We start from the raw sequence: 170,433 nt of genomic DNA, 5'->3' as shown, positions 1-170,433 counted from the left end.
TGCAGTAATGCATTAAGCTAACTGATACTAATTGCCCGTACGGCTTGTCCCTATAACCTTAGCAGGTTGTGGTGAATGAGAAGTATGTTGTGCGAGCGTTGATACAACTTCATTACCCATATTACTTACTACTTCCAGATTCTGAGCAACGTTCACAAGAACGCGGCTCGTACAAGTCAATGCCTGATGACCATAGCAAGTTGGTCCCACCCCTTCCCATCCCGAACAGGACCGTGAAACAACTCTGCGCCGATGATAGTGCTGCAACCAGTGTGAAAGTAGGTTATCGTCAGGCTAGTTATATTAAAAAGCCCCTTCCAGTGATCTGGTCGGGGCTTTTTTTCGTCTGTGCGCTTCTAAAACACGTAGGGCGGATTAGGCGGAACGCCGTAATCCGCCATCTATGCGCCGTCGGAGCGCACGCATTGGCGGATTACGCTGCGCTAATCCGCCCTACGTTTCTGCGGCATGTCGCCATCTGGCGCCATGGCTAGCGGCCGCACCGTCTCCAGCAGGCTGACCAGGGTCTTGCCCGGCTCTTCCCAAGGGACCATGTGGGCGGAATGCTCGAACCACACGCCGCGCTTGTACGGCGCCTTGACGCGTTTGAGCCACTCGTCGGTCGGCGCCGATGGCGTGGTGTAGTCGTTGCGTCCCATGAACATCACCACCGGGATCGGGAAGCTGCGCACGTTGCGATAGTCGACGCCCAGGAACTCCGGCAGCAAGCGGCCCAGCGAGAACATATTGCCGGCGTCGATGGCGCGCACGTCGCAGTCGTTATACTCCGGCGAGAGCTTGCCAGCCTCATGGAAGTAGTTCGAACTGTCGCGATAGGCGCTCAAGCCGCCGTAGTACTGCGCCCAGGTCCGTGCGGTGACGATGCGCTCGCGCGTGACCGGCTGGTCGCCCGGATACGGCGCGATCGACGCCAGTTCCTTGATAGCCTTCTCGTTGTTGTGCGCCTTCGATTGCTCCACCGCGTAGTCAAAGCTGAGGCGTTCATTCTCGCGGGTGCTGATCACCTGGCCTATGCCGACGTAAGCGTAGAACAGGTCCGGCCGCTTCAGCGCCGCGCCCATGCCGATCACCGTGCCCCAGCTGTGGCCCATCAGGATCACCTTATTCTTGTGGTATCGGGTCTTGATGTACTCCGCGACTTCGATCGCGTCGTCGATGTAGCGCGGAATGTGGATGCTGTCACTGAGCGAATCCGGCGCGGTTTCATTGAAGGTCTTGCCGGCGCCGCGCTGGTCGTAATTGACGATGGTGAAGTACTCTTCCAGCGGGCGCTGGAACTGCCAGATAGTCGGGATCAGCGGCGAGGCCGGACCGCCATGCACGAACAGGATCACAGGATTGTTCTTGTCCTGCCCGCGCACGTTGATCCACTGGGCGATGCCGCCGATTTTGGCCTTGTAGGCTTCCTGCACGCCGGACGGCGCGACGATGCGGCCCAAGTCCTTGATCACGTCGCGCGCCTTCGCATACTCCTGCTGGCTCTTGCACTCCTGCGCCTGCACGCCGGCACCCAGCGACGCCAACAGCAAACAACCCGTCAAAATTTTTTTCATCGATTCCACATCCATGAACATGAACAAGAATGTAATTCTAGCCGGATGTTTCGCGAGTGTGCTTAACAAGCGGCGCCGATCCCCCCGCCTCCCCATCCCTTGTTTTCGCCCTGCGTTTCTGCATTACAATATAGTTAATATTGGAGTGCAACCTTATGTCAGTTTTCGCCATGCGTACGGCGCGGTTTTTCGGCCTGCTTCTGCTGGCGTTCTGTTCGCTCGTCCACAGCGCCCCGCTCAGCCTGCGCTTCGAACACCTGGGTGTCGAGCAGGGCTTGACGCAGGAGTCCGTCACACGCGTGATCCAGGACCGCCAGGGCTTCATCTGGATCGGCACGCAGGCCGGCCTGAACCGCTTTGACGGCTACCGCGTCACCGTCTTCAAGAACGATCCCGGGAACCCGCACAGCCTGCTCGACAACTATGTGCAGGCGCTGTACGAGGACGCCGGCGGCCGGCTGTGGGTCGGCAGTAAGGGCGGATTGGATCGTTACGACCCGTCCACCGGCGGCTTTGTCCACCAAGCCATCAAGACCGGCAACCTTGCCGTCACCAACATCATCGGCGACGGCAAGGACGGGCTATGGCTGACCACCAGCGAGGGGCTGCAGCATCTCGATATCAAGAGCGGCCAAGTGCGCACCTTGCGGCATGCGCCGGCCGACCCGGACAGCATCTCCGACGACCGGGTCAACGCGGTGGCGCGCGACAAGTCCGGCAACCTGTGGATCGCCACGGCCAGCGGTCTGGAGATGCTGCCGCCGGGCGCCGCCAAATTCCAGCATCTGACGCCGCGGCACGGGGCCGCGCCATCGAACAACATCACCTCGCTGTCGGTGGGGCCGGACGGGGTGGTGTGGGCCGGCGCCATGGCCGGCCTGCAGGCCTGGCGGCTCGACGGCGCCACGCCCAAGCTTTTGTCGCCGGCGCTGTCCCGGCCGTTCGGCGATTTGCGCGTCAACGTCCTGATGCACGACAGCGACGGCACCTTGTGGGTCGGCACCCAGGAGGACGGCCTGAAACGGCGCGATCCGGCCAGCGGCGAGTTCCATAGCTACCGTTGGGATAGCCTGAACCGCCACGGCATCGGCGACAACCAGATCACCGCCCTGTACCAGGACCGCACCGGCACGCTCTGGGTGGGCAACTGGTACACCGGCTTGGACTGGGTCGATCTCGACAGCGGCGGTTTCGAGCGCTACACCGAGGCGTCCGGCGTGCTGCCCGGCGTGAGCAACAGCAAGGTGCGCGCGATCGTCGGCGCCGGCGACAATAAACTATGGCTCGGCTCGGGCGAGGGCCTGACCAGGCTGGACGTGGCCAAGCGCACGGTCGAGTCCTGGCACCGCGACGAGCGCGATCCCGCCGGCCTGCCGGGCGACGTGGTGATCGCGCTGGCCACCGACCTCAAGGGCCGGCTGTGGGTCGGCACCTCCACCGGGCTGGCCCGGCGCGATCCGGCCACCGGCCGCTACACGCGGGTGCCGTTCGACGCCGACCCCCGCTCGCTGTCGATCCAGCGGCTGCTGGTCGACCGGGCCGGCGTCATCTGGGCCGGCACGCGCAGCGGACTGCACCGCGTCGATCCGGACACCGACGCCGTCACCACCTATCGTGCCGATCCGGACAATCCGGACAGCGTCGACGGCCGCGTCTACGCGCTGCTGGAGGACCGGCACGGCATGCTGTGGATCGGCACGGAAAACGGCTTGAACCGCTTCGACCGCGCCACCGGCAAGTTCCGCCACTACCGCCACGATCCGAACCGGCCGGACAGCCTGAGCCACAAAAGGGTGCCGTTCATCTTCGAGGACAAAAACGGCGTGCTGTGGGTGGGCACCGCCGCCGGCTTGTGCAAGGCCCTGCCGGAGCCGGACGGCGACCTGCGCTTCCGCTATTACCCGGGACAGAACGGCGGCGCGGCCGACCCGATCGGCGCCATCCTGGAGGACGGCAACGGCCGGCTATGGATCAGCAGCACCGCCGGCATCGCGATGTTCAATCCCGAGACCGGCTTTTTCAAGCAGTACACGGCCAAGGACGGCTTGATCGACGGCTCGTACTTCATCGGCGCGGCATACAAGGCGCCGGACGGCACGCTGTACTTCGGCGGCCTGGCGGGCATGACCGCGTTCAAGCCGGCGGACATCCACGACAACACGCGTGCGCCGCAGATCGCCATCACCGATTTCTTCATCTTCAACGAGTCGCTCCTCAGCAACGTGCGGCGTCCCGATGTGCTGCCGAAGGGCTCGTTGAGCGAGGCCAAAACGCTGACCTTGAGCCATCGCGACGTCATGTTCTCGATCGAGTTCGCGGCCTTGCATTTCGCCGATCCGCAGCGCAACCGCTACGCCTACCAGCTCGAGGGTTTCGATCCGCAGTGGGTGACGACGGACGCCGGCAAGCGCTTCGCCACCTACACCAACCTGGACCCGGGCCGCTACGTGTTCCGCGTGCGTGCCGCCAACAAGGACGGCGTCTGGAGTCCGCAACCGGCGGTGCTGGAGTTGATCGTCACGCCGCCGGTGTGGAAGATGTGGTGGTTCCGCCTGCTGATGGTCGGCTTGGCGGTCGGGGCCGCGTATCTGCTGTTCCGCATCCGCATCCGCATGTTGATGCGGCAGAAACAGGCGCTCGAGGAGGAGGTCGGCAGCCGCACGCGCGAGCTGGTGCGGCAGAAGGAGTCGATCGAACGCCAGAAGCAAGAGGCCGAACTGCAGAAGGAAAGCATGGAGCTGGCGCACCGCAACATCTCCCTGCTGTCCGATATCGGCCGCCGCATCACGGCCAACCTCGACAGCGAAGCGATCATGACCATGCTGTATCAGCAGGTGCACGCGCTGATGGACGCGAGCGTGTTCGGCATCGGCATTTACCGGCCGGAGCAGGAGTTGATCGAGTATCCGTTCGCGATGGAGAAGGGCAAGCGCTACACGCCGTACACGCGCAGCATGCGCGAGCCCAACCAGCTGGCGGTGTGGTGCATCAACCATGCCGAGGAAGTGTTCATCAACGACCTGGAACAGGAATACGCGCGCTATATCACCAGCCTGGCGCTGGTGTCCGGCGTCGACAACATGGGCACGCTCGAAGACGGTTCGCTGCCGACCGAGCCGCGCTCGCTGATCTACGTGCCGATTTCCGTCAACGGCCAGGTGCGCGGCATCATCACCGTCCACAGCTACCGCGCGCACGCCTACCAGCGCATCGATGCCGACATGCTGACCACGCTGGCATCGTATGTGGCGGTGGCGTTCGCCAACGCCGATTCCTACCGGCAGTTGCAGGACACCCAGCAGCAACTGGTTGAGCGCGAGAAGCTGGCGGCGCTGGGCTCGCTGGTGGCCGGCGTCGCGCACGAGCTCAACACGCCCATCGGCAACAGCCTGGTGATCGCCAGCACGCTCGAGGACAAGACCACGGAGATCGAACTGCGCCAGAACAGCAACGTGCTGCGCCGCTCCGACCTGGCGCAATTCATCGACGCCGCGCGCGAGGCGTCGACCTTGCTGATGCGCAGCCTGCGCAACGCGGCCGAGCTGGTCAATAGTTTCAAGCAGGTGGCGGTCGACCAGGCCAGCGCCAAACGGCGGCATTTCGACCTGCACCAGGCCAGCCAGGAAATCGTCACCACGATGAAAAACCAGATCCGCAAGGCGGGTCACCAGATCGATCTGGAGATGCCGGACGATATAGAGATGGACAGTTTCCCCGGGCCTTATGGCCAGGTCATCATCAACCTGATCAACAACGCCCTGCTGCACGCCTTCGACGGGCGCAGCGGCGGCGTGATACGGCTGTGGGCGGTACGGCTGGGGCCGGACCGGGTGCGGATCGTGTTCCAGGACGACGGCGTGGGCATCGCCATCGAGCACCAGGCGCGCATTTTTGATCCGTTCTTCACGACCAAGCTGGGGCAGGGCGGCAACGGGTTGGGGTTGAGCATCACGTACAACATCGTGACGTCGCTGCTCGATGGCAGCATCCGGGTCGACAGCGTGGTCGGGGTGGGGACGCGGTTCACGATCGATTTGCCGTTGAAAGCGAGCCTCGCCGGGGATTGATCGCCGCAACGGCCCGGGAATGACGAACCACTACGGAGACACGTAGGGCGGATTAGCGCAGCGTAATCCGCCATTGCGTGCGCCGCCGGCGGCTCATCGATGGCGGATTACGGCGTTCCGCCTAATCCGCCCTACGTGTCTCCGCGTATCATTGCGTTCCCAGGCCGTAGCGGACTACACGCCCCAGATAATGCTTTCGTTTTCCTGCTTGGCCGAGCGCAGCATCTCCAGCAGCGGATACGCGCGCGCGTGGAACCCCACGCGTTGCATGACGGCATGCTCCATCGTCTCGTTCTCTTCCTTCTCGTGCGCGTGGATGTCGTGCTCGATATCGTTTTCAGGATGGAGTTTGCTTTCGGCCACTTCATGCTCGAGCACCGACAGCGCCTGTTCCGCCTCGGCGGCGGTGATCACGCCGCGCGTGGGGTTTTTGTGGAGCAAGTCGAGGATGCGTTGGGCGTGTTCCTGATACATCAGGACTTCGGGGCTGGATTTTGATTTGAAGGCAATTAACATGATGCGCTTTCTTAGTATTATTGATCAAGAGGTCTGACGGTGCGCCGAATGACGAGGCAGCGGCGTGCCGTTGCTGTTCACATTAGGTCGTCACGGAAACTTTACAAGAGACAAGCCCATCTGTATGGACGTTAGCGCACGTCAATTAAGCATCTTCTAAGCCAAGCACCCGTTTTCAGTTCAATTTGAAGGAGCTGAACCAGGTTTCCACGGTGTCGCGCACGATATTTTTCTCGCGCCCCATGACGATGACCTGATAGATGCGCGTGTCCTTGGCAATAAAACGCCCGATCAGCAGCATCGACTCACCATTTTGGCTACCCTTCGCCTCGACATCGAGCACGGTCTGGCCCGCGGCCGCAGACGATGCGCTTTTGGTCACCGTGGCGCCGATGTTCTTGACCAGCGCCGTCTTCATGGCCTCCAGGGCCGCCGGCGTCCGCGCCGCGTCGGCCAGTTGCGCGCTGCCGACCGCGAACACCACGCCGTCCACCTCGGCCGCCGTCATCGTCATGTTCACGTCCAGGTCGTCCAGTTTGATGGCGCGGGTCTGGCTGGCCGGCTTGCCGGGAAACAGCACGGCGTACGGCGCGTCATTGCTGCGGTAATCGCGCCAGTCGTATTGCGGACTGCAGGCGGACAGCGTGGCCGCCATCAGCAGCGCCAGCGAGATCTTTTTCATGATGCCTTCTCTTTCTTCTTTTTACGTTCGTCTTCGTCGCGTTTCCATTCGTCGATATGTGCCTCCTGGCGCAGCACGCGGGACGCCGGATCGACAGTATAGTGAGCGTTGGCGGCCAGGGGCAGTTCGCCGAAGCCGCCGGTCATCGGCAGTTGGACGATGCGCTCGCCCTGGTCGTCGACGATGCGCACTTCCAGCGGCATCGGGAACGGGCCGCCGTCCTTCAGCTTCCACTCCAGCCGGAGTTGGTCGCCGTTGCGCGTCTCGACCAGCTCCGGCAGCGCCGCGTGGTACAGGTAGGCGTCGAAGAACCAGCCCAGATCGCGGCCGCTGACGGTGTTGGCGATGGCGATGAATTCCCTGGTGCTGCTCCAGCGCGGCTGGAAGTGGCCCGGCATCGGCATGTCGGTGCCGTAGACCATGCGGCGCGTGGCGCGGAAGAAGGCGTCGTCGCCGATCAGGTTGCGCAGCGTGTGCAGGATCAGCGAGCCCTTGGTGTAGATGTCGTTGCCCGGGCCGCCGCGCTTGTCGTCGTAGACGTCCTCGATGCGTTGCGGTTTGCCGCCGACCACCGCCACCTTGTTGCGCAGCGACTTGCGCTGGTTGAACAGCTCGGCCTGGAATTCCATGTCGCCGCGCAGCCATTGCAGGTACAGCGGCTGCATGTAGCTGCCGAAGCCTTCGTGCAGCCACATGTCGTCCCAGTCGGCGTTGGTCATCTGGTTGCCGAACCATTCGTGCGACAGTTCGTGGTGCAACAGCCAGTCATAACCGTAGGGCGACTTCAGGTAGCCGTTGCCGTAGGCGTTGATGGTCTGGTGTTCCATGCCCAGGTGCGGCGTTTCGACCACGCCCATTTTTTCCTCGCCGAAAGGGTAGGGGCCGATGCGCCGCTCGAAGAAATCGAGCATCGGCCCGAACTCGGCGAACAAGCCCTTGGCCTGCCGCTCGTGTCCTTTCAGATACCACATGCGCAGCGGAATGGTGTTGCCGTAGCGGCTGGCGTAGTCGCCCGACAGCATCTCGTACGGGCCGATGTTGAGCGCGATGCCGTAGGTGCTGGGATTTTTGGCGCGCCAGTGGTAGGTGCGCCAGCCGTCCTTCTCATCCATGCCGACTGCCACGCCGTTGCCGGCGACCACCAGCGGCGCCGGCACGCTGATGTGCAGGTCGATCAGTTTGGCCTTGCCCATCGGATGGTCGATGCAGGGCCAGAACAGGTCGCAGCCTTCGCCCTCGACGGTGGTGGCGATCCACGGCTGGCCGTCCGCCGTTTTGCTCCACGTGAAGGCGCCATCCCACGGCGCGCGCTTGGCCACGTGCGGCACGCCGTGGTAGCGGATGCGCACGGTGGTGCTGGCGCCGGCGGGCAGCGGCGTCGGCAACGTCAGGTAGAGGCGGCCGTCCGGATTGCTGATCGCCGCCGGCGCCAGTTCCACGCCGTCGACGCTGGCGCCGTCGACCGGCAGGTTGCGGTCCAGCTCGACGGCGATGCGGGTCAGCGGCGTCGTCGCCAGCGCGTTGGCGGTGAAGGTCAGCGCGGCGTCGCCACGGATGCTTTGCGTGGCGGGATCGACACGCAGCGCCAGGTCGGCTTTGTCAAACGTGACGGCCAGCTGCTCCGGCGCGCGCGGGCCGCCGGAGCCGGCGGTGAAGTCCGTCAGCGGCGCTTGGGTGGCGCAGCCGGCCAGCAGGGCGCTGGCGGCGAGGGTCGTCAGGAGATGCAGTGGCAGACGTGTCATGCGGGTACATACCGGTGAATGTTGATCAAGCAATATAGCAGCAAGAACGGCCGATACGCTATCAACAAGCATGCTGACGCTCTATAACAACATGCAGTCGCATGGCTTGCCGTGACGCAATATGCCGCACCGCCGTTGGGCCAACATCGACCTGTTGCAGCCATTGAACCCAAACGGAAACTATCATGAACCTCTCTAATTTGAAAATCGGAACGCGCCTGGGCCTGGGCTTCGGCGTGGTGGTGCTGTTGCTGGCGGCCGTGGCGCTGGTCGCCATCACCCGCATCAACCTGATCAACCAGGCGACGGAACGGATCTTGAGCGATAGCTTTGTCAAGCTGACCTTGGCCCGGCAAATCCAGACCGAGGTCAATGTGCAATCGCGCTTGCTGCGCAACGCCGTCATCGGCGCGGCGGACCCGGCCGAAGTGCGGGAGCAACTGGGGAAGCTGGACGCGTCGCTGAAGGCGAACGAGGAATACATCGTCAAGTTGGACACCATGCTGACGCTTCCCAAGGGTAAGGAACTGTTCAAGACCCTGAGCGAGCGGCGCGACGCCTACACGGCGGCGCGCAACGCCCTCGTCCAGCTGATCAGGGATGGACAGTCCGAGCAGGCCGGCAAATACGTGAGCAAGGAGCTGCGGGCGGTGCAAACCCCGTATTTCAACGCCATCAACGCGATGGAGGATTTTCAGGAATCGCTGATGAAGAAGGACGGCGGGGAGATCGCGGCGGGCGGCGCGTTGGCCGTGCGCCTGAGCGCCTTCCTGTCGCTGACGGCCGCGATCATGGCGGTGCTGATCGGCTGGTTCATCACGCGTTCGATCACCGTGCCCGTGAACCGGGCCGTGGCGTTGGCGCAGACCGTCGCCGCCGGCGATTTGAGCGGCCATGTCGAGGTGCGAAGCCAGGACGAGATTGGATTGCTGTTGCAGGCGCTCAATGACATGACCCGCAGCCTGAACAATATCGTCGGCCAGGTGCGCGCCGGTAGCGACGAGATCTCGACCGCGACGGTGGAAGTGGCCAGCGGCAACCTGGACCTGTCGTCGCGCACCGAACAGCAAGCCAGCGCGTTGGAAGAGACCGCATCGTCGTTGGAGGAACTGACCTCCACCGTCAAGCAAAACAGCGACAACGCGCGCCAAGCCAACCAGTTGGCCGTGTCCGCCGTCGACGTGGCGCGCCAGGGCGGCGCGGTGGTGACGGAAGTGGTGACGACGATGGGCCACATCCACGCCTCGGCCGGCAAGATCGCCGACATCATCGGCGTCATCGACGGCATCGCCTTCCAGACCAACATCCTGGCCTTGAACGCGGCCGTGGAGGCGGCGCGCGCCGGCGAGCAGGGCCGGGGCTTCGCGGTGGTGGCGTCGGAGGTGCGCAACCTGGCGCAGCGCTCGGCGGGCGCTGCGAGGGAAATCAAAACCTTGATCAACGACTCCGTCGAGCAAGTCAACGCGGGCAATCAGCTGGTGGCCAAGGCCGGCACCACGATGACCGAGGTGGTCGCCAGCATCCAGCGGGTCACCGACATCATGAGCGAAATCACGGCGGCCAGCCGGGAGCAGGAAGTCGGCATCGAGCAGATCAACCAGGCCGTCAACGAGATGGACGCCGTGACGCAGCAGAACGCCGCGCTGGTGGAGGAAGCCGCCGCCGCCACGGCGGCGCTGGAGGGCCAGGCGTCGCACCTGACGCAGGTGGTCAGCGTGTTCAAGCTCGAGCAGGAACGCGCCGCGCCGACGGGCCGCCAGCCGCAAAAGCGGCCGGCACCCCAACTGGCGCTGGCGACGGTTTAACGGCGTAACGTTTGGCTACTGGTTTAACAAAACACGAGAAGACACGTAGGGCGGATTAGGCGGCACGCCGTAATCGGCCATGGATGTGCCGTCGGCGGCCCGCACATGGCCGATTACGCTACGCTAATCCGCCCTACGTGTTTCGGACGATCGCATCCGCTGGTTGTGCACCTTGCCGGCGATGGTCACGTTCTTCAATACCAGATCCTTGACGTTATACAGGTACGCCGGTTGCTTCACCACCGGCGTGCCGAAGTCGCAATCGCTGATGGTGACATTGCTCACCGGCAGAATCTGCGGCTTGCCCGGCCCGTTGTAGTTCACCGCCACCGGCCCCAGCACCACAATCGGCTGATAGCACGAGAACCTGCCATCCCTGGTCTGCACATTGCCCACAGTAATACCCGAGATATGCACGTTGGTCACCAGCGGCGGCCGTGTGCGGATGGTATCGTCGAGCGGGCTATAGTCGCAATCGAAGGTGATCACGCCCCCCGCGCCGGCGGCCACGGTCTTCTCCGGAATACCCGAGCCCGGTGTTGGCTTGTAGAACGCCGGCGTGGTGCGTATCCCATTGGGGATCTGCACATTGCGCACATAGAAATTACGCAAAAAGCCCCCGCGCGCCATATTGGTCTTGAGCCGGATGGCGATGTTGAGCGGGTCCGTCTTCCAGTTGGCGTTCTCAAACACCAGATTCTGCGCATACACATTCTGGATGCCGCCGGACATGATGCTGCCCAAGGTCAGCGCGCCATGGCCGCTGTGCATGCGGCAATTCTGCACCACCACGTTCTCGCACGGGCCGAACTGCGTATCCGTGCCCTTGCCGGAATCGATGGCGATGCAGTCGTCGCCGGTGTTGAACTGGCAGCCCTCGATCAGCACGTAACGGCACGATTCCGGATCGAAACCGTCGTTGTTGGCGCCCATGCTGTTGGCGTAAATGCCTTTCACGTGCACATTGGCGCAGTCCACCGGGTTGTGCTGCCAGAACGGCGTGTTGGTGGTCTGGTAGCCGGCCAGCAGCACGTCGGTGCAACTGATGAACTGCACCATGTGCGGCCGCAGGAAGTGGCCGATGCCGAAAATACGCTGTTTGGCCGGCACGCGCGCCTCGCTCAGCGCGCGCAGGTAATGCGAGTCCGACAGGAACCATGGATCGTCGCCCTTGATCTTCGCGGCCTCCTCGGCGGATAAGTGCGGCGCGATCTCGGTCAACGGGCGGTTGCGCGGGTTCGGCCGTTCCTGCACCTTGCCCACGGTGAACGGCACATGCACCTCGCCCTTGCGCTCGCGGCCTTTCCAGGACCACCAGCAATCGGCATCGCCGGGGAAGGGCACGCCGGCCTGGCCGTCGAGGATGGAGGTCCAGTCCTCGCCGGTCAGGGCGATGTTGCGCTGACCGTGGGCGTACACCAGCGACGAATAATTCAGGCAGTCGTTGCCTTCCCAGCGGGTCAGCGACAGCTTGCCGTTGGCGCCGCAATCGAATTCGCCATGGCGCGCGTAGTCCAGTGGATTGGCGGAAAAGTAGACGTGCGCGCCCTTGGCCAGGTGCACGTGGACGTTCGACAGCAGCACGATCGGTCCGGCGCACAGCCAGTTGCCGGTCGGGATCAAAACGCGGCCGCCGCCGGCCTTGTGGCAGGCGGCGATGGCGGCCCTGATGGCCGGGTGGCAATCGGTCGCGCCCGGCGCCGGCGTATGGATGTCGGCGCGGTCGCTGGAGCCGACCCAGGCGTTGATCGGCACCACCTCGCACGCCTTGGCGCCAAACGCGGTGATGACGAAATCCTCCTTGCGGAAGGTGAGCGGTTTCGACACGCGGTCGACGATGGCCTGCGCCTGGCGCCAAGGGTCGCCGGAAGCGGCGAAGGCCGCCGGGGCCGCCATCAGCTGCGCCGGCAGGCCGCCGGCCAGCGCCAGGGTGCCGCCCGCAAGCGTCTGCATGAAGTTGCGGCGGGCGGCATGGGTGGTTGGGGTGGTCATCGTGATCCCCGCATCAGGTGTCCAAAACCGTCGAGATGGTCTTGCCGGCGATGCGCACATTCTTCAAGACCAGGCCCTTGACGTTGTGGGTGAACCAGGGCTGCCCGGCGTTGCGCGGCGTGCCGAAGTCGCAGTCGGTGATGGTGATGTCGGTCAGCGGCAACACCGGCGTGCCGGGCTTGCCGTTGAAGCTGGTCGCCACCGGTCCCAGGATCACCATGGCCTGGTAGCACGACACTTCGGCGCCGTCGATCTTGACGTTGCCGGCCTTGACGTTGGAGATGTGCACGTGCGACACCGACGGCGGCCGGATGCGCACGTCGTCGTCGGCCGGCGCGTAGTCGCAGTCGATGGTGATCAGGCCACCGCCGCTGGTCGACACCGTCTTCGGCTTGATGACCGAGCCGGGCAGCGGATTGTAAAAGCCGGGCGTGGTCTTGACGCCGTTGGGCACGGTCACGTCGCGCACGTAGAAGTGGCGCAGGAAGCCGCCGCGATTCATATTGGTCTTCATGCGGATCGCCGTGCCGAGCGGGTCGCTGTCCCAGTGGATGTTGCGGAACTCGATGCGCTGCGCATACACGTGCTCGATGCCGGCGGCCATCTCGCTGCCCAGGGTGACGCCGCCGTGGCCGCTGTTCATGATGGTGTCCTGGATCACCATATTGCGCGTCGGACCTTCGGCGATGTCGCGGTTCTTGCCGGACTTGATGGCGATGCAATCGTCGCCGGTGTTGAACAGGCAGCCTTCGACCAGGATGGTGTCGCACGACTCGGGGTCGAAGCCGTCGCTGTTGGCGCCCTTGCTTTCCATGCGGACCTTGCTGAAGTGGACGTTGCGGCAGTTGACCGGATGGTGCAGCCAGAACGGCGAATCGAGCAACTGGTAGCCCTGCATCAGTACGTCGGTGCAGCCGACGAATTCGACCATGCACGGGCGCAGGTAGTGGCCGATGCCGAAGATGCGCTTGGCCACCGGCACGCCGGCCTCGGACAGCGCCGGCAGGTAGCGCGAGTCGGTGCGCCAGTCTGGCCGGGTGCCCTGGATCAGCGCGCGCTCGGCGTCCGACAGCGACGGCGCCACCGCCGCCAGCGATTCCGGATTGGCCGGGTTGATCTTGCGTCCGTGCATGGGCGCCTGCTTGTTCTTGCCGCTCCAATCCCACCAGGAACCGCCACCGGTTTCGAACGGCACGCCGGCCTGGCCGTTGAGGATGCTGGTCCAGTCCTCGCCGGTCAGCGCGATGTTGCGCTGGTTGTAGGCGTAGATCATCGGCGAGTAGTTCAGCACGTCGTTGCCCTGCCAGCGCGAGATGACCAGCTTGCCGTTCTTGCCGCAATCGATGTCGCCGTGCCTGGCGTAGTCGTTCGGGTTGGCGCTGAAGTAGACCTCGGCGCCGGCGGCCAGATGGACGTTGACGTTGGACAGCAGCACGATCGGGCCGGCGCAGTACCAGGCGCCGGCGGGAATCAGCACGCGGCCGCCGCCGGCCTTGTTGCAAGCGGCGATGGCGGCGGCGATGGCTGGGTAGCAGTCCGGCGATTTGGCGACCGGCGACATGCGCTGCAGTGGCTCGTCGCCGCCGGTGGTGGTGATCTGGGCCAGCTTGCACGGCTTGGCGCCGAACTTGGTGATCGGAAAATCTTCCTTGCGGAACACGAGCGGCTTGGCGAAACGGTCGATGATGCGCTGCGCCGTGGCCCAAGGGTCGCTGGGCGCGGCGGAGGCGGCGGGCGCGGCTTGGCCGAGCGCGAGCGGCGCGACGCCGCCGAGCAGGGCGCCGGCCGAGGCCGCGCGCAGGACGTTGCGGCGTTGTGGGTTCATTACTTGAGTCATTTTATGCATCTCCATCATTGCGCCGTGACGCGGAAGTAGTCGACATCCAGGCTCGATGCCTTGGCGCCTGCGTTGTGGGAGGCGCCATCGCCGATGCTGAACACGCCGATCTGCGCGCCCACCCAGCGGCCCTTGCTGATCTTGAGCGGTTGGCCCACGGTCTGGAAGGTCACGTTGTCGGTGCTGTAGGCGAAGCTCGCCATCGCGCCGGGCGCCATGCTCATGCGCAGGTACAGCGACGACGGCGCCGACGGCAGCACCACGGTCGCGGTTTCCTTGCAGCGCACGACGGCCGGACCGCAGGTGGTGTAGACCAGTTGGGTCGCGTCCGCCGTCTTGTGCAGGCCCAGCCACGCATATTGCATGGCGTTGACGATCAGGCCGGCGCGGTCGCCGTTGTTGGCGTCGTTGAGCTGGACGCGGGTGTTGACGACGAACTCCGGCGCCGGCAGCTTCTGCGCCAGGATGGACGGCGCCGCGCGGACATAGTCGGCCGCATCCGGCGCCGCCTGCGTGAACAGGCGCAACTGGCCGGGGCGCTCGCTCAGCGAATACCACTTGGCGTTGCTGTTGGCGTTCCACTGCCATTGCAGGCCGAGCCGCGAGCCGTCGAACTCGTCGGAGGCCGGCGGCGTTTTGACCGCCGCGCCGGCCACCGGTTTGACGTGGGTGAGCACCGGTTGCCCGGCGCCCGCATTGGGACCGGCCTCGCCCATGATCGGCCAGTCGTCGACCCAGCGCATCGGTTGCAGATGGACCACGCGGCCGTAGGCGTTCTTGTCCTGGAAGTGGAGGAACCAGTCCTTGCCGTCCTGCGCGCGCACCCAGGCGCCCTGGTGCGGGCCGTTGACCTCCGTCTTGCCCTGTTCCAGCACGGTGCGCACTTCGTACGGCCCGTTCAGGCTGCGCGAGCGGAACACCGACTGCCAGCCTTCCTCGACGCCGCCGGCCGGCGCGAACACGTAGTAGTAGCCGCTGGCCTTGTAGAACTTCGGTCCTTCCAGCGTCTTGTAGCCCTTGATCGCGTTGCCGTCGATCAGGGTGGTGCCTTTGGTGTCGAGCAGCTTGCTGGCGTCCGGCGCCATGCTGCGCAGGGTCAGGATATTGTTGAAGCCGGCACGGCTCTTGGCCCAGCCGTGCAGCAGCCAGGCCTTGCCGTCGTCGTCCCACAGCGGCGTCGGGTCGATGATGCCTTTGCCCGGCAAAATCAGCTTGGGCGCGCTCCACTGGCCGTCGAACCGGTCGGCCGTGATGACGAAGATGCCGTGGTCCGGGTCGGGGTAGAAGATCCAGAACTTGCCGTCGTGATAGCGCAAGCAAGGCGCCCAGACCCCCTCGCCATGGCGCGGCACGGCGAAGCGCTCGGACGGCACCAGGGCCGGCAAGGCGTGGCCGACCAGCTCCCAGTTGACCATGTCCTTGGAGGTCAGCAGCGGCAGGCCGGGCGCGCTGTTGAAGCTCGACGAGGTCATGTAATAGGTATCGCCAACGCGGATCGCGTCCGGGTCGGAATAGTCTGCATGCAGGACGGGATTCTTGTACTGGCCGTTGCCGAGGTCCGGGATCCAGGGCGCGGCGGCCGGTTTGGCCGGCCCGTCGACCTGGGCGGTCTGGCACGCGGCCAGCGCGAGCGGCAGCAGCATGGCGGCGATTTTGTGGCGGTTCATGGTTGTCATGGTCGTGGCATCAGAAGGTATATTCGGCACGCAAGGTGTAGGCGCGGCCGATCGGTTTGGCGATGTTTTGCGCAAATACCACGCGCGAGCTCAATCGCTGGTTCGACAGCGGCGGTTCCTCGTTCAGCAGGTTGTTGACGCCCAAGGTGACTTTCAGGTTATCCGAGAACTTGTAGTTCGTGCTCAGGTTATACAGGATGTAGTGATCGATGACGTTGTGGAACGGTTGGCCCGGCTTCTGTGTCGGCAGCGCGTTGGTATCCTCGTAGCTGGAGGTGTAGGACTGCGTCAGCTGGGCGCCGAACCTGGCGTAGTTCCACGAGAAGCGCAGGTTGTGCTTCCACTTGAAGATGTAGGTGTTGGCCGAGGTCGAACCGGTCGCCAGCGCGCCCGGACGGCCGACGCTGTCGACCCAGGCGCCGCCGGCGTCGTTCTGGCCTTCGTACTGGTCGACGTAGGTGCCGTCCAGGTTGACGCCGAACTTGCCCCATTGCTTGGTCGGCACCACGTAGCGGAAGCTGACGTCGACGCCGCGCGTGTGCAGGCCGCCCATGTTCATGCGGGTGACGACGATGTAATCCAGCGTGCCGTCCGGGTTGCGCGTGAACAGGTTGTTGTAGCGGTTGACGTCGGAGAAAATGGTGTCCTCGGTGATCTGCGCGATGGTGCCCTTCATCTTGATGTCCCAGACATCGAACGACAGCATCATGTTCTTGACCGGCTCGAGCACGATGCCGGCGGTGTAGGTGCGCGATTCCTCCGGTTGCAGGTCCGGGTTGGCGCCGGTCAGGGTGGTCAGCTGGGTGTTGCACACGCGCGCCGGATCGAGGTTCAGGCCGGCGTAGCGCGGGTCGGTCGTCAAGGTGCCGGTGTTCGGCTGCGACGGCGTCGGGCTCGGGCACAGCAGCGGATCGTCCCAACGGTTGACCGACGGCGTCCGGGTGCGGGCCGCGCCGTACAGCTCAGGCAGGGTGGGCGCGCGGAAGCCGGTGCTGGCCGTGCCGCGCAGCATGACGGCGGTGTGCGGTTCCCAGCGCACGCTGGCCTTGGGGGTGAAGGTCGAGCCGAAATCGCTGAAGTGGTCGGCGCGCGCCGCCAGCGTGACATCGAGCTGCTTGGTCAGCGGGGCGTCGAGCTCCATGTACAGGCCGCCGACGGTGCGAGCGCCCTTGGGATTGGTGCCCGGCGCGCCGGAGGTTTTGTAGGTCACCGCGTTGGCCAGCATGCTGGTGCGGTCGCTGTACATTTCGCGGTGCAGGTCGCCGCCGACGGCGATCGCCAGCGAGCCGCCCTCTAGCGGCATCAGCTCGCGCGACAGGTTGAAGTCCGCGCCGAAATATTTGACGCGGGCGGTGCGGTAGTTTTCGCCGTCGACGCTGATGCTGTCGAGATAGGCGCGGCCCTCGGCGTCCTGCTTGCCGAAGGGATTGAGCGTGCCGTTGGCCACGCCGGCGTACAGTTCCGGCGTGGTGACGAAGCCGCGCTTGTAGCCGACGCGGCGCTCGCTCATGGCGGCGTTGAAGCCGACCCGGTAATCCCAGCCCATGACCGCGCCCTCGTCGGCGACGACGATGCGGTTGGTGTTCTGGCGGTCGTGCGTGCCGGCCGTGCCCAGTTCGTCCAGGCTCCACGTCAGCGCCAGGTCCTGGCCGGTGACGCCGGCCACCGCCGGCACGCCGCCGCTGCCGCCCGGGTACCACTTGCTGCTGTTATTGATGAACAGCGGCTTGCGCACGCCTGGGTTGAGCTTGTCGTAATCGGTTTGCGCGCCGAACACCTGCGGTGGATTGAGCGCGTCGATATAGGACTCGGTGTTGAGCATTTCCACCGTGAACAGCTTGTCGTCGCCGTGGCGGATCGAGGCCTTGGTGAACAGGGTGGTTTGTTTGTTGTCCGGCAGCAGTTGAGGGTAAATGGTCGGGTCCAGGATGCAGGTCTTGGCGCCGGCGCCGGAAGCCTTGGTCGAGGCCAGGCTGTACGGCGCGTCGTAGTTGCTGCCGCAGCCGGTGGCCCAATACGGGTTGCCGGTGGTGGTGGTCGGCCGGCCGTTGTTGTAGACGGTAAAGTTGGCCGGAGAGGACGATGAGCCGGAGGTGTTGCTGGTAAAGACGGTACCGCCCAGTTGCGCGATGCGTTCCGCGTCCCAGATTTCCGGACGGCTTTTTTGCATCAAGGATGTGCGGCGCTGCGTGTCGAGCGAGGCGAAGACGTTCCAGCCGTCCGTCTTCAGGTCGCCGATGCCGCCGGTGATGGAGAAACGTTGTTGCTCGCCGCCGCCGGAGCGTTGCGGCTTGACGATGCCGGCGCTCAGGCTGACCTTGTTGACGGTGCGCTTGGTGATGAAGTTGACCACGCCGGCGATGGCGTCGGTTCCGTAGATGGCCGAGGCGCCGTCGCGCAGCACCTCGACCCGTTCGACCGCGCTCATCGGCACGACGTCGACGTTGACCGAGCTGGCGCCGATCGCCTCGTTGGGCAGGCGGCGGCCGTTGAGCAGGACCAGGGTGCGGTTGGTGTTCAGACCGCGCATATTGATCATGGTGCCGCCGCCCCCGCCGCCGACCGGCTCGTTGGTAGCGCCGGTGACCAGCGAGGTGGCCACTTCGGACATCGTGGTCAGGCCCTGGGCTTCCAGTTCCTCGGCCTTGTAGGTGGTCAGGGGCAGGGCGTTCTCGGTGGCGATGCGCTTGATCGACGAGCCGGTCACTTCGACGCGGGTCATGCTGTCGTCGGCTTGTTGGGCGTGCACTTGATTGGTCAGTGCCAGCACCGCTAGTGCGGTGGCGGTGAGGGCGAGCCGGGGTTTGATAGTGGTTGTCATGTTCAGTCTCCTATTTTTTTATAATGAAACGTCTGTGGTGAAGCGGTGAAGCGGTAAAACCCGGTGGGGCAATGTGAAACTCGTGGAGATACGTAGGGCGGATTAGCGCAGCGTAATCCGCCAAGCTCCGTCGGCGGCTCATGCATGGCGGATTACGGCTACGCCTAATCCGCCCTACGTGTTTGCGTGGATTTTTGCGTGGAAGTTTCCTCCGCGGGAGTCCAGCCCTTGCCGTCATCGAAGCCGCTGAATATTTGCTGCCTGCTAGCGAAGCGGGCTTTCACCTGCTCCGCCGCCAGCACGTGGCCCGGCGTGCGCTGGCTCAAATCCAGCGGCCGGCCCGCCATGTCCATGCTGCCGAACTCGCCCCAGCCTGCGCCCGGGTTGGCCTCCGGCGTCCGCGGCTTCTTCGGCGCCCAGCCTTGGGCTGCGATATGACTGTCCATGCGGCAGTTGATAAAGCTGACGTTGTCCCACGTGGCCGGCGGCCCCTGGCGCGCAAGGTAGGCCTTACCCGCCGGCACATCGTTCCCCAGCGGCCCCGGACCATGCGTCAGCCGGCTGTTGAGGAACACAAACCCCGGCTCGCCCGCCGCGACGGTGCGCGCCTGCACGATGTAGCCGCCGCCTCCGGCATGGGCGCTGTCGCCGACGGTGCGGATCTCGCTGTCCTCGAACAGCGCGGCGCGGTTGCCGCCCCAGATGAAGTCGACATTGCCGGCGATCAGCGTGCGGTGGAACCACGAGTAGCCCTTGACCTGGATGGTGTCCTGCTCGCTGAAGAAGCTGGCGTCGCGCGCCACTAGGCGCCCACGGTCGCTGCTGAAGACCAGCGTTTCCGCCTGTCCACCCTTGCTGTGCGCGCGCACGGTGTTGTTGACCAGTGTGAGATTGTCGAGCGTCACCATGTCGGCATCCTCGATCAGGAACACCGAGCGGCCACCGTTGGCGGCTGGCGTCAGCGGTCCACGGCCGGCGCCGGTTCCCGGATTGATGCCGTCGTTGTTGGTCGTTTCCAGGACGACGCCGTCGCGGCTTTCGCCATGCAAGGTGACGTTGTCCTTGCCGCGCAGGTAGAGCAACTGGTCGTAGCGGCCGTTGGCGATGCGGATCGACACCGGCGCCGCGCGCGACGTCCGGCGCATCGCGTGGTTGAGCGCGCCCTGGACGGTGCGGAAGTCGGCCGGGCCGTCGTCGTCAACGCTAAGGTTGTTACCGGCCGGCGCCGCCGCGCGGGTACGGAAAGTCCACGGGCCGATGCCGGCGCTGGTGAACACGCCGGCGTCGACGACGACCTCGTACTCGGTGCCGTAGTCCAGTTTGGCGCTGTGCGGGCGTATCGTCGCGGTCGCGCCTTGCACGGTGATCGGCGTGTAGCGCACCACGCGCTTGTATTCCTGTTGCGCGTTGCCGATGACATCGACGTCTTCGCCGGGGCGCAGTTCGTCGACCAGCGCACGGTCGGCGACGCGGTAGATGCGGACCGTGCCTTCGGAGCCGAGCACCGGCGGTTTATCGAAGGTGATCCGCAATGGCGTATCGACCTGGACGTCGGCGGCGCGCGCGGCGGGCGACAGTGTCCAGGGCGTCGGAGCGGCGGCCAGACCATGCAGCGGCAACGCCGCTCCGAGGAGGACGGTAAAAAGAACTCGCATGATCATTGCCGGGCGACTTTGACAGGCCAGGCGTCGGACCCCTCGGGGAAGGGAACAAAGCGCTTGCCGCAGTCGACCGCGCGCGCGTCCGGCGCGTTGAGCTGGCCGTCGAGCTTGATGGACGAGGTCTTGACCGGCGGGTTGCCGTCCACCACCACATCCTTCAGCGCCAGCCGCAGCGGATGGGCGTCGTCGTAGCCTTGCAGGATCACCTGGCCCGGCGTCAGGCTGTGCACGCTTTCCATGCGCACGCCGGTGTACGACGGGATCAGCTGGCCGGCCGGGCCGGGCTCGTAATTGGTGTCGATATACAACGGCCAGCGGTTGTTGCGCAGGCAGACGTTGCGGTAGACGATGCCGCCGACCCTGCCGCCGCGCCGGTCGTTGCTCTTGATGCGCAGGCCGGAGGTGGTGCCGTCCATGTCCAGGTCGTCCACCAGCACGTTGCGCACGCCGCCGTTGGTCTCGCTGCCGATCGACATGCCGTGGCCGCTGTAGAAGTGGTTGTGCAGGATCGAGATGTTCTCGCTCATGCCGTTGTTGCCGGCCTTGATGGCGACGTTGTCGTCGCCGGTGCGGATGTAGCTGTGGGCGATGGTCACGTTGCGCGAGGCGCCGGGATCGATGCCGTCGCTGTTGCGCGCGTCGTGCGGCGTATCGATGCGCACGGCCCAGGCGGTAAAGCCGTCCACCTTGTTCAGGGCGACATGGAAGTTGGGCGAGTTGCGCAAGGTGATGCGGTACATCGTGAAGTCGTGCGCGTTGTCGATCTGGATCAGGCGCGGCACGTTCTGGCGCAGCTTTTCCTTTTGCGCGCGGCGGGCGATCTGCCACCAGGTCTCGGGTTTGCCGTCGATCCGTTGGCCGCCCTGGCCGTCGATGGCGCCGTCGCCCATGATGCCCGCGCCCCGGGCGCCGTTGACGGTGATGAAGGGACGGCAGCCCTTGCCTGCCGCGTCGAGCGTGCCGCAGGTTTTTTCGCCGTTGTCGAACAGCATGGGATTGGTGCTGGCGTACAGCGTGACGCCGGCGTCCACCACCAGGGTGACACCGCTGCCGATGGTCAGCGGGCCGGCGGTGAAGGTGACATTGCTCTTGTCGCCGCCCGCCGCCAGGTGGACCGCGCCGCCCTGTGTGCACTGGTCGATGGCTTGCTGGATGCGCGCGGCGTCGTCGCGGCCGGCTGTTGCGGCTTCGGCGGTCACGGTCGCGCAGGATGTCGGCAGGGTCGGCTCGCGCACGTCGCGCGTGTCCTGCGCTTGCGCCAGTGGCTGGACGCACAGCAGCGCGGCGGCCATGGCTGATACGAGGAAGGACGATGGAGGAAATACTTCAACAGGCCGTTTTCTCGGGCCTACATTGGCGATGCGCATGACATGTCTCCAGTTATAGGCGCTGCTTCGGCAGCGCTCACTGGAGTACCTCGCGTACTCCGCGCCGATAAGACGAGGGCCACGCGGAAATGGTGGCCGAGGTCGCTCGGTGGGTTGCTTGATTCGGAAAAAAGATTAGCAGATAAGAATGAGCGAAACCATGCTTCCAGGTTCAGCTGGGAAGAATCATTACGCGGATTGGTTGATTTCACAATGACGCTCATGTCCAACTGCGAGCGATGCCCGTTCAAAAAAGTTCTCAAAAAGATATTTCTTTAGTTTAAACTACCGCCCGCGCAGCGCGATTGGCTGTGATCGATTTGAAGGTGGCGGTGGATCATTTAATCAAAGTTTTGAGCAATGTCCGGATCGGTTTCGGCACGCTGTTTCTTTCCGGTCTGGCCGCCACGTGCGAAGTCCAGGCGCTGGAGTTCGAACAACGCAAAGTTTTGCCGTTGCCGGCGCGCCTGATCGATCACACGTCGCCGGTGAAAATCGACGGCGCGCTGAACGAGGACGCCTGGCGAAACGCCCGGGAGTTCGACACCTTCCACGAATTTCTGCCCAACAGCGGCAACGCCGCGCCGGCCGCGCTGCGCACCACCGTGCGCTTGCTGATCGACGATGGCGCGCTGGTGTTCGGCATCCGCGCCTGGGACGCCGCGCCGGAGAAATTGCGCGGCTCGCTGGCGCGGCGCGACAAGGTCGGCACCGACCAGGACTTCATCGGCATCTGGCTCGACCCGACCGGCCACGGCCGGGCCGCCCAGTTTGTGCGCGTCAACATCGCCGGCGTGCTGAACGACGGCATGTACCGCGTTGACGAGGACGAGTCCGATCTGGGTCCCGATTTCCCGATCGACGCCGCCGTCGAGCGCCTGCCCGACGGCTACAGCATGGAAGTGCGCTGGCCGCTGTCGAACCTGCGCTTTCCTTACGCCGACGGCAAGGCCTGGCGCGTGATGATCGAGCGCAACGTGCCGCACGCCGGCGGCCTGCTGCTGACCAGCACCCCGCTGACCACCGACACCATCGGCCACATCGGCGTGATGCAGGACATCGACGGCATGGGCGGCACCGTCGCCGCCGTGCGCGACCGCAGCTTTCTCGACATCAAGCCGGAGCTGACCTTGCGCTCGAACAGCGATACCGACGGCGCCGGCCGGCAGCGCGCCAACAAGGGCAGCCTGGGCCTGGAGATCAACGCCCGCCCGCGCGCGGACATGGTCTTCAACGCCACCTTGAACCCGGACTTCTCGCAGATCGAGATCGACGAGCCGACGTCGTCGGGCGCCAGCCGCATCGCGCTGAGCCTGCCGGAGAAGCGTGGCTTCTTTCTTGAAAGCGCCGACGTGCTGGGGTTGCCGCTGGCGGCCTTCTACTCGCGCACGGTGGCCGATCCGGAATGGGGTCTGCGCGGCACCTGGCGCGCGGCGCAGGCCGACGCCACGGCGATGAGCCTGCGCGACCAGGAGGGCGGCGTCGTGCTGCGCGGCGGGCCGTACGAGACGTCCGAGTACGATCAAACGCGGCGCACCCTGACCAGTTTGCTGCGCGCGCGCTGGCACGCCGACGGCGTGCTGCTGGGCGCCTTCGTCTCGCAGCGCGACTATGGCGACGCCGGCGGCAACCAGGTGTTCGGCTTCGACGGACAATGGCGCGGCGACGGCCGGCAGGCGACCTGGCTGCTGATGCACTCGCAGACCAGCGCCGGCTTCGTCACCGAACCGGTGGCGGACGTGGTGCGGGTGCGCCCGCGCAATGGCGCGTATGTGTCGGGCAAGTACACGCACCTGTCCGAGGGCTGGTGGAACGAATTGAAGCTGGAGGCCGTCGGTCCCGGCTTCGTCAACGACAACGGCTTCGTGCCGCAAACGGGCATCGTCAAGACCGACATCAACCTCAACCGCCGGCTGGGTCCGCAGCGGCTGGACGTCGCGGACACGCCTTTCGAGGCGTACGAAATGGAAGCGCACCTGGGGCTGCATGAGATCCGCACGGTGTCCGATGCGTTCTCGGGCCAGCAAGCCAACCAGATCGTCGAGCGCAAGCTGCAGCCGGGCATCTGGTTCCGCGCCGCGCGCCAGACGGATTTCTGGGCCAACCTCGGCTTCGACCAGCAGCGCGGGCGTCGCGAGGGACGGCTGCATGACGTGCCGGCGCTGCACTTTGGTCTGGAAACGTCGCCGCTGCCGTGGATCACCAAGCTCAAGTCCGAAGTGACCTTGGGCAAACAGCTCGACGTCGATGCCGACCGCGTCGGCCGGGGCGGCAACGCGCTGGTCGAACTGGGGCTGCGCTTCGCCTTGCCGCGCGGCTGGGCGATGGAACTGGACCAACGCGTCAACCGCGCTTGGGTGCAGGGAACGCTCGGACGGCCGGCCTTCGTCGACAATGGCTGGCGCTGGTTGGGCATGTTGCACTTCACGCCCGCCGATTCGCTGCGGCTGCTGGCGCAGAACACCTCGGCGGCGCGGCGCGACGACGGCGTCTCCGGCCTGGAGCCGTGGGCCGAGCGGCAGGTGCACCGCTCGCTGCTGTATCGCCACTTGTGGCGTCACGGACGCTCGCTGTCGGTCGGCTATTCGCGCGACAAAACGCGCGCGCCCGATACGGTGGGCAAGTCGCTGACGATGAAGTTCCAGTGGGAGATGTAAGCGGATTGACATGTTCCGGTCATAAGTCGCTGGTATGGTGGTTCCGCTACTTAAACTTTCGGCACGGAGGAACAGATGGGCCAAGTCCAACTGAATGTGTACTGCAACACCGATGACGCCTTCCTGATCTGGCGAGCCGACGAGTTGGAAAATTGCATAGGCTTCGCCATCGAGCGGGTATGGCTGGAAAGCGATGACGAGAACCGGCCGCTGCATCAAGCCGAGTTCCTGCTGAACCGTGTCGGCTTCGCCAAGGATGTCGGCGGCGGGCCCGATCAGCGGCAACCTTCGGATGTCTGGCCGTTTCAGCGCTATAGCTGGACGGACCACGAGGTGAGCTTCAATGATCGTGCCAGGTATCGCGTGGTTCCGATGGTCGGCAAGCCGGGCGCGCTGGAACCACGGGAAGAGTGGGCCAGCGCGTGGGTCGAGGTCCATGCCGTTCAGCCGGCCGGCGGACGGCTGGGCTGCTTCTTCAATCGCCCCATGGCCGCCTCGCGCTGGATGGCCAAGGTCGCCGCCGAGATGGAGATCGAGACCGGGACCGAATTGGTCGAGCGGATATCCGATATCTCCAGCGAATTCCTGCGCGATTTCTGCGGCGGCTCGCTGATCCTGGCGCTGCGCCAACTGTTCGACGACGCCGACCGCAACCCCAACATCAGCTTGTACGCGGCCCTTTTCGAGCTGGAGGACGAGGAGGTGACACAGCGGTTCTGCGACCTCGGACCGCGCGCCAACATCGTGCTGGCCAATGGCAGCACCAAGGTCTCGGAACCGGACGCCAACGCCGAGGGCAGGGCCAGGGTGCACGGGGCGGGCTGCGTCGTCATCGATCGCATGACCGCCGCTCCCGACAAGGTGGGCGCGCTGGGGCACAACAAGTTCATCGTGATATTGGACGGCGAACAGCCTGTGGCCGTATGGACCGGGTCCACCAACCTGACGCCGACGGGACTCTTCACGCAAATAAACAATGCGGTGCTGATCCAGAGCGTCGAGCTGGCGACCCAATATCTGGCGCAGTGGCGCCGTCTCGCCGAGGCGGGAAGCGAGGCGCCATCGACGCTGAAGGCCAGCAATGCGGCGCCGGCTGCCGGCATCTCCGTTCCTGCGAAAATCGAGCCGTGGTTCACGCCGACGGTCGGGAACGCCGATCTCAAACGTCTTCAAACGCTGGTCGAGGGCGCGCAGGACGGCATCTTGTTCCTTTCCTTCATGCCGGGGCCGAACGGTCCGGTGCTGGATATCTTGCAGGAGCGCGCGCAGGGCCAATTCGTGCGCGGCGTGTTGAACCGCTTCGTCGGCGGCGCGGACGGCGCGCTGATGGCGGAGCTTGTCGGCGCCAGCAAACTGGATCCGATGAACCTGGACGTGTTCACGCCTTCCGGCATCAAGCAGCAGTTTGCATTCTGGGCCAGGGAGTTCATGCGGGGCGGGAAGATTTCGGTCCTCGTGCATAGCAAGGTCATGTGCATCGACCCGTTCGGCGCGCATCCCGTGGTCGTCACCGGCTCGCACAATTTCTCGCAGATGGCGTCGGAGAGCAACGACGAGAATTTCCTGGTCATCGAGGGCGACCGGGCCGTGGCGGAGTCGTATGCGGCGCATATCATTTCGGTCTACGACCATTATCGCTGGCGGCAATACGTTGCTTCCACCACCGCCGCCGGCAAGCAGCCTTGGCAGAAACTGGACGACAAGGCGAGCTGGCAAAAGTCGCGTCTGAATTCGGCGAAGCAGCAGGCCGAATGGAAATTCTGGATGGGCGGATCGGACTGAATTGGCGGCCTGTTCGATGTATCGCTCCGTGGCCTGATCGCTGTCAAATTTGGGGCGAGGGCGGCTTCTATACTCGAGGCATAACCTCGGGAGAAGATCATGAAAACCACCTTGTCCGCAGCCACGCTGGCTGCATCTTTTATCGTGTCGCTGACGTACAGCCAGGCTGGTCTGGCGCAGCAGACCAAGGCGACTTTGACGCAAACCGGCACCAACAACAGCGCCGGGATCGAGCAGAATGATGCGGGGTGGCGCACCGAGGCCACGATCACGCAAACCGGCAATGACAATATCGCCGGCGGCGCGGCGGTGGAGGGCGGCATCGTGCAGCGGGACTCAAGGGGCGCGGCCACCATCACGCAAGATGGCAGCCGCAACCTTGCCGGCATCCTGCAGCAGCGGACGGTCACCCATGCCACGGCGACCGTCAACCAGGCCGGCGACGACAATCTGGTACTCATCAGCCAGGTGAGCAATTTTTCACCGGCGGTCGAAGCGCTGCAGGCAGGGACGCGCAATACCGCCTATATCAACCAATCCAACGTGGATAATCTCGTCCGGACCCGGCAGACAGGCACCGACAATGTCATCACCGTCGATCAGCATGGCGCCGCTTATGGTGGCCCCCTCATCACGCAAGACGGCATCGGCAACACGGTCGCCCTTACGCAGTCTTCGGACACTTTCACCGGCGGTCTCACCGTGTTCCAGGCAGGCATGCGCAACAATGCCACCGTGGTCCGGACTAGCAGCTCTCGCGGTGACGGTACGTCGATTGTGCAAAACGGCACCGACAACCGGCTTACGCTCACCACCAACGGCAGTCACAACCCCTCGTCCACCACCCAAAACGGCGACGCCAATACGGCGAGCGTCACCAAGAGTTTGAACTATAACGGATCGAACATCATGCAGACTGGAAATCTCAACGCCGCGACGATCGTGCAGAGTGGCGTGACGCTGTCGGGATTGCCGCCGTCGAATGTCGCAACGATTATCCAGGTGGGTGAGGGCTTCGTCGCCAGCATCGCGCAGGCCGGCAGCGGCAATGTGGGGACGATTTATCAGCATTGAACTGCTGATCGCTCCCGTCTGGCCTAAGGATAGGTTAGCGATCGCGCAGCGAATATCGCCGTAAAGTGCTTGCGCTGGGCACAGCCACTGACCTCCGTTAGTGGTTACCGGTCCCGCAGCGCCCGCCGATATTGCACCGCCTCGCCGACGTGCGCCTCGCCGATGCGCTCGGCGTGGGCCAGGTCGGCGATGGTGCGCGCCACGCGCAGGATGCGGTGGTAGGCGCGGCCCGACCATTGGAATTGTTCCATCGACGCCTTCAGGCGCGCCTTGCCGGGTTTGTCCGGTTTGCAGAACTGGTCGATCTCGCGCGTGGTCAGGTATTGGTTGCGCTTGCCCTGGCGTTGCAACTGCACCTCGGCGGCGGCCTGCACGCGGGCGCAAATGACGGCCGAGTGTTCGCCGTTGGCGTCCTCGCTGAGCACGTCGGGTTCGACGGCGGCCACTTCCATTTGCATGTCGATGCGATCGAGCAGCGGGCCGGAGACGCGGCCCTGATAGCGCTTGATCAGGTCCGGCGAGCAGTTGCAGACGCCGCTGATGTGGCCGTTGTAGCCGCACGGACAAGGGTTCATCGCCGCGATCAGCTGGAAGTGCGCGGGAAAGTCGGCCTGCCGCGCGGCGCGCGAGATGGTGATGTGGCCGGACTCCATCGGCTGGCGCAGTACGTCGAGCACGCGCCGGTCGAATTCAGGCAGTTCATCGAGGAAGAGAACGCCGCGATGCGCCAGCGAAATCTCGCCGGGACGCGGCACGCTGCCGCCACCGACCAGGGCCACGCCCGAGGCCGTGTGGTGCGGCGAGCGGAACGGCCTGCGCTTCCAGTGTTCGATGCGAAAGCCGCCCGATAGCGATTGCACGGCGGCCGCTTCCAGCGCTTCCTCGTCCGTCATCGCCGGCAACAGGCCGGCGAAGCGCGATGCCAGCATGGTCTTGCCGGCGCCGGGCGGGCCGACCAGCAGGATGCTGTGGTTGCCAGCCGCCGCCACCTCCAATGCGCGCTTGACGAAGATCTGGCCTTTGACGTCGGCGAAGTCGGGATACTCGGCCGGTACGATCAGCGGCGACGATTCGTGGCGCGACAACATGGACTCGGCCGATTTGGCGGCGAAGTGCGCGCACACCTGCAGCAGCGATTTGGCCGGATAGATGGCGGCGTCGGCGACCAGCGCGGCCTCGTCGGCGTTGGCTTGCGGCAGGATGAAGGCCAGGCGGCCGCCGTCGCGCCGGGTGGCGAGCGACATCGCCAGCGCGCCGCGTATCGGCCGCAGCTCTCCCGACAGCGACAGCTCGCCGGCGAACTCATACTGGTGCAGGCGCGAGGACGGGATTTGCTTGGAGGCGGCGAGGATGCCGAGCGCGATGGGCAGGTCGAAGCGGCCGGATTCCTTGGGCAGGTCGGCCGGCGCCAGATTGACGGTGATGCGCTTGGCGGGAAACTCGAAGCCGCCGTTCTGGATGGCGGCGCGCACGCGGTCCTTGGCTTCCTTGACCTCGGTGTCGGCGAGGCCGACGATGGTAAAGCCGGGCAAGCCGTTGGCCAGATGTACCTCGACGTTGACTTCCTGCGCGTCCATGCCGGCAAGGGCTCGGCTTTTCAACACGGCTAGACTCATCGGTTTCCCCTGGCTGGTGGCGCGGATCAAACCAGTATAGGAAGCGGCGTGGGAAACGGTTTGCGGGCGAGCAGACGGGCGCGCATTGGACCGTCTCCAACCCCGGGGTCAGGTCCGACATTCGGACAAATGGCGAAAAATGCGAACTTTTTTGCGGTTTAAAAGTTCCGCAATGTCCGAATGTCGGCACTGACCCCGAGGGTTGGGTTGCGGCGTCAGTCGGCGATTGCGCCTGCTGCGCGGCCGGGCGATTCATGGCGATAAGGAGCACCTAACATCCGGTGACAACAGCCCTCACCTCGGGAACACCGGTGCCATTGTAGATATATCGAACGGCGCACTGGTCCGGCGTGGGCGCGTTTTCTATCCGCCATCCGGCGTCGTTACCCTGTATCCGGGTATTGCCCCAGCCATAGAAGGTGTAGCCGTTGCCCGGCACCGCCACGGTGTTGCGGTAGCAACCGCCACCCGGCGGGGCCGTGCCTTGCTGGGTCGCGCCGATGCCGTCGCACCATCTGTCGGGATAGCCGTTCCAGATCCGTACCGAGGTGCCGTCCCCCAGGGTGACAAAGGTGACGTCGGCGATGCCGCTCGCGGTGCCGACTCCATGGAGCATGGTTTGCCCCCTGACCATGCTGATCGCGCTTTTCACCGAGCCGGCCAGGGCGTTGATGGACGCCGCCCGCGCCGATGCGCCGCCATCCATCATTCTCGGCAAAGCGACCGCCGATAAGATGCCAAGAATGACGATGACGACGATCAGTTCGATCAGTGTGAAACCCCGGGGAGGCCGAACGTTCGCCGGCTCTCTTCTGTTTGGATATTGGCGCATAACAAAAATTTATAAAAAATAAGCAGGCATCGCGGCAGGGCTTAAATTTTCCATAAGGAAACTTAATCTGAGTATATACGTATTTATTCTCGGCCGGATACAACACTGGTGACGGGTCGCCGAAATACCACGAACCTCGACAGTGCGGCGTGGCGGACCCGCCACGGCGCCGCGCGCGCGCCGGCGCCGATAGCCATCGCCGGCGGCAACGCCATGCCGCGCAAGAAAAAAATAATCGAAAAAGAATTCAAGCCACCAAAAAGGTGTGCTACGATCCGATCTGTTATCGATAACACGTTGTCGATACACCCCGGTCTCCCCGGGTCTTGTTTTCTCAGTGTTTGTCGTGGCAACGCCGGATACTGCTTTGCCTCCAGTGGAGCTTTGTCCCCGTCGCTCTTGGCCGGCGGCCTTACAACCGCCGGTTTTTTTTACTGTTAGAAAAAAGAGACATGCCGATCCGCAAGTGTCGAACTGTCGTACAATGTAGTGGAAGCCTGTTATCGATATCATTTCGGCGGAGCTTCTAAAAACGGGCACCAAGCCCGTATAAAACAATAACGGAGATCATTCAATGAACAAGCAAGTCACTGTCGCGGTACAGGTGTCGGCGCTCGCGCTCGCCGTAGGGCAGGGGTTACTGGTGGCGCCGTGCGCGCTGGCCCAGGAGCCGGAAGTTGTCGTCGTCACCGGTATGCGCGCCAGCGCCCGTTCCTCCCTGGCCATCAAGCGCGATTCGATGGAAATCGTCGATTCCATCACCGCCGAGGATATCGGCAAGCTGCCCGATCCCAACGTCGTCGATACCCTGACCCGTGTCCCCGGCGTGCAGGGCTACCGCTACGGCGGCGAGGGCGCTTCGCCCGTCGGCACCGGCTCGGGCCTGGTGATCCGGGGCTTGTCGGGACAGACCGCGTCGCAGGTCAACGGCCGTGCCTACTTTACCGCCGGCAGCCGCGAATACAATCTGGAAGGCGCGATTCCGGCCATGATCGCCGGCGTCGACGTGTTCAAGAATCCAAGCGCCGAGCATATCGAGGGCGGTATCGGCGGACTGGTCAACGTGCGCACCCGCAATCCGAGCGATTTCAAGGGCCTGACGGTGTCGATGGGTATCGCCGGCAAGTACAACGACCTGGCCAAGGAAACCGAGCCGGAAGTGTTCGGCCTGGTGGCCAACCGCTGGAACCTGTCGGGCGGCGCCAAGATCGGCCTGATGGCGGCCGGCGTCTATCAAAAGAGCACCGGCCGCTCGGATAACAACCCGGCCAATGGCAGCGCCAACTTCAAGCGCGCGATCCGCGCCGACAGCCAGGAATACGCCAACCTGGCCGCGGCCAACACCAGCAACAACCGCGGCCAGGCCAGTCCCGCCTACGTGGGCCGCACCGACGTCCACTTCCTGACCGGCGTGCCGACTTTGCCGACGTCGGCCACCGTGGGCGCCAACACGCCCGATCTGCGCGGACTGACTGCCGAGCAGGCGAGCAATGTGATGGCCGCGCCCACGCTGACCAACAACGTGTTCCAGGAAACCATCATGCGCGAGCGCAAAGGGTTGAACCTGGCGGCCGACTACCGCGCCGACAACACCTTACGCGTGTTCACCGAATTCAATTACACGTTCTACGAATATCACCAGAACTATCGCGGCCTCAATTCGGTCGACGGCGCCAACGTGCAGAACCTGCAGACCACGCCGTTCGCCTTCACCGAGGGGCTGGCCAACCGCAACAGCAACGGCGGCGCCAACGATGTGCTGGTGGGCCAGCGCCTGCGCAGCGGTACCTTCCTCAATTCCGGCGTCAGCACCACCGGTGGCGACGAGCGCCGGCCTTACACGACCTGGATCGCCGCCGGCGGCGTGGACTGGAATCCGACCGAGAACCTGGCGCTGAAATGGGACGTGAACTACGTCAAGGCCACGCAGAAGCAGGACAACCGTTCCGTCAATCTGGATTCGGCGCCCGGCCTGGGCTGGTCCACCAGCCGCGTCGCCGACGGCTCGCCGCACCAGTTGAACTTCGCCGGTCCGAGCCTGACCGATCCGGCCAACTTCGTCTACCGCGACTACAACAACGGCACCAACGTGAAGTACGACGACAGCGGTTACGCCAGCGCCCTCAGCGCCGCCTACATCGTCGGCGACGGATTCCTGCGCCGCGTCAAGGTTGGCGGCCGCTACGCGCACCAGGAAAGCACCTTCAACAATTACACCTTCAACGGCCGGCCGCTGACCACCGATGGCGCGGCGCTCGCCGCCAGCCGCTCGAACGCCATTTCGGTGGCCACCGTCGGCCAGGTCGAGCAGTCGCCGACCAACTTCATGAAGGGCGAAACGGGTTACTCGGGCGGCTATCTGGTGTATTCGCCGGACCGGTTGACGGGCAACCAGGTGGCCACGCAGTTCCCCAACGCCGGCATCCGCCAGGAGGGCAACTATGTCGAGAACCTCGACGCGCGCCGCGTGATCAGCGAAAACACGCTGGCCGGCTACATGATGGGCGAGTTCTCCGCCTTCGACGACCGCATCGTCGGTAACGTCGGTGTGCGGGTGGTGCGCACCAAGGGCAAGGCGACCGCGCGCACCATCAACAACCAGACCACGCCGACCAGCTATCCGGAAATCTTCCGCGAGACCTCGTACACCAACGCGCTGCCGTCGCTGAATGTGACCGGCTACATCACGCAGGATTTCCTGGCCCGCTTCGGCTACGGCAAGGGCATGACGCGCGCCGGCCTGGATCAACTCAATCCGAGTATTTCCGTCAATCCGGTCACCGGCACCGGCAACGTCGGCAATCCGGACTTGCGGCCGCAGACGGCCAACAGTTTCGACTTCTCGCTGGAGCGCTATTTCAGCAAGTCGAACTATGTGTCGGCGGCGATCTTCGACAAGGAGATCAGCGGCTTCTTCAACGGCATCACCCAGTGCCAGGCGGTCGCCACGGCCGTGCCGTACAGCGGATCGGCCGACAACGGTTGCACCGGCGGGCAGTATTCGGTGACCAAGTCGGTCAATTCGGAAAAAGGCTATGTGCGCGGCATCGAGATCGGCGGCCAGTACTTCCTCGACGCCTTCGACGGCATCTGGAAAAACTTCGGCGTGGCCGGTTCCTATACCCACGTCAACACGTCGAACCCGGTCAACTTCGGCACCGCGTCGGCGCCGCGCATCGTCGCCACGCCGCAGCCGATGCAGTCAAAGAACAGCTACAGCATCTCCGGCTTGTACGAGGACAAGAAGCTGTCGGCGCGCCTGGTCTACACCTGGCGCTCGGAGGCGATCCTGTTCGGCGTGTCGGCCAATCCGATCGAAGCACGATACATGGATTCCAACGGAGTTCTCGACGGTTCTATAAACTACCAGCTCACCGATGAGTTTACCCTGTCGTTGAACGCGTCGAATATACTCGACAAGGCAATCAACCGTTATGTCGGCGAACCGGGGACGTATCAGACCAGCCTGGAACGCCAGCACTACGGCAATGGACGGACCTTCAGCCTGGCACTGCGCTACAAATTCGGCAAATAAACCGGGGCGCTGTCATGGACAAGACGGAAGGTCGCACCTTCCGTCTTTTTTCGTTTTTGGAACAAAAACAATAAGGGAGATACAGACACATGGCAAAACCGATGGCGCTTCGCCTTTCCGTCCACGCATGCCTGCTGGCGCTGGCCAGCTTGTCCATGGGAGCGGCCCACGCCGCGCCCCCCACCGAGTGGGAACAGCCCGAAGTGGTCGCGGTCAACCGCGAGCCGATGAAGGCGACCTTCTTCAATTTCGAGAGCCGGGAAAAGGCGATCGCCGCCGATCCGGCCGCGTCGAAGTATTATCTGTCGCTCGACGGCACCTGGTCGTTCGCCTACTCCGAGCGGCCCGAGACCCGGCCCAAGGACTTCTACCGCGACGGCTTCGACCTGGCCGGCTGGAAAACGATCCAGGTGCCCGGCATGATCCAGGCGCAGGGCTTCGGCAAGCCGATCTTCACCAATATCGATTATCCGTTCCCGATGGCCGAGCCCTTCATCCCGCCGGCGCTCAACGAAGTGGGCTCCTACCGCCGCGACTTCGTCGTGCCCGCCGATTGGGACGGGCGCGATGTCTTCCTGCACGTCGGCGCGGCCGGCGCGGCTTACTACATCTGGGTTAATGGTGAGAAGGTCGGCTATTCGGAGGATTCCAAGCTGCCGTCGGAATTTAATCTGAGCAAGTACGTCAAGCCGGGCAAGAACAGCATCTCGATCGAGGTCTACCGGTGGGCCGACGCCTCCTACCTGGAGGACCAGGACTTCTGGCGCCTGTCGGGCATCGAGCGCAGCGTCTATGTGTACGCGGAGCCGAAGTCGCGCCTGCGCGACTACACGGTCACGGCGCTGCTGGACAAGAAGACGTACAAGGACGGCCTGTTCTCGCTCAACGCCGAGCTGGCCGGCGCGCCGTCGGCCGGCGAAATCGCCGTCACCGTCTACGACGGCGACAAGGCGGTGCTCAACACCGCCGGCCGCGTGCAGGGCGACAAGCTGGCGCTGGACGGCGTGATCCGCAACGTCAAGCCATGGTCGGCCGAGACGCCTAACCTGTACCGCATGGTGGTCGAATACAAGGACGCGGACGGCAAGCTGCTGTCGGCGACGTCGCGCCGGATCGGCTTCCGCACGGTGGAGGTGGCCGGCGGGGAAGTGCGCGTCAACGGCAAGCGCGTGATGATCAAGGGTACCAACCGCCACGAGCACGATCCGGTCACCTACCGCGTGATGTCGATGGACCTGATGCGCAAGGACATAGAGATGATGAAGCAGGCCAACGTCAATGCCGTGCGCACCTCGCATTATCCGAACGATCCGCGCTGGTACGACCTGACCGACGAATACGGCCTGTATGTGATGGACGAGGCCAACATCGAATCGCACGGCTATATGCAGGCCGGCGACCAGGCCATGGAAAAAGGCTTGACGGGCGAACGCGAGAAGATCCAGCTCGGCTACAAGCCGCACTGGAAGGCGGCCCACCTGGACCGCGTCTCGCGCATGGTCCAGCGCGACAGGAACCACCCGTCGATCATCTTCTGGTCGCTGGGCAACGAGGCCGGCACCGGTCCCAACTTCGACAACGCCGCGCAGTGGATACGCGACAACGATCCGACCCGCCTGATCAGCTATCTGGGCCACGGCACCATCGGCGAGGAGCACCTGCCCAACACGTACACGGACATCTACGCGCCGATGTACGACGATATCGAGAAGATGGCCGACTACGCGGCCGATCCGCGCTACAAGCAGCCGATGATCCAGTGCGAATACGCGCACGCGATGGGCAACTCGCTGGGCAACTTCGAGGACTATTGGCAAGTCATCCGCGCCAACAAGAAGCTGCAGGGCGGCTTCATCTGGGATTGGGTCGACCAGACCGTCTACATGAACGATGACAAGGGGCGCCGCTTCTGGGCCTCCGGCTTCGACGTCAACCCCAAGAACGGCGACAACAGCGTGGTCGGCGACGGCGTGCTGCGCGCCGACCGCACGCCCGATCCGGAATACTTCGAGGTGCAGAAGGTCTATTCGCCGCTGGTGTTCGAGGGCAAGCCGGCCTCCGGCAACATCACCGTGGTCAACCGCTACGACTTCAAGGACACCTCGGGCCTGGACTTCGACTGGGTGCTCACCAACGACGGCGTCGAGGCGGCCAAGGGCGTGCTGAAGGTGCCGGCCGTGGCCGCCGCCGGCAAGCGCGAGGTTCCGCTGCGCCTGCCACGGATAGGCAGCGGCGGCGGCGAGCAGGTGCTGACGGTGCGCGCCAAGGCCAAGGACGCGTCCACCATGGGCGTGGCCGCCGGCAGCGTGGTCGGCTGGTCGCAGTTCGTGTTGACGCCGGCGCCGAAGGTGGCGAAGGCGGTCCGTATGGTCAAGCCGTCGCGCAGCGGCGACGATATCCGTATCGAGGCCGGCAAGGCTGCGCTGCGGATGGACGCAAAGACCGGCTTGATCAATTACATCGTCGACGGCAAGATCCTGCTCAAGGGCGGCACGCCGAACTTCTGGCGCGGCCTGAACGACAACGACGAGGGCACCGGCGTCGAGAAGACGCACAAGGTCTGGAAGACCTTCACCGAGCAGCGCAATGTCCGCTCGGTGGAGACGGGCGCCAACAGCGTCAGGGTGCTGTACAGCTTTGGCGCCGGCGCGGCCCACTGGGAAACCGTCTACACACTGAACGCCGACGGCGTGCTCGGCGTGGCTTCCACCTTCACGCCGTTGCGCGACGACCTGCCCGATCCGCTGCGCCTCGGCCTGCGCTTCGACAACGACAACTCGCTCGACGGCGTGCGCTGGTATGGCCGTGGTCCGCAGGAGTCGTATTCGGACCGCAGCAGCGGCTATGCCATCGGCCGCTACGCCGGCAAGGTGGCGGACCAGTATTACGATTACAGCCGTCCGCAGGAAAGCGGCAACAAGACCGACGTGCGCTGGCTGTCGCTGTTCGACGCGCGCGGCGCCGGGATCACCGTCAGGGGCGCGGCGCCGCTGTCGGTCAACGCGCTGGCCTTCCCGTACGAGGACTTGTATCTGCGTCCGCGCGGCGTGTGGAAGAGCTCGGAGATCGCGCCGCACGGCGACGGCTCGCTGCTGATCGACCTGGCGCAGGCCGGTGTCGGCGGCGACACGGGCTGGAGCCTGGACGGGCGTCCGCACGCCAAGTACCGCATCAAGTTGCAACCGGCCAGCTACAGCTTCACCGTGGCGCCGTCGGCGGTGCGGCAATAAGGCGGCAATAACGCGGCAATAACGCGGGATAAGTGCAACGCCCGGCTTTCCGGCATGGCGCCTGCGGGCGCCAGCGCCGGAAAACCGGGCGCAATCGCATATAATCAACACTTGATAAACCAAGGAATCGCTGACCAGCCAGCAAGGGAACCACGTGCCTGTAAAACAAACTGATCGTAGCCAGAGCGGCGCAACCATTTACGACGTGGCGCGCGTTGCCGGAGTATCGGCCATGACGGTGTCGCGGGTCATGAACGGCAACTCGCACGTCTCCGACGCCACGCGCGACAAGGTGACGGCGGCGATCGCATCCCTGAACTACCAGGTCAACTTCGCCGCCCGGGCGGCCCGCGTGGGCACCCTGGGCGTCGGCCTGCTCTACAGCAACCCCAGCTCCGCCTACATGAGCGCCTTCCTGGTCGGCGCGATGGACCAGTGCAGCCAGAGCGGCGGCCAGTTGATCCTGGAGCGTTGCGACGACTTGCGCAGCCAGCGCAGCGCCATCGCCCGCCTGATCGCCAACGGCGCCGACGGCATCCTGGTGCCGCCGCCGTTGTGCGATTCCAAATCCGCGTTGAAGCAGCTCGACCAGATCGGCATGCCGACCGTGGCGATCGCCACCGGCCGGCCGGTGGCGGGCGTGTCGGCCGTGCGCATCGACGATTACGAAGGCGCGATGGCGATGATGCGTTACCTGCTGGGGCGCGGCCACAAGGACATCGCCTTCATCCAGGGCGATCCGCTGCACACGCCGGCGCTGCTGCGCTACAAGGCCTACCAGGACGCCATGGCCGAGGCCGGCCTGGCCGTCGTGCCGGAGCGCGTCGCGCCGGGCCTGTTCACGTACCGCTCGGGCTTGACGGCCGCGCGCCAGTTGTTGGCGCACAAGACCCGTCCGAGCGCGATCTTCGCCGCCAACGACGACATGGCCGCCGCCGTGGTGGCGGTGGCGCACGGCCTGCACCTGCAGGTGCCGGAGGACCTGGTGGTATGCGGTTTCGACGACACGCCGGTCGCCACCACGGTCTGGCCGGAGCTGACGACCATCCACCAGCCGATCAGCGACATGGCGCGCGCCGCCGTCGACCTGCTGATCGACCAGATCCGCCGCCGCCGCGCGGGCGACCCCGCCCCCGTGCAGCACAAGCTGCTGCCGTTCACCCTGATCACGCGCGAATCGTCCGACGCCTCGCTGGCCGGCACCTGACCCCGGAGTTGGGGCAAAAAAAATGCCTCCGTCGCGTGGGCGAGGGAGGCATCTCCGGCGCGGCCTGACGGCCGCTGCGCTTATTTCAGGTGGTCGGAAATGAGCTTGGTCATTTCGAACATGGACACTTGGGCTTTGCCGCCGAATACAGCTTTCAGCTTGTCGTCGGCGTTGATCATGCGGCGGTTGGCCGGATCTTGCAGGTCGAGCTTCTTGATGTAGTCCCAGACTTTCTTGGTCACTTCGGTACGTGGCAGCGGGGTGGCGCCCACGACGGCTGCGAGCACGGTCGACGGGGTCATCGCTTTCATGAATGCGGCATTCGGTTTGCGTGCGGCGGCCGGCGCGGCGGCTTTTTTCACTGCGGCTGGTTTGGCTGCTGCTTCTTTTGCTGGTGCTGCTTTTTTCGCGGCTGCCGGTTTAGCGGCCGCGGCCTTCTTAGCTGGTGCTGCTGCTGGGGTTTTTTTGGCTGTTGCCATTCTCGAGCCTCCTTAACGAACACATGGAAAATTGCGCAATTGATCGCACCGGCTAATATTGGTGGGGTTTTAAGCCTTATGCAAGTCTTTTTCGCGTTTTTGCCCGGAAACACCACGTAAATACCTGCCTACGTGGGCCACTGCACCGTCCAGGGGCGCAAACCCGCATATTTCCCCGTGTCCGCGCCGCTTTGGCGCACCAATTGTCCGCCTTAGCGCATGCCCGGCATCATGCCCTTCATCGAGCGCATCATCTTCATCATGCCGCCGCCGGAGAGCTTTTTCATCATCGATTGCATCTGCTCGAACTGGGTCAGCATGCGGTTTACTTCCTGCACCTGGACGCCGGCGCCGGCGGCGATGCGACGCTTGCGGGTGGCCTTGATCAGTTCCGGCTTGGCCCGTTCCTGCGGCGTCATCGAATCGATGATGCCGACCATGCGCCGCACCTGCTTGTCGGCCTGGTCCATGTTGGCGCCGCCGGCGGCCTGCTGGAACTGCGCCGGCAGCTTGTCGACCAGGCTGGCCATGCCGCCCATCTTCTTCATCTGGCCCAGTTGCGCCTTGAAATCGTTCATGTCGAACTTGCCGCCAACCTTCATCTTCTGCGCCAGGTCGGCCGCCGCCTTGCTGTCGACGCCTTTGCGGGCCTCTTCGACCAGCGCCATGATGTCGCCCATGCCCAGCACGCGGTTGGCCATGCGGGCCGGGTCGAACGCTTCCAGCCCGTCGAGTTTTTCGGACACGCCGGCGAACTTGATCGGCTTGCCGGTGATGTGGCGTACCGACAGCGCCGCGCCGCCGCGCGAATCGCCGTCGAGCTTGGTCAGCACGATGCCGGTCAGCGGCAGCGCGTCGTTGAAGGCCTTGGCGGTGTTGATGGCGTCCTGGCCGAGCATGGCGTCGACCACGAACAGCGTTTCGATCGGCTTGACGGCCGCGTGCACGGCGGCGATCTCGGTCATCATCGCCTCGTCGATGCCCAGGCGGCCGGCGGTGTCGATGATCAGCACGTCGTGGTAGTGCTTCTTGGCCCAGTCGAGCGCGGCGAGCGCGATGTCGACCGGCTTGTCCTGCGCGGTGGACGGGAAGAAGTCGGCGCCGACCTGGGCGGTGACCGACTGCAGCTGGGCGATCGCGGCCGGGCGGTAGACGTCGGCCGACACCGTCAGCACCTTCTTCTTCTTTTCTTCCTTCAGGTATTTGGCCAGCTTGCCGACGGTGGTGGTTTTACCGACGCCCTGCAGACCGGCCATCAGGATGATCGCCGGCGGCTGCTGGGCAAAGCTCAGCTGCGTGGCCTCCGGGCCGAGGTCGGCGCCCATCAGGGCGGCCAGCTCGCGCTGCACCACGCCGACCAGCGCCTGGCCCGGCGTCAGCGACGAGATCACTTCCTCGCCCATGGCTTTTTCCTTGACCCGGGCGATGAATTCGCGCACGGCCGGCAGCGCAACGTCGGCCTCGAGCAGCGCCATGCGCACTTCGCGCAGCATCTCGGCGGTGTTGGCTTCGGTCAGGCGGGCCTCGCCGCGCATCGTTTTGACGACCTTGGCAAGGCGTTGGGTGAGATTATCTAGCATGTGGGGACCTGCAAAACGGTAGGGTGGGCCGGCGGAGGCCGGACAATGGCCGCCATTTTACCGCATCGCGCGGCGGCGGCAGGCATGGCGTAGCGTTATCAAAAAGTATAATTTCTCATTGACAACACCGTGACTTAAAGGCATCGTCTTGCTTTGCGGGCGCCCAGGCGTTGGCGCGCTTATTCTAATTAGAGGATGTCCCCCCATGAAGCAATTTCAGACGGAGCCCGATGCACAGCCGGAGCGCCTGCGTTTTCACGCCACCGGCGGCGAGTACTTCCGCATCTGGATCGTCAACCTGTTGCTGACCATCGTCACGCTGGGCATTTATTCCGCCTGGGCCAAGGTGCGCCGCAACCAGTATTTTTATTCGAGCACGCAGCTGGCCGGCAGCAGCTTCGAATACCACGGCAATCCGGTCGCCATCCTCAAGGGCCGCATCGTGGCGGCGGTGGCGTTCGCGGTCTACTTTTTCGGCGCCCAGGTGTCGCCGGTGCTGTCGCTGATCGCGCTGGTGGTCATGGCCGGCGCGGCGCCCTGGTTCATCTGGCGCAGCTTCCAGTTCCGGTTGCATAACTCGGCCTATCGCGGCATCCGCTTCCGCTTTGTCGCCGATGTGCGCGACGCCTACGTCAACTACCTGGTGCGTCCGTGGCTCAACGCCGTGAGCGCCGGCCTGGCGGCGCCGTTCGTGCACCAGCGCGCCAAGGCCTGGCAAGTCGATGAAAGCCGATTCGGCCAGGCGCGCTTTTCGTTCGACGCCGGCGTCGGCGACTTTTATAAACTGTATGGCTGCTTTGTGCTGGCCGGAGGCGCCGGCATCGGCCTGACCATTTGGCTGATCCTGTCCGGCGCGCCGCTGTCGCCCGACGCGCCCGGCTACGCCGCGAGCCGCCAGATGGAAACCGGCTTTGTGATCATGGCGATCTACGCCTGGCTGTTGCTGCTCGCGCCGCTGTTCATCAACATGGTGCAGAACATGGTATGGAACCACACCAGCCTCGAGCAGCACCGCTTCCAGTCCGACGTCAAATGGGGCCGCATGCTGTTCATTACCGTGACCAATTATCTGGCCGTGATCTGCACCCTGGGACTGTTCCTGCCGTTCGCGCGCGTGCGCTCGATGCGCTACCGGATCGAGTCGCTGGTGCTGGTGCCGAGCGGCAGCCTGGACGACGTGCTGGCCGGCGCGGACGGCGACGTCAGCGCCACTGGCGAAGGCATGGCCGAATTCATGGACTTCGATTTTTCGCTGTGAGCGGCGGGATGGAAACGCCGCCGCCCGGGCCGGTGCCGGCCCGCTATTTCGACGGCAAGAGCTCGCGCCTGCACCGGGTGACGCTGGAGGTGCGCGACGGCGTGGCGCGGCTGGCCGGCGACCTCGAGCGCGAGGCCCCGCTGGCCAGTTTGCGGGTGTCGGAGCGCAGCCGCCACGCCGCGCGCAAGGTGACGTTCGCCGACGGCGCCTGGCTGGAGGTCGACGACGCGGACGCGTTCGCGCGGCTGCTGGCGCGGACCGGACACCGGGACGGCGCGGTGGTGCGCTGGCAAAACAGCTGGCGCGCCGCGCTGGGGGCGCTGGGCGCCACGGTGGCGGTGCTGGTGGCCGGCTATGTGTACGTGCTGCCGGCGGCGGCCGGCTGGATCGCGCAAGCGGTGCCGCAGCGCGTCGAGCGCCAGCTGGGGCAGGGCGTGCTGCAGATACTCGATGGCCGGATGCTGGGACCGACGCGGCTGGCGGCGGCGCGCCAGGAGCAGTTGCGGCGGCAGTTCGCGGCGCTGACCGCGCCCGAGGCGGAGGCGCCGTCGTGGCGGCTGGTGTTCCGCAGCAGCCGCGTCGGCCCGAACGCCTTCGCGCTGCCGTCGGGCGACATCGTCATGACCGACGAGCTGGTCGCGCTGCTGGGCGACGACCGGGCGGTGATGGGCGTGCTGGCCCATGAGCTGGGCCATTTGCACCGGCGCCATCTGACGCGGCGCATCGTCCAGAGCTCGGCCGTCGCGGCGACCACCTGGCTGGTGTTCGGCGACATCTCCTCGATCATGACGACCCTGCCCACGCTGGTACTGGACATGAAGTACTCGCGCGACGCCGAATACGAGGCCGACGATTACGCGGTGGCCATGTTGCGCCATAACCGCATCGACCCGTCGCATCTGGCGGCGGCGTTCGCCAAGCTGGACAAGGAGGATGGCGCCGCCGCCACGCCTTCCCCCTACCTGTCCAGCCATCCGGCCAGTGCCGAACGCATCGCGCGCATCCGCGCGTCCCAAGGCGTCAGGTAAGATTATCTGGCAGGATGCACCTGGAGTATGGATGCGAAGTCGCCCGGCGCCAGGCCGGGCAATGGCCGCCACCTTACCGCATCGCACCGGGGTTGGCTGCGATGCGGCGGTGCCGCCCGCTCAGTTGGGCAGCAGCAGGCGCAGCACGGCGGCGCCGGAGATCACCGCGAAGCTGGTCGGGCCGGTCGGCACGATGTCGACCGGGCCTTCGAGCCCGGCCGGCAAGGCGCCCAGGCGCGTGCCCGGCACGCCGTCCACGCCGGCCGCCACGGTTTTGTTGCCGGCGGCATCTGTGGCGTAGATCACGTTGCGGGCGGGATCGGCCGTGTAGACCAGGCCGTTCGGTGCCGCCTTCAGGCCTGCCGGCAGTGCCGCGATGGTGGTGACCACCGCCTGCGGCGTGACCTTGCGGATTTTGCCGCTGTCGCTGAGGTACAGGTTGCCGCCGATGTCGATCCCTTCGAGCCGGGGCGAGACAAAGGTGGCCGCGCCGGCGGTGCCGTCGATCGAGGTGGTCGAGCCCGCCACGGCCGAGCCGGCGAACAGGGTGACGGCGCCGCCGGGCGTCACCTTGTAGAGCGCGCCCCCGAAGGGGGGCGTCAGCGAGTTGCGCGGCGGGTGTGCCGACAGGAAGAGGTTGCCGTCGGCGTCGGCCGCGATGGCGTTCGGTGCGAACACGAAGCTCTTGTCGGCCACCACGGTGCTGACCGTGCCATCGACGGCGATCTTGCGCAGCCACAGGCCGTGCGGCGCCTCGTCGTGCCGGGCACCGAACGGCCCGGCGAAGTCGAGCGTGTAGACGTTGCCGGCCAAGTCGGCGCCCAAGTGGCTCAGGCGCACGAAGCGCGCCGTCGCGCCTGGGCCGTCGATCTCCTCGTGGCTGTCGCCCTCCAAGCCGGCGAATGGCTGCACCGCGCCACCGCTCAACTGGTCGATCTGCGCAGTGCGCGCCAGCATGATGGTGCGCGTGGCGGCGTTGAAACGCAGCTTGGTCACGCGTGTGGCGGTGTCGTTGGCGGACGTCAAACCGGTAAACGGTGGCGCCGCGCCCTGGTATAGCGTGCGGGTCGTCCCGGCCGGCGAAACCTGGCGCACGCTGTAGCTGATGTTGCCGGCGGCGTCCCGCAGCGTGTCGAGCGCGAGCAGATAACCGTTGTTGTCCTGGGTGAGCGACAGCAACACGCCGAAACGCGCCCCGCTCCCGGTGCCGTCGACCACGGCGGGCGCGGCGCCGTACAGGCCGGCCACGGTGGTCACCAGGCCTGCCGGGCTGATCTTGCGCACCGTGGTGTCGTCGATGATATAGAGGCTGCCGTCGGCGCCGGCGGCGGCGTCGGCGATGCCGGTGAAGCGGGCGGCGGCGCCCTGGCCGTCGATCTGGCCGGCGCCGAAGTCGGCGGCGCCGGCCAGCACGGTGACGGTGGCGCCGTCGGCCGCGACGCGCAGCACCTGCGTGTGGCTGTAGAGGTAGATGTTGCCGTTACGATCGAGCACCACCCCGCTGGCGGCCAGGTTGCCCTGCAGCGTGGTGATCTGCCCGTCACGCAGCACGCGCAGGCGCGCGCCACCGTCGTTGTCGACGAAATAGATGTCGCCGTTGGGGGCGACGGCCAAGCCGGTGACGGCGCCGGTCTGTGCGCTGGCGAGCGGGCCGTCGGCGTGCCCGGGGCCTAGGGCCGTTAGCGGCGTGACCGTCAGCACGTTGCCGGACGGGCCGACGACACGGATGACGGAGAACGCCACCCCATCGGCCGTGTACTTGAGATCGGCCAACACCAGATTGCCGGCGCGGTCGGCGTCCATGGCGGCGATATTGTTGAAGCGTGCTGTCGTGCCCTGGCCGTCGATCAGGCCGCGCCCGCCCAAGCCGCCTGCCAGCAAGGCCAGGCCGGCGGGCTGGCGCGGATCGGGCATCAGCGCCAGCCGGGCCGTCGCCGTCACGCCGGCCGAGGTGGCGGTGATGGTGACCGGGGAGGGCGCGCCCACGGCGGCGGCCGGTGGCGTGTAGGTGACGCTGGCGCCGGTGGTGGCCGACAGGGTGCCCAAGCTGCCTACGCCGAGCGTCCATGTGACGTCGGCGTTGCGGCCCAGTGTCGCCGTCAGGGTCACCGGTTTGGTGCCGACGATGCGGCTCGAAGCCGTGCCCAGGCCGATCGTTTGCGGGGCTTCCGGCGTCGGCGGCGTGGTGGGGGAGGGCGTGTCGCCACCGCCGCCACCGCCGCAGGCGGCAAGGTTGGCCGCCACCATGGCGCCGAGCGCGGTACCGACGAATTTGCGGCGCGTGTAGGTTTTGTTTGCTGTCACTGGCATGTCCTTGGTGTGTGTTGTCGTCGGCGCGTCTGACGCATGCCCGGTAGCGGCGGCGCCTCGACGCTTGCTTCATTGAGCTACGTCAACGTCCATGAGGGAACTTTGTAATCTCATGTGAGGAGACGCAACTTTGTCGAATCATCATGTCTATTATCAACGCTTATAAACCTTTAATACTCACGCATTGTCACTCTGACAGGGTTGTTTTGTAATAAATAGCAACGGCGCGCAACGTCCGGCTCGTGACGATAGGCAAGTGATCGTCCGCTTGCTATGATCGCCAGACGACAGCGTGGCCGCCGGCCATGTCAAGACCTTGGGAGAGACGGATGAGACTGAAATCGATCTGCAGGATGGTGTGCGTGGGGTTATTGTTGGGCGCCACCTGCGCCCAGGCGCAGGATGTGGTCAGGCTGGGCAACCTGAAGTTCGCCCACTACGGCGCCGTCTCCTATATAAAAGAGATCGCGCCCAAGTGCGGCATCAAGGTCGAGGAGCATATCTTCGCCAAGGGGCTGGACGTGATGCAGGCCATCATCGCCGGCGAGCTCGACATCGGCACCACGGCCTCGGAGGCGGCCATCTCCGGGCGCGCCGGCGGCGCGCCGATCTACGTGGTGGCCGGCTTCGCCAAGGGCGGGGCGCGGCTGGTCGGGCGCACCGACCTGAACCTGAAAACCGTCAAGGACCTCAAGGGCAAGCGGGTCGGCGTCACGCGCGGCGGCATCCAGGAGGTGCTGCTGCTGGCCGAGCTGCAAAAGAACGGCATGACGTTCGCCGACCAGCCGGGCAAGGACGTGCAACTGGTGTTCCTGGCCTACGCCGACCTCAACCAGGCGCTGCTGGGCAAGAACATCGACGCCATGATGCAGTCCGAGCCGCAGTCCTCGCAGGCCATCAACAAGGGCTTCGGCACCGAGATGATCAAGCCCTACGACACGCCGATCGGCGAACCGGTGCGCACCATGGTCATGACCGAGAAGTTCTACAAGGAGCGCCGGCCGGTGGCCGAGAAGTTCATGAACTGCTTCGTGCAGGCGACCAAGAGCTTCATCGAGAACAAGGCGCTGGCCGAGAAGTACGTGCGCGAGGTGGTGTTCAAGGGCCAGATCACCAAGGACGATTTCGACGACGCCATCGGCAATTCGCCGTACAGCTACGACATCACCCCCGAGCATATCCAGATCACCACCGACGTCATGGTCAAGACCGGCGTCGGCCGCATGAGCAAGCCGCCGCTGGCGAAGGACTGGGTCAAGACCGACCTGCTCGACGCGGCCAAGAAGAACCTGGGCGTGAAGTAAATGGCCGCCGCTTCGAAATCCCCGTCCAACTCCTCCTGGCGGCAGGCCGCCGTCGGCATGGTGGTGCCGGCCCTGGTCATCGCCGTGTGGCAGGCGGTGGCGATGCTCGGCTGGGTCAATCCGCAGGTGCTGCCGTCGCCGCTGGCGGTGGTGGAAAAGTGGATCGCCTACCTGCTGCCGTTGCAGCCCCACGACCCGGCCGCCGAGAGCTGGCTGTCGTGGGCCGTCTCCGGCGAGTTGATCACCGATTCGATCGGCAGCCTGTATCGGGTGGTGGTCGGTTTCGTCATCGGCGCCGGGCTGGCGCTGCCGCTCGGACTGGCCATGGGCGCCAACCCGCGCGTGTACGACTGGCTCAATCCCCTGGTGCAGCTGCTGCGGCCCATCCCGCCGATCGCCTACATCCCGCTGTCGATCCTGTGGTTCGGGCTCGGTAACCCGCCGGCCGTGTTCCTGATCGCGCTGGGCGCCTTCTTCCCGGTGCTGATGAACACCATCGCCGGCGTGCGCCAGGTCGACGGCATCTACCTGCGCGCCGCGCGCAACCTGGGCGCCACCGGCGGCACCATGTTCCTGCGCGTGATCCTGCCGGCCGCCGTGCCGTATATCCTGTCGGGCGTGCGGATCGGCATCGGCACCGCCTTCATCGTGGTGATCGTCTCCGAGATGATCGCCGTGAACAACGGCCTCGGTTTCCGCATCCTGGAGGCGCGCGAGTACTTCTGGTCCGACAAAATCATCGCCGGCATGATCAGCATCGGCTTGATCGGCCTGGCCATCGACGTCGGCATGAACAAGCTGAATAACCACCTGCTGCGCTGGCACCGCGGATTGGAGAACCAATGAGCGCTACCCATATCGTCGTATCGAATGTCAGCAAGGTGTTCCAGACCGCCGACCGCGAACTGGTGGCGCTCAAGGACATCGACCTGGAGATCCCGCAAGGGCAGTTCGTCTGCCTGCTGGGCCCCTCCGGCTGCGGTAAATCCACCCTGCTCAACGCGGTGGCGGGCTTCGCGCCGCCGACGTCGGGCAGCATCACCGCCGACGGCAAGCTGGTGACCGGTCCGGGACCGGAGCGCGGCATGGTGTTCCAGGAATACGCGCTGTTCCCGTGGATGACGGTGGCCGACAACGTCGCCTTCGGCCTGGAGATCAAGGGCATGGCCAAGGGCGAGATCAACGCCGTCGTCGACAAGCTGCTCGGCATGCTGTCCTTGCAGGACTTCCGCAGCCGCTTTCCCAAGGACCTCTCCGGCGGCATGCGCCAGCGCGTCGCCATCGCCCGCGTGCTGGCGCTGGACTCGCCGATCATGCTGATGGACGAGCCGTTCGGCGCCCTGGACGCGCTGACCCGCCGCAATCTGCAGGACGAGCTGCTGCGCATCTGGTCCGAGCTGAAAAAGACCATCATCTTCGTCACCCACAGTATCGAAGAGGCGATCTACCTGGCCGACCGCATCGTCGTCATGACCTACAGGCCGGGCACCGTCAAGCGCGACCTGATCGTCGACCTGCCGCGCATGCGCGATCCGGCCGCCGCCGAATTCAACGCATTGAAGCGCGAACTGGGGCAACTGGTCATGGAGGAACAGCAGCGCCACCACAACGACGAATTGCGGATGGCAGCCGTCGACTGAGCGATGGTGTAAACTGCGGTACATGCAGACCTACTTGTTCATCGCAGCCATCGCGCTGTACATCCTGTGCGCCGCCCTGCCATCGCGCCGCGCCGGCCTGATTTCGGCCGTGACGGTGGCCGCCTGGGCGCTGCACGGCGCCGGCCTGTGGCTGGAGGTGGCGGCGGCCGGCTCGCTGCGGATCGGTTTCGCGGCCATGCTGTCGTCGGCCTTGTGGGTCTCGGTGGCCGCCTACTGGCTGGAAAACCGCAATTTCAGCCTGGATGGCATGCGCCGCCTGGTCATGCCCAGCGCCGCCGTCGCCGCCGCGCTGCAGGCCGTTTTCCCCGGCAACCTGATCCCGCTGGAGGGCAAAACCTCGCTGTTCGGCTGGCACATCGCCATCGCCACCATGGCCTACAGCACCCTGACCATCGCCGCCTTCCACGCCGTGCTGATGGCGCTGCAGGAGGCGCGGCTGCACGCGGCCACCGACCGCAAAAGCTTCCTGTCCGGCGCGCTGGACCAGCTGCCGGCGCTGCTGACGATGGAGAAGCTGCTGTTCCGCATGATAGGCTTCGGCTTCGCGCTATTGAGTTTGACGGTGTTGTCGGGCATCGTGTTTTCGGAACAGTTGTTCGGCCAGGCGCTTAAATGGGACCACAAGTCGGCGTTTACGCTACTGTCATGGTTGTTGTTCGCCGCGCTGCTGGCCGGCCGCCGCTTCCGCGGCTGGCGCGGCAAGACGGCGCTGAGCTTCACGCTGGCCGGATTTGCGACGTTGTTGCTGGCGTATGTCGGCAGCCGTTTTGTGTTTGAAGTGGTTTTGCATAAAGGATGGGCATGAGCCGTATTTTGTTTTGGCTGGGGTTGATTTTCCTGGTGATCTTCGCGATCCGCAGCAAAATCCGTAGCGCGCAAAAGCGCAACCAGCAGCAGTTCCGTCAACCGCCGCCGAACCAGGAGGTGCCGCCCGGCCAGGGCGGCGGCCAGACCATTTATAAGGCGCGCACGGAAAAGGCGCTGGCCGACGCCGAGACGATGCTCGAATGCGCCAAGTGCGGCATTTTCTTCCCCGCCTCGGAGGCGGTCCACGCCAACGGCCGCGATTACTGCTGCGCGGCGCACGCCGCCGCGCCGGCCGCCTAAGGCCACCGGGTGGTCGCGCGCCTGCAAGCCCTGTCGGCTGAATCGCGCGCCACCTTCTGGCGGTCGCTGCAAACGCTCAACGCCACGCGCGTGGTCATCGCGCTGGTGCTGCTGGTCTACCTGAGCTTCGACAGCCGGGGCCTGCGCGCCGCCGGCGAGTATCCCTACCTGCCGGTTTGCCTGGCCTATCTGGGCCTGGCGATCGCCTTCGCGCTGACGGCCGTCTACTGGCGCCGCCGCTTCCTGCTGCAACTGCTGTCGCAGATCGCCTGCGACCTGGCCATCATCTCGCTGCTGTACCTCGCCGGCGGCGGGGTGCGCAGCGGCCTGGCCATCCTGTATCTATTCCCGCTGGCCGGTTTGGCCATCCTGTCGCCGCTGGTGCTGGCGCTGTTCTGCACCGCGCTGGTGGCGCTGTTCATGCTGGGCGAAAGCGTGTGGCAGCTGCTGGCGATGGAAAGCCAGCACGGCCTGCTGCAATCGGGCCTGTACGGCGCCGCCTTCTTCGCCGCCGTGCTGGTGGTCAACCGCATGGCCGGGAAATTGATCGGCCAGGAGGAGCTGGCGATCCAGCGCGGCGTCGAAATCAACGTGCAGCAGGCGGTCAACCGCCTGGTCATGGCCAACATCGGCGACGGCATCCTGGTGGTCGATCCGGACGGGCGGGTCTCGGCCGGCAATCCCGCGGCGCGGCAGATGCTCGGACTGGTCGGCCCGGACCTGAACTTCAAGCTGTCGGCGGCCGCGCCGCTGGCGCCGTTGGCGCAGGCGTACGCCGAATGGCGCGACGATCCCGCGCGCAGCACGGTGTTCGTCACCATCAAGCCGTTCAGCGACGCCGCGTTGCAGGGGGTGACCGCCGCCTGGAGCGCGCGCCGCGACCTGTCGGCGCACTTGAAGGTGCGCTTCGCGGCGGTCGACACGTCCTCCTCCGGCGGGGGCGTCGAGCGCAGCGTAATTTTTCTGCAGGACGTGACGGGCATCGAAAACCAGGCGCAGCAATTGAAACTGGCGTCGATGGGGCGCCTGACGGCCAGCATCGCCCACGAGGTGCGCAATCCGCTGTCGGCCATCGGCCACGCCACCGCGCTGCTGGGGGAGGACCTGGACAGCACCGTCCATCTGCGGCTGCTCAAGATCGTCGGCGACAACGTGGCGCGCGTCAACCGCATGGTCGAGGACATCCTCCAGCTGTCGCGCAAGGTGCAGCCGAATAACGAGCCGCTGGCGCTGGACGGCTTTCTGGCCGAATTGCGGTCGGAATTCATCAACAACCACGGCCTGCCGTCGGACATCGTCGGCCTGTCGGTGGCGCCGGGGACGATGGTGCGCTTCGATCCGCTGCACCTGCGCGAAGTGGTGCTTAATCTTTTGAACAACGCCGTGCGCTATGCCAGCGGCGGGCCGCAATCGATCCGCGTCGACCTGCTCACGCATCCGCACCACGCCCAGCGCATGGAGCTGCATGTGCAGGACGACGGTCCCGGCATCTCGCCGGAGGTGCGGGCCCACCTGTTCGAGCCGTTTTACACCACATCGAGCAAAGGCACCGGCCTGGGGCTGTATCTGGCGCGCGAATTGTGTTTGAATAACGAGGCCCGGCTCGATTACGAATACCGTTTCGATAGCCGCGACAGCCCCGATGGCGGCCGCCGCTCCAGCGGACGCTTTGTGATCACCTTCGCCCAACCGGCGCAAAAATAAGAAAAGGCAGTGCCATGAGCGAGCGTTCTCCCCGCGTGCTGGTGGTCGACGATGAAGCCGACCTGCGCGAATTGCTGGAACTGACCCTGGTGAAAATGGGACTGGACGTCGACAGCGCCGCCACCCTGGCGCAGGCGCGCGCGCTGCTGGCGGGCGCGGAACGTGAATATCAACTCGTGTTGACCGACATGCGCCTGCCCGACGGCCTGGGTCTGGAGCTGGTGCGGGAGGTGAACGCCGCCCACAAGAACACGCCGATCGCGGTGGTGACGGCCTTCGGCAGCGCCGACAACGCCGTCGTCGCGCTCAAGGCCGGCGCCTTCGACTACATCTCCAAGCCGGTGGCGCTGGACCAGTTGCGCCTGATGGTGCGCTCGGCCCTGCGCCTGAACGTGCCGCCGCCGGCCGGGCTGGCGGCCAGCGAGGCGCCGCCGGCCAGCCGCCTGAAGGGCGATTCGGCGGTGATCCAGTCGTTGCGCGCGCAGATCGCCAGGCTGGCGCGGTCGATGGCGCCGATCGCCATCCACGGCGAATCGGGCAGCGGCAAGGAGCTGGCCGCGCGCGAAATCCACGCGCAAAGCTCGCGCGCCAGCAAACCGTTCATCGCCGTCAACTGCGGCGCCATTCCGGAGGCGCTGATGGAGGCCGAGTTTTTCGGCTACCGCAAGGGCGCCTTCACCGGCGCCGCCGACGACCGGGACGGCTTTTTCCAGGCGGCCAACGGCGGCACCCTGATGCTCGACGAGGTGGCCGACCTGCCGCTGGCGATGCAAGTCAAACTGCTGCGGGCGATTCAGGAGCGGCGCGTGCGCAAGATCGGCGCCACCGCCGAGGAGCCGGTCGACGTGCGTATTATTAGCGCGACCCACAAGAACCTGGCGCAGTGCGTGGAGCGGGGCAGCTTTCGCCAGGATCTGTTCTACCGCCTGAACGTGATCGAACTGGGGCTGCCGCCGCTGCGCGAGCGGCTCGACGACCTGGGCGTGCTGACCGGCGCGATACTGGAGCGGCTCGGCACCTTCGAGCACAGGGCGGCGCTGGGGGAGGGCGTGCTCGATGCCTTGCGCGGCTATTCCTTCCCCGGCAATGTGCGCGAGCTGGAAAACATCCTGGAACGGGCGCTGGCCTTCGCCAACGACGGCGTGATCGAGGTGGCCGACCTGGCGCTGAAGGGCGCGCGCGTGGCCGAGGCGTCCGCGCCCGTGGCAGGGCCGATGCCGTCGCCGACGCTGGCGCCGATGTGGATACCGTTGCCGAATATCCCGGCGCAAGCGGACGACGAGGCCCTGGCGCCGCCGCCCACGGCGGTGCCGGAGCCGCTGCCGGCCAGCCTGCCCGACTACCTGAACCAGATCGAGCGCGACATCATCCTGCGCGCGCTGGCGCAGACGCAGTTCAACCGCACGCAGGCCGCGCAGCTGCTGGGCATCAGCTTCCGCCAGCTGCGTTATCAAATGCAGAAGCTGAACATCCAGGAGCCGGAGGCGTGAAGGACAGCATTCGCATAGGCGCGGACGGCTGGTGGCCGGCGGCGATCCGTTACGACAGCCCGAACTTCGACTGCCGTCCCGACCCCGCCGACATCACGCTGCTGGTGATCCACAATATCAGCCTGCCGGGCGGCCGTTTCGGCGGTCCCCACGTCTCCGACCTGTTTACCGGCCGGGTGGACTATAATGCTGACCCTTCGTTCGCGGACCTGCGCGGGCTGAAGGTGTCGAGCCATTTTTTTGTCCGTCGCGACGGCCGGGTGATCCAGTACGTCTCGGCCAACGACCGTGCGTGGCACGCCGGCGCGTCGTCGTTCCGCGGTCGCGAAAAATGTAACGACTACTCGGTCGGCATCGAGCTCGAAGGCACCGACGACACGCCGTTCGAGCCGGCGCAGTACCGGGTGCTGGCGGTGCTGACCGAGGCGCTGCGGCGGCGCTACCCGCTGACCGACGTCCAGGGCCACGAGGACATCGCGCCGGGCCGCAAAACCGACCCCGGACCGTTGTTTGATTGGAACTTTTATGTTAAAAGTTGGCGGGAATTCTGTGAAGAAACTCCAATATCGGAAGCCGGGTTAGTAGGCGCTAGCGCTGTATTGCGCTTCGTAAAAGGCGTTCTGTAAAGTCAACTGAAAAAATGGCGGAAACGTAAAAATTTCCCCTTGTATTAGCCCCATCGGAACACTACAATCAGTGGATCGGTTCTTCGCAATCACTAGATATAGTAGTTCACATGGCACTGGTTAATCAAATCACAGCAAGTCCTTGGACCAACTCACCACCCTTATTAAAGTAGTTTAACCAGCCAGGCAGGTGTGGCTGATCGCTTCATTTTGGCCTTTTTATTTACAAACATAGCCGCGCAGCACTGACTGCACGCCGTTATCGGGGAGCTTAAATGCAATCTACTCAAGACATCACCATCAATCCAGCGCTGGTACCAGCAGCCGCTGCGAGCACCGCCAGCAGCCAGGTAACGGCCGCCAGCGACCTCGGTGACTACCGCATCATCCGCCGTAACGGCGCGGTCGTCGCGTTTGAACCGTCGAAAATCGCGATCGCCGTCACCAAGGCCTTCCTGGCCGTGAACGGCGGCCAGGGCGCCGCCTCCGCGCGCATCCGCGAACTCGTAGAACAGCTGACCGCCAGCGTCGTGACGGCGCTGGTGCGCCGCCAGCCATCGGGCGGCACCTTCCACATCGAAGACGTGCAAGACCAGGTCGAGCTGGCGCTGATGCGCTCCGGCGAACACGATGTCGCCCGCGCCTATGTCCTGTACCGCGCCAAGCACATGGAAGAGCGCCGCGCGCTCAAGGAAGCGCAAGGCGCCACCGCCAAGATCAGCGCCCCGCAAATCCACGTGCTGGAAAACGGCGAGCGCAAGCCGCTGGAGATGGACCGCGTCACCGGCCTGATCAACGCCGCCTGCATCGGCCTGGAAAAGCACGTCGACGCCGACGCCATCGTCGCCGAGACGCTGAAAAACCTGTACGACGGCGTGCCGGTCGAAGAGCTGCACAAGTCCGCCATCCTGGCCGCCCGCGCGCTGATGGAAAAGGACCCGGCCTACTCGCAAGTGACGGCCCGCATCCTGCTGCACACGATCCGCAAGGAAGTCTTCGGCAAGGAAGTCGCGCAGGGCGCGGCCGCCGCCGAGTACATCACCTACTTCCCGCAGTACATCGCCAAGGGCATCGAAAACGAGCTGCTGGACACCAAGCTGGCCGAATTCGACCTGGCCCGCCTGGCCAAGGCGCTGGTCGCCGACCGCGATCTGCAGTTCGGCTACATCGGCCTGCAAACCCTGTACGACCGCTACTTCCTGCACGTGCGCGACGTGCGCATCGAAATGCCGCAGGCGTTCTACATGCGTGTGGCGATGGGCCTGGCCCTGAACGAAAGCGACCGCGAAGCGCGCGCCATCGAGTTCTACAACCTGCTGTCGTCGTTCGACTTCATGTCGTCGACCCCGACCCTGTTCAACGCCGGCACCCTGCGTTCGCAGCTGTCGTCGTGCTACCTGACCACCGTCTCGGACGACCTGGAAGGCATCTACGACGCCATCAAGGAAAACGCGCTGCTGGCCAAGTTCGCCGGCGGCCTGGGTAACGACTGGACCCCGGTGCGCGCCCTGGGCGCCCACATCAAGGGCACCAACGGCAAATCGCAAGGCGTGGTGCCGTTCCTGAAAGTGGTCAACGACACCGCCGTGGCGGTCAACCAGGGCGGCAAGCGCAAGGGCGCGGTGTGCGCCTACCTGGAAACCTGGCACATGGACATCGAAGAGTTCCTGGACCTGCGCAAGAACACCGGCGACGACCGCCGCCGCACCCACGACATGAACACCGCCAACTGGATTCCGGACATGTTCATGAAGCGCGTGATGGAAAAGGGCGACTGGACGCTGTTCTCGCCGTCGGATTGCCCGGACCTGCACGACCTGGTCGGCAAGGCCTTCGAAAAAGCCTATCTGGGCTACGAAGCCAAGGCCGCCGCCGGCGAAATCCGCGTGTTCAAGAAGATCGCCGCGCTGGACCTGTGGCGCAAGATGCTGTCGATGCTGTTCGAAACCGGCCACCCATGGATCACGTTCAAGGACCCATGCAACATCCGTTCGCCGCAGTCGCACGTGGGCATGGTCCACAGCTCGAACCTGTGCACCGAGATCACGCTGAACACCGGCCCGGACGAAATCGCCGTCTGCAACCTCGGTTCGGTCAACATGCCGGCCCACATGAAAGAGGGCAAGCTCGATCACGTCAAGCTGCAAAAGACCATCCGCACCGCGATGCGCATGCTCGATAACGTCATCGACATCAACTACTACGCCGTCGACAAGGCCCGCAACGCCAACATGCGCCACCGTCCGGTGGGCTTGGGCGTGATGGGCTTCCAGGACTGCCTGCACATGATGCGCGTGCCGTTCTCGTCGCCAGAGTGCGTGGCCTTCGCCGATACCTCGATGGAAGCGGTGTGCTACTACGCCTACCTGGCCTCGACCGAGCTGGCGGAAGAGCGCGGCCATTATCAATCGTACAAAGGTTCGCTGTGGGACCGCGGCATCCTGCCACAGGATTCCGTCAAGCTGCTGGCCGAAGAGCGCGGCGGCTACCTGGAACAGGACCTGTCGTCGGCGATGGACTGGACCCCGGTGCGCGAGCGCATCAAGAAGTTCGGCATGCGTAACTCGAACTGCGTGGCGATCGCCCCGACCGCGACCATTTCGAACATCATCGGCGTGTCGGCCTGCATCGAACCGACCTTCCAGAACCTGTACGTGAAGTCCAACCTGTCGGGCGAGTTCACCGAGATCAACTCCTACCTGGTGCGCGACCTGAAGGCGCGCGACCTGTGGGACGAGGTCATGATCGCTGACTTGAAGTACTTCGACGGCTCGCTGGCCAAGATCGACCGCATCCCGAACGACCTGCGTGACATTTATGCAACCGCGTTCGAAGTGTCGCCGACCTGGCTGGTGGAAGCGGCGTCGCGTCGCCAGAAGTGGATCGACCAGGCCCAATCGCTGAACATCTACATGGCCGGCGCCTCGGGCAAGAAGCTGGACGAGACCTACAAGCTGGCATGGCTGCGCGGCCTGAAGACCACCTACTACCTGCGCACCACTTCGGCCACTCACACCGAGAAGTCGACCTCCAAGACCGGCGCGCTGAACGCGGTGTCGGTGGACGGCGGCATGTCGGCCAGCGCGATCGCCTCGGCGGCTGCCGCCGCACCGGTGGCTGCCGCTCCGGCGGTCACCGCCGAAGCGGACGGCGAAGCCTGCTACCTGCGTCCCGGCGACGACGGTTTCGAGGAATGCGAAGCTTGCCAATAAGCCGACGCTAACTAATATATATAGATAGAGAACCGTCCCGGCCCGTCCGGGCGGTTGCTTTTACACCGAACCACCGAATTCTGAAGGAAAAACACTATGTCGCTGTCCTGGGACGAAGAAGCCGCATCAGCGGTACCACAAGCTGTCAATCAAGCCGCGCTGGCCACCGGCGAAGCCAACGCCGAGCAGGTCGCGCTGCGCGTCAACGCCGACGACAAGCGCATCATCAACGGCAAGACCGACGTCAACCAGCTGGTGCCGTTCAAGTACAAGTGGGCATGGGACAAATACCTGGCCGGCTGCGCCAACCACTGGATGCCGCAGGAAGTGAACATGCAGCGCGACATCGAGCTGTGGAAGAACCCGAACGGCCTGACCGACGACGAGCGCCGCCTGGTCAAGCGCAACCTCGGCTTCTTCGTCACCGCCGACTCGCTGGCCGCCAACAACATCGTGCTGGGCACCTACCGCCACATCACCGCGCCCGAGTGCCGCCAGTACCTGCTGCGCCAGGCGTTCGAGGAAGCGATCCACACCCACGCCTACCAGTACATCGTCGAGTCGCTGGGCCTGGACGAGTCGGAGATCTTCAACGCCTACAACGAAGTCAAATCGATCCGCGACAAGGACGAGTTCCTGATCCCGTTCATCGACACCTTGACCGATCCGGCCTTCACCACCGGCACCGTGGAAAACGACCAGAAGCTGCTCAAGTCCCTGATCGTCTTCGCTTGCTTGATGGAAGGGCTGTTCTTCTACGTCGGCTTCACCCAGATCCTGGCGCTGGGCCGCCAGAACAAGATGATGGGCGCGGCCGAGCAGTATCAGTACATCCTGCGCGACGAATCGATGCATTGCAATTTCGGTATCGATTTGATCAACACGATCAAGATGGAAAACCCGCTGCTGTGGACCCCGGCGTTCAAGGAGGAGATCAAGCAGCTGTTCCTGAAGGCCGTGGACCTGGAGTACGCGTACGCCGAAGACACCATGCCGCGCGGCGTGCTCGGTCTGAACGCGACCATGTTCAAGGGTTACTTGCGCTTCATCGCCAACCGTCGCGCCACGCAGATCGGTCTGGAGACCTTGTTCGACCAGGAAGAGAATCCATTCCCATGGATGAGCGAGATGATCGACTTGAAGAAAGAGCGTAACTTCTTCGAGACGCGCGTGATCGAGTACCAGACCGGCGGCGCGCTGAACTGGGATTGATTCCGACCGGGACGCCTGAACTCATCTAAATTGATGGGGGCCGGGACGCCGGAATTGATCCAAATTGACCGCGATCGGGACGCCGGAATTCATCTAAAACACGTAGGGCGGATTAGCGGGAACCGCGTAATCCGCCATCTATGAGCCGCCGACGGAGCATGCATTGGCGGATTACGCTGCGCTAATCCGCCCTACGTGTCACCGTGGTATGCATATTCCGGTGGTCATGGTTACAAAGTAAAGCCCGGCCTTGGTTGCCGGGCTTTTTCTTTATACGAACCGCGCAAGGTACTCCTTCAGGCCCGCGTCAGCACTCGCCAGCGCCCCGATGTACCCGTCCGGCCGGATCAGCGCCACATCCCCCGCCGCGAACCCGTACGCCGCGCGCAGATGCCCGCCATCGTCGCGCAGCTTGCCGTTCATTCCAACCGCCACTATTCTCAGCCCTTCGCGCGGCGCGATCGCGCAGGCGCCGGCCGGCTCGTACCGCAGCAAGGTCCACGCGCCGCCGCCAGCTTCCATCCCAGTTCCACGCATCCTGCACGCTGGTGTTCAAACCCTGGCCGCCGGTCGGCGGGTGGATGTGGGCGGCGTCGCCGACGATGAACACGCGGCCGACCCGGTAGCGGTCCGCCAGCCTGGAACTCATCTCGTACACCGAACGCCAATGCACCGCGCGCACCGCGATGTCGGCGCGGCCGGTGCGGGCGGCGGTGACTGCGGCCAGCGCCGCGTCAGAGGCGTCGATGTCGCCGTCGAGCGGCACCGGCATTTGCAGCTGGAACAGATCGGTGCCCATCAGTGGACACAAACTGATCTGTCCGGGACCCTCGCCCCATCGATGCCAGGCGTCGCGACCCAGCCCGGTCAGAGACAGGTCGGCCACCATCGCCCGCATCTTCATCGACTCGCCGGGGAAGTCGATCGCCAGCGCCTTGCGCACGAAGCTGCGGCCGCCGTCGGCGCCGACCAGGTAGCGCGCCCGCACCGTCGCCGTCGTGCCGTCGGCCTTTGCCAGCCGCGCGGTGACGCCTTCGCCATCTTGTTCGAAGCCGGTCAGCTCGTGGCCGAAGCGCCGCGCGTGTCCGGGTTCGGCGAGCCTGTCGCGTAGGACGCCCTCCGTCAGATACTGCGGCAGCATCAGCGGCAGGTTGTACGGCTCGGCGGGCGAGGGCGCCAGGCCAGCGGTCGAGGGCTGTTCGTCGTGGCCGCCGGGCGGCGCGATCTGACGCGGATGATGAAGCGTCTGGCCGGCGACATGAACGTCTGGGTGCTGCGCCACAAGAGTCCGGACCTGGACGAAGAGTCCGAATAGTCAGACGCGCCGTCTACGCGCGATGCGTCGAACACGCGGCGAGTGCTCGACGACGACGCCTCCAAAACACATCGCCGAGTACTCGGCCGGCAGCCGCCGGCACATCGTCGACGCCATGTCGACACGACGCCGACACCTCGCCGGGCACGTGTCGAACACTCGACGACGTACATCGTCACGCGCCGCCGCGCGCGCCGAACGCAGGCGCGCCGCCGCGCATCGCAGTATTCCGCTTGCCATTCCCCGCACTCTGTCTCATAATCGCGACGAATTTAAAAACAGTGAGCAGCGACGGCGCGCATGCGATGCGCAAGCGCTCTCGAATTCGGAAGACGGTGGCGAGGGACGCGCGGAGATGCCGGCGACATCGCAGACACCCAGGCGGCAATTGGCTCGCTTTGAAGCGCGATTTTTTGGCGCGGCGCGGCAAGCGCATTTTCGAACTCGATTGAGCGCGCACATCGCACCACGATGTCGCAAGCGAGCAAGCGCGAACTGCCACGCGTATGTGAAATGGCGAGCATAAGACGAAAAAAAGCGGGCGAATACTTCTCGTGCCGGTTGCGTACCGACAAGGTTTTCGTGTACTTTACGAGATTGAAAATGTGTGTTTATAAAGGTGCGGTTTTTTTGAAGTGCGCACACCGCAGAAATGATCGCGATCACGGGATACAGATTCACAAAGATATGCACAAGACCAAACCGTTTTTGTTCAACCGTCTTTCCTGATTCGGTTCAGGTTGGGCGGTTTTTTGTTTGAAAACAAAAACGGTAGATGGCTGCGACGTAGGTCCCTGGAGCTGAGCACACGCCCGACCACCCGCAAAACGTCGCAACAAGATTTGTATCTGCACGCCGCGCCGGCCACGGACGGCGGACAGATAGATGGCTGAAGCGCTGCACTCGTGAGGGGTTGCAGCAGTTCAGCTGGTGCCGAATTCATTAGCGCAAACAGTGTCCTGTTTGTGCCGATGAATAATTCGCCTGGCCCAATCCGGGGCCGGACGGGTTTAAATCTTGTATGTGAATTTTCCCATCCCCGATGAAGGAGAACTAAAAATGGCAACTGCCGCAAAGAAACCAGCAGCAAAAAAGCCGGCCGCTACTAAAGCCGCCGCCCCAGCGAAAAAGCCTGTCGCAGCGAAAGCAGCCGCCAAGCCAGCAGCGAAAGCTGCCGCCAAACCAGCCGCTAAACCAGCTGCCAAAGCCGCTGCCAAGCCAGCTGCAAAACCAGCCGTGAAAAAAGCAGCCGCCAAACCAGCAGCGAAGCCAGCAGCGAAAGCAGCAGCCAAGCCAGCAGTGAAAAAAGCAGCTGCCAAGCCAGTCGCTAAAAAAGCCGCGGCAAAGCCAGCAGCAAAGCCAGCCGCGAAAGCAGCAGCCAAGCCAGCAGCTAAGCCAGCAGTGAAAAAAGCAGCGGCCAAGCCAGCGGCAAAGCCAGCAGCTAAAAAAGCCGCAGCCAAGCCAGCAGCAAAGCCAGCCGCTAAAAAAGCAGCAGCCAAGCCAGCGGCAAAGCCAGCTGCCAAAGCAGCAGCCAAGCCAGCGGCAAAAAAAGTAGCCGCCAAACCGGCAGCGAAAAAAGCGGCCGCCAAGCCAGCCGCTAAACCTGCAGCGAAAGCAGCAGCTAAACCAGCAGCCAAAAAAGCTGTCGCCGCTAAACCAGCCGCCAAGGCAAAAACGGCAGCCAAACCGGCTGCAAAGGCAGCGGCTAAGCCAGCAGCAAAAAAGCCGGTTAAGGCAGCCGCCAAGCCGGCAGCTGCCAAGAAGCCAGCCGTCAAAGCTGCCGCCAAGCCAGCCGCTAAACCAGCAGCCGCCAAACCGGCAGCCGCTCCAGCACCGGCAGCCGCTCCAGTTGCCGCGGCAGCACCTGCTCCGGCAGCCAAGCCAGCTGTGAAAAAAGCCGCCCCTAAAGCGGCCGCACCGAAGAAGGAAGCTGTCGCCAAGCCAGCCGCTCCTGCTGCCGCGCCTGCGGCAAAGACCGTGTTGGCACCGGCGGCCGCATGGCCGTTCCCAACCAGCACGCGTCCTTCCTAAGCTAAATACTTAGGTGCCTGCTGAGGCAACCGGCCGCTGTGTGAGACAATCACACAGCGGCTTTTTTTTTGGAGGGACCGTGCTTAGTATTGTTATGTTGATTGTCGACGCCATCGCCACCCTGTTGGGCGGGGCCTTGCTGTTGCGCTTCTGGATGCAGGCGATCCGCGTTCGTCCGCCGCAGTCGGTGGCCCAATTCACGTTCCAGTTATCGGACTGGCTGGTGCGGCCGCTGCGGCGCATCGTGCCGGGCATGGGCGGCTACGACTGGGCCAGCCTGATCGGTGCCTTCCTGATCGTGCTGCTGGCGACATCGGTGCTGTTCTTTGCCGGCTGGCCGGCGCAGGCGGTGCTGCTGGCCGCGCTCGAGCGCTTCCTCAAATGGATACTGTACGGCTTCATGGCGCTGCTGGTGGTCGAAGCGATCTTCAGCTGGGTCAATCCGCACGCGCCGCTGGCGCCGTTCGTGCGCGCGCTCAACGAGCCGCTGCTCAAGCCGATCCGCCGCGTGGTGCCGCTGGTGGGCAATCTCGATTTATCGCTGCTGGTGGCGCTGATCGCGCTGCAGATCGCCCAGATTCTGCTGGGCATGGCCTTCAACGGGCGTTGAAGTTGAGCCATTGGCGGCTCTTGGCGGATTACGGCGTGCCGCCTAATCCGCCATCTCCGAGCCGCCCACATCATTCCTTCTTTTTAGTACCGGTAGCCGAACGCGGCTTCGAAGCGGTCGGCGATCTCGGCGGCGGTGAGCTTGTGGTTCTGCCCACCCTTGCTGGCGATCTTGATCGCACCCATCAGGCTGGCCAGGCGGCCGGTCGTTTCCCATTTCCAGCCTTGCGTGATGCCGAACAGCAGGCCGGCGCGGTAGGCGTCGCCGCAACCGGTCGGGTCCAGCACGTCGGCGACCTTGACGGCCGGAATCTCGATCCGCTGCCCTTTGGTGTAGATCTCCGAGCCCTGCTCGCCGCGCGTGACGATCAGCGCCTCCAGGCGGCTGGCGATCTCGGGCAGGGTCAGGCCGGTGCGGTCCATCAGCAATTCGATTTCGTAGTCGTTGGCGGTGACGTAGGTGGCCTTGTCGATGAAGGCGATCAGCTCGGCGCCGTTGAACATCGGCAGCTGCTGGCCCGGGTCGAAGATGAACGGGATCTGCAGCTTGGCCAGGTCGGCGGCGTGCTTTTGCATGCCCAGGTGGCCGTCCGGCGAGATGATGGCCACCGCAGCCGAGCCCGCCTTGGCGACGTCGTTCTCGTGCGCGTACGACATGGCGCCCGGATGGAAGGCGTTGATCTGGTTGTTGTCCTCGTCGGCGGTGACGAAGCATTGGGCGTTGTAGGCCTCTTGCTTGATCAGGATGTTGTCGGTCGAGATGTCGAGCTTGTGCAGGCGCTCGATGTAGGCGGCGTTGTCCTGGCCCATGACGCCGACGATGCGCGGCTCGCCGCCCAGCATCTTGAGGTTGTAGGCGATGTTGCCGGCGCAGCCGCCGTATTCCGTGCGCATCGTCGGCGCCAGGAACGACACGTTCACTTTGTGCAGCTGGTCGGCCAGCAGGATGCTGTCGAAGCGGCCCGGGAATTGCAGGATGGTGTCGATCGCGAGCGAGCCGCAGATGATGGAAGTCTGAGTCATATGATAGTTCTTTATGGATAGAAGACTGCGATGTGATAGCCGGATGCTTTCAGCTGTTTCAATTCAAAGTACAGTTTGACAGATTGCTCGCTGCGCGGGGCGAATCCTTTTTCCAGCGCGGCGTCGGCGCCAAGATAGTCGCGCGGCGTGAACACGCGGCGCAAAATGGCCTTGTCGTTGGCGTCGTCGAGCACCAGTTCGATGTGCGGCCACTGCTGCGCGGTGGTGCTTTGGTTGCGCAGCAAGGTGGTGAAGGAGAAGGTGGTCTCGCTCAGGGTTTGCAGTTCGCCTTGTTCGATGACGAGCTCGTCGATCTGGGCCGGCAGTTCGATCTTGCAACCCAACGTGGCGCAGATGTCCTGCAAGGTCGGCTTGAGTCCGGGGTAGCTGGCGGCCAACTGGTTGCGGAAGGTGGTCAAGCCTTGTGCCGCCAGCGCGCCCACCAGCAGCAGCGAGCCGACACCCATGGCGATGTTGATAGTCTTGCCGTAGCGCTCGCGGCGGCGGTCGCGCTTGAGGAAGCCGGGCTCGTTCGGGTCGTCGACTTCCTCTTCCACTTCCGGTTCGGGCGGCTGCACGCTGTGGATCTCGGCCTGCGGCGCGAAGTGGTCCTGCGACGGGGCGGAGGCGGCGCGCAGCAGCGTGTGCAGCTGGGGCGCGGTGTCGCGCTCCCTGGCGGCGGCGAGCTGGACCAGCGCTTCCTCGTCGGCCTCGTCGAGGTCGTAGCGGGAGTCGGGGTCGAGGGTTGGCTCCTGGCGGTCGACGGTGGCCGTCGACGGCGCGGCCCTGGTTTCCTGTTCGACGGCCTCGGCGGCGATGTCTTGCTCCATCAGCGCCAGCTCGGCCGCCAACGCCGCTTCCAGCTCCTCGTGCGTCATCGGTTTGATGTCGAGCGGGTCTTCCCGCGCCGGTTCGATGGCGTTTGGCTGCTCTTCTTCGGCCGCCTGGAATTCCGGCTCGGCCGTGGTGGCCTCCTGCCGAATGGCATCGGCCACCGGTTCGTCGAACCGTCCGTCATCGGCCTCGTCCACTGCGCTGTCGAGCTGCAAGGTGTAGATCGGTTCGTCGCCCGCGCGGGTATCCTGCTCGGCCACAACCTCATCGGAGGGCGCGAATGTCTGGGGAGGGGAGTAGGGTGCTTCGGACACAACCGGCGCGAACACCGGCTGCGGGATGGCGAGCGGCTCGAGCAGAGCGGCGTTGCCGTCGAAAACTTCATTGCAGGAGCCACAGCGCACTATGCCCCCACGTAATTTCAACTGGTCATGGGCGACCCGAAATATCGTGCTGCAGTGGGGGCATTTAGTGGCGAGCGCCATCGCGGCCGTTAGCGCGGGGCGGGGACCGCATCACTGCCGAGCCGGCCATGCAGGGCGACCCAGCCGTCTTGTTCCGCCCAGACGCCGAGCTGGATGAACGGGGCGTAGGCGGCGGCCACTTCCTCGGCCTGGCGCGCCAGCACGCCCGACAGGATCAGCGCGCCGCCGGGGGCGACGCGGCCCGACAGCATCGGCGCCATCAGTTTGAGCGGACTCGACAGGATATTGGCGACCACGATGTCGAACTTCTGTTCGGCATGCTTCGATTGCGCGAAGGTGTCCGGCAGGAAGTACTCGATCTCGCATTTGTTGCGTTCTGCGTTGTCGGCCGCCGATTCGATCGCCTGCGGATCGATGTCGACGCCCACCACTTCGCCGGCGCCGACCTTCTTGGCGACCATCGCCAGGATGCCGGAACCGCAGCCGTAGTCGAGCACGGACTTCGATGGCGCCGGGTTCGCCTCCAGCCATTCCATGCACAGGCGGGTGGTCGGATGGCTGCCGGTGCCGAAGGCCAGGCCCGGATCCAGTTCCAGGATCAGGCCGTCAGGGTCCGGCGCCTCGTGCCAGCTCGGCACGACCCAGATGTTCTTGCCGATGTGAATGGGCGCGAACTGCGATTGCGTCAGGCGTACCCAGTCCTGCTCCTCGACCTTGCGCGTGGTGAACTTCGGCAAGGCCGCCAGCTTGATCTGTTCGGCGGCGGCGGCCACGATGGCGGCCTGGTCGTCATCCTCGTTGGTCAGGGCGACGACGCGGCTGTGATCCCATGCCGCTTCGGTCGGTTCCATGCCCGGCTCGCCGAACAGCGGGCGCTCCTGGTCGGTGCCCTCGTCGGCGTCTTCCACGGAAACCGACAGCGCGCCGACTTCCATCAGCGCGTCCGACAGGGCTTCGGCGTGGTCGCGCGCGATTTCGATGACGATTTCAGTCCAGCTCATTATTGCGCCTTCAAACTCAGTTTATGCAGGTCCGGCATGTCGGCCAGCTTCTGTTCCAGATAATGGATATTGGTGCCGCCTTCGATGAAGCGGGCGTCGATCATCAGTTCGCGGTGCAGCGGGATGTTGGTCGAGATGCCCTCGACCACCATTTCCGACAGCGCGATCTGCATGCGGCGGATCGCCTGCTCGCGGGTGGCGCCGTACGAGATGACCTTGCCGATCATCGAATCGTAGTGCGGCGGCACGTAGTAGCCGGCGTAGGCGTGCGAATCGACGCGCACGCCGGGACCGCCCGGCACGTGCCAGGAGGTGATGCGGCCCGGCGACGGCGTGAACTTGAACGGGTCCTCGGCGTTGATGCGGCACTCGATGGCGTGGCCGGAGAGCATCACGTCGCGCTGGCGGAAGCGCAGCTTTTCGCCGGCGGCGATGCGGATCTGCTCCTGCACGATGTCGATGCCGGTGATCATTTCGGTCACCGGATGCTCGACCTGCACGCGGGTGTTCATCTCGATGAAGTAGAACTCGCCGTTTTCATACAGGAACTCGAAGGTGCCGGCGCCACGGTAGCCGATCTTGCGGCAGGCTTCGGCGCAGCGGTCGCCGATCTTCTCGATCAGCTTGCGCGGAATGCCCGGCGCCGGCGCTTCCTCGATGACCTTCTGGTGGCGGCGCTGCATCGAGCAGTCGCGTTCGCCCAGCCAGACGGCGTTTTTGTGTTCGTCGGCCAGGATCTGGATTTCCACGTGGCGCGGATTTTCCAGATACTTCTCCATATACACTTCCGGATTGCCGAAGGCGGTGCCGGCCTCGGTCTTGGTCATGGCCACGGCGTTGATCAGCGCGGCCTCGGTGTGGACCACGCGCATGCCGCGACCGCCGCCGCCGCCGGCCGCCTTGATGATGACCGGATAGCCGACCTTGCGGGCGATCTGCACGATCGCCTTCGGATCGTCCGGCAGCGCGCCGTCGGAACCGGGCACGCAAGGCACGCCGGCCTTGATCATGGTTTGCTTGGCCGAGACCTTGTCGCCCATCATGCGGATCGATTCGGAGCGCGGGCCGATGAAGACGAAGCCCGATTTTTCCACGCGCTCGGCGAAGTCGGCGTTCTCCGACAGGAAGCCGTAGCCGGGATGGATCGCTTCGGCGTCCGTCACTTCGGCGGCGCTGATGATGGCCGGCATGTTCAGATAGCTCAGCGACGAGGGCGCCGGGCCGATACACACCGACTCATCGGCCAGCTTCACGTATTTGGCGTCTTTGTCCGCTTCCGAGTGGACCACAACCGTCTTGATGCCCATTTCGCGGCAGGCGCGCTGGATGCGGAGGGCGATTTCGCCACGGTTGGCAATGAGGATTTTTTCAAACATGATAGGTTCGCGTATGTCTGTGAACGCCGAAATCCGGCAACGTCAGGTAGAGGAGGGAATGCGGAACAAAGCCGGCGCGCCCGTCACCGACGGGGAGGGCGCAAACCGGACTTAGCCTATCACAAACAGCGGTTGGCCGAATTCGACCGGTTGGCCGTTCTCGACCAGAATCTGGGTGATCGTGCCGGATTTGTCGGCATCGATTTCATTCAACAGTTTCATTGCTTCGATAATGCACAGGGTGTCGCCTTCCTTGACGACGGCGCCCACTTCGACGTACGCGGCCGAACCTGGCGCCGACGAACGGTAGAAGGTGCCGACCATCGGCGATTTGACGATGTGGCCGGTGGGCTCGGCGGCGACGGCCGGGGCCGCTGCGGCGGCGGGCGCTGCGGCCGGCGCGGGGGCGGCATGGTACTGCGGCTGCATGCCTTGCGGCTGCATCATCACCATCTGGTTTTGCGGCATGGCCGACGATTTGACGATGCGCACTTTGCTTTCGCCTTCGGTCACTTCGAGCTCGGCGATGTCCGACTCCGCGACCAAATCAATCAAGGTCTTCAGCTTGCGTAGATCCATGTAACCCCCGGAATATCTTGTTATGTAAAGTGTGAACGGCCGCGCCTCGTGGGCGAAACCGCGCTAAGTTGTATAAGTTGCGCGCAGATCGCGTAGATTAACGCCTTTTAATGGCGAAGTCGATGGCAAACCGATATCCTTCGATACCCAGTCCGCAGATCGTGCCCAACGCGATCGCGCTCAGGAATGAGTGGTGGCGAAACGACTCGCGCTGGTAAATATTGGAAATGTGCACTTCAACAAACGGAATGGACACCCCCGCCAGAGCGTCGCGCAGGGCCACGCTGGTATGGGTCAAGCCACCCGGGTTGATGATGATGGCGTCCACGCCTTCCGTCCTGGCTGCGTGGATGCGGTCGATCAGCGCGCCTTCATGGTTGCTCTGAAAGCAAGACAACGTTGCGCCGGCCGCCTGGGCCTGGGCCTGGGCTGCTTGTTCTACGTCGGCCAAAATGCTGGCGCCGTAGACCTCTGGCTCCCGGGTACCCAGTAAATTGAGGTTGGGACCGTTGAGCAGTAGGAGGTTTTTTGCCATGGTTCTAGACCGTTTTCCGCGAAAGTTCCGCATTTTGCCGCCAACTGCGGGCATTGGCAAGAGAAAAAAACTTCTGGATTCAGTTAAAGAGTTGCAAGGTCTTTGCGCAACTCGTCGAACTTCAGGCGCCCCAGATAGGTCTTTTTGACCTGGCCGTCGGCGCCGATCAGCACCGTGTACGGCAGGCCGCCGCCGGTATTGCCGAACTGCCGCGACAAGTCCGTGCCGCTCATGCCGGCCACCAGCACCGGGTAGGTGATTTTGTATTTGTCGCTAAAAGCGGCGATATTTGACGGGGAATCAATGCCGATGCCGATAACTTGCAGCTTCTTACCCTCTTCTCCGGCGGCCAGCTCGGACAGCTCCGGCATCTCCTGGACGCACGGCGCGCACCACGGCGCCCAGAAATTGACCAGCATCGCCTTGCCTTTGTATTGGGCCAGCGCGGTCGGCGCCCCCTTGGCGTCCGGCAGCGTTTGCGCGTACAGCGCGCCCACCGGACCGGTCACGCCGGCCGGCGCGGTGGTGGTGATCGGCGCGGCATTTTGTTTGTTGAAGCCGACCCAGGCGCCGGAGGCGGCGAACAGGACGGCGACGCCGACATAGGCGGCCAGATGTGTTTTATTCATGATCGGGGTTTTGGTTGGGGTTTTCTTCGTCGGTGTTCGCATGCGTGCTACTAACTAATAGCGCGCGAACGGCGGCGATATCGGCGCGCATCAGTTTGTCGCCACGGGTTTTCACGGCGCCGCGCAAATCGTCCAGCTCATATAAAGCGGCATGGACGCCTTCCTTGTGCCACATGAAGCTGACCGTCTCGACCGGATCGTAGCGCGGGCCCTTGAAGTGCGGCGTCTCGGAGATGTCGATTTGCAAATTACGGTTCAGCAGGAAGATTTCCACTTCCTTGGCGCTGTCGGCGAACAGTTGCAGGTGGATGTCGTCGTGCGGGCCGGCCGTGCCGTTCAGGACGGCGCCGGTCAGGAACGGGTGGAACGCGGCCAGGCCTTCCATGATGTCCACCGCCAGGGTGCGCAGCCGGAACAGGCGGGCCGGCTGGCTGTCCGCGTGGAACAGCGACTGGTAGATGCGTACTTCCGCTTCGATCTGGGCGTTGTCCGGTAGCAGGTTCGGCGGCGGTTGCGTGTCGCCGAGGATTTGTTTGGCGGCCTTGCGCTTGGCGGCGTTGTAGTCGGCGCCGTCCTGGGCGATCAGGCGCGCGGCCGCAGCGGCGATCTCGGCGCGGAGCAGCAGGACTTCTTCGATAACATTCGGCGTCATGGACGAGATAATACTCTGAACCGGGAAATCGGCGTCGGCTCAGGTAAAATCGCGTATTCACTTGTGCGGATCGATCCTGTTACACACTATGCATATTCATATTCTCGGTATTTGCGGCACCTTCATGGGCGGCCTGGCGGTCCTGGCGAAAGAGGCGGGCCACCGCGTGACCGGCTGCGACGCCAATGTTTATCCGCCGATGAGCACCCAGCTGGAAGCCCAGGGCATAGAACTGATACAGGGCTACGGCCCGGAGCAGACCGCGCTCAATCCCGACCTGTACGTGATCGGCAACGTGGTTTCGCGCGGCAATCCGCTGATCGAAGAGATTTTGAATCGCGGCCTGCCGTACGTGTCCGGCCCGCAGTGGATGGGGGAACATATATTAAGGGACCGCTGGGTGCTGGCCGTGGCCGGCACGCACGGCAAGACCACCACCTCGGCCATGCTGACCTGGATACTGGAGGACGCCGGCTACGCGCCCGGCTTCCTGATCGGCGGCGTGCCGCTGAACTTCGGCGTCTCGGCCCGCATGCAAGGGCGTAGTGACAACAACCTGGACTCGATCTTCTTCGTCATCGAGGCCGACGAGTACGACACCGCCTTCTTCGACAAGCGCAGCAAGTTCGTCCACTACCACGCCAAGACCGCGATCCTGAACAACCTCGAATACGATCACGCCGACATCTTCCCCGACCTCGGCGCCATCGAGACGCAATTCCATCATCTGGTGCGCACGGTGCCCGGCATCGGCCGCGTCATTTACAACGGCGACGAGGCGTCGCTGCAGCGCGTGCTCAAGCGCGGTTGCTGGAGCGAGCAGGAAAGCTTTGGCCACAATGACGGCGCCGAATGGGCGATGAAGGAATACGATGACGGTAGTTTCGACGTCATTTTCGGCGGCGCAACCGTCGGCAAAGTCGAGTGGAGCCTGACCGGCAAGCACAACCGCGCCAACGCGCTGGCGGCGATCGCCGCCGCCCGCCACGTCGGCGTGCCGGTCGCGCAGGCGGCCAAGTCGCTGGCGACCTTCGAGAACGTCAAGCGCCGCATGGAAGTGCGCGGCACCGTCAACGACATCACCGTGTTCGACGACTTCGCCCACCATCCGACGGCGATCGCCACCACCGTCGGCGGCCTGCGCCAGAAGATAGGCAAGGGCGGCCGCATCCTGGCCGTGCTGGAACCGCGCTCGAACACGATGAAGCTGGGCGCGATGAAGGATGCGCTGCCGGGCAGCCTGGTCGACGCCGACCTGGTGTTCGGCTACGGCAGCCGGCAGGCGCTGGGCTGGAGCCTGGGCGATGCGCTGGCGCCGTTGGGCGATATCGCCAGCGCCTATGAGGACATCGACGCGCTGGTCGCGGCCATCGTCAAGGCGGCCCGGCCGGGGGACCAGATCATCGTGATGAGCAACGGCGGCTTCGGCGGCGTGCACAACAAAATCCTGGAAGCGCTGGCGCGATGATTCTTTATCTGCACGGATTCCGCTCGTCGCCGAAGTCGATGAAGGCGCGCGTGATCAGCGAGCGCATGGCCGAACTGGGGCTGTCGGACCAGCTGGTCTGCCCGCAGTTGCCGGCGTCGCCCAAGCTGGCGATGGAATTGGCGCTCTCTTTAATAGAGGGCGTGCCGGCGCAAGAGTTGAGCATCGTCGGTTCCTCGCTGGGCGGCTACTACGCCACCTGGCTGGCAGAGCGTATCGGCTGCCGCGCCGTCTTGCTGAATCCGGCCATCGTGCCGCTGCAGGATCTGGACAAGCATGTCGGCGTGACAACGCAGTTCCATTCCGACGAGCCATTCGAATTCAAACGTGACTATATAGACGAGCTGCGCGCGCTGGCGGTCGACCCGATCACCCGCCCGGAGCGCTACTTCCTGATCGCCGCCACCGGCGACGAAGTGCTGGACTATCGCGACATGGTCAAGCATTATGCGGGCGCGCGCCAGCACGTGATCGACGGCAGCGACCATGGCATTTCCGAGTTTCCCGAGTATGTGGATGCGGTGCTGGCGTTTTGCGGCATCGAGGCCGGCCGTTGAGGGGGCCGTTTTTGCCGGCGTCGCCCAGCCGTGGCGCTTCCCTGCGACAGACCCAATGGCAGCCGACCTTGAACGCGCCGCCGCCCCTGCGGCCGTGGCTGACGGCCGGCGGTTCGCTGACCGCGAGACTGAAGGACCACAGCCAGACTTTCCGCGTGCAGTGCCTGCATCAGCGCGTCGCGCGCTGCCTGTCCGACGAGGCGGCCGCGATCGGCTTGCCCCGGCCCGGCCGCGTGTGGGAGAGGGAAGTGCTGCTGCGGTGTGATAATACGCCGGTTGTGTTCGCGCACACGGTGGTGCCGATGTCGGCCACGGCGGCCGATTGGCCTTTATTTAGCGTGCTGGGCGAGCGCTCGCTGGGGACGACCTTGTTTGGCGACCCGCGAGTGCGGCGCGGCGTTTTGGAATTTGCAAGATTGCGGGAAGGGCATCCGTTGGCGCGGCGCGCGGCGGCGGCCCTGGGCCTGGAGGTTGAGGATCAACTTCGTGGGGCCTCCCCGCAAGAGCGCATACTATATGCACGGCGCTGTTTATATCGGCGCCGTCAGGGTACTCTGCTGGTCACAGAAGTGTTTCTGCCTTCCGTGCTGGACCTGAAGCAACAGCGCAGTTATAACGAATAAACAACGAACAGAAGCGAGCAATGAATCTATTTTTCGAAGAATCCGGCGATTTCAAGGTCGGGACCATGATGTCGCAAGCGGGCGAGGCCTATCAGGTGGAGATGGCCAGCGGCAAGCGCAGCAAGGTCAAGATCAAGGACGTGCTGCTGCAGTACGAGAAGCCGTCGCCGACGGATTTGATGGAACAGGCCAAGGCCGTTGCCGCCGAGATCGACCTCGACTTCCTGTGGGAAGTGGCGGGAGAGGAGGAGTTCGGCTTCGCCGAGCTGGGCGCCGAGTACTTCGGCCACGCGCCGCTGCCGGCCGAAGCCGCCGGGCTGATCCTGAGCCTGCACTCCGCGCCGATCTATTTCTACAAGAAGGGCCGTGGCCGCTACAAGGCCGCGCCGGAGCAATCGCTGCGCGCGGCGCAGGCCGGTATCGAGAAAAAGAAACAACAGGCGCTGATCCAGGCCCAGTATGTCGAAGAGCTAAAGGCCAACAAGTTGCCGGATTCGATGAAAAACATCGTCATGCAACTGCTGTTCAAGCCGGACAAGAATTCGATCGAATACAAGGCGATGGAAGCGGCTTGCAATGAACTGCACACCAATCCGCAGCGTTTGATGCTGGCGGCCGGTGGCGTGGAGTCGCCCAAGGCGCTGCACATGGCCAAGTTCCTGTTCGAGAGCTTCCCGCGCGGCGCCGGTTTCCCGGACGTGGCGGTGCCGGTGGCGCCGACCAATCTGCCGCTGGCCGACGTCAAGGCGTTCTCGATCGACGACGTCACCACCACCGAGATCGACGACGCCTTCTCCGTCACCAAGCTGGCCGACGGCAACGTCAAGATCGGCATCCACATCGCCGCGCCGGGCCTGGGCATCAAGCCGGACGACGCGGTCGACAAGATGGCGCGCGCGCGCATGTCCACCGTGTACATGCCGGGCGATAAGATCACCATGCTGCCGGACTCGATCGTCGAGGCGTTCACCCTGGCCGAAGGCAAGACCTGCCCCGCGCTGTCGCTGTACGCGACCCTGAACCCGGCCGACTGGTCGGTGATCGCCACCGAGACGCGTGCCGAGATGGTGCCGATAGCGAGCAATCTGCGCCACAACGACCTGGACGACCTGGTCAACGAGGAAACCCTGGCCAGCGGCGAGGGCGAGTACGCCCACAAGGACGAGCTGGGCCTGATCTGGAAATGGGCGCAGGTGCTGGAGGCGGCGCGCATGGTCAAGCGCGAAGGCTTCGGCCTGAAGCCCGAACAGAACAATCGCGTCGATTTCAACTTCTACGTCGAAAACGATATCGTCACCGTCAGCCGCCGCAAGCGCGGCGCGCCGCTCGACAAGATCGTCGCCGAATTGATGATCTTCGCCAACAGCACCTGGGGCAAGCTGATGCACGACCATGGCGTGCCTGGCATCTACCGCAGCCAGGGCCAGGGCGTCGGCGGGTGGGCCGCCAAGATGCAGGTACGCATGGTCACGCACGCCGCGCCGCACCAGGGCCTGGGCGTCGACCAATACGCGTGGAGCACGTCGCCGTTGCGCCGCTACACCGATCTGGTCAACCAGTGGCAAATCCTCGCCTGCGCGGAGCACGGCGTGACGGCGCCGCTGGTCGCCCCGTTCAAGCCGAAGGATTCGGAGCTGTTCGCCATCGTGTCGCAGTTCGACGCGGCCTACGCGGCCTACGGCGACCACCAGTCGAACATGGAGCGCTACTGGTGCCTGCGCTGGCTGGGCCAGGAAAACGCCCGCCAGGTCGAAGCGGTCGTGCTCAAGGACGAGGTGTTGCGCCTGGTCGACATTCCGCTGATTATCCGCCTGCCGGGCATGCCGTCGGTGGCGCGCGGCGCCCAGGTCAAGATCGACATCCTGCGTTGGGACGAGGTCGACTTGTCGATCGAAGCGCGCATCCTGGAAATCCCCACCACCGAAGCGGTGGCGGCCGATGCCGAGCTGGATTACGAGGATGACGTTGTGGAAGAAGCGGTCGCCGCGCCGGAAGTCGCGGTTGAAGTAGCCGCCGAAGTGCCAGCCTCCGAGTAATCCGGGAGACACGTAGGGCGGATTAGCGAAGCGTAATCGGCCATCCGTGCTCCGCCGGCGGCTCACGCATGGCCGATTACGGCGTTCCGCCTAATCCGCCCTACGTGTATCCGAGGTGCCCTCAAAACCCGCCGGTAGCCGCCGGGTTTTCTTTAAAGTAAAATCACCCCACCCATTTCCAACCCCGGCCCCGCGTGAAGTCTTTCCAAGAAAATCGCTTCCTGTACATCGCCATCGGCATCTCGGTGGTGGCGCACGCCGCCATGCTGGCGGTGCGCTTTGTCGCCCCGACGCCGGCGCCGGTGAAGCCAACCGATCCCGGCCTGGAAGTCATCCTCGTCAACGCCAAGCACAGCAAAGCCCCGCTGAAGGCCGAGGCGCTGGCCCAGGCCAACCTTGACGGCGGCGGCAACGTCGACAAAGGCCGCTCCAGGTCGCCGCTGCCGGACATGCGCAAGACCGAGGACGGCGAAAGCATCAAAGCCTCCAAGCGCCGCATCGCCGAGCTTGAGGAACGCCAGCGCAACCTGCTTACCCGCGTGGCCAAGCCCGATCCGTTCAACGCGCCGCCGGTGACCGAAAAGACCGCCCCCGATCCGCTGCCGAGCGGCGCCGACCTGCTCGACGCCAGCAAGGCGATCGCCCGCCGCGCCGCCGAGATCAGCGAAACCATCGAAGACCAGAACAAGCGCCCGAAGAAAACCTTCATCACGCCGAGCACGCGCGGGGTTGGCTACGCGATGTACTACAAATCGCTGCAAAAGCGGATCGAAGATATCGGTACGCTGAACTTCCCCCAGAAGAACGGCCGCAAGCTGTACGGCCAGCTGGTGTTGTCGATCCCGGTTTTCCAGGACGGCACGATCTACGAGAAGGAAGGCGGCATCAAGGTCGACCGCAGCTCCGGCAACGCCGCGCTGGACGACGCCGCCATCAACATCGTGCGCCGCGCGGCGCCGTTCGGCAAGTTCCCGCCGAACATGCTGTCGGCCGACAAGGACGATCTGTGGGTGATCGTCACGACATTCAAATTTACCCGCGAAGACAAACTACAAGCCGACATGAGCGGCGGAGGACGATGACGATGGATCGCTACTGCGTGTTCGGCAACCCGATTGCCCACAGCAAATCGCCCGAGATACATGCCGCTTATGCGGCCCAGACCGGCCAGGAATTGCAGTACGAAAAACGGCTGGCGCCGCTGGACGGCTTCGCCGCCGCCGTGCACGCCTTCATCGCCGAGGGCGGCAAAGGCGCCAACGTCACCTTGCCGTTCAAGCTGGAGGCGGTCAAGGTCGCCAACGCGCTGACGATACGCGCTCAGGCCGCCGGCGCCGTCAACACCTTGCACTTCACCGAGGACGGCATCATCGGCGACAACACCGACGGCGCAGGCCTGGTGGCGGACATCGTCGGCAACGCCGGCGTGGCGATCACCGGTAAGCGCGTGCTGCTGCTGGGTGCCGGCGGGGCGGCGCGCGGCGCCGTGCTGCCGATCCTGGAACATCGCCCGGCGCAGCTGGTCATCGCCAACCGCACCGTGGCCACGGCCGTGGCGCTGGCGGAACAGTTTGCGGCATTGGGCGGCGAGGGCGTGGTGTCGGGCTGTGGTTTCGCCGACATCGAAGGCGGCTTCGACGTCGTCATCAACGCCACCGCCGCCAGCCTGAACGCCGAGGTGCCGCCGGTGTCGCCATCGGTGTTCGCGCCCGGCGCGCTTGCTTTCGACATGATGTATTCAAAGTCCCCCACCGTATTTTTGCAGTTTGCCGACCAACACGGCGCACGGCTGCGTGACGGCCTGGGCATGCTGGTGGAGCAGGCGGCCGAGGCGTTCAGCGTCTGGCGCGGCGTGCATCCGGCCACCGGCGACGTGCTGCAACGCCTGCGCGATCAGTTATGAGCGCCGCCAAAGGTGGCCGCAAGTGGGCCTGGGTGAAATGGATCTTCATCCTGCCGGTGCTGCTGTTCGCGGCGGTGCAGCTGTATTTCTTCCTGCAGATATGGTGGTGGGTCGACCATAACCCGTCGCGGACCAGCTTCATGCGCCAGCAAGAGTCGGCGTTGCGCGAGAAAAATCCCAAGGCCGAGATCAAGCAGGTCTGGGTGCCGTACAACCGCATCTCGAAGAATCTTAAACGCGCCATTATCGCGTCCGAAGACGCCAACTTCTCCGAGCATCAGGGCGTGGACTGGGAGGCGCTGCAAAAAGCCTACGAGAAGAACACCAAGAAGAGCAAGGTGGTGGCGGGCGGTTCGACCATCACGCAACAGCTGGCGAAGAATCTGTTCCTGTCCGGTTCGCGCAGCTACCTGCGCAAGGGCCAGGAGCTGATCATCACGTATATGCTGGAAACCTTGATGGAAAAAGAGCGCATCTTCGAGATCTACCTAAACGTGGTGGAGTTCGGCAGGGGCATCTTCGGCGCCGAAGCGGCGGCGCAGCATTATTACCGCGTGAGCGCGGCCAATCTCGGCGCGTCGCAGGCGGCCAAGCTGGCGGTGATGCTGCCCAATCCGCGCTTTTACGACACGCACCGCGACTCCGGCTATCTGGCGCGGCGCACCGGCGTCATCCTGCGCCGCATGGGATCGGCGGAGTTACCATAGGGGCCGTCGCGGCATTGTGTCTCTTGAATTATCAACGGAAACACGTAGGGCGGATTAGGCGGAACGCCGTAATCGGCCATGTATGAGCCGTTGGTCGCGCATGCATGGCCGATTACGCTGCGCTAATCCGCCCTACGAAAATCATGCTTAAGCGGGGGAACGATATGAAGAGGCAAAGCGGTTTCGGGTTGATCCAGGTGGCCATCATCATGGCCTCGCTGGCGGCGGTGGCGATGGCGTTCCTGATGTCGGCGCGGCACGAGCGTAATTTCTTCACAGAGGGTATAGCCCGGCTGACCGGCAAGCCGCCGGCGGCGCCGGGTTCGGCCAGCGCCAGCGTCGCGCCACCCGCGCCGGCCGGCGTGCTGCGCAAATGCGTCATCGACGGCAAAACCGTGCTGTCCGATGTCGACTGCAAGGACGGCAAGGTCGTCAAATCGCTCGACACGCGCGGCATCGAGGCGCCGAAACCGCCCAAGCCGGACCCGGCCGAGTCCGCGCCGCGGTCGGCAACCGATAAAATGATTGAAAAAGCCACCCAGTAGGGCGAAAAACCGCGTGGCAGGCTGGCCTCGGCAGGGGCTTTGCGGGTACACTTGCGCTGTTTCCAGAAGGCTCGCGTACCCATGATTAATGTTTTCGTTCTCCAGAATGGCCGACTCAACCAGGTGCCCATCGACAGCCGCTCGGACCTGGAACAGGTTGAGCCGGTATGGGTCGACCTGACCGACCCGACGGACGACGAACGCGCATGGGTCAAAGCCATCTACGGCGTGACGTTGCCGGGCGAGGACGAAGTCAAGGACATCGAAGCGTCGGCCCGTTATTACGAAGCGGAAAACGGCGACTTGCACCTGCGCACCGACTTCCTGCTGGAAGAGGAGGACGGCCCGTCGCGCATCGTCACGGTCGCCTTCATCCTGGCGCGCAAGATGCTGTTCTCGGTCCACACCGACGACCTGCCGGTGTTCCGCCTGGTGCGCATGCGGGCGCGCTCGCGGCCCGGTTCGATCGCCGACTACATGGACGTGCTGCTGGACCTGTACGCCACCGACGCCGAATACTCGGCCGACGCGCTCGAGGGCATCTATCAGAACTTGGAAGAGGTCAGCGGCCGCGTGCTGCAGGAACAGTTCACCGACCAGGACGCGGCCGCGGCGCTGAACTCCATCGCCCACGAGGAAGACTTGAACGGCCGCATCCGCCGCAACATGATGGATACGCGGCGCGCCGTCAGTTTTTTGATGCGCGGACGCTTGCTCAATTCCGAGCAGTTCGAAGAGGCGCGCCAGATTCTGCGCGACATCGAGTCGCTGGACGGCCACACGTCCTTCCTGTTCGACAAGATCAACTTCCTGATGGACGCCACCGTCGGTTTCATCAACATTAACCAGAACAAGATCATCAAGATCTTCTCGGTGGCCAGCGTGGCCTTCCTGCCGCCAACCTTGATCGCCTCGATCTACGGCATGAACTTCAAGCGCTGGTTCCCGGAGCTCGATTGGGCGTTCGGCTATCCGTTCGCGCTGATCCTGATGGTCACCAGCGCCATCGCGCCGTTCTGGTACTTCCGCCGGCGCGGCTGGCTGAAATAACGGTCCACCTCCCGGCGCCAGCGTCTACGGTCCACCTCGTGTAGAAATGGTGGACCTGACCCCGGAGTAGCTGCGGATTAGCCGCGCGCCAGGCGCAGGCTTGGACGGGCGCTTGCCTTGACGGGCTTGGCACGCGGCTGGGCCGCGGCGACATGGCCGCGGTCGCCTTCGAGCTTGAACTGGCCGACCAGGCCGGCCAGGCCCGACGCCTGCGCCTGCAATTCCTGGGCGGCGGCCGAGGCTTCCTCCACCAGCGCGGTGTTTTGCTGCGTCATGCCGTCCATCTCGCCGATGGCGCTGCTCACTTCGCCGATGCCCTGGCTTTGCTCGGCGCTGGCGGTGCTGATCTCACCCATGATCTCGGTCACGCGTTTGACGCTGTCGACCACCGCGTGCATCGTCGTGCCGGCCTTGAGCACCAGTTCCGAACCGGTGCCGACCTTGGTGACGGAGTCGTCGATCAGCGCCTTGATTTCCTTGGCGGCGGCAGCCGAGCGCTGCGCCAGGTTGCGCACCTCGGTGGCGACCACGGCGAAGCCGCGGCCCTGTTCGCCGGCGCGGGCCGCTTCGACGGCCGCGTTCAGCGCCAGGATGTTGGTCTGGAAGGCGATGCCGTCGATGACGGAAATGATGTCGACGATCTTCTTCGACGATTCGTTGATCGAGGCCATGGTGTCGGTCACCTGCTGCATCACTTCGCCGCCTTCCTCCGACACCGACGAGGCGGTTTGCGCGAGGCTGTTGGCTTGCTGCGCGTTGCTGGCGTTCTGTTTCACGGTCGAGGTCAGCTCCTCCATCGCGGTGGCGACTTTTTCCAGCGACGACGCTTGCGTGGCGGTGCGCGACGACAGGTCTTCATTGCCGATGGCGATTTCGGACGAGGCGCTGGCGATGGCGTCCGTACCCTGGCGCACCTGGCCGACGATGGAAGCCAGACTGTCACGCATGGTCTTGATGGCGAACAGCAGGCTGCTGTCGTCGCCGGCCTTGATGTCGACGGCGATGGCCAGGTCGCCTTGGGCGATCTTGTTGGCGATCTCGGCCGCGTAGGCCGGCTCGCCGCCCAGTTGCTTGAGCAGCACGCGTTTGATCAGGCCGGCGATCAGCAGGCTCAGGATGAAGGCGGCGGCGGTCAGCGCGATGGTCCAGCTGCGCGCCGTGGCGGCGCTGGCTTCGGACTGGTCGCTGGCGGCGGCCGCTTCCTTCTGTTCCTGGGTCATCAGCACCGCCATGTCGGCGACGATCTGGCGGCGCAGCGGGCTGCAATCGTTGACCAGGAAGGTGCCGAATTCCTCCATCCGCTTGGCTTCGCGCAGCTTGCGCGGTTGCTTGAGCGCGTCGGCCATCGTCAGCAGGCCGGCCTTGACCTTGTTGAACTGGGCGTCGCCGCCGAAGCTCGGCGTCATTTTTTCCACGGCGGCCAGGTAGATCGCTTTTTGTTCGTCGACGATGGCCAGTTCCTTGGCCGCCTGGGCGTCGTCGCTGAAGATATAGGCGTTGCGCGCGGCCAGGCCGGTTTGCGCCAGCGCCTCGCGGGCGACGTACAGCGGCGCCAGCCGGTCGTCGTTGATGTGGTCCTGTTTCTTAAAGGCTGCGCCGATCGACGACACGCCGAGGATGGAGACGGCGGCGAGGATCAGCATGAAGGCGGTGAGCATGCCAAAGCCCAAGCTTAACTGGGTACCGATTTTGAGTTTTTTAAATGCGTTCATAATATTTTTCCCGGACATGTTTAGTGTTTCCACAACTCGGCGACCGGCCGGCGTAGCGGAAACGGAGCCGCAAGGCGGCGACAATGACGTTTGATTGGCTGTCGCAAGAGTTGGGCGAGGCCGGATGAATTTGCTGCTATCGATACAGAACTACGGATGCTAAATTTTTGAACGCGCCGGCGAAGGTGGAGGCGGCGCGTGGTGTTGCGATCCTTAGCGCGGAACGCGGCGCTGAATCTCTTCCGATGCCAACGCCGCCAGTTCGCGCAGGGAACGCACTTCGCGGTCCCTCAGTTTGCGCGGCTCCCGGTCCAGGATGCACAAGGTGCCCAGTGGATGGTTGCCGCCGTCGAGCAGCGGAAACGCGGCGTAAAAACGAATATGTGGTTCGCCGATGACCAGCGGATTGTCCTGGAAGCGTGGATCGCGGGTCGCGTCCTCCACCACGAACAGCCCGTTTTGCAAGATGGCGTGGCTGCAGAAAGCCCACTCGCGCGGCGTCTCGCCCGCGTCGATGCCGATGCGCGACTTGAACCATTGGCGGCGCGAGGTCAACAAACTGATCAGTGCCATCGGCGAGTCCGTGACCTGGCTCGCCAGCCACGTCAGGCGGTCGAACACCGATTCCGGCGGCGTGTCCACCAGCCGCGCCGCGTCGAGCGCCAGCAGGCGTTCGGCTTCGTCGTGCGCGACCGGGTACGGCGGCGCGGCGGCCGGCAGGAATTCGACGCCGCTGGCGATCCTGGCCTTGACGGCGGCGGCCGGCGCGATATCGCCGTTGCGCTGCTCCATCAAGCGCCGTACCGCGCTCAGGCGCACACGGCGGTGGCCACCGGGCGTCTTCCACGACGGGATCGCACCATTTTCTATCCATAGCTGGGCCGTGCTGACGGCGACGCCCAGCAACTCGGCGGTCGCGCGCGTGGTCAGGACGGAGTCTTTGCTATGGGGCATCGGTTAGCTTTCTATCGGTGCGTGATCGCACATCTTGTGGCGATTGTACTGAATTTCCTCAAGGAAATGCCGGAAATTGACGGAAATGATGATTTGGTTGCGTTTCGGCAACGAATTAGTGGCTCCTTGCCATGATTGCCGACGCCGGATGGGAGGCGTCATCAAAATCGTCATTTATGAAATATCCGTGTCCTGAGCGGTCGCGGACCGGCTTTCATAACCGTAATAAAGTCGACACTTGTTTCCTTTAGAATGGCCGCCAGTCTCACTCTACCGGCCATAAGTCATGAACAAGAAACGCCAGTTCTTCCCGCGCCAGGTGGTCGAGGCCGGCGGCAACCGCTGGGATTGGGCGCTGCTGCCCATCGTGCTGGCCGTGTTCGTGCTGCTGGCCTATGGCGGCCAGCAGATGGCGCGGCCCTACGAACTCGGCCAGGTGCTGCCGCTGTCGCTCGACCCGGTCAACCTGCCTTATTACCTGCTGCGCACCACCCTGCGCATGTTCATCGCGCTGGGCGCGTCGGTGGTCTTCGCCTGCGTGTTCGCCGCGCTGACCACCAAATACAAGCTGGCCGAAAAAGTGCTGGTGCCGTTGCTCGACATCCTGCAGTCGATCCCCATCCTCGGCTTCCTGTCGATCACGGTGACGGCCTTCATCGCGCTTTTCCCCGGCAACCTGCTGGGCGTGGAGTGCGCGGCGATCTTCGCCATCTTCACGTCGCAGGCGTGGAACATGGCCTTCTCCGCCTACCAGGGCTTCCGCAACGTGCCGGCCGAATTGTCGGAGGCGGCCAGCGTGTTCCAGCTCTCGGGCTGGCAGCGCTTCTGGCGCCTGGAGCTGCCGTTCGCCATGCCGGGCCTGCTGTGGAACATGATGATGTCGATGTCCGGCGGCTGGTTCTTCGTGGTGGCGTCGGAGGCGATCTCGGTCTCCAACCAGAACATCAAGCTGCCCGGCATCGGCTCGTACATCGCGCTGGCGATCGAGCGCAGCGACCTGGGGGCGATGGGCTGGGCGGTGTTCGCCATGCTGATCGCGGTGCTGATGTACGACCAGCTGTTCTTCCGGCCCTTGCTGGCGTGGGCCGACAAGTTCCGCTTCGAGGAAACCGGCGGCGACACGGCCCAGCAATCGTGGCTGCTGACGTGGCTGCGCCGCACCGAGCGCACGCAGGCGCTGGTGGCGTGGTGCGGCGACCTGCTGTCGCGCTCCATCGCGCTGTTCCGCCTGGGGCACGACGGCACCTCGATCCGCGCGCGCCGCCACACGCAGGCGCCCGGCGCGCAGCGGGTGTGGGACGCGATCATCGCCGCCGTCGTCTTCTACGCCCTGTGGACCCTGGGTCATTTCATCAGCACGGAGGTCGGCTGGAGCGAGGTCGGACGCGTGTTCGTGCTTGGCCTCTACACCTTGCTGCGGGTGATGCTGCTGCTGGTGCTGGCGTCCGTGATCTGGGTGCCGGTCGGCGTCTGGATCGGCATGAATCCGCGCTGGGCCTCGCGCACGCAGGCGGTGGCGCAGTTCCTGGCCGCGTTCCCGGCCAACCTGGTGTTCCCGGTGGCGGTGATCCTGATCATGCGCTTCCATCTGAATCCGGACGTCTGGCTGTCGCCGCTGATGATACTCGGCACCCAGTGGTATTTGCTGTTTAACGTGATCGCCGGCGCCTCGACGATACCGACCGAGCTGCGTCACGCGGCGCGGAACTTCGGCTTGACCGGCTGGCTCAAATGGCGGCGCTATCTGCTGCCGGCCATCTTCCCCAGCTTCGTCACCGGCGCCATCACCGCGTCGGGCGGCTCGTGGAACGCCAGCATCGTGGCCGAATACGTCAGCTGGGGCAGCACCACCGTCAAGGCGCATGGACTGGGCAGCTACATCGCCGAGATGACCGCCACCGGCGACTTCCCGCGCATCGCGCTGGGCATCGGCGTCATGTGCATCTTCGTCATGGGCTTCAACCACTTCGTCTGGCGCCGCCTGTACACGCTGGCCGAGAGCCGGCTGCATTTCTGAATTAAGGGCATATCATGGGCACACCTATCGTCGAATTGAAATCGGTCGGCAAACACTTCCGCGCCGCCGACGGCTCCGCGCGCGCGGTGCTGCAGGGCGTGGATTTCACCCTGCACGAGGGCGAGATCGTCGCGCTGCTGGGGCAGTCCGGGTCCGGTAAATCGACCATGCTGCGCATCATGGCGGGGCTGATCCCGGCCGACGACGGCCAGGTGCTGTATCGCGGCATGCCGCTGTACGGCACCGCTCGCGGCATCCGCATGGTGTTCCAGTCGTTCGCGCTGTTCCCGTGGCTGACGGTGCAAAAGAATATCGAGCTGGGTCTGGAGGCCCAGGGCATGCCGGCGGCGGAACGGGCGCAGCGCGCCGAGAAGGTGATCGATTTGATCGGCCTGTCGGGCTTCGAGGGCGCGCTGCCGCGCGAGCTGTCGGGTGGCATGCGCCAGCGCGTCGGCATCGCCCGCGCGCTGGTGATGGAGCCCGAGGTGCTGCTGATGGACGAGGCGTTCTCCGCGCTGGACGTGCTGACCGGCGAGCGCCTGCGCGAGGAAATCCTGGAGCTATGGCAGTCGGGGCGGATTCCGACCAAGGCGATCCTGGTCGTCTCGCACAACATCGAGGAGGCGGTGATGATGGCGGACCGGGTGCTGATCTTCGCCAGCGATCCGGGACGGGTGCGCGCCGAGCTGCCGATATCGCTGCCGCAGCCGCGCAAGGCGGAGGGACCGGAGGTGCGCCACCTGATCGACCAGGTGTACGAGTTGATGACGGCGGGGGCGGGACGGCGCGGCTTGATCAGCGAGAAGGAGGTCAAGCTGCAGCTGGGCGACCGTCTGCCGCAGGCGAACATCGCGCACATGGAGGGGATACTGCAGTTGCTGGCCGAGGAGCCGTTCTCCGGGCGGGCGGATTTGCCGCAGTTGGCCGAGGAGACCGAGCTGACCGACGCCGAGCTGCTGGAGGTGCTCAACGCGCTGATTTTGCTGGGGTTCGCTTATCTGACCAACGGCGATATTTTGTTGACGGAGCTGGGCGGGCGCTACGCGGTGGCGGCCAACGCCGAGCGGCAGGCGATGTTCGGTGCGCAGTTGCTGGAGCATGTGCCGTTGGTGGCGTACATCTGCCATGGGCTCAAGCAGGACAAGTCGGGTGATTTGCCGGAGGAGTTGTTCCTCAAGCTGCTGCGGTTCACGCTCAGCGACGAAGAGGCCGAGCGCGCGCTGCGCGTGGCCATCGAGTGGGGGCGGTATGGGGATTTGTTCGAGTACAACTTCAATACGGGCGTGATCGAAACCTGACCCGGTGTTGGCGGCGCGGCGATGGCGGATTACGCGCTGCGCGCTAATCCGCCCTACGTGTCTCAGTGGTGTTCATAGGCCGACGTGGAGAAACCGCGCAAACACGTAGGGCGGATTAGCGTAGCGTAATCCGCCATGTGTGATCCGCCAGCGGCCCGAATCAGGCGCCCAACCGCTTGAACACCCGGCTTGCCGCCGCGATGGTCTCGTCGATCACTTCGTCGCTGTGCTGCGCCGACACGAACCCCGCCTCGAACGCGGCCGGCGCGAAATACACGCCCTCGTCCAGCATCGCGTGGAAGAAGGCGTTGAAACGCGCCCGGTCGCCGGCCATCATCTCGGCGTAATTGTTCGGCGGCGTCTCGCTGAAATACAAACCGAACATGCCACCCACCGAATCGGCGCAGAACACCACGCCGGCCGCCTTGGCCGCCTCGGTCAACCCCGCCGCCAGGCGCGCCGCCGTGGCGCTCAATTTCTCGTAAAAGCCCGGCTCCTGGATGATGCGCAAGGTCGTCATGCCGGCCGCCACCGCCACCGGATTGCCCGACAACGTGCCGGCCTGGTAGACGGCGCCCAGCGGCGCCATCTTGCCCATCAACTCGGCGCTGCCGCCGAAGGCCGCCACCGGCAAGCCGCCGCCGATCACCTTGCCCAGCGCCGTCAGATCGGGCTTGATGCCGTACAATTCCTGCGCGCCGCCCAGCGCCACGCGGAAGCCGCACATCACCTCGTCGAAGATCAATACCGCGCCATGCTTGGTGCACAGCGCGCGCATCGCCTGCAGGAAGGCCTCGCTGGCCTTGATCAGATTCATATTGCCGGCCACCGGTTCGACGATGACGCAGGCGATGTCGTCGCCGAACGAGGCGAACGCCTCCTCCAGCTGCTCGACGTTGTTATAGTCCAGCACCAAGGTGTGCTTGACGAAGTCCTCCGGCACGCCGGCCGACGTCGGATTGCCGAAGGTGAGCAGGCCGCTGCCCGCCTTGACCAGCAGCGAATCGGCGTGGCCGTGATAGCAGCCTTCGAACTTGACGATCTTGTCGCGGCCCGTGGCGCCGCGCGCCAGGCGCAGCGCGCTCATGGTCGCCTCGGTGCCCGACGACACCAGGCGCACCTGCTCGATCGACGGCACCAGGCGGCAGATCTCCTCGGCCATCAGCACTTCGCCCTCGGTCGGCGCGCCGAACGACAGCCCGCGCGCGGCCGCCTCCTGCACCGCCTTGACCACCAGCGGATGCGCGTGGCCGACGATGGCCGGCCCCCAGGAGCCGATGTAGTCGATATAGCGCTTGTCGTCGGCGTCCCAGAAGTACGGGCCTTCGGCGCGGGTGATGAAGCGCGGCGTGCCGCCGACCGAACGGAAGGCGCGCACCGGCGAGTTGACGCCGCCCGGCGTGGTTTTCTGGGCGCGGGCGAACAGGGTATCGTTTTTGGAGGGGGTGATCGAGTTCGTGGTCATGTTGGCATCTTCGGTGGCAGGTGTGTGGACGGCGCGCATGGATGGTTACTGCATGTCGGCGGCCGTGGTCAGCAAATGGAAAAAGCGGTTGGGCACGAACTTGCCCATGCCGTAGCGCTGCGCGTGCGCCAGCGCGCCGACGGTGTATTCCTGCGCCGCCGCCACCGCCTCGGGCACGTCGGCGCCGCGCGCCATGAACGCGGTGATGGCGGCCGACAAGGTGCCGCCGGCGCCGAGGAAGGGCCCCGGCAGGTGCTGCCAGGCGTCGTGGCTGATCATGCCCTCGGCGCCGAACAGGGTGTTGGCCAGGATGTTGGGCGATGTCGCGTCGCCCTGCGGCGTGCCGGCGGCGGTGCCGGTGACGAGCACGAACTCGCAGCCCAACGCCAGCAGGTGTTCGACGTCCGATTCGAGCGTGTCCTCGGCGCCTTCGCGCCAGGTCTCGGCCAGCCGGCCCAGTTCCACCAGCGACAGCATCAGCAAGGTCGCCTGCGGCACCAGCAACTGGCGCACGGCGGTGAGCAGCTCTTCGGCGTCGTCGTCGGGCAGGTCGGGCAGGCGGCTGCTGAACGGATCGAGGATCAGCGGCGCGTCCGGATAGTCGGACAGGATCTCGGCGATCGCCGCCACCTGCTCGATATTGGTCAACGCGCCGACCTTGAAGGCCGCCATGGTCATGTCCTCCAGGACCACGCGGGCCTGGTCGGAGACCCAGTCGGGATCGATTTCCTGCACGTCCTCGACGCGCGCGCTGTCGCCGATCAGCAACGCGGTGGTGACCGCAAGTCCGGTGCAGGAGAGGGCCGAAAAAGCCGCCAGGTCGGCCTGGACGCCCATCGCGCCGGCCGGATCGGCAGCGCCGAAGCTTAATATGAGAGGAGAAGTTTGGTTTTGCACGGCTGGTAGATTAAGATACCTAATTCAGCATTTTACTTGATTGAAGGGTGGCAGAACGTGAGTAGCAATGAAACAACGCAGGAGTTCCAGACCTGGATGTGCCTGATCTGTGGCTGGATCTACGACGAGCAGGCCGGCCTCCCGGACGAAGGCATCGCCCCCGGCACCCGCTGGGCCGACGTGCCGATGAACTGGAGCTGCCCGGAATGCGGCGCCCGCAAGGACGATTTCGAGATGGTCGCGCTCTGACGCCTGCCGGCGCGCGTTGATTTTACCCGGCCAACGGCGGCCGGCGCCAGCAAGGCGTGCCGGCCGCTCCGCCTATGCTATCGTGTAGCATCATTCCAGCGATTCGATTATGACGACCACGCCGCAAGCTAATGTGCCCGATTCGGCCCTGAAAATCATGGTGATCGACGATAGCAGCACGATACGTCGATCGGCCGAGATCTTCCTGAGCCAGGCCGGCTACCAGGTGGTGCTGGCCGAAGACGGCTTCGACGCCCTGGCCAAGATCAACGACCACCACCCGGCGCTGGTGTTTTGCGACATCCTGATGCCGCGCCTGGACGGGTACCAGACCTGCGCCCTGATCAAGAAAAGCGCGAAATTCCATGCCACGCCGGTGCTGATGCTGTCCTCCAAGGACGGCCTGTTCGACCGCGCGCGCGGCGCGATGGTCGGCTCGGCCGCCTATCTGACCAAACCTTTTACCAAGGACAGCCTGCTGGCCGCCGTGCGTGAGCACACCGGCGGCGCGTCCGTCCCGTCACCAGAATAAGAAAACCGCAGAGGGAATTATGGCCATACACCGCATTTTGATCGTCGACGATTCGCCCACCGAACGTTACTATCTGACCGATATCCTGGTGCGCAACGGTTTTTCGGTGTCCGTGGCCGAAAACGGCGAGGAGGCGCTGGCCAAGATCAAGGCCGACAAGCCGCAGCTGATCCTGATGGACGTGGTCATGCCCGGCGCGAACGGCTTCCAGGTCACCCGCTCGATCGCCCGCGACCCGGAGCTGCAGGATGTGCCGGTGATTATCTGTTCCAGCAAAAACCAGGAGACCGACCGCATTTGGGGCCTGCGCCAGGGCGCGCGCGATTACCTGGTCAAGCCGGTCGACGCGGCCGATCTGCTGGCCAAAATCGCCGCCCTGGGCTAGGCGATGAACAGCCGCGCGCCAGATGGCGCCACCCCGCCGGCCGGCACGGAACGCCGCAGCCGCCTGCGCCAGTACCAGGTGCAGCTGCTCGAGCGCATGCAGGCGGCCAAGACCGGCGCCAATGTCGGCGGGCGCGAACTGGGTGTGCTGATCGGCGGCCGTTTGTGCCTGCTGGACCTGACCCAGATCGGCGAGATCGTGCCGCCGCAGCCGGTGATGCCGGTGCCGCTGACGCGGGACTGGTACCAGGGCCTGGCCAATATACGCGGCAACCTGACCGGCGTGATCGACCTGGCGCGCTACCAGGGGCAGGGCACCGGCGCCGACGACACCGCAGTGTCGGAGCGCCGCTTCATCACCTTCGCGCCGGGACTGGGCTTTAACTGCGCGTTGCTGGCCGGCCGCGTGCTGGGCCTGCGCAAGCTGGCCGACATGCGGGCCGTGACCGGGGCGCAGGCGGCCGAACAGGGTCGCGCGTGGTGCGGCCAGCATTTCGACGACGCCGAAGGCCAGCGCTGGACCCGGATCGATCTGGCGCAGCTGGTGCGCGAGCCGGGTTTTCTGCAGGTTGGTTTGTGATGCACGTACACTGCGGGTGACGCGGGTGAGGTGGACGACACGGGCAGCAGCCGCATCGCGGGTCGCATAAAATTAATCCGGAGAGGGTGGAATGGCTTTCAAGATGGGTAGTTTCTCGAATGGCAACCGGAATGCCGACCAGGATGGGACCTCGAATTCGGAATTCGGCGAGGCCGGCGATTCGCAGTTCATGCATGCCGCCGCCGATACCGCCGATATTGCCGATACCAGCGCCGACGGCGGCGCCCCGCTGCGCTTGCGCGACGCGCTGGGCCGCCTGGGCACGCGCGGGACTGTCTCCGAGACCGGCGCCGGCCTTAAACTGCCGCTGATCGGCCATCTGCCGGCGCAGCGCCAATTGAGCATTTTGTCGACCGCGCTGGCCGTCGGCCTTGGCGCGAGCGCGGTGTTCGTCGCGCTTAACACCATCCACAGCAACAACCGCTCGACGCAGACCCAGATCGCCAGCGACGCGCTGATGCACTCCCAGCGTATCGGCAAGGCGGCGCCGAACGCCGTGCAAGGCAGCGCCGAGGGCTTCCGCCAGCTCGAGGAAAGCCGCAAGGAACTCAATAACGACATCAAGCTGATGACGCGCGGCGGCACCTATCAGGGCCGCGACATCGGCGAGCCGCGCGCCGACCTGGCGCCCGTTGTGCTGGCCGCGAGCAAGCAATGGAGCGCGACCGACATCGCCGCCGACACCATCCTGACCCTCAAGGCGGACCTGAGCGGCGTCGACAAGACGCTGCAAAGACTGAACACGATGTCGCCCGACCTGCTGGCGCGCACGGAGGAAATCACCGCCATCAAGCTGCAGCGCGGCGGCACGGGGCGCGAGCTGGCCGCGCTGGGCGGGCTGTCCATGCTGACCCAGCGCATGAGCCGTGGCGCCAGCGAATTCCTGACCGCCGGCGGCATCAGTTCGGAGACGGCGTTCCAGCTGGGCCGCGACACGACGGTGTTCCGCAACACGGTCGACGGTTTCCTGAACGGCAGCGCGCCGCTGGGGATCGCTGCCGTGCGCGATCCGGACCTGCGCGAGAAGTTCACTTCGCTCAAAGGCGACTTCGAGGAGTATCAAAAGCTGGTGACGGCGATCCTCAACAAACTGGATAAATTCAGCGCCGCGAAAACCGCCGAGCAGTTGATCTTCAACGACAACGAAGCGCTGCGCCAACGCCTTTCGGTGCTGCAGCAGGCCTACCGCGAAGACCAGGATTCGCTCGGCCTGACGTTCTGGCTGATGGTGGCCGGCGGCTTGCTGACCCTGGTCACGGCGGCGGCCATCGGCCGCGTGCTGCTGATGGACTCCCACAACCGCACACGCGGCGCCGACCGCCGCCGCCAGGAGGCCGAAGCGATGCGCCAGCAGTCGCAGCGCAAGGAGGAGGAAGCCAAGGCCATGAACGATCAAAACCAGGCGGCGATCCTGCGCCTGATGAACGAGCTGCAGGAAGTGGCCGACGGCGATCTGACGGTGCAGGCCACCGTGTCCGAGGACATCACCGGCGCGATCGCCGACTCGGTCAATTACACGGTCGAGGAGCTGCGCGGGCTGGTGGGGCGCGTGACGGTGACGGCGGAGCAGGTGACCAAGGCGTCCACGCACGCGCAGAACATCGCCAGCAACCTGTTGCAGGCGTCGCAGCGGCAGTCGCGCGAGATCCAGGACGCCAGCGCCACCGTGGCCAAGATGGCCAACGAGATCACCGACGTGTCGCGCTCGGCCAGCGAATCGGCCGACGTCGCGCGCCAGTCGGTGGCGGCGGCGCGGCAGGGCTCGACGGCGGTGGAAAACGCCATCAAGGGCATGCATGAGATCCGCGACCAGATCCAGGACACCTCCAAGCGCATCAAGCGGCTGGGCGAATCGTCGCAGGAGATCGGCGAGATCACCGAGCTCATTTCCGACATCACCGAACAGACCAACGTGCTGGCGCTGAACGCGGCGATCCAGGCCGCGTCGGCCGGCGAGGCGGGGCGCGGCTTCTCGGTCGTGGCGGAGGAGGTGCAGCGGCTGGCGGAGCGCTCGGCCGAAGCGGCCAAGCAGATCGGCGCGCTGGTGCGCACCATTCAGACCGATACCCACGACGCGGTGGCGGCGATGGAAAAATCGACCCAGGGCGTGGTCGAGGGCGCGCGCCTGTCCGACGCGGCCGGCGCGGCGCTGAACGACATTTCGCAGGTGTCGAACCGGCTGGCCGAACTGATTTCCGGGATTTCGCTCGCCACCGGCCAGCAGGCGACATCTGCCAACGGCGTGGCGCACAATATCCAGCACATCCTGACGGTGACCGAGCAGACGCAGGACGGCACGCAGCAAACCGCGCAATCGATCCATAAACTGTCGGTGCTGGCGCAGGAATTGAAAAACTCGGTGGCGCGATTCCGCATCGCGTCCTGAACGCACGCCGCGCACCTCATTGAAAGGCCTAGGCAAGCATGACCACAACTGATTTTTCGACACCACCACAACCGCAATTGGATACCGGCCCGCTGTCCTGGGTGATGGTCGAAATCCGGGAGTCGCTGGCGCGCTCCAGGACCGCGCTGGTCGAGGCGGGCGGCAGGGCGGCGGAAGATCAGGCGACGCAGCTGCAGCATGCGAAATCGCATTTGCACCAGGCCCATGGCGCGCTGCAGATGGTCGACATCGACGGCGTAAGCCGGATGACGGAGTTGGCCGAGGCGGCGCTGGACCGGTTCAAGGCCGGCACGGTCAAGTGCAGCACCGACAATGTGGAGGCGGTGTCGCAGCTGTATCAGGCGTTGGTCGAGTATCTGGAGGAACTGCTGGAGGGCGCGCCGTCGCAGCCGGCCAGGCTCTTCCCTTACTACCGCGCGGTGCAGGAGATGATAGGCGCCGACCGGATACACCCGGCGGACCTGTTCTTCCCCGATTTGTCCGGCGCGCCGGACGCCGATGACGCCGCAAGCGGCGAGGGCGCTGGCGCGGCGGCCGACGGGGTGGCCGACGGGGTGGCCGATTACCCGGCCCACCGCCAGCGTTTCGAACGCGCGCTGCTGCCTTATATGAAAAGCACGGAACCGGCGCAGCAGCGGGAACATGCCGCCGCGCTGCTCGACGCCGTGAAGCTGGTCGCCGATGCGCAGCGCGACCACAAGGCCCGCACCTTCTGGCTGGCGATGCAGGGCTTCGCCGAGCTGGTGGCCGGCGGCGAACTGGCGGGCGGCCTGTATGTGAAGCAGCTGTTCGGGTTGATCAATCTGCAGATCCGCCGTCTGAGCCAGGGCACCGTGGCGCAGCCGGACACGATGTTGCGCGACGCGCTGTTCTTCATCGCGGCGGCCGGCGCCGACACCGAATCGCCGACGGCGAGGAAGATGCGCGCCTTTTTCGCGCTCGACGGCCTGGCGCCGGCCGATTACGAGACGCGCCGCTACGGCCAGATCGACAGCGAGGCGCTGGAGCGCGCCAGGACCGGCATGGCGCAGGCCAAGGCCAGTTGGGACAGGCTGGCCGAGGCGGAGATCGATCCCGGTCTGGACGCGGCGTTCGACACCGCGCTGGCCGACGTCGCGGGCGAATGCGACAAGCTGAATATGCCGGCCCTCGGCGCGCTGATGCGCCAGCTGGCCGATGTGGCGCGCACCGCCGTCTCGGCCGGCCGCAGCGAGGAGCTGGCGCTGGAGATGGCGGCCGCGCTGCTGTTCGCCGAGCATGGCCTGGAGCAGATCCGCCACCTGCCGGCCGACTTCGCGGCGAATGCCGATACGATAGGCGCCAGGCTGCTGGCGCTGGTGTCCGGCGATACGCCGCCGGAGCCGGCGCAGTGGCAGAGCGGCCTGGCGCGGCGGATGCGGCAGGACGACACCGCGATCGCGCTGGCGCTGGAAATGAAAACCGGCTTGCGCCAGGTGGAGAAGGTGCTCGACGAGTACTACATCGATCCGGCCAAGCGCCCGTCGCTGGCGGAACTCGATCCGGTGCTGCACCAGTTGCAGGGCGCGCTGGCGATGCTCGATCAGGACGATGCGATGAAGGCGGCGCGGCACGTCAAGGCCGGGGTGCTGTCGCTGGCCGCCGGCGGCGGCGATTCCACGCAGGAGCAGAAGGCGCTGGATGACATCGCGCAGAACGTCGGCGCGCTGGGTTTTTTTGTCGACATGCTGGCGCAGAACGCGGCCGGCGCGCGCGAGCGGTTTGCCTTCGACGCGCAGCAGGGGACCTTCCGTTCGGTGCCGTTCAAGAAGATGGCGGAGTCGGAGTCGATACCGGTGCTGGACCAGGAAGTGCTTGCCCCTGCGCCGTCGTCGATGCCGGCGGAAGCGCCGCCGCCCGCCGCCAGCGACGCGGCGGTGGAGGCGGAGCTGCTCGAGATCTTCATCGCCGAGGCGCGCGAGGTGCTGGACTTTGTCGATGAAACGCTGGCGAAGCCAGGTCCGGAATCCGGCGGCGAGCAGTCCCTGATCATGTTGCGCCGCTCCTTCCACACGCTCAAGGGCAGCGGGCGGATGGTGGGTCTGAACCAGTTCGCCGACGCCGCGCATGCCGTCGAGCGGGTGATGAATACCTGGCTGGCCGAGGAACGGCCGTCGTCCGATGCGCTGTTCGAGTTGTTGGCGGCCGCCGCGCGCGAGCTGGGCGCCTGGGTGGCGGAGTTGGCGTCCGCCGGCGTATCGGCCCGCAACGCCGACGCTTTGGTGGCCGCCGCCCTGCGTGTTCAGGAGGGGGGCGAATTCTTCATCGGGGAAGCCGTTCCGGCGGCGGATGAAGCGCCAGCGGCACCGGAGGCCACGGCGCCGGCGGCGCCTTCCGCCACCGGCAACGTCATCGAGTTCCCCACCGTGGCGCCGCCGCTGGCGCCGCGCGACGACAACGTCAAGCATATCGGCGGGTTGGACATCCCTCTGCCGCTGTACAACATCTATCTGCACGAGACGGACGAATTGGTTCGCCTGCTGCAGCAGGACTTCGGCGAGTGGCGCCACGAGCCGCGCCGACCGGTCAATCCCGAGGCGCTGCAGGCGTCCCACACGCTGGCCGGCACTTCCGGCACGGTCGGCTTCAAGGTGTTGCGCGAGGTGGCGCTGGCGCTGGAGGCGACGCTGCAAGCGCTGCTGCCGCCCGCTCCGCATCTGGATCAGGCGCAGCACGATCTGCTGGACTTCGCGATAGAGCGCATCCGCCAGATGCTGGGGAGTTTTGCGCAGGGGGATATGCCCGCCGCGCAGCCGGAGCTGATCGCCGCCTTGCAACAGTTGAGCGGGGAACTGGCCGCCACGCCGCCGGGCGCCGGCCAGGATATCGAGGCGCGCCTGGATGATCTGGTGGCGGAGACGATGGAAAACATCGTCTCGCCGCCGCTGCCGCCCGAAGCGGAAGAGACGCCGCTGGACCGCTTGTTCAGGGATGCCTACGACATGCTCAGCGGGAGCGCGCCGGAATCGGACGCCCCCGTGCCCGCGCCGGAGCCGAAAAAGGCCGAGGCGCGCGCCGATGACAGCATCGACGATTTGTTCAACGCGGCCTTCGACGACGCTTTCGCCGAGCCGCCGCTGAATATGGCCGCGCCGTCGGAACCGGAATTGGAACCGGAATTGGAACCGGAACCGGAATTGGAACCGGAACCGGAACCGGAATTGGAACCGGAACCGGCGCTGGACGCCGAGATCATCGAACTGGCCCCGGCCGAGCCGGAGATCCTGGCCGCCGCGCCCGCGCTCTTCAACGACGAACTGGACGCCGACCTGCTGCCGGTCTTCCTTGAAGAGGGGGCCGACCTGCTGCCGCAAGTGGGCGAAGCACTGCGCGCCTGGCAGCACAATCCGGCCGACACGTCGCACGCGCAAGGCCTGCTACGCCTGCTGCACACGGTCAAGGGCAGCGCGCGCATGGCCGGCGCGATGCGCCTGGGCCAGCACGCGCATGAAATCGAAACCCATATCGAGAATATGGTGCACGCCGGCTTTGTCACGCCGCAGGCGTTCGACGAGCTGCTCGCGCACTACGACCACGCCTTGTTGCTGTTCGAACAATTGCAGCAGCCGGACGCGCTCAAATCCATCCCGGCCCAAGCCGGTGTCGCCGGTCTCGCCGCCGACGTCGAAAGCTTGGAAGCCGACGCGCCGGCGCCGGCTGGCGGCGATGCCGCGCCCGGCGCCGATATCGCCGCCGACGACGTGGCCGGCATTCCGCACGTGGTACCGCCGGGCGAGGAGCCGCCGGCCGGCGCCAAATCGCCGTTGGTGCGCGTGCGCGCCGATATCCTGGATCGCCTGGTCAACCAGGCCGGCGAGGTATCGATCTCGCGCTCCAAGCTGGAGAACGAAGTCGCCACCTTGCGCTCGTCGCTGCTGGACTTCTCCGAAAACCTCGGCCGCCTGCGCCGCCAGTTGCGCGAGGTGGAAATGCAGGCCGAATCGCAGATCGCCTCGCGCATGTCGGTGTCGAGCGACCGCGAATTCGATCCGCTCGAATTCGACCGTTTCACCCGGCTGCAGGAGCTGACCCGCATGATGGCGGAAAGCGTCAACGACGTCGCCTCGTTCCACGAGAGTTTGACCCGTGGCGTCGATGCCGCCAGCAACGACCTGGTGCTGCAGGCGCGCCTGACGCGCGATCTTCAGCGCGACCTGATGCGCGTGCGCATGGTGCCGTTCGCCAGCATCTCGGAGCGGCTGTTCCGCGTGGCCCGTCAAAGCGCCAAGGAAGTGGACAAGCGCGTCAATCTGGACATTCGCGGCAGCGCCGTGGAGATCGACCGCAGCGTGTTGGAGCGCATGGCCGCGCCGTTCGAGCACCTGCTGCGCAATGCCATCGCCCACGGCGTGGAGTCGCGCGCCGCCCGGGCCGAGGCGGGCAAGAACGAGACCGGCGAGCTGCTGGTGCAGGTGACGCAGCAGGGCAACGAGGTTGTCATCGAATTTACCGACGACGGCGGGGGCCTCGATCTGGAACGCATCCGCGCCAAGGCGATCGCCAGCGGCCTGCTGCTGGAAGGGGACGAGGCCAGCGAGGCGCAGATCGCCGACCTGATTTTCGAGCCGGGATTCTCCACCGCCGAATCGCTGACCGAGCTGTCGGGGCGGGGCGTCGGCATGGACATCGTGCAATCGGAGGCGCAATCGCTGGGCGGGCGCGTCGACATGTTTTCCGAACGAGGCAAGGGTACGCGCTTCACCATCCGCCTGCCGTTGACCTTGGCCGTCACGCAGGTCGTGCTGCTCGACGCCGGCGGCAAGACCTATGCCTTGCCGTCGATTTTGGTGGAACAGGTGCTGCAGATGAAGGACGTGGCGCTGGCCGAGGCGCATCAAAGCGGTTTCGTGCCGATCCAGGGGCACCAGGCGGCGCTGCATTATCTGCCCGCCTTGCTGGGCGAGGTGGATGCGCCCGTGCCGGCGCGGCGGTCGGCGCCGGTGATGATGCTCAAGAACGGCAACGAGCGGCTGGCGGTGCAGGTCGACGAGGTGCTGGGCAACCGCGAGGTGGTCATCAAGAATATCGGTCCGCAATTGTCGCGCATGGCGGGTATCGCCGGGGCGACGGTGCTGGGGACGGGGGATATCGTGCTGATTCTGAATCCGGTGGCGCTGGTGCAGCATCTGGCGCATCAGCCGGAGGCCCGGCGCCAGTACGCGCGGGCGGCCAATCCGGCGCTGGCGCGTCCGAACGCGCGTTCCATCATGGTGGTGGATGACTCGATGACGGTGCGGCGCGTGACCCAGCGCTTGCTGGAGCGCGAAGGCTACAACGTCCTGCTGGCCAAGGATGGCGTGGACGCGCTGGAGCAGTTGCAGGACACGACGCCGGATTTGATGCTGGTCGATATCGAAATGCCGCGCATGGACGGTTTCGACCTGACGCGCAACGTGCGCGGCGATGACCGGACCAGGGAAATTCCGATCATCATGATCACGTCGCGCAGCGCGGACAAGCACCGCAATTACGCCTTGCAGCTGGGCGTGAACGCGTATTTCGGCAAACCGTTCCAGGAGCCGGTGTTGCTGGAGGCGATCACGGGACTGTTGAAATGACCTGCGCCTCGCGCGACAGTTTTACGGGACCGTGCAAATAACCTCGGATCCACGTAGGGCGGATTAGCGCAGCGTAATCGGCCATGCATGCGCCGTTGGCGGCTCATAGATGGCCGATTACGGCGTTCCGCCTAATCCGCCCTACGTGTCTCCGAGGGTTTTTTTACGACTTCGTAGCGCTCCAGCGTGCGTTTGCGCGCCTCGTCGTGCATGACCACCGGTGCCGGATAATCCAGCGGCGCCATGCGCGGAGTTTGCCAGGGCGCGTGGATTTCCTTGTCGCTTAGGTCCTTCAACTGCGGCAGATAACGCCGGATGAATTTACCGCCGCCGTCGAATTTCTCCGACTGCGTGATCGGATTGAAAATGCGGAAATACGGCTGCGCGTCGCAACCCGACGACGACGCCCATTGCCAGCCGCCGTTATTGGACGCCAGGTCGAAATCGTTCAGGTGCAGCGCGAAATACGCTTCGCCGCGCCGCCAGTCTATGCCCAGGTCCTTGATCAGGAAGCACGCCGTCACCATGCGCAGGCGGTTGTGCATATAACCGGTCTGATTGATTTGCGCCATCGCCGCGTCCACCAGCGGATAGCCGGTGCGGCCTTCGCACCACGCGGCGAACAATTCGTCCGCCTCCGGTCCCGTCTCCCACTGAATGGCGTCGTAGGCCGGCTTGTAGGCGCCGCCCACCACGTGCGGATTGTGGAACAGGATCATCGCGTAGAACTCGCGCCAGATCAGCTCGGCCAGCCACACCGGCGCGCCTTCGCCGCCGGCGCCGCGCGCCATCAGGTCCACCACCGTGCGCACCACGTGGCGCACCGACAGCGTGCCGAAACGGAAATGCAGCGACAGGTAGGACGGCCCTTTGACCGACGGATAGTCGCGCGCCGTCTTGTAGTCGGCGATGCGCGGCAGGAAATCGTCGAACAGCGCCGCCGCGCCGGACATGCCGGTCGGAATATTGAGCTCGGCCAGGTTGCTCGGCTCGAAGCCCAGCTCGGCCAAGGTCGGCAGGGCGGGCGCGGGCGCGGGCGATGGCGGCGGCGCCAGCCGCGCCGCGTGCGGCTCGATGTGGTACGGCGCCAGCACCGACGGATCGGCCGTCATCTTTTTCAACCAAGCATTCTTGTAGGGCGTGAACACCGAGAACACGCCGCCGGTTTGCGACAGCACTTCGCTCTTTTCAAAGATCACCTGGTCCTTGTAGCTGAAGAACTGGCGGCCGGCATCCTGCAACGCCTCGGCCACGGCGGCGTCGCGGGCGATCGCTTGCGGTTCATAATCGTGGTTGCAGAACACGGCGTCGACGCCCAGCTCGGCCGCCAGCGCCGGGATGTCGGCGACCGGATCGGCGTGGCGCACGATCAGGTGGCCGCCCAGCTGCCGTAGCTCGTCGGCCACCTCGGCCAGACTGGCGTGGATGAAGTCGATACGGCGGTCGCGGCGCGGCAGGGCGTCCAGGATGGTCGTATCGTAGACAAAAACGCAATATACGGTGGCGCTGTCCAGCAGCGCCCGATTCAGGGTGACATGGTCGAAAACGCGCAAATCGCGGCGCAGCCATACCAGGGACGATTTTAGTTTCATTCGGTCTGTGTCAATCTCGTGGGGGAACGCAATCATGGCCGCACCCTCAATTCAGTGTAAACTATCGGTGAGAGAGACAGCTGCTAGCGGCGCGATGTTACAGCATTTGTCCAGGACAGAGAGCAAGACACAGCGGCGGCACGGTAAGATCATGCATCCAGCACAGAGAGAGCAACGCGTATGAAGAAGAGCAAAATCGGCAAAACTCTACCTGTATCCGCCCCGCGAAAGGGTGAACCCCGGGACGAGCCACAGGATGAGATCGACGAATTGGGTCCCATCGGCGCCAGCGCCACCCCATCCCTGAACCTGGCGAATCATTTCCTCATTGCAATGCCTTCCATGCAAGATCCGGTCTTTGGCGGCACTGTCGTGTATGTCTGCGAGCACAACGAGAACGGCGTATTGGGCGTGGTGATCAACAAACCCACCGATATGACCATGCAAGTGTTGTTCGAACGCATAGACCTGAAGCTGGAGGAGGGGCCGGGCCTGGAATCCCACGTGGACGAGCCCATCATGTTCGGCGGCCCGGTGCAGGACGACCGTGGCTTCGTGCTGCACACGCCGGGCCACCGCTACTCGTCGTCGCTGACGGTGACCAAGGATATCGCCTTCACGACGTCGATCGACGTGCTCGAGGCCGTCGCCGCCGGCGAGGGCCCGCCGCGGATGCTGGTGTCGATCGGCTACTCGGGCTGGAGCCCGGGCCAGCTGGAGGAAGAGATCGGCCGCAATGGCTGGCTCACGGTCGGCGCCGACCCCGAGATCCTGTTCAACCTGCCCATCGAGGAACGCTACACGGCCGCCATGCGCCTGCTGGGCATCGATCCGTTGATGCTCACGTCCGAGGCCGGCCATGCGTGACATGTTTGAGTTTCGTCAACCGTGAGCGTCGAAACCATCTTCGCTTTCGATTTCGGCGTTAAACGTATCGGCGTGGCCATGGGTAACACCATGATCCGCCAGGCCCAGCCAGTCAAAGTCATCTCCGCCATCGACAACGCCACGCGCTTTGCCGATATCCAGGCCTTGCTCGACGAATGGAAACCCGCCCGCCTCGTGGTCGGCCTGCCCATGCATCCCGATGGCGCCGAACACGAAATGACGGCGCGCGCGCGCAAGTTCGCCAACCAGCTCAACGGCCGTTTCAACCTGCCGGTCGAACTGGTCGACGAACGCTACTCGTCGGCGGTCATTTCCGCCAAGCGCGGCGAGGTCATCGACGACCGCGCCGCCGCCATCATCCTGCAACAATATTTCGACGCAACCTAGCGAACCACCATGTCCACACTGAACCCCAATCAACTCGATGCCGAGGCGCTGTACGCGGCGCTGCTGGCCGACGTCAAGGCTGGCCTGGAAGGCGTTGCCGACGTCGCCATCGTCGGCATCCACTCCGGCGGCGCCTGGATCGCCGAACGCCTCGCGGCCGACCTCGGCCTGTCGGCCCGCTGCGGCGTGCTCGACGTCTCCTTCTACCGCGACGACTACGCCAAGAAGGGCTTGCCGGCCGAGGTCAAGCCGACCAACATCGGCTTCGACGTCGCCGCCGCCAACATCCTGCTGGTCGACGACGTGCTCTACACGGGCCGCACCACGCGCGCCGCCATCAACGAGTTGTTCGACTACGGCCGCCCGGCGCGCATCATGCTTGCCGCGCTGGTCGACCGCGGCGAGCGCCAGTTGCCGGTGGCCGCCGATTTCGTCGCCGCGCATGTGGCCGTGCCGCAAGGGCAGGCGCTGGTGCTCAAGCGCGCCGACGATGGAAAATTCACGCTAACCATAGACCACGCATAATTTAACGCGACCCACCACACCATGCTCAATCCGCAACTGAATAAAAACGGCGAACTCCAGCACCTGCTGTCGATCGAGGGACTGCCCAAATCCATCCTCAATCACATCCTGGACACCGCCTCGTCGTTCGTCGGCATCTCGGACCGCGACGTCAAGAAAGTGCCGCTGATGCGCGGCAAGTCGGTGTTCAACCTGTTCTTCGAGAACTCGACCCGCACCCGCACCACCTTCGAGATCGCCTCCAAGCGCCTGTCGGCCGACGTCATCAACCTGAACATCCAGGCCTCGTCGGCCAGCAAGGGCGAATCCCTGCTCGACACCATCGACAACCTGTCGGCCATGCACGCCGACATGTTCGTCGTGCGCCACGCGCAATCGGGCGCGCCCTATCTGATCGCCAAGCACTTGCACGACACCAGGCAGTCGCACGTGCACGTGGTTAACGCCGGCGACGGCCGCCACGCGCACCCGACCCAGGGTCTGCTGGACATGTACACGATCCGCCACTACAAGAAGGACTTCACCAACCTGACCGTGGCCATCGTCGGCGACATCCTGCACAGCCGCGTGGCCCGTTCGGACATCCACGCGCTGACCACCTTGGGCGTGCCGGAAGTGCGCGCCATCGGCCCGCACACCCTGCTGCCGGGCGGCCTGGAGCAGATGGGCGTGCGCACCTTCACCAACATGGAAGAGGGCTTGAAGGGCGTCGACGTGATCATCATGCTGCGCCTGCAAAACGAGCGCATGAGCGGCGCGCTGCTGCCGTCGGCGCAGGAATACTTCAAGAGCTACGGCCTGACGCCGGAGCGCCTGGCGCTGGCCAAGCCGGACGCGATCGTCATGCACCCGGGGCCGATGAACCGTGGCGTGGAAATCGATTCGGCGGTGGCGGACGGTCCGCAGGCGGTGATCCTGCCGCAGGTGACGTTCGGGATCGCGGTACGGATGGCGGTGATGAGCATTGTGGCGGGAACGCAAGGATGAAAGCAGGAATGAACTCGAATAAAAATCTCCATATCAAGAACGGCCACCTGGTCGACCCGGCCAACGGCATCGACGCCAAGCACGACCTGTACATCGCCGACGGCAAGGTGCTGGCGATCGGCACGGCCCCGGCCGGTTTCACGGCCGACCAGACCATCGACGCCAGCGGCATGATCGTCTCGCCCGGTTTCGTCGACCTGTCGGCGCGCCTGCGCGAACCGGGCTACGAATACAAGGCCACCCTGGAATCGGAAATGCAGGCGGCGATGCAGGGCGGCGTGACCAGCTTGATCTGCCCGCCGGACACCGACCCCGTGCTCGACGAGCCGGGCCTGGTGGAGATGCTCAAATACCGCGCCAAGACCCTGAACCAGGCCCACGTGCACCCGCTGGGCGCGCTGACCGTCGGCCTCAAGGGCAAGGCGCTGACCGAGATGGCCGAGCTGACCGAAGCCGGCTGCATCGGCTTCGCCCAGGCCGAGGAACCGATCGAGGACACCAACGTGCTGCTGCGCGCGATGCAGTACGCCAAAACCTTCAACTACACGGTCTGGCTGCGTCCGCAGGACGCGCACATCGGCCGTGGCGGCATCGCCGCCAGCGGTCCGCTGGCGTCCCGCCTGGGCCTGTCCGGCGTGCCGGTGATGTCGGAGACGATCGCGCTGCACACCATCTTCGAGCTGATGCGTTCGAGCGGCGCCCGCGTGCACCTGTGCCGCCTGTCGTCGGCCGCCGGCATCGAGCTGGTGCGCCAGGCCAAGAAGGAAGGCTTGCCGGTGACCTGCGACGTCGGCGCCCACCACGTCCACATGACCGACGCCGACATCGGCTTCTTCGACTCCAACGCGCGCCTGACGCCGCCGCTGCGCAGCCAGCGCGACCGCGACGCCATCCGCCTCGGCCTGCTCGACGGCACCATCGACGCGTTGTGCTCGGACCACACGCCGGTCGACGACGACGAGAAACTGCTGCCGTTCGGCGAAGCCTCGCCCGGCGCCACCGGGCTGGAGTTGCTGCTGTCGCTGACCCTGAAATGGGCCGACGACTACGCCGCCGGCCAGCACAACGGTGCCGACAAGGCCGCCATGCGTCCGCTGGCGCGGGCCATCTCGCGCATCACGGCCGACGCCGCCCGCGTGGCCGGCCTGTCCGCCGGCACGCTGTCGGTCGGCGCGGTCGCGGATGTTTGCGTCTTCGATCCGCAGGCGACGTGGACAGTCGAAGCGTCGGCGCTGGCCAGCCAGGGCAAGCACACGCCCTTCCTCGGCTACAACCTGACCGGGCAGGTGCAAACCACCATCGTGGCCGGCCACGTTGCCTATCAACGCGGCTGATTTTCTGAATGAAAATTTCGATGATCTTCCGCCTGGCGCGGGTGATGTTGCACGTGCTGCTGGGGATGGGAATCTGCGCCACGGTGTTCCCGTGGATTAGCCAGGACAAGCGCAACGGGCACATCCGCCGCTGGTCGACCCGCTTGCTGAAGATGTGCAACGTCAGTGTCGAGCAGCAGGCGGCCGCGCCCATGCTGGAGCGTGCGGTGGTGGTGGCCAATCACGTGTCTTGGCTGGACATCTTCGTCGTCCACAGCCTGCACCCGAGCCACTTCGTCGCCAAGGCCGAGATCCGCGCGTGGCCGCTGGCGGGCTGGCTGGCGGAGAAGGCCGGCACCGTGTTCATTTCGCGCGGCAGCCGGCGCGACCTGCGGCATATCTTCAAGGGGCTGGTGACGACGTTGGAGCGCGGCGAGCGCGTGGCGTTCTTCCCCGAAGGCACCACTTCGTCGCAGGGCAAGCTGCTGCCGTTCCACGCCAATTTGTTCGAGGCGGCGATCGACGCCAAGGTGCCGGTGCAACCGGTGGCCTTGTCGTATGTCGATCCGAAGGGCGCGCGGCATCCGTCGGTGGATTTCATCGGCGACATGACCTTTGCCGAGAGCATCATCGCCATCCTCGACGGCCCGCCGGTGATGGCGAAATTGACGGTGCTGCCGCCGATCGACACGATAGGCGCGCACCGGCGCGAGCTGGCCGAGGTGACGCACCAGGCGGTGGCGGCCGCGCTGGGCGTGCATGTTGAACCATTCCAAACCACGGAGACACGTAGGGCGGATTAGCGCAGCGTAATCGGCCATGCATGCGCCGCCGATGACGCATGCATGGCCGATTACGGCGTTCCGCCTTAAAGCCTACCGGCGGTAGGCTGCTCCTTCGATGGGCCCCTAGGGCGGATTAGCGGGCCTCGCCCGCTAATCCGCCCTACGTGTCTCCACGTGCCGTCAGGCTTTTTTCTTGCTGCCCGGCTCCTGGAACTGCGGGCATTGCACTTGCAGCACGCTGCGGTCCTCCAGGCATACGGCCGACAACTGCCCGCCCCACACGCAGCCACTGTCGAGGCCGATCAGATTGGGCTTCAACGTCAGCCCCAGCGCCGACCAGTGTCCGAACACCACCGTGTCGCGCGCCGTGCGCCGGCCCGGCACCTCGAACCACGGCATCAGGCCTGACGCCGGGTCGGCCGTGCCGCTTTCCTTCATCTTGAAATCCATCACGCCGTCGGCGGTGCAAAAGCGCAGCCGCGTCATGGCGTTGATGATGCAGCGCAGCCGGTCGGCGCCGCGCAAGTCGTCGGACCATTGGTCGGGCAGGTTGCCGTACATGTCGGCCAGGAATTCGGCGAAGCTTTCGTCCGGCCCGCGCAGCATTTCCTGCACCTCGCCGGCCAGCGCGATGGCCTCGTCGGCGCTCCATTGCGGCAGCAGGCCGGCGTGCACCAGCACGTGGCCTTGCACCTGGATCGCCAGCGGACGGCGCCGCACCCAATCGATCAGCTCGTCGCGGTCGGGCGCGTGCAGGATGTCGGCCAAGGTGTCCGACTTGTGCTCCGGGCGGATGCCGTAGGCCACCGCCAGCAGGTGCAGGTCGTGGTTGCCCAGCACGCTATCGATGAGGCCGCCGCTGGCCATGCACAGTTTGCGCACGTGGCGCAGGGTGGCCAGCGAGTCGGGGCCACGGTTGATCAGGTCGCCCGCGAACAGGATGGCGGGTTCGGCCACGCCGACCTCGGCCGCGTGCGCGCGTATGCGGTCGAGCATGGACAAGGCCTGCTCGTGGCAGCCTTGTAAATCCCCGATTACATAGGTTTTCATATGGAAGCTCTCTGGTTCGTTGCTTTGGAATCTGAATTACCCTGAAATCAGAGCGCGAGTGTTGATTTTTGCCCGTGGGCAGCGCAGTTTCACATAAAATCACTCTTACGACTGTTTTGACTTCTTGCTGCGGGATACTAAATGATTTTTGTTACAGGTGGTGCCGGTTTTATCGGTTCAAATTTTGTCCTCGACTGGCTGGCGCAGTCCGACGAGTCTGTCGTCAATTATGACAAGCTGACCTATGCCGGCAATTTGAACAACCTGGCGTCGCTGAAAAACGATGCGCGCCACATCTTCGTGCGCGGCGATATCTGCGACCAGGCCCAGGTGCTGGCATTGTTCGAGCTGCACAAGCCGCGCGCGATCGTGCACTTCGCGGCCGAAAGCCACGTCGACCGCTCCATCCTCGGTCCTGGCGAATTTATCAACACCAATATCAACGGCACCTTCAGCCTGCTCGAGGCGACGCGCGCCTACTGGTCGGCGCTGCCGGCGCCGGAAAAGGCCGCGTTCCGCTTCCTGCACGTGTCGACCGACGAGGTCTACGGCACGCTCGGGCCGGACGACGCGCCCTTCAGCGAGACCACCGCGTTCGCGCCGAACAGCCCGTACTCGGCGTCGAAGGCCGCCTCCGACCATCTGGTGCGTTCCTATCATCATACCTACGGCCTGCCGACGCTGACGACCAACTGCTCGAACAATTACGGCCCGTATCACTTCCCGGAAAAGCTGATCCCCTTGATCATCGCCAACGCGCAGGCGGGCAAGCCGCTGCCGATCTACGGCGACGGCCAGCAAGTGCGCGATTGGCTGTATGTCAGCGACCATTGCGCCGCCATCCGCCGCGTGCTGGAGGCGGGCCGCCTGGGCGAGACCTACAACGTCGGCGGCTGGAACGAGATGGCCAACCTGGACGTGGTGCATACCCTGTGCGATATGCTCGACCGGCTGCGGCCGAAGGCCGACGGCGCCAGCTACCGCGCCCAGATCACCTATGTCAAGGACCGTCCCGGCCACGACCGCCGCTATGCCATCGACGCCCGCAAGCTCGAACGCGAGCTGGGCTGGAAGCCGGCCGAGACCTTCCAGACCGGCATCGCCAAGACCGTGCAGTGGTACCTCGACAACCAGGCCTGGGTCGACGACGTGCAGTCGGGCGGCTATGCCAAATGGGTGGAAACGAACTACTTTAATCGCGAAGGCGCACAATGAATCAAGCTTTGAGCACACCCGTGGGCACGCCGGGCAAAGGCCGCAAGGGCATCATCCTGGCCGGCGGTTCCGGCACCCGCCTGTATCCGGTGACGATGAGCGTGTCGAAGCAATTGCTGCCGATCTACGACAAGCCGATGATCTACCATCCGCTGACGGTGCTGATGTTGGCCGGCATGACCGAGATCCTGCTGATCTCGACGCCGCAGGACACGCCGCGCTTCCAGGACCTGCTGGGCGACGGCAGCCAGTGGGGGATCCACATCAGCTACGCGGTGCAGCCGTCGCCGGACGGCCTGGCGCAAGCCTTCATCATCGGCAAGGACTTCGTCGGCGACTCGCCGTCCGCGCTCATCCTCGGCGATAATATTTACTACGGCAACGACCTCGACGCATTGCTCAACCACGCCAGCGAGCAGACCAGCGGCGCCACGGTGTTCGCCTACCATGTGCAGGACCCCGAGCGGTACGGCGTGGTCGAGTTCGACGGCGGCCGCCAGGCCGTGTCGATCGAGGAAAAACCCCAGCACCCGAAGTCCAACTACGCGGTCACCGGCCTGTATTTCTACGACAACCAGGTGTGCGACATCGCCGCCGGCATCAAGCCGTCGGCGCGCGGGGAACTCGAGATCACCGATGTCAACCGCGTTTACCTCGAGAAGCACCAGCTCAATGTCGAGGTGATGGGGCGCGGCATGGCCTGGCTCGACACCGGCACCCACGAATCGCTGCTGGAGGCGGGCCAGTTCATCTCCACCATCGAAAAACGCCAGGGCTTGAAGGTGGCGTGTCCTGAGGAAATCGCTTACCGCAAGGGCTACATCGACGCGGCCCAATTGCGCGAACTGGCCGAGCCGCTGAAGAAGAACAATTACGGCCAATACCTGCTGCGCATACTGGAAGACAAGGTCGTGCAACGATGAAGGTCATCACTACGCCGCTGGAAGGGTTGCTGGTGATCGAGCCGCGCGTGTTCGGCGACGAGCGCGGCTTTTTTTACGAGAGCTACAACGCGCGCCAGTTCGCCGAGGCCACCGGGGTGACGGCGAACTTCGTGCAGGACAACCACTCCCGCTCGCGCCGGGGCGTGCTGCGCGGCTTGCATTACCAGATCCAGCAGCCGCAGGGCAAGCTGGTGCGCGTGACCGCCGGGGCGGTGTACGACGTGGCCGTCGACATCCGCAAGGGTTCGCCAACGTTCGGCCAGTGGTACGGCGCCGAGCTCAGCGCGGAAAACATGCGCCAGATGTGGATACCGGCCGGCTTCGCGCACGGCTTCGTGGTCACCAGCGAGTACGCCGAGTTCCTCTATAAAACCACCGATTACTGGGCGCCCGAGCACGAGCGCGCCATCCTGTGGAACGATCCGGCCATCGGCATAGTCTGGCCGCTGGACGTGACGCCCACCTTGTCCCACAAGGACCAGGCCGCCGTGCCGCTGGCCGCCGCCGAGGTGTTCGCGTGAAGATTTTGCTGACGGGCAGCACCGGCCAGGTCGGCTACGAACTGGCGCGCAGCCTGCAGGGCGTGGGCGAGGTGGTGGCGGTGGACCGGCAAGTCATGGATCTGTCCGATCTCGACCAGGTGCGCGACGTGATCCGCCAGGTCCGGCCGGGGCTGATCGTCAATCCGGCCGCCTACACGGCGGTCGACAAGGCCGAGAGCGAGCCGGCGCTGGCCCAGCGGATCAATGCCGAGGCGCCGGGCGTGATGGCGCGCGAGGCCAGGCTGCTGGGCGCGGCGATGGTGCACTATTCGACCGACTATGTGTTCGACGGCAGCCAGCCGGCGGCGCGGGTGGAGGGCGATGCGACCGGCCCGCTCAACGTCTACGGCGCCAGCAAGCTGGCCGGGGAGCAGGCAATTGCCGAGGCCGGCATTCCGCACCTGATCTTCCGCACCAGCTGGGTGTATGGCATGCGCGGCAAGAATTTTCTGTTGACCATGCTGCGCCTGGCCCGGGAGCGCGACGAGTTGCGCGTGGTGGCCGACCAGCACGGCGCGCCGACCTGGAGCCGCACCATCGCCGACACCTCGGCGCTGGTGCTGTCGCAGGCGCGCGCCGGCGGCGCCGACTGGTGGACGCGCAACAGCGGCGTCTACCATTTGAGCGCGCAGGGCCGCACCACCTGGTTCGAGTTCACGCAGGCGATCGTCGAGGCGGCCGGACTGGAATGCCGCGTGCTGCCGATCGCCAGCGCCGAGTATCCGACGCCGGCACGGCGGCCGCAATACTCGGTGATGTCGTCGGAATTGCTGATGACGCGTTTTTGCCATTTACCGGATTGGAAAGAGGCGCTGCGCCTTTGCATGGATTGACAGTGGAATGCCGCGTGATCACGCGGTTCGACAGTCCAGCTTGTGTAGAATTGGTGGACCTGACCCCGGAGTTGCCGTCATTTGTATCGATTGGTAAGCAATTGCACTTGACCAATTTTCTGCTGTTATGATGCCGGCGCATCGTCAACAACCGGCTTCTCCGCCTCCTTTATTGCTCCCGTCGTTGCAAACGCGGCCGGTGTTGGACGCGGAGGCGACCATCCCCGTTATCAATTCAGGATTGCCGCGACCAATCCGGTACAATCGCGGGTTAGCGTGCTGATAACCTGGCGGAACAAGACCAGCCTTGTACCGGTAAGCGCATCCGGTAATTTTGTATAGATAAAATATGTTTTCCTTTTTACTGAGTTTTGTCGCTTCCGCGCTCCTCACCCTGCTGGTCATAAAAGAATCAAGATTGCACGGGCCGGCGCTGGATTCGGACTTCCTCGGCGTCCAGAAAGTGCATGCGCACCAGGTCGCGCGGATAGGCGGCTTGTCGATCTTTTTGTCGGTCGCGCTCAGTTCCGCCATTTCGATCTGGCGCGTGCCGGCGATGGGCAACTGGTTGTTTTCGCTGCTGGCTTGCGCGTCGATCGCCTTCGTCGGCGGCATCGTCGAGGATTACACGGGCCGCGTCAGCGCCACGCGCCGTTTGCTGCTGACCATGGCCGCCGCCGCGCTGGGCTACCTGTTGCTCGACGCCCGCATCGACCGCATCGATTTTCCCTTCGCCGCCTGGCCCATCCAATATGTGTGGATCACCTTGCCGCTGACGGTATTGGCGGTGGCCGGCGTGGCCAACGCCGTCAATATCATCGATGGTTTTAACGGCCTGGCCAGCGTGGTCTGCATTTGCATGCTGCTGTCGCTCGGGTATGTGGCCTTGCAAGTCAACGATATGTTTGTGCTGATCGCCGCGCTGATGGTGGCGGGCGCCACCGCCGGTTTCCTGATCTGGAATTACCCGGTCGGCATGATATTCCTGGGCGACGGCGGCGCTTATTTCATCGGCTTTATGTTGGGCGAGTTGGCGTTGCTGCTGGTAATGCGCAATCCACAAGTTTCTACCTGGTACGCCGCGTTGTTGTTAATATATCCAACCTTTGAAACCCTGTTCTCCGTTTATCGCCGAATGTTTGTTCGGGGTAAGTCTCCGGCCATGCCCGACGGTATCCACCTGCATAGCCTGATCTTCCGCCGCATTGTGCAATGGGCGGTCGGGCGCAAGGAAGCGCGCGCGCTGATCCGCCGCAATTCGCTGACCTCCCCGTATTTGTGGATGTTTTCGCTGATGGCGGTGATACCGGCCACGGTATTCTGGCGCCACACCTGGGTATTAATGGTGTTCTGCATTTTGTTTATCAGCAGTTACATCTGGATTTATGTGCGCATCGTCCGCTTTAAAGCGCCGCGCTGGATGATACGCCATAAGAAACTGTGATTTTTCCGGATTGATGTAATATATTCGCGCAGCGCTTTATATTGTCATCACTTTAAGGAAAGCCCAATGGACCTGTCGAATATGTCTTCCGCGGATTTGCGTAATCTGCAAGAGCAAGTGAAAAGCGAGTTGAAACAGCGCGAGGGCCAGGATCGGGCCAAAGCCCGCGAACAAATATTGGCCATTGCCCAAAGCGTTGGCGTGCCGCTCAAGGATCTGATCGGCGGCGCGGGCGCGGGCGCAGGTGCCGGCGCCGTGCGCGGCGGCAAGAAAACCGGCTCGGTGGCGCCGCGCTACCGCAATCCGGCCGACGAATCCCAGCAGTGGACCGGCCGCGGCCGCCAGCCGAAATGGGTCAAGGAATGGCTGGACGCCGGCAAAGACATCGCCGGCCTGAAGGTTTAAGCGTTTTTACCCCCGGCGACGGGCCGGCGGGGCTTGCCTGCCGCTGGCATCGCACTTACACTATGATGTTGTGTCTGCTACAACGCAGGCGGCACCTAATTTTCCTCTAATCCGCGTCCACGGCAAGGCAGTCCGCTCCGCCACTGCATGGCCCTGACACGCACATCCAGAATCCAATATGGTCTCCTTATCCAAAACGATCTTCAAAGCTTACGACATTCGCGGCATCATCGATAAAACCCTGGATGCGGGCGTAGCGCGTTCGATCGGGCAGGCGTTCGGCCAGGCCGCGCTGGCCAAGGGCGAGACCAAGGTGGTGATCGGCCGTGACGGCCGCCTGTCCGGCCCGTCGCTGACGGCGGCGCTGGCCGAGGGCCTGCAGCTGGCCGGCGTCGACGTGATCGATCTGGGTGTGGTGGCCACGCCGATGGTCTATTTCGGCACCAATGTGCTGGGCGCGGCGTCGGGCATCATGGTCACCGGCAGCCACAATCCGCCGGACTACAACGGCTTCAAGATGGTGCTGGCCGGCGAAGCGATCCACGGCGAGGCCATCACCTCGCTGTACCAGCGCATCGTCGACCATGACGGCTCGGCGGCCGCGAAAAAGGGCGCTTACAGCACCCACGACATCCGCGCCCAGTACCTCGAGCGCATCATCGGCGACGTCAAACTGGCGCGTCCGATCAAGATCGCCGTCGATTGCGGCAACGGCGTGGCCGGCGCCTTCGCCGGCGACCTGTATCGTGGCATGGGCTGCGAAGTGGTCGAGCTGTTCTGCGAAGTGGACGGCAACTTCCCCAACCACCACCCGGACCCGGCGCACCCGGAGAACCTGCAGGACCTGATCCGCGCGCTGCGGGAGACCGACGCCGAAATCGGCATCGCCTTCGACGGCGACGGCGACCGCCTGGGCGTGGTGACCAAGGATGGCCAGATCATCTATCCGGACCGCCAGATGATGTTGTTCGCGGCCGACGTGCTGACCCGCCATCCTGGCGCGCAGATTCTGTACGACGTCAAATGCACCCGCCACCTGGCGCCGTACATCACCAAAAGCGGCGGCGTGCCGCTGATGTACAAGACCGGCCACTCGCTGGTCAAGGCCAAGCTGCGCGAAACCGGCGCCCCGCTGGGCGGCGAAATGAGCGGCCATATCTTCTTCAAGGACCGATGGTACGGTTTCGACGACGGCCTGTACTCGGGCGCGCGCCTGCTGGAGATACTGACCCGCGAAGCCGATCCGTCGGCGCTGCTCAATTCCCTGCCGCAGTCGGACAGCACCCCCGAACTGCACCTGCACCTGAGCGAAGGCGAGAACGTCATCGTCATGGACAAGCTGCGCGCGGACGCGGAATTCCCGGGCAATGTGCAAATCATCACCATCGACGGCCTGCGCGTGGAGTACGAGGACGGCTTCGGCCTGGCGCGTTCGTCCAACACCACGCCGGTGATCGTGATGCGCTTCGAAGCGGAAACGCCGGAAGCGTTGGCGCGCATCCAGGGCCAGTTCAAGAGCGTGATCCTGGCCGCCAAGCCGGACGCGGAACTGCCTTTCTAAGCGATGTCGTCGCACCCGGGCGATGGCAAGCCGCTGAACATCCTGCTGGTGCGCGTCTCCTCGCTGGGGGACGTGCTGCACAACCTGCCGATGGTGGCCGATATCGCCCGCCGCTTCCCCGATGCGAACATCGATTGGGTGGTGGAGGAGGGCTACGTCAGCCTGGTGCGGCTCAACGCCCGCGTGCGCACCATCATTCCGTTCGCGCTGCGGCGCTGGCGCAAAAGCCTGGGCAAGCCGGAGACCCGGGCCGAGATCAAGGCCTTCTTCCGCACCCTGCGCCAGCAGCGCTACGACTACGTGTTCGACACTCAGGGGCTGCTCAAGACCGGCATCATCATGGGGGCCGCGCGGGTGGTCAAGGGCGGCCGCAAGGTCGGCCTGGCCAACGGCAGCGAGGGCTCGGGCTACGAGGGTGTCTCCCGCATTTTCCATAACCTCAGTATTCCGACCGACCCGCGCACGCACGCGGTGGCGCGCGGCCGCCTGGTGGCCGCCGCCGCGCTGGGCTACCAGGTCGACACGCCGGCCGATTTCGGCCTGCCGGAAGTATCGGCAAGCGAGCCGCGTCCGGCGTGGATGCCGGCCGAACCTTACGTGGTGTACTTCCATGGCACCGCGCGCGATCCGAAGAAGTGGGCGCCGCAGAACTGGATCGCCCTGGGACGCGAACTGGCGCCGATGCCGATCCTGCTGCCCTGGGGCTCGCCGAAGGAGCAGGCCGAGGCCGGGCATCTGGCGGCCAATCTGCCGAACGCGCGCGTGCTGCCCAAGCTGTCGATGGCCGACGCCATGCTGCTGGCGCGCCACGCGGGCCTGGTGATCGGCGTCGACACCGGCTTGACGCATATCGCCGCCGCCTTCGTGCGGCCGACGGTGGAAATCTACGCCGATTCGCCGCGCTGGAAGACCGAGGGCAACTGGTCGCCGCGCATCATCAATCTGGGCGATCGCGGCGCGCCGCCTTCCGTGTCCGAAGTACTGGCTGCGGCCAGGAGTTTGCTGGGCTGAGTTTCATGCGTATTTTCTATTCCGTGATGTGGTGGCTGGCCATGCCGCTGGTGCTGGCGCGTTTGTGGCTGCGCGGCCGCAAGGAGCCCGGCTATCGCGGACATTGGGGCGAGCGGCTGGGGTTTTACGGCGCCGCCCCGGCTTCTTCCAGCGCCGCGCCGATGCTGTGGGTGCACGCGGTGTCCGTCGGCGAAACCCGCGCGGCCGAGCCGTTGATCGACGCGCTGCTGGCCGGCTATCCGAACGGGCGCATCATCCTGACCCATATGACGCCGACCGGGCGCGCCACCGGAAAATCGCTGTTCGCCAAACATGGCGCGCGGCTGGTCCAGTCGTATCTGCCGTATGACACGGGCACCATGGTGGGCCGCTTCATCAAGCATTTCAAACCGGCGGTCTGCATCCTGATGGAGACCGAAGTTTGGCCGAACCTGATCGCGACCTGCGGCGCGCGCGGCGTGCCGGTGGTGTTGGCCAACGCGCGCCTGTCCGAGCGCTCGCTGCGCAAGGCGGGGCGTCTCGGTTCGCTGATCCTGGACGCGGCGCACGGCATCTCGCTGGTCGCGGCGCAGACCGAGGCCGATGCGCAGCGTGTGCGCTCGCTCGGCGTCAAGCAGGTGGAAGTCACCGGCAGCATCAAGTTCGACGTGGTGGTGCCGGATGCGGCGCTGGCCACCGGCGCGGCGCTGCGCAAGGCCATCGGCGCGCGTCCGGTGCTGCTGTTCGCCAGCACGCGCGAAGGCGAGGAGGCGCTGATATTGCAAGCGGTGCGCGAGGCGCGTTCCGAGCTGCCGGTCAATGTGCTGTTGCTGATGGTGCCGCGCCATCCGCAGCGCTTCGACGAAGTGGCAAAGATGGTTGGCGAGGCGGGGCTCAATGTGCAGCGGCGCAGCCAGCTGGCGCTGGACGGCGCGGCCGAGGGTTCCATTCCAGCTTACATCGACGTGCTGCTGGGCGATTCGATGGGCGAGATGTTCGCGTATTACGCGGCGTGCGATTGCACCTTTGTCGGCGGCAGCCTGTTGCCGCTGGGCGGGCAGAATTTGATCGAACCGGCTGCCCTGGGCAAGCCGGTGCTGATCGGGCCGCATACCTTCAATTTCGCCGAATCGACCGAGGACGCGCTGGCCGCCGGCGGCGCGCAGCGCGTGGCCGACGCGGCCGGGCTGGTGACCGCGGCCGCGCGCCTGCTGCGCGACGACGCGGCGCGCGCCGCGATGGGGCGGGGCGCGCTGGCGTTCGCCAACCAGTACCGTGGCGCCACCCGCCGCACAGTCGCGCTGTTGGCGCCGTTGATCAAACGCTGACAGGGCGCACCTCGGGCGGCGCTAACCGCCGCCGATGCCTTCGGTAATGATGCCGGACCCGCCGCAGTTGCCGCATGGGATGGTGTCGTCTTCGTCGAGGACGCGGCCGGTGCCGTGGCAGATCGGACAGACGTCGTCGCCGGTGCCGGGCGTGCCGGCGGCCGCTTCGTCGCCGGGATTGATGGGTGTGTTCTCGCTCATGATCGCCTCCGCAAATGGGTGTCGAATCATTGTAGACCGGCCTACACCAGACCCCGATCCGATTGAACTTAAGCAAGAAATGCGGCGCGCGGCAGCAGAACCGCTCAACAGACACGTAGGGCGGATTAGCGGGCGAGGCCCGCTAACCGCCCCGGGGGCCCATCGAAGAGGCGGCCTACTGCCGTAGGCCTTAAGAGGCGGAACGCCGTAATCGGCCATCGTTGAGCCGCCGACGGCGCCTCGATGGCCGATTACGCTTCGCTAATCCGCCCTGCGTGTTTTAACTCCGGCCCGGTTTAAGCAGCCATCTCCGTATCATCCGCGAAGCGCAGCACGTCCGCGTTTTGACGGCAGAAACGCGTCGCCGCCTTGTAGCCGACATCGAACAACAACTGCATATTCGACGTCGACCAGTCCATCGTGTACGGGATGTGCTGATCGGGCACGGCGGCCATCAGTTCCAGCTTGAGCATGTGGCGCTTCGGCTCGCCGGTTTTGTGGTCGGTGTTATGCTCCAGCTCGAACAAACGCAGCTGCTGCTTCGAGATATTGACCAGTGGCGTGATCATCGAACCGACCCACGAGTCGTACAGGTCGCGCGGCTTGCGCAGCAGGCGTTCGTCGCCCAGGATGTCGAGCACGACCAGCACGTCCGTGTCCACATGCTCGCCCTTGCCTTCGATGAACGGGTCGAAGTTCAACGTCTCCAGCGCCGCGCCCTCGATATAGTCCTCGCCGTCGATCGTGGTCGGCGCGTACAGGAACGGGAACGACAACGCCGCGCGCACGTGCTCGACCTGGATCTCGCGCTTGTCCCAGATCTTCATGCTGTGCTGGTTCAGGTTGTAGGCGTTGATGTAAAACTCCGGCTTCATCGTCGAGATGGCCGAGAAGTCGATCGTGCCTTCCAGGAATGGCGCGTGGGCGCACAAACCGAGGCTTTTCGACGACAGGTTCGACGGCGACATCGTCGACATCATCAGCTGCGTCCAGTCGGCCCATGGCACCGAACCGCCCATGACATTTTGCAGGCCCGGGAACACCGGATTGCCGACCTGGGGCGAGAACACGCCACGGAAGGCATCGGCTTCCTTGCCCGGCTTATGGAAAAGCTTGTAATTGACCGGCATCATTTTGTAGATGGTGTCGGCCACGCCGGTGTCGGCCCAGCGCTTGAGCGCCTCGCGTGGCGAGCCTTCCAGCGGCGCCGTGTAGAGCAGCCCCATCAGCACGCCCGCGCCCGAGGCGGAAATCACGTCGAACTCGACCTCCTGGTCGAGGAATGCAGCCAGCGCACCCGCTATCAATGGTGAATTTGGCGCACCACCACCCAGTACCAAACCCATCTTTTTGGTTGCACTTGCCTGACCCATATAACCCCCGTTTAGTGACACAATTTGCCGTTTTTTTTGACTCGAATCAAGTCAAACATGAGACAAAATACCACAGGTAATTCCTTAGGGCAATAAAATTGTGCGGTGCAATATGAAAGTGACGGCCTTAAGCGAACTCAGCAGTAAGTGCGAAAATGGCGGCGGAAGAGAGGAAATAGAGTTATTTCAGAAAAAACTGGCCTATGCGGGCACGCCGGTGAGGTGGCAGCCTACTCCGAGCCTCCTAGGAAAACGTACGCGGTTTCAAAATGTGAAAAATGATTGACTTCGAACCTGTAATACCTACACTGAGTAGGTATGACATCCTCACTTCACTTCAATAAATCATGAAATCAAGCACGGAAAAACCGATGACCGTTCGCCTTCCCGCCGACTTGGCTGATCAGCTCGAAAAGCTCATCCAGGTCACAGGCCGGAACAAGAGCTCGATCACGGTGGCCGCGCTCCGGGAATATGTGGAAGCCCAGTCCTGGCAAATTCTGGATATCAAGGAAGGTATCGCGGAAGCGGATCGCGGAGAATTCGCCAGCGATGGGGAAGTAAGTTCTTTCTTCGCAAAATATGGCGGTTAAGTGGACCAAAACGGCGTTGGCGAACCTCGTCTCGATCATCGAGTATATCGAGAAGGATAACCCTGAAAGTGCAAAGTCGTTTGCGCTGGAAATCCAGGCCAAGACCAACAGCCTGGCCGGGTTTCCCGGCATTGGCCGGCCTGGCCGCGTGATCGGAACCCGCGAATTGGTGATCCACCCCAACTACATCATCCCTTATCGAGTGCGTGCGGGCGTTGTGGAGATTGTGCGCGTTCAGCACGTCGCACGGCGCTGGCCCAGGAGTTTTTAAAACAGCACTGGCAATTCCTGCGCCCGTTTGCGCAGCAGGTTCTTCGCCTCGTCGTACTCGGGGTAGATGCGGCCGACGGTGTTCCAGAAGTCGGCGCTGTGGTTCATTTCCAGCGTGTGCGCCAGTTCGTGGGCGACCACGTAGTCGATCAGCGGTAGCGAGAAGTGGATCAGTTTCCAGTTCAGGCGGATCTTGCGGTCGACCGTGCACGAGCCCCAGCGCGTGCCGGCCGACGACAGGCCGAACGAGTGGTAGCTGACGCCCAGGCGCCCCGCGTACAGGTCCAGGCGTTGCTCGAACAGCACCTTGGCCTCCTGCTGGTACCAGGACTTGACGCGCTCCTTGAGCAGCGTTTCGGTGGCGCCGGGCACCAGCACCATCGACAGCTCGCGCGTCGCCGGGTTGTAGCTGGTGCGATTGCGCCCGCCCACCAGCAGCCGCAAGGTGATGTCCGCGCCCAGATACGGAATCTGCGCGCCGTCGACCCACTCCACCGGCGGCTTTTGCAGCCGCGCGGCGCGGCGTTCGCGCCGTTCCTTGAGTTTGCTCAGTATCCAGTGTTGTTTGGTGCGGATGGCGTTGTCGATTTCGGCGATGGTGATGCGCTTGGGCGCGGTCACGCGCAGGCCGTCGTCGTCGATCATGAAGCCGATCGAGCGGCGCGTCGAGCGGCGCAGCTCATATTCGAGGATGAATTCACCGACCATCAGCTGGCGCTTGGCCGTCGGCGGCTGGTCGGACGGTGGTGGCGCCACGCGCGGCTTGACCGGGACCGCCGTGGTCGGCGGAACGGCAACTGGCGCTACCGGTGGTGCTATGTACGGGGAAATCGGAGGAGGCTTGCTGGAAGTGGGAGGCACCGACCAAACCGGCGACGTGTAGACAGGTTTGGTGGAGGAAAGCTGACCCTGCGCCTGCGCCTCCCGCGCGAACAGGTCGAGTTGGCTGGCGTCGTCTTGCGGCGACGCCGGCTTCACCAGCGTGGCGAGATCGTCTAGCCAGCGTTGTAGGCGTGGGGCGAAATGACGCGCATTTCTGATTCTATCCAAGTTTCCACCTGTTGCATCATGCCGTCCGGAGTTTGTCCTTCTGGCGAAATTGGCTTACCTATCGATACTGTAACAAGGCCGGGCCGTTTGATGAAAGAGTTTTTTGGCCAGCACTCGCCGGAGTTGTGCGCGATCGGCACCACCACGGCGCCGGTCTCGATGGCGAGGCGCGTGCCGCCGCTTTTGTACTTGCCGGCCTGGCCGACGGGAATCCGCGTCCCCTCGGGGAACATGATAATCCATTGGCCGTCGGCGAGCCGGCGCTTGCCGTGGCGGACCACGTGCTTGAACGCGTTCTTGCCTTGCTTGCGGTCGATCGGGATCATGCGCAGCAGCGCCATCGCCCAACCGAAGAACGGAATGTAGAGGATTTCCTTCTTGAACACGAACACCAGGGGACGCGGCAGGTTAGGCAGCAGGAAGATGGTTTCCCACGCCGACTGGTGCTTCGACAGCACCACCGCCGGCGCGTCCGGGAAATTCTCGGCGCCTTTGATTTCGTAGCGGATGCCGCAGATAACCTTGGCGCACCAGACGATGAACACATTCCAGCGGGCGGTGACCCAGAAGCGTTTGTTATACGGCAGCGGCGCGGCCAGGAAGCACACCAGCGCCCAAACCACGGTCGATATCACCATGATGATGGTGAAGATCAGGGAACGCAAAAACAATACGGGATGACCCAATGCAGACTCCAAATACTTGTTAGCTAACGACGTGCAGCGCCGGCGGCACGCTGGTTTTGAGCAGGTGGACCACCATCGCCGCCAAGTCGGGGAACACCAGGGTGCCGGGCGGCAGGCCGCCGGTTTCCCGGGTTTTCTCGCCCTTGCCGGTCAGGACCAGATAGGGCACGCAGCCGGTGACATAGCCGGCCTGCAGGTCGCGCAGCGAGTCGCCCACCACCGGCACGCCTTTGAGACTGACCTTGTAGCGCTGCGAGATCTCGTTGAACATGCCCGGTTTCGGCTTGCGGCAATCGCAGTTGTCGGCCGCCGCGTGGGGGCAGAAGAACACGGCGTCGATGTCGGCGCCGACCTGCTGCGCCAGATTGTGCATCTTGGCGTGGATGGCGTTGAGGATCGTCATGTCGAAGAACTCGCGCGCGATGCCCGACTGGTTCGACGCGATCACCACGCGATAGCCGGCCTGGTTCAGGCGGGCGATCGCTTCCAGCGAGCCGGGGATGGGAATCCACTCGGCCGGCGACTTGATGAAATCGGGCGAATCATGGTTGATGACGCCGTCGCGATCGAGGATGATCAGTTTCATGGACGGCGCACCCATTTAGGCCGCCAGCTTCGAAATGTCGGCCACGCGGTTCATCATGCCATGCAGCGATGACAGCAGTGCCAGACGGTTGTTGCGCAAGGCGACGTCTTCGGCCATGACCATGACGTCGTTGAAGAAGGCGTCGACTTCGTCGCGCAGCTGCGCCAGGGTCTTGAGCGCGTCGGCGAAATCGCCGCGGATGAAGGCGGCGTCGATGTCCGGCTGCACGCGGGTGACGGCGGCGGCCAGGTTCTTCTCGGCCTCGTCCTGCAGCAGCGCCGGGTCGACGGCGATGGTGCCGGCGGCGGTCAGCGCCTCTTCGTTCTTTTTCAGGATGTTGGTGATGCGCTTGTTGGCGGCGGCGAGCGAGGACGCTTCCGGCAGCGCGGCGAAGGCCTTGACGGCCTCCAGGCGCTGCACGATGTCGTCCAGGCGGTCCGGGTTCTGGGCCACCACCGCTTCGATCTCGTTCGGCGAGAAGCCGCGCTCGCGCAGGATGCCGCGCAGGCGGTCCAGCATGAAGGCGGTGACTTCGAGGACCGGATCCTTGAAGCCGGCGATGCCGGTGAACTGCTGCGCGGCCGAATCGAGCAGGCCGCGGATCGACAGCATCAGGCGTTTTTCGATCAGCATGCGCAGCACGCCCAGCGCATGGCGGCGCAGCGCGAACGGGTCCTTGTCGCCGGTAGGCTGCAGGCCGATCGACCAGATGCCGACCAGGGTTTCGAGTTTGTCGGCCAGCGCCACGGCGGTGCCGGTGACGGTCGACGGCAGCGCGTCGCCGGCGAAGCGCGGCTGGTAGTGCTCGGAGGCGGCAAGCGCCACGTCTTCCGGCTCGCCATCGTTGCGGGCGTAGTAGGTGCCCATGATGCCTTGCAGCTCGGGGAACTCGCCGACCATGTCGGTCAGCAGGTCGGCCTTCGACAGCTTGGCGGCGCGGGTGGCCAGCGCGGAGTCGCCTCCGACCTGGGTGGCGATGAAGCCGGCCAGCGCGCTGACACGCTCGCTGCGCTCGGCCTGCGTGCCCAGTTTGTTGTGGTAGACCACGTTCTTGAGCAGCGGCAGGCGCGATTCCAGGGTCTTCTTCTTGTCCTGCTCGAAGAAGAACTTGGCGTCCGACAGGCGCGGACGCACCACGCGCTCGTTGCCGCCGATGATGGCGGCCGGCGTGTCGGTGGCGATGTTGGAGACGATCAGGAAGCGCGAACGCAGCTTGCCGTCGGCGTCCGTCAGCGCGAAGTACTTCTGGTTGGTCTGCATGGTCAGGATCAGGCATTCCTGCGGCACGGCCAGGAACTCTTCCTCGAAGTGGCACTCGTAGACCACCGGCCATTCGACCAGCGCGGTCACTTCGTCGAGCAGCGCTTCGGGCATCAGCACCTGGTCGGCGCCGGCCTTGGCCAGCAGCTCGGCGCGGATCTGTTCCTTGCGCTGTTCGACGCTGGCCAGCACCTTGCCTTGGGATTCCAGGGTCCCGGCGTAGCTGTCGGCGTCGGCGACGGTGACCGCGCGTTGGCCCGGCGCGGTCAGGAAGCGGTGGCCTTCGGTGACGTTCGACGCGGTCAGTCCCAGCAGGGTCAGTGGCAGCACGGTCGAACCATGCAGCGCGATCAGGCTGTGGGCCGGACGCACGAATTGCACGGTGGCGCCGTCCGGACGCTGATAGCTCATCACTTTAGGGATAGGCAGCTTGGCGACCGATTCCTCCAGCGCCGATTGCAGCCCCGATTGCAGCGCGCTGCCGGCCGCCGTGTAGGTGTGGAAGAAGCTCTCGGCCTTGCCGTCCTGCGCGCGTTCCAGGTCGGCCACGGTCAGGTTCGGGAAGCCCAGCGCGGCCAGTTTCTTGGCCAGCGGCGGCGTGCCGTTGCCGGCTGCGTCCAGCGCCACCGACACCGGCAGCACTTTTTCGCGGATCGATTTGTCGGGCGAGGTGGCGCGCACCTTGGTGATGGAAACGGCCAGGCGGCGCGGCGAGGCGAACGAGGTGGCGACGCTGTCGGCTTCGAGGAAGTCGCGCGCTTTCAGGCCGTTGACGATGCCGGCGGCGAAGGCCGCGCCCAGTTTGGCGAGCGCCTTCGGCGGCAGTTCTTCGGTCAGCAGTTCGATGAGGAGGGTCTGGGTCATATTATTTATACGGTTTGTTCAGCAACAGCGGAGGCGGGGGCCATCGGGAAGCCCAGGCGCTCGCGCGAATCGTAGTAGGCCTGCGCCACGAGGCGCGACAGGGCGCGCACGCGGCCGATGTAGGCGGCGCGCTCGGTCACCGAGATGGCGCCGCGCGCGTCCAGCAGGTTGAAGCTGTGCGAGGCCTTCATGATCTGCTCATAGGCCGGCAACGTCAGTTGCGCTTCGATCAGGCGCTTGGCTTCCGATTCGTGGTTGTTGAATTGGGCGAACAGCAGTTCGGCGTTCGAATGCTCGAAGTTGTAGGCCGATTGTTCGACCTCGTTCTGGTGGAACACGTCGCCGTACTTCAGCGTCTTTGTCACACCATTTTCCTCCCACGTCGTCCACACCAGGTCGTACATGTTCTCGACGCCCTGCAGGTACATCGCCAGGCGCTCGATGCCATAGGTGATCTCGCCCAGCACCGGCTTGCAATCGAGGCCGCCGACCTGCTGGAAGTAGGTGAACTGCGTCACCTCCATCCCGTTCAGCCACACTTCCCAGCCCAGGCCCCAGGCGCCCAGCGTCGGCGATTCCCAGTCGTCTTCGACGAAGCGCACGTCATTCTGTTTCAGGTCCAGGCCCAGCGCCTCCAGCGAACCGAGATACAGGTCGAGGATGTTTTCCGGCGCCGGCTTCATCACCACCTGGTATTGGTAGTAGTGCTGGCCGCGGTTCGGGTTCTCGCCATAGCGGCCGTCCTTCGGGCGGCGCGACGGCTGCACGTAGGCCGCGCGCCAAGGCTCCGGGCCGATCGCGCGCAGGAAGGTCCCGGTGTGGAAGGTGCCGGCGCCGACTTCCATGTCGTAGGGCTGGAGCAGGGCGCAGCCTTGCTTGTCCCAATAGGTTTGCAAGGTCAGAATGATTTGTTGAAATGTCAGCATCTTGTGTGGTCGATGGCACGCCTCGCGGGGCGAGGGGCGTGCGGTTGCGGTTATGCTAAAGGGGCAATTTTAGCGGGTTTTGCCGGCAGACTGTGGAGATTAAGCGGCTTTGGCCTGGTTTTTTGCGCGGCGCGCCCAAAACCAGGCGCCGCCCAATGCCAGCGCCGCCAGCAGCAGGAACAGCTTGTTCCCCCAGATGATGAAGGGGGTGCTGCCCGCCATGCCCTGGACGTTGGCGGCCAGGGTGCCGAAGGTGTTGACCTTCAACTGGTGCCGGATCACGCCATGGCCGTCGATGATGGCGGTGGCGCCGGTATTGGTCGCCCGCAGCATCGGCCGGCCCGTCTCCAGCGTGCGCATTTGCGAGATTTGCAAATGCTGCGGAATGGCGATGGTGTCGCCGAACCAGGCCAGATTCGAGACGTTGAGCAGCATCGTGGCCGGCTTCTGGCCCTGCGCCGGGTGGTTCAGCTGCGCCGCGATCTCCTCGCCGAACAAATCTTCGTAGCAGATGTTGGGCAGCACGCGCTGGTCCTTGATCGGGAAGGCCGGCTGGATGTCGGCGCCGCTGGTCTGGTCGCCGAGCGGGATCGACATCAGGTTGACGAACCAGCGGAAGCCGAGCGGGATGAACTCGCCGAACGGCACCAGGTGGTGCTTGTCGTAGCGGTAGTAGCCGCTGCCCTGGCGCGGCGTCAGGCCGATCACGCTGTTGAAGTAAGCGGTCTGGCTGTCGGCCATCGGGATGCCGAGTATCAGGTTGCTGTTGGTCTTGGTCAGGAATTGGGCGATGCCGGGCAGGTAGTCCGGCGGCAGCTGCTGCGGCAGCATGACGATGGCCGTCTCCGGCGTGGCGATCAAGTCGGCCGGCGCGGCGGTGATGGCGTCGTGGTACAGCTTCATCGTCTCGATGACGCGGGCGCCGTCGAATTTTTCGCTTTGCGGGATGTTTCCTTGCAGCAGGCGCACCGAGATTGGTTTGCCCTCCGGGTAGGTCCATTGCAGGTAGGTCAGCCCGACGCCGACGGCGCAGATGGCGACGATCAGTACCGCCGCCTTGATGCGGGTGCGGTGCAGCAGCAAGAGCAGCGCGCCGGCGATGACGGCCGCCAGCCATCCGAGGCCGTAGACGCCGACGACCGGCGCGTAGCCGGCCAGCGGACTGTGATTGTGGGCGTAGCCGGACGACATCCACGGAAAACCGGTGAACAGCCAGGCGCGCACCCATTCGAACAGCGCCCACATGGTCGGCAGCACCAGCAGGTTGGCGGCCGGCAGCGGCAGCGACCAGCGCTTGCGCAGCCAGGCCGCGCCGCCCATCGCCAGGGCGACGTAAAAGCCCATGCCCCAGGCCAGCAGCAGCACGGCGGCGGCGGCGATCGGCGCGGCCATGGCGCCGAAGTCGTGCAGCGACACGTATAGCCAGTGGGTGCCGGCGGCGGTCCAGCCGAAGCCGAAGGCCCAGCCGATCAGGCCCGCGCTTTTGACGTCCGAACTGCGCAGCACTTGATAGAACAGGGTCGCCAGGCCGAGGATTTCCAGCGGCCACCAGCCGAACGGCGCGAAGGCGAACACGCACATCGCGCCGGCCAGCATGGTGATGACCATCCGACCTTTGGTGCTGCGTTGCGGCTTGGGCGGATCGTTCGGATTGGCGCGGCGAAAGCGCATTATTGCGTGTCGCCGGCGTCGGGGGCGGCCGGCAGTTTTTCCACCAGCAGCACGTGGATCTGGCGGGCGTCGGCGCGCAGGACTTCAAAGCGCATGCCCTGGTAGTCGAAGATGTCGCCCTTGTGCGGCATGCGCGCCAGGTGCTTGGCGACCAGACCGCCGATGGTGTCGACGTCGTCGTCCGGCAGCGAGGTGTCCAACTCTTCGTTGAACTGCTCGATCTCGGTCAGCGCCTTGATGCGCCAGCGCGGTCCGTGCACGCCTTCCTTGATCGAGAGGATGTTGTCCTCTTCCTCGTCGAAGTCGTATTCGTCCTCGATGTCGCCGACGATCTGCTCCAGCACGTCCTCGATGGTGATCAGGCCGGCCACGCCGCTGTACTCGTCGACCACGATCGCCATGTGGTTGTGGTTGGCGCGGAAGTCGCGCAGCAGCACGTTCAGGCGTTTGGACTCGGGGATGAAGATGGCCGGGCGCAGCATGTCGCGCACGTCGAAAGACTCTTCGGCGTAGTAGCGCAGCAGGTCCTTGGCCAGCAGGATGCCGATCACCTTGTCGCGCTCGCCCTCGATGGCGGGGAAGCGCGAGTGGGCGGTCGCCAGCACCTGCGGCATCCACTCCTCGATCGGCTTGGAGATGTCGATGACATCCATCTGCGAGCGGGGAATCATGATGTCACGGGCGGACAAGTCGGAGACCTGGAACACGCCTTCGATCATCGACAGGGCGTCGGCGTCGATCAGGTTGCGTTCGTGGGCGTCGTGCAGAACTTCGAGCAGTTCCGCGCGGTTCTCTGGCTCGGGGGAAATCAGTGCGGTCAGGCGTTCAAACAGTGACCGATGGGGTTTGGCGTCAGTCTTGACGCCACTAGAGTGCTCTTGCATAGTAGGCGTGAGCCATTGTTTTGAAGGGGTATAGGATACACCAAAAGCTCAAGATAGCAGGTTTTTGTCAGAAAAACAGCGAATCTGATGGGGGAACCAAGCCAGGTATTGTTTGAGTTTGCTCAGCGCATTGGCCATCCACCGGGGCCATGCTGGACAAATTCTTTCAACGACGATGGTCTTGCAATGGGCATCTTGGCCGGCACGGTTCGAAGCATCAATCCTGGACACAGTAAAACGAACTGCGTTAATTGCGTGATCGCAACGGATGCGATGCTGGCGGGCCGTCCTGCTGCGGCTCTGCCTGGTGGCCCGCACAGCATCGCTATACTTGAACGGATATTTGGCGCAAAATTCAGTGCCGCTGGCGATCTTTGCGAGGTGGTACAGGCTCTGCTGGCCGCAGGCAGTGGAAGTCGCGGGATCGTCTACGGTAGCCGCAGCGGAGGAGTAGGCCACGTCTTCAACGCCGTCAATCAAAACGGCGTTGTCCGCTTCCTCGATGGGCAAACTGGCAAAGCTGCGGCAGTCGGCGGTTACACCGGGTTTCGTTTTTTAAGGAGCAACTAATGGATACGCTCAATCGCGCCGCGGCTTTAAAAATTGCCCGAGTCAAGGTCGATGAATTGGGCCGGATGGCGGGCGAGGCATTCGACATTGTGACCGCCGAAACAAAAGAGGTGAAGCAAGGCTGGCTGTTTTTCTACAATTCAGCCGATTTTGTCCGGACCCGCGACCCGATGTTCGCGCTTGCGGGCAATGGGCCACTATTGGTTTTCCGGGACGGACAGGTCGCCACGCTGCCGACAGCGGTGCCTTGGCAGGAGGCGGTTGGCCAAATGTACGGCTCCGGCGCGGACGGGCGGCGGAGTCATTCCGCGTAGGGATCGGCGTAACCTAGCTCCGCCAGCAACTCCGTTTCGATGCCCTCCATCTCGGCCGCCTCCTCGTCGTCCTCGTGGTCGTAGCCTTGCGCGTGCAGCACGCCGTGCACGATCAGGTGGGCCGTGTGCTCCTCCACCGATTTCTTTTGCTCGGCCGCCTCCTTCTCCAGCACGTCGGTGCACAGGATGATGTCGGCTTGCGTGGGCGCGTCCTCGTCCGGTTCCTCGCCCTCGTTGTAGGCGAACGTCAGCACGTTGGTGGCGTAGTCCTTGCCGCGGTATTGCTTGTTGAGCTCGCGGCCTTCCTCGGCGTCGACGAAGCGGATGGTCAGTTCGGCCGGCGCGAACAGCGCCGCCTGTATCCACTTGCGGATGGCGGCGCGGGTGATGACTTCCTTCAGGCGGGCGTCGGGATATTGCACCGACAAGGTCAATTTATTTTTTACGGACATTTTTAAGAGCGGTGGCTTTGAGGAGGGGGGCGATCTCGGCTTCGTGGTTGTGCGCCGTCTCGTAGGCGTCGACGATGCGCGCCACCAGCGGGTGGCGCACCACGTCCTCGCTGTTGAAGTGGCTGAAGGCGATGCCGCGCACGTCCTTCAACACCTGGACGGCGTCGACCAGGCCGCTTTTCTGGCTCTTGTGCAAGTCCACCTGCGTGACGTCGCCGGTGATGACGGCCTTGCTGCCGAAACCTATGCGCGTCAGGAACATCTTCATCTGCTCGACGGTGGTGTTTTGCGCCTCGTCGAGGATCACGAACGCGTGGTTCAGGGTGCGCCCGCGCATATAGGCCAGCGGCGCGATCTCGATGACTTGCTTCTCGAACATTTTCTGCGTGCGGTCGAAGCCCAGCAGGTCGTACAGCGCGTCGTACAGCGGCCGCAGATACGGATCGACCTTTTGCGCCAGGTCGCCCGGCAGGAAGCCGAGCCGTTCGCCCGCCTCGACGGCAGGACGGGTCAGGATGATGCGCTTGACGGCGTCGCGCTCGAGCGCGTCGACCGCGCAGGCCACGGCCAGATAGGTTTTGCCCGTGCCGGCCGGGCCGACGCCGAAGCTGATGTCGTGTTCGAGAATGTTGCGCAGGTAACGGATCTGGTGCGGCGTGCGGCCGCGCAGGTCGGCGCGGCGCGTCTTCAGCACCGGGCTGTTGATTTCCGGCTCGACAAACGGCGCCTCGGCCACGGCGTGCGGTTTGGTGTCGCCGCCGGGGACGGTGGCCGCGGCGGTGGCTGCGGCGGCCAGGCCGGCGCGCTGTTCCACCAGCGCAAGTTGCACTTCTTCAATTGGTACGACTTTGTTGGCGACCGCGTAGAACTGTTCGAGGATCTGCACCGCGCGTTCGGCATTGTGGCCGCTGACGATGAATTTCTCGCCGCGACGGAAAATGGTGACGTCCAGCGCGGCGGAAATCTGCCGCAGGTTTTCGTCGAGGGGGCCGCACAAATGGGCCAGGCGCGAGTTGTCGAGCGGCTCTGGAACAAAGTAATGCGGCTGAACGGGTGTTTTGGTTTTCAATGGAATGCTTTTAAGAGATGAGGCGGGATGGGGCGCACTGCTGCGCACAGGCGCTAGTTTAGCGTAATTTACCGCTGCAAACCGCCCCCGCGCCGCATTTTGAAGCGGCGGCCGGGACCTCTACGCACCCGGCCGGCGCCGTCCGATGTTGCCCTGCCGATGACACAGTTGCCGAGCGGTAGCAAACCCGCCGTCACTCTGTATGAACTTGCTTCATGTAACAATTTCCTACAAGTTCTTGCGTGCGACACCCTCCGGCCCCATGTGATGAAATAGCATAGTTGCTAAGTTTTCTAGCCGGCGGTTGATGTCAAACAATCTTCACGCAGCGCGCGCCGGCTGGAGCAGTCCCTTTAAGCATAGAATTCTCTTGCACGAAAGGCAATTCAGGAAAATCGGACCTGCTGGTTAATTTAGTTGCTCTGTTAGCTGCTTATCCAACCAGGCGGTTAATTGATAAATTCTAAGTTGTCCTTAAGTTCCGACCAGCACTATCTCTTCACCCAACCAACGAGGAAAATCATGGCACACCACGCTCTTGCTTCCCAAGAAAGCTACAACCCGAACCATCTGCTCGACATCCTGCTGGGCAAGATGCAACTGAAAAACGACGCCGCATTGTCGCGCCTGCTGGAAGTGGCGCCGCCAGTGATCAGCAAGATCCGTCACCACCGTCTGCCGGTTGGCGCTTCGCTGCTGATCCGCATGCATGAAGTGACCGGCATGAGCATCCGCGACCTGCGCGATTTGATGGGCGACCGCCGCACCAAGTACCGCCTGTCCGACGCCCAGGGCCGTCCAAAGCCTGAAGAGCGTCCAGAAAAGGCCGAGGCCGGAAACTACGCGCGTCATTAATGCGCCCGCAGCTTTCGCACCTGCCGCGCCGTGGCTGACTTTACGTCCAACCCGGCCGGCAGGTGACGCCTTTTTGTTTTTCGTGCGTCTTGTGCAGTAGGCAGTCCGTCAGCGTAGTCTGTTAGCTCAGCAACACCATCGAAATTTCTTCATACTGCAGCTCGGTTTCCCGGAACAGCTGCAGATAGATTTCCTCATCGAGGCCCAACGCGGTCCAGGCCACCGTGGACACGGGCGGGACCAGGTCGTCCCGCACCTGCGCCAGATCGAGCGCGTGGACGATGGCGTCGGCCACATGAATGATGGCCGCCAGGAAGCCCGCGCCCGGCGCTTCCGGATCGTGGTGGCCGCCGATGGCCAGCCGCATCGTGTCGGAAAAATTCCAGTGTTCGGCCAGCGCCATGCCGGCGTCGACGTGATCGACGCCCAGCACCTTGCGTTCGGCCTCCAGCAAATAACAGTCGTGCTCCTCGCGGTAGGCCAGGGTGATCGAATATTGATTCGGGAAGCAGGACACCAGCACCAGCCTGCCTATATCGTGCAGCAAGCCGGCCGTGAAGGCGTAATCCTGATTGAAGCGCATCTGCCGCGCCAGCACCTTGGCGCAGGCGGCGGTGGCGATCGAGTGGCGCCAGAACGCCTTGTGGTCGAAGCCGGGGCAATGGCCCTCGGCGAAGCAGCCGGTGACGGCCGCCGCCGTGATCAGGTTGCGGGTGGTCTGGAAACCCAGGTAGGTGATCGCCTGCTGGATGGTGGTGACCTTGACTTGCAGCCCGTACAGCGACGAATTGGCCAAGCGCAACGTCTTGGCGGTCAGCGCCTGGTCGTACGACACCTTCTTGGCCAGCACGGAGATGTCGACATCGTCCTGGTCTATGCTGTTGAGTAATTCCATCACCACCGCCGGCAGCGAGGGCAGGTCGTCGAGGTTGCGCACCACGTCGTCGTAGCTGAGGGTGTTACTCATGCCCAGGGTGCTCCCCGCTTTGCTCGCGCTCCGGTTTGCCCAGCCGGAAATCGGTGACGAAACGGCGCAGCAGCGCCGTGGCCCAGTCGTTGTCGCTGTCGGCGTCGTTTTTGCGGAACAGCCGGTCGATGCGCGCCTGGTGGTGGGTCAGCGCCGCCTGCGCCACTTCCGGCGCCACTTCCTCGCGCACGATGGGCAGCACGGCGATGCCGTGGCGCGGCATCAGCGCCAGCATGGCCTCGGTCAGCACGGTGCCCTGCGGCAGCAGCACATGGCCCTGGACGTCGAGCAGCACGTCGGACAGGACCATGCCCGGCCGCACCTCCGCCATCGCCAGTTGATGATAGTTGCCCGTCATGATGCCTCCGGTAATGTCGGGTTGTTCGCGGGCGTCCGAGCCGGCCCACATGTTGCACGATATTACCATTGCGCGCGGGCGAAGTCTGCCGGCCGGGGCCGCCGTGGACCGGCGCTGGCCCCTCGGGGGTGCCTTATTCTTGCCAAGATGCAGCCCATACCGTACATTGGGACGTTGCCGTCAAATACGTGGTCGGGGAGATTGTTCGATGTCTGGTATTCAAGGCCGTTTGACGCTGCTCTTCGTGGTCATCGTGACCCTGGTGCTGGGCATTTCCGGCACCTACGCGCAATACAGCCTCGGTCACGAACTCGAAGTGAGCAGCCAGCGCCTGCGCCAGGGCGTGCTGACCCGGTTGCAAACCAGCCTGCCGTCGGCGCTGTGGGACCTCGACAAGGCCAAGGTCGACAACATCGTCGCCGCCGAGATGATGCCGCCCGAACTGGTGTCGATCCGCGTCTACGACACCTCGGTCGGCCTGTTTTCCGGCCGCCTGCGCCACGAGGACGGCAAAATCAGCTCGATCGAGAACGACGCCGCCGTCGCCGGCACGCCGGTGGTGGCCGACCTGGCCTACCGCGACTCCGGCGCCGCCGGGGCCGCGCTCAAGCCGGTCATCGTCGGGCGCGTGGTGGTCAACTTCAGCCGCGCCCAGATCGACGCCACGCTGGCGGCCGAGGTGCGCCGCAAGGTGATCGAAGTGCTGCTGCTCGACCTGATCCTGGTGGCGGCGCTGGCCTTGTCGCTGCGCATCGTGTTCGACCCGCTCAAGCGCCTGCGCGACGGCCTGTTCGACCTGGCCACGCGCGGCAGCGACGAGGTCGAGGAGCTGGCCGACAGCCGCCACGACGAGCTCGGCGAGGTCATCCGCGGCTTCAACGCCATCCAGCGCAAGGTCAAATCGAACATCCAGCGCATCCGCGAGGCCGAGGACGAGGCCCGCAAGTCGGCCCAGGCCACCGCCAAGGCCATGGCCGACCTGCGCCGCACGCAGGAATCGCTGCTGCAGGCCGAGCGGCTGGCTTCGCTGGGCGGCCTGGTGGCCGGCGTCGCCCACGAGATCAACACGCCGGTCGGCATCGCCCTGACCAGCGCCTCGGTGCTGATGGAGGCGACCGAGAAGGTGCAACTGGCCGTCGAGGGCGGCAACATCAAAAAGTCCGACATCATGCGCTACCTGGACACGGCGGCCGAGAGCACGCGCCTGATCATGAACAACGCCTACCGCGCCGCCCACCTGATCCACAGCTTCAAGCAGATCGCCGTCGACCAGGTCAGCGAGGCGCGCCGCCGCTTCGAATTGCGCGATTATATAAACGAAGTGGTGTCCAGCCTCCAGCCCAAGCTGAAGAAGACGCATATCGCGGTCGGCATCGATTGCCCGCCCGATATCATGCTCGACAGTTATCCGGGCGCGCTGGCGCAGGTGATCACCAACTTGACGCTCAATTGCGTCGACCACGCGTTCGAGCCGGACGACGAGGGCCGCATCACCATCGACGTGGTGCGCCAGGGCGACTGGATCGAGATGCGGGTGAGCGACAACGGCAAGGGCATCGCGCCGGAGATGCTGGACAAGGTGTTCGATCCGTTCGTGACCACGCGGCGCGGGCAGGGCGGCACCGGGCTCGGGCTGAACATCGTGTTCAACCTGATGGCCAAACAATTCGGCGGCACGGTCACGGTCGCCAGCGTGCTGGGCCACGGCGCCACGTTCACGCTGCGCATGCCGTGCGTGACGCCGGTCGACGACATCAGCGGCCAGGCCGAAACCCGCCTGCCCGCCTAGAAAGGAGCAAGCGATGAACAGGATCACAGGGGAATTCAGCGTCAAGATGCGGCCGGAATCGACGTCGGAGGTGGCGGCCGACAGCGGCGTGGGCCGCATGTCGCTCGACAAGCAATACCATGGCGCGCTGGCGGCCACCGGCAAGGGCGAGATGCTGGCCTATATGGACAGCGCGCTGGGCTCGGGCGTGTACGTGGCGATCGAACGGGTCGAGGGCAGCCTCGACGGCAAACGCGGCAACTTTCTGCTGCACCATCGCGGCATCATGGCGCGCGGCGCGCCCAGCCTGGCGGTGGCGGTGGTGCCCGATTCGGGCCGGGACGAGCTCGAAGGGCTCAGCGGCACCTTGAACATCCGCATCGAAGGCGGCAAGCACTACTACGATTTCGACTACACGCTGGCGGACGCCGCATAACGTGGCGCGCTGAACGCTTAATATTGCCGTTCGCGCCGCGCCGACCGGGGAGCAGCATGAATAAGGACGCGATCAAAGGTTTGCTGATCGTGCTGGCCGTCGCGCTGGCGCTGGCGCTGGGCGCGGTGATGCTCACCGACGACGGCTGGCGCAAGCTCGGCTGCGCGTTCCGCGCCGTCGCCCAGGGCGTCGCCATCAGCAATATACGGTCGCTATGTTACTAAAGAGCAAAAAAAATCCCGCACCGGGCGGGATTTTGGTCGTGCCGCGGACGGGCGGCGCTTAGTTCTCGAATTTGTCCGACGGCTTGCGGCGGCGCGAGGAGAAGCCCAGCAGCGCCAAACCCAGCGCCATCATGGCGAAGGTTTGCGGTTCCGGCACCGCCGAAGCGGCGGCGTCGACCTGCGCCGGATTGGTTTTCGGCAGCGTGGCGAGATCGACATTGTCGTCGTCCTTGGCCGCCGCGCCGTCGGCGGTCATGCACGACGAGGCCGCGTTCGGGACGCATTTTTCAGCTTCGATTGTTGCAGGTGCGATAGGCGCGGCCGGGGCGGCGTCGACCTTCGCGTGCGCCGCGCCGGTCAGGCTCAGCGCGAATAGCAGGGAAGTTAAAAGCGGTGTTATTTTCATAATTTACTCCTATGGCAATACTGCGGGGGCCGGGTCTTAACAGCAATTTAATGCAGACACCTTAGACTCGCTGCCGCAATGCGTTGGACGTTTATTGCACAAAGACTATTAAACCACAATTCATAACATATTGCTATCTGTGTTTATGTCAAAGAAATTTAATATTGCGTTGCAACAACGGGCGGGCTCGTCCGGCTTGCGCCGCGCGTTTCTTGCGAACTCAGACGTGAGGAGCGGAATGATATCCACATATAAAAAAAGGTGGCGGACAATTGGATTTACGGCAATATTGACAGGGACGTTGGCACTGGCCGGTTGCGCCGGCGGCGTCCGCACCGGCCCGATGCCGGAGGCCGGGGCGGACGCCGCCGTCCCCGTCGGCCCCAATCCGCAGGTGTGGTTGCTGGGCGAGGTGCATGACAACGCCCAGGGGCACCGTCTGCGCTACGACCTGCTGCGCCAGCGGGTGGAGGGGGGCTGGCGGCCGGCCATCGTCATGGAACAATTCGACCGCGAAGACCAGGACCTGCTGGACAAGGCGCAAAAAGGCTGCCTCGACGCGCAATGCGTGATCCGCGTCGTCAATGGCGCCCGCTGGGACTGGCAACTGTATTACCCGGTGATCCAGCTGGCGCTGACCTACCACCTGCCGCTGGTGGCCGGCAACCTGTCGCGCGCCGACGCCTCGCGCGTGGTGCGCGACGGCGTCACCGCCACGTTCGATCCGCAAAGCGTCAGGGACTACCGGCTGGACCAGCCGCTGCCGGCCGACGTGCGCGCCGTCCAACAAAAGGAGATCGCCATCGGCCACTGCAATATGACCCCGGAGATGATGATCGAGGGCATGGTCAACGCCCAGGTCGCCCGCGACATCTGGATGGCCAAGATCGTGCGCGACCAGCGGCCGCGCGACGTGGTGCTGATCGCCGGCAACGGCCACGTGCGCAAGGATATCGGTGTCGCGCGCTGGCTCAATCGGATTGAGCCTATACTGGCCGTGCGCAGCGAGGGGTTCGTCGAGGGCGGCGGCGCGGGTGGCAACCTGTACGACGTGGTCCACAAGCTCACGCCGCAACCGCGCACCGATCCATGTGCCAAGTTCAAGACCAAATGAAAACTGTTTAAATGAAGACTGTTTACATCGCCGAGGCGCCGCGGCGCGCCGAAATCGACGCCATGCCCGGCGCCACGTTGCTGGAGTTCGGCGCCAACTGGTGCGGCCACTGCATGGCCGCCCAGCCGCCGCTGCAACAGGCGATGGCCGGCCATGACGCCGTCAACCACTACAAGGTCGAGGACGGCCCGGGACGTCCGCTGGGCCGCTCCTACAAGGTCAAGCTGTGGCCCACCCTGATCTTCCTGCGCGACGGCCAGGAAGTGGCGCGCGTCGTGCGTCCGCTCAAGGCCGACGAGATCGCCGCCGGACTGTCGCAAATCGATCACTGACCTATTACCGTAAGCAATCATATCTGCTTGGCAAGCTGCGGAGGGGGTGTGTATGATGAGGCGCACCACCCATCCGCAGGAGCCTCACGCATGAGCAAGTCTCAACCGGGATCGTCCAAGACCAACAAGCCGTCCACGGTGCTGTTTGCCAGCTTGATCGGCACCACCATCGAATTCTTCGATTTCTACATCTACGCCACCGCCGCCGTGCTGGTGTTCCCCAAGCTGTTCTTCCCCGCCAGCGATCCGGCCGCCGCCACCTTGCAGTCGCTGGCCACGTTCGCCATCGCCTTCTTCGCGCGTCCGGTCGGCTCGGCCGTGTTCGGCCACTTCGGCGACCGCATCGGCCGCAAGGCCACCCTGGTCGCGGCCCTGTTGATGATGGGGATCTCGACCGTGGTGATCGGCATGCTGCCGACCTACGCGCAGATCGGCACGCTGGCGCCGGCGCTGCTGGCGCTGTGCCGCTTCGGCCAGGGCCTGGGCCTGGGCGGCGAGTGGGGCGGCGCGGTGCTGCTGGCGACCGAGAACGCGCCGCCGGGCAAGCGCGCCTGGTACGGCATGTTCCCGCAGCTGGGCGCGCCGATCGGCTTCTTCCTGTCGGGCGGCATCTTCCTGCTGCTGAGCGAAGTGCTGACCGACGCCGAGTTCTTCAGCTACGGCTGGCGCATTCCGTTCCTGGCCAGCTCGCTGCTGGTGGTGGTCGGCCTGTACATCCGCCTGAAGATCCACGAGACGCCGGACTTCCAGAAGGTGCTCGACAAGAACGAGCGCGTCAAGGTGCCGGTGGTGACGGTGTTCCGCGACCATGGCCGCGTGCTGGTGCTGGGCACGCTGATCGCGCTGGCCACCTTCGTGCTGTTCTACCTGATGACGGTGTTCGCGCTCAGCTGGGGCACCACCGCGCTCAAGTTCACCCGCAAGGACTTCCTGATCCAGCAATTGATCGCGGTGCTGTTCTTCGGCCTGACGATCCCGGTCGCCGCGCTGTGGGCCGACCGCTACGGCCGCCGCACGACCCTGATCTGGGTCTCGGCCGCGATCGCCGTGTTCGGGCTGGCGCTGGCGCCGCTGTTCGGCTCCGGCAGCCTGATCCAGATCACCGTGTTCCTGTCGGTCGGCCTGGCGCTGATGGGCATGACCTACGGGCCGCTGGGGACCATCCTGTCCGAGCTGTTCCCGCCGGAGGTGCGCTACACCGGCGCCTCGCTGACGTTCAACCTGGCCGGCATCCTCGGCGCCTCGCTGGCGCCGTACATCGCCACCTGGCTGGCGACCAACTACGGCCTGCAGTACGTCGGCTACTATTTGTCGGGCGCGGCGGTGATCAGTCTGGTCGCGCTGTTGCTGGTCCGGACCGGCGACGCGCGCGCCACCCAGCCGGCCTAAAGTCATCCTACAACGCCGCCGCGGCCGCTGGCCGGGGCGGCGTGAATCAATCATCGTCTTGCGCGCGGCGGCTTCAACCGGCTTATCTTTGTGCTTGCTTATCAAGTTTTATAGTTGTACGATGACATACGACTAAAGTGATCTCGTGGAGACCGAGAGATCATCACCAAAAACCAAAACATAAGTGATGCCATGAACCTGAGCGAGCCAGTAACTCCGCACGTGGTGGGCCAAGCCGTCGGTAAATACCGATGGACCATCTGTGCACTGTTGTTTTTTGCCACCACCGTCAACTACCTGGACCGCCAGGTACTGAGCCTGCTGGCGCCCGACCTGTCCAAGGAATTCGGCTGGACCAACACCGACTACGCCAACATCGCCGCCGCCTTCCAGTTCGTCTACGCGATCTCGATGCTGTTCGCCGGCCGCGTGGTCGACAAGATCGGCACCAAGGCCGCCTACGTGCTGGCCATCGTCATCTGGTCGCTCGGCGCCATCCTGCACGCGTTCTCGGTGCCGATGGGCGAGGGCGTGGCCGTCATCGGCGCCGCCTTCGGCGTGGTGCTGGTGCCGTCGATCATCGGCTTCATGATCTCGCGCGCGGTGCTGGCGGTCGGCGAGGCCGGCAACTTCCCGGCCGCGATCAAGGCCACCGCCGAATACTTCCCCAAGAAGGAACGCTCCTTCGCCACCGGCATCTTCAACTCCGGCGCCAACGTCGGCGCCATCCTGGCGCCGATCACGGTGCCGCTGATCGCCGCCGTGTGGGGCTGGCAGTCGGCCTTCATCATCATCGGCGCGCTGGGCTTCCTGTGGATGGCGGTGTGGCTGTGGCTGTATGAAAAGCCGGAGCAGCAAAAGCGTCTGTCCAAGGCCGAGCTGGCCTACATCCGCAGCGATTCGGTGCAGCCGGTCGAGAAAACGGAAGAAGCGTCGGCCGCCGCCGCCAAAAAGGTGTCGTGGTTCCAGCTGCTCAAATATCGCCAGACCTGGGCCTTCGCCTTCGGCAAATTCATGACCGACGGCGTCTGGTGGTTCTTCCTGTTCTGGCTGCCGACCTACCTGTCGGCGCAATACGGCATGAAGGGCGACGCCATCATCGTGCCGCTGGCCGTGTTGTACAGCATGACGATGATCGGCTCGATCGGCGGCGGCTGGTTCCCCAGCTACTTCATGTCGCGCGGTTACGCGCCTTACGACGGCCGCATGAAGGCCATGCTGGTGATCGCCTTCTTCCCGCTGGTGGTGCTGCTGGCGCAACCGCTCGGCGCGATCAGCTTCTGGGTGCCGGTGCTGCTGATCGGCGTGGGCGCCTCGGCGCACCAGGCCTGGTCGGCCAACATCTTCACCACCGTGTCGGACATGTTCCCGCAAAAATCGGTGGCCTCGGTGATCGGCATCGGCGGCATGGCCGGCGGCATCGGCGGCGTGGCGCTGACCAAGTTGGGCGGCTGGGTGTTCGACTACTACAAATCGGTCAACGACATCCGCACCGGCTATATGATCATGTTCGGCATCTGCGCGCTGGCCTACCTGGTGGCGTGGTGCGTGATGAAGGCGCTGGTGCCGCGCCACAAGGAAATCACCGACCTGTAAGCGGGTTGGGCAGGGCTGCGCCGGCTCCTCCGCCGGCGCCGTTGATCGGGGTTGCGGGGGCGCGTGCTAATATCCCCGCTTTGGCGGCGCGCCAACCCCACAGCCCGATCATGAAAAAAAATGTAGCAACCATACGCGACGTCGCGGCGGCGGCCGGTGTTTCGACGGCCACGGTCTCCAAGTTCGTCAACGGCGCGCAGCGCTTCTCGCCGGCGGTGGAGGCGACCATCAAGGAAGTCATCGCGCGGCTGGGCTACCGTTCCAATCCGCTGGCGCAATCGATGATCACCGGCCGCACCAAGAGCATCGGCCTGTCGGTGCTGGACGTCGGCAATCCCCACTTCACCAGCATCGTCAAGGGCGCCAACCGGGTCGCGCTGGCGCACGGCTACACCCTGCTGCTGGTCGACACCGAGGAAAATCCCGACCGCGAGCGGCCGTTGCTGGAGGCGCTGAGCCGCCGCGTGGACGGCCTGATCATCTTCTCGCGCATGCTCGAATCGGAAATGGACTGGGTCATGGACCTGGGCAAGCCGCTGGTGTATTTCGGCCGGCCGGCGCGGCTGAACCTGCCGTGGGTCGGCAGCGACGACCATCGCGGCGCCGGCATGCTGGTGCGCCACCTGGTCTCGCTGGGGCACAAGCGGATCGCCTACCTGCGCTTTCCGCGCTCGCGCCGCGACGAGGACCGGCTGGGCGCGATCCGCGAATGCCTGGCCGGCTACGGACAGGAATTGACGGTCTACGAAGGCGGCGCGCCGACGTCGGCGGAAGGCGAGCGCCTGTGCTCGGCCATCATGCTGGGGGCCGAGCACCCGGACGCCCTGATCTGCTACAACGACCTGATCGCGCTCGGCTTCATGAAGGCGGCGCAAACGCTGGGCTTCAACCTGCCGGCCGACATCTCGGTGGCCGGTTTCGACAACATCCAGTATGGCCAATACACGTCGCCGGCGCTGACGACGGTCGACCTGCAGAGCGAGCGCATGGGCGTCGCCGCGATGGAAAAACTGATCGCCGCCATCGACGGCAAGCCGCTGTCGGACACCACGATGATCGAACCGCAACTGGTGCTGCGCACCTCGATCGCCAAGCGCAATTAAATTTCGCTTCAGGCGATGATGGTGTCGATGCGCGCCGGCGAGATCGGCATGCGCACCGCGTCGGGACGCCAGCCGTACAGCACTTCGGTGGCGCCGCCGCAGATGCGGCCCTGGCACGGCCCCATGCCGCAGCGCGTTTGCAGCTTGGCGCAGCGCCACGTGGTGTGCGTGCGCAGCTCCCCGTGGCAGACGTCCTCGCAGCGGCAGACGATGGTGTCGTCGCCGGCCAGCGTGGCCAGTTCCGGCCGCAGCGCGAAGGAGCGCGCCAGGCCGGCGGCGAATTTCCGCCAGCGCGCGCGTTGGCCGAAATCGGCGTGTGTCGGTACGATCTGGCCGGTGGCCGACAGGCCGGCGATGCGGCCCTCCACCAGCGCCAGGTCGACTCCGCCCACGCCCGTGCCTTCGCCGGCGCAGTAGATGCCCGGCACCGAGGTTTGCTGCCAGTGGTCCGCTTCGACCACCGTCGCCGTCCCGACACCGGCGCCGGCGGTGGCGCAGCCGAGCGCCTGCGCCAGTTCCACGTTCGGTATCAGGCCGTAGCCGCAGGCCAGGTAGTCGCATTGCAGCGTCTCCAGTTCGCGGCCCTTGCCGCGCTGGACCAGCACCGATTGCAGCGTGCCGTCGCCGTGCGCCGCGCGCACGTAGCTGTCGTGCAGATACGGCACATCCTTGAGCTGCGCGGCCAGCCGCAGCGCCTGCGCGATCTTGGACGGCGTCGCCAGCAGGCCGAGCGCGAAGCGCGCCATCGCCGGCGTCGCCGCCTGCTCGATGATGGCGACGATGTGCGCACCCTTGAGCTTGAGCGTGGCCGCCACCGCCAGCAGCAGCGGGCCGCTGCCGGCCACCACCACCCGCTTGCCCTGGAGCGGATAGCCGCCCTTGGCCAGCGCCTGCAGGCCGCCGGCGCCGGTCACGCCGGGCAGGGTCCAGCCGGGGAAGGGCAGCAGCAGTTCGCGCGCGCCGGTCGCCAGGATCAGATGCCCGAAGCGCAGCGTGTCCGACGCCGCCGCCGTTTGCACCCGCAGCTGTCCAGGCTCCGGCGAATACAGCACCCGCGTTTGCGGCAGGAAGGTGACGTTGGGGGCGTCGCGCAGCGTGTTCCACAGCGATTGCGCGCGCGGGTCTGTTTGTCGATCGGGGCCGCCGCGCCAGATCTGGCCCCCGGCCAGCGGATTGTCGTCGACGATGCCGACCTTCACGCCGCCGGCGCGGGCGGCATGCGCCGCCGCCAGTCCGGCCGGGCCGGCGCCGATCACGAGGACGTCGTAGTAGCTCATGCCGCGCGCTCCAGCGCGCCGGTTTGCACATGCATGCCGTCGGCGCACAAGGTCTGGCACGAGAGCTGGTGCGGCCTGCCGTCGATGGTCACGCGGCATTCCTGGCACACGCCCATGCCGCACAAGGGGGCGCGCGCGGCGCCGCCGACCGAGCGCCGCGTGACGATGCTGCCGGCCATGGCGATGGCGGCGGCCACGCTGACGCCGGGCGCCACGTTGATGGCGCGGGCATTGATGCTGAGGGTGATGCCATCGCCCTTGTCGCCGTTGGCGCGGTTGTTGGCAAAAGTGTGGGCGGCGAATTCAAACATGGAAGCGGCGGGGCAGGTAGGGATTGATGGGAATGCGCGTGCTCTCGCCCTGCATCTGGCCGGCCAGCAGCTGCGCCGTCGCCAGCGAGGTGGTGATGCCAAGGCCCTCGTGGCCGGTGGCGAGCCACAGGCCGCGCCGCGCCGGGTGCGGTCCGATCAAGGGCAGGCCGTCGGGCGTGGCGGCGCGCAGGCCGGTCCAGCAACGCAGCACGTTGAGCTGCGCCAGCGCCGGGGTGAAGGTGGTGGCGTGCCTGAGCATCCGTTGCAGCATGGCCGGCTCCACCGCCGTGTCGATCGTGTCGAACTGGCGGGAGGAGCCGATCAAGACTTGTCCGGTGGGACGGGGCTGCAAATTGAACGCGACCGAATCGCCGCTGGCGGCATGGGCGCTTTTGATATAACCCAGCTCCACCAGCTGATGCCGGACAAAGCCGGGATAGCGGTCGGTGATGGCGATGTGTCCTTTTTTCGGCTGTACCGGCAGCTCCGGCAGCAGCGCCGACGAGCGCGAACCGGCGGCCAGCACGATGTGCTGCGCCTGATGGCGCGTGCCGTCGGCCAGCACCACGCCGTGGTCCTCGATGGCGGTGACGGCGGCGCGCTTGGTGATGGCGCCGCGCCGCATCGCGCGGTCGAGCAGGATGCGGGCGCTCTTGGGCGGGTAGACCAGGCCGTCGCCCTTGACCAGCAGGCCGCCGGCCAGGCCGGCGCGCAGCTGCGGCTCGCGCGCGTACAACGCCGCCGGCGACAGCAGCTCGCAGGTGACGCCGTAGGCCGACAGCGTCTGCGCCTTGACGCGCGCGGCGTCCATTTCCTCCTCGTCGGCGGCGACCCAGATGGTGCCGCAGCCGCTGTATTCGTGGCGCTGCGGGCGCTCGCCCACCAGGTCGTTCCACAACGAGACCGAATACGCCGACAGCGCCAGTTCGGCCGCGTTGTCGTCCATGACCACCAGGTGGCCCATGCCGGCCGCCGTGGCGCCGCCACCGGCGATATCCTGCTCGATGACCGCCACCCGCAGTCCGCGCTCGCTGAGCGCGTCCGCACAGGCGGCGCCGACGATGCCGGCGCCGACCACGATCACGTCGGTGTTGTTCACCGGATGCCCCATTGGAAGGGGTCGGTCGGGTCGAGGATCAGCCATGCCTGGGCGTTGACCCACGCCTTGCCGCGGATGCTGGGGATCAGCTGCTCGCCGCGATAGCGGTAGGAGGCCTCGAACACGCTGCCGATGACGCTTTCCTGCTTCCACAGCGCGCCCTCGGCCAGTTTGCCGTCGGCCGCCAGGCAGGCCAGCTTGGCGCTGGTGCCGGTGCCGCACGGCGAGCGGTCGTAGGCCTTGCCGGGGCATAGCACGAAGCTCTGGCTGTCGGCGCCGGTGCGCGATGGCGCGAACAGTTCGATGTGGTCGATCAGGGCGCCGCCGTCGCCGGTGACGCCGTCGCGCTGCAGCGCGGCGCCCACGGCGGCGCTGTAGGCGGTCAGCGCCTCGACGTTGGCGACGTTCAGTTCCAGCCCGTGGCCGGCGACCAGGAAGAACCAGTTGCCGCCGTAGGCGACGTCGCCGGTGACCGCGCCGTAGCCCGGCACCTCCACGGTGACTTGCTCGCGGCTGCGGTGGGAGGCGACATTGTCGACGGTGACGCTGCCATCTTCATGCAGCTCGGCCTCCACCACGCCGACCGGGGTGTCGATGCGGTGGCGCCCGGGCCCGATGCGGCCCATGAAGGCCAGCGAGGCCACCAGGCCGATGGTGCCGTGGCCGCACATGCCCAGGTAGCCGACGTTGTTGAAGAAGATGACGCCGGCCACGCAATCGGCGGCGTGCGGCTCGCACAACAGCGCGCCGACCAGCACGTCGGAGCCGCGCGGCTCGCACACCACGGCGGAGCGGAAGGTGTCGTGTTCGCGCTTGAGCAGCGCCAGGCGCTCGTGCAGGGGACCTTGGCCCAGATCCGGGCCGCCCTCGGTGACCAGCCGGGTAGGCTCGCCGCCGGTATGGGAGTCGATGATGGTGATGGTTTTCATGTTCGAATCTTAAGCTTCCCGGGTCATGCTGTCTTGCACCGCCTGCGCACGTTAAATGACGAAATCCGCACAATCGCGAAAAAACAGCAGACTGCCGGGCGGAGCGCTGGCACAATCGCGGACATGGACAATTCCTCCCTTCCCGACGACCCCGCGCGCCGCGCTCTGGGCGCAGGCATAGCCGATCCCTTCTTCGCCGAGGCCCTGTTCGACGCGCTGCCGGACGTGGTTTTCTTCGTCAAGGACGTGCAGGGAAGGTATGTGGTGGTCAATCAGACGTTGGTGCAGCGGTGCGGCCGCCGGCACAAGTCGGCGCTGATCGGACGCACTCCGGCCGAGGTGTTCGCCCATCCCTTCGGCCAGACCTACCTGGCGCAGGACATGGCGGTGCTGGCCGGCGGCCACGACATCGAGGACCAGCTGGAGCTGCATCTGTATCCCAGCCGCGATCCCGGCTGGTGCCTGACGCGCAAGACGGCGCTGCGCGACGGCGACGGCCGCATCGTCGGCCTGACCGGCGTCTCGCGCGACCTGGCGATGGCGGACAAGAAGAATCCCGCCTACCGCAAGGTGGCGGCGGCGGTGAACCTGATACAGGAACAGTACGGCCAGCCGCTGCATCTGGCCGAACTGGCGCGCACGGCGAATATGTCGGTGGCGCAGATCGAGCGCTATTTCCTGCGCATCTTCCACCTGACGCCGAGGCAGATGATCATCCAGACCCGCGTCGAGGCGGCGTCGCGCATGCTGGGCGGCGGCGCCAGCGTGGCCGAAATCGCCCAGGCCTGCGGTTACGGCGACCATTCGGCCTTCACGCGCCAGTTCAAGGCCACCACCGGCGTCACCCCGACCCAGTATCGTCAGCTGGCGGGCAAATCCCCCGGCCAACCGGCCGGCCATCCGGCCCGCCCGCCGGCGGCGGCGCTCAGGTGACGCTCACGTGACGATCTCGGCGTCGGCGATTTCTACCCGGTTGCGCCCCTGCTGCTTGGCGCGGTAAAGCGCGGCGTCGGCCAGTTTCATCAGATCGACCGGATGGTCGTCCTCGCACGGAACGATCAGCGCCACGCCGACGCTTGCCGTCAGTACCTGGAAGGGCGAGCGGTCGTGCGCAATCCCGAGCGAAGAGATGGACTGGCAGATCATGTCGGCCATCGCCAATGCGTGCGGCAGGTCCGGCGCTTCCGCGATGATGGCGAACTCCTCGCCGCCATAGCGGGCCACGAAGTCGCTGTTGCGGCGGATATGCGTGGTCAGCTCGTCCGCCACGGCGCACAGCGCGTCGTCGCCGGCCTGGTGGCCGTAATGGTCGTTGTACTGCTTGAACAGGTCGACGTCGAGCATCGCCAGCATCAGCATCCGGTTGCCGCGCCGGCAGCGGTTCCATTCGCTGGCGAACATCTCGTCGAAGCGGCGCCGGTTGGCGATGCCCGTCAGGCCGTCGGTGGCGCTCATGGCCGCCAGCAGGCTGTTCGACTTTTCCAGTTCCCGGGTGCGGGCGCGCACGCGGTTTTCCAGGTCTCGCTCGCGGGCGTGCAGCTCGTCCAGCAGGACGGCGAAGCCGATGCCGACGATGCAAAGCGTCAGGATGAACTCCTGCGCGCGCACCGTCTCGAGGTGCACCGGCACGTCGCCGAACGGTTTCAGCCCGGTGGTCATCAACATCGCCGTCGCCAGCGAAATCAGCGCCACCGTCAGCGTGGTGAGGCGGATGCCGCAGCGGAAGGCGATGACGGCCACCGCCGGCAACAGCAGGGTCGGCGTGACGGAGACGCCGTCGATCTCGCCGCCATGCGCGGACAGTACGGCCGTCGCCAGCAGCAGGGTGAATATCAGCAGGGCGTCGTCAAGCCGTGTCAGGCGCCGTTCGCTGCGCGCCGGCTGCGACAGCGACAGCAGCAGCGGCGTGTAGATCAGCAGCCCCAGACCGTCGCCGAACCACCACAGGCGCGTCAGCGTGAAATACGACGGCGGGACATGAAACAGAAAATGCAGAACCGCCGCCGCCATGAAGGCCGCCAGCAACGCGCCGACCACGGGGCCGGCCAGGATGAAGATCATCAGATCCTTCAGGCGCTGAAGGCTGAACGAGGCGCCGCTGCGGCGCATCAAGGAGTAGGTGACGAGGACTTCCGTCAAATTGCAGATGCTGAACAGGAACGCGCCCGTCCAGCCAAACACGTTCACGTTGGCCAGCACGTCGGAGGTGAAGGTGAGGGCGGCCAGCAGCGGCGCGCGGCGCCCTTCGAAACGCAGCAGCGCCGCCAGCAGCACCGCGTTGGGCAGCCAGACGACGACCACGTTCTCCGGCGTGACGGCGCAGAAGAAGGTGAGTTTGACGGTGGCGAAGTGGAACACCGGCAGCAGCAGGCAAAACAGCCAGCCGGGATGGTGCCAAAAATTCTCGCGGGTGTTCATCGCCGGCTGCCCTTGTGACGCCTTCATTCCGGCCACCGCGGCCGGTATGGAGATGATTGCGCGACAAGATAGTTGCTGTCAATGCTTGCATGCGCGTAGCGTGGCTTCGCGTAGCGTAATCGGCCATGTGTGTCGTCGGCGACGCACACATGGCCGATAGTCCGGTCATCCGGTTTTGACCAACTGCTCGCCGACGTAGACGCGGTAATGGCGTATGCGGCCCGTCACCCCGTCGGCGCCCTGGCGCGGCGTGTAGCGCAAGCCGGCCACCGTGTCCGATTGGCCCAGGTCGAGGATGATGCGGTGCGGGTGGGCCGGATGCGGCGCCTTGCCGCTGTAGGCGCTATGCCAGAAGTCCGTGGCCTGGCCGTTGATGGCGTTGAGCGCCGAGCCGTCCTCCTTGGTCCGTTCTTCGCTGCTGACGTAGGCGATGGTCCAGTTGGACTGGTTCAAGGTCTTGCCGTCCGGGCCAAGCAGCGCCAGTTCCGCGATGGCGGCGAACTGCTTGCCGTCGAAGGCGTCGAGCGACTCCAGGCACACCTGGCGGCCCTTGACGGCCTGCGCGAACTTGACATCCTGGGTCGCGGCGCCGTTCTGGAATTCGCCTTCGTGCGCCGGCTTGACGCCGTCCAGCGCCGGTTTGTCGTTGTTCGGCGGCCGGGCCAGATCGAGTTCGGGGCGTAGCTTGTCGAGGATAGGCGTCTTCAGGCCGGCGATGCGCGCGCTTTGCGGACCGGTCAGGTCCAGCACCACCACCTCGTTGCGGCCACGCTTGATCCACGGGCCGGGCAGGTACATGGTCTGCGTCGGTCCGATGTTCCAGTAGCGTCCCAGGCAGCGGCCGTTGACCCATACCACGCCCTGGCCCCAGCTCGACATGTCGAGGAAGGTGTCGCCGGTCTGCGGCGCGTCGAAGCCGCCGCGCCAGAAGGCCGGTCCCTTGGCACGGCCGGTTTTCCACGTCAGCGGCGGCAGCACGCCGTCGGCGTCGAAGTCGATGGCGCGGATTTCCCAGTTTTCCAGCGGCTGGCCGGCGAAACGCACCGGCCCGTGCATGCCCTTGCGGTCGTGGATCTCGACGCCGAAGTTGACCCGGGCGATGGTGTATAAAAGGATTTCAAGGGTCACCGGGCGGCTGCGCGCCGGCAGGTCGACCTTGAAGCGGCGGTAGCGCGTGTCCATGGTGCCAACTTGCTTGCCGTCGACGTAGACCCAGGCCAGGTCGCGCACCTTGGCCGCCTCCAGCGTGCCGGCCGGACCGGCGGGCAGGGTGACCTTGTAGGACACCAGCCCCCGGCTGATGTCGTACTTCTCTATCGGCTCGGGGGATACGGCCTTGATGGCGTCGGCCGGCAGCGCCGACGACACCGACGCCGACTGCTTCATCGTGAACGGCGCGATGGCGATCAGCGGGTTTTGCGGCGGTGGCGGCGGCAGCGTTTCGCCGGCCATCAGGTAGGGCTTCATGCCGTCGCGGTAGGCCTGGAATTTTTCACCCATCCATCCCGCTTCGCTGATCGGGGCGTCGTAGTCGTAGCTGCTGGTGTCCGGACGGAAGGGCCGGTCGCAGCCGCCCCACAGCCCGAAAGTGGTGCCGCCGTGCGCCATGTACAGGCTGAAGGAGCCGTTCGCCTTGAGCATGGTCTGGATGTCGGCCACCGCGCCGGCGGCCGAGCCGCGACGGTGCGGCGCGCCCCAGGTGTCGAACCAGCCGGAGTAGTATTCGCCGCACATGCGCGGCCCTTTCTGCACCTGGTCCAGCACCTTGAAGCCGGCGGTCGGATCGCTGCCGAAGTTCGCCACCGAGAACAACTCCTTCAGGTGCGTCTTGGCGACGGCGTTGGTCGGATTGCACTGGAATAGCGGGACGTCGAAACCGGCGTCCAGCAGCCCCTGGCGCATCTCGCGCATGTAGTCGAGGTCTTCGCCGAAGAAGCCATATTCGTTCTCGACCTGCACCATCAGGATCGGACCGCCCTTGGTGATCTGCTGGGGACCGAGGGCGCGGCCGACTTCGCGCATCCAGCGCTTGGCCGGCGTCATGTAGTTGGCGTGGCGCGTGCGCAGGAAGCTGTCGCCGGGGCTTTTCAGCAGCCACCATGGCAGGCCGCCCATTTCCCACTCGGCGCAGGCGTAGGGGCCGGGACGCAGGATCACCCACAAGCCCTCGGCCTGGGCCAGCCGGCAGAACTCGGCCGCGTCGCGCTGGCCGGCCCAGTCGTATTTACCCTCGCGCCATTCGTGGTAGTTCCAGAACAGGTAGGCGCAGACGGTGTTGAGGCCCATGGCCTTGATGGCCTTCAGGCGGTGCGTCCAATATTCGCGCGGCACGCGGGCGAAGTGCATTTCGCCGCAGCGGATCTGCAGGCGCTGGCCGTCGAGGAGGAAGTCGCTGTCGCCGATGGCGAAGCGCGCGGAGGCGGCGGCGTGTACCTGGGCGGCCACCGGCAGCAGCAGGCTGCCCATGGCGGCGCTGGCGCCGCGCAGCACGCCGCGTCGTGAAATCGAGTATGTGGTCATGGAATCAGTAGTTGACTGGGTAATCTTTAGGGAAACGGGCGCCGGCGAAGGCCTTCTTCTGGGTCCAGTCCTGCGGCGCCGAGGTCCAGTAGCTGTCGCTCTCGGGCAGGCCAAGCGGCAGCAGGCTGGCCGAGGCGATGTACATGCTGCCGTTGTTGGAGTACCAGTCGCCCAGCTCCGGCTGGTGGCCGACGAAGCCGATGGTCAGGTAGCCGTCCTTGGTGAAGTTGCCGGGAGCGGTCCACACGGCCTTGTGCACCGCCTGCAGCGCGGCGCGGATCTGGCCCTCGGGCAGGCTGGCGGGCAGCTGCTTGCGCAATGCCAGCAGCGCCAGCGGCTGGAAGGCCGCCGTGCGGTAGGTCAGCGAGCGGCCGATCGGCGGGAAGCTGCCGTCGGTGGAGATGAAGCGCTCCAGGTGCTCGCTGTAGCGCTGCATGCGCTTGACCGCCTGCGCGCGCAACTCCTCTGGCTTGCCGTTCCAGAACGCGCCTTTCTTCTGATCGAGCACGTCGAGGATCTCCACCAGCATCGGGTGCATGACGAAGGCGTTGTAGTAGTCGAAGTGGAAGGCGTCGCCGTCCTTGATCCAGCCGTCGCCCACATACCATTCGTTGATCTTGCGGATCGCGACGTTCATGCGCAGCGGGTCGAATTCCTCGCCGATCGACATCAGCCACGCTTCGTTCATGGCCGCGAACAGCATCCAGTTGATGTACGGCGGCTCGATGCGGCGCAGCGCCTTGATCTCGGCGATGATGCGCTGCTTGGTCTTGGCGTCGAGCGGCTCCCACAGGGCCTTGGGCGAGCGGATCAGGGCGTTGGTGAAGTAGGCCGAATCGACCAGGGTCTGGCCCGGGCCTTTCCATAGCAGGTAGTCGGGATTGGCCGGATCGACCGAGTTGGTGTAGCTTTGCAGCGCCAGTTGATGCAGGCGCTTGCGGGTGCGGCCCTCCGGCGTGCCGTCGTCGGCCAACGCCAGCCACGGCGCGACGCCGGCGATCAGCCGGCCGAAGCACTCCAGGTAGGCCACGCCCTTGTCGCGGCCATCCCAGGTCGGGCTGACTTCGAGCGCGAAGTTTTTCTTCAGCGTGCCGGCCGCCATGTTGGCCAGCACCGGTTCGGTCATCTTCTGCGCCAGCGCCGCCAGTTGGGCGCGCGCGGTCTTGCCGTCGGCGCCGGCCGCCGAGGCCGCGGCCGGAGTCGCGGCGATCGCGCTTTGCGCGCCCAGGGTCGTGTTGGCAACGGTAGCGGCGGCCGAACCGGCCATCACGGCCTGTATGAAATTACGTCGTTCCATCGTGTCTCCGTTCTTATTTTTTCAGCAGCCGCACCATTTCGGAGGACGCCAGCAAATACGCGCCCACCCCGAACGGCGTGGTCGAATTCTGGTCGACCACCTGGCCCGGAATCGCGCGGTCGCCGATCGGCTGCACATAGCCGATCCGGCCATCCGGCTGCAGCGCCGTCTTGCTCAGGAAGTTCCAGCCCTTGCGCACCGTCGGCAGGTACTCGTCGCGATCGAGCACGCCATTGTTGATGCCCCACAGGTAGCCGTAGACGAAGAAGGCGGTGCCGCTGGTTTCCGGCCCCGGCGCGTGTGCGGGGTCGAGCAGGCTGCGGGTCCAGTAGCCGTCGTCCGATTGCGCCTTCTTCAGCGCCTGCGCCATGCCCTTGAACTTGGCCACGTAGTCGGCGCGGTGCGGATCGTCCTTGGGCAGGTCGGCGAGCACCTTGGCCAGGCCGGCGAACACCCAGCCGTCGCCGCGCGACCAGAAGTCCTTCTTGCCGTTGACGCTTTTGTGCTTCGGATAGACATAGCGCGCGTCGCGGTAGTAGAGCCGCTCCTCGCTGTCGTACATGATGCTGTTCGAATAGTCGAAATACTCGTGCAGCTTGTCGAGGTACTTGCGCTCGCCCGTGACGTTGGCGAGCTTGGTCATCACCGGCATCACCATGTACAAGCCGTCCGACCACCACCAGTAGTCCTTCTGCGCGGTGCTCATCTGGTATTCCATCACCTCGCGCGCGCGGGCGATCTTGCGCGGGTCCTTGACCTTGTCCAGCTGATACAGGTCGACATAGGTCTGGAAGCAGATCTGCCAGTCGCCGAACAGCACATGTTCGTCGGTCTCGCCGTATTGGTACTTCCATTTGGTTTTGTCGGTGGACTTCGCGCCCTGCCACTGGTTGTGGATGGCCCAGTCCTCGGAATACTGGCGGTAGCGCGGATTGCCGGTGATTTTGTAGGCCTCCATATTGCCGGTGTGGTAGGCGGCGATATCCCAGAACGCCCACTTTTGCGGCGTTTCGCGCTGCTGCCAATAGTCGTTGACCTTGTTGATAATGGCGACGACCTCCTGTTCGGAGGTGTCGACCGCCGGCGGCGCGGTGGCGCAGCCGGCCAAACCGAGCGCGATCGCGCCGGTTGCGAAGAGTCGTTTCATCATAGGTTGGTGATGGTCCCTTAGAGTTTTCCGCGGATGCCGAATTTGATGGTGCGGCCATCATACTTCGCATAGTCCATCCGTGTCTTCTTGCCGCTGCCGTACTGGCCGCTCGCGTCCTCGAAATAATCGAAGGCCAGCGTGTTGCTCAGATTGAGCGCGTCGATGCGGAACTCCAGCTTCTCGCTGATCTTGTAGCTGATGTTGGCATCGAGGTAGCCGCGGCCGGCGCGCCAGCGTATCAAGTCGTCGCCCAGGTTGCGCGGGTTATCGCCGTGCAGCGACTTGCCCTTGTAGTTATAGGACATGCGCATCGCGATCGGACCGTTCTCGAAGTACAGCGTGGTGCTGTAGGCGTACTTCGGCACCGAGTTGACTTCGATCTCCTTGCCGGCGTTGGTGATCCATTTGGCGCTGTTGAACGGATCGATGTGCGTGTAGCTGGCCAGCGCGCCCATGCCGTTGAATGGCGCCGGCAGGAAGCTGAACGCCTGCTGGTAGGCCAGCTCGTAGCCTTTGAGGGTCTGGCGGCCGGCGTTGGTGTAGCTGCGCAGGGTCATCGCCAGGTTCGGGTCGACGCGTCCGCTGGCGTCCTGGAACAAGGGGCCGAGCGCGGTGTCGGGCAAGCCCAGTGAGCCGAAGGTGACGATCTGCGTGTTGGCGACGGTGGCGTCGGTCAGCTCCTTCTTGAAGTAGGCCGCCGACAGCAGGCTGCCGGGCGAGAAGTACCATTCCAGGCTGGTGTCCAGGTTCTTCGACTGCTGCGGGCGCAGGTTGGGGTTGCCCGAGGTGGCGGTGTTGTCGAACTGGTTGGGGATCACGGTCTGCGCGGCGATCACGGACAGCGAGGCGCGCGTGATGGTCTTGCCCCACGAGGCGCGCCACATCAGGTTCTCGGTCAGGTCGAACGCGCCGCTGATGGCCGGCAGCACATTGCTGTACGAGCCTTGTTCATGGTTCGGCGAGTACGCCAGGCTTGCGCCCTGCTGCTTGAAGTTGTCGATCTTGGTGTCGGTGCCGGAGAAGCGCACGCCGGCGTTGATGCGCAATTCGTGGTCGGCGACCTGGCCCTTGAAGTCGGACTGCACGAACGCGGTCTTGACATCCTCCTGCGCGGTGAAACTTTGCGAAGGCGTGAACGCCGATTGCGGATTGTAGGTGTTCGGATCGAACTGCGAGTAGAAGTAGTTGCTGTCCCAGGTGCTCCACGAATGCGGCCAGCCGGCGCCGAAGTCCAGGTTATCGATCGGCAGGTTGCTGGTCATGCCGTTGCGCATGCCGGCGGGGCCGATGCTGTTCAACTTCGCCGTCGCCAGCGAGGTGCCGTTACGTTTGTTGACGCCCTTGGTGGTCGAGACGAACGTCAGGCCGGCTTTCAGGTGGCCGGTCCATTCGCCGGGCAGGTCGTAGTCCCAGTCGGCGACCACGCGCGCCTGCTTGCCCTTGTCGGTTTCCTTGGTCCAGCCGGTGCTGACGGCGAAACCGCTCCAGTTGTTCGGATCGGTGTAGCTGGTCGGCGACGAGATCGAAGGGTAGACATGGTCGCTGCCGTAGTCGATGGTCGATTGCGCGCCGTAGATAAAGCCCGACAACTGGCCGGTCGCGCTGGTGGCGCTGCTCTGGTTCAGACTGGCCTGGCCGGTCAGGGTCAGTTTGTCGCTGACCTTCCAGCTGCCGTTCAGGGCGCCGTAACCGAATTCGGTTTCGTCCTTGGTGTAGCCGGCGCCGGCGTTGTAGGTGGTGTTGGCGAAGGTCCCGGTCAGCAGATTGGTGGCAGGGTCGATCTTGACGTCGACCGGAATCAGGCCGTTGTTGCCGTTGGCGCCTGGGGGCAAGGTGCGGTTGCTGGTCCTGGTGCTGCGCACCAGGATGCCGAACAGGGTTTCCTCGCGGGTGTTCTCCAGCTTCGAGTACATCGTGTCGAAACTGAGGTTGAGGGTCGGCGTCTTCCACTGCAGCGACGACACCAGGCCGTCGCGGGTGCGCTCGTTTTGCGAGCCGTAGAAGCGGTAGATGCGCGGCAGCAGGGCCTTGTCGATCTGGTCGCGGGTATAGCCGGACAGGTTGGCGCGCGGATCGTCATAGTCCAGGGCCAGCGCGAAATTGCCTTTCACGGGATTCTGGCTGCCGTTGAAGGAGCTGTTGTAGCCGCCCGTGGCCTCGAAGCCGGAGCGGGTGTTGACGCTGCCCGAGTGCGAGGCGCCGATCAGGAAGCCCAGCTTGTCCCAGGTGTTCGAGTACAGCACGAAGCCGTTCGGGTCATGGTGCTTGGAGGCGGTGTTGTAGGTGTCGGTCAGGCCGTAGCGGATGGTGCGCTTGGGATTGTCGAACGGGCGCGGGGTCTGCAGATCGACCACGCCACCGAGGCCGCCCTCGGTCAGCTCGGCCAGCGGCGATTTGTAGAAGTCGACGCGGCCGAACAGCTCCGACGCGAACACGTCGTAGTTGAAGCCGCGCGCGGCGCTGCCGATGGTCGATGTCGACGTGGTGTTGACCGGCGCGCCGTTCAGGGTGGTGACCGAATAGTCGGTAGGCAGGCCGCGGATCGAGATGCGCTGGCCTTCGCCGGACGATTCGTCGCGGTTCAGGATCACGCCCGGCACGCGCTGCAGCGATTCGGCGACGTTCGCCTCGGGGAACTTGCCGATGTCCTCGGCGACGATGGAATCGCGCACGCCGATGGCCTGGGCCTTGAGGTTGAGCGCCTTCTGGAGGCTGGAGCGGAAACCGGTGACGACCACGGTTTCGACTTTGTCTTGTGTGGCGGGGGCGGCTGTCGTCGGTGCTGCCGCCGCCGGTTCGCCGGCCGCCGCCGGGATATCCTGTGCCAGCACCCCCGGGGTGTACATGGCGGCCAGCGCCAACGCCACCATCGTCTCCAATGTCTTCTTTTTCATTTTTATCCTCAGTGTTTGATTTCTGGGTCGCCTAAGCCGTCTCTTGCCTGGCAGAGTCAAGACTAGTCATTTAGCAAACACTGAGCAACTCGCGGTAGAGCCGCCGGCGACCGGAAGTTAAACGGTTTCCGTGTGGGAAGAATTCTGCGGTTTCCCTCTTGGCGCGCGGGTCGATGGGGAGCGGGTGACTTGCAAGGACGACCGGTGAATTGTCATAAAAGTCACAAACAATCACCAAGATGATTATTTTCGCCTGGTGCTATTCCCACTTCGTATAGGCGGACGCAATTTTTCTATACGAATTGTGGAAAAAAACTGACGCTTCAGCCACCGCGATGATTCGGTTCAAGAACCGGCCGGGCGTCGGACCTTAAATTTCAGTTGGCGGTTTGGTGATTTTCGTACTTGCGACGCCGTTGTGATCAATACAAAATTATCGGCCTGTAATCACAGGAACCGCGTCCATGAAACTGCTTTCAACCCGCTCCGCGTCGACGGTGCTCGCCTTCACCTCATTCCTCACCTTCGCCGCCCACGCCGCGCCCCTGGTCACGCTCGACCGCGGCGGCGCCTGGGTATCGGTGCAAGCGTACGGTCCGAACATCGTCCACGTCTCCATCGCCGCCGACAAGGCCGAGGCGCTCAAGGCGCCGGGCTATGGCATCATCGCCGAACACGCGGACGCCAGCGCCTTCAAACACACGGCCGGCGTCGACGGCGATACCTTCGCCTCGCCGGCGCTGACGTTGCATGTCAACGCCGCGCCGGCGCCGCGCGTACCGAGCACCGGCGAGAAGTACTTCGCGCCGCAACTGGCGCCGGTCGGCCTTCAAGTCAAGAACGCCAGGGGCGAGACCATCCTCAGCATGAACGGCTGGGAGATGTCGCCGCACACGGTCAACACCGAAAAGACCTACCAGGTGGGCGCCTCCTTCGCCGCGCCGGCCGACGAGCATTACTACGGCATGGGCCAGAACCAGGAATCGACCGGCGCGCTGGACCTGCGCGGCCGCACCATCGACTGCGCCCACTGGTACGACGCGCCGGCCGGTGAGACGGTCTGCGTGCCGTTCATGGTCAGTTCCAAGTCCTATGGCATCGTGTGGGACAACCCGTCGGCCACGCGTTTCGTCGCCGGCATCAACGGCCGCACGGTGTTCCAGTCCAAGGTGGGGGAGCGCGTCAGCTTCTTCGTCATCACCGGCGACAAGCCGGAGGCGCTGTATTCCGGCTATGCGCGGCTGACCGGAAAAACGCCGATTCCACCCAAGGCGGCCTTTGGCCTGATCCAGTCCAAGGCCCGCTACGACAGCCAGGACTTGATGCTGAAGGTGGCCAAGACCTACCGCGAGAAGAAGTATCCGCTGGACGTGATGGTGCTGGACTGGTTCTACTGGACCCGCATGGGCCAGATGGACATCAACCCGGCCGAGTTCCCGGACCCGGACGGCATGAACAAGCAACTGCACGACATGGGCATGCAGTCGATCATCTCGATCTGGCCGCGCTATGAAACGTCTGGCCGCTATTTCAACGAGCTCGATGCCAAGGGCTATCTGCTCAAGGACAAGGACGGCAAGACCGTCGACGGCCTGCCGTTCCGTTCCGACCGCACCGGCGGCTTGATCGACGCGACCAATCCGGCCGCGCGCGCGTGGTTCTGGCAAAAGGCGCGCGACAATATCCTGGCGCGCGGCTTCGACTACCCGTGGCTCGACGAGACCGAGCCCGATCTGGTACCGGACGGCTTCTTCTATTCGATCGGATCGGGCGACCGTTACCGCAACCTGTTCCCACTGCTGCACGTGGAAAGTGTGGCGCAGGGCATGCGTGCGTGGAAGCCGAACAAGCGCGTGTTGATCCTGTCGCGCGCCGCGTATCTCGGTTCGCAGCGCACCGGCGCGCTGTTCTGGTCGTCGGACATCCATCCAAGCTGGGAGGCGCTGGCGCGCCAGATCCCGACCGGCTTGAATATGACCGCCTCCGGCATCGCCTACTGGGGTAACGACATAGGCGGCTGGCAGGGTCTTCCGCAAACCACCACGGCCACCAAGGCGCCGTTGCTCGATCCGTCCGACGCGCGCGACGTGGTCGGCCAGTATCACGACTATCCGGAGTTGTTCACGCGCTGGTTCCAGTACGGGACCTTCCTGCCGACGTTGCGCATGCACGGCGACCGCAAGGCCAATGAATTGTGGTCCTTCGGCCGTGCCGCCGAGACCATCCTGGCCGACTACGACCGTCTGCGGTATCGCCTGATCCCGTATCTGTATTCGAGCGCCAAGACCACCTACGACACCGGCGCGCCTTTCATGCGGCCTTTGTGGATGGACTTCGCCGGCGATCCGAATGTCGCCAACATCGGCACCGAGTACATGTTCGGCCCCGCCTTCCTGGTGGCGCCGGTGACGGAGCAGGGACAGACGCAAAAGGATGTTTATCTGCCGGCTGGCGCCGATTGGTACGACTACTGGACCAACCAGAAATTCAGCGGCGGCCAGTGGGTCAAGGTGGCCGCGCCGATCGAGCGGATACCGGTGTTCGTCAAGGCGGGATCGATCGTGCCGGTCGGCGCGGATATCCAGTCGACGGCGACCAAACAGGCGATCGCCGCCATCCATGTCTATCCGGGCAAGGACGGGGAGTTCAACCTGTATGACGACGATGGCGCCAGCTACGACTACGAGAAAGGCAAGGGCGCGACCACCACCACCTTGCGCTGGAACGACGCCACGCAGAGCTTGAGCGCCAGCGACAAGGCGCTGGTCAAGCTGGTGAAGGTGATCGGCAAATAAGGCCACGACCGCCTTCTTACACGTAGGGCGGATTAGGCGGAACGCCGTAATCCGCCATCTACGAGCCGCCGACGGCGCATGCACGGCGGATTACGCTGCGCTAATCCGCCCTACGTGTTTTCCGGTGTCTATCGGGTCGCTGTCCTCCGGTTCATCCTGGGTCGACAGCGCCCGCAGCTCCTCCTCCGTCGATTCGCCATTCAACACGCGGTGCATGCGGTCGCGGTCCAAGGCGCCGACCCACTGGGCGATGGCCATCGTGCCCACCGCGTTGCCGATGGTGTTGGTGATGGCGCGCGCCTCGGACATGAAACGGTCCACGCCGAGCAGCAGCACCATGCCGGCGACCGGGATGTTGCCGAGCGAGGCGAGTGTCGCCGCCAGCGTGATGAAGCCGGAGCCGGTGACGCCGGCCGAACCCTTGGACGTCAGCATCAGCACCCCCAGCACCACCAGTTGATCCGTCACCGTCAGCGGCGTGTTGGTGGCCTGGGCGATGAAGATGGCCGCCATCGTGTAGTAGATGCACTGGCCGTCCGGGTTGAAGGTTACGCCTGACGGGATCACCAGGCCGACCACCGGCTTGGACACGCCCACGTGTTCCAGCTTGCGCATCAACTGCGGCACCACCGATTCCGACGAACTGGTGCCCAGGACGGTGAACAGCTCCTCCTTGATATAGCGCAGGAACTTCCACAGGCTGAAGCCCGATACCCGCGCCACCAATCCCAGCACCACGAATACGAACGCCGCGCAGGTCAGGTACATGCTGCCCATCAGCTGGCCCAGCGAAACCAGCGAACCGAGTCCGTATTTGCCGACCGTGAAGGCGATGGCGCCGAAGGCCGCCAACGGCGCGACGCGCATGATCATCGTGACCATGATGAACATGCTGTTGCAGAAGGCGTCGAGGAAGTCGACCACCGGTTTGGCGCGGCGGCCCATGTGCGACAGCGCGATGCCGAACATGGTGGCGAACACCAGGATTTGCAGGATATCGTTCTTGGCCAGCGCGTCGATGACGCTGGAGGGGATCATATGCAGCAGGAAATCGGTGAAGCCGCCGGATTTGCTGGCCGCCGCCGTGTAGTTGGCGATGCTGGTGGTGTCGAGCGTCTTGACGTCGATGTTCATGCCGACGCCCGGCTTGGCGACGTTGACCACCACAAGGCCCAGCAGCAGGGCGAAGGTGGACATCACCTCGAAGTAGATCAGGGCGCGCACGCCGACGCGGCCCAGTTCTTTCATGCTCTCCATCTTGGCGATGCCGAGTACCACCATCGCGAAGATGACGGGCGCGAACACCATTTTGATCAGGCGGATGAACGCGTCGCCCAGGGGTTTGAAGTCGGTGCCCAGTTGCGGATGGAAAAAGCCCAGCAAGCCGCCGGCGATCACGCCGATCAGGACCTGGACGTACAGCTTTCCAAAGAAGCGCTTATACATGGTGAAGTCTCCTGTTATTTGTGCTGCGTCGGGCGCGCCCCGCCTGGGCTCTGGATGGCCGGTCGGGGCGCTGACTTGGGAGAAGCTTAGGCGGCGCGGCGCTCCCCGGCGCCCAGGATGGCGCACACGGCGTCGGTCACCTGCGCGGTGGTGGCGGCGCCGCCAAGGTCGCGCGTGTGCAGCGCGGGATTGGCGGTGACGGCTTCCACCGCCCGCATCACGAGGTCGGCCGCGTCATGCTCGCCCAGGTGCTCCAGCAGCATCACCACCGACCAGAAGGTGCCGACCGGATTGGCCAGGCCCTTGCCCATGATGTCGAAGGCGGAACCGTGGATCGGTTCGAACATCGACGGGTAACGGCGTTCCGGATCGATGTTCCCGGTCGGGGCGATACCAAGGCTGCCGGCCAGCGCGGCGGCCAGGTCGCTGAGGATGTCGGCGTGCAGGTTGGTGGCGACGATGGTGTCGAGCGTGGCGGGGCGGTTGACCATGCGCGCGGTGGCCGCGTCGACCAGTTCCTTGTCCCATTTGACGTCGGGGAACTCGCGCGACACCTCCAGCGCGATCTCGTCCCACATCACCATCGCGTGGCGCTGGGCGTTGCTCTTGGTGATGACCGTCAGCAGCTTGCGCGGACGCGATTGCGCCAGCTTGAAGGCGAAGCGCAGGATGCGCTCGACGCCGATGCGGGTCATCATCGAGACGTCGGTGGCCGCCTCGATCGGGTGGCCCTGGTGCACGCGGCCGCCGACACCGGAGTACTCGCCCTCCGAGTTCTCGCGCACGATGACCCAGTTCAGGTCCTCCTGTTTGCAGCGTTTGAGGGGGCCGTCGATGCCGGGCAGGATGCGGGTGGGGCGCACGTTGGCGTATTGATCGAAGCCCTGGCAGATCTTCAGGCGCAGACCCCACAGCGTGATGTGGTCCGGGATGTCCGGGTCGCCGGCGGAGCCGAACAGGATGGCGTCCTTGCCGCGCAGGGCGTCGAGGCCATCGGCCGGCATCATCACGCCGTGCTTGCGGTAGTAGTCGCCGCCCCAGTCGAAATCCTCGAACTCGAAGCGGAAGGCGCCGCCGCTGGCGGCCAGGGCGGCCAGTACCTGGCGGCCGGCGGGAACGACTTCCTTGCCGATGCCGTCTCCTGGAATGGTGGCGATGTGGTAGGTCTTCATGTGCGGTCTCCTGTTGAAATGGCGGGGTGGGGGCCACTGTAACGGGTGGACGGCGCCGCATTGGCGGGATAAACTCAATCCATTGTTAACCTTAAACTCCACAATCAACCATGAGCAGCGGATTCCAGCCGGCCGAACTGGGCTTTATCGTGTCCCTGGCCAGCGCCGGCAGCCTGAGCGCCGCCGCGCGGGAACTGGGCATCACCACGTCGGCGGTCAGCAAGCGGCTCGCCATCATCGAGGCGCGCGTCGGCGTGCCGCTGGTGAACCGCACCACGCGCCGCATGAGCATGACGCCGGAGGGCGAGGTGCTGCTGGAGCACGCGCGCCGCATCCTGGGCGAGATCGCCGATCTCGATCAGCTGTTGACGTCCTCGCAGGGCGTGCCGAAAGGGCAGTTGCGGGTCAACGCCACGCTGGGCTTCGGAAGGCTGCACATCGCGCCGGCGATTTCCCGCTACGTGCTGCGCTATCCCGAGGTGGACGTGCAACTGCAACTGTCGGTCGATCCGCCGGCGCTGACCGACGACCAGTTCGACGTCTGCATCCGCTTCGGCGCGCCGTCTGACGCCCGCGTGATCGCCAGGCGGCTGGCGCCGAACCGGCGCCTGTTGTGCGCTTCGCCGAAGTACCTGGCGCAGCGCGGCGAGCCGAAATCGGCGGCGGAGCTAAGGCGGCACAACTGCATCTGCATCCGCCAGGGCGACGAGGCGTATGGCGTGTGGCGGTTGTTCTCTGGCCGCGAGTCCGAGCGCGACGCGCAGGCGGTCAAGGTGCGCGGCAACCTGACCACCAACGACGGCGAGATCGCCGTCAACTGGGCGCTGGACGGCCACGGCATCCTAATGCGCGCCGAGTGGGACGTCGAGCGCTATCTGGAATCGGGCCGACTGGTGCAGGTGCTGCCGGGCCTGCGCACGCCCGATGCCGACATCTACGCCGTGTATCCGCAGCGGCACCAGCTGTCGGCGCGGATCAGGACCTTTGTCGAGTTCCTCGGCGAGACATTTGAAAGGTTCGAGTGAGCGTCGCCGCCTAAGAAAATCTTGATAAATCTCAAGAGCCTGCCCCGCATAGATCAATACTATTTCTACGCGGCTAGAACATCGATGCCGATAGATAAAACAGGAGGCGTACGATGGTCGCGAGCGCGGGCGAGAAAATTGTTCAACTGGGGGCGTACGGGGCGTCGAAGCGGGACAATTCGATCTCGGGCCTGTCGTCGGGCGCCTTCATGACGGTGCAGCTGCACCTGGCCCGTTCGGCCAGTTTTTCGGGCGCGGGCATCATCGCCGGCGGACCGTTCCGCTGCGCCCAGACCTACCGGTCGCGCGAGGTGGTGGCGGCGGAAGACGCCTACATCGAGAATTCCCTGTACATCTGCATGAGCCCGCTCATCCCGCAAACCGCCCCCGACCCGCGACAATTGGCCGATATGACCCGGGACACGGCCAAGGCAGGCTTGATCGACGATGTGGCCAACCTGGCCGACGACCGGCTCTACATCTTCACCGGCAGCCGGGACGAGGTGGTGTATTCCGACGTGGTGGCGAAAACGCGCAAGTTCTACGAAATGCTGGGAGTAAAGCCGGAGAATATCGCCTACCACGACAAGGTGCCGGCGGGCCATTCCATCATCACCAACAATCCGGAAGATTCGGCACTGGCGACCAACCAGCCGCCGTACATCAACAACGGCGGATTCATGCAATCGCACGACATTCTGCGCCATATTTATGAGGGTCTGGAACCGCCCGCCGAGCGCCTCGCCGGACAGTTGGTCCGTTTCGACCAGACGGAATTCCTGGGCACGGACGCGCAGTGGACCAGCATGAGCCGTTTCGGCTATGCCTACATCCCGTCGCGGGTCCTGGCCGGCGCCGTGGCCGCGCCGCGCGTGCATATCGCGCTGCATGGCTGCAAGCAGGGCTACAACTACACCGACTACGTCAACGGCCGCGCGGACACGGCCAACCAGCCGCCGTACGGCAACCGCTACATCGCCAGCACCGGCTACAACCAGATCGCCGAAAGCAACGACATCATCGTGCTTTATCCGCAGGCCGAAGGCACGGACAACGGCCACATCCAGAATCCGGACGGTTGCTGGGATTGGTGGGGGTACAGCAGCAAGGATGCCAAGTCCCTTTACTATTCGCGTGACGCGGTGCAGATCAAGGCGATACACGCCATGCTCGACCGCCTTTGCGCTTGACGCCACCAGGAGGATGTCATGACCCAGTTACCCGTCGCCGTCGGATCGAACTCCCACGACCATCCGGACCTCGCCGCCGAGTCCGAGGCGATCGCTTCGAGCGCGCTGACCTCCGTCGCCCATGCGCTGACCACGCAAAGGCTGGCGAAGAAATACGCCGCCAGCATGGCCAACAACGGCGCCTTGTCGCTGACCCTGGCGACGCGGCTGTGGGACCCGGAAGTCTGGAGCGAGTCGATGCAGTTACAGGCGGCCATCCTGCGCCGGCTGCATGCGCAGGGCCAGGATTGGCGCACGGGCTGCACGATTCTGCTACAAGACTATGGTCAGCTGCGGCAAGCCAACACCATGTCCAAGCTGGTGGAGAAGCAGTGCAACCTGTCGTCGCAATTCGCCCAGTTGCTGACCAACCAGACGACCAATTTTTTGGCGCTGCTGGAAAATATCGATGTGGACTATGGCTATTGGGCGAGCCAGAAGACGTCGGCGGCGCCGGCGGGCTAGCGCAGGCGTGGCGAATGAAGGTGCCGTCGGCCCTTTTTACTCCAAGGGCGGTTTGACGTTGACGACCTTGCCACCCTGGATCTCGTACGGGACGTGGCATTTCTCGATGCCGCCAAAATCACCGGGATTGCGCGTGATCACCGTGCGACCCTCGCAAATCGCCATCGCCCGTATGATGCAGTCCGGCAGCTTCTTGCCTGTCGTGCTGCGCAACTGGGAGGCGAGTCGCATGATCGCATCATTCGTATGGATGATCTTGACCCTCGTTAACAGTAGGTGCAGGTCGAATCGGGCGATAGCTGCAGCGTCGAGCTTGACGGTCGCCTCCATCCAGGTAATGGCGCTGATCGCGGCGTCGTCATAGGCGGCAAGCTCTGCGCTTGCCTCGTCGATGCCGAGAATGTGGTCGATGACGATATTGCTATCAAAAAGTACGCTTACCATTCCGCGCGCAGTTCCTGTTCGTAGACCAGGCCGTCTTTCGGCTTTCCTGGCTCACCTTCCCAGAGCGGCCCGCCCTGCTGAAGTATGGCGAGACGCGCAGCGCGGCGCCCTTCAAGCGTGTTGGTAGGCGCCTCTCCGAGCGCCCTCTGGTTGAAATCCGTTCGGTCGGCCCACGCCGCCAAGTTTAGAAAGTTTAGCGCCGCAAGCTCCCTGGATATCCTGGTCTCCAGGCTGTCGGCCGTCAGCAATCTCACCTGCTCCAAAATGCTCGCTGTTTGTTTCAGCTGTGTGGTGATAATCTCTAGCGGGTCGACGTTTTTCACACGCGCCATCGCTTCGAACGCGGCGAAGTGACTGTCCTCGATATCCAATGTGATTTTCCGCATGACATACCTCGTGTCGTTAATCCACGAAGACCAGTGTAGCGCATATTAGCTGGAAGGCCATTGGTAACCTCGCCGATACAGACAGGCGCATTTGCGGTTTTGCTGAGGTGTGGCGATGATGAAATGACGAGTTGATCAAATCTAAGCCGGCAGAGATGACGCGGCGCGCGAGCCAAAACCTACGTCCGCCGACAGTGGCAAAGAAAAAGCCGCTGAACCTTTCGGGTCAACGGCTTATCGAATTCTTGGTGGTGATAGGTGGACTTGAACCACCGACCCCAGCATTATGAATGCTGTGCTCTAACCAACTGAGCTATATCACCTGCAACGCCCAGCATTATCGGGGTTGGACTTTGGACTGTCAAGGGTGGGCCAAAGATTTTTCTAAAAAAGTGCGTGCAAGCGCGTGGCTGTCGCTAAAACGTTAGCATATTGGTATCCTGACGCCAGGACTATCAGCATCTAACGGAATGGAGATGGTATGGCCACCAATATTTTTGTGAATTTGCCTGTGCGTGACTTGCCGAAATCGGTGCGGTTCTTTACCCACCTGGGCTATTCGTTCAACCAGCATTACACGGACGAGGGCGCCACTTGCATGATCGTCGCCGAGAACATCTTCGTCATGCTGCTGACCGAGGAGCGGTTCAAGACCTTCACGCCCAAGCCGGTCAGCGACGCGCGCACCTCGACCGAGGTGCTGGTGTGCCTGCAGGTGGAGTCGCGCGACCAGGTGACGGCGCTGGTGGACAAGGCGATCGAGGCCGGCGGCAGCGCGTACAAGGAGCCGCAGGACCACGGTTTCATGTACGGCCACGGTTTCCAGGACCTCGACGGCCATCTGTGGGAAATCATTTATATGGATACGGCGCCGCCGACCACGTAGGGCGGGGCGTTGCGGCGATTCATGCATGGCGGATTACGCTGCGCTAATCCGCCCTACGTGTTTCAGGTGGACTCTTGAGCTGCCTTAGCCCAGCTTTTCGGCGATTTGCGCCAGCATGGCGCCGGCCGGATCGGGCGCCAGGCAGTCCAGCGCCACGCGTTCCGGCATGGAGCGCAGCCACGTCAACTGGCGCTTGGCCAGCTGGCGCGTGGCGATGATGCCCGTCTCGCGCATGGCCGCGTAGTCGATGGTCCCGTCCAGATACTCCCACGCCTGCCGGTAGCCGACGCAGCGCATCGACGGCAGTCCCGGATGCAGGTCGCCGCGCCGGCGCAGCACTTCCACCTCGGTGATCAGGTTGCCGTCTTCCGATTCCTCCAACATGATGTCGAAGCGGCGCGCGATGCGCTGGTGCAGCACCGCGCGGTCCGATGGCTCCAGCGCGAACGACAGCAGCTCGAACGGCAGCTCGGTCTTCTCCCGCAGCGCCAGCAGCTCGGACATCGGCTTGCCGCTCAGGGCGCAAATCTCCAGCGCGCGCTGGATGCGCTGGGCGTCGTTGGGCGCCAGTCGCGCCGCCGTCTCCGGGTCGAGCGCCGCCAACTTAGCATGCATCGCCGGCCAGCCGATGCGCGCGGCTTCTTCTTCCAGCTCCACGCGCATGGCCGGATCGGCGCCCGGCAGGTCGTCCAGGCCATCGGCCAGCCCTTTGAAGTACAGCATGGTGCCGCCGACCAGCAAGGGCAGCTTGCCACGCGCGACGATCTCGTCGACCAGCCGCAGGGTATCGGTGCGGAACTGCGCCACGGAATACGAATCGAGCGGGTCGAGGATGTCGATCAGGTGATGCGGCGCGGCGGCGCGCTCCTCGCGGGTGGGTTTGGCGGTGCCGATGTCCATGCCGCGATATACCAGCGCCGAATCGACGGAGATGATCTCGGACGGGATGCGCTGCGCGATCGCCAGCGCCGACGCGGTCTTGCCGGACGCCGTCGGTCCCATGATGGCGACCGCCAGCGGCTTTGAAACAAATGCGTTCATCTTATTGGCCGCGCAGGAAGAGCTTGTCGAGCGCGCCGATTTCCACCTGCACCCAAGTCGGGCGGCCATGGTTGCACTGGTCGGCGCGTTCCGTCGTTTCCATCTGGCGCAGCAGGGCGTTCATTTCCTGCGTCGACAGGATGCGATTCGCGCGCACCGCCGTGTGGCAGGCGAGGGTGCCGAGCAGTTCGTTCTGGCGCTCGATCAGCACGCGCGAGCCGCCGAATTCGCGCACGTCGCGCAGCACGTCGCGCGCCAGGGTTTGGGCGTCGGCGTTCTTCAGCAGCACCGGCACCGAGCGCACCGCCAGCGTGGTCGGGGACAGCGCGGCGATGTCGAAGCCCAGCGCCTGCAGGGTCTCCTGGTGTTCCTGCGCGGTGCCCACTTCCACCGCGTCGGCGTAGAAGGTGACGGGGATCAGCAGCGGCTGCACCTGCATCTCCTCGCCGGCGACGCGGCTCTCCAAGGCGGTCTTCAACTGTTCGTACAGGATGCGTTCGTGCGCGGCGTGCATGTCGACCAGCACCAGGCCCTTGGTGTTCTGCGCCAGGATGTAGATGCCGTGCAGCTGCGCCAGCGCGAAGCCGAGCGGGAATTCCTCCTGCGCCATCGCGGCGGCGGACACGGTGAACGGGCTGGCCTGCGGCAGCGCCATATCCGCTTCGGCGCGGTAGCCGTCGATGCGGCCGGCGCCGCCGAACAGCGCGCCGTACTTCTCGGTGCTCTGGGCGACGCCGCCGTCGTTGGCGCCAAAGCGAGGCGCGCCGAAGCCGCCGCCGGCGCTGAAACCACCGGAGCCACTGCCGCCGATGCCGCCGGCGTCACCGGTGCGCGATCCGAACGGCGAAGGCGAGAACGTCGGCGAATAATTCGGATCCAGAAGCGCGGGCCCCAGCAGCGGTCCGAACGAGGTTTGCTCGCCGCGCCAGGTCGCGCTGCCCAGGCTTTCGGCGGCCGGCAGCGGCGACGGCACGCTGCCGTGCGACGTGGCCGACGTCGACGCCAGCGCGCGCTGCACCGCGTGGAAGACGAATTGGTGCACCGCGCGGCTGTCGCGGAAGCGCACCTCGATCTTGGACGGGTGGACGTTGACGTCGACCAGCGCTGGATCGAGTTCGAGCGCCAGCACATACGAGGGGAAGCGGTCGCCGTGCAGCACGTCCTGGTAGGCGGCTTTGACCGCGTGCACCAGCACCTTGTCGCGCACGAAGCGGCCGTTCACGTAGAAGAACTGGCCGTCGGCGCGCGCCTTGGAGGCGGTCGGCAGGCCGGCGTAGCCGTGCAGGCGCAGCGCGCCGCCCCTTTCGTCGATCGGCAGGCGCGCCTCGGCGAAGCCGTCGCCGAGGATGTGGGCGCTGCGCTTGGCCATTTCGCTGACGTTCCAGTGGTCGATGGTGCGGCCGTTGTGGCTCAGCGAGAACGAGACGTCGGGCCGCGCCAGCGCGATGCGGCGCACGACTTCGGCGCAGTGGCCGAATTCGGTCTGTTCGGATTTGAGGAACTTGCGGCGCGCGGGCGTGTTGAAGTACAGGTCCTGCACGTCGATCGTGGTGCCCAGGGCGCCGGACGACGGCGACACGGTGCCGTTGTGCGAGCCGACGATTTCCCACGCGTGCGCGGCATCGGCGGTGCGCGAGGTCAGGGTGACGGCGGCCACCGAGGCGATCGAAGCCAGCGCCTCGCCCCGGAAGCCCAGCGTGCCGACGTTTTCCAGGTCGTTGAGCGAGGCGATCTTCGAGGTCGCGTGCCGGGCCAGCGCCAGCGGCATCTGCTCGGGGGGGATGCCGCGACCATTGTCGGTGATGGCGATGCGTTTGACGCCGCCTTCCTCCAGCCGCACGGTGATCTGCGTGGCGCCGGCGTCGAGGGCGTTTTCAAGCAGTTCCTTGACGACGGCGGACGGCCGCTCGACCACCTCGCCGGCGGCGATCTGCGAAATCAGCTGGTCGGGCAGGGCCTGGATCGGGCGGGGAGCCGCGGGGGAGAGGGTTTGGGTGTCTGGCGCGTTCATCGGAGGGATTATAACGCCGGGCGCTCGCGCACCGGAATCGGCGCGTTGCACAGCTCCACGTAGTTGGGCGAGAACTTGTTCCACGGCCCGCCGCGATTGCGCTGCGCCTCGATCACCCGCTTGTAGATTGGCGCCTCGCTGCGCATCACTTCCAGGTTGCTGCGCTCCGCCTCCGGCACGTCGGCCGCCAGACGCACCGATTTGATCGGCGTTTTGGCCTCGTTCGCACCATAGAAGCCCATCGCCTCGCCGCCACGCGGCTGCGTCGCCAGTAGCGCCATGCCCGACACCACCCGTCCGATCACCGTCACGTTGCGGTCCAGGTGGCGCGGCGCGTGGCCGTTGACCGCATACAGCTCGGCACCCGTGCCGCTGTCGGTGTCATTGTCGCGGCCAATGCCGACCATGCCGTAGCAATGCGCCAGCCAGGTGGTTTTGGTCTTCGGATCGCGTCCGACCGGGAAGCCGTTGGAGTGGCCGATTTGCGGCGCGTAGCCGTCGAAATCCATCTGGCGCACAAAATGCTTATCGTTGGACATGGGGACGGTGAACTCCGCCGCCACCTTGGCCTTGGCGCCGCCGAGCGGCTTGGGTTTTGTTTCGACGTCCGGATCGCCCCATTGCGCCACATAGTTGTCCTGCGAGCGCAGCACGGCCAGGCCGTCGAAGTACTTTTCGCCGACCAGGATCTTGAGGTTGGCGATGCTCTGGGGCGCGAAGTCGGGCGCCAGTTCGATCACCACGCGCCCGGCCGGCAGTTCCATGTACAGGGTGTTGTTCGGGTCCAGCGGACGCCAGTCGGCGGGTTGGGATTGTTTGACCAGATCGCCGGCGCTGGGCCGGACCGGCAGGTCGGCGGCCGAGGCCGCGGCGGCAAGCGCGCCGAGCGGGAGTATATAAGTACAACTACGTAGAAAGTCTGTCAGGGACATCCGGAATCTCCTTGGTTGGACGTATCCGCTTGCTGCGGGCACGCGGACGATTGTAAACTGGTTAAGATGACCTGGAAACTTCGAGTTTTCAAGGCATTGTGGTGTATGATTCCGGCGCACACTTTATGGGAAGAATATGGATTTTATGCAATTCTTCGACATGATCCTTCATGTCGACAAAACATTGGAAGTGATCATTCAACAATACGGCACCCTGGTTTACGCCGTGCTGTTCGCCATTATTTTCTGCGAAACCGGGCTGGTGGTGCTGTTTTTCTTCCCAGGTGACACGCTGTTGTTCATCGCCGGCGCGCTGTGCGCGGTGGGCGAGATGCATCTCGGGTTGTTGATGTTCCTGCTGATCACAGCGGCGATCACCGGCAACACGCTCAATTATTGGATCGGCGAGGCCATCGGCCAGAAGGTCTTCACCCACGATTACCGCTGGCTCAACAAGGACGCCCTGCACAAGACGCACGAGTTCTTCGAAAAGCACGGCGGCAAGACCATCGTGCTGGCGCGCTTCGTGCCCGTGGTGCGCACCTTCGCGCCGTTCGTGGCCGGCGTGTCCGACATGACGCATACGCGCTTCCAGCTGTACAACATCACCGGCGCGGTGCTGTGGGTGGTGCTGCTGACCACGGCCGGCTATTTCTTCGGCAACATCCCGCTGGTGCGCGACCACCTGACCGAGATCGTCATGGTCGGCGTCGGCGTGGCCGTGGTGCCGATGTTGCTGGGCGGGGCCTGGAAGCTGGGTCGCCGCGTGATGGGCCGCTAAGCCGCATCCAGTCTCGTTCCTTGCTTGTGTCAAGCACGCCGCGCGCTCCGCGCGGCGTGTCGCTTTAAAATCCCCATAGAAATAATTCCCCCTGCCAACGTCGGCACGTCTCAAGTTTTGCCCAAATGCATCCGTAAACCAGTATGTAATTCTTTTACTCTGGAAACTCATGCGTACCGTGCCCTCCCTGCTCACCCTGATTGCCTGCTGCTGCGTCGTCACGACCGCCGGCGCCGCAACCGATCCGCTCATTTCGCCGTCGGCGAAATCCCCGATCGCCGGTGTGGCAGGCGTGCGCGCCGGCGCGGCCGGTGCCGCCGGTTCGTCCGCCGCCGCAGGTGTACCCAACGCGTCCAGCTCTTCCAGTACGTCGTCGCCGGCCCGCAAGCCGACCGAGGCCGACGCCGAGGCCGAACTGTCGGCCAAGATCGCCGCCCGCCTGGCCATCATGCGCGCCAACCAGCAGGCCCGCGCCGCCGCGGCGGCCAAGGCCAAGAAGGCGGCCGCGGTGGCCGCCGCCGCGCCACCGCCGGCGGCGCCCAAGTTCTTCAGCAACACCTGGTCCTACGAGGGTGAGACCGGCCCCGCCAACTGGGGCAAGATCAATCCCGCGTGGGCCAAGTGCGGCAACGGCAACCGCCAGTCGCCGATCGATATCCGCGACGGCATGAAGGTCGAACTGGAGCAGATCACCTTCGACTACCATCCGTCGACGTTCAACGTGACCGACAACGGCCACACGGTGCAGGTGATGGTCGGCGGCGGCAACTTCCTCACGGTGCAGAACCGCATGTATGAACTGATCCAGTTCCATTTCCATCGGCCGTCGGAGGAGCGCATCAACGGCAAGGGCTACGAGATGGTCGTGCACCTGGTGCACAAGGACGGGGAGGGGCGCATCGCCATGCTGGCGTTGCTGCTGGAGCGCGGCAAGCAGCAGCCGGTGATCCAGACGGTGTGGAACAACCTGCCGCTGGAAAAGCTGGAGACCCTGGCGCCGTCGGTGGTGCTCGATCCAATGGACCTGCTGCCGGCGCGGCGCGACTACTTCACCTTCATGGGGTCGATGACGACGCCCCCCTGCCAGGAGGGTGTGCTATGGCTGGTGATGAAGGAACCGGTCCAGGCTTCGCCGGCCCAACTGGCGCTGTTCAGCCGCCTCTATCCCTTGAATTCGCGGCCGATCCAGCAGGGCTCCGGCCGCATCATCAAAGAATCGAACTGACTTAATCGGCGCAGATGCGGTGCTTGCCGGTCCAGGCGGCGCCGGCTTCCAGCGGCCGCTGGTCCACGCGCGCCGGCTCGATGCAGACGAAGCGCAGGTACTCGTCGTCGGCCAGGTCGACCAGCGCGGCCGCATCGGCCTGACCCGGATTCCATACCACCCATTCACTGAAACCCTGCTGGTCCAGCCGCAGCGTGGCGTTGGCCGTGTTCAAGGTGAGCGACGGCGTCGATTGGTACAGGCGGTCGTGCTTTTCGGTGAAGTGCAGCGCCGGATGCTCCTGCGTGGCCGTGTTCAGATGGTGGTCGGTGTAGCGCTGGTGTTGCAGGCCGCTGATGCTGGTCGCGCTCAGGTGGCCGACGTCGTAGTAGGTGTGCAGCGCCACGCCGAACGGGAAGGCCTGCGCGCCGCTGTTGCGGACCTTGAACTCGGCGTCGAGCGCGTCGCCGTGCAGGGTGAAGCGCAAGGTCAGCTCGAAGGCGTGCGGCCACGCTTGCGCGTGTTCCGCTGCCAGGTCGTCCTGATCGAGGCTGAACTCCAGGAAGGAATGGCCGCCGTCGCCGCCGCTGTCCGTCAGGCGCCAGGTGCTGACGCGGGCGAAGCCGTGGCGTAGGCCGGGGCCCCGCACATTAAACTGCGGGAAGATGACCGGCACGCCGCCGCGTATCGCCTTGCTGCCGTCGAGCGGCGTTTGCGAACTGACGAACAGGCGCTCCTTGCCATCGCCGGTTTTCCAGGATAGCAGGTGGGCGCCGAACAGCGACACCGTCGCTTGCGCGCCATCGGCGGCGGTGAGTCGCACCGCAGGCAGCGCTCCGAATTCTGTCATCGTAACTACAGCCATGGTTCTTCCGTTAATTGAATGAGTTGATCAGGTGATGGATCGGGTTCAGGTCAGCCGGTTCTTCGCCAGCGGCGGATTCTTGGCGAAATAGCGCCGTATGCCTTTGACGATGGCGTTGGCCATCTGGTTCTGGTAGCCGTCGTCGAGCAGCTTGGCCTCTTCCTCCGGGTTGGAGATGAAGGCCGTTTCGATCAGGATGGACGGGATGTCGGGCGCCTTGAGCACCGCGAAGCCGGCCTGCTCGACCGAGCCTTTGTGCAGGCGGTTGATGCCGCCGATCTCGCCCAGCACCGATTTGCCCAGCTTCAGGCTGTCGTTGATCTGCGCCGTGGTGGACAGGTCGAACAGCACGCTGGCCAGCTGGCGGTCGTGGTTCTTGACGTTGACGCCGCCGATGGTGTCGGCCTGGTTTTCCTTGTCCGCCAGCCAGCGCGCGGCGGTGGAACTGGCGCCTTTTTCCGACAGCACGAACACCGACGAGCCGCGCGCGGACGGCTGCACGAAGGCGTCCGCGTGGATCGATACGAACAGGTCGGCCTGCACCTTGCGCGCTTTTTCCACGCGTTTTCCGAGCGGGACGAAGTAGTCGCCGTCGCGCGTCAGCATCACGCGCATATTGGGCGCTTCCTCCAGCTTGGCCTTGAGGCGCTTGGCGATGGACAGCACGATGTCCTTTTCCTTGCTACCGTTCTTGCCGGAGGCGCCGGGGTCTTCGCCGCCATGCCCGGGATCGAGCGCGATGGTGATCATCCGCACGACGTTGTTCTTTTCGGCTTTTTCAGATGCCTTGGCCTGCGCGTCGGCGGTCCTGACCTGGTTGCGCAGTTCGTCGCGCGGCTCGGCCTTCATGTCCGGCTTGAGCGCTTCGAGCTGCTCCCGGGGCGTCGGCGCGTTGGCGGCCATCTCCGCCTCGCCCGGCTTGAGCGGCGGCATGTCGCCTTTCGGCGTGCTGCCGGCGGCCGCCGACGACGATTCGGACGGCGCCTTGCCTTCGCTGGACCAGTTGCCTTTTTCGATCATCGCGGCGATCGGGTCGACTTCCTTGACGGGATACAGGTCGAAGATCAGGCGGTCCTTGTAGTTGCCGGCCGGCGGCAGGGTGAACACCTGCGGCCGCACTTCCTCTTTCAGGTCGAACACCAGGCGCACCACGTTGGGCCGGTTCTGGCCCACGCGCACCTGCTTGATGTACGGGTCGTTGGACTGGATCTTGGCGACCAGGCTTTTGAGCGTCGGATTGAGCTCCAGCCCTTCGATGTCGACCACCATGCGTTCCGGGTCCTTGACGATGAAGTGAGTGGCCTTGAGGACGGCGTCGTTCTCCAGCGTGACGCGGGTGTAGTCGTCGGCCGGCCACACGCGCACGGCGAGGATTTGCGCGGCGCTGGCGCGCAGCGGCGTGGCGAGCGAGGTCACGGACAGCATCAGGGTGGCGCCGGCCTTCAGGACGGTGCGCCGCGAGACGGCGGGAGTGGGCTCCGCGCTCACATGTTGGGAGCGAATTTGAGGCTTTGAAGGCATGAGTTACCCAGGGCGGTGGACGCCTGCAATTCTACATCACGGCCGTTGCCGGCCACGGTCAGGTACAGGTCTATATCGGGCGGTGGCAGCACGCGGTCGGCCTTTTCGGGCCATTCGACGATGCAGATGTTGTCCCCGTTGAAGTCTTCACGGAAGCCGGCGTCGAGGAATTCCTCGGGGCTGCCCATGCGGTACAGGTCGAAATGGATGACGTTCACGGCGCGGCCGCCCAGTTCAATTCGATATGGTTCCGACAAGGTGTAGGTCGGGCTTTTGACGGTGCCGGCGTGGCCCGCCGCGTGCAGCAGGGCGCGCGTGAGGGCGGTCTTGCCGGCCCCCAGGTCGCCGTGCAGGTGGATCGTCAGGCCCGGCGCCAGCGCGCGCGCCAGGGCCGAGCCCAGTGCGGCGGTCGCGGCTTCGTCGTGGAGATGGGCTGTGAAGTGCTGCATCGAATAGAATGTCATGTTGGTTGAATCGCCAGCCATTGTAACCGCCCGCGTCCTTCCAGGGTGTACCCTCATAAGCCACTGATGTCCTTGCCAGAATCCAATTTAGCCGAACTCGCCCTCAGCATCAAGCGCTGGGGTGTGGAGCTGGGCTTCGCCGAAATCCGCATCACCGACATCGACCTCAGTCATGCCGAGGCGGGCCTGCGGGCGTGGCTGGACGCCGGCATGCATGGTGAAATGGACTACATGGCAGCCCACGGCATGATGCGCGCGCGCCCGGCCGAACTGGTGCCCGGCACGGTGCGCGTGATCAGCGCGCGCATGAACTATCTGCCGAGGGAGGCGGAAAACGGCCTGGATGCGGACCCGGAAGGAGAGGATTGGCGCGGGCGCGAACGGCGCCGGCTGGACGATCCCGGCGCCGCAGTCATCTCGGTCTACGCGCGCGGCAGGGACTATCACAAGGTGCTGCGCGCGCGGCTGCAGCAGCTGGCCGACAAGGTCAAGGCGGAAATCGGCGATTTCGGCTATCGCGTCTTCACCGATTCGGCGCCGCTGATGGAGCTGCCGCTGGCCGAGAAGGCGGGCTTGGGCTGGCGCGGCAAGCATACCTTGCTGCTGAGCCGGACCGCCGGCTCGATGTTCTTCATGGGTGAATTCCTGGTCGATTTGCCGTTGCCGATCGATCCGCCAGCCGGCGCCCACTGCGGCCAGTGCTCGGCGTGCATCGACATCTGCCCGACCCAGGCGATCCTGGGGCCGGGCCGGCTCGACGCCCGGCGCTGCGTGTCCTACCTGACCATTGAGCTGAAAAGCGCGATCCCCCTCGAACTGCGGCCGTTGATCGGCAACCGGGTCTACGGCTGCGATGACTGCCAGACCGCCTGCCCGTGGAACAAGTTCGCGCAGCGCGCGGTGCTGCCCGATTTCGACGAGCGCCATGGGCTGGGCAGCGCCTCGATGGTCGAGCTGTTCGCCTGGAGCGAGGAGGAATTCAACCGCAAGATGGAAGGCAGCCCGATACGCCGCATCGGCCATGAGCGCTGGCTGCGCAATCTGGCGGTCGGCCTGGGCAACGCGGCGGCGGCCGGCGCGAAGGGCGACGCGGCCATCGTCGCCGCGCTCGCGGCGCGCCTGGGGCATCCGTCGGCGCTGGTGCGCGAGCATGTCGAATGGGCTTTGGCGCGCCACGCGGAGGCGCCCGAATCCCAAGCCTGAGCACTGGTCCGGCCGGTCCGATTGGGCTACACTCGTGCGGTTATTCTCCTTTAATAGGCCGATGCCCATGCAAACTTCAACCAGGTTCATAGCGCTGCTCGCAGGCGCCTCCTTCTCCCTCGCCGCGCAGGCGGTCAGCTTCGACGCATGGGCCGACAAGGTCGCCGACGCCAAGGTGCGCAGCGATCCGGAACAGGCCACGCAGAAGCAGTACTTCAGCGGCAAGGAGCAGGACGCGCTGGACCGCGCGCTGACGCCGAATACGCCGGCATACCGCAAAGACCAAGTGGCCAAGGCCAAGGCCTCGCTGAAGCAGCTGGCGGCGATCGACCAGAAGGCGTTGACGCCGCAGCAGCGCGCGAGCGCCGCCGCCATTGCCTGGAACCTGCAGGGCGCGGTCGACGCGGTGGAGTTCGAGGATCACCAGTTCGTGTTCAACCAGTTCACCGGCCTGCATGTGCAGATCGTGAACTTCCTGTCGCAGCAGCATCCGATCCGCAACCAGCGCGACGTCGAAAACTATCTGGCGCGCCTGAAGTCCGTGGCCGGCAAGATCGACACCGGCATCGCGCGCGCGCAGGGCGCTGCAGGCCGTGGCTTCCTGATGCCGACCTTTATCACGCAATCGTCGATCGGCCAGTTGGACCGATTCCTGGACGGCGGCGCGGACAAGAACGTGCTGGTCGCCTCGCTGGCGCAGCGCATGGCGGCGTTGAAGGATGTCTCGCCGGAGCAGCAGGCCAAGTTCACGGCGGAGGCCACGGCGAGCGTCAAGCAGACGATCCTGCCGGCGTTCGAGCGCACGCGCACGTTGCTGAAGGACCAACTGCCGCGCACCACCGCCGACGCCGGCCTGTGGCGCCTGCCGAACGGCGACAAGGCCTACGCGCTGGCGCTGCGCCGCATGACCACCACCGACTACACGCCGCAGCAGATCCACGACATCGGCCTGAAGGAAGTGGCGCGCATCGAGAAGGAGATGGATGGTTTGCTCGTATCGCTGGGCTACAAGGATGGCGGCATCAAGGAGCGCATGGTCAAGCTGGAAGCCGATTCGCAGCCGAAGGAGGCCGACCCGCGTCCGGCCATGCTGGCGCGCTACGATGCGTTGATGCGCGACGCCGAGGCGCGCGCCAAGGATTTGTTCGATGTCACGCCGAAGGCGCCGGTGGTGGTCAAGCGCGAGCCGGCGTTTACGGAGAAGACGGCCGCCGCGCATTATTCGGCGCCGGCCAGGGACGGCACGCTGCCGGGCATCTTCTGGGCGCCGATGCCGGGGCCGGACTTCCGCATCGTCGGCATGCGCACTTTGGTGTATCACGAGGCGGTGCCGGGGCATCACTTCCAGATCGCGCTGCAGCAGGAGAATACGGGCTTGCCGCGCTATCGCCGCGACCGCGTGTTCGGTTCGGGATCGGCGTATGTCGAGGGCTGGGCGCTGTATGCGGAGCAGCTGGCGTCGGAAAACAAGTGGTATGACGGCGATACCGTTGGGCGTCTGGGGCAGCTCGACGCGGAACTGTTCCGCGCCAAGCGGCTGGTGGTCGATACCGGCCTGCACGCGATGAAGTGGACGCGCCAGCAGGGCATCGATTACGGCATTCCCGCGTCGGAGGTCGAACGTTATGTGGTGATGCCGGGGCAGGCGTGCGCTTACAAGATCGGCATGATCCGCATCCTCGATCTGCGCGCGAAGGCGGAGCAGGCGCTGGGCGACAAGTTCTCAATCAAGGGCTTCCACAACACAGTGCTGCAGACGGGCGATGTGCCGCTGTCGGTGCTGGAGAAGGTGGTGGACGAGTGGATCGCCACGCAGAAGGGGGGATGTGCGTCAGGTGCCCGTTTTCTTGGGAGTTTTTTGGAACGGATGTTCGCCCGGCAGCGTAATCTTGGCCTTTGACCAGTAGGCT

General features: G+C 64.8%; 141 protein-coding genes, 1 tRNA gene and 1 rRNA gene (1 of these 143 only partly in view). 77 read left to right on the top strand and 66 right to left on the bottom strand.

The window, feature by feature from the left end; all coding sequences use genetic code 11:
* Positions 1–182 precede the first annotated feature (182 nt).
* Positions 183–295 (top strand): 5S ribosomal RNA (gene rrf, locus AC07P1_RS24185).
* A 148-nt stretch (positions 296–443) separates the two neighbouring features.
* On the opposite strand, the gene AC07P1_RS24180 is transcribed toward rrf, so the two are convergent.
* Positions 444–1,574: an alpha/beta fold hydrolase gene (locus AC07P1_RS24180; RefSeq protein WP_494698233.1), complete on the bottom strand. Its 1,131-nt coding sequence runs from the start codon at positions 1,572–1,574 to the stop codon at positions 444–446.
* Between the two features lie 155 nt (positions 1,575–1,729).
* Between AC07P1_RS24180 and AC07P1_RS24175 the strand changes: the two genes are divergently transcribed.
* Positions 1,730–5,641, top strand: coding sequence for a two-component regulator propeller domain-containing protein (locus AC07P1_RS24175; protein ID WP_494698232.1), 3,912 nt, complete (start codon positions 1,730–1,732; stop codon positions 5,639–5,641).
* Positions 5,642–5,815: 174 nt separating this feature from the next.
* Here the strand turns inward: AC07P1_RS24175 and AC07P1_RS24170 are convergent, their stop codons facing one another.
* From AC07P1_RS24170 to AC07P1_RS24160, 3 genes are all read right to left on the bottom strand, one after another.
* Positions 5,816–6,157 carry a DUF1840 domain-containing protein gene (locus tag AC07P1_RS24170; RefSeq protein ID WP_494698231.1) on the bottom strand — a complete coding sequence of 114 codons (342 nt, stop codon included), beginning with the start codon at positions 6,155–6,157 and terminating at the stop codon, positions 5,816–5,818.
* Between the two features lie 175 nt (positions 6,158–6,332).
* A complete protein-coding gene (locus tag AC07P1_RS24165; protein WP_494698230.1) occupies positions 6,333–6,839 on the bottom strand; it encodes a hypothetical protein in 507 nt (168 codons plus the stop codon).
* Positions 6,836–8,581 carry a M1 family metallopeptidase gene (locus AC07P1_RS24160; protein WP_494698229.1) on the bottom strand — a complete coding sequence of 582 codons (1,746 nt, stop codon included), beginning with the start codon at positions 8,579–8,581 and terminating at the stop codon, positions 6,836–6,838. Before AC07P1_RS24160 ends, AC07P1_RS24165 begins: the two co-directional genes overlap by 4 nt.
* A 185-nt stretch (positions 8,582–8,766) precedes the next feature.
* Between AC07P1_RS24160 and AC07P1_RS24155 the strand changes: the two genes are divergently transcribed.
* Positions 8,767–10,386 carry a methyl-accepting chemotaxis protein gene (locus tag AC07P1_RS24155; protein ID WP_494698228.1) on the top strand — a complete coding sequence of 540 codons (1,620 nt, stop codon included), beginning with the start codon at positions 8,767–8,769 and terminating at the stop codon, positions 10,384–10,386.
* A 123-nt stretch (positions 10,387–10,509) separates the two neighbouring features.
* On the opposite strand, the gene AC07P1_RS24150 is transcribed toward AC07P1_RS24155, so the two are convergent.
* The 6 genes from AC07P1_RS24150 to AC07P1_RS24125 all read right to left on the bottom strand — a co-directional run bounded on the left by AC07P1_RS24150 (position 10,510) and on the right by AC07P1_RS24125 (position 21,665).
* Positions 10,510–12,378: a glycoside hydrolase family 28 protein gene (locus AC07P1_RS24150; RefSeq protein ID WP_494698227.1), complete on the bottom strand. Its 1,869-nt coding sequence runs from the start codon at positions 12,376–12,378 to the stop codon at positions 10,510–10,512.
* 13 nt (positions 12,379–12,391) lie between these two features.
* Positions 12,392–14,203 (bottom strand): glycoside hydrolase family 28 protein, encoded by a 1,812-nt coding sequence (locus AC07P1_RS24145; RefSeq protein WP_494698226.1) that lies wholly within the window; start codon positions 14,201–14,203, stop codon positions 12,392–12,394.
* Between the two features lie 26 nt (positions 14,204–14,229).
* The gene (locus AC07P1_RS24140; protein WP_494698225.1) at positions 14,230–15,882 is read right to left on the bottom strand and encodes a glycoside hydrolase family 43 protein; all 1,653 of its coding nucleotides are present in this window, start codon (positions 15,880–15,882) and stop codon (positions 14,230–14,232) included.
* Between the two features lie 19 nt (positions 15,883–15,901).
* Complete coding sequence (locus tag AC07P1_RS24135; protein ID WP_494698224.1) at positions 15,902–18,712, bottom strand: TonB-dependent receptor plug domain-containing protein; 2,811 nt, start codon at positions 18,710–18,712, stop codon at positions 15,902–15,904.
* A gap of 164 nt (positions 18,713–18,876) precedes the next feature.
* Positions 18,877–20,367 carry a pectinesterase family protein gene (locus AC07P1_RS24130; RefSeq protein WP_494698223.1) on the bottom strand — a complete coding sequence of 497 codons (1,491 nt, stop codon included), beginning with the start codon at positions 20,365–20,367 and terminating at the stop codon, positions 18,877–18,879.
* Between the two features lie 2 nt (positions 20,368–20,369).
* Entirely contained in the window at positions 20,370–21,665 is a 1,296-nt protein-coding gene (locus tag AC07P1_RS24125; protein ID WP_494698222.1) for a glycoside hydrolase family 28 protein, read from the bottom strand.
* Positions 21,666–22,072: 407 nt separating this feature from the next.
* Here AC07P1_RS24125 and AC07P1_RS24120 point away from each other — a divergent pair, with 407 nt between their 5' ends.
* The 3 genes from AC07P1_RS24120 (at position 22,073) to AC07P1_RS24110 (ending at position 27,253) form a co-directional block, all read left to right on the top strand.
* Positions 22,073–24,397 (top strand): DOMON domain-containing protein, encoded by a 2,325-nt coding sequence (locus AC07P1_RS24120; RefSeq protein ID WP_494698221.1) that lies wholly within the window; start codon positions 22,073–22,075, stop codon positions 24,395–24,397.
* Between the two features lie 75 nt (positions 24,398–24,472).
* The gene (locus AC07P1_RS24115) at positions 24,473–26,179 is read left to right on the top strand and encodes a phospholipase D-like domain-containing protein (RefSeq protein WP_494698220.1); all 1,707 of its coding nucleotides are present in this window, start codon (positions 24,473–24,475) and stop codon (positions 26,177–26,179) included.
* A gap of 99 nt (positions 26,180–26,278) precedes the next feature.
* Complete coding sequence (locus AC07P1_RS24110) at positions 26,279–27,253, top strand: hypothetical protein (RefSeq protein WP_494698219.1); 975 nt, start codon at positions 26,279–26,281, stop codon at positions 27,251–27,253.
* A 104-nt stretch (positions 27,254–27,357) separates the two neighbouring features.
* On the opposite strand, the gene AC07P1_RS24105 is transcribed toward AC07P1_RS24110, so the two are convergent.
* Both AC07P1_RS24105 and AC07P1_RS24100 read right to left on the bottom strand, forming a co-directional pair.
* Complete coding sequence (locus AC07P1_RS24105; protein ID WP_494698218.1) at positions 27,358–28,869, bottom strand: YifB family Mg chelatase-like AAA ATPase; 1,512 nt, start codon at positions 28,867–28,869, stop codon at positions 27,358–27,360.
* Between the two features lie 271 nt (positions 28,870–29,140).
* Positions 29,141–29,701: a prepilin-type N-terminal cleavage/methylation domain-containing protein gene (locus AC07P1_RS24100; RefSeq protein WP_494698217.1), complete on the bottom strand. Its 561-nt coding sequence runs from the start codon at positions 29,699–29,701 to the stop codon at positions 29,141–29,143.
* A gap of 574 nt (positions 29,702–30,275) precedes the next feature.
* Here AC07P1_RS24100 and AC07P1_RS24095 point away from each other — a divergent pair.
* The 3 genes from AC07P1_RS24095 to AC07P1_RS24085 all read left to right on the top strand — a co-directional run bounded on the left by AC07P1_RS24095 (position 30,276) and on the right by AC07P1_RS24085 (position 37,673).
* Positions 30,276–33,236, top strand: a complete 2,961-nt coding sequence (locus AC07P1_RS24095; protein ID WP_494698216.1) for a TonB-dependent receptor — start codon at positions 30,276–30,278, stop codon at positions 33,234–33,236.
* Between the two features lie 89 nt (positions 33,237–33,325).
* The gene (locus AC07P1_RS24090) at positions 33,326–36,466 is read left to right on the top strand and encodes a glycoside hydrolase family 2 TIM barrel-domain containing protein (protein WP_494698215.1); all 3,141 of its coding nucleotides are present in this window, start codon (positions 33,326–33,328) and stop codon (positions 36,464–36,466) included.
* A 154-nt stretch (positions 36,467–36,620) separates the two neighbouring features.
* Positions 36,621–37,673, top strand: coding sequence for a LacI family DNA-binding transcriptional regulator (locus AC07P1_RS24085; protein ID WP_494698214.1), 1,053 nt, complete (start codon positions 36,621–36,623; stop codon positions 37,671–37,673).
* Positions 37,674–37,753: 80 nt separating this feature from the next.
* On the opposite strand, the gene AC07P1_RS24080 is transcribed toward AC07P1_RS24085, so the two are convergent.
* Positions 37,754–38,152, bottom strand: coding sequence for an SWIB/MDM2 domain-containing protein (locus AC07P1_RS24080; RefSeq protein ID WP_315213528.1), 399 nt, complete (start codon positions 38,150–38,152; stop codon positions 37,754–37,756).
* Positions 38,153–38,364: 212 nt separating this feature from the next.
* Complete coding sequence (ffh, locus tag AC07P1_RS24075; RefSeq protein ID WP_494698213.1) at positions 38,365–39,732, bottom strand: signal recognition particle protein; 1,368 nt, start codon at positions 39,730–39,732, stop codon at positions 38,365–38,367.
* 205 nt (positions 39,733–39,937) lie between these two features.
* Between ffh and AC07P1_RS24070 the strand changes: the two genes are divergently transcribed.
* Positions 39,938–40,990: a YjgN family protein gene (locus tag AC07P1_RS24070; protein WP_494698212.1), complete on the top strand. Its 1,053-nt coding sequence runs from the start codon at positions 39,938–39,940 to the stop codon at positions 40,988–40,990.
* Positions 40,991–40,998: 8 nt separating this feature from the next.
* The gene (locus AC07P1_RS24065) at positions 40,999–42,018 is read left to right on the top strand and encodes a M48 family metallopeptidase (RefSeq protein WP_494698211.1); all 1,020 of its coding nucleotides are present in this window, start codon (positions 40,999–41,001) and stop codon (positions 42,016–42,018) included.
* 120 nt (positions 42,019–42,138) lie between these two features.
* On the opposite strand, the gene AC07P1_RS24060 is transcribed toward AC07P1_RS24065, so the two are convergent.
* Positions 42,139–44,322 carry an NHL repeat-containing protein gene (locus tag AC07P1_RS24060; protein WP_494698210.1) on the bottom strand — a complete coding sequence of 728 codons (2,184 nt, stop codon included), beginning with the start codon at positions 44,320–44,322 and terminating at the stop codon, positions 42,139–42,141.
* A 335-nt stretch (positions 44,323–44,657) separates the two neighbouring features.
* Between AC07P1_RS24060 and AC07P1_RS24055 the strand changes: the two genes are divergently transcribed.
* The 10 genes from AC07P1_RS24055 (at position 44,658) to AC07P1_RS24010 (ending at position 56,644) form a co-directional block, all read left to right on the top strand.
* Positions 44,658–45,632: an ABC transporter substrate-binding protein gene (locus AC07P1_RS24055; RefSeq protein WP_494698209.1), complete on the top strand. Its 975-nt coding sequence runs from the start codon at positions 44,658–44,660 to the stop codon at positions 45,630–45,632.
* Positions 45,633–46,478, top strand: coding sequence for an ABC transporter permease (locus tag AC07P1_RS24050; protein ID WP_494698208.1), 846 nt, complete (start codon positions 45,633–45,635; stop codon positions 46,476–46,478). It begins immediately after the preceding gene.
* On the top strand, positions 46,475–47,272 hold the full coding sequence (locus AC07P1_RS24045; protein WP_494698207.1) for an ABC transporter ATP-binding protein: 798 nt from the start codon (positions 46,475–46,477) through the stop codon (positions 47,270–47,272). Before AC07P1_RS24050 ends, AC07P1_RS24045 begins: the two co-directional genes overlap by 4 nt.
* A 22-nt stretch (positions 47,273–47,294) precedes the next feature.
* Positions 47,295–48,098, top strand: a complete 804-nt coding sequence (locus AC07P1_RS24040; RefSeq protein ID WP_494698206.1) for a cytochrome C assembly family protein — start codon at positions 47,295–47,297, stop codon at positions 48,096–48,098.
* Entirely contained in the window at positions 48,095–48,400 is a 306-nt protein-coding gene (locus tag AC07P1_RS24035) for a PP0621 family protein (protein WP_494698205.1), read from the top strand. The genes AC07P1_RS24040 and AC07P1_RS24035 overlap by 4 nt, the downstream gene beginning before the upstream one ends.
* A gap of 9 nt (positions 48,401–48,409) precedes the next feature.
* On the top strand, positions 48,410–50,104 hold the full coding sequence (locus tag AC07P1_RS24030) for a sensor histidine kinase (RefSeq protein WP_494698204.1): 1,695 nt from the start codon (positions 48,410–48,412) through the stop codon (positions 50,102–50,104).
* A 14-nt stretch (positions 50,105–50,118) separates the two neighbouring features.
* Positions 50,119–51,594, top strand: coding sequence for a sigma-54-dependent transcriptional regulator (locus AC07P1_RS24025; RefSeq protein WP_494698203.1), 1,476 nt, complete (start codon positions 50,119–50,121; stop codon positions 51,592–51,594).
* Entirely contained in the window at positions 51,591–52,220 is a 630-nt protein-coding gene (ampD, locus tag AC07P1_RS24020; protein ID WP_494698202.1) for a 1,6-anhydro-N-acetylmuramyl-L-alanine amidase AmpD, read from the top strand. Before AC07P1_RS24025 ends, ampD begins: the two co-directional genes overlap by 4 nt.
* A 275-nt stretch (positions 52,221–52,495) precedes the next feature.
* On the top strand, positions 52,496–55,432 hold the full coding sequence (locus tag AC07P1_RS24015; RefSeq protein ID WP_494698201.1) for a ribonucleoside-diphosphate reductase subunit alpha: 2,937 nt from the start codon (positions 52,496–52,498) through the stop codon (positions 55,430–55,432).
* 96 nt (positions 55,433–55,528) lie between these two features.
* Positions 55,529–56,644, top strand: a complete 1,116-nt coding sequence (locus tag AC07P1_RS24010; protein WP_494698200.1) for a ribonucleotide-diphosphate reductase subunit beta — start codon at positions 55,529–55,531, stop codon at positions 56,642–56,644.
* Between the two features lie 307 nt (positions 56,645–56,951).
* Here the strand turns inward: AC07P1_RS24010 and AC07P1_RS24005 are convergent, their stop codons facing one another.
* Both AC07P1_RS24005 and AC07P1_RS24000 read right to left on the bottom strand, forming a co-directional pair.
* Entirely contained in the window at positions 56,952–57,926 is a 975-nt protein-coding gene (locus tag AC07P1_RS24005; protein WP_494698199.1) for an FAD-dependent monooxygenase, read from the bottom strand.
* 1,043 nt (positions 57,927–58,969) lie between these two features.
* A complete protein-coding gene (locus AC07P1_RS24000; protein ID WP_494698198.1) occupies positions 58,970–59,899 on the bottom strand; it encodes a hypothetical protein in 930 nt (309 codons plus the stop codon).
* A gap of 185 nt (positions 59,900–60,084) precedes the next feature.
* On the opposite strand from AC07P1_RS24000, the gene AC07P1_RS23995 reads away from it, so the two are divergent.
* Entirely contained in the window at positions 60,085–60,600 is a 516-nt protein-coding gene (locus tag AC07P1_RS23995; RefSeq protein ID WP_494698238.1) for a YggT family protein, read from the top strand.
* An 83-nt stretch (positions 60,601–60,683) separates the two neighbouring features.
* Here AC07P1_RS23995 and AC07P1_RS23990 read toward each other — a convergent pair whose 3' ends face one another.
* From AC07P1_RS23990 to AC07P1_RS23955, 8 genes are all read right to left on the bottom strand, one after another.
* Positions 60,684–61,622: a carbohydrate kinase family protein gene (locus AC07P1_RS23990; protein ID WP_494698197.1), complete on the bottom strand. Its 939-nt coding sequence runs from the start codon at positions 61,620–61,622 to the stop codon at positions 60,684–60,686.
* 11 nt (positions 61,623–61,633) lie between these two features.
* Positions 61,634–62,941, bottom strand: a complete 1,308-nt coding sequence (locus tag AC07P1_RS23985) for a DUF3426 domain-containing protein (RefSeq protein WP_494698196.1) — start codon at positions 62,939–62,941, stop codon at positions 61,634–61,636.
* Between the two features lie 8 nt (positions 62,942–62,949).
* Positions 62,950–63,882, bottom strand: coding sequence for a 50S ribosomal protein L11 methyltransferase (gene prmA, locus AC07P1_RS23980; protein ID WP_494698195.1), 933 nt, complete (start codon positions 63,880–63,882; stop codon positions 62,950–62,952).
* The gene (gene accC, locus AC07P1_RS23975; protein WP_494698194.1) at positions 63,882–65,258 is read right to left on the bottom strand and encodes an acetyl-CoA carboxylase biotin carboxylase subunit; all 1,377 of its coding nucleotides are present in this window, start codon (positions 65,256–65,258) and stop codon (positions 63,882–63,884) included. Before accC ends, prmA begins: the two co-directional genes overlap by 1 nt.
* 111 nt (positions 65,259–65,369) lie before the next feature.
* The gene (gene accB / locus AC07P1_RS23970) at positions 65,370–65,837 is read right to left on the bottom strand and encodes an acetyl-CoA carboxylase biotin carboxyl carrier protein (protein ID WP_330923361.1); all 468 of its coding nucleotides are present in this window, start codon (positions 65,835–65,837) and stop codon (positions 65,370–65,372) included.
* Positions 65,838–65,934: 97 nt separating this feature from the next.
* The gene (gene aroQ / locus AC07P1_RS23965; protein WP_494698193.1) at positions 65,935–66,372 is read right to left on the bottom strand and encodes a type II 3-dehydroquinate dehydratase; all 438 of its coding nucleotides are present in this window, start codon (positions 66,370–66,372) and stop codon (positions 65,935–65,937) included.
* A gap of 83 nt (positions 66,373–66,455) precedes the next feature.
* On the bottom strand, positions 66,456–67,001 hold the full coding sequence (locus AC07P1_RS23960; protein WP_494698192.1) for a TlpA family protein disulfide reductase: 546 nt from the start codon (positions 66,999–67,001) through the stop codon (positions 66,456–66,458).
* Positions 66,994–67,653 carry a hypothetical protein gene (locus AC07P1_RS23955; protein WP_494698191.1) on the bottom strand — a complete coding sequence of 220 codons (660 nt, stop codon included), beginning with the start codon at positions 67,651–67,653 and terminating at the stop codon, positions 66,994–66,996. The genes AC07P1_RS23960 and AC07P1_RS23955 overlap by 8 nt, the downstream gene beginning before the upstream one ends.
* 88 nt (positions 67,654–67,741) lie before the next feature.
* Between AC07P1_RS23955 and mpl the strand changes: the two genes are divergently transcribed.
* The 9 genes from mpl (at position 67,742) to corA (ending at position 76,560) form a co-directional block, all read left to right on the top strand.
* Positions 67,742–69,121, top strand: coding sequence for a UDP-N-acetylmuramate:L-alanyl-gamma-D-glutamyl-meso-diaminopimelate ligase (gene mpl / locus AC07P1_RS23950; protein ID WP_494698190.1), 1,380 nt, complete (start codon positions 67,742–67,744; stop codon positions 69,119–69,121).
* Positions 69,118–69,696, top strand: a complete 579-nt coding sequence (locus AC07P1_RS23945) for a YqiA/YcfP family alpha/beta fold hydrolase (protein WP_494698189.1) — start codon at positions 69,118–69,120, stop codon at positions 69,694–69,696. The genes mpl and AC07P1_RS23945 overlap by 4 nt, the downstream gene beginning before the upstream one ends.
* 11 nt (positions 69,697–69,707) lie before the next feature.
* Positions 69,708–70,319 (top strand): chorismate--pyruvate lyase family protein, encoded by a 612-nt coding sequence (locus AC07P1_RS23940; protein ID WP_494698237.1) that lies wholly within the window; start codon positions 69,708–69,710, stop codon positions 70,317–70,319.
* 20 nt (positions 70,320–70,339) lie between these two features.
* A complete protein-coding gene (locus AC07P1_RS23935; protein WP_494698188.1) occupies positions 70,340–72,355 on the top strand; it encodes a ribonuclease catalytic domain-containing protein in 2,016 nt (671 codons plus the stop codon).
* 194 nt (positions 72,356–72,549) lie between these two features.
* Positions 72,550–73,437 (top strand): TonB family protein, encoded by an 888-nt coding sequence (locus tag AC07P1_RS23930; RefSeq protein ID WP_494698187.1) that lies wholly within the window; start codon positions 72,550–72,552, stop codon positions 73,435–73,437.
* A 2-nt stretch (positions 73,438–73,439) separates the two neighbouring features.
* Positions 73,440–74,258: a shikimate dehydrogenase gene (aroE, locus tag AC07P1_RS23925; protein WP_494698236.1), complete on the top strand. Its 819-nt coding sequence runs from the start codon at positions 73,440–73,442 to the stop codon at positions 74,256–74,258.
* Positions 74,255–74,965, top strand: coding sequence for a monofunctional biosynthetic peptidoglycan transglycosylase (gene mtgA, locus AC07P1_RS23920; RefSeq protein ID WP_494698186.1), 711 nt, complete (start codon positions 74,255–74,257; stop codon positions 74,963–74,965). The genes aroE and mtgA overlap by 4 nt, the downstream gene beginning before the upstream one ends.
* A 164-nt stretch (positions 74,966–75,129) precedes the next feature.
* Positions 75,130–75,510 (top strand): DUF4124 domain-containing protein, encoded by a 381-nt coding sequence (locus tag AC07P1_RS23915; RefSeq protein ID WP_494698185.1) that lies wholly within the window; start codon positions 75,130–75,132, stop codon positions 75,508–75,510.
* An 81-nt stretch (positions 75,511–75,591) separates the two neighbouring features.
* Positions 75,592–76,560, top strand: a complete 969-nt coding sequence (gene corA / locus AC07P1_RS23910; protein WP_090323671.1) for a magnesium/cobalt transporter CorA — start codon at positions 75,592–75,594, stop codon at positions 76,558–76,560.
* Positions 76,561–76,637: 77 nt separating this feature from the next.
* On the opposite strand, the gene AC07P1_RS23905 is transcribed toward corA, so the two are convergent.
* Together AC07P1_RS23905 and AC07P1_RS23900 are read right to left on the bottom strand one after the other, a co-directional pair.
* Positions 76,638–78,272: a methyl-accepting chemotaxis protein gene (locus AC07P1_RS23905; protein WP_494698184.1), complete on the bottom strand. Its 1,635-nt coding sequence runs from the start codon at positions 78,270–78,272 to the stop codon at positions 76,638–76,640.
* A gap of 213 nt (positions 78,273–78,485) precedes the next feature.
* Complete coding sequence (locus tag AC07P1_RS23900) at positions 78,486–79,226, bottom strand: GAF domain-containing protein (RefSeq protein WP_494698183.1); 741 nt, start codon at positions 79,224–79,226, stop codon at positions 78,486–78,488.
* Between the two features lie 286 nt (positions 79,227–79,512).
* Here AC07P1_RS23900 and AC07P1_RS23895 point away from each other — a divergent pair, with 286 nt between their 5' ends.
* Both AC07P1_RS23895 and AC07P1_RS23890 read left to right on the top strand, forming a co-directional pair.
* Positions 79,513–81,243 carry an ABC transporter permease gene (locus AC07P1_RS23895; RefSeq protein WP_494698182.1) on the top strand — a complete coding sequence of 577 codons (1,731 nt, stop codon included), beginning with the start codon at positions 79,513–79,515 and terminating at the stop codon, positions 81,241–81,243.
* 14 nt (positions 81,244–81,257) lie between these two features.
* Complete coding sequence (locus AC07P1_RS23890; protein WP_494698181.1) at positions 81,258–82,541, top strand: ABC transporter ATP-binding protein; 1,284 nt, start codon at positions 81,258–81,260, stop codon at positions 82,539–82,541.
* Between the two features lie 160 nt (positions 82,542–82,701).
* On the opposite strand, the gene hemL is transcribed toward AC07P1_RS23890, so the two are convergent.
* The gene (gene hemL, locus AC07P1_RS23885) at positions 82,702–84,006 is read right to left on the bottom strand and encodes a glutamate-1-semialdehyde 2,1-aminomutase (protein ID WP_494698180.1); all 1,305 of its coding nucleotides are present in this window, start codon (positions 84,004–84,006) and stop codon (positions 82,702–82,704) included.
* A gap of 45 nt (positions 84,007–84,051) precedes the next feature.
* Positions 84,052–84,903 (bottom strand): bifunctional hydroxymethylpyrimidine kinase/phosphomethylpyrimidine kinase, encoded by an 852-nt coding sequence (gene thiD, locus AC07P1_RS23880; RefSeq protein ID WP_494698179.1) that lies wholly within the window; start codon positions 84,901–84,903, stop codon positions 84,052–84,054.
* Positions 84,904–84,960: 57 nt separating this feature from the next.
* Between thiD and AC07P1_RS23875 the strand changes: the two genes are divergently transcribed.
* From AC07P1_RS23875 to AC07P1_RS23850, 6 genes are all read left to right on the top strand, one after another.
* A complete protein-coding gene (locus AC07P1_RS23875; protein ID WP_315213631.1) occupies positions 84,961–85,152 on the top strand; it encodes a rubredoxin in 192 nt (63 codons plus the stop codon).
* A gap of 109 nt (positions 85,153–85,261) precedes the next feature.
* Entirely contained in the window at positions 85,262–85,684 is a 423-nt protein-coding gene (locus tag AC07P1_RS23870; protein WP_315213633.1) for a response regulator, read from the top strand.
* Between the two features lie 19 nt (positions 85,685–85,703).
* Positions 85,704–86,069 (top strand): response regulator, encoded by a 366-nt coding sequence (locus tag AC07P1_RS23865; protein WP_494698178.1) that lies wholly within the window; start codon positions 85,704–85,706, stop codon positions 86,067–86,069.
* Between the two features lie 3 nt (positions 86,070–86,072).
* The gene (locus AC07P1_RS23860; RefSeq protein ID WP_494698177.1) at positions 86,073–86,648 is read left to right on the top strand and encodes a chemotaxis protein CheW; all 576 of its coding nucleotides are present in this window, start codon (positions 86,073–86,075) and stop codon (positions 86,646–86,648) included.
* A gap of 91 nt (positions 86,649–86,739) precedes the next feature.
* Positions 86,740–89,055, top strand: coding sequence for a methyl-accepting chemotaxis protein (locus AC07P1_RS23855; protein WP_494698176.1), 2,316 nt, complete (start codon positions 86,740–86,742; stop codon positions 89,053–89,055).
* A gap of 38 nt (positions 89,056–89,093) precedes the next feature.
* Positions 89,094–94,652, top strand: a complete 5,559-nt coding sequence (locus AC07P1_RS23850) for a hybrid sensor histidine kinase/response regulator (protein ID WP_494698175.1) — start codon at positions 89,094–89,096, stop codon at positions 94,650–94,652.
* Positions 94,653–94,783: 131 nt separating this feature from the next.
* On the opposite strand, the gene AC07P1_RS23845 is transcribed toward AC07P1_RS23850, so the two are convergent.
* Entirely contained in the window at positions 94,784–96,244 is a 1,461-nt protein-coding gene (locus AC07P1_RS23845) for a cryptochrome/photolyase family protein (RefSeq protein WP_494698174.1), read from the bottom strand.
* A gap of 180 nt (positions 96,245–96,424) precedes the next feature.
* Here AC07P1_RS23845 and AC07P1_RS23840 point away from each other — a divergent pair, with 180 nt between their 5' ends.
* Genes AC07P1_RS23840 through AC07P1_RS23815 form a run of 6 tightly spaced genes read left to right on the top strand, consistent with a single transcriptional unit; the run spans position 96,425 to position 101,147 of the window.
* Positions 96,425–97,111 (top strand): YqgE/AlgH family protein, encoded by a 687-nt coding sequence (locus tag AC07P1_RS23840; RefSeq protein ID WP_494698173.1) that lies wholly within the window; start codon positions 96,425–96,427, stop codon positions 97,109–97,111.
* 21 nt (positions 97,112–97,132) lie between these two features.
* Entirely contained in the window at positions 97,133–97,519 is a 387-nt protein-coding gene (ruvX, locus tag AC07P1_RS23835) for a Holliday junction resolvase RuvX (RefSeq protein ID WP_363498024.1), read from the top strand.
* Between the two features lie 9 nt (positions 97,520–97,528).
* Positions 97,529–98,044 carry a bifunctional pyr operon transcriptional regulator/uracil phosphoribosyltransferase PyrR gene (gene pyrR / locus AC07P1_RS23830; protein ID WP_363498027.1) on the top strand — a complete coding sequence of 172 codons (516 nt, stop codon included), beginning with the start codon at positions 97,529–97,531 and terminating at the stop codon, positions 98,042–98,044.
* 21 nt (positions 98,045–98,065) lie between these two features.
* Positions 98,066–99,031 (top strand): aspartate carbamoyltransferase catalytic subunit, encoded by a 966-nt coding sequence (locus AC07P1_RS23825; RefSeq protein ID WP_090323630.1) that lies wholly within the window; start codon positions 98,066–98,068, stop codon positions 99,029–99,031.
* A gap of 8 nt (positions 99,032–99,039) precedes the next feature.
* Positions 99,040–100,365 carry a dihydroorotase gene (locus AC07P1_RS23820; RefSeq protein WP_494698172.1) on the top strand — a complete coding sequence of 442 codons (1,326 nt, stop codon included), beginning with the start codon at positions 99,040–99,042 and terminating at the stop codon, positions 100,363–100,365.
* An 8-nt stretch (positions 100,366–100,373) separates the two neighbouring features.
* Complete coding sequence (locus AC07P1_RS23815) at positions 100,374–101,147, top strand: lysophospholipid acyltransferase family protein (RefSeq protein ID WP_494698171.1); 774 nt, start codon at positions 100,374–100,376, stop codon at positions 101,145–101,147.
* Between the two features lie 162 nt (positions 101,148–101,309).
* On the opposite strand, the gene AC07P1_RS23810 is transcribed toward AC07P1_RS23815, so the two are convergent.
* A complete protein-coding gene (locus AC07P1_RS23810) occupies positions 101,310–102,179 on the bottom strand; it encodes a symmetrical bis(5'-nucleosyl)-tetraphosphatase (protein WP_494698170.1) in 870 nt (289 codons plus the stop codon).
* Between the two features lie 141 nt (positions 102,180–102,320).
* Here AC07P1_RS23810 and rfbB point away from each other — a divergent pair, with 141 nt between their 5' ends.
* From rfbB to waaA, 9 genes are all read left to right on the top strand, one after another.
* Positions 102,321–103,394 (top strand): dTDP-glucose 4,6-dehydratase, encoded by a 1,074-nt coding sequence (rfbB, locus tag AC07P1_RS23805; RefSeq protein ID WP_494698169.1) that lies wholly within the window; start codon positions 102,321–102,323, stop codon positions 103,392–103,394.
* Positions 103,391–104,317, top strand: coding sequence for a glucose-1-phosphate thymidylyltransferase RfbA (gene rfbA, locus AC07P1_RS23800; protein ID WP_494698168.1), 927 nt, complete (start codon positions 103,391–103,393; stop codon positions 104,315–104,317). The genes rfbB and rfbA overlap by 4 nt, the downstream gene beginning before the upstream one ends.
* Positions 104,314–104,859: a dTDP-4-dehydrorhamnose 3,5-epimerase gene (gene rfbC / locus AC07P1_RS23795; RefSeq protein WP_494698167.1), complete on the top strand. Its 546-nt coding sequence runs from the start codon at positions 104,314–104,316 to the stop codon at positions 104,857–104,859. Before rfbA ends, rfbC begins: the two co-directional genes overlap by 4 nt.
* Positions 104,856–105,713 carry a dTDP-4-dehydrorhamnose reductase gene (gene rfbD / locus AC07P1_RS23790; RefSeq protein ID WP_494698166.1) on the top strand — a complete coding sequence of 286 codons (858 nt, stop codon included), beginning with the start codon at positions 104,856–104,858 and terminating at the stop codon, positions 105,711–105,713. The genes rfbC and rfbD overlap by 4 nt, the downstream gene beginning before the upstream one ends.
* Positions 105,714–106,062: 349 nt before the next feature.
* Positions 106,063–107,157 (top strand): glycosyltransferase family 4 protein, encoded by a 1,095-nt coding sequence (locus AC07P1_RS23785; protein ID WP_363498057.1) that lies wholly within the window; start codon positions 106,063–106,065, stop codon positions 107,155–107,157.
* A 66-nt stretch (positions 107,158–107,223) separates the two neighbouring features.
* Positions 107,224–107,562, top strand: coding sequence for an H-NS histone family protein (locus AC07P1_RS23780; RefSeq protein ID WP_494698165.1), 339 nt, complete (start codon positions 107,224–107,226; stop codon positions 107,560–107,562).
* Positions 107,563–107,740: 178 nt separating this feature from the next.
* On the top strand, positions 107,741–109,123 hold the full coding sequence (locus AC07P1_RS23775; protein WP_494698164.1) for a phosphomannomutase/phosphoglucomutase: 1,383 nt from the start codon (positions 107,741–107,743) through the stop codon (positions 109,121–109,123).
* A gap of 3 nt (positions 109,124–109,126) precedes the next feature.
* Positions 109,127–110,134, top strand: coding sequence for a lipopolysaccharide heptosyltransferase I (waaC, locus tag AC07P1_RS23770; protein WP_494698163.1), 1,008 nt, complete (start codon positions 109,127–109,129; stop codon positions 110,132–110,134).
* A 5-nt stretch (positions 110,135–110,139) separates the two neighbouring features.
* A complete protein-coding gene (gene waaA, locus AC07P1_RS23765; protein ID WP_494698162.1) occupies positions 110,140–111,441 on the top strand; it encodes a lipid IV(A) 3-deoxy-D-manno-octulosonic acid transferase in 1,302 nt (433 codons plus the stop codon).
* A 21-nt stretch (positions 111,442–111,462) separates the two neighbouring features.
* On the opposite strand, the gene AC07P1_RS23760 is transcribed toward waaA, so the two are convergent.
* Positions 111,463–111,642: a hypothetical protein gene (locus tag AC07P1_RS23760; RefSeq protein ID WP_494698161.1), complete on the bottom strand. Its 180-nt coding sequence runs from the start codon at positions 111,640–111,642 to the stop codon at positions 111,463–111,465.
* 296 nt (positions 111,643–111,938) lie between these two features.
* Positions 111,939–113,015, bottom strand: a complete 1,077-nt coding sequence (locus tag AC07P1_RS23755) for a patatin-like phospholipase family protein (protein ID WP_494698160.1) — start codon at positions 113,013–113,015, stop codon at positions 111,939–111,941.
* 347 nt (positions 113,016–113,362) lie between these two features.
* Between AC07P1_RS23755 and AC07P1_RS23750 the strand changes: the two genes are divergently transcribed.
* Both AC07P1_RS23750 and AC07P1_RS23745 read left to right on the top strand, forming a co-directional pair.
* Entirely contained in the window at positions 113,363–113,608 is a 246-nt protein-coding gene (locus AC07P1_RS23750) for a CopG family ribbon-helix-helix protein (RefSeq protein WP_494698159.1), read from the top strand.
* A 16-nt stretch (positions 113,609–113,624) separates the two neighbouring features.
* Positions 113,625–113,879, top strand: coding sequence for a type II toxin-antitoxin system RelE/ParE family toxin (locus AC07P1_RS23745; RefSeq protein WP_494698158.1), 255 nt, complete (start codon positions 113,625–113,627; stop codon positions 113,877–113,879).
* Here AC07P1_RS23745 and AC07P1_RS23740 read toward each other — a convergent pair.
* The 7 genes from AC07P1_RS23740 to AC07P1_RS23710 form a co-directional block, all read right to left on the bottom strand.
* Entirely contained in the window at positions 113,876–114,856 is a 981-nt protein-coding gene (locus tag AC07P1_RS23740) for a M48 family metallopeptidase (protein ID WP_494698235.1), read from the bottom strand. The genes AC07P1_RS23745 and AC07P1_RS23740 overlap by 4 nt on opposite strands.
* 17 nt (positions 114,857–114,873) lie before the next feature.
* Positions 114,874–115,566, bottom strand: a complete 693-nt coding sequence (locus AC07P1_RS23735) for a lysophospholipid acyltransferase family protein (RefSeq protein ID WP_414646029.1) — start codon at positions 115,564–115,566, stop codon at positions 114,874–114,876.
* Between the two features lie 67 nt (positions 115,567–115,633).
* The gene (gene gmhB / locus AC07P1_RS23730; protein WP_494698157.1) at positions 115,634–116,200 is read right to left on the bottom strand and encodes a D-glycero-beta-D-manno-heptose 1,7-bisphosphate 7-phosphatase; all 567 of its coding nucleotides are present in this window, start codon (positions 116,198–116,200) and stop codon (positions 115,634–115,636) included.
* Positions 116,201–116,215: 15 nt separating this feature from the next.
* A complete protein-coding gene (gene glyS, locus AC07P1_RS23725; protein WP_494698156.1) occupies positions 116,216–118,324 on the bottom strand; it encodes a glycine--tRNA ligase subunit beta in 2,109 nt (702 codons plus the stop codon).
* Positions 118,325–118,329: 5 nt separating this feature from the next.
* Positions 118,330–119,250, bottom strand: a complete 921-nt coding sequence (glyQ, locus tag AC07P1_RS23720; RefSeq protein ID WP_494698155.1) for a glycine--tRNA ligase subunit alpha — start codon at positions 119,248–119,250, stop codon at positions 118,330–118,332.
* A 99-nt stretch (positions 119,251–119,349) separates the two neighbouring features.
* Positions 119,350–120,921 carry an apolipoprotein N-acyltransferase gene (gene lnt / locus AC07P1_RS23715; RefSeq protein ID WP_494698154.1) on the bottom strand — a complete coding sequence of 524 codons (1,572 nt, stop codon included), beginning with the start codon at positions 120,919–120,921 and terminating at the stop codon, positions 119,350–119,352.
* Entirely contained in the window at positions 120,921–121,805 is an 885-nt protein-coding gene (locus AC07P1_RS23710) for a CorC family transporter (RefSeq protein WP_315213713.1), read from the bottom strand. The genes lnt and AC07P1_RS23710 overlap by 1 nt, the downstream gene beginning before the upstream one ends.
* Positions 121,806–121,892: 87 nt before the next feature.
* Here AC07P1_RS23710 and AC07P1_RS23705 point away from each other — a divergent pair, with 87 nt between their 5' ends.
* Positions 121,893–122,375, top strand: coding sequence for a toxin glutamine deamidase domain-containing protein (locus AC07P1_RS23705; RefSeq protein ID WP_494698153.1), 483 nt, complete (start codon positions 121,893–121,895; stop codon positions 122,373–122,375).
* A complete protein-coding gene (locus tag AC07P1_RS23700) occupies positions 122,375–122,689 on the top strand; it encodes a YrhB domain-containing protein (protein WP_494698152.1) in 315 nt (104 codons plus the stop codon). Before AC07P1_RS23705 ends, AC07P1_RS23700 begins: the two co-directional genes overlap by 1 nt.
* Here AC07P1_RS23700 and ybeY read toward each other — a convergent pair.
* Complete coding sequence (gene ybeY / locus AC07P1_RS23695) at positions 122,677–123,141, bottom strand: rRNA maturation RNase YbeY (RefSeq protein ID WP_494698151.1); 465 nt, start codon at positions 123,139–123,141, stop codon at positions 122,677–122,679. The two genes, AC07P1_RS23700 and ybeY, sit on opposite strands and share 13 nt — an antisense overlap.
* Positions 123,125–124,210: a PhoH family protein gene (locus AC07P1_RS23690; protein WP_494698150.1), complete on the bottom strand. Its 1,086-nt coding sequence runs from the start codon at positions 124,208–124,210 to the stop codon at positions 123,125–123,127. The genes ybeY and AC07P1_RS23690 overlap by 17 nt, the downstream gene beginning before the upstream one ends.
* A gap of 522 nt (positions 124,211–124,732) precedes the next feature.
* On the opposite strand from AC07P1_RS23690, the gene AC07P1_RS23685 reads away from it, so the two are divergent.
* Positions 124,733–125,065, top strand: a complete 333-nt coding sequence (locus AC07P1_RS23685; protein ID WP_090323567.1) for a hypothetical protein — start codon at positions 124,733–124,735, stop codon at positions 125,063–125,065.
* 121 nt (positions 125,066–125,186) lie between these two features.
* On the opposite strand, the gene AC07P1_RS23680 is transcribed toward AC07P1_RS23685, so the two are convergent.
* Both AC07P1_RS23680 and AC07P1_RS23675 read right to left on the bottom strand, forming a co-directional pair.
* Positions 125,187–126,032 carry an HDOD domain-containing protein gene (locus AC07P1_RS23680; protein ID WP_363498115.1) on the bottom strand — a complete coding sequence of 282 codons (846 nt, stop codon included), beginning with the start codon at positions 126,030–126,032 and terminating at the stop codon, positions 125,187–125,189.
* Positions 126,025–126,390 carry a hypothetical protein gene (locus AC07P1_RS23675; protein ID WP_494698149.1) on the bottom strand — a complete coding sequence of 122 codons (366 nt, stop codon included), beginning with the start codon at positions 126,388–126,390 and terminating at the stop codon, positions 126,025–126,027. Before AC07P1_RS23675 ends, AC07P1_RS23680 begins: the two co-directional genes overlap by 8 nt.
* A 208-nt stretch (positions 126,391–126,598) precedes the next feature.
* Between AC07P1_RS23675 and AC07P1_RS23670 the strand changes: the two genes are divergently transcribed.
* From AC07P1_RS23670 to AC07P1_RS23660, 3 genes are read left to right on the top strand one after another with little or no spacing between them, the layout of a single operon-like run.
* A complete protein-coding gene (locus AC07P1_RS23670; protein ID WP_494698148.1) occupies positions 126,599–128,179 on the top strand; it encodes a sensor histidine kinase in 1,581 nt (526 codons plus the stop codon).
* 13 nt (positions 128,180–128,192) lie between these two features.
* Positions 128,193–128,594 (top strand): DUF3224 domain-containing protein, encoded by a 402-nt coding sequence (locus AC07P1_RS23665; protein ID WP_494698147.1) that lies wholly within the window; start codon positions 128,193–128,195, stop codon positions 128,592–128,594.
* A 56-nt stretch (positions 128,595–128,650) separates the two neighbouring features.
* On the top strand, positions 128,651–128,818 hold the full coding sequence (locus AC07P1_RS23660) for a hypothetical protein (RefSeq protein WP_315213732.1): 168 nt from the start codon (positions 128,651–128,653) through the stop codon (positions 128,816–128,818).
* Between the two features lie 58 nt (positions 128,819–128,876).
* Here AC07P1_RS23660 and AC07P1_RS23655 read toward each other — a convergent pair whose 3' ends face one another.
* The gene (locus tag AC07P1_RS23655) at positions 128,877–129,224 is read right to left on the bottom strand and encodes a PEP-CTERM sorting domain-containing protein (RefSeq protein ID WP_494698146.1); all 348 of its coding nucleotides are present in this window, start codon (positions 129,222–129,224) and stop codon (positions 128,877–128,879) included.
* Between the two features lie 301 nt (positions 129,225–129,525).
* Between AC07P1_RS23655 and AC07P1_RS23650 the strand changes: the two genes are divergently transcribed.
* The 5 genes from AC07P1_RS23650 to AC07P1_RS23630 all read left to right on the top strand — a co-directional run bounded on the left by AC07P1_RS23650 (position 129,526) and on the right by AC07P1_RS23630 (position 134,758).
* Positions 129,526–130,338, top strand: a complete 813-nt coding sequence (locus AC07P1_RS23650; protein ID WP_494698145.1) for a ChaN family lipoprotein — start codon at positions 129,526–129,528, stop codon at positions 130,336–130,338.
* An 11-nt stretch (positions 130,339–130,349) separates the two neighbouring features.
* On the top strand, positions 130,350–130,670 hold the full coding sequence (locus AC07P1_RS23645; protein ID WP_494698144.1) for a thioredoxin family protein: 321 nt from the start codon (positions 130,350–130,352) through the stop codon (positions 130,668–130,670).
* Between the two features lie 90 nt (positions 130,671–130,760).
* A complete protein-coding gene (locus AC07P1_RS23640; RefSeq protein ID WP_494698143.1) occupies positions 130,761–132,059 on the top strand; it encodes an MFS transporter in 1,299 nt (432 codons plus the stop codon).
* A 192-nt stretch (positions 132,060–132,251) separates the two neighbouring features.
* Positions 132,252–133,655, top strand: a complete 1,404-nt coding sequence (locus AC07P1_RS23635) for an MFS transporter (RefSeq protein ID WP_494698142.1) — start codon at positions 132,252–132,254, stop codon at positions 133,653–133,655.
* 110 nt (positions 133,656–133,765) lie between these two features.
* Entirely contained in the window at positions 133,766–134,758 is a 993-nt protein-coding gene (locus AC07P1_RS23630) for a LacI family DNA-binding transcriptional regulator (protein WP_494698141.1), read from the top strand.
* Positions 134,759–134,766: 8 nt separating this feature from the next.
* Here AC07P1_RS23630 and AC07P1_RS23625 read toward each other — a convergent pair whose 3' ends face one another.
* Genes AC07P1_RS23625 through AC07P1_RS23610 form a run of 4 tightly spaced genes read right to left on the bottom strand, consistent with a single transcriptional unit; the run spans position 134,767 to position 138,374 of the window.
* Positions 134,767–136,035: an FAD-dependent oxidoreductase gene (locus tag AC07P1_RS23625; protein ID WP_494698140.1), complete on the bottom strand. Its 1,269-nt coding sequence runs from the start codon at positions 136,033–136,035 to the stop codon at positions 134,767–134,769.
* Positions 136,032–136,346: a (2Fe-2S)-binding protein gene (locus tag AC07P1_RS23620; protein WP_494698139.1), complete on the bottom strand. Its 315-nt coding sequence runs from the start codon at positions 136,344–136,346 to the stop codon at positions 136,032–136,034. Before AC07P1_RS23620 ends, AC07P1_RS23625 begins: the two co-directional genes overlap by 4 nt.
* A complete protein-coding gene (locus tag AC07P1_RS23615; protein WP_315213753.1) occupies positions 136,339–137,457 on the bottom strand; it encodes an FAD-dependent oxidoreductase in 1,119 nt (372 codons plus the stop codon). The genes AC07P1_RS23620 and AC07P1_RS23615 overlap by 8 nt, the downstream gene beginning before the upstream one ends.
* The gene (locus AC07P1_RS23610; RefSeq protein WP_494698138.1) at positions 137,442–138,374 is read right to left on the bottom strand and encodes a 4-hydroxyproline epimerase; all 933 of its coding nucleotides are present in this window, start codon (positions 138,372–138,374) and stop codon (positions 137,442–137,444) included. The genes AC07P1_RS23615 and AC07P1_RS23610 overlap by 16 nt, the downstream gene beginning before the upstream one ends.
* A gap of 123 nt (positions 138,375–138,497) precedes the next feature.
* Between AC07P1_RS23610 and AC07P1_RS23605 the strand changes: the two genes are divergently transcribed.
* Positions 138,498–139,307: a helix-turn-helix domain-containing protein gene (locus tag AC07P1_RS23605; protein WP_494698137.1), complete on the top strand. Its 810-nt coding sequence runs from the start codon at positions 138,498–138,500 to the stop codon at positions 139,305–139,307.
* A gap of 3 nt (positions 139,308–139,310) precedes the next feature.
* On the opposite strand, the gene AC07P1_RS23600 is transcribed toward AC07P1_RS23605, so the two are convergent.
* From AC07P1_RS23600 to AC07P1_RS23580, 5 genes are all read right to left on the bottom strand, one after another.
* Positions 139,311–140,819 carry a GGDEF domain-containing protein gene (locus AC07P1_RS23600; RefSeq protein ID WP_494698136.1) on the bottom strand — a complete coding sequence of 503 codons (1,509 nt, stop codon included), beginning with the start codon at positions 140,817–140,819 and terminating at the stop codon, positions 139,311–139,313.
* A gap of 138 nt (positions 140,820–140,957) precedes the next feature.
* Positions 140,958–143,312: a beta-galactosidase gene (locus AC07P1_RS23595; protein ID WP_494698135.1), complete on the bottom strand. Its 2,355-nt coding sequence runs from the start codon at positions 143,310–143,312 to the stop codon at positions 140,958–140,960.
* A gap of 4 nt (positions 143,313–143,316) precedes the next feature.
* Positions 143,317–144,609: a DUF2264 domain-containing protein gene (locus AC07P1_RS23590; protein WP_494698134.1), complete on the bottom strand. Its 1,293-nt coding sequence runs from the start codon at positions 144,607–144,609 to the stop codon at positions 143,317–143,319.
* Between the two features lie 13 nt (positions 144,610–144,622).
* The gene (locus AC07P1_RS23585; protein WP_494698133.1) at positions 144,623–145,756 is read right to left on the bottom strand and encodes a glycoside hydrolase family 88/105 protein; all 1,134 of its coding nucleotides are present in this window, start codon (positions 145,754–145,756) and stop codon (positions 144,623–144,625) included.
* A gap of 20 nt (positions 145,757–145,776) precedes the next feature.
* Positions 145,777–148,653, bottom strand: coding sequence for a TonB-dependent receptor (locus AC07P1_RS23580; protein ID WP_494698132.1), 2,877 nt, complete (start codon positions 148,651–148,653; stop codon positions 145,777–145,779).
* A 464-nt stretch (positions 148,654–149,117) separates the two neighbouring features.
* Between AC07P1_RS23580 and AC07P1_RS23575 the strand changes: the two genes are divergently transcribed.
* Positions 149,118–151,448 (top strand): glycoside hydrolase family 31 protein, encoded by a 2,331-nt coding sequence (locus AC07P1_RS23575; RefSeq protein WP_494698131.1) that lies wholly within the window; start codon positions 149,118–149,120, stop codon positions 151,446–151,448.
* Between the two features lie 90 nt (positions 151,449–151,538).
* Here AC07P1_RS23575 and AC07P1_RS23570 read toward each other — a convergent pair whose 3' ends face one another.
* Both AC07P1_RS23570 and AC07P1_RS23565 read right to left on the bottom strand, forming a co-directional pair.
* The gene (locus tag AC07P1_RS23570) at positions 151,539–152,894 is read right to left on the bottom strand and encodes a dicarboxylate/amino acid:cation symporter (protein ID WP_494698130.1); all 1,356 of its coding nucleotides are present in this window, start codon (positions 152,892–152,894) and stop codon (positions 151,539–151,541) included.
* Positions 152,895–152,980: 86 nt separating this feature from the next.
* The gene (locus AC07P1_RS23565) at positions 152,981–154,066 is read right to left on the bottom strand and encodes a tartrate dehydrogenase (RefSeq protein ID WP_494698129.1); all 1,086 of its coding nucleotides are present in this window, start codon (positions 154,064–154,066) and stop codon (positions 152,981–152,983) included.
* A 110-nt stretch (positions 154,067–154,176) separates the two neighbouring features.
* Here AC07P1_RS23565 and AC07P1_RS23560 point away from each other — a divergent pair, with 110 nt between their 5' ends.
* The 3 genes from AC07P1_RS23560 (at position 154,177) to AC07P1_RS23550 (ending at position 156,785) form a co-directional block, all read left to right on the top strand.
* Complete coding sequence (locus tag AC07P1_RS23560) at positions 154,177–155,091, top strand: LysR substrate-binding domain-containing protein (RefSeq protein WP_494698128.1); 915 nt, start codon at positions 154,177–154,179, stop codon at positions 155,089–155,091.
* A 113-nt stretch (positions 155,092–155,204) separates the two neighbouring features.
* Complete coding sequence (locus AC07P1_RS23555; protein WP_494698127.1) at positions 155,205–156,281, top strand: extracellular catalytic domain type 2 short-chain-length polyhydroxyalkanoate depolymerase; 1,077 nt, start codon at positions 155,205–155,207, stop codon at positions 156,279–156,281.
* 18 nt (positions 156,282–156,299) lie between these two features.
* Positions 156,300–156,785 carry a hypothetical protein gene (locus AC07P1_RS23550; protein ID WP_494698126.1) on the top strand — a complete coding sequence of 162 codons (486 nt, stop codon included), beginning with the start codon at positions 156,300–156,302 and terminating at the stop codon, positions 156,783–156,785.
* A 36-nt stretch (positions 156,786–156,821) separates the two neighbouring features.
* Here AC07P1_RS23550 and AC07P1_RS23545 read toward each other — a convergent pair whose 3' ends face one another.
* From AC07P1_RS23545 to AC07P1_RS23535, 3 genes are all read right to left on the bottom strand, one after another.
* Complete coding sequence (locus AC07P1_RS23545; RefSeq protein ID WP_494698125.1) at positions 156,822–157,229, bottom strand: PIN domain-containing protein; 408 nt, start codon at positions 157,227–157,229, stop codon at positions 156,822–156,824.
* Positions 157,223–157,615, bottom strand: coding sequence for a hypothetical protein (locus tag AC07P1_RS23540; RefSeq protein ID WP_494698124.1), 393 nt, complete (start codon positions 157,613–157,615; stop codon positions 157,223–157,225). The genes AC07P1_RS23545 and AC07P1_RS23540 overlap by 7 nt, the downstream gene beginning before the upstream one ends.
* A 246-nt stretch (positions 157,616–157,861) precedes the next feature.
* Positions 157,862–157,938 (bottom strand) — tRNA-Met (locus AC07P1_RS23535).
* Between the two features lie 158 nt (positions 157,939–158,096).
* Between AC07P1_RS23535 and AC07P1_RS23530 the strand changes: the two genes are divergently transcribed.
* Positions 158,097–158,501, top strand: a complete 405-nt coding sequence (locus AC07P1_RS23530) for a VOC family protein (RefSeq protein ID WP_494698123.1) — start codon at positions 158,097–158,099, stop codon at positions 158,499–158,501.
* Between the two features lie 84 nt (positions 158,502–158,585).
* Here the strand turns inward: AC07P1_RS23530 and miaA are convergent, their stop codons facing one another.
* The 3 genes from miaA to AC07P1_RS23515 are packed head-to-tail and all read right to left on the bottom strand — an operon-like array spanning position 158,586 to position 162,485.
* Positions 158,586–159,542, bottom strand: a complete 957-nt coding sequence (miaA, locus tag AC07P1_RS23525) for a tRNA (adenosine(37)-N6)-dimethylallyltransferase MiaA (protein WP_494698122.1) — start codon at positions 159,540–159,542, stop codon at positions 158,586–158,588.
* Between the two features lies 1 nt (position 159,543).
* A complete protein-coding gene (gene mutL / locus AC07P1_RS23520) occupies positions 159,544–161,553 on the bottom strand; it encodes a DNA mismatch repair endonuclease MutL (RefSeq protein WP_494698121.1) in 2,010 nt (669 codons plus the stop codon).
* A gap of 8 nt (positions 161,554–161,561) precedes the next feature.
* Entirely contained in the window at positions 161,562–162,485 is a 924-nt protein-coding gene (locus AC07P1_RS23515; RefSeq protein WP_494698120.1) for a peptidylprolyl isomerase, read from the bottom strand.
* Positions 162,486–162,621: 136 nt separating this feature from the next.
* Here AC07P1_RS23515 and AC07P1_RS23510 point away from each other — a divergent pair, with 136 nt between their 5' ends.
* Together AC07P1_RS23510 and AC07P1_RS23505 are read left to right on the top strand one after the other, a co-directional pair.
* On the top strand, positions 162,622–163,266 hold the full coding sequence (locus AC07P1_RS23510; RefSeq protein WP_315213801.1) for a VTT domain-containing protein: 645 nt from the start codon (positions 162,622–162,624) through the stop codon (positions 163,264–163,266).
* 169 nt (positions 163,267–163,435) lie between these two features.
* Positions 163,436–164,491, top strand: a complete 1,056-nt coding sequence (locus AC07P1_RS23505) for a carbonic anhydrase (protein WP_494698119.1) — start codon at positions 163,436–163,438, stop codon at positions 164,489–164,491.
* A gap of 1 nt (position 164,492) precedes the next feature.
* Here AC07P1_RS23505 and AC07P1_RS23500 read toward each other — a convergent pair whose 3' ends face one another.
* The 3 genes from AC07P1_RS23500 to tsaE are packed head-to-tail and all read right to left on the bottom strand — an operon-like array spanning position 164,493 to position 167,305.
* Positions 164,493–165,335: a D-hexose-6-phosphate mutarotase gene (locus AC07P1_RS23500; RefSeq protein ID WP_494698118.1), complete on the bottom strand. Its 843-nt coding sequence runs from the start codon at positions 165,333–165,335 to the stop codon at positions 164,493–164,495.
* A gap of 45 nt (positions 165,336–165,380) precedes the next feature.
* Positions 165,381–166,856: an N-acetylmuramoyl-L-alanine amidase gene (locus AC07P1_RS23495; protein WP_494698117.1), complete on the bottom strand. Its 1,476-nt coding sequence runs from the start codon at positions 166,854–166,856 to the stop codon at positions 165,381–165,383.
* On the bottom strand, positions 166,820–167,305 hold the full coding sequence (gene tsaE, locus AC07P1_RS23490) for a tRNA (adenosine(37)-N6)-threonylcarbamoyltransferase complex ATPase subunit type 1 TsaE (RefSeq protein WP_494698234.1): 486 nt from the start codon (positions 167,303–167,305) through the stop codon (positions 166,820–166,822). The genes AC07P1_RS23495 and tsaE overlap by 37 nt, the downstream gene beginning before the upstream one ends.
* Positions 167,306–167,386: 81 nt before the next feature.
* Here tsaE and queG point away from each other — a divergent pair, with 81 nt between their 5' ends.
* A complete protein-coding gene (queG, locus tag AC07P1_RS23485; protein ID WP_494698116.1) occupies positions 167,387–168,523 on the top strand; it encodes a tRNA epoxyqueuosine(34) reductase QueG in 1,137 nt (378 codons plus the stop codon).
* 67 nt (positions 168,524–168,590) lie between these two features.
* Positions 168,591–170,423, top strand: a complete 1,833-nt coding sequence (locus tag AC07P1_RS23480) for a DUF885 domain-containing protein (RefSeq protein ID WP_494698115.1) — start codon at positions 168,591–168,593, stop codon at positions 170,421–170,423.
* Here AC07P1_RS23480 and AC07P1_RS23475 read toward each other — a convergent pair.
* A protein-coding gene (locus AC07P1_RS23475; RefSeq protein ID WP_494698239.1) for a hypothetical protein crosses the window boundary here: on the bottom strand, positions 170,355–170,433 show its end. It continues 128 nt past the right edge of the window; the window shows 79 of its 207 coding nt (coding positions 129–207); its start codon lies off the right edge, out of view; it ends in the stop codon at positions 170,355–170,357. The two genes, AC07P1_RS23480 and AC07P1_RS23475, sit on opposite strands and share 69 nt — an antisense overlap.

Source organism: Duganella sp. GW821-FHT07F09 (assembly GCF_059418705.1).
The sequence above is the reverse complement of the archived record's forward strand: the minus strand, read 5'-3'. Positions and strand labels throughout refer to the sequence as shown.

What these genes read in the sequence shown, in the direction of transcription:
- AC07P1_RS23515 (WP_494698120.1), bottom strand. Translation starts at nt 162,485, where the DNA reads ATGTCCCTGACAGACTTTCTACGTAGTTGTACTTATATACTCCCGCTC.
- AC07P1_RS23995 (WP_494698238.1), top strand. Translation starts at nt 60,085, where the DNA reads ATGTTGATTGTCGACGCCATCGCCACCCTGTTGGGCGGGGCCTTGCTG.
- AC07P1_RS24135 (WP_494698224.1), bottom strand. Translation starts at nt 18,712, where the DNA reads ATGACAACCACTATCAAACCCCGGCTCGCCCTCACCGCCACCGCACTA.
- AC07P1_RS24180 (WP_494698233.1), bottom strand. Translation starts at nt 1,574, where the DNA reads ATGAAAAAAATTTTGACGGGTTGTTTGCTGTTGGCGTCGCTGGGTGCC.
- AC07P1_RS23675 (WP_494698149.1), bottom strand. Translation starts at nt 126,390, where the DNA reads ATGACGGGCAACTATCATCAACTGGCGATGGCGGAGGTGCGGCCGGGC.
- AC07P1_RS23555 (WP_494698127.1), top strand. Translation starts at nt 155,205, where the DNA reads ATGGTCGCGAGCGCGGGCGAGAAAATTGTTCAACTGGGGGCGTACGGG.
- AC07P1_RS23670 (WP_494698148.1), top strand. Translation starts at nt 126,599, where the DNA reads ATGTCTGGTATTCAAGGCCGTTTGACGCTGCTCTTCGTGGTCATCGTG.
- gmhB (WP_494698157.1), bottom strand. Translation starts at nt 116,200, where the DNA reads ATGAAACTGATCATCCTCGATCGCGACGGCGTCATCAACCATGATTCG.
- pyrR (WP_363498027.1), top strand. Translation starts at nt 97,529, where the DNA reads ATGTCCACACTGAACCCCAATCAACTCGATGCCGAGGCGCTGTACGCG.
- AC07P1_RS24050 (WP_494698208.1), top strand. Translation starts at nt 45,633, where the DNA reads ATGGCCGCCGCTTCGAAATCCCCGTCCAACTCCTCCTGGCGGCAGGCC.
- AC07P1_RS23665 (WP_494698147.1), top strand. Translation starts at nt 128,193, where the DNA reads ATGAACAGGATCACAGGGGAATTCAGCGTCAAGATGCGGCCGGAATCG.
- AC07P1_RS24165 (WP_494698230.1), bottom strand. Translation starts at nt 6,839, where the DNA reads ATGAAAAAGATCTCGCTGGCGCTGCTGATGGCGGCCACGCTGTCCGCC.
- mutL (WP_494698121.1), bottom strand. Translation starts at nt 161,553, where the DNA reads ATGAACGCGCCAGACACCCAAACCCTCTCCCCCGCGGCTCCCCGCCCG.
- AC07P1_RS24045 (WP_494698207.1), top strand. Translation starts at nt 46,475, where the DNA reads ATGAGCGCTACCCATATCGTCGTATCGAATGTCAGCAAGGTGTTCCAG.
- AC07P1_RS24010 (WP_494698200.1), top strand. Translation starts at nt 55,529, where the DNA reads ATGTCGCTGTCCTGGGACGAAGAAGCCGCATCAGCGGTACCACAAGCT.
- AC07P1_RS24115 (WP_494698220.1), top strand. Translation starts at nt 24,473, where the DNA reads ATGGGCCAAGTCCAACTGAATGTGTACTGCAACACCGATGACGCCTTC.
- AC07P1_RS23590 (WP_494698134.1), bottom strand. Translation starts at nt 144,609, where the DNA reads ATGGAACGACGTAATTTCATACAGGCCGTGATGGCCGGTTCGGCCGCC.
- AC07P1_RS23680 (WP_363498115.1), bottom strand. Translation starts at nt 126,032, where the DNA reads ATGAGTAACACCCTCAGCTACGACGACGTGGTGCGCAACCTCGACGAC.
- AC07P1_RS23900 (WP_494698183.1), bottom strand. Translation starts at nt 79,226, where the DNA reads ATGCCCCATAGCAAAGACTCCGTCCTGACCACGCGCGCGACCGCCGAG.
- AC07P1_RS23685 (WP_090323567.1), top strand. Translation starts at nt 124,733, where the DNA reads ATGGCACACCACGCTCTTGCTTCCCAAGAAAGCTACAACCCGAACCAT.
- AC07P1_RS24095 (WP_494698216.1), top strand. Translation starts at nt 30,276, where the DNA reads ATGAACAAGCAAGTCACTGTCGCGGTACAGGTGTCGGCGCTCGCGCTC.
- AC07P1_RS23500 (WP_494698118.1), bottom strand. Translation starts at nt 165,335, where the DNA reads ATGGCTGTAGTTACGATGACAGAATTCGGAGCGCTGCCTGCGGTGCGA.
- mpl (WP_494698190.1), top strand. Translation starts at nt 67,742, where the DNA reads ATGCATATTCATATTCTCGGTATTTGCGGCACCTTCATGGGCGGCCTG.
- miaA (WP_494698122.1), bottom strand. Translation starts at nt 159,542, where the DNA reads ATGAACGCATTTGTTTCAAAGCCGCTGGCGGTCGCCATCATGGGACCG.
- mtgA (WP_494698186.1), top strand. Translation starts at nt 74,255, where the DNA reads ATGAGCGCCGCCAAAGGTGGCCGCAAGTGGGCCTGGGTGAAATGGATC.
- AC07P1_RS24170 (WP_494698231.1), bottom strand. Translation starts at nt 6,157, where the DNA reads ATGTTAATTGCCTTCAAATCAAAATCCAGCCCCGAAGTCCTGATGTAT.
- AC07P1_RS24015 (WP_494698201.1), top strand. Translation starts at nt 52,496, where the DNA reads ATGCAATCTACTCAAGACATCACCATCAATCCAGCGCTGGTACCAGCA.
- AC07P1_RS23540 (WP_494698124.1), bottom strand. Translation starts at nt 157,615, where the DNA reads ATGCGGAAAATCACATTGGATATCGAGGACAGTCACTTCGCCGCGTTC.
- AC07P1_RS24105 (WP_494698218.1), bottom strand. Translation starts at nt 28,869, where the DNA reads ATGAGTCTAGCCGTGTTGAAAAGCCGAGCCCTTGCCGGCATGGACGCG.
- AC07P1_RS23575 (WP_494698131.1), top strand. Translation starts at nt 149,118, where the DNA reads ATGAAACTGCTTTCAACCCGCTCCGCGTCGACGGTGCTCGCCTTCACC.
- accB (WP_330923361.1), bottom strand. Translation starts at nt 65,837, where the DNA reads ATGGATCTACGCAAGCTGAAGACCTTGATTGATTTGGTCGCGGAGTCG.
- AC07P1_RS23780 (WP_494698165.1), top strand. Translation starts at nt 107,224, where the DNA reads ATGGACCTGTCGAATATGTCTTCCGCGGATTTGCGTAATCTGCAAGAG.
- AC07P1_RS23615 (WP_315213753.1), bottom strand. Translation starts at nt 137,457, where the DNA reads ATGGGGCATCCGGTGAACAACACCGACGTGATCGTGGTCGGCGCCGGC.
- AC07P1_RS23635 (WP_494698142.1), top strand. Translation starts at nt 132,252, where the DNA reads ATGAACCTGAGCGAGCCAGTAACTCCGCACGTGGTGGGCCAAGCCGTC.
- AC07P1_RS23860 (WP_494698177.1), top strand. Translation starts at nt 86,073, where the DNA reads ATGAACAGCCGCGCGCCAGATGGCGCCACCCCGCCGGCCGGCACGGAA.
- prmA (WP_494698195.1), bottom strand. Translation starts at nt 63,882, where the DNA reads ATGAGCTGGACTGAAATCGTCATCGAAATCGCGCGCGACCACGCCGAA.
- AC07P1_RS23785 (WP_363498057.1), top strand. Translation starts at nt 106,063, where the DNA reads ATGTTTTCCTTTTTACTGAGTTTTGTCGCTTCCGCGCTCCTCACCCTG.
- AC07P1_RS23550 (WP_494698126.1), top strand. Translation starts at nt 156,300, where the DNA reads ATGACCCAGTTACCCGTCGCCGTCGGATCGAACTCCCACGACCATCCG.
- AC07P1_RS24155 (WP_494698228.1), top strand. Translation starts at nt 8,767, where the DNA reads ATGAACCTCTCTAATTTGAAAATCGGAACGCGCCTGGGCCTGGGCTTC.
- waaA (WP_494698162.1), top strand. Translation starts at nt 110,140, where the DNA reads ATGCGTATTTTCTATTCCGTGATGTGGTGGCTGGCCATGCCGCTGGTG.
- AC07P1_RS23530 (WP_494698123.1), top strand. Translation starts at nt 158,097, where the DNA reads ATGGCCACCAATATTTTTGTGAATTTGCCTGTGCGTGACTTGCCGAAA.
- AC07P1_RS23840 (WP_494698173.1), top strand. Translation starts at nt 96,425, where the DNA reads ATGAAGAAGAGCAAAATCGGCAAAACTCTACCTGTATCCGCCCCGCGA.
- queG (WP_494698116.1), top strand. Translation starts at nt 167,387, where the DNA reads ATGTCCTTGCCAGAATCCAATTTAGCCGAACTCGCCCTCAGCATCAAG.
- aroQ (WP_494698193.1), bottom strand. Translation starts at nt 66,372, where the DNA reads ATGGCAAAAAACCTCCTACTGCTCAACGGTCCCAACCTCAATTTACTG.
- AC07P1_RS23580 (WP_494698132.1), bottom strand. Translation starts at nt 148,653, where the DNA reads ATGAAAAAGAAGACATTGGAGACGATGGTGGCGTTGGCGCTGGCCGCC.
- AC07P1_RS23625 (WP_494698140.1), bottom strand. Translation starts at nt 136,035, where the DNA reads ATGAGCTACTACGACGTCCTCGTGATCGGCGCCGGCCCGGCCGGACTG.
- AC07P1_RS24110 (WP_494698219.1), top strand. Translation starts at nt 26,279, where the DNA reads ATGAAAACCACCTTGTCCGCAGCCACGCTGGCTGCATCTTTTATCGTG.
- AC07P1_RS24160 (WP_494698229.1), bottom strand. Translation starts at nt 8,581, where the DNA reads ATGACACGTCTGCCACTGCATCTCCTGACGACCCTCGCCGCCAGCGCC.
- AC07P1_RS23510 (WP_315213801.1), top strand. Translation starts at nt 162,622, where the DNA reads ATGGATTTTATGCAATTCTTCGACATGATCCTTCATGTCGACAAAACA.
- rfbB (WP_494698169.1), top strand. Translation starts at nt 102,321, where the DNA reads ATGATTTTTGTTACAGGTGGTGCCGGTTTTATCGGTTCAAATTTTGTC.
- AC07P1_RS23825 (WP_090323630.1), top strand. Translation starts at nt 98,066, where the DNA reads ATGCTCAATCCGCAACTGAATAAAAACGGCGAACTCCAGCACCTGCTG.
- AC07P1_RS23585 (WP_494698133.1), bottom strand. Translation starts at nt 145,756, where the DNA reads ATGAAACGACTCTTCGCAACCGGCGCGATCGCGCTCGGTTTGGCCGGC.
- AC07P1_RS24145 (WP_494698226.1), bottom strand. Translation starts at nt 14,203, where the DNA reads ATGAACCCACAACGCCGCAACGTCCTGCGCGCGGCCTCGGCCGGCGCC.
- AC07P1_RS23505 (WP_494698119.1), top strand. Translation starts at nt 163,436, where the DNA reads ATGCGTACCGTGCCCTCCCTGCTCACCCTGATTGCCTGCTGCTGCGTC.
- AC07P1_RS24100 (WP_494698217.1), bottom strand. Translation starts at nt 29,701, where the DNA reads ATGCGCCAATATCCAAACAGAAGAGAGCCGGCGAACGTTCGGCCTCCC.
- AC07P1_RS23705 (WP_494698153.1), top strand. Translation starts at nt 121,893, where the DNA reads ATGGGGGAACCAAGCCAGGTATTGTTTGAGTTTGCTCAGCGCATTGGC.
- AC07P1_RS24150 (WP_494698227.1), bottom strand. Translation starts at nt 12,378, where the DNA reads ATGACCACCCCAACCACCCATGCCGCCCGCCGCAACTTCATGCAGACG.
- AC07P1_RS24025 (WP_494698203.1), top strand. Translation starts at nt 50,119, where the DNA reads ATGAGCGAGCGTTCTCCCCGCGTGCTGGTGGTCGACGATGAAGCCGAC.
- AC07P1_RS24080 (WP_315213528.1), bottom strand. Translation starts at nt 38,152, where the DNA reads ATGGCAACAGCCAAAAAAACCCCAGCAGCAGCACCAGCTAAGAAGGCC.
- AC07P1_RS23775 (WP_494698164.1), top strand. Translation starts at nt 107,741, where the DNA reads ATGGTCTCCTTATCCAAAACGATCTTCAAAGCTTACGACATTCGCGGC.
- AC07P1_RS24090 (WP_494698215.1), top strand. Translation starts at nt 33,326, where the DNA reads ATGGCAAAACCGATGGCGCTTCGCCTTTCCGTCCACGCATGCCTGCTG.
- AC07P1_RS23660 (WP_315213732.1), top strand. Translation starts at nt 128,651, where the DNA reads ATGAATAAGGACGCGATCAAAGGTTTGCTGATCGTGCTGGCCGTCGCG.
- AC07P1_RS23935 (WP_494698188.1), top strand. Translation starts at nt 70,340, where the DNA reads ATGAATCTATTTTTCGAAGAATCCGGCGATTTCAAGGTCGGGACCATG.
- tsaE (WP_494698234.1), bottom strand. Translation starts at nt 167,305, where the DNA reads ATGCAGCACTTCACAGCCCATCTCCACGACGAAGCCGCGACCGCCGCA.
- AC07P1_RS23810 (WP_494698170.1), bottom strand. Translation starts at nt 102,179, where the DNA reads ATGAAAACCTATGTAATCGGGGATTTACAAGGCTGCCACGAGCAGGCC.
- AC07P1_RS23865 (WP_494698178.1), top strand. Translation starts at nt 85,704, where the DNA reads ATGGCCATACACCGCATTTTGATCGTCGACGATTCGCCCACCGAACGT.
- AC07P1_RS24070 (WP_494698212.1), top strand. Translation starts at nt 39,938, where the DNA reads ATGAAGCAATTTCAGACGGAGCCCGATGCACAGCCGGAGCGCCTGCGT.
- waaC (WP_494698163.1), top strand. Translation starts at nt 109,127, where the DNA reads ATGTCGTCGCACCCGGGCGATGGCAAGCCGCTGAACATCCTGCTGGTG.
- AC07P1_RS24125 (WP_494698222.1), bottom strand. Translation starts at nt 21,665, where the DNA reads ATGGCCGCCGCGCTGCTGTGCGTCCAGCCACTGGCGCAAGCGCAGGAC.
- AC07P1_RS23630 (WP_494698141.1), top strand. Translation starts at nt 133,766, where the DNA reads ATGAAAAAAAATGTAGCAACCATACGCGACGTCGCGGCGGCGGCCGGT.
- ffh (WP_494698213.1), bottom strand. Translation starts at nt 39,732, where the DNA reads ATGCTAGATAATCTCACCCAACGCCTTGCCAAGGTCGTCAAAACGATG.
- rfbC (WP_494698167.1), top strand. Translation starts at nt 104,314, where the DNA reads ATGAAGGTCATCACTACGCCGCTGGAAGGGTTGCTGGTGATCGAGCCG.
- ybeY (WP_494698151.1), bottom strand. Translation starts at nt 123,141, where the DNA reads ATGTCCGTAAAAAATAAATTGACCTTGTCGGTGCAATATCCCGACGCC.
- AC07P1_RS23610 (WP_494698138.1), bottom strand. Translation starts at nt 138,374, where the DNA reads ATGAAAACCATCACCATCATCGACTCCCATACCGGCGGCGAGCCTACC.
- AC07P1_RS23655 (WP_494698146.1), bottom strand. Translation starts at nt 129,224, where the DNA reads ATGAAAATAACACCGCTTTTAACTTCCCTGCTATTCGCGCTGAGCCTG.
- AC07P1_RS23855 (WP_494698176.1), top strand. Translation starts at nt 86,740, where the DNA reads ATGGCTTTCAAGATGGGTAGTTTCTCGAATGGCAACCGGAATGCCGAC.
- AC07P1_RS23560 (WP_494698128.1), top strand. Translation starts at nt 154,177, where the DNA reads ATGAGCAGCGGATTCCAGCCGGCCGAACTGGGCTTTATCGTGTCCCTG.
- accC (WP_494698194.1), bottom strand. Translation starts at nt 65,258, where the DNA reads ATGTTTGAAAAAATCCTCATTGCCAACCGTGGCGAAATCGCCCTCCGC.
- glyQ (WP_494698155.1), bottom strand. Translation starts at nt 119,250, where the DNA reads ATGCTGACATTTCAACAAATCATTCTGACCTTGCAAACCTATTGGGAC.
- hemL (WP_494698180.1), bottom strand. Translation starts at nt 84,006, where the DNA reads ATGACCACGAACTCGATCACCCCCTCCAAAAACGATACCCTGTTCGCC.
- AC07P1_RS23605 (WP_494698137.1), top strand. Translation starts at nt 138,498, where the DNA reads ATGGACAATTCCTCCCTTCCCGACGACCCCGCGCGCCGCGCTCTGGGC.
- AC07P1_RS23640 (WP_494698143.1), top strand. Translation starts at nt 130,761, where the DNA reads ATGAGCAAGTCTCAACCGGGATCGTCCAAGACCAACAAGCCGTCCACG.
- AC07P1_RS23850 (WP_494698175.1), top strand. Translation starts at nt 89,094, where the DNA reads ATGACCACAACTGATTTTTCGACACCACCACAACCGCAATTGGATACC.
- AC07P1_RS23620 (WP_494698139.1), bottom strand. Translation starts at nt 136,346, where the DNA reads ATGTTTGAATTCGCCGCCCACACTTTTGCCAACAACCGCGCCAACGGC.
- aroE (WP_494698236.1), top strand. Translation starts at nt 73,440, where the DNA reads ATGGATCGCTACTGCGTGTTCGGCAACCCGATTGCCCACAGCAAATCG.
- rfbA (WP_494698168.1), top strand. Translation starts at nt 103,391, where the DNA reads ATGAATCAAGCTTTGAGCACACCCGTGGGCACGCCGGGCAAAGGCCGC.
- AC07P1_RS23845 (WP_494698174.1), bottom strand. Translation starts at nt 96,244, where the DNA reads ATGAAACTAAAATCGTCCCTGGTATGGCTGCGCCGCGATTTGCGCGTT.
- AC07P1_RS23990 (WP_494698197.1), bottom strand. Translation starts at nt 61,622, where the DNA reads ATGACTCAGACTTCCATCATCTGCGGCTCGCTCGCGATCGACACCATC.
- AC07P1_RS24130 (WP_494698223.1), bottom strand. Translation starts at nt 20,367, where the DNA reads ATGCGAGTTCTTTTTACCGTCCTCCTCGGAGCGGCGTTGCCGCTGCAT.
- AC07P1_RS23645 (WP_494698144.1), top strand. Translation starts at nt 130,350, where the DNA reads ATGAAGACTGTTTACATCGCCGAGGCGCCGCGGCGCGCCGAAATCGAC.
- AC07P1_RS23960 (WP_494698192.1), bottom strand. Translation starts at nt 67,001, where the DNA reads ATGAATAAAACACATCTGGCCGCCTATGTCGGCGTCGCCGTCCTGTTC.
- AC07P1_RS23985 (WP_494698196.1), bottom strand. Translation starts at nt 62,941, where the DNA reads ATGGCGCTCGCCACTAAATGCCCCCACTGCAGCACGATATTTCGGGTC.
- AC07P1_RS23820 (WP_494698172.1), top strand. Translation starts at nt 99,040, where the DNA reads ATGAACTCGAATAAAAATCTCCATATCAAGAACGGCCACCTGGTCGAC.
- lnt (WP_494698154.1), bottom strand. Translation starts at nt 120,921, where the DNA reads ATGCGCTTTCGCCGCGCCAATCCGAACGATCCGCCCAAGCCGCAACGC.
- AC07P1_RS23480 (WP_494698115.1), top strand. Translation starts at nt 168,591, where the DNA reads ATGCAAACTTCAACCAGGTTCATAGCGCTGCTCGCAGGCGCCTCCTTC.
- AC07P1_RS23760 (WP_494698161.1), bottom strand. Translation starts at nt 111,642, where the DNA reads ATGAGCGAGAACACACCCATCAATCCCGGCGACGAAGCGGCCGCCGGC.
- AC07P1_RS23600 (WP_494698136.1), bottom strand. Translation starts at nt 140,819, where the DNA reads ATGAAGGCGTCACAAGGGCAGCCGGCGATGAACACCCGCGAGAATTTT.
- corA (WP_090323671.1), top strand. Translation starts at nt 75,592, where the DNA reads ATGATTAATGTTTTCGTTCTCCAGAATGGCCGACTCAACCAGGTGCCC.
- AC07P1_RS23735 (WP_414646029.1), bottom strand. Translation starts at nt 115,566, where the DNA reads ATGGTGATATCGACCGTGGTTTGGGCGCTGGTGTGCTTCCTGGCCGCG.
- AC07P1_RS24065 (WP_494698211.1), top strand. Translation starts at nt 40,999, where the DNA reads ATGGAAACGCCGCCGCCCGGGCCGGTGCCGGCCCGCTATTTCGACGGC.
- AC07P1_RS24055 (WP_494698209.1), top strand. Translation starts at nt 44,658, where the DNA reads ATGAGACTGAAATCGATCTGCAGGATGGTGTGCGTGGGGTTATTGTTG.
- AC07P1_RS23870 (WP_315213633.1), top strand. Translation starts at nt 85,262, where the DNA reads ATGACGACCACGCCGCAAGCTAATGTGCCCGATTCGGCCCTGAAAATC.
- AC07P1_RS23945 (WP_494698189.1), top strand. Translation starts at nt 69,118, where the DNA reads ATGATTCTTTATCTGCACGGATTCCGCTCGTCGCCGAAGTCGATGAAG.
- AC07P1_RS23955 (WP_494698191.1), bottom strand. Translation starts at nt 67,653, where the DNA reads ATGACGCCGAATGTTATCGAAGAAGTCCTGCTGCTCCGCGCCGAGATC.
- AC07P1_RS24035 (WP_494698205.1), top strand. Translation starts at nt 48,095, where the DNA reads ATGAGCCGTATTTTGTTTTGGCTGGGGTTGATTTTCCTGGTGATCTTC.
- AC07P1_RS23890 (WP_494698181.1), top strand. Translation starts at nt 81,258, where the DNA reads ATGGGCACACCTATCGTCGAATTGAAATCGGTCGGCAAACACTTCCGC.
- AC07P1_RS23915 (WP_494698185.1), top strand. Translation starts at nt 75,130, where the DNA reads ATGAAGAGGCAAAGCGGTTTCGGGTTGATCCAGGTGGCCATCATCATG.
- AC07P1_RS23750 (WP_494698159.1), top strand. Translation starts at nt 113,363, where the DNA reads ATGAAATCAAGCACGGAAAAACCGATGACCGTTCGCCTTCCCGCCGAC.
- glyS (WP_494698156.1), bottom strand. Translation starts at nt 118,324, where the DNA reads ATGACCCAGACCCTCCTCATCGAACTGCTGACCGAAGAACTGCCGCCG.
- AC07P1_RS23545 (WP_494698125.1), bottom strand. Translation starts at nt 157,229, where the DNA reads ATGGTAAGCGTACTTTTTGATAGCAATATCGTCATCGACCACATTCTC.
- AC07P1_RS23905 (WP_494698184.1), bottom strand. Translation starts at nt 78,272, where the DNA reads ATGAACGCATTTAAAAAACTCAAAATCGGTACCCAGTTAAGCTTGGGC.
- AC07P1_RS23495 (WP_494698117.1), bottom strand. Translation starts at nt 166,856, where the DNA reads ATGCCTTCAAAGCCTCAAATTCGCTCCCAACATGTGAGCGCGGAGCCC.
- AC07P1_RS23700 (WP_494698152.1), top strand. Translation starts at nt 122,375, where the DNA reads ATGGATACGCTCAATCGCGCCGCGGCTTTAAAAATTGCCCGAGTCAAG.
- AC07P1_RS23815 (WP_494698171.1), top strand. Translation starts at nt 100,374, where the DNA reads ATGAAAATTTCGATGATCTTCCGCCTGGCGCGGGTGATGTTGCACGTG.
- AC07P1_RS23755 (WP_494698160.1), bottom strand. Translation starts at nt 113,015, where the DNA reads ATGGGTCAGGCAAGTGCAACCAAAAAGATGGGTTTGGTACTGGGTGGT.
- AC07P1_RS24140 (WP_494698225.1), bottom strand. Translation starts at nt 15,882, where the DNA reads ATGAACCGCCACAAAATCGCCGCCATGCTGCTGCCGCTCGCGCTGGCC.
- AC07P1_RS23565 (WP_494698129.1), bottom strand. Translation starts at nt 154,066, where the DNA reads ATGAAGACCTACCACATCGCCACCATTCCAGGAGACGGCATCGGCAAG.
- AC07P1_RS23895 (WP_494698182.1), top strand. Translation starts at nt 79,513, where the DNA reads ATGAACAAGAAACGCCAGTTCTTCCCGCGCCAGGTGGTCGAGGCCGGC.
- AC07P1_RS23595 (WP_494698135.1), bottom strand. Translation starts at nt 143,312, where the DNA reads ATGACCACATACTCGATTTCACGACGCGGCGTGCTGCGCGGCGCCAGC.
- AC07P1_RS23570 (WP_494698130.1), bottom strand. Translation starts at nt 152,894, where the DNA reads ATGTATAAGCGCTTCTTTGGAAAGCTGTACGTCCAGGTCCTGATCGGC.
- AC07P1_RS24175 (WP_494698232.1), top strand. Translation starts at nt 1,730, where the DNA reads ATGTCAGTTTTCGCCATGCGTACGGCGCGGTTTTTCGGCCTGCTTCTG.
- AC07P1_RS24040 (WP_494698206.1), top strand. Translation starts at nt 47,295, where the DNA reads ATGCAGACCTACTTGTTCATCGCAGCCATCGCGCTGTACATCCTGTGC.
- AC07P1_RS23710 (WP_315213713.1), bottom strand. Translation starts at nt 121,805, where the DNA reads ATGCAAGAGCACTCTAGTGGCGTCAAGACTGACGCCAAACCCCATCGG.